235 protein-coding genes, 11 tRNA genes and 4 pseudogenes (2 of these 250 only partly in view) are annotated in these 230,686 nt (G+C 30.0%); 171 read left to right on the forward strand and 79 right to left on the reverse strand.

The features are described 5' to 3' along the window. The 4 genes in view from FBF10_RS04990 to FBF10_RS05005 are tightly spaced (each overlapping or abutting the next) and all read left to right on the forward strand, a layout consistent with a single transcriptional unit that may run on beyond the window. Window positions 1-94, forward strand: the 3' portion of a protein-coding gene (locus FBF10_RS04990) for an endonuclease III domain-containing protein (RefSeq protein ID WP_002852847.1). It extends 593 nt beyond the left edge of the window; 94 of the gene's 687 nt are visible here — the last part of the coding sequence; the start codon falls outside the window, past its left edge; its stop codon occupies window positions 92-94. Next, entirely contained in the window at window positions 91-903 is an 813-nt protein-coding gene (gene thiD, locus FBF10_RS04995; RefSeq protein ID WP_002869542.1) for a bifunctional hydroxymethylpyrimidine kinase/phosphomethylpyrimidine kinase, read from the forward strand. Before FBF10_RS04990 ends, thiD begins: the two co-directional genes overlap by 4 nt. Continuing rightward, window positions 893-1,525 (forward strand): thiamine phosphate synthase, encoded by a 633-nt coding sequence (gene thiE, locus FBF10_RS05000; RefSeq protein WP_002856400.1) that lies wholly within the window; start codon window positions 893-895, stop codon window positions 1,523-1,525. Before thiD ends, thiE begins: the two co-directional genes overlap by 11 nt. Further along, window positions 1,503-2,132 carry a uroporphyrinogen-III synthase gene (locus FBF10_RS05005; RefSeq protein WP_002856298.1) on the forward strand — a complete coding sequence of 210 codons (630 nt, stop codon included), beginning with the start codon at window positions 1,503-1,505 and terminating at the stop codon, window positions 2,130-2,132. Before thiE ends, FBF10_RS05005 begins: the two co-directional genes overlap by 23 nt. On the opposite strand, the gene FBF10_RS05010 is transcribed toward FBF10_RS05005, so the two are convergent. Genes FBF10_RS05010 through fliW form a run of 5 tightly spaced genes read right to left on the reverse strand, consistent with a single transcriptional unit; the run spans window position 2,129 to window position 4,656 of the window. Beyond that, on the reverse strand, window positions 2,129-2,581 hold the full coding sequence (locus FBF10_RS05010; protein ID WP_057033281.1) for a hypothetical protein: 453 nt from the start codon (window positions 2,579-2,581) through the stop codon (window positions 2,129-2,131). The two genes, FBF10_RS05005 and FBF10_RS05010, sit on opposite strands and share 4 nt — an antisense overlap. Continuing rightward, entirely contained in the window at window positions 2,578-3,240 is a 663-nt protein-coding gene (locus tag FBF10_RS05015; RefSeq protein WP_002858296.1) for a hypothetical protein, read from the reverse strand. The genes FBF10_RS05010 and FBF10_RS05015 overlap by 4 nt, the downstream gene beginning before the upstream one ends. Further along, window positions 3,237-3,539 carry a type II secretion system protein gene (locus FBF10_RS05020; RefSeq protein WP_002853046.1) on the reverse strand — a complete coding sequence of 101 codons (303 nt, stop codon included), beginning with the start codon at window positions 3,537-3,539 and terminating at the stop codon, window positions 3,237-3,239. The genes FBF10_RS05015 and FBF10_RS05020 overlap by 4 nt, the downstream gene beginning before the upstream one ends. Then, on the reverse strand, window positions 3,536-4,267 hold the full coding sequence (locus FBF10_RS05025) for a pyrroline-5-carboxylate reductase (RefSeq protein ID WP_002859150.1): 732 nt from the start codon (window positions 4,265-4,267) through the stop codon (window positions 3,536-3,538). The genes FBF10_RS05020 and FBF10_RS05025 overlap by 4 nt, the downstream gene beginning before the upstream one ends. After that, window positions 4,267-4,656 carry a flagellar assembly protein FliW gene (gene fliW, locus FBF10_RS05030; RefSeq protein WP_002852982.1) on the reverse strand — a complete coding sequence of 130 codons (390 nt, stop codon included), beginning with the start codon at window positions 4,654-4,656 and terminating at the stop codon, window positions 4,267-4,269. Before fliW ends, FBF10_RS05025 begins: the two co-directional genes overlap by 1 nt. A gap of 160 nt (window positions 4,657-4,816) precedes the next feature. Here fliW and FBF10_RS05035 point away from each other — a divergent pair, with 160 nt between their 5' ends. Continuing rightward, window positions 4,817-5,464: an outer membrane protein assembly factor BamD gene (locus FBF10_RS05035; protein WP_002877748.1), complete on the forward strand. Its 648-nt coding sequence runs from the start codon at window positions 4,817-4,819 to the stop codon at window positions 5,462-5,464. Between the two features lie 16 nt (window positions 5,465-5,480). Next, entirely contained in the window at window positions 5,481-7,856 is a 2,376-nt protein-coding gene (lon, locus tag FBF10_RS05040) for an endopeptidase La (protein ID WP_002853487.1), read from the forward strand. 59 nt (window positions 7,857-7,915) lie between these two features. Here lon and rpsR read toward each other — a convergent pair whose 3' ends face one another. The 10 genes from rpsR to FBF10_RS05090 all read right to left on the reverse strand — a co-directional run bounded on the left by rpsR (window position 7,916) and on the right by FBF10_RS05090 (window position 14,648). Next, the gene (rpsR, locus tag FBF10_RS05045) at window positions 7,916-8,176 is read right to left on the reverse strand and encodes a 30S ribosomal protein S18 (RefSeq protein ID WP_002853032.1); all 261 of its coding nucleotides are present in this window, start codon (window positions 8,174-8,176) and stop codon (window positions 7,916-7,918) included. Window positions 8,177-8,186: 10 nt separating this feature from the next. Continuing rightward, window positions 8,187-8,738: a single-stranded DNA-binding protein gene (locus FBF10_RS05050; protein ID WP_002853013.1), complete on the reverse strand. Its 552-nt coding sequence runs from the start codon at window positions 8,736-8,738 to the stop codon at window positions 8,187-8,189. 8 nt (window positions 8,739-8,746) lie between these two features. Next, entirely contained in the window at window positions 8,747-9,124 is a 378-nt protein-coding gene (gene rpsF, locus FBF10_RS05055; RefSeq protein ID WP_002853062.1) for a 30S ribosomal protein S6, read from the reverse strand. Window positions 9,125-9,210: 86 nt separating this feature from the next. Continuing rightward, window positions 9,211-10,077 carry a VirK family antimicrobial peptide resistance protein gene (locus FBF10_RS05060; protein WP_002859152.1) on the reverse strand — a complete coding sequence of 289 codons (867 nt, stop codon included), beginning with the start codon at window positions 10,075-10,077 and terminating at the stop codon, window positions 9,211-9,213. Beyond that, the gene (gene rseP, locus FBF10_RS05065; protein WP_002852927.1) at window positions 10,070-11,176 is read right to left on the reverse strand and encodes an RIP metalloprotease RseP; all 1,107 of its coding nucleotides are present in this window, start codon (window positions 11,174-11,176) and stop codon (window positions 10,070-10,072) included. Before rseP ends, FBF10_RS05060 begins: the two co-directional genes overlap by 8 nt. Then, on the reverse strand, window positions 11,173-11,709 hold the full coding sequence (pgsA, locus tag FBF10_RS05070) for a CDP-diacylglycerol--glycerol-3-phosphate 3-phosphatidyltransferase (RefSeq protein ID WP_002853053.1): 537 nt from the start codon (window positions 11,707-11,709) through the stop codon (window positions 11,173-11,175). The genes rseP and pgsA overlap by 4 nt, the downstream gene beginning before the upstream one ends. A 124-nt stretch (window positions 11,710-11,833) precedes the next feature. Further along, window positions 11,834-12,439, reverse strand: a complete 606-nt coding sequence (locus FBF10_RS05075; RefSeq protein WP_002853045.1) for an NAD(P)H-dependent oxidoreductase — start codon at window positions 12,437-12,439, stop codon at window positions 11,834-11,836. After that, window positions 12,439-13,059, reverse strand: coding sequence for an NAD(P)H-dependent oxidoreductase (locus tag FBF10_RS05080; protein WP_002852938.1), 621 nt, complete (start codon window positions 13,057-13,059; stop codon window positions 12,439-12,441). Before FBF10_RS05080 ends, FBF10_RS05075 begins: the two co-directional genes overlap by 1 nt. A gap of 63 nt (window positions 13,060-13,122) precedes the next feature. Beyond that, window positions 13,123-13,548 carry a GNAT family N-acetyltransferase gene (locus FBF10_RS05085; RefSeq protein ID WP_002859154.1) on the reverse strand — a complete coding sequence of 142 codons (426 nt, stop codon included), beginning with the start codon at window positions 13,546-13,548 and terminating at the stop codon, window positions 13,123-13,125. An 11-nt stretch (window positions 13,549-13,559) separates the two neighbouring features. After that, window positions 13,560-14,648, reverse strand: a complete 1,089-nt coding sequence (locus tag FBF10_RS05090; protein WP_057033280.1) for a CinA family protein — start codon at window positions 14,646-14,648, stop codon at window positions 13,560-13,562. 98 nt (window positions 14,649-14,746) lie between these two features. On the opposite strand from FBF10_RS05090, the gene ileS reads away from it, so the two are divergent. From ileS to FBF10_RS05215, 25 genes are all read left to right on the forward strand, one after another. Further along, window positions 14,747-17,500, forward strand: a complete 2,754-nt coding sequence (gene ileS / locus FBF10_RS05095; RefSeq protein ID WP_002888311.1) for an isoleucine--tRNA ligase — start codon at window positions 14,747-14,749, stop codon at window positions 17,498-17,500. Beyond that, entirely contained in the window at window positions 17,494-17,604 is a 111-nt protein-coding gene (locus FBF10_RS05100; RefSeq protein ID WP_002860186.1) for a hypothetical protein, read from the forward strand. The genes ileS and FBF10_RS05100 overlap by 7 nt, the downstream gene beginning before the upstream one ends. After that, window positions 17,601-18,962, forward strand: a complete 1,362-nt coding sequence (gatA, locus tag FBF10_RS05105; protein WP_002888309.1) for an Asp-tRNA(Asn)/Glu-tRNA(Gln) amidotransferase subunit GatA — start codon at window positions 17,601-17,603, stop codon at window positions 18,960-18,962. Before FBF10_RS05100 ends, gatA begins: the two co-directional genes overlap by 4 nt. A 9-nt stretch (window positions 18,963-18,971) precedes the next feature. Then, a complete protein-coding gene (gene guaB / locus FBF10_RS05110) occupies window positions 18,972-20,429 on the forward strand; it encodes an IMP dehydrogenase (protein ID WP_002888306.1) in 1,458 nt (485 codons plus the stop codon). Beyond that, window positions 20,426-20,599, forward strand: coding sequence for an exodeoxyribonuclease VII small subunit (xseB, locus tag FBF10_RS05115; RefSeq protein WP_002853034.1), 174 nt, complete (start codon window positions 20,426-20,428; stop codon window positions 20,597-20,599). Before guaB ends, xseB begins: the two co-directional genes overlap by 4 nt. Further along, window positions 20,592-21,374 (forward strand): carbon-nitrogen hydrolase family protein, encoded by a 783-nt coding sequence (locus tag FBF10_RS05120; protein WP_002888304.1) that lies wholly within the window; start codon window positions 20,592-20,594, stop codon window positions 21,372-21,374. Before xseB ends, FBF10_RS05120 begins: the two co-directional genes overlap by 8 nt. Before the next feature lie 120 nt (window positions 21,375-21,494). Continuing rightward, window positions 21,495-22,793: a UDP-N-acetylmuramate--L-alanine ligase gene (gene murC / locus FBF10_RS05125; RefSeq protein ID WP_079263717.1), complete on the forward strand. Its 1,299-nt coding sequence runs from the start codon at window positions 21,495-21,497 to the stop codon at window positions 22,791-22,793. After that, window positions 22,786-23,136: a hypothetical protein gene (locus FBF10_RS05130; protein ID WP_002779109.1), complete on the forward strand. Its 351-nt coding sequence runs from the start codon at window positions 22,786-22,788 to the stop codon at window positions 23,134-23,136. Before murC ends, FBF10_RS05130 begins: the two co-directional genes overlap by 8 nt. Next, complete coding sequence (locus FBF10_RS05135; protein WP_165433900.1) at window positions 23,129-25,336, forward strand: endonuclease MutS2; 2,208 nt, start codon at window positions 23,129-23,131, stop codon at window positions 25,334-25,336. Before FBF10_RS05130 ends, FBF10_RS05135 begins: the two co-directional genes overlap by 8 nt. Window positions 25,337-25,344: 8 nt before the next feature. Further along, entirely contained in the window at window positions 25,345-29,289 is a 3,945-nt protein-coding gene (locus FBF10_RS05140) for a restriction endonuclease subunit S (RefSeq protein WP_057033278.1), read from the forward strand. A gap of 42 nt (window positions 29,290-29,331) precedes the next feature. Then, window positions 29,332-30,033, forward strand: coding sequence for an NAD-dependent deacetylase (locus FBF10_RS05145; protein ID WP_002888296.1), 702 nt, complete (start codon window positions 29,332-29,334; stop codon window positions 30,031-30,033). Further along, entirely contained in the window at window positions 30,026-30,625 is a 600-nt protein-coding gene (locus FBF10_RS05150; protein WP_002888294.1) for a LysE family translocator, read from the forward strand. The genes FBF10_RS05145 and FBF10_RS05150 overlap by 8 nt, the downstream gene beginning before the upstream one ends. A gap of 3 nt (window positions 30,626-30,628) precedes the next feature. Then, window positions 30,629-31,726 carry a succinyl-diaminopimelate desuccinylase gene (gene dapE / locus FBF10_RS05155; RefSeq protein ID WP_057033277.1) on the forward strand — a complete coding sequence of 366 codons (1,098 nt, stop codon included), beginning with the start codon at window positions 30,629-30,631 and terminating at the stop codon, window positions 31,724-31,726. A gap of 9 nt (window positions 31,727-31,735) precedes the next feature. Beyond that, the gene (locus FBF10_RS05160; protein WP_002888290.1) at window positions 31,736-33,799 is read left to right on the forward strand and encodes an N-6 DNA methylase; all 2,064 of its coding nucleotides are present in this window, start codon (window positions 31,736-31,738) and stop codon (window positions 33,797-33,799) included. Between the two features lie 4 nt (window positions 33,800-33,803). Then, window positions 33,804-34,529, forward strand: coding sequence for a DUF3800 domain-containing protein (locus FBF10_RS05165; protein WP_052804056.1), 726 nt, complete (start codon window positions 33,804-33,806; stop codon window positions 34,527-34,529). After that, window positions 34,529-35,032 (forward strand): hypothetical protein, encoded by a 504-nt coding sequence (locus FBF10_RS05170; RefSeq protein WP_052803905.1) that lies wholly within the window; start codon window positions 34,529-34,531, stop codon window positions 35,030-35,032. Before FBF10_RS05165 ends, FBF10_RS05170 begins: the two co-directional genes overlap by 1 nt. A gap of 126 nt (window positions 35,033-35,158) precedes the next feature. After that, the gene (locus FBF10_RS05175) at window positions 35,159-36,601 is read left to right on the forward strand and encodes a restriction endonuclease subunit S (RefSeq protein ID WP_052803904.1); all 1,443 of its coding nucleotides are present in this window, start codon (window positions 35,159-35,161) and stop codon (window positions 36,599-36,601) included. Then, entirely contained in the window at window positions 36,598-36,789 is a 192-nt protein-coding gene (gene thiS / locus FBF10_RS05180) for a sulfur carrier protein ThiS (protein WP_002853007.1), read from the forward strand. Before FBF10_RS05175 ends, thiS begins: the two co-directional genes overlap by 4 nt. After that, window positions 36,786-37,589: a thiamine biosynthesis protein ThiF gene (gene thiF / locus FBF10_RS05185; RefSeq protein ID WP_014516791.1), complete on the forward strand. Its 804-nt coding sequence runs from the start codon at window positions 36,786-36,788 to the stop codon at window positions 37,587-37,589. The genes thiS and thiF overlap by 4 nt, the downstream gene beginning before the upstream one ends. A gap of 2 nt (window positions 37,590-37,591) precedes the next feature. Beyond that, a complete protein-coding gene (locus FBF10_RS05190) occupies window positions 37,592-38,368 on the forward strand; it encodes a thiazole synthase (RefSeq protein WP_020247017.1) in 777 nt (258 codons plus the stop codon). 2 nt (window positions 38,369-38,370) lie between these two features. Further along, window positions 38,371-39,516, forward strand: coding sequence for a 2-iminoacetate synthase ThiH (gene thiH / locus FBF10_RS05195; RefSeq protein WP_002852974.1), 1,146 nt, complete (start codon window positions 38,371-38,373; stop codon window positions 39,514-39,516). After that, window positions 39,506-40,111 (forward strand): thiamine phosphate synthase, encoded by a 606-nt coding sequence (locus FBF10_RS05200; RefSeq protein WP_002852949.1) that lies wholly within the window; start codon window positions 39,506-39,508, stop codon window positions 40,109-40,111. Before thiH ends, FBF10_RS05200 begins: the two co-directional genes overlap by 11 nt. Then, window positions 40,108-40,998 carry an AraC family transcriptional regulator gene (locus FBF10_RS05205; RefSeq protein ID WP_002852985.1) on the forward strand — a complete coding sequence of 297 codons (891 nt, stop codon included), beginning with the start codon at window positions 40,108-40,110 and terminating at the stop codon, window positions 40,996-40,998. The genes FBF10_RS05200 and FBF10_RS05205 overlap by 4 nt, the downstream gene beginning before the upstream one ends. Window positions 40,999-41,060: 62 nt before the next feature. After that, a complete protein-coding gene (locus tag FBF10_RS05210; RefSeq protein ID WP_002918514.1) occupies window positions 41,061-41,912 on the forward strand; it encodes an ATP-binding protein in 852 nt (283 codons plus the stop codon). Between the two features lie 7 nt (window positions 41,913-41,919). Further along, window positions 41,920-43,083, forward strand: a complete 1,164-nt coding sequence (locus FBF10_RS05215) for a CynX/NimT family MFS transporter (RefSeq protein ID WP_020247016.1) — start codon at window positions 41,920-41,922, stop codon at window positions 43,081-43,083. On the opposite strand, the gene murG is transcribed toward FBF10_RS05215, so the two are convergent. Continuing rightward, window positions 43,054-44,082, reverse strand: a complete 1,029-nt coding sequence (murG, locus tag FBF10_RS05220; protein WP_002852970.1) for an undecaprenyldiphospho-muramoylpentapeptide beta-N-acetylglucosaminyltransferase — start codon at window positions 44,080-44,082, stop codon at window positions 43,054-43,056. The genes FBF10_RS05215 and murG overlap by 30 nt on opposite strands. Beyond that, complete coding sequence (gene ftsW, locus FBF10_RS05225) at window positions 44,079-45,242, reverse strand: putative lipid II flippase FtsW (protein WP_002853553.1); 1,164 nt, start codon at window positions 45,240-45,242, stop codon at window positions 44,079-44,081. The genes murG and ftsW overlap by 4 nt, the downstream gene beginning before the upstream one ends. A gap of 139 nt (window positions 45,243-45,381) precedes the next feature. On the opposite strand from ftsW, the gene FBF10_RS05230 reads away from it, so the two are divergent. The 4 genes from FBF10_RS05230 to FBF10_RS05245 are packed head-to-tail and all read left to right on the forward strand — an operon-like array spanning window position 45,382 to window position 48,608. Further along, a complete protein-coding gene (locus FBF10_RS05230; protein WP_002856595.1) occupies window positions 45,382-46,827 on the forward strand; it encodes an acetyl-CoA carboxylase subunit A in 1,446 nt (481 codons plus the stop codon). A 3-nt stretch (window positions 46,828-46,830) separates the two neighbouring features. Beyond that, window positions 46,831-47,082 (forward strand): hypothetical protein, encoded by a 252-nt coding sequence (locus FBF10_RS05235; protein ID WP_002853000.1) that lies wholly within the window; start codon window positions 46,831-46,833, stop codon window positions 47,080-47,082. Beyond that, the gene (locus FBF10_RS05240; protein WP_002888267.1) at window positions 47,082-47,801 is read left to right on the forward strand and encodes an arginyltransferase; all 720 of its coding nucleotides are present in this window, start codon (window positions 47,082-47,084) and stop codon (window positions 47,799-47,801) included. Before FBF10_RS05235 ends, FBF10_RS05240 begins: the two co-directional genes overlap by 1 nt. Next, window positions 47,802-48,608 (forward strand): adenylosuccinate lyase, encoded by an 807-nt coding sequence (locus FBF10_RS05245; RefSeq protein WP_002852998.1) that lies wholly within the window; start codon window positions 47,802-47,804, stop codon window positions 48,606-48,608. Between the two features lie 23 nt (window positions 48,609-48,631). On the opposite strand, the gene cmeF is transcribed toward FBF10_RS05245, so the two are convergent. Genes cmeF through cmeD form a run of 3 tightly spaced genes read right to left on the reverse strand, consistent with a single transcriptional unit; the run spans window position 48,632 to window position 53,663 of the window. Further along, window positions 48,632-51,649 (reverse strand): multidrug efflux RND transporter permease subunit CmeF, encoded by a 3,018-nt coding sequence (gene cmeF / locus FBF10_RS05250; protein ID WP_002868659.1) that lies wholly within the window; start codon window positions 51,647-51,649, stop codon window positions 48,632-48,634. A gap of 2 nt (window positions 51,650-51,651) precedes the next feature. After that, window positions 51,652-52,392: a multidrug efflux RND transporter periplasmic adaptor subunit CmeE gene (gene cmeE / locus FBF10_RS05255; protein ID WP_002853727.1), complete on the reverse strand. Its 741-nt coding sequence runs from the start codon at window positions 52,390-52,392 to the stop codon at window positions 51,652-51,654. Further along, complete coding sequence (gene cmeD / locus FBF10_RS05260; RefSeq protein WP_165433901.1) at window positions 52,389-53,663, reverse strand: multidrug efflux RND transporter outer membrane subunit CmeD; 1,275 nt, start codon at window positions 53,661-53,663, stop codon at window positions 52,389-52,391. Before cmeD ends, cmeE begins: the two co-directional genes overlap by 4 nt. 126 nt (window positions 53,664-53,789) lie before the next feature. Here cmeD and lepA point away from each other — a divergent pair, with 126 nt between their 5' ends. From lepA to FBF10_RS05355, 19 genes and pseudogenes are all read left to right on the forward strand, one after another. Further along, a complete protein-coding gene (gene lepA / locus FBF10_RS05265; RefSeq protein ID WP_002888264.1) occupies window positions 53,790-55,586 on the forward strand; it encodes a translation elongation factor 4 in 1,797 nt (598 codons plus the stop codon). Window positions 55,587-55,662: 76 nt separating this feature from the next. After that, the gene (mapA, locus tag FBF10_RS05270; protein WP_002888262.1) at window positions 55,663-56,307 is read left to right on the forward strand and encodes an outer membrane lipoprotein MapA; all 645 of its coding nucleotides are present in this window, start codon (window positions 55,663-55,665) and stop codon (window positions 56,305-56,307) included. After that, on the forward strand, window positions 56,304-56,879 hold the full coding sequence (locus tag FBF10_RS05275; protein ID WP_002888261.1) for a ComF family protein: 576 nt from the start codon (window positions 56,304-56,306) through the stop codon (window positions 56,877-56,879). The genes mapA and FBF10_RS05275 overlap by 4 nt, the downstream gene beginning before the upstream one ends. Window positions 56,880-56,919: 40 nt before the next feature. Further along, window positions 56,920-59,508, forward strand: a complete 2,589-nt coding sequence (gyrA, locus tag FBF10_RS05280; protein ID WP_002873314.1) for a DNA topoisomerase (ATP-hydrolyzing) subunit A — start codon at window positions 56,920-56,922, stop codon at window positions 59,506-59,508. Window positions 59,509-59,576: 68 nt separating this feature from the next. Further along, a complete protein-coding gene (gene flgP, locus FBF10_RS05285; protein ID WP_002868663.1) occupies window positions 59,577-60,092 on the forward strand; it encodes a flagellar assembly lipoprotein FlgP in 516 nt (171 codons plus the stop codon). After that, window positions 60,068-60,517: a flagellar assembly protein FlgQ gene (gene flgQ / locus FBF10_RS05290; protein ID WP_002888259.1), complete on the forward strand. Its 450-nt coding sequence runs from the start codon at window positions 60,068-60,070 to the stop codon at window positions 60,515-60,517. The genes flgP and flgQ overlap by 25 nt, the downstream gene beginning before the upstream one ends. Window positions 60,518-60,573: 56 nt before the next feature. Next, window positions 60,574-61,875 (forward strand): fla regulon two-component system response regulator, encoded by a 1,302-nt coding sequence (flgR, locus tag FBF10_RS05295; protein WP_002888258.1) that lies wholly within the window; start codon window positions 60,574-60,576, stop codon window positions 61,873-61,875. Continuing rightward, complete coding sequence (locus FBF10_RS05300) at window positions 61,875-62,906, forward strand: aspartate-semialdehyde dehydrogenase (RefSeq protein WP_002859182.1); 1,032 nt, start codon at window positions 61,875-61,877, stop codon at window positions 62,904-62,906. The genes flgR and FBF10_RS05300 overlap by 1 nt, the downstream gene beginning before the upstream one ends. A gap of 8 nt (window positions 62,907-62,914) precedes the next feature. Continuing rightward, on the forward strand, window positions 62,915-63,421 hold the full coding sequence (locus tag FBF10_RS05305; RefSeq protein ID WP_002852919.1) for a YqhA family protein: 507 nt from the start codon (window positions 62,915-62,917) through the stop codon (window positions 63,419-63,421). 52 nt (window positions 63,422-63,473) lie between these two features. Next, window positions 63,474-63,664, forward strand: a pseudogene (locus FBF10_RS05310) (mini-MOMP protein). Window positions 63,665-63,672: 8 nt separating this feature from the next. After that, complete coding sequence (locus tag FBF10_RS05315) at window positions 63,673-64,107, forward strand: c-type cytochrome (protein WP_002853050.1); 435 nt, start codon at window positions 63,673-63,675, stop codon at window positions 64,105-64,107. A gap of 30 nt (window positions 64,108-64,137) precedes the next feature. Further along, window positions 64,138-65,253: an ABC transporter substrate-binding protein gene (locus FBF10_RS05320; protein ID WP_002859183.1), complete on the forward strand. Its 1,116-nt coding sequence runs from the start codon at window positions 64,138-64,140 to the stop codon at window positions 65,251-65,253. A 21-nt stretch (window positions 65,254-65,274) separates the two neighbouring features. After that, the gene (locus FBF10_RS05325) at window positions 65,275-66,384 is read left to right on the forward strand and encodes an ABC transporter substrate-binding protein (protein ID WP_002888256.1); all 1,110 of its coding nucleotides are present in this window, start codon (window positions 65,275-65,277) and stop codon (window positions 66,382-66,384) included. Window positions 66,385-66,402: 18 nt separating this feature from the next. Beyond that, window positions 66,403-67,299, forward strand: coding sequence for a branched-chain amino acid ABC transporter permease (locus FBF10_RS05330; RefSeq protein ID WP_002852952.1), 897 nt, complete (start codon window positions 66,403-66,405; stop codon window positions 67,297-67,299). Beyond that, window positions 67,299-68,351: a branched-chain amino acid ABC transporter permease gene (locus FBF10_RS05335; RefSeq protein WP_002853049.1), complete on the forward strand. Its 1,053-nt coding sequence runs from the start codon at window positions 67,299-67,301 to the stop codon at window positions 68,349-68,351. The genes FBF10_RS05330 and FBF10_RS05335 overlap by 1 nt, the downstream gene beginning before the upstream one ends. Beyond that, window positions 68,348-69,118 carry an ABC transporter ATP-binding protein gene (locus FBF10_RS05340; RefSeq protein WP_002853599.1) on the forward strand — a complete coding sequence of 257 codons (771 nt, stop codon included), beginning with the start codon at window positions 68,348-68,350 and terminating at the stop codon, window positions 69,116-69,118. Before FBF10_RS05335 ends, FBF10_RS05340 begins: the two co-directional genes overlap by 4 nt. Next, window positions 69,105-69,800: an ABC transporter ATP-binding protein gene (locus FBF10_RS05345; protein WP_002852965.1), complete on the forward strand. Its 696-nt coding sequence runs from the start codon at window positions 69,105-69,107 to the stop codon at window positions 69,798-69,800. Before FBF10_RS05340 ends, FBF10_RS05345 begins: the two co-directional genes overlap by 14 nt. Window positions 69,801-69,817: 17 nt before the next feature. Next, window positions 69,818-73,063 (forward strand): cytochrome c biogenesis protein CcsA, encoded by a 3,246-nt coding sequence (ccsA, locus tag FBF10_RS05350; protein WP_002888253.1) that lies wholly within the window; start codon window positions 69,818-69,820, stop codon window positions 73,061-73,063. 15 nt (window positions 73,064-73,078) lie between these two features. Further along, a complete protein-coding gene (locus tag FBF10_RS05355; RefSeq protein ID WP_014517258.1) occupies window positions 73,079-73,528 on the forward strand; it encodes a hypothetical protein in 450 nt (149 codons plus the stop codon). A 2-nt stretch (window positions 73,529-73,530) separates the two neighbouring features. Here the strand turns inward: FBF10_RS05355 and FBF10_RS05360 are convergent. From FBF10_RS05360 to tgt, 3 genes are all read right to left on the reverse strand, one after another. Next, window positions 73,531-73,607: transfer RNA gene (locus tag FBF10_RS05360), tRNA-Arg, on the reverse strand. A 52-nt stretch (window positions 73,608-73,659) separates the two neighbouring features. Next, window positions 73,660-74,427: a magnesium transporter CorA family protein gene (locus FBF10_RS05365; protein WP_002852995.1), complete on the reverse strand. Its 768-nt coding sequence runs from the start codon at window positions 74,425-74,427 to the stop codon at window positions 73,660-73,662. 1 nt (window position 74,428) lies between these two features. After that, on the reverse strand, window positions 74,429-75,550 hold the full coding sequence (gene tgt, locus FBF10_RS05370; protein ID WP_002853029.1) for a tRNA guanosine(34) transglycosylase Tgt: 1,122 nt from the start codon (window positions 75,548-75,550) through the stop codon (window positions 74,429-74,431). Window positions 75,551-75,579: 29 nt separating this feature from the next. Here tgt and FBF10_RS05375 point away from each other — a divergent pair, with 29 nt between their 5' ends. From FBF10_RS05375 to FBF10_RS05395, 5 genes are read left to right on the forward strand one after another with little or no spacing between them, the layout of a single operon-like run. Further along, window positions 75,580-76,980: a COG3400 family protein gene (locus tag FBF10_RS05375; RefSeq protein ID WP_002908687.1), complete on the forward strand. Its 1,401-nt coding sequence runs from the start codon at window positions 75,580-75,582 to the stop codon at window positions 76,978-76,980. A 45-nt stretch (window positions 76,981-77,025) separates the two neighbouring features. Further along, window positions 77,026-78,081, forward strand: a complete 1,056-nt coding sequence (gene aroB / locus FBF10_RS05380; RefSeq protein WP_002852978.1) for a 3-dehydroquinate synthase — start codon at window positions 77,026-77,028, stop codon at window positions 78,079-78,081. Next, window positions 78,078-79,649 (forward strand): mechanosensitive ion channel domain-containing protein, encoded by a 1,572-nt coding sequence (locus FBF10_RS05385; protein ID WP_002890021.1) that lies wholly within the window; start codon window positions 78,078-78,080, stop codon window positions 79,647-79,649. The genes aroB and FBF10_RS05385 overlap by 4 nt, the downstream gene beginning before the upstream one ends. After that, window positions 79,646-80,896 (forward strand): tRNA (N(6)-L-threonylcarbamoyladenosine(37)-C(2))-methylthiotransferase MtaB, encoded by a 1,251-nt coding sequence (mtaB, locus tag FBF10_RS05390; protein ID WP_004308487.1) that lies wholly within the window; start codon window positions 79,646-79,648, stop codon window positions 80,894-80,896. Before FBF10_RS05385 ends, mtaB begins: the two co-directional genes overlap by 4 nt. 3 nt (window positions 80,897-80,899) lie before the next feature. After that, a complete protein-coding gene (locus tag FBF10_RS05395; RefSeq protein ID WP_004308486.1) occupies window positions 80,900-82,516 on the forward strand; it encodes an ATP-dependent metallopeptidase FtsH/Yme1/Tma family protein in 1,617 nt (538 codons plus the stop codon). An 8-nt stretch (window positions 82,517-82,524) separates the two neighbouring features. Here FBF10_RS05395 and FBF10_RS05400 read toward each other — a convergent pair whose 3' ends face one another. Then, complete coding sequence (locus FBF10_RS05400; RefSeq protein WP_002853001.1) at window positions 82,525-82,941, reverse strand: PepSY-like domain-containing protein; 417 nt, start codon at window positions 82,939-82,941, stop codon at window positions 82,525-82,527. Between the two features lie 98 nt (window positions 82,942-83,039). Here FBF10_RS05400 and FBF10_RS05405 point away from each other — a divergent pair, with 98 nt between their 5' ends. Further along, a complete protein-coding gene (locus tag FBF10_RS05405) occupies window positions 83,040-83,558 on the forward strand; it encodes a rhomboid family intramembrane serine protease (protein WP_002853058.1) in 519 nt (172 codons plus the stop codon). After that, on the forward strand, window positions 83,555-84,067 hold the full coding sequence (locus FBF10_RS05410) for a histidine phosphatase family protein (protein ID WP_002852934.1): 513 nt from the start codon (window positions 83,555-83,557) through the stop codon (window positions 84,065-84,067). Before FBF10_RS05405 ends, FBF10_RS05410 begins: the two co-directional genes overlap by 4 nt. Window positions 84,068-84,082: 15 nt before the next feature. Here the strand turns inward: FBF10_RS05410 and rpoD are convergent, their stop codons facing one another. Beyond that, complete coding sequence (gene rpoD / locus FBF10_RS05415) at window positions 84,083-85,951, reverse strand: RNA polymerase sigma factor RpoD (RefSeq protein ID WP_002852997.1); 1,869 nt, start codon at window positions 85,949-85,951, stop codon at window positions 84,083-84,085. Between the two features lie 79 nt (window positions 85,952-86,030). Beyond that, entirely contained in the window at window positions 86,031-86,912 is an 882-nt protein-coding gene (locus FBF10_RS05420; protein WP_002855820.1) for a LysR family transcriptional regulator, read from the reverse strand. 112 nt (window positions 86,913-87,024) lie between these two features. On the opposite strand from FBF10_RS05420, the gene FBF10_RS05425 reads away from it, so the two are divergent. Beyond that, window positions 87,025-88,122 (forward strand): YeiH family protein, encoded by a 1,098-nt coding sequence (locus FBF10_RS05425; RefSeq protein ID WP_002853043.1) that lies wholly within the window; start codon window positions 87,025-87,027, stop codon window positions 88,120-88,122. Window positions 88,123-88,216: 94 nt separating this feature from the next. Continuing rightward, window positions 88,217-88,789 (forward strand): hypothetical protein, encoded by a 573-nt coding sequence (locus FBF10_RS05430; protein WP_002859197.1) that lies wholly within the window; start codon window positions 88,217-88,219, stop codon window positions 88,787-88,789. Window positions 88,790-88,804: 15 nt separating this feature from the next. Here FBF10_RS05430 and rsmG read toward each other — a convergent pair whose 3' ends face one another. Together rsmG and ribA are read right to left on the reverse strand one after the other, a co-directional pair. Further along, on the reverse strand, window positions 88,805-89,371 hold the full coding sequence (gene rsmG / locus FBF10_RS05435) for a 16S rRNA (guanine(527)-N(7))-methyltransferase RsmG (RefSeq protein WP_004308485.1): 567 nt from the start codon (window positions 89,369-89,371) through the stop codon (window positions 88,805-88,807). Further along, window positions 89,372-89,932, reverse strand: coding sequence for a GTP cyclohydrolase II (gene ribA, locus FBF10_RS05440; RefSeq protein ID WP_002855920.1), 561 nt, complete (start codon window positions 89,930-89,932; stop codon window positions 89,372-89,374). A 57-nt stretch (window positions 89,933-89,989) separates the two neighbouring features. On the opposite strand from ribA, the gene hemB reads away from it, so the two are divergent. From hemB to FBF10_RS05470, 6 genes are read left to right on the forward strand one after another with little or no spacing between them, the layout of a single operon-like run. Continuing rightward, window positions 89,990-90,973 carry a porphobilinogen synthase gene (gene hemB / locus FBF10_RS05445; RefSeq protein WP_002859198.1) on the forward strand — a complete coding sequence of 328 codons (984 nt, stop codon included), beginning with the start codon at window positions 89,990-89,992 and terminating at the stop codon, window positions 90,971-90,973. Continuing rightward, a complete protein-coding gene (gene argF / locus FBF10_RS05450) occupies window positions 90,970-91,890 on the forward strand; it encodes an ornithine carbamoyltransferase (protein ID WP_002859199.1) in 921 nt (306 codons plus the stop codon). The genes hemB and argF overlap by 4 nt, the downstream gene beginning before the upstream one ends. After that, entirely contained in the window at window positions 91,887-92,378 is a 492-nt protein-coding gene (locus tag FBF10_RS05455; protein WP_002853412.1) for a DUF2603 domain-containing protein, read from the forward strand. Before argF ends, FBF10_RS05455 begins: the two co-directional genes overlap by 4 nt. Then, window positions 92,365-93,720, forward strand: coding sequence for an oxygen-independent coproporphyrinogen III oxidase (hemN, locus tag FBF10_RS05460; RefSeq protein ID WP_004308484.1), 1,356 nt, complete (start codon window positions 92,365-92,367; stop codon window positions 93,718-93,720). Before FBF10_RS05455 ends, hemN begins: the two co-directional genes overlap by 14 nt. A gap of 1 nt (window position 93,721) precedes the next feature. Continuing rightward, window positions 93,722-94,987 (forward strand): (Fe-S)-binding protein, encoded by a 1,266-nt coding sequence (locus FBF10_RS05465; RefSeq protein ID WP_165433902.1) that lies wholly within the window; start codon window positions 93,722-93,724, stop codon window positions 94,985-94,987. Then, entirely contained in the window at window positions 94,984-95,745 is a 762-nt protein-coding gene (locus tag FBF10_RS05470) for a DUF5416 family protein (RefSeq protein ID WP_011049828.1), read from the forward strand. The genes FBF10_RS05465 and FBF10_RS05470 overlap by 4 nt, the downstream gene beginning before the upstream one ends. A gap of 2 nt (window positions 95,746-95,747) precedes the next feature. Here the strand turns inward: FBF10_RS05470 and FBF10_RS05475 are convergent, their stop codons facing one another. After that, a complete protein-coding gene (locus tag FBF10_RS05475) occupies window positions 95,748-95,954 on the reverse strand; it encodes a hypothetical protein (RefSeq protein WP_057033328.1) in 207 nt (68 codons plus the stop codon). A gap of 234 nt (window positions 95,955-96,188) precedes the next feature. Here FBF10_RS05475 and FBF10_RS08910 point away from each other — a divergent pair, with 234 nt between their 5' ends. Genes FBF10_RS08910 through FBF10_RS05495 form a run of 3 tightly spaced genes read left to right on the forward strand, consistent with a single transcriptional unit; the run spans window position 96,189 to window position 98,561 of the window. Next, entirely contained in the window at window positions 96,189-96,599 is a 411-nt protein-coding gene (locus FBF10_RS08910; RefSeq protein ID WP_021357866.1) for an MFS transporter, read from the forward strand. Next, complete coding sequence (locus tag FBF10_RS08775; protein WP_002853457.1) at window positions 96,587-97,408, forward strand: MFS transporter; 822 nt, start codon at window positions 96,587-96,589, stop codon at window positions 97,406-97,408. Before FBF10_RS08910 ends, FBF10_RS08775 begins: the two co-directional genes overlap by 13 nt. Before the next feature lies 1 nt (window position 97,409). Beyond that, window positions 97,410-98,561 (forward strand): M20 aminoacylase family protein, encoded by a 1,152-nt coding sequence (locus FBF10_RS05495; protein WP_004308483.1) that lies wholly within the window; start codon window positions 97,410-97,412, stop codon window positions 98,559-98,561. Between the two features lie 3 nt (window positions 98,562-98,564). On the opposite strand, the gene yaaA is transcribed toward FBF10_RS05495, so the two are convergent. Both yaaA and jlpA read right to left on the reverse strand, forming a co-directional pair. Then, entirely contained in the window at window positions 98,565-99,305 is a 741-nt protein-coding gene (gene yaaA / locus FBF10_RS05500; RefSeq protein ID WP_004308481.1) for a peroxide stress protein YaaA, read from the reverse strand. Between the two features lie 92 nt (window positions 99,306-99,397). After that, window positions 99,398-100,516 (reverse strand): lipoprotein adhesin JlpA, encoded by a 1,119-nt coding sequence (gene jlpA, locus FBF10_RS05505; protein WP_004308480.1) that lies wholly within the window; start codon window positions 100,514-100,516, stop codon window positions 99,398-99,400. A gap of 219 nt (window positions 100,517-100,735) precedes the next feature. Between jlpA and FBF10_RS05510 the strand changes: the two genes are divergently transcribed. Continuing rightward, on the forward strand, window positions 100,736-101,575 hold the full coding sequence (locus tag FBF10_RS05510) for a cysteine ABC transporter substrate-binding protein (RefSeq protein WP_002860724.1): 840 nt from the start codon (window positions 100,736-100,738) through the stop codon (window positions 101,573-101,575). Window positions 101,576-101,615: 40 nt separating this feature from the next. Further along, window positions 101,616-102,863 (forward strand): MFS transporter, encoded by a 1,248-nt coding sequence (locus tag FBF10_RS05515; RefSeq protein ID WP_004308477.1) that lies wholly within the window; start codon window positions 101,616-101,618, stop codon window positions 102,861-102,863. Here the strand turns inward: FBF10_RS05515 and FBF10_RS05520 are convergent. Next, window positions 102,846-104,114, reverse strand: a complete 1,269-nt coding sequence (locus FBF10_RS05520; protein ID WP_004308475.1) for a M20/M25/M40 family metallo-hydrolase — start codon at window positions 104,112-104,114, stop codon at window positions 102,846-102,848. The two genes, FBF10_RS05515 and FBF10_RS05520, sit on opposite strands and share 18 nt — an antisense overlap. A 67-nt stretch (window positions 104,115-104,181) precedes the next feature. On the opposite strand from FBF10_RS05520, the gene FBF10_RS05525 reads away from it, so the two are divergent. After that, window positions 104,182-104,709 carry a thermonuclease family protein gene (locus tag FBF10_RS05525; RefSeq protein WP_004308473.1) on the forward strand — a complete coding sequence of 176 codons (528 nt, stop codon included), beginning with the start codon at window positions 104,182-104,184 and terminating at the stop codon, window positions 104,707-104,709. Between the two features lie 8 nt (window positions 104,710-104,717). After that, window positions 104,718-104,891, forward strand: coding sequence for a hypothetical protein (locus FBF10_RS05530; RefSeq protein WP_002853638.1), 174 nt, complete (start codon window positions 104,718-104,720; stop codon window positions 104,889-104,891). Here the strand turns inward: FBF10_RS05530 and FBF10_RS05535 are convergent, their stop codons facing one another. The 8 genes and pseudogenes from FBF10_RS05535 to FBF10_RS05570 all read right to left on the reverse strand — a co-directional run bounded on the left by FBF10_RS05535 (window position 104,892) and on the right by FBF10_RS05570 (window position 112,723). Continuing rightward, complete coding sequence (locus tag FBF10_RS05535) at window positions 104,892-105,470, reverse strand: hypothetical protein (RefSeq protein ID WP_002873190.1); 579 nt, start codon at window positions 105,468-105,470, stop codon at window positions 104,892-104,894. A 72-nt stretch (window positions 105,471-105,542) separates the two neighbouring features. Further along, a complete protein-coding gene (gene cmoB, locus FBF10_RS05540; RefSeq protein ID WP_079263718.1) occupies window positions 105,543-106,433 on the reverse strand; it encodes a tRNA 5-methoxyuridine(34)/uridine 5-oxyacetic acid(34) synthase CmoB in 891 nt (296 codons plus the stop codon). Between the two features lie 82 nt (window positions 106,434-106,515). After that, window positions 106,516-108,244: pseudogene (locus tag FBF10_RS05545) on the reverse strand (ShlB/FhaC/HecB family hemolysin secretion/activation protein). A 58-nt stretch (window positions 108,245-108,302) separates the two neighbouring features. Continuing rightward, window positions 108,303-108,443: a hypothetical protein gene (locus tag FBF10_RS05550; RefSeq protein ID WP_002860721.1), complete on the reverse strand. Its 141-nt coding sequence runs from the start codon at window positions 108,441-108,443 to the stop codon at window positions 108,303-108,305. A gap of 262 nt (window positions 108,444-108,705) precedes the next feature. Next, on the reverse strand, window positions 108,706-109,029 hold the full coding sequence (locus FBF10_RS08780) for a hypothetical protein (protein ID WP_002853350.1): 324 nt from the start codon (window positions 109,027-109,029) through the stop codon (window positions 108,706-108,708). A gap of 90 nt (window positions 109,030-109,119) precedes the next feature. Then, window positions 109,120-109,596, reverse strand: coding sequence for a hemagglutinin (locus tag FBF10_RS08785; protein ID WP_240373372.1), 477 nt, complete (start codon window positions 109,594-109,596; stop codon window positions 109,120-109,122). A gap of 231 nt (window positions 109,597-109,827) precedes the next feature. Then, entirely contained in the window at window positions 109,828-110,070 is a 243-nt protein-coding gene (locus tag FBF10_RS08790; protein ID WP_025998005.1) for a hemagglutination domain protein, read from the reverse strand. Window positions 110,071-110,438: 368 nt separating this feature from the next. Then, window positions 110,439-112,723, reverse strand: a pseudogene (locus FBF10_RS05570) (hypothetical protein). 142 nt (window positions 112,724-112,865) lie between these two features. Between FBF10_RS05570 and FBF10_RS05575 the strand changes: the two are divergent. Continuing rightward, window positions 112,866-113,240 carry a thioesterase family protein gene (locus tag FBF10_RS05575; RefSeq protein WP_002859213.1) on the forward strand — a complete coding sequence of 125 codons (375 nt, stop codon included), beginning with the start codon at window positions 112,866-112,868 and terminating at the stop codon, window positions 113,238-113,240. Here the strand turns inward: FBF10_RS05575 and FBF10_RS05580 are convergent. The 3 genes from FBF10_RS05580 to FBF10_RS05585 are packed head-to-tail and all read right to left on the reverse strand — an operon-like array spanning window position 113,232 to window position 115,503. Next, window positions 113,232-114,422, reverse strand: coding sequence for a hypothetical protein (locus FBF10_RS05580; RefSeq protein ID WP_004308464.1), 1,191 nt, complete (start codon window positions 114,420-114,422; stop codon window positions 113,232-113,234). The two genes, FBF10_RS05575 and FBF10_RS05580, sit on opposite strands and share 9 nt — an antisense overlap. Beyond that, entirely contained in the window at window positions 114,419-115,027 is a 609-nt protein-coding gene (locus FBF10_RS08585) for a uracil-DNA glycosylase family protein (RefSeq protein WP_002859215.1), read from the reverse strand. The genes FBF10_RS05580 and FBF10_RS08585 overlap by 4 nt, the downstream gene beginning before the upstream one ends. Then, window positions 115,024-115,503, reverse strand: a complete 480-nt coding sequence (locus FBF10_RS05585; RefSeq protein ID WP_004308462.1) for a GNAT family N-acetyltransferase — start codon at window positions 115,501-115,503, stop codon at window positions 115,024-115,026. Before FBF10_RS05585 ends, FBF10_RS08585 begins: the two co-directional genes overlap by 4 nt. A gap of 130 nt (window positions 115,504-115,633) precedes the next feature. On the opposite strand from FBF10_RS05585, the gene rpmH reads away from it, so the two are divergent. From rpmH to FBF10_RS05665, 16 genes are all read left to right on the forward strand, one after another. Further along, a complete protein-coding gene (gene rpmH / locus FBF10_RS05590) occupies window positions 115,634-115,768 on the forward strand; it encodes a 50S ribosomal protein L34 (protein WP_002776864.1) in 135 nt (44 codons plus the stop codon). Continuing rightward, a complete protein-coding gene (gene rnpA, locus FBF10_RS05595; protein ID WP_002859217.1) occupies window positions 115,765-116,091 on the forward strand; it encodes a ribonuclease P protein component in 327 nt (108 codons plus the stop codon). The genes rpmH and rnpA overlap by 4 nt, the downstream gene beginning before the upstream one ends. Continuing rightward, a complete protein-coding gene (gene yidD, locus FBF10_RS05600; RefSeq protein WP_002869899.1) occupies window positions 116,088-116,429 on the forward strand; it encodes a membrane protein insertion efficiency factor YidD in 342 nt (113 codons plus the stop codon). The genes rnpA and yidD overlap by 4 nt, the downstream gene beginning before the upstream one ends. Beyond that, the gene (gene yidC, locus FBF10_RS05605) at window positions 116,426-118,018 is read left to right on the forward strand and encodes a membrane protein insertase YidC (protein ID WP_057033275.1); all 1,593 of its coding nucleotides are present in this window, start codon (window positions 116,426-116,428) and stop codon (window positions 118,016-118,018) included. The genes yidD and yidC overlap by 4 nt, the downstream gene beginning before the upstream one ends. Further along, the gene (locus tag FBF10_RS05610; protein WP_004308457.1) at window positions 118,015-118,833 is read left to right on the forward strand and encodes a Jag N-terminal domain-containing protein; all 819 of its coding nucleotides are present in this window, start codon (window positions 118,015-118,017) and stop codon (window positions 118,831-118,833) included. The genes yidC and FBF10_RS05610 overlap by 4 nt, the downstream gene beginning before the upstream one ends. Then, a complete protein-coding gene (gene mnmE / locus FBF10_RS05615) occupies window positions 118,826-120,154 on the forward strand; it encodes a tRNA uridine-5-carboxymethylaminomethyl(34) synthesis GTPase MnmE (protein ID WP_002859221.1) in 1,329 nt (442 codons plus the stop codon). The genes FBF10_RS05610 and mnmE overlap by 8 nt, the downstream gene beginning before the upstream one ends. A gap of 10 nt (window positions 120,155-120,164) precedes the next feature. Next, a complete protein-coding gene (gene purL / locus FBF10_RS05620) occupies window positions 120,165-122,351 on the forward strand; it encodes a phosphoribosylformylglycinamidine synthase subunit PurL (protein ID WP_004308455.1) in 2,187 nt (728 codons plus the stop codon). Next, window positions 122,348-123,118, forward strand: coding sequence for a DnaJ family molecular chaperone (locus FBF10_RS05625; RefSeq protein ID WP_002860711.1), 771 nt, complete (start codon window positions 122,348-122,350; stop codon window positions 123,116-123,118). The genes purL and FBF10_RS05625 overlap by 4 nt, the downstream gene beginning before the upstream one ends. A 2-nt stretch (window positions 123,119-123,120) precedes the next feature. Then, complete coding sequence (purH, locus tag FBF10_RS05630) at window positions 123,121-124,653, forward strand: bifunctional phosphoribosylaminoimidazolecarboxamide formyltransferase/IMP cyclohydrolase (protein ID WP_002867431.1); 1,533 nt, start codon at window positions 123,121-123,123, stop codon at window positions 124,651-124,653. Window positions 124,654-124,751: 98 nt separating this feature from the next. After that, window positions 124,752-125,201 carry a hypothetical protein gene (locus FBF10_RS08955; RefSeq protein WP_004308452.1) on the forward strand — a complete coding sequence of 150 codons (450 nt, stop codon included), beginning with the start codon at window positions 124,752-124,754 and terminating at the stop codon, window positions 125,199-125,201. Between the two features lie 454 nt (window positions 125,202-125,655). After that, the gene (locus tag FBF10_RS08960) at window positions 125,656-126,189 is read left to right on the forward strand and encodes a methyl-accepting chemotaxis protein (protein WP_004308450.1); all 534 of its coding nucleotides are present in this window, start codon (window positions 125,656-125,658) and stop codon (window positions 126,187-126,189) included. Between the two features lie 15 nt (window positions 126,190-126,204). Next, entirely contained in the window at window positions 126,205-126,324 is a 120-nt protein-coding gene (locus FBF10_RS08965; protein WP_002886201.1) for a hypothetical protein, read from the forward strand. Window positions 126,325-126,339: 15 nt separating this feature from the next. Continuing rightward, complete coding sequence (locus FBF10_RS05650; protein ID WP_002860707.1) at window positions 126,340-126,774, forward strand: META domain-containing protein; 435 nt, start codon at window positions 126,340-126,342, stop codon at window positions 126,772-126,774. A 98-nt stretch (window positions 126,775-126,872) separates the two neighbouring features. Then, window positions 126,873-127,850 (forward strand): agmatine deiminase family protein, encoded by a 978-nt coding sequence (locus FBF10_RS05655; protein WP_002888361.1) that lies wholly within the window; start codon window positions 126,873-126,875, stop codon window positions 127,848-127,850. Beyond that, window positions 127,847-128,734 carry a cation diffusion facilitator family transporter gene (locus FBF10_RS05660; protein ID WP_002853697.1) on the forward strand — a complete coding sequence of 296 codons (888 nt, stop codon included), beginning with the start codon at window positions 127,847-127,849 and terminating at the stop codon, window positions 128,732-128,734. Before FBF10_RS05655 ends, FBF10_RS05660 begins: the two co-directional genes overlap by 4 nt. Continuing rightward, the gene (locus tag FBF10_RS05665) at window positions 128,731-129,603 is read left to right on the forward strand and encodes an N-carbamoylputrescine amidohydrolase (RefSeq protein ID WP_002859227.1); all 873 of its coding nucleotides are present in this window, start codon (window positions 128,731-128,733) and stop codon (window positions 129,601-129,603) included. The genes FBF10_RS05660 and FBF10_RS05665 overlap by 4 nt, the downstream gene beginning before the upstream one ends. A gap of 11 nt (window positions 129,604-129,614) precedes the next feature. On the opposite strand, the gene FBF10_RS05670 is transcribed toward FBF10_RS05665, so the two are convergent. Next, window positions 129,615-130,961 carry an SH3 domain-containing C40 family peptidase gene (locus FBF10_RS05670; protein WP_002888360.1) on the reverse strand — a complete coding sequence of 449 codons (1,347 nt, stop codon included), beginning with the start codon at window positions 130,959-130,961 and terminating at the stop codon, window positions 129,615-129,617. A gap of 48 nt (window positions 130,962-131,009) precedes the next feature. Between FBF10_RS05670 and pif1 the strand changes: the two genes are divergently transcribed. Both pif1 and FBF10_RS05680 read left to right on the forward strand, forming a co-directional pair. After that, the gene (pif1, locus tag FBF10_RS05675) at window positions 131,010-132,353 is read left to right on the forward strand and encodes an ATP-dependent DNA helicase Pif1 (RefSeq protein WP_002867436.1); all 1,344 of its coding nucleotides are present in this window, start codon (window positions 131,010-131,012) and stop codon (window positions 132,351-132,353) included. A gap of 9 nt (window positions 132,354-132,362) precedes the next feature. Then, window positions 132,363-133,097: a hypothetical protein gene (locus FBF10_RS05680; protein WP_002888359.1), complete on the forward strand. Its 735-nt coding sequence runs from the start codon at window positions 132,363-132,365 to the stop codon at window positions 133,095-133,097. Here the strand turns inward: FBF10_RS05680 and lolA are convergent. Beyond that, window positions 133,094-133,603 carry a LolA-like outer membrane lipoprotein chaperone gene (gene lolA, locus FBF10_RS05685; RefSeq protein ID WP_002867438.1) on the reverse strand — a complete coding sequence of 170 codons (510 nt, stop codon included), beginning with the start codon at window positions 133,601-133,603 and terminating at the stop codon, window positions 133,094-133,096. The genes FBF10_RS05680 and lolA overlap by 4 nt on opposite strands. A gap of 98 nt (window positions 133,604-133,701) precedes the next feature. Between lolA and secA the strand changes: the two genes are divergently transcribed. From secA to FBF10_RS05745, 12 genes are all read left to right on the forward strand, one after another. Continuing rightward, window positions 133,702-136,290, forward strand: coding sequence for a preprotein translocase subunit SecA (gene secA / locus FBF10_RS05690; protein WP_002888355.1), 2,589 nt, complete (start codon window positions 133,702-133,704; stop codon window positions 136,288-136,290). Continuing rightward, complete coding sequence (locus tag FBF10_RS05695) at window positions 136,287-137,492, forward strand: ABC transporter permease (RefSeq protein WP_002888354.1); 1,206 nt, start codon at window positions 136,287-136,289, stop codon at window positions 137,490-137,492. The genes secA and FBF10_RS05695 overlap by 4 nt, the downstream gene beginning before the upstream one ends. 22 nt (window positions 137,493-137,514) lie before the next feature. Continuing rightward, window positions 137,515-138,300, forward strand: coding sequence for an amino acid ABC transporter permease (locus FBF10_RS05700; protein ID WP_052804054.1), 786 nt, complete (start codon window positions 137,515-137,517; stop codon window positions 138,298-138,300). A gap of 61 nt (window positions 138,301-138,361) precedes the next feature. Further along, a tRNA-Lys gene (locus tag FBF10_RS05705) sits at window positions 138,362-138,437 on the forward strand. Window positions 138,438-138,444: 7 nt separating this feature from the next. Then, window positions 138,445-138,520 (forward strand) — tRNA-Val (locus FBF10_RS05710). Between the two features lie 51 nt (window positions 138,521-138,571). Next, a tRNA-Asp gene (locus tag FBF10_RS05715) sits at window positions 138,572-138,648 on the forward strand. A gap of 4 nt (window positions 138,649-138,652) precedes the next feature. Next, window positions 138,653-138,728: transfer RNA gene (locus FBF10_RS05720), tRNA-Lys, on the forward strand. A gap of 19 nt (window positions 138,729-138,747) precedes the next feature. Next, window positions 138,748-138,823: transfer RNA gene (locus FBF10_RS05725), tRNA-Arg, on the forward strand. A gap of 6 nt (window positions 138,824-138,829) precedes the next feature. Beyond that, window positions 138,830-138,905, forward strand: a tRNA-Val gene (locus FBF10_RS05730). A 51-nt stretch (window positions 138,906-138,956) separates the two neighbouring features. Next, window positions 138,957-139,033: transfer RNA gene (locus FBF10_RS05735), tRNA-Asp, on the forward strand. A 66-nt stretch (window positions 139,034-139,099) separates the two neighbouring features. Continuing rightward, the gene (locus FBF10_RS05740; RefSeq protein ID WP_002853267.1) at window positions 139,100-139,480 is read left to right on the forward strand and encodes a hypothetical protein; all 381 of its coding nucleotides are present in this window, start codon (window positions 139,100-139,102) and stop codon (window positions 139,478-139,480) included. Between the two features lie 44 nt (window positions 139,481-139,524). Then, window positions 139,525-143,037, forward strand: coding sequence for an acyl-[ACP]--phospholipid O-acyltransferase (locus tag FBF10_RS05745; RefSeq protein ID WP_002889394.1), 3,513 nt, complete (start codon window positions 139,525-139,527; stop codon window positions 143,035-143,037). 7 nt (window positions 143,038-143,044) lie between these two features. Here FBF10_RS05745 and FBF10_RS05750 read toward each other — a convergent pair whose 3' ends face one another. The 3 genes from FBF10_RS05750 to FBF10_RS05760 all read right to left on the reverse strand — a co-directional run bounded on the left by FBF10_RS05750 (window position 143,045) and on the right by FBF10_RS05760 (window position 144,611). After that, window positions 143,045-143,956 (reverse strand): AEC family transporter, encoded by a 912-nt coding sequence (locus FBF10_RS05750; protein ID WP_002889397.1) that lies wholly within the window; start codon window positions 143,954-143,956, stop codon window positions 143,045-143,047. Window positions 143,957-144,152: 196 nt separating this feature from the next. Further along, window positions 144,153-144,238, reverse strand: a tRNA-Leu gene (locus FBF10_RS05755). A 34-nt stretch (window positions 144,239-144,272) separates the two neighbouring features. Continuing rightward, window positions 144,273-144,611: a F0F1 ATP synthase subunit C gene (locus FBF10_RS05760; protein ID WP_002853683.1), complete on the reverse strand. Its 339-nt coding sequence runs from the start codon at window positions 144,609-144,611 to the stop codon at window positions 144,273-144,275. A gap of 231 nt (window positions 144,612-144,842) precedes the next feature. Here FBF10_RS05760 and FBF10_RS05765 point away from each other — a divergent pair, with 231 nt between their 5' ends. From FBF10_RS05765 to argH, 5 genes are read left to right on the forward strand one after another with little or no spacing between them, the layout of a single operon-like run. Beyond that, the gene (locus FBF10_RS05765) at window positions 144,843-146,177 is read left to right on the forward strand and encodes a sodium-dependent transporter (RefSeq protein WP_002858451.1); all 1,335 of its coding nucleotides are present in this window, start codon (window positions 144,843-144,845) and stop codon (window positions 146,175-146,177) included. Between the two features lie 12 nt (window positions 146,178-146,189). Continuing rightward, window positions 146,190-147,530 carry a sodium-dependent transporter gene (locus FBF10_RS05770; RefSeq protein ID WP_011049815.1) on the forward strand — a complete coding sequence of 447 codons (1,341 nt, stop codon included), beginning with the start codon at window positions 146,190-146,192 and terminating at the stop codon, window positions 147,528-147,530. A gap of 31 nt (window positions 147,531-147,561) precedes the next feature. Continuing rightward, on the forward strand, window positions 147,562-149,361 hold the full coding sequence (locus FBF10_RS05775) for a biotin/lipoyl-containing protein (protein WP_002888908.1): 1,800 nt from the start codon (window positions 147,562-147,564) through the stop codon (window positions 149,359-149,361). Between the two features lie 12 nt (window positions 149,362-149,373). Then, window positions 149,374-150,948, forward strand: a complete 1,575-nt coding sequence (pckA, locus tag FBF10_RS05780) for a phosphoenolpyruvate carboxykinase (ATP) (protein ID WP_002859572.1) — start codon at window positions 149,374-149,376, stop codon at window positions 150,946-150,948. A gap of 9 nt (window positions 150,949-150,957) precedes the next feature. Further along, window positions 150,958-152,340: an argininosuccinate lyase gene (argH, locus tag FBF10_RS05785; protein ID WP_002870278.1), complete on the forward strand. Its 1,383-nt coding sequence runs from the start codon at window positions 150,958-150,960 to the stop codon at window positions 152,338-152,340. Between the two features lie 21 nt (window positions 152,341-152,361). Here the strand turns inward: argH and ychF are convergent, their stop codons facing one another. The 6 genes from ychF to rpiB are packed head-to-tail and all read right to left on the reverse strand — an operon-like array spanning window position 152,362 to window position 156,839. After that, a complete protein-coding gene (gene ychF / locus FBF10_RS05790) occupies window positions 152,362-153,465 on the reverse strand; it encodes a redox-regulated ATPase YchF (protein WP_002853275.1) in 1,104 nt (367 codons plus the stop codon). Further along, window positions 153,462-154,913, reverse strand: coding sequence for a leucyl aminopeptidase (locus tag FBF10_RS05795; RefSeq protein WP_002885430.1), 1,452 nt, complete (start codon window positions 154,911-154,913; stop codon window positions 153,462-153,464). Before FBF10_RS05795 ends, ychF begins: the two co-directional genes overlap by 4 nt. Further along, window positions 154,910-155,506 carry a DedA family protein gene (locus FBF10_RS05800; protein WP_002854047.1) on the reverse strand — a complete coding sequence of 199 codons (597 nt, stop codon included), beginning with the start codon at window positions 155,504-155,506 and terminating at the stop codon, window positions 154,910-154,912. The genes FBF10_RS05795 and FBF10_RS05800 overlap by 4 nt, the downstream gene beginning before the upstream one ends. An 18-nt stretch (window positions 155,507-155,524) precedes the next feature. Continuing rightward, the gene (gene apt, locus FBF10_RS05805; RefSeq protein ID WP_002859569.1) at window positions 155,525-156,073 is read right to left on the reverse strand and encodes an adenine phosphoribosyltransferase; all 549 of its coding nucleotides are present in this window, start codon (window positions 156,071-156,073) and stop codon (window positions 155,525-155,527) included. Continuing rightward, a complete protein-coding gene (locus FBF10_RS05810; RefSeq protein ID WP_002853247.1) occupies window positions 156,070-156,402 on the reverse strand; it encodes a membrane protein in 333 nt (110 codons plus the stop codon). The genes apt and FBF10_RS05810 overlap by 4 nt, the downstream gene beginning before the upstream one ends. Beyond that, a complete protein-coding gene (gene rpiB / locus FBF10_RS05815) occupies window positions 156,402-156,839 on the reverse strand; it encodes a ribose 5-phosphate isomerase B (RefSeq protein WP_002853308.1) in 438 nt (145 codons plus the stop codon). The genes FBF10_RS05810 and rpiB overlap by 1 nt, the downstream gene beginning before the upstream one ends. A 166-nt stretch (window positions 156,840-157,005) precedes the next feature. Between rpiB and FBF10_RS05820 the strand changes: the two genes are divergently transcribed. The 9 genes from FBF10_RS05820 (at window position 157,006) to kcuS (ending at window position 164,946) form a co-directional block, all read left to right on the forward strand. After that, entirely contained in the window at window positions 157,006-157,560 is a 555-nt protein-coding gene (locus FBF10_RS05820) for a chemotaxis protein CheB (protein WP_002853263.1), read from the forward strand. Window positions 157,561-157,575: 15 nt separating this feature from the next. Beyond that, window positions 157,576-158,364 carry a CheR family methyltransferase gene (locus FBF10_RS05825; protein WP_002853285.1) on the forward strand — a complete coding sequence of 263 codons (789 nt, stop codon included), beginning with the start codon at window positions 157,576-157,578 and terminating at the stop codon, window positions 158,362-158,364. Between the two features lie 135 nt (window positions 158,365-158,499). After that, on the forward strand, window positions 158,500-159,228 hold the full coding sequence (locus FBF10_RS05830; protein WP_002853259.1) for an amino acid ABC transporter ATP-binding protein: 729 nt from the start codon (window positions 158,500-158,502) through the stop codon (window positions 159,226-159,228). 21 nt (window positions 159,229-159,249) lie between these two features. Continuing rightward, window positions 159,250-160,029 (forward strand): bifunctional adhesin/ABC transporter aspartate/glutamate-binding protein PEB1a, encoded by a 780-nt coding sequence (gene peb1A, locus FBF10_RS05835; RefSeq protein WP_002865903.1) that lies wholly within the window; start codon window positions 159,250-159,252, stop codon window positions 160,027-160,029. 1 nt (window position 160,030) lies between these two features. After that, complete coding sequence (locus tag FBF10_RS05840; protein ID WP_002853332.1) at window positions 160,031-160,783, forward strand: amino acid ABC transporter permease; 753 nt, start codon at window positions 160,031-160,033, stop codon at window positions 160,781-160,783. 10 nt (window positions 160,784-160,793) lie between these two features. After that, window positions 160,794-161,453, forward strand: a complete 660-nt coding sequence (locus FBF10_RS05845; protein WP_002853290.1) for an amino acid ABC transporter permease — start codon at window positions 160,794-160,796, stop codon at window positions 161,451-161,453. Window positions 161,454-161,560: 107 nt separating this feature from the next. Beyond that, window positions 161,561-162,490 (forward strand): ribose-phosphate pyrophosphokinase, encoded by a 930-nt coding sequence (locus FBF10_RS05850; RefSeq protein WP_002853293.1) that lies wholly within the window; start codon window positions 161,561-161,563, stop codon window positions 162,488-162,490. Between the two features lie 166 nt (window positions 162,491-162,656). Beyond that, window positions 162,657-164,768, forward strand: a complete 2,112-nt coding sequence (locus FBF10_RS05855) for a carbon starvation CstA family protein (RefSeq protein WP_020246995.1) — start codon at window positions 162,657-162,659, stop codon at window positions 164,766-164,768. Further along, a complete protein-coding gene (kcuS, locus tag FBF10_RS05860) occupies window positions 164,749-164,946 on the forward strand; it encodes a KCU-star family selenoprotein (RefSeq protein WP_002867452.1) in 198 nt (65 codons plus the stop codon). The genes FBF10_RS05855 and kcuS overlap by 20 nt, the downstream gene beginning before the upstream one ends. 39 nt (window positions 164,947-164,985) lie before the next feature. Here kcuS and FBF10_RS05865 read toward each other — a convergent pair whose 3' ends face one another. Continuing rightward, the gene (locus FBF10_RS05865) at window positions 164,986-165,399 is read right to left on the reverse strand and encodes an acyl-CoA thioesterase (protein ID WP_002935834.1); all 414 of its coding nucleotides are present in this window, start codon (window positions 165,397-165,399) and stop codon (window positions 164,986-164,988) included. Window positions 165,400-165,460: 61 nt separating this feature from the next. Here FBF10_RS05865 and ciaB point away from each other — a divergent pair, with 61 nt between their 5' ends. The 3 genes from ciaB to cysM all read left to right on the forward strand — a co-directional run bounded on the left by ciaB (window position 165,461) and on the right by cysM (window position 168,717). Continuing rightward, window positions 165,461-167,293, forward strand: coding sequence for an invasion protein CiaB (gene ciaB, locus FBF10_RS05870; RefSeq protein WP_004308428.1), 1,833 nt, complete (start codon window positions 165,461-165,463; stop codon window positions 167,291-167,293). 101 nt (window positions 167,294-167,394) lie between these two features. Next, entirely contained in the window at window positions 167,395-167,691 is a 297-nt protein-coding gene (locus tag FBF10_RS05875; RefSeq protein WP_002859562.1) for an HU family DNA-binding protein, read from the forward strand. A gap of 126 nt (window positions 167,692-167,817) precedes the next feature. Further along, window positions 167,818-168,717, forward strand: coding sequence for a cysteine synthase B (gene cysM / locus FBF10_RS05880; RefSeq protein ID WP_002858759.1), 900 nt, complete (start codon window positions 167,818-167,820; stop codon window positions 168,715-168,717). Window positions 168,718-168,723: 6 nt separating this feature from the next. Here the strand turns inward: cysM and FBF10_RS05885 are convergent, their stop codons facing one another. From FBF10_RS05885 to FBF10_RS05900, 4 genes are all read right to left on the reverse strand, one after another. Next, on the reverse strand, window positions 168,724-169,284 hold the full coding sequence (locus FBF10_RS05885; protein ID WP_004308426.1) for an SCO family protein: 561 nt from the start codon (window positions 169,282-169,284) through the stop codon (window positions 168,724-168,726). Continuing rightward, window positions 169,281-169,733: a hypothetical protein gene (locus tag FBF10_RS05890; protein ID WP_004308424.1), complete on the reverse strand. Its 453-nt coding sequence runs from the start codon at window positions 169,731-169,733 to the stop codon at window positions 169,281-169,283. The genes FBF10_RS05885 and FBF10_RS05890 overlap by 4 nt, the downstream gene beginning before the upstream one ends. A gap of 3 nt (window positions 169,734-169,736) precedes the next feature. Next, window positions 169,737-170,156 carry a copper chaperone PCu(A)C gene (locus tag FBF10_RS05895; RefSeq protein WP_004308423.1) on the reverse strand — a complete coding sequence of 140 codons (420 nt, stop codon included), beginning with the start codon at window positions 170,154-170,156 and terminating at the stop codon, window positions 169,737-169,739. 85 nt (window positions 170,157-170,241) lie between these two features. Further along, window positions 170,242-170,712 (reverse strand): hypothetical protein, encoded by a 471-nt coding sequence (locus tag FBF10_RS05900; RefSeq protein WP_004308422.1) that lies wholly within the window; start codon window positions 170,710-170,712, stop codon window positions 170,242-170,244. Window positions 170,713-170,867: 155 nt separating this feature from the next. On the opposite strand from FBF10_RS05900, the gene FBF10_RS05905 reads away from it, so the two are divergent. From FBF10_RS05905 to FBF10_RS05920, 4 genes are all read left to right on the forward strand, one after another. Further along, window positions 170,868-171,845, forward strand: a complete 978-nt coding sequence (locus tag FBF10_RS05905) for a murein L,D-transpeptidase family protein (RefSeq protein ID WP_004308420.1) — start codon at window positions 170,868-170,870, stop codon at window positions 171,843-171,845. After that, entirely contained in the window at window positions 171,846-172,832 is a 987-nt protein-coding gene (locus tag FBF10_RS05910) for an alanine racemase (protein WP_002867456.1), read from the forward strand. A gap of 2 nt (window positions 172,833-172,834) precedes the next feature. Beyond that, entirely contained in the window at window positions 172,835-173,302 is a 468-nt protein-coding gene (locus FBF10_RS05915; RefSeq protein WP_002859556.1) for a tRNA (cytidine(34)-2'-O)-methyltransferase, read from the forward strand. 103 nt (window positions 173,303-173,405) lie between these two features. Next, entirely contained in the window at window positions 173,406-174,872 is a 1,467-nt protein-coding gene (locus FBF10_RS05920; RefSeq protein ID WP_004308418.1) for a sodium:alanine symporter family protein, read from the forward strand. Between the two features lie 27 nt (window positions 174,873-174,899). Here the strand turns inward: FBF10_RS05920 and FBF10_RS05925 are convergent, their stop codons facing one another. Further along, window positions 174,900-175,628: an amino acid ABC transporter ATP-binding protein gene (locus tag FBF10_RS05925; protein WP_002859555.1), complete on the reverse strand. Its 729-nt coding sequence runs from the start codon at window positions 175,626-175,628 to the stop codon at window positions 174,900-174,902. Further along, window positions 175,621-176,364, reverse strand: coding sequence for an amino acid ABC transporter permease (locus FBF10_RS05930; RefSeq protein WP_002860538.1), 744 nt, complete (start codon window positions 176,362-176,364; stop codon window positions 175,621-175,623). The genes FBF10_RS05925 and FBF10_RS05930 overlap by 8 nt, the downstream gene beginning before the upstream one ends. A gap of 82 nt (window positions 176,365-176,446) precedes the next feature. Between FBF10_RS05930 and FBF10_RS05935 the strand changes: the two genes are divergently transcribed. Both FBF10_RS05935 and FBF10_RS05940 read left to right on the forward strand, forming a co-directional pair. Further along, complete coding sequence (locus FBF10_RS05935) at window positions 176,447-176,626, forward strand: hypothetical protein (RefSeq protein WP_011812746.1); 180 nt, start codon at window positions 176,447-176,449, stop codon at window positions 176,624-176,626. After that, a complete protein-coding gene (locus FBF10_RS05940; RefSeq protein WP_002889024.1) occupies window positions 176,619-177,188 on the forward strand; it encodes a DJ-1 family glyoxalase III in 570 nt (189 codons plus the stop codon). The genes FBF10_RS05935 and FBF10_RS05940 overlap by 8 nt, the downstream gene beginning before the upstream one ends. 29 nt (window positions 177,189-177,217) lie before the next feature. On the opposite strand, the gene FBF10_RS05945 is transcribed toward FBF10_RS05940, so the two are convergent. Then, a complete protein-coding gene (locus FBF10_RS05945; protein WP_002889022.1) occupies window positions 177,218-177,583 on the reverse strand; it encodes a histidine triad nucleotide-binding protein in 366 nt (121 codons plus the stop codon). 122 nt (window positions 177,584-177,705) lie between these two features. Here FBF10_RS05945 and pheS point away from each other — a divergent pair, with 122 nt between their 5' ends. The 10 genes from pheS (at window position 177,706) to abc-f (ending at window position 190,859) form a co-directional block, all read left to right on the forward strand. Then, the gene (gene pheS, locus FBF10_RS05950) at window positions 177,706-178,698 is read left to right on the forward strand and encodes a phenylalanine--tRNA ligase subunit alpha (RefSeq protein ID WP_002889021.1); all 993 of its coding nucleotides are present in this window, start codon (window positions 177,706-177,708) and stop codon (window positions 178,696-178,698) included. After that, window positions 178,695-181,016 carry a phenylalanine--tRNA ligase subunit beta gene (gene pheT, locus FBF10_RS05955; RefSeq protein WP_002889019.1) on the forward strand — a complete coding sequence of 774 codons (2,322 nt, stop codon included), beginning with the start codon at window positions 178,695-178,697 and terminating at the stop codon, window positions 181,014-181,016. The genes pheS and pheT overlap by 4 nt, the downstream gene beginning before the upstream one ends. After that, window positions 181,013-182,299 carry a 3-phosphoshikimate 1-carboxyvinyltransferase gene (aroA, locus tag FBF10_RS05960; RefSeq protein WP_002852577.1) on the forward strand — a complete coding sequence of 429 codons (1,287 nt, stop codon included), beginning with the start codon at window positions 181,013-181,015 and terminating at the stop codon, window positions 182,297-182,299. Before pheT ends, aroA begins: the two co-directional genes overlap by 4 nt. Next, the gene (locus tag FBF10_RS05965) at window positions 182,289-183,122 is read left to right on the forward strand and encodes a 4-hydroxy-3-methylbut-2-enyl diphosphate reductase (protein WP_002870043.1); all 834 of its coding nucleotides are present in this window, start codon (window positions 182,289-182,291) and stop codon (window positions 183,120-183,122) included. The genes aroA and FBF10_RS05965 overlap by 11 nt, the downstream gene beginning before the upstream one ends. A gap of 131 nt (window positions 183,123-183,253) precedes the next feature. Further along, window positions 183,254-184,924: a 30S ribosomal protein S1 gene (locus tag FBF10_RS05970; RefSeq protein ID WP_020246992.1), complete on the forward strand. Its 1,671-nt coding sequence runs from the start codon at window positions 183,254-183,256 to the stop codon at window positions 184,922-184,924. Further along, window positions 184,924-185,412 carry a hypothetical protein gene (locus FBF10_RS05975; protein WP_002889010.1) on the forward strand — a complete coding sequence of 163 codons (489 nt, stop codon included), beginning with the start codon at window positions 184,924-184,926 and terminating at the stop codon, window positions 185,410-185,412. The genes FBF10_RS05970 and FBF10_RS05975 overlap by 1 nt, the downstream gene beginning before the upstream one ends. Further along, window positions 185,409-186,992 (forward strand): phosphoglycerate dehydrogenase, encoded by a 1,584-nt coding sequence (gene serA, locus FBF10_RS05980; protein WP_002889008.1) that lies wholly within the window; start codon window positions 185,409-185,411, stop codon window positions 186,990-186,992. Before FBF10_RS05975 ends, serA begins: the two co-directional genes overlap by 4 nt. Continuing rightward, complete coding sequence (locus FBF10_RS05985; protein ID WP_002860529.1) at window positions 186,979-187,641, forward strand: response regulator transcription factor; 663 nt, start codon at window positions 186,979-186,981, stop codon at window positions 187,639-187,641. Before serA ends, FBF10_RS05985 begins: the two co-directional genes overlap by 14 nt. Beyond that, window positions 187,635-188,924: a HAMP domain-containing sensor histidine kinase gene (locus FBF10_RS05990; protein ID WP_002889006.1), complete on the forward strand. Its 1,290-nt coding sequence runs from the start codon at window positions 187,635-187,637 to the stop codon at window positions 188,922-188,924. The genes FBF10_RS05985 and FBF10_RS05990 overlap by 7 nt, the downstream gene beginning before the upstream one ends. Before the next feature lie 3 nt (window positions 188,925-188,927). After that, complete coding sequence (abc-f, locus tag FBF10_RS05995) at window positions 188,928-190,859, forward strand: ribosomal protection-like ABC-F family protein (protein WP_002888992.1); 1,932 nt, start codon at window positions 188,928-188,930, stop codon at window positions 190,857-190,859. 28 nt (window positions 190,860-190,887) lie between these two features. On the opposite strand, the gene FBF10_RS06000 is transcribed toward abc-f, so the two are convergent. After that, window positions 190,888-190,962: transfer RNA gene (locus FBF10_RS06000), tRNA-Gly, on the reverse strand. A gap of 10 nt (window positions 190,963-190,972) precedes the next feature. Beyond that, window positions 190,973-191,059: transfer RNA gene (locus FBF10_RS06005), tRNA-Leu, on the reverse strand. Between the two features lie 180 nt (window positions 191,060-191,239). Between FBF10_RS06005 and flgL the strand changes: the two genes are divergently transcribed. Continuing rightward, window positions 191,240-193,492: a flagellar hook-associated protein FlgL gene (gene flgL / locus FBF10_RS06010; RefSeq protein WP_052775780.1), complete on the forward strand. Its 2,253-nt coding sequence runs from the start codon at window positions 191,240-191,242 to the stop codon at window positions 193,490-193,492. 109 nt (window positions 193,493-193,601) lie between these two features. Next, window positions 193,602-196,442: a DNA translocase FtsK gene (locus FBF10_RS06015; RefSeq protein ID WP_052789838.1), complete on the forward strand. Its 2,841-nt coding sequence runs from the start codon at window positions 193,602-193,604 to the stop codon at window positions 196,440-196,442. Between the two features lie 85 nt (window positions 196,443-196,527). Here FBF10_RS06015 and rpsO read toward each other — a convergent pair whose 3' ends face one another. Then, window positions 196,528-196,800, reverse strand: a complete 273-nt coding sequence (gene rpsO, locus FBF10_RS06020; RefSeq protein ID WP_002852579.1) for a 30S ribosomal protein S15 — start codon at window positions 196,798-196,800, stop codon at window positions 196,528-196,530. A gap of 174 nt (window positions 196,801-196,974) precedes the next feature. On the opposite strand from rpsO, the gene FBF10_RS06025 reads away from it, so the two are divergent. The 5 genes from FBF10_RS06025 to FBF10_RS06045 are packed head-to-tail and all read left to right on the forward strand — an operon-like array spanning window position 196,975 to window position 201,456. After that, window positions 196,975-197,385, forward strand: coding sequence for an RrF2 family transcriptional regulator (locus tag FBF10_RS06025; RefSeq protein WP_002852609.1), 411 nt, complete (start codon window positions 196,975-196,977; stop codon window positions 197,383-197,385). Beyond that, complete coding sequence (gene flhA / locus FBF10_RS06030; protein ID WP_002859544.1) at window positions 197,372-199,546, forward strand: flagellar biosynthesis protein FlhA; 2,175 nt, start codon at window positions 197,372-197,374, stop codon at window positions 199,544-199,546. The genes FBF10_RS06025 and flhA overlap by 14 nt, the downstream gene beginning before the upstream one ends. An 8-nt stretch (window positions 199,547-199,554) precedes the next feature. After that, window positions 199,555-200,601: a DHH family phosphoesterase gene (locus FBF10_RS06035; RefSeq protein ID WP_002859543.1), complete on the forward strand. Its 1,047-nt coding sequence runs from the start codon at window positions 199,555-199,557 to the stop codon at window positions 200,599-200,601. Continuing rightward, window positions 200,585-200,827, forward strand: coding sequence for a hypothetical protein (locus FBF10_RS06040; RefSeq protein ID WP_002859542.1), 243 nt, complete (start codon window positions 200,585-200,587; stop codon window positions 200,825-200,827). Before FBF10_RS06035 ends, FBF10_RS06040 begins: the two co-directional genes overlap by 17 nt. Further along, window positions 200,824-201,456 carry a hypothetical protein gene (locus FBF10_RS06045; protein WP_002860525.1) on the forward strand — a complete coding sequence of 211 codons (633 nt, stop codon included), beginning with the start codon at window positions 200,824-200,826 and terminating at the stop codon, window positions 201,454-201,456. Before FBF10_RS06040 ends, FBF10_RS06045 begins: the two co-directional genes overlap by 4 nt. Here the strand turns inward: FBF10_RS06045 and FBF10_RS06050 are convergent. Continuing rightward, window positions 201,434-201,584, reverse strand: a pseudogene (locus FBF10_RS06050) (hypothetical protein). The gene FBF10_RS06045 and the pseudogene FBF10_RS06050 overlap by 23 nt on opposite strands. A gap of 204 nt (window positions 201,585-201,788) precedes the next feature. Here FBF10_RS06050 and FBF10_RS08800 point away from each other — a divergent pair. Genes FBF10_RS08800 through FBF10_RS08810 form a run of 3 tightly spaced genes read left to right on the forward strand, consistent with a single transcriptional unit; the run spans window position 201,789 to window position 202,781 of the window. Then, complete coding sequence (locus tag FBF10_RS08800) at window positions 201,789-202,007, forward strand: hypothetical protein (RefSeq protein ID WP_230131729.1); 219 nt, start codon at window positions 201,789-201,791, stop codon at window positions 202,005-202,007. A gap of 8 nt (window positions 202,008-202,015) precedes the next feature. After that, window positions 202,016-202,339 carry a hypothetical protein gene (locus FBF10_RS08805; protein WP_162825668.1) on the forward strand — a complete coding sequence of 108 codons (324 nt, stop codon included), beginning with the start codon at window positions 202,016-202,018 and terminating at the stop codon, window positions 202,337-202,339. 37 nt (window positions 202,340-202,376) lie between these two features. Then, window positions 202,377-202,781 (forward strand): c-type cytochrome, encoded by a 405-nt coding sequence (locus tag FBF10_RS08810; protein ID WP_223210095.1) that lies wholly within the window; start codon window positions 202,377-202,379, stop codon window positions 202,779-202,781. Window positions 202,782-202,815: 34 nt separating this feature from the next. On the opposite strand, the gene FBF10_RS06075 is transcribed toward FBF10_RS08810, so the two are convergent. The 8 genes from FBF10_RS06075 to FBF10_RS06090 all read right to left on the reverse strand — a co-directional run bounded on the left by FBF10_RS06075 (window position 202,816) and on the right by FBF10_RS06090 (window position 206,471). Then, window positions 202,816-203,457 carry a thiol:disulfide interchange protein DsbA/DsbL gene (locus FBF10_RS06075; RefSeq protein ID WP_002867467.1) on the reverse strand — a complete coding sequence of 214 codons (642 nt, stop codon included), beginning with the start codon at window positions 203,455-203,457 and terminating at the stop codon, window positions 202,816-202,818. Between the two features lie 83 nt (window positions 203,458-203,540). Beyond that, the gene (locus FBF10_RS08600) at window positions 203,541-203,711 is read right to left on the reverse strand and encodes a hypothetical protein (protein ID WP_020246986.1); all 171 of its coding nucleotides are present in this window, start codon (window positions 203,709-203,711) and stop codon (window positions 203,541-203,543) included. Window positions 203,712-203,805: 94 nt separating this feature from the next. Next, the gene (locus FBF10_RS08605) at window positions 203,806-204,171 is read right to left on the reverse strand and encodes an aryl-sulfate sulfotransferase (RefSeq protein ID WP_179106651.1); all 366 of its coding nucleotides are present in this window, start codon (window positions 204,169-204,171) and stop codon (window positions 203,806-203,808) included. 10 nt (window positions 204,172-204,181) lie between these two features. Beyond that, window positions 204,182-204,334: an arylsulfatase gene (locus FBF10_RS08915; protein ID WP_020246984.1), complete on the reverse strand. Its 153-nt coding sequence runs from the start codon at window positions 204,332-204,334 to the stop codon at window positions 204,182-204,184. A 227-nt stretch (window positions 204,335-204,561) separates the two neighbouring features. After that, on the reverse strand, window positions 204,562-204,693 hold the full coding sequence (locus FBF10_RS08920; protein WP_002852428.1) for a hypothetical protein: 132 nt from the start codon (window positions 204,691-204,693) through the stop codon (window positions 204,562-204,564). Between the two features lie 47 nt (window positions 204,694-204,740). After that, window positions 204,741-204,956, reverse strand: coding sequence for an aryl-sulfate sulfotransferase N-terminal domain-containing protein (locus FBF10_RS08815; RefSeq protein ID WP_224316810.1), 216 nt, complete (start codon window positions 204,954-204,956; stop codon window positions 204,741-204,743). 55 nt (window positions 204,957-205,011) lie between these two features. After that, window positions 205,012-205,812, reverse strand: a complete 801-nt coding sequence (gene dsbI / locus FBF10_RS06085) for a protein-disulfide oxidoreductase DsbI (protein WP_002867468.1) — start codon at window positions 205,810-205,812, stop codon at window positions 205,012-205,014. Then, on the reverse strand, window positions 205,809-206,471 hold the full coding sequence (locus tag FBF10_RS06090) for a thiol:disulfide interchange protein DsbA/DsbL (RefSeq protein WP_052789839.1): 663 nt from the start codon (window positions 206,469-206,471) through the stop codon (window positions 205,809-205,811). The genes dsbI and FBF10_RS06090 overlap by 4 nt, the downstream gene beginning before the upstream one ends. A gap of 627 nt (window positions 206,472-207,098) precedes the next feature. On the opposite strand from FBF10_RS06090, the gene FBF10_RS06095 reads away from it, so the two are divergent. The 6 genes from FBF10_RS06095 to FBF10_RS06120 all read left to right on the forward strand — a co-directional run bounded on the left by FBF10_RS06095 (window position 207,099) and on the right by FBF10_RS06120 (window position 213,534). Continuing rightward, window positions 207,099-208,163 (forward strand): tyrosine-type recombinase/integrase, encoded by a 1,065-nt coding sequence (locus tag FBF10_RS06095; protein WP_002890807.1) that lies wholly within the window; start codon window positions 207,099-207,101, stop codon window positions 208,161-208,163. Further along, entirely contained in the window at window positions 208,153-209,937 is a 1,785-nt protein-coding gene (locus tag FBF10_RS06100) for a bifunctional anthranilate synthase component I family protein/aminotransferase class IV (protein WP_002878827.1), read from the forward strand. The genes FBF10_RS06095 and FBF10_RS06100 overlap by 11 nt, the downstream gene beginning before the upstream one ends. Next, the gene (locus FBF10_RS06105) at window positions 209,934-210,500 is read left to right on the forward strand and encodes an aminodeoxychorismate/anthranilate synthase component II (RefSeq protein ID WP_002852589.1); all 567 of its coding nucleotides are present in this window, start codon (window positions 209,934-209,936) and stop codon (window positions 210,498-210,500) included. Before FBF10_RS06100 ends, FBF10_RS06105 begins: the two co-directional genes overlap by 4 nt. Before the next feature lie 126 nt (window positions 210,501-210,626). Further along, complete coding sequence (gene fspA2, locus FBF10_RS06110) at window positions 210,627-211,055, forward strand: flagellum-secreted nonflagellar protein FspA2 (protein ID WP_002858761.1); 429 nt, start codon at window positions 210,627-210,629, stop codon at window positions 211,053-211,055. 65 nt (window positions 211,056-211,120) lie between these two features. Next, complete coding sequence (murA, locus tag FBF10_RS06115) at window positions 211,121-212,377, forward strand: UDP-N-acetylglucosamine 1-carboxyvinyltransferase (RefSeq protein WP_165433903.1); 1,257 nt, start codon at window positions 211,121-211,123, stop codon at window positions 212,375-212,377. Continuing rightward, a complete protein-coding gene (locus tag FBF10_RS06120) occupies window positions 212,374-213,534 on the forward strand; it encodes a molybdopterin molybdotransferase MoeA (RefSeq protein ID WP_002852443.1) in 1,161 nt (386 codons plus the stop codon). The genes murA and FBF10_RS06120 overlap by 4 nt, the downstream gene beginning before the upstream one ends. A gap of 21 nt (window positions 213,535-213,555) precedes the next feature. Here FBF10_RS06120 and lepB read toward each other — a convergent pair whose 3' ends face one another. Together lepB and folD are read right to left on the reverse strand one after the other, a co-directional pair. Further along, on the reverse strand, window positions 213,556-214,404 hold the full coding sequence (gene lepB / locus FBF10_RS06125; protein ID WP_002852457.1) for a signal peptidase I: 849 nt from the start codon (window positions 214,402-214,404) through the stop codon (window positions 213,556-213,558). 9 nt (window positions 214,405-214,413) lie between these two features. Next, window positions 214,414-215,262 (reverse strand): bifunctional methylenetetrahydrofolate dehydrogenase/methenyltetrahydrofolate cyclohydrolase FolD, encoded by an 849-nt coding sequence (gene folD / locus FBF10_RS06130; RefSeq protein ID WP_002858768.1) that lies wholly within the window; start codon window positions 215,260-215,262, stop codon window positions 214,414-214,416. 79 nt (window positions 215,263-215,341) lie between these two features. On the opposite strand from folD, the gene FBF10_RS06135 reads away from it, so the two are divergent. Genes FBF10_RS06135 through FBF10_RS06165 form a run of 7 tightly spaced genes read left to right on the forward strand, consistent with a single transcriptional unit; the run spans window position 215,342 to window position 221,321 of the window. Then, window positions 215,342-215,689, forward strand: coding sequence for a c-type cytochrome (locus FBF10_RS06135; protein ID WP_002858771.1), 348 nt, complete (start codon window positions 215,342-215,344; stop codon window positions 215,687-215,689). Beyond that, entirely contained in the window at window positions 215,686-216,960 is a 1,275-nt protein-coding gene (gene hemL, locus FBF10_RS06140) for a glutamate-1-semialdehyde 2,1-aminomutase (protein WP_165433904.1), read from the forward strand. The genes FBF10_RS06135 and hemL overlap by 4 nt, the downstream gene beginning before the upstream one ends. Continuing rightward, entirely contained in the window at window positions 216,957-217,286 is a 330-nt protein-coding gene (locus tag FBF10_RS06145; protein WP_002852414.1) for an AtpZ/AtpI family protein, read from the forward strand. Before hemL ends, FBF10_RS06145 begins: the two co-directional genes overlap by 4 nt. Then, window positions 217,286-217,789, forward strand: a complete 504-nt coding sequence (locus FBF10_RS06150; protein WP_002868148.1) for a membrane protein — start codon at window positions 217,286-217,288, stop codon at window positions 217,787-217,789. Before FBF10_RS06145 ends, FBF10_RS06150 begins: the two co-directional genes overlap by 1 nt. Then, the gene (locus FBF10_RS06155) at window positions 217,767-218,954 is read left to right on the forward strand and encodes an MFS transporter (RefSeq protein WP_002859526.1); all 1,188 of its coding nucleotides are present in this window, start codon (window positions 217,767-217,769) and stop codon (window positions 218,952-218,954) included. The genes FBF10_RS06150 and FBF10_RS06155 overlap by 23 nt, the downstream gene beginning before the upstream one ends. Next, window positions 218,947-221,043 carry a flagellar hook-length control protein FliK gene (locus FBF10_RS06160; RefSeq protein ID WP_002888648.1) on the forward strand — a complete coding sequence of 699 codons (2,097 nt, stop codon included), beginning with the start codon at window positions 218,947-218,949 and terminating at the stop codon, window positions 221,041-221,043. Before FBF10_RS06155 ends, FBF10_RS06160 begins: the two co-directional genes overlap by 8 nt. Continuing rightward, window positions 221,040-221,321 (forward strand): FlhB-like flagellar biosynthesis protein, encoded by a 282-nt coding sequence (locus FBF10_RS06165; RefSeq protein WP_002852641.1) that lies wholly within the window; start codon window positions 221,040-221,042, stop codon window positions 221,319-221,321. Before FBF10_RS06160 ends, FBF10_RS06165 begins: the two co-directional genes overlap by 4 nt. Here FBF10_RS06165 and FBF10_RS06170 read toward each other — a convergent pair. Then, window positions 221,318-222,118 (reverse strand): phosphatidylserine decarboxylase, encoded by an 801-nt coding sequence (locus tag FBF10_RS06170; protein WP_002859524.1) that lies wholly within the window; start codon window positions 222,116-222,118, stop codon window positions 221,318-221,320. The genes FBF10_RS06165 and FBF10_RS06170 overlap by 4 nt on opposite strands. Continuing rightward, a complete protein-coding gene (locus FBF10_RS06175; RefSeq protein ID WP_002888647.1) occupies window positions 222,115-223,239 on the reverse strand; it encodes a metallophosphoesterase in 1,125 nt (374 codons plus the stop codon). Before FBF10_RS06175 ends, FBF10_RS06170 begins: the two co-directional genes overlap by 4 nt. Window positions 223,240-223,324: 85 nt before the next feature. Between FBF10_RS06175 and gltX the strand changes: the two genes are divergently transcribed. The 3 genes from gltX to FBF10_RS06190 are packed head-to-tail and all read left to right on the forward strand — an operon-like array spanning window position 223,325 to window position 226,526. Beyond that, window positions 223,325-224,620, forward strand: coding sequence for a glutamate--tRNA ligase (gltX, locus tag FBF10_RS06180; RefSeq protein WP_002870024.1), 1,296 nt, complete (start codon window positions 223,325-223,327; stop codon window positions 224,618-224,620). Window positions 224,621-224,622: 2 nt separating this feature from the next. Then, entirely contained in the window at window positions 224,623-224,904 is a 282-nt protein-coding gene (locus tag FBF10_RS06185) for a YggT family protein (protein WP_002852501.1), read from the forward strand. Further along, window positions 224,901-226,526 (forward strand): lytic transglycosylase domain-containing protein, encoded by a 1,626-nt coding sequence (locus FBF10_RS06190; protein WP_002888646.1) that lies wholly within the window; start codon window positions 224,901-224,903, stop codon window positions 226,524-226,526. Before FBF10_RS06185 ends, FBF10_RS06190 begins: the two co-directional genes overlap by 4 nt. Here the strand turns inward: FBF10_RS06190 and FBF10_RS06195 are convergent. Next, window positions 226,423-226,908, reverse strand: a complete 486-nt coding sequence (locus tag FBF10_RS06195) for a hypothetical protein (RefSeq protein ID WP_002882325.1) — start codon at window positions 226,906-226,908, stop codon at window positions 226,423-226,425. The two genes, FBF10_RS06190 and FBF10_RS06195, sit on opposite strands and share 104 nt — an antisense overlap. A gap of 95 nt (window positions 226,909-227,003) precedes the next feature. Between FBF10_RS06195 and mobB the strand changes: the two genes are divergently transcribed. The 5 genes in view from mobB to FBF10_RS06220 are tightly spaced (at most 9 nt apart) and all read left to right on the forward strand, a layout consistent with a single transcriptional unit that may run on beyond the window. After that, window positions 227,004-227,495 (forward strand): molybdopterin-guanine dinucleotide biosynthesis protein B, encoded by a 492-nt coding sequence (gene mobB, locus FBF10_RS06200; RefSeq protein ID WP_002867480.1) that lies wholly within the window; start codon window positions 227,004-227,006, stop codon window positions 227,493-227,495. A 1-nt stretch (window position 227,496) separates the two neighbouring features. Then, the gene (locus FBF10_RS06205) at window positions 227,497-228,339 is read left to right on the forward strand and encodes a class 1 fructose-bisphosphatase (protein ID WP_002867481.1); all 843 of its coding nucleotides are present in this window, start codon (window positions 227,497-227,499) and stop codon (window positions 228,337-228,339) included. Beyond that, window positions 228,332-228,529: a hypothetical protein gene (locus FBF10_RS06210; RefSeq protein WP_002867482.1), complete on the forward strand. Its 198-nt coding sequence runs from the start codon at window positions 228,332-228,334 to the stop codon at window positions 228,527-228,529. Before FBF10_RS06205 ends, FBF10_RS06210 begins: the two co-directional genes overlap by 8 nt. 9 nt (window positions 228,530-228,538) lie before the next feature. Further along, a complete protein-coding gene (gene metG, locus FBF10_RS06215) occupies window positions 228,539-230,425 on the forward strand; it encodes a methionine--tRNA ligase (RefSeq protein ID WP_002888640.1) in 1,887 nt (628 codons plus the stop codon). A 3-nt stretch (window positions 230,426-230,428) separates the two neighbouring features. Continuing rightward, window positions 230,429-230,686, forward strand: the start of a protein-coding gene (locus tag FBF10_RS06220; protein WP_002867484.1) for a hypothetical protein. It continues 684 nt past the right edge of the window; only the first 258 of its 942 coding nucleotides appear in the window; its start codon is at window positions 230,429-230,431; the stop codon falls past the right edge of the window.

Consider the following 230,686-nt stretch of genomic DNA (forward strand, 5'->3'; position numbering starts at 1 on the left):
TTTGATTGTAGCTTTTGCAAAACAGAGTTTTAAAGGACAAAAATTAAGCCCTAAGGGTGAAGAATGGATCAAAATTTTAAAGGAAGATTTATGAAAGCAAAAGGAAGTGAACTTATACCTGTTTTAACTATAGCAGGGAGTGATTGTAGTGGTGGAGCAGGGATACAAGCCGATCTTAAAACCTTTAGTGCACACAATCTTTTTGGTATGAGTGTGGTTTTAAGTGTGGTAGCTGAAAATACCGCAAGGGTGATTTCTGTACACGATATACCTACTCAAAGCGTGGATGAACAAATGCTTGCCGTGTTTGAAGATATAGTGCCAAAGGCAACTAAAATCGGAATAATAGGTTCTTGTGAATTAATGAGCTGTGTAGCTAAAAATTTAAGCGAGTTTAAACCTCAAAATGTAGTTATTGATCCTGTAATGTTTGCCAAAAATGGCTATGCTTTAATGCCGCAAGAAAATTGTGATTTTTTCAAACAAACTATAATAAAATTTGCAGACATTCTTACTCCTAATATTCCTGAAGCAGAGTTTTTATGTGGTTTTAAGATCGCTAATGAAGAGCAGATGATAAAAGCAGCTAAGCATTTATGCAGCTTGGGGGCTAAGGCAGTTTTACTTAAAGGCGGACATAGTGAAGCAAATGCCAATGATGTGCTTTATAATGGAAAAGAAATTTATATTTTAAAAGGCGAACGCATAGAAACTAAAAATACTCACGGTACAGGTTGTACGCTTTCTTCGGCTATTGCTAGTAATTTAGCTAAAGGCAAGGATTTATTTCACGCTGTTAGTGAAGCTAAAGAGTATGTAAGAAATGCGATTTATTATTCACTTAATCTTGGAAAAGGTTGTGGTCCTACAAATCATTTTTTCAAGTTTTTAGATGAAAAATAAATTAGATCTTAGCCTTTATTTAGTTGCTTCTCAGGGAAATAAAAGCGAGGAGTGTTTTTTAAATACTTTAGAAAATGCTATAAAAGGCGGAGTAAGTATCATACAACTTCGTGAAAAAGAGCTTAATGCAAGAGAATTTTATAAACTAGGCTTAAAGGTGCAAAAACTTTGCAAGGCTTATAAAATACCTTTTTTGATTAACGATAGAGTGGACATAGCTTTAGCCTTAGATGCTGATGGGGTGCATTTAGGACAGGAAGATTTAGAAGTAAAACTAGCTAGAAAGCTTTTAGGAGATGAAAAAATCATAGGCTTAAGCCTTAAAAAACTAGAACAACTTGAGTTCATACAAGGAGCAAATTATTTAGGTTGTGGAGCTATCAAGGCAACGCCTACTAAAGAAAGTTCGCTTTTAAGCCTTGAGCTTTTAAGCCAAATTTGTGATAAAAGTCCTATAGGGGTTGTAGCTATAGGAGGGGTTGATAAAGCAGTGCTTGATGAGTTAAAGGGTATAAATTTAAGCGGCGTGGCTGTGGTTAGGGCGATCATGGATGCTAAAGATGCTTTTTTGGCAGCTAAAGAGTTAAAGCGTAAAATCTATGAAAATTTACCTCTTAAATGAAACTCCTTTTAAAGGGGTGGAAAATCTTATTTTAAATGAGATTATTTTTTACGATTTTAGTATAGATTTGAGTTTGTATGATGCTTTAATCTGTACTTCAAAAAATGCTTTAAAAGCCTTACAAAATGCAAAAATCACTTTAAATTTTAAACTCAATTTATACGCTGTAGGACAAAGTACAGCTCAATACGCTAAAAATTTAGGTTTTAAAAAGATTAAAATTCCATCAAAGGCTTATGGAAAAGATCTTTTTCTTGAATTTAAAGAGGAATTAAAAACGCAAAAATGTTTGTATTTAAGGGCTAAAAATATTGTTTCAACTTTAAATTTGGATCTTAAAAATGTAGGTGTGGATTTAGATGAAGTGATTGTTTATGAAAATGTTTTTAAAAAAGGTGACAAAAAACTTACTCATCCTGCTATTTTTATATTTACCTCTCCTTTAAGTGTAGAAAATTTTTTAAAATTTTATAGCTTAAAAGAAGAAGATAAGGTTGTAGTTATAGGACAAAGCACAGCAAAGAAGCTTTTAAATTTTAAAAATCTTTATATATGCGAAAATCAAAGTCTTTTAGAGTGTGTTAAGCTTGCTAAGACTTTGGTTTAATTTTTTAAATTCCAAAAATTTTCTTTGGGATAAATGATAATGCTTTTTGTGAGTAAAATTTCATCATTGACATTTTTATCACGATTTAAAGCAATGCTAATGTGGGCTATAATAACACCATCTTTGTTTAAATTTGCATCGGGATTGAAGTTGGAAAATTTAAAATTAACACATTGTGCAATAGGATAAAAATATTTTATTTTAATCAAAGCTTTTGCGTAATTAAAATATATATTATCTAAACATTCTTTATTTTCTTGCTTTGCTTGATATAAAAAATATTTAGAAAATTGTGTTGCATTGTGACTTAAAATTTGAGCTTGAAGGTAGTAATAACTATCTTGGATTATTTTTGGAGTATAGCTGGATATGTTTAAGGTCAAGCTCATCCATAGACTTATTAGTAGTATTAAAAAAATTGTCCAAATTAAAACATAAGATTTTTTCACAGTAAAATTCTTTTTTCAAGGCAATGTTTTGTTTGTCTTTTTAGGCAAATTTTTAATTTATTGTTTTGCAGGTTAAATGAGCTTATGTTTTTAGAAATTAATCCTTGTTGGTTTAATTGTTCATTAAATTTTGGCTTTATTTCATATATAAGTTCTTCATTTTGCAATTTGATAACTAATTGAGCTTGCAAAGGAATAAAACTACCTGTAAAATTTGCAGATATACCATTTTCCAAGATAGATATTTTTTCAATCTTATTAATTTTATAAGCATAGCTAATATGTTCATTGTCGTTATATAAATCTTTTCTATTTTGGAGTTGTGTTTTAAAATCAGAATGAGGTGAATAAAGTGTATGATTATTTTCTAAAATAAGAGCAGAATTAATAAGATAAAGTTTATTATCTTTTAGGCTAATTAACTCATCTTTTAAAAGACATTTTAATGTATTCTGTGAAAATGTAATATTAATACAATTTTGTATTAATTTTTCTATTTTAAGCAAGTTTAAATGTGCTTGAGTGATAAGATTGTTTGTATGTAAAGCAGTAAAATTTAAATGATAAAAATCCATTAAAGGTTTTGAAAGTAAGCTAGTTATAAAAGTAAAAAGTATTAGTGATATTATAAGTTCAAAAAGTGTAAAAGCTTTACTCATTCTTTAAAATAAACGCTATAATTTTGATCTTGAAAGTATAATTTTTGAAATTGAAATATACCATCATTAACAAACTGTTCTTGTAAAACTATAGGTTTTAAGGCTGAAGTTTGAAGTATGATGGTTTTAAAAATAGGCTTTTCATATAATTCTTCTTGAAGTTTATAGAGTCTTTCAAAAATATTTAAATTTTCATAGTTTTTGTAAAGTTGAATATAGTAATAAAAAATGCCAATGAAAATTAAAGATATGATCGTTATAGCACTAATGCTTTCTATAAGTATGAAAGCCTTTTTCATTTAGCGCTGCTAGCATTTATGGCTTCAAAAAAACTTCCGCGAATTCCTTTTTGTTCGAGTATTTTTATGCCTTTTATTGTAACTCCGCCAGGGGAGCAAATATTTTCTTTGATAATAGCTGGATGTTCATGTTCTAGTAAAGCACTAGAGCTTTTAAATAAAGAGCGCGTAAGATTGAGACTAAGTTCTTTTGACAAACCTTCATAAACTCCGGCATTAGCAATGCTTTCTGCTATAAGTGCTAAAAAAGCAGGAGCGCAGCCGCTAATCGCCATAGCTGCATTCATTTGTATTTCATTATCTAATTTATAAGCCGAGCCAAAAGTTTTTAAAATGTCTAAAATTTCATTTTCAAAATGAGAGTTTTTAAGTATATATGGTGTGGTTGAAGCCTTGTATTTAGCTGCTGTATTGGGTATTATTCTAACATAATTTTGAGCTTTGATGGTTTGTAGTTTTTCAAAATCAACATTGGCTAAAACAGAGATTAAGATACGTGCTTGTCCTTTTAGCATTTGAGCAATATTTTCTAAAGCATAAGGTTTAAATGCTAAAATAACATCTTTACCTTCTATGTTAAAATCTTTGTAAAGTAAGGTTTTAAAGCCTTCTTTGGCGAGGGCTTGAAGTTTTTCTATACTTCTTCCTACTATACAAATTTCATAATCATCTTTTAACCCATAGGCTAAGGCTGTTGCCATAGATCCATTTGCAAGTATATAGAGCATTATTTTTTAATATAATTAGCAATTTGATCAGCTTGAAAAAAGTCGGGATAATTAACTGTATCTAGTATCACTTGTACCATAGTATTATTATCAAGATTAATGACTACTGGAGCTAGAAAATTCACTGTCGATTCTTCAATGCTTTTTGCTATGGCTACTATATTAAAAATTTTCATATTAGATTCAGGTGTTAAAGAAAGAAGCTCTTGATAATAAGTTGGTATATCAAATTCATAATCAGGTCTAATCAAATAAGGATTAATTAAAACAAAAGAAAAGTCTTTACCATCAAGACTTTTAAGTCTTACAAATACTTCATCGATAGTTGAAAATTCCATATTTTTGGTTTCTTCAAAACCTAAGATAGGGCATTTAACAGCTAGGGTCATGTTTTCTCCTCAAGTTATAATGTTTAATATTTTAACATAAAATAAGCAATAATCATTCCAAAATTTTAAATTATTTAATTAATTTTATTATAATTTTAGAAGAACATAATTATAAAATCGTTAAAATATAGATTTTTGAGAATATAAATCAAGGTGAAGTATGAAAAAGGGTATTTTTTTATTGGTTTTTTTAAGTGTTTTTTTTAATGCGTGTAGTACGAAAAATGATGAAGGTTTATACAATCTTAGTGCTAGTGAGTGGTATAAACAAATTATTAAAGATTTACAGGACAAGGATTTGGAAAAAGCTGATGATCATTATAATGGTATGGCAAGTGAGCATGTTGCCGATCCTTTATTGGAAACTACTTTAATTATTTTAGCACAAGCTCATATGGATGAAGAGGAATATAAGTTAGCTGAATTTTATTTAGATGAATATAATAAAAAATTTGGAAATTCGCGCAATGCTGATTATATTCGTTATCTTAAAATTAAAGCAAAATTTGATGCATTTGCAGTGCCAAATCGTAATCAGGCTTTAATGCTTGAAAGCCAAAAGGAAATAGATACTTTTTTGAAAGATTATCCTTATACAGAATATGAACCTTTGGTTCAAACAATGCTTACAAAATTTAATTTAGCGGTTTTTTATCTTAATAGTACTATAGAAAATCTATACCAGCGCATAGGGCATGATGAAAGTGCACAAATTTATAAACAAAGACTTCAAGAAAGTGAATTTTATCAGCAAAGTATTATCAAACCTGAGCTTCCTTGGTATAGAAGTATATTTGAAAGATTTTAATAAACAAGGAAAATAAATGCAGATTGAAGAGATACAAAATTATCCAGCAAATTTACCAGTATTGGTTGAAGATGAATTATTTTTATATCCTTTTATGATAACTCCTATTTTTATTAACGATTCATCCAATATGAAAGCTTTAGATCTTGCGATTAAAAATGATAGCATGCTTTTTGTTGCACCTTCAAAGTTGGAAAATGGAAGAAATTTTGATGAAATTTATAATTGCGGAGTGATTGGGACTATCATGCGAAAAGTTCCTTTGCCTGATGGAAGAGTGAAAATACTTTTTCAAGGATATGCCAAGGGTAAAATTATAGAGCAAATTTCTAATAAACCTTTAGAAGCCAAGATAGAACTTATAAAAGAAGACTTTTTAGAAGGAACTAAAAAAGAAGCACTTCTTGAAGTTTTAAAAGAGAAAGTAAAAAATTTGGCAAATATTAGTCATTATTTTTCTCCAGATCTTTTAAGAACAATTGAAGAAGGTTTTGATGCATCTAGGATTTGCGATTTGATTTTAAATACTGTGCGTATTAAAAAACAAGTTGCTTATGAGTTTTTTGTTTTAACAGATCTTGAGCAAAAATTAGTAAAATTAATAGATTTAATTGCTCAAGAAATAGAAGCTAATAAAATTCAAAAAGAAATTAAAAATAAAGTACATTCTCGTATTGATAAGGTAAATAAAGAATATTTTTTAAAAGAACAATTAAGACAAATTCAAAAAGAGCTTGGTTCTGATACGCAAAAAGAAGATGAGGTTAGAGAGTATCAAAAGCGTCTGGAGTTAAAGAAGAAATTTATGCACGAAGACGCTTATAAAGAAATCAAAAAACAAATTGAAAAATTCGAACGCATTCATCAAGATAATTCCGAAGCATCGATGATTCAAACTTACATAGAAACAGCATTAGATGTTCCTTTTGAAAAAATTTCTAAGAAAAAACTTGATATTAAGGAAGTTTCAAAACAGCTCAACCATGATCATTATGCATTAAATAAACCAAAAGAACGCATAGAAGAATATTTTGCAGTTAGGGAACTTTTAGAAAAAAGAAAAATAGCAGAAAAAGATGGTGCTAAAGTTATACTTTGTCTTTATGGGCCTCCTGGCGTTGGTAAAACTTCACTGGCAAATTCTGTTTCAAAAGCTTTAAAAAGAGAGCTTATTCGTATAGCCTTAGGTGGACTTGAAGATGTTAATGAGCTGCGTGGTCATCGTAGAACTTATATAGGCGCTATGCCTGGACGTATTACTCAAGGACTCATAGAGGCAAAACAAATTAATCCTGTAATTGTATTGGATGAAATTGATAAATTAAATCGCAGTTTTAGAGGCGATCCAAGTGCGGTGCTTTTAGAAATTTTAGATCCAGAGCAAAATTCTAAATTTAGGGATTATTATTTAAATTTTAATATTGATTTAAGTAAAGTCATTTTTATAGCAACGGCAAATGATATTAGCAATATTCCTGCACCTTTAAGAGATAGAATGGAATTTATAGAACTTAGCTCTTATACTCCAAGTGAAAAATTTCATATAATGAAAAAATATTTAATTCCAGATGAGCTTAAAAAACATGGCTTAAAATCCAATGAATTATTTATTGATGATGAAACTATAGAGCTAATCATTAGCGATTATACTCGTGAATCAGGAGTTAGAAATTTGCGTCGCAAAGTGGCAGAGTTGTGTCGTAAGAGTGCTAAAAAACTACTTTTAGAAAATATTAAAAAAGTCATTATTAATACAAAAAATTTGAATGAATTTTTAGATAAAAAAGTTTTTGAAATAGAAAAAAATAATGGAGAAAATCAAGTAGGTCAGGTCAATGGTTTGGCTTGGACAAGCGTAGGTGGAGATGTTTTAAAAGTAGAGGCTGTAAAAATTAAAGGTAAAGGAGAATTAACGCTCACAGGAAGTTTGGGTGATGTAATGAAAGAATCAGCTAGAATTGCTTTTAGCATGATAAAAGTTTTAATCGATGAAGGAAAAATAAAAATACCTAAAAAAATAATTATTGATCCTAAAGTTAATGTTTATGATAGTTATAATATTCATATACATGTGCCAGATGGAGCTACTCCAAAAGATGGCCCAAGTGCAGGTATTACGATAAGCACAGCTATTGCTTCTATTTTTAGTGATAAAAAGGTTAAAGCAGATGTTGCAATGACGGGTGAAATAGATTTAAAAGGAAAAGTTTTACCAATAGGCGGATTAAAAGAAAAATTAATTGCAGCTTATAAAGCAGATATAAAAACAGCTTTAATTCCAAGAAAAAATTACGAAAGAGATTTAAAAGATATTCCTAGTGAGGTTAGAGACAATATGGAAATCATTGCTGTTGATACTTTCAGTGATGTTTTAGAATATACTTTGGTTTAACTTTATTTTGAGAATAAATGTATAAGAAAGCAAACTTTTTACAAGTTTGCTTTAAAAGATTATAGTCCTTCAAAAGGATTATTGATTACTTCTTTTCTATCCACTATATAAGGGATAAGGGCTACATGTCTTGCGCGTTTGATTGCAACTTCTACCATTTCTTGGTATTTTTTGCTTGTGCCTGTTAAACGGCGTGGCATGATTTTAAATCTTTCAGATAAAGCATGTTTTAACATTGCTGTATCTTTATAATCAATAAATTCAACTTTTGCTTCAGTGTATTTGCAATATTTGCGAGAGTATTTTCTTTTTTCTGCCATAGTTTATCCTTTAAAATGGTAAATTAGTATCATCGCTATCATAAGCATCGATATCAATTTCTTTTAATTTTTCTTCGTGTTGTGGGTTTTGGTTTCTTTGTGGAGCAGGGTTTGCTTTTGCTTTATTAAAATTTTGATTTTCACTCATATAAGGATCATAGCTTTGATTTTCATAGTTTCCACTATAATTGTTGTTTGAAAAGCTATTATTGCCAAAATTTCCGCCTTGTTGTGGAGCATTGGAATTGCCAAGCATTTCCATATTTTCAACTTGAATGCTATGTTTAGAGCGATTTTGTCCATTTTGATCACTCCATTGTTCAAATCTCAAACGTCCTTCTATGAGTACTTTTGAACCTTTTGTAAGGTATTGGTTTGCAACTTCTGCGGTGCGACCATAAAAGCTTATATCAATAAAGCAAGTTTCTTCTCTTTTTTCTCCATTTGCGGTAAATCTTCTTGTTACTGCTATAGCGGAAGCTCCAATAGCACTACCGCTTTGTGCATAACGCATTTCTATATCACGTGTAAGATTTCCAACCAAAACAACTTTGTTAAACATCTTTTTCCTTATTGAATTTCAGGAGCATCTAAAGGTTTAATTTCTTTTTTAGATTGCTTAATCCCGTGGCTTAGTTTTTCCCAAGCTGCAATTTCTTTTTTATTTTCATATTTTACGATTAAAAATCTTATTACTTCTTCAGTGATTCTTAACACCCTTTCAAGCTCAGCGATCAAGTTTGTAGGAGCTTTGAAATAAATCACAAAATAAGTTCCTCTTTCGTATTTTTTGATTTTATACGCTAATTTTCTAGTACCCATTGGAACAACAGTTTCAATTTCTGCACTATTTTTGGTTAGGACTTCTTTAACGAATTCCAACTTCGCATTCACTTCCTCTTCAGTAAGTGTTGGTTTTAAGATAAATAAAACCTCATAATGTTTCATCTTTTCTCCTTATGGATATTAAAGCCCATTTTTATGAGCAAGGATTTTGCATAAAGCAAGACTAGATTATATCAAAATATACTTAATTAGTCTTGAATACTTAAGGTTTTATCTAAATTTGTTTTGATTTCTTCAAGCATAGCAAAACGTTTTTTATACATGGAGCGTTTTTGCGAAGGGATTTCTTCTAGGTTTTTTTGAGAGTGGTGGAGTTTATAGTATTTGTGTTTATTGATTTTTATTAATTCTCCACCATTTTCTAGCCAAATTTTTTGATAATCTACAAAATAGCCTTTTTCTTTTCCTTTTTGAGAACGGATTTGATTTTTTTCATGTACACCTAAAGTAGTTTGAAGTTTTAAAATTTCACAAAGCATCTTAGAGCATTCTATAAGTAAAGCAACAGGGCGCAAACCATGACATTTTTTAGTTAAAATTTTATTAATTTCTAAAATATTAAAATCTTTGTATTTATGTCCTTGTATACAAGAAAGTAGAAGATTGTTTTCTAAAGTAAAGCAAAAATTACATTGTAAGATTGTGTATTTTTTAAATTTTAAAGAAAAAGCCCAAAAACCTTCTTCGCAAACATTATAGTTATATCCTAAAAAAAGCTCAAAATCTTCATCAAAAGAAAAAATTATTTGTTCCTCGGGAAGAAATTTAAAACAAGCGAGTCCCTTATCAACATCATAAATAAGTGTTTTAACACGTTCATTTGCTTTAAAACTTTTATCGCAAAATCTTCTTGTAGCATTGTAACAAGCATAGGGTCTTTGAGAGAAAAAGTCTTTTAAATGTTTATTTTTTTCTTTATTAAGCGTTTTTTCTAGAAGTCTTACTTGAGGAAAATATAAAATTTTTCTTGCTTGAAAACGCAAATAGCGCCAAAAGATTATACTTTTTCTTCTATCAGTAAAATTTGGAATAGGGTAGGAAAATTTTTTATTCACCTATAATCCTTGATATATCATTATAAGTTGCAAAGAGCATTAAACTTAAAAGTATTGCCATGCCTGTATAGCTTAAATATTCAAAAGTACGCTGTGGAACTTTGCGTCTAAAAATCATTTCATAAAGATTAAAAAGTATATGTCCTCCATCAAGCATAGGAATAGGTAAAAGATTTAAAATGCCTAAATTTATAGAAATTAAAGCAGTGATAAATAAAAGCAAAGTAAAGCTATTTTGTGCAGCCTTTGAGGTAATTTCAGTCATGGTGATAATACCGCCTAAATTTTTTGCTTCAACTTCACCACTTATGAGTTTTACAATACCCTTGATGATGAGTGTAGAAGCTTGAAAACTTTCTTGTGCGGCATATTTAAAACTTTCTAAACCTTGGTGTTTTACAAGAGTGCTTGTCCCATTTGGACTGACTCCAAGTTGAGGTTTTTCAACGATTTGTCCAAAGTCATTGTATCCTTGTCCTATTTTTGGAGTTAAAATAAATTCTAAATTTTTTCCTTCTCTATTGATTAATATTTTCAAAGGATCTAAACTTAAATGCTTTGAAATTTCATCAAAGGTTTGAATTCTTATACCGTTAATTTCTAAGATAGTATCATTTTTTTGAAGTCCTATTTCTTGTGCAGCAGAGTTTGGCGCTATGTTTCCTATTTGCGGAGCAAGTTTGTTTAGACCTAAATTTCCTATGATAATATAAAGAAAAAAAGCTAAAATTAGATTAAAAAATGGTCCAGCAAAAAGAATATAAATCTTTTTTAAAGGGCTTAAAATGCTATAGCTATCTTTGTCTAGATTTTCAAAACCAGGACGCATATCATCTTGTCCTTTAAGTTTAACATATCCTCCAAGTGGTAAAGTGCTTAAGCGATAGTTTGTGCCTTTAAATTCACGCTCTATAAGACTTTTTCCAAATCCTATACTAAAAACTTCAACTTTTACACCCAAAGATCTTGCAGCCAAAAAATGTCCTAATTCGTGAAAGAAAATTAAAAATGAGATGACTAAAACAGTTGCTAAAAATTCAATAGAATAAAATTTAATTCCCAAAATCAAAATAACAATTAAAAATAATAAAGATCTCATTTTTCTCCTTTTTTTTGAGCTTTTATATAAGTATAGATGTATTCAAATCCAGAATAAAGAGTTAAAATCAAAGCTATGTAAAGTAGAATTTCACCGCCTATCCACTCCATGATTAAAAATCCTATCGCAGTCATTTGAAAAGCGGTTTTAAGTTTGCCTGCAAAAGAAGCATTGACATTTAAATTTTCGCTAATCATTACAACTCTAAAACCTGTGATAAAAAATTCCCTTACTAATATAATATAAATTACCCATTCATTAGCTTTTCCTGTAAGTAAAAGCCCTAAAAAAGCTGCTAAAACAAGCATTTTATCGGCTAATGGATCTAAGATTCCACCCAGTTTTGTAGTTTGTTTCCAAGTTCTTGCGATGTATCCATCAAAAAAATCACTTAAAGCTGCTAATGAAAAAGTTAAAGCAGCAAAATAGTTAATCCAACTTTGATGAATATTTTCAAAATGATGAATTAATAAAAAAAATAGCAAAGGCGCTAAAACCATTCTAAAAATCGCCAAGATATTGGGTAAATTCATAACAAGCCTTGTGAAATTAAATGTAAAATTATAATCAAAATTGTATAAAATTTAAGCAAAGACTTAGTAAAAATACAAAAAAGAATCAGTTTATTTTTATTTAAATTTTGCTTAAAAGCAAAATTTAAATAAATTTTACAACTTCATCAAAACTAAAACGATTTTTTTGAGGATTTTTTTCATCGTTGCAATATCCTAAAGCCACCACCAAACTTGATCTTTCTTTTTGAATATCAAGTGATAAATAAGAATTAAGCTTTTGTTTATCAAAACCACCTATAGTGCAGCTTGCTATATTTAAAGCATTAGCACTGTAAAGTATGCTAGCTAGAGCTATATGAGCTTGTTCTCTTGCATAAGATATTTTTTCTTCTTGATTTAGAGATTTTAAAAAAGGCATATAAGCATCTAAGCGTTTTTGAATTTCTGTTTCACTCATATCTCTTTTTCTAAGTTTTTCTTCAAAATAATCCAAAAAATCAAGTCTTGAAATGATGATAATTAACGCAGCGCAATCTTTTACATGTTTTTGCTGGTTGCAAATTTTAGAAAGTTCTTCTTTTCTTTTCTCATCTTGCACTACTATAAATTTCCAAGGTTCCAGTCCTAAGGAGCTTGGGCTTAATCTTGCTATTTCTAAAATAGAATTTAAATCCTCTTTTTTGAGTTTTTCATTTTTAAAATTTCTACAAGAATATCTTGTACTAAAAATTTCAAGTTCTTTTTTCATTATTTTTCCTTGTAAAATTCGACGACTTCATTAAAATTTAAGCGTTGAGTAGAATATTTTGGTTCATGGGCTTTATATCCTAAGGATAAAATTACAGCAGTTTCAAAAGGATAAGTTAAATTAAGAAAATCATCAACCTTAGCTTTTTCAAAGCCACCTATCATACAAGAATCAATACCTAAGCTCATTGCAGCTAGTGACATTTGCATCATAGCAAGATAGCATTGAAGTTGTGCATAATGATAGAGTTCATTATCATTCATTGCATTGGTTTTATGAGTATAAATTTCTAAAATTTTTTGAAAATTTTCTTCGCTAGAACCTGAGAAACGACGCACTTGTTTTTGTGCAAATTCATCTTTGCTTTGAAGATCTTTTCTTGCTAGAAAAATAATATTATGACTCGCACTTGCTACATTTTGTTGATTGTAACATAGAGTTGAGAGCTTAAGATTATGTTCTTTTTGTTCTAATACTACAAATTTCCAAGGCTCAAATCCATGTGAGCTTGGGGCTAAGACTCCGCTTTCTAAGATAAAATGCAAATCCTTTTCATTGATTTTTTTATCATTAAAAAGTTTACAAGCTCTGCGTTTTGAAATTAGTTCTTTAAAATTCATTTTATTCCTTAAAATCAAAAATAATAATATTAATTATAAAATGCAAAGCTTAATCAAAAAATATTATAGTTTGATATTTTTCTTAAAAACAAAACCGGATTTTTCAAAACCCATTTTTTGGATATAAAATTCATGAGCTTGTGTTCTAAAAAAACTTGAACTTAGTTCTAATTCTTCATATCCTCGATCTTTTGCCCAAATTTGGATTTTTTTCAAAAAAGCTTGACCTATACCCTTTCCTCTTAAAGTTTCATCTACGACAAAATCACAAATATAAAGACAATGATTATGATAAAGTACATTAAAGGGCATGACTCCACAAGCTGCTTTGTAGCTTCCCTCATTTTCATAGGCAAAAAGTTTATAATGTTGAGTTTGTGTAGCAAGTTGGATTTTGTCTAAAAAATCTTTCAAAGATAGGTTATTTCTTAATTGTTTTATCAAGGGATAAATTTTTTCCAAGTCTTCTTTTAGCTTAATTTCTTTCATTTTTAAATCCCTTAAATTTCAAAAATTTCAGGTTTTAATTTTAGAAGTAAGCAAAAAGTTGCCAAAACAGCTTGTTCTTGCATAAATTCACGATCTCCATCTAAATAAAGCGTTTCTTGGATAAAAGTTCCATCTCTAAACATTGCACCTATATAAATAGTGCCTGATTTTATTTTTCCCTCATCTTTTTCGCCAACTACTCCGCTAATAGCTAAGGCAAAATCAGGATTAGCTGTTTTAAAAATACCTTTTAGCATGAAATAAACACAACGTTCACTGTATTCGCCATTATTTTCTAAGACGCTTTCGCTAATTCCAAGCCATTCGTGTTTGATGCGGTTGGAATAACTTACAATAGAACCTTCAAAAATTTCACTTGCACCTGAAATTTTGGTTAAGGTACTTGCACAAAGTCCACCTGTGCAACTTTCAGCAAAAGAAATTTTTAATTTTTTTTCTAAAAGTTTAGAGCTTATAAAATGTATAGGATCTTTACCTAAAAACACCTTTTGTCCAAAAAGATTTTTTACGCTATTTAAAAAACCATCAAGTTTTCCAAAATTAGCGCAAGTGGCCTTAATAAGCACAAGATTATCTAAAAGCTTGGTTGATTTTATACTTATCTCATAAGATTTTGTTAGGGTTTGCAGTAGTAATATAGCGCTTTCATCATCCATGCCAAAAATGCAAAAATATGCAAAATTTAATTTTATATGCCCAAGAAGATTGGGTAATTTTTCGCTTGGATTTATTTTAACGACATTGATTTTTGAATTTGAAAAATTACACACAAAGCTATTTTTACTAAATTCTGCTTTATCTGGAACCAAGGTATCATCTTTTAAGATAAGATTATCATCATTTAAAGTTGCTAAAATTTTAGCAACAGTCGCATAATGCAAAGGGCTTGTAAATAAAGTGATAAAATCATACTGATTTAAGAGATTTTCAAGCAAAAAGGGTAAATCTTTATCGGTTTTATTTTGTATGCGAATTTCGTTAATTTCTTTAAATTTTTCTTCATAAGTTCTATAAATATAATTTTTGAATTTTTCGTTTATAGTAAGCTCATCTCCTATAAGATAAAGCAAATGTTTCATAAATTTTCCTTTTTTTCTTATAATTATAGCTAAAAACAAAGTAGAAATTAAAGCTAATTTGAGTAGAATTTAAGATTATTAAAAATTAGGTGGAAAAAATGGACTACAAAGAAACTCTACTTTTGCCCAGTACTAGTTTTGCTATGCGGGCGAATTTAGCGGAACTTGAACCGCAAAGATTTAAAAAATGGTTTGAGCAAAATTATGCTTATGAAAAAATGAAAGAAAATCGCAAAAATGCGAAAAAAAGTTTTACCTTACACGATGGCCCCCCTTATGCTAACGGACATATCCATATAGGACATGCTTTAAATAAAATTTTAAAAGAAACTATTATCAAAACGCATTATTTTAAAGGTGAGAGTGTGCGTTTTACTCCAGGGTGGGATTGTCATGGTTTACCTATAGAACAACAAGTAGAAGTAAAGCTTGGAGAAAAGAAAAAAAGCCTAAGCAAGAAAGAAATTCGTGAGTTTTGCAGACAACATGCGAGTGAATTTGTAGATATCCAAAGAGAAGAATTTAAAAATTTAGGCATTATTGCGGATTGGGATAAGCCTTATTTGACTATGAAATTTGAGTTTGAAGCAGCGATTTATAGAACTTTATGCGAGATTGCTAAAAAAGGCTTACTTTGTGAGCGTTCTAAACCTGTTTTTTGGAGTTGGGCAGCAAAGTCAGCTTTAGCGGAAGCTGAAGTAGAGTATCAAGATAAAGAAGATTATTCTATCTTTGTGGCTTTTGATTTAGATGTAAAAGCTTGCGAAAAATTAGGCGTTTCAAAAGCAAGCGCAGTGATATGGACAACTACGCCTTGGACTTTGGTGGCTAATCAAGCTATAGCTTTAAATCCTAATGAAAATTATGTGATCACTAAAGAGGGTTTGGTTTTTGCAAGTGCCTTGCTTAAAAGTATGGTAGAAAAAGGACTTACAAGTGGAGAAATTCAAAAAGAATTAAACGCAAAAGAATTTGAAAAACTTGAAGCTATCAATCCTTTAAATGGAAGAAAATCTGTTTTAATCATGGGTGAGCATGTATTGATGGATGGTGGAAGTGGACTTGTGCATACTGCACCAGGACATGGCGAAGATGATTACTATGCTTGTTTGAAATACGGTATTGAAGTTTTAATGCCTGTTGATGATGGTGGATGTTATGATGAAACTTTAAGAGCTAAAGAGCTTTTGCCTTCTCATTTGCTTGAAGAGTTTATAGGTCTTCATATTTTTAAGGCCAATGAAAAAATTTTAGAACTTTTAGGCGCAAAACTGTTACATTCTTCTAAATTTATACACTCTTATCCATTTTGTTGGAGAACGCATAAGCCTGTGATTTATAGAGCTACTAAACAATGGTTTATTTTAATGGATGAGCCAAAACTTCAAGGAAAAACTTTAAGAGAGTGTGCAAAAGAACAACTTTTAAAAACAACTTTTTATCCGCAAAGTGGGGTAAAAAGAATAGGCTCTATGGTGGAAAATCGCCCAGATTGGTGTATTTCAAGACAAAGAGACTGGGGAACGCCTATAGCCTTTTTTAGAGATAAAAACACTAAAGAAGTGATTTTTGATGATGAGCTTTTTGACTTTGTAGCAGCTATCTTTGAAAAACATGGCGCTGATGCGTGGTGGGAGTTTGAAATCAAAGATTTAATTCCTACAAATTCAAAATACAACGCTGAAAATTTAGAAAAAGTATATGATATTTTAGATGTTTGGTTTGATAGTGGAAGTACTTTTAATGCGGTTTTAAATAGCGGACTTTATGACGCAGGAGAAAAAAGAGCAAGTATGTATTTAGAAGGAAGCGATCAGCATCGTGGTTGGTTTCAAAGCTCTTTGCTTGTAGGTACAGCGATCAATGAAAGTGCACCTTATGAAAGCATTTTAACTCATGGTTTTACCACTGATGAAAAAGGGCAAAAAATGTCTAAATCTAAAGGCAATGTGATTGCTCCTAAATATGTAGCAAAAACCTATGGAGTTGAAATTTTAAGACTTTGGATACTTTTAAGTGATTATTCAAGTGATTTAAAAATTTCAGACAATATCTTAAAACAAGTGGGTGAACAATATCGCAAAATAAGAAACACTATAAGATTTTTACTTGCCAATACAAATGACTTAAAAGATTTAGAAGTTAAAGAATTTAGCTTTATTGATAAATGGATATTAAGCCGTGCAACTAAAGTTTTTAAAGCAAGCAAAGAGGCATTTTTTGCTTATGAATTTGCTAAAGGTTTTAGTTTGCTTTTAAATTTCTTAAGTGCGGATTTAAGTGGGATTTATCTTGATATCAGTAAAGATAGACTTTATTGTGATAGCGAAAATGCTCAAAGAAGAAAATCCGCTCAAGTGGCTATGGCTTTGATAGCAAAAGAGCTTTTAAATTTACTTGCTTCAAATTTAAGCTATAGTGTAGATGAGGCTTTAGAACATGCTAATGTTTTAATCAAAGGTGATGCAAAAGATGTATTTGATCTAAGTTTAACTCAAGATTTTGATTATGATTTTGGTATAGATGATACATTTTTAATGAGTGCTAGAGAGAAATTTTTTGAACAAATTGATATACTTAAAAAAGATAAAATCATCAAATCTACTTTGGAATTAAATTTAAACATCAGTTTTAATAAATTCCCAAATGAGGAATTAGCCGATTGGTTTATGGTAAGTCAAATCAGCAATGAAAATGAAGAAATTTTGGCTGAATTTGAAGTAGAGAATGAGAAATTTAAAATCACCAAAGCTTCGCTTTGTAAATGCCCAAGATGTTGGAAACTTCAAAGTAAAGATGAAGAAACACCTTGTTTAAGATGTGAAGAAGTTTTAAAAGGGATTCAATGCTAGAAAATCCTATTCCAAATAGCATTATCATCACAACTGTAGCGGTGGTTTTGGCTTTTAGTGCTTTAGCAGTATTTTTGATCAAAAAAACAAAGGAAAATAAATGATAACTTTAAAAGAAGCTTTAAAATACTCCAAAGAAGAACTTGAAAATTTAAAAAAAGAACTCAATGAAAAAGCAAAAAAAGAAAAAAAAATAGGTGCTTATATCGAACAATTTTTAGATAAAGACTTAAGTGTTTCAGGTGAAGGTGTGCCTGTAGCTATAAAAGATAATATCAGCGTAAAGGGCTGGGAGCTTACTAGTGCGAGTAAGATTTTACAAGGTTATATCGCCCCTTATGATGCAAGTGTGATTGTTAATTTAAAAGCTAATGGTTTTTCTCCTTTTGGGCGTTGCAATATGGATGAATTTGCTATGGGAAGCTCAACAGCGAGTTCTTATTATGGCAAAACTTTAAATCCTTTAAATTTTGAGCGTGTACCAGGTGGTTCAAGTGGCGGAAGTGCTGCTGCGGTAGCGGGTGGCTTGGCTTTGGCAAGTTTGGGTTCTGATACAGGAGGATCTGTGCGTCAGCCTGCAGCTTTTTGTGGTTGCGTAGGATTTAAACCGAGTTATGGAAGAGTGAGTCGCTATGGCTTAGCTTCTTATTCTTCAAGTTTGGATCAAATCGGGGTTTTAACGCAAAATGTAGAAGATGCGGCAATTTTATATGATGCGATCGCAGGATATGACAAAATGGATAGCACGAGTGCAAATATCGAGTTTATCAAAACCGCTCCAAATTTAAATGCAAATAAAAAATTAAAAATTGCAGTGATTGAAAATTATGTCAATGATGCAGATAGTGAAGTAAAAAATGCACTTTTAAAAACCATAGATATGTTAAAAGCTAATGGACATGAGATTGTATATAAAAATTTACTTGATTCTAAGTTTGATATTGCAGCGTATTATATCATCGCAACAGCTGAAGCAAGTGCAAATTTAAGTCGTTATGATGGCGTGCGTTATGGTAAGCGTTCCGAAAATATCCAAAATTTAAAAGAAATGTATGTAAATACACGCAGTGAAGGTTTTGGCGAAGAAGTAAAAAGAAGAATTTTGTTAGGAGCTTTTGTTTTAAGCAGTGGATATTATGATGCGTATTATATTAAAGCACAAAAAGCTAGAGCTTTTATCAAGGCAAAATATGAAGAAATTTTACAAGATTGTGATCTTATTTTTATGCCTGTAACGCCTACAACGGCTTTTAAATTTGATACTCAAAAAAGCCCTATACAAACTTATTTAGAAGATGTTTATACTATCTCTGTAAATTTAGCAGGGCTTGGAGGCATTAGTGTGCCTGTTGCAAAAGATAAAGAAGGGCTTAATATATCAGCACAACTGATTTGCAAAGCTTATGATGAACAAACCTTGTTAGACGGGGCTTTAAGTTTAGAACAAATGATTAAAAATTAAGGATGAAAGATGAAAATTGTAAAAAGAGCTTTAACTTTTGAAGATGTATTATTGCGTCCTGGGTATTCTGAAGTTCTACCTAAGGAAGTAAAAATTCATACTAAACTGACAAAAAATATCACTTTAAATATGCCTTTAATCTCTGCGGCTATGGATACAGTTACTGAACACAGGGCTGCTATTATGATGGCAAGACTTGGAGGGCTTGGAGTGATTCATAAAAACATGGATATAACCTCACAGGTTAGAGAAGTAAAAAGAGTGAAAAAAAGCGAAAGCGGGGTGATTATCGATCCTATTTTTGTAAGTCCTAAGGCAAGTGTTGCGGAAGCTTTAGAAATTATGGCAGAGTATAGAATTTCAGGTGTTCCTGTAGTAGATGAAGATAAGAAACTAATAGGCATACTTACCAATCGTGATTTAAGATTTGAGAGTGATTTTTCAAATTTGGTTGAAAATGTTATGACTAAAATGCCTTTAATCACTGCTCCAAAGGGTTGTACTTTAGATGATGCGGAAAAAATTTTCAGCACCAACAAAGTAGAAAAACTTCCTATAGTTGATGAACAAGGACGCTTGGAAGGACTTATCACTATAAAAGATCTTAAAAAACGCAAAGAATATCCTGATGCCAATAAAGATAATTTTGGAAGATTACGCGTGGGCGCGGCTATAGGAGTAGGGCAAATGGATCGTGTGGATGCTTTAGTTGAAGCAGGCGTTGATGTTGTTGTGCTTGATTCTGCGCATGGGCATTCTAAGGGTATTATTGATACAGTAAAAGCAATTAAGGCTAAATATCCAAATTTAGATCTTATCGCAGGAAATATCGCCACTGCAGCTGCAGCAAAAGCACTTTGTGAAGCAGGAGTAGATGCGGTTAAAGTAGGTATTGGGCCAGGAAGTATTTGTACTACGCGTATTGTTTCAGGTGTGGGCGTGCCTCAAATTTCGGCCATTGATGAGTGCGTGGAAGAAGCAAATAAATTTGGCGTTCCTGTGATAGCTGATGGCGGGATTAAATATTCAGGTGATATTGCAAAAGCTTTAGCTGTAGGTGCGAGTTCTGTTATGATAGGATCGCTTTTAGCTGGAACGGATGAGAGTCCAGGAGAGCTTTTTACTTATCAAGGAAGACAATATAAGTCTTATCGTGGTATGGGCTCACTTGGGGCTATGCAAAAGGGAAGTTCGGATAGATATTTTCAGCAAGGTACTGCTCAAGATAAACTCGTTCCTGAAGGTATAGAAGGGCGTGTTCCTTATGTGGGAAGTATAAGAAGCGTGGTGCATCAACTTTTAGGAGGTTTGCGTTCTTCTATGGGTTATGTTGGGGCTAAAGATATAGAAGATTTTCAAAAAAGAGCCGAATTTGTTGAAATTACCACTGCAGGGCTTAAAGAAAGTCACGTGCATGATGTTACTATCACTCATGAAGCACCAAACTACAAGGTTAATCATCAATGAGTTTTGAAGAAAATTTAAAACACGCTAATGAATCTTTGGAAAAATTAAATAATCAAGAGCTTGCCTTAGATGAAAGTGTAAAAATTTATAAAGAAGGTTTAGAGAGTATCAAAAAAGCAAGACTTGAGCTTGAAAAAGCAAAATTAGAAGTGGAGCAAATCGATGAGTAAAATAGCAGCTTTACAGTTTCCAACTTTAGCTTTAAGTGAATCAAGGCTTGATTATTATCTTAAAGCTTCAAAAGACAATGGAGTAAATTTAGTAGTTTTGGGAGAATATGTGATCAACAGTTTTTTTACAGAACTTTTGCATATGCCAAAAAATATGATAAAAGAACAAAGCGAAGCTAAAAAAGAAAGCTTGATTAAACTTGCTAAAAAATACGAATTAGAAATCATCGCTCCTTATGTAAGCGTTGAAGCTAAAAGTTATAAAAAACTTTGCTTAAAAGTTACTCCAAATGGTGTGAAAAGTTATGAACAGCAAATTTTAATGCCTTATGAACATTGGAATGAAGAAAAATTTTTCAGCAACAAAACTCCATCAGAATTAAAAATTTTTACTTTTAATTATGAAAAATTAAAATGTGCTTTGCTTTTTGGTTTTGAGACACATTTTGATATTTTTTGGCAACAGATTATGGCGAAAAAAATTGATTTGGTTATCGTTCCTAGTGCTTGTACCTTTGAAAGCAAACAAAGATGGGAAGAACTTTTAAAAACAAGAGCTTTTTTAAATTCTACAAGCATTTTAAGAGTAAATCGCATAGGCAAAACAAAAGATGAGTGGAATTTTTACGGCGATACTTTGTTTATTAATGCTTTTGGTGAGATAGAAAGTAAATTGGGTTCTGAAGAAGAAATGCTTATTATAGAGCCTAAAAAAAGTGATGAAGCAAGAAAACTTTGGGGTTTTGATAAGATAATAAAAGAATTTAAAAATTAAATTTATACTTATAGATTTATAAGTTTATAAAAGTTATCTAGAGCTGATAGAAGCTAAGGTTTATATTTTCTTTTTAGTAAAAAAGTGCTAAAATTTAGCCTTTAAAGTATAAAGGTTTAAATGATGCAAAATATCCATTTTATCGGCATAGGCGGTATAGGAATTTCCGCTTTAGCAAGATTTTTAAAAGAAAAAGGTTTTAAAATTAGCGGAAGTGATCTTAAAGAGAGTAAAATCACTAAAGAACTAGAAAAAGAAGGGGTTAAGGTCAGTATCCCTCATCATAAAGACAATATTTTAAACAAAGATTTAGTTATTTATTCTGCTGCTATCAAAGAAGAAAATCCTGAATTTAAACACGCTAAAGAATTAGGCATTAAATGCCTTTCACGCAAGGAGGCCTTATCTCTTATTTTAGAAGATAAGCGTGTTTTTGCAGTTGCAGGAGCACATGGAAAAAGCACAACTTCAAGTATTTTGGCTTCTTTGCTTGATGATGCTTCTGTGATCATCGGAGCGATTTTAAAAGAATTTGGTTCAAATATGATTTATAAAGAAAGCCAAAACCTTGTTTTTGAAGCTGATGAGAGCGATAGTTCTTTTTTAAATTCAAATCCTTATTTGGCTATAGTTACTAATGCAGAAGCAGAGCATTTAGATCATTATGGTAATGAAGTTTCAAAACTCCATCATGCTTATACAGAGTTTTTAGACACGGCTAAAATTCGCGTGATTAATGCTGAAGATGAGTTTTTGAAAAATTATAAAAATGAGTCAATCAAGCTTTATCCAAGCAAAGATATCAAAAACTGCACCATGTGTATAGAAAATTTCAAACCTTTTACAAGCTTTGAGTTGAAAGATTTAGGTGAATTTAAAGTTTTTGGCATGGGATATCATTTAGCCCTTGATGCGTCTTTGGCGATTTTAGCGGCTTTAAATTTCTTAGATATAGAAACGATAAGAACTAGGCTTAAAAATTATCAAGGTATTAAAAAGCGTTTTGATATTTTACATGCTGATGAAAATTTGGTTTTAATCGATGATTATGGTCATCATCCTACCGAAATAAAAGCGACTTTAAGTGCAGCACAAGAATATGCAAGATTAGGCGGATATAAAAAAATCACAGCTATCTTTGAACCTCACCGCTACACGCGTTTGGCTACAAATTTAAAGGAATTTGCAAAGGCTTTTGAAGGTGTTGATGAGCTTATAATTTTACCTGTTTATGCTGCAGGAGAAGAGTCTATAGAACTTGATTTAAAGGCGGTTTTTCCTAAGGCTTTATTTGTAGAAGATATTAAAAGAGAGGGTAAATTTTTGGTGGCTTCTAAGGGGCAGGTTTTTGAAGAAGGGCTTATTATAGGTTTTGGCGCAGGAGATATCAGTAATAAATTAAGGCAAAAGAATGAGTAGGTTTTTTTTATATCTTTTAATCATCTTAATTTTAGCCTTAATCACTTTTGCTTTGCGTGAAAAATTAGGCAAAAAAACTAAACCTTTTTTTGGTATTTTGCTTGTGATTTTTATTGTTTTAGCAGTATTTTTTGAATTTGAAAACACGCAAAAAAGTCATTTAAGAACAGATATTATCGTAGCTTTTAATCAAAATAAAAATATTTTATGTAAAGATATAAATATCTCTAAAGCTTATTTTAATTACGAATTTGGGACAGGAAGCTTTATATCAAAGGATAATAATCAAAGCTTTAATTCGTTGATTATCGATATTAGAGATTGTAGGTTAAACGATGAATGAGATCAAAGAAGAATTACTTTTAAAACTTGATTTAAATACTTATTTGTATGAATTTAAGTCTTGTTTTGCAAGGGATAAAGAAATTTTTTTACAGGGGGATTCTCACCTTCATTTTAAGCGTATCAATGAGCTTTGCGAGACTGAATTTCCAAATTTGCCCGAGCTTTCAAATTTGGATAAGGCTTTGGTACATTTAAGCAAACAAGGAGTTTTACATTTAGATGAGATTTTTGAATTTGTAAAAATTTTTCGCTATTTTGAAAAGATCAAAAAGCTCAATTTAGGCAGCAATTTAAATTCATGGCTTGAAAAGATTGAATTTGTCAATGGAATTTTAGATCTTTGTGAAAAATTTGATGAAAAGGGCGAGTTAAAAGAAAGCTTAGATGAAAGATTGGTAAATATCAATACAGCTCTAAGATTAAAAAATGAAAGCATAATAGCTGAGTTTAAGAAATTTTGCTATACAAAAGCTTTAATGCCTTATCTTATCGATACACAAATCCATCTTATAAACAATCTTGAAGCCTTGCTTGTAAGAGGTGGGTTTAATCACGCTATTAAAGCAAAAATCATAGGTAGAAGTAGTGGGGGAGGATTTTACATCGTTCCGCTTAGTGTTGAAAATTTGCAAAATGATATAGAAAAAATCAAAAATCAAAAAGAAGAAATTTATTATGAATACGCTAAAAATTTCTCAGCTTTTTTAGCAAAAAATCTACCTTTTTTAAAATTTATCAATACAGCCTTTGATCTTTTTGACCATTATAGTGCTAGAGTTTTGCTTGCTAAAAAAAGGGATTTTGAATTTATTTTGTGCGATCAAAGTACGGATTTAGTGCTTAAAAATTTCGCCCATCCTGCCTTAAAAAATCCAAAAAGCGTGAGTTTGGAATTTAAAAAACAAGTTTTAATCATCACAGGGGTAAATGCAGGCGGAAAATCCATGCTTTTAAAATCCATGCTAAGCGCAGCATTTTTAGCTAAACATCTTTTGCCTATGCATATAAAAGCAAGTGAAAGTAAAATCGGTACTTTTAAAGAATTTGATGCCATCATAGAAGATCCGCAAAATGTTAAAAACGACATTTCAACTTTTGCAGGAAGAATGTTGCATTTTTCTAGGCTTTTTTCTAGGAAAAATTTGCTTTTAGGTATCGATGAAATAGAGCTTGGAACAGATTTTGAAGAAGCGGCTTGTTTGTATAGTGTGTTAATTTCAAAACTCATAGCTAATAATCTTAAAATCATCATCACCACGCACCACAAACGCCTTGCCATGCTTTTAGCAAAGAATGAGCAAGTTGAACTCATCGCTGCTTTATATGATGAAGAGCTTTCACGCCCAAAATATGAGTTTTTAAAAGGTACTATAGGAAAATCTTATGCCTTTGAAACCGCTTTGCGTTATCAGATTCCGCCGAATTTAGTTAGCGAGGCTAAAAAGCTTTATGGCGAGGATAAAGAAAATTTAGAAGAGCTTGTGGGTAAAAATATCAATCTTGAATTAGAACTAAAAGCTAAGCTTGAAAATGTCGAGAAAAAAGAGCAAAAAGTCGATGAAATTTTACTTTCCTTAAAAGAGCAAAAAGAAAAAAATGAACAAGAATTTCGTACGAGTTTGAGAAATTTAGAATTTAAATTTCACAAAGCCATAGAAGAAGCTAAAAAAACCATACAGCTTAAAGATATAAAAGACAAGCAAAGAAGTCTTAATAAAGCCAATGAACTTAAAAAAGAAATCATCTTGCCAAGTATGGAGCAAAACGAAGAATTGCGTGTGGGGAATTTTGTAAAATATGAAAAAATTAAGGGTAAAATCATAAGCATTTCTAAAAATGATGCTATGGTTGAAAGTGATGGGATCAAACTTCGTGTGCCTTTAAAACTGCTTAAAAAAAGCACTCCTACACCTAAAATAAGTCCAAAAACAAGCATTAGTGTGGCAAAACCGACTAATCTTAGCGTTAGCTTGGATTTGCACGGGCTTAGGAGTGATGAAGCTATTTCAAGGCTTGATAAATTTATTTCAGATGCTTTGCTTGCAGGCTTTGATGAAGTTTTAGTTTACCATGGTATAGGAACAGGAAAGCTTGCCTTTGCTGTAAGAGAGTTTTTGAAAACTCATAAAAGCGTTAAAGGCTTTAATGACGCACCGATTAGTCAAGGTGGCTTTGGTGCTAAGGTGGTGAGATTATAAGGAAATAAATGATTACAAAAGATAATTTAAAACAAGTTCTAGAAAACTTAGGCTTTAAAAATAAAAATGAAAATTATGTAAAAACAATCAATAATTACACACTTTTAATAGATTATAAAAGCCAAAGTATTAATTACCCAAAAGAAATAAAAATTCACGATAAAACTACTTCTAATTTTTCACACCCTGAAAATTTTGTAGTTTTTGAATGTGTGCATAGACTTTTAGAAAAAGGTTATAAGGCTGAACATTTAGAGTTAGAGCCAAAATGGAATCTTGGCAGGGATAAAAAAGGTGGTAAGGCTGATATTTTAGTAAAGGATAATGAAAACAATCCTTATTTGATTATAGAATGTAAAACCACAGATTCTAAAAATAGTGAATTTATAAAAGAATGGAATAGAATGCAAGAAGATGGCGGGCAGCTTTTTTCTTATTTTCAGCAAGAAAAAGGTGTAAAATATCTTTGTCTTTATACAAGTGATTTTAGCGATAAGTTAGAATATAAAAATTACATCATACAAGCTTATGATAACGAAGAATATCTAAAAGAAAAGGAATTACAAAATTCTTATAAAAAATCTAATAACAATATAGAACTTTTTAAAACTTGGAAAGAAAGTTATGAACTGCAATATTTTAAACAAGGTATTTTTGAAGCAAATGTCAATGCCTATAAAATTTTAGAAATTACTCCAACTTTTGATAATCTTAAAGAACTTAAAGAAGAAGGCAAATATCACGAATTTGCAAAAATTTTACGCAAGCATAATATATCAGGCAAGGAAAATGCCTTTGATAAACTTGTAAATATTTTTCTTTGTAAAATCTATGATGAAACTTTTAATAAAAACAATCTCAAATTTGGATATTTTGGTGTAATGGCAGATACTTATGCAAATATGCAAGATAGATTAATGTGGCTTTATAAAGAAGCTATGAAAGAATTCTTAGGAGAGAAAATTACCTTTGTATCTAATGAAGATATAGAAAAAGACTTTAAGCAATTAAAGATAAAAACTTTAAAAGAAGTAATGCAAAATTACATCAAAGAATTAAAATTTTATTCAAATAATGATTTTGCATTTTTAGAAGTGCATAATAAAGAATTATTCTTAAAAAATGCACTTGTATTAAAAGAAATAGTAGAGCTTTTTGCAAATTACAAGCTTACCCAAAACTCTACAAATCAATTTTTAGGCAATCTTTTTGAACTTTTTTTGCAAAAAGGTATGAAGCAAGATGAAGGTCAGTTTTTTACTCCTATTCAAATTTGTGAATTTATTATGTATTCTTTACCGCTTCACGAAATGTTAAGCAAAAACTCTAAAGCTTTAAGGGTGATTGATTATGCTTGTGGTGCTGGACATTTTTTAAACACCTATGCCAATGAGCTTAAGCGTTATCTAACAGAAGATGAGCTTAAAGAGCATTATAAAAATATTTATGGTATTGAAAAAGAGTATCGCTTAAGTAAGGTTTCTAAGGTATCAAGTGCAATGTATGGGCAAAATGAAATCAATATTTTATACGCTGATGCACTTGCTTCTTTTGAATTAGCAAATACAAATAATTTAGAAGGAGAAAAAGCAAAACCACAAATAGAATCAAATAGTTTTGATTTGCTTATAGCAAATCCGCCTTATTCTGTAAAAGGATTTTTAGAAACTTTAAGTGATAAATCTAAAAATACTTATAAACTTTTCAACGATGATATAAACATAGAAACAAATAATTCTATCGAATGCTTTTTTTGTGAGCGAGCAAATCAAATTTTAAATGATAATGCTAAAGCTGCTATTATCTTACCAAGTTCTATTTTAAATAAAGATTCTATTTATAAAAATACAAGAGAAATATTATTTCAAAATTTTGATTTTATTGCCATTGTAGAGCTAGGTAATCAAACATTTGGAGCAACAGGGACAAATACGATTATTTTATTTTTACGCAAAAAAGAAACTTTTAAACAAGAAAATCATCTTATTTCTCAAGATTATAGTTTGATTAAAGAACGCATAGAAGCTGAAAATTTAAAAGACAATGAAAGCTTTTATCAAAATTATCTAAGTGCATATTGTGATTTTAGAAAATTTGATAAAGAGCTTTATAGCAATTTTTTAAATGGAAACTTAGATTCTAAACTTGCAGAGTTAGAAGCCTTTAAAGATTATCGCAATGCATTTAGGCAAACAAGTGATTATAAAAAACTTAAAGAATCTAAAATTTATAAAGAAAGCGAAGATAAACAAAGTTTAGAAGATAAAGCCTTTTTAGCTTATGCTCAGGCAATCGAAAAGGATAAATTGCTTTATTTTAGTCTAAGTCTTAATCAAGAAGTTTTAATCATAAAATCCCCAAGTGATATAAAAGAACAAAAGAAATTCTTAGGTTATGAGTGGAGTAATAGAAAAGGTGATGAAGGTTTAAAAGAATTGCACGAGCCTTATTTGAGCCCACTTTTTGAAAGAGGCAATCCACAAAATGAGACTAAGCTTAATACTTTAATCTACAAATCTTTTTTAAATACGCTTGATGTTATCCCGCAAGAATTACAGACTTATGCTACAAAAGCAAGGCTTGTTGATATGATAGATTTTGAAAAAGTGGAATTTAATAAAGCCATAAGTTTAAATCCTAGTAATTTAATGCAAAATGAAATGTCTAATCCTTTTGTAAATTCTAAATATGAGTTGGTGGAATTTGGACAATTGACAAAAAGCTTAGGAAAAGGAAGGCGACCAGCTTCTTTTGCAGATTCTAATGGAAAATATCCTTTTATAAAGAGTTCTAGAATTTTAGAAAAATGCAATGAATATGATTTTGATATAGAAGCATTAATTATAGGCGATGGAGGTAGTGCTAATATACATTATATAAACGGCAAATTTTCTAGTTCAGACCATACATATATTTTTATTAATAATAAAAAAAATATTATTCTTAAGTTTATTTATTATGTGATTAATTCTAATTTACATATTTTAGAAGTAGGTTTTAAGGGTATTGCTTTAAAAAATATAGCAAAAAGTTTTATACAATCACTTAAAATCCCACTTCCGCCATTTGAAATTCAAAAACAAATCGTAGCAGAGTGTGAAAAGGTAGAAGAGCAGTATAACACAATAAGAATGAGTGTAGAAGAGTATCAAAAGCTAATCAAAGCAATGCTTCAAAAATGTGGTATTATAGAGGACAATCAAGAATATGAACTAAATTCTATTTTAGAAAATTTGCAAAAATTAGAATCTAAGCTTGATTTTAATCTCTTGTTTTCATTTATAGATGATTTTACTAATGCAAGGCAAGAAGACTTAAAGAAATTTAAAGAATTCGTCAAGAATATAAAAGCTATTTTAGGTACCTTTTCAACACCACCAAAACAAGGTTGGAATAAAGAAAAACTAAATGAAATTGTTAGCATTCAAAGCGGAGGAACACCTGATAGAAAAGTTAAAGAATATTGGAATGGAAATATCAATTGGGTAAAATCTGAAGTATGTCAAAATTGTTATGTTTATGATTATCAGGTTAAAGAAAAAATTACAGAATTAGGATTACAAAAATCATCGGCAAAATTATTAAAGAAAGAAACAACATTAATTGCATTAGTTGGTGCTACTATAGGTAAAATCGGTTTTTTAACTTTTGAAAGTGCAACAAATCAGAATATTACTGGCTTATATCCAAAAAATCTAAAAATCTTAAATACAAAATATTTATATTATGCTTGTATGGGCTTATATGGCCAATTTAGAAAATTAGGAGATTTTGCTATGGCTAATTCTAATTTTATAAAAAATCTTACAATCTCACTCCCACCGCTAGAAATTCAAGAAAAAATTGTTCAAAACATTGAATTAGTAGAACAACAAATTGATTTTCTTAATCTTAAATTAGAATTTTTAGAAAAAGAAAAAGAAAAAATCTTGCAAAAATATTTATTTTCTTAAAGCATTTTTCGCTAAACTTTGTAAATTTTATAAGGTTTAGCGATGAAAAACATTATGATATTAAGCGGAGCGGGTTTGTCTGCTCCAAGTGGGCTTAAAACTTTTAGAGATAATGATGGACTTTGGGAAGAATACGATGTGATGGAGGTTTGCTCTGCAACAGGTTTTAGAAAAAATCCTAAAAAAGTACTTGATTTTTACGATGCAAGAAGGGCACAACTTCAAAATGTAAAGCCAAATCATGCTCATGAAAAAATCGCACAATTAAAAGAAAAATGGGGTAAAAATCTTTTTGTCATCACGCAAAATGTAGATGATTTGCTAGAGCGTGCAGGGTGTAAAGATGTAGTACATTTGCATGGCTTTTTGCCTGAACTTCGCTGCTTAAAATGCGAAGAAATTTTTAATATAGGTTATGAAAAAATCACAGATAAACAATGCCCAAAATGCAAAAGCAAGGATTTAAGACACAATATAGTCATGTTTGAAGAGCAAGCTCCTGCTTATGCTACGCTTTATTCTTTGCTAAATCAAACTTCGCTTTTTATCAGCGTAGGCACAAGTGGGGCGGTTTTGCCTGTAGGGCGTTATGCTTCAATGTGCGAAAAAAGTATTTTAAATATCTACGAAAAAGATGCGAATTTAGAGCGGTATTTTGATAAAATCTACACTGAAGATATTATAAGCGCTATTGATAAAATCGCACTTGATATAGAAAATTTTATGAAAGATGGTAATGTTTGATTCTTTTTTAAGTGGAGTTTTTTTGGGCTTTGGAGTGAGTGTTCCTTTTGGACCTGTAAATATTTTGATTTTAACTTATGCACTAAAAGCTTTTAAAAATTCCATAGCTGTAGGACTTGGAGCATTTAGCATAGATATGCTTTATCTTTTTTTGCTTCAATTTGGGCTTTTAAATTTCTTAGACAATGTCATTTTTATGCGTTTTTTGGCGATTTTTGGTTTTTGTTTTTTAACTTATATGGCGTATTTGATGCTAAGAAAAAAGAAAGAAAGCTTAAATTTAGAGCATAAAGAATTTAAAGAAAGTCTTTTGAAAAGTTATATTAAAGGAGCTTTTTTAAATGGTTCAAATCCTTTTGTGATAGGATTTTGGCTTAGCGCTGCAAGTGTGGTTTTAAGCAGCAATCATGCTTATTTGATGACTTTAGGGCTTGTTGTGGCTATACTTTTTTGGGTAAGTGCTTTAGCCTTTGTGGTGGCAAGATATAGTCATGTTTTTAGTGCAAAAGTTGTTTTTATAATCAATATAATTTCAGCTATAATTATAGAGTATTTTGCTCTTAATTTATTATATAAAACTTTCTTAGGATAAAAAATGAATGCAAAAGAATTTTTAATCGAACTTTTAAAATTTAAATCTGTTACGCCAAATGATGATGGAGCTTTAAATTTCATCGCTATGGAACTGAGTGATTTTGAAGCTTTTTTTATAGAAAAAGAAGGCATTAAAAACCTTTTACTCACTAAAAAATTTAAAGATGAAGGCGAGCATTTAGCTTTTGGTGGGCATGTAGATGTGGTGCCTGCAGGCGAGGGTTGGAGTAATAATGCTTTTGCGCCTGTGGAAAAAGAAGGCTTTATCTATGCAAGGGGTGCTCAAGATATGAAAAGCGGAGTAGCAGCCTTTGTGGATGCGGCAAAGAATGCGGATTTTAAAGGAGCAAGGCTGAGTCTTATTTTAACAAGTGATGAAGAAGGCGAAGCTATATATGGAACTAAGGCTGTTTTAGAATGGATGCAAGAAAGAGATATGCTACCTGATTATGCCGTGGTTGCTGAGCCAACCTGTGTTAAAAAAATCGGCGATAGTATTAAAATAGGGCGTCGTGGTTCTATCAATGGAAAACTTTTAATCCGTGGAAAACAAGGGCATGTTGCTTATCCTGAAAAATGTATCAATCCTGTGCATGATTTTGCACCAGTGTTAAAGCTTTTAGCGGGTTTTGATCTTGATCCTGGAAGTGCTGATTTTAGTCCTTCAAAAATCGTTATAACTGATATTCGCGGAGGTATGGGGGTGTGTAATGTTACGCCAAATGATTTAAAACTTATGTTTAATGTTCGCAATTCCCCTGATACAAGCTTAGAAGATGTAAAAAGTTATGTAGAAAAAATTTGTCATGGTTTAAACTATGAGTTAGAGCTAAAACAATCAAGCGAAGCTTTTTTGACAAATATCGACAATAAAATCGTTCAAAAAATGAATGAAAGCGTTCAAAAAATCACCCATGAAGTGCCAGAGCTTAATACTAAAGGCGGCACAAGTGATGCAAGGTATTTTGCAAAATACGGTGTAAAGGTAGTGGAATTTGGGGTTTGTAATGATAGAATTCACGCTATTGATGAAAGAGTAAGTATAGAAGAATTTGAAAAACTTTGCCTTGTTTTTAAAGACTTGATAGAAAATTTTTAAAGGTTTAGAATGATTGAGGAAATTTTAAAAGATAGTGATTACAAGCTAGATCTATTTAGTAAAAAAGCTATTGCTGAATTGGAAACTAAAATTATAGCTAAAACAAACAAAAATAACCAAATTATATACTATACTAATTGCCTTATCCGCGATAAAGAAATTAAACTTACGCCAGAAGAAATTGTGCGTCAGCTTTATATCGATAAGCTTTTAAATGAATATAACTATCCTAAAGATATGATAAAAATTGAATTTGGTGTGCATTTTGGACGCGAAGTAAAAAGGGCTGATATTGTGATAATGGATAAAATCCAAATCACAACCCCATACATCATTATAGAAGTAAAAAAGCCAAAGTTGAAAGATGGCAAAGAACAATTAAAAAGTTATTGTAATGCTACAGGTGCAACTATGGCTGTGTGGTGCAATGGTAAAGAAATTAGCTATTATCATAGAAAAGATCCAAATTATTTTGAATCTATTCCAAATATTCCTGCATCAAACCAGACATTACCAGATCTGTTGAAAGTAAAATTTACCTTTGATGATTTGATTAAAGAAGATATTTTAAAAAGTCAAAAGCGAAGTTTAAAGAATTTAGTTACAGAAATGGAAGATGAGGTGTTGGCAAATGCTGGAGTTGATGTATTTGAAGAATGTTTTAAGCTTATATTTATAAAACTTTTTGATGAGCTAGAGGGTGCAAGAGATAGAACAAAGAGCTTAGAGTTTAGAAATTATGGAGAGTCTGATTCTGAACTTAAGCAAAAAATAGAAAAACTCTTTGATAAAGCAAAGAAAAAATGGGAAGGTGTATTTAATAATGATGAGAAAATTAAACTTTCTCCTTCGCACCTAAGTGTATGTGTATCATCATTGCAAAATGTAAAGTTATTTAACTCAAATTTAGAAGTGATTGATGATGCTTTTGAATATCTAGTGAATAAATCCTCAAAAGGTGAAAAAGGGCAATATTTTACTCCGCGTTATGTAATAGATATGTGTGTAAAAATGCTAAATCCTAAAAAAGATGAAAGTATGATAGATACTGCAAGTGGAAGTTGTGGATTTCCGATACATACTTGTTTTTATGTGTGGCGTTCAATTTATAAAGAAAGAGGCATAGAAGCAAGCCATCTCTTTACAGCCCAAGAAAAGATTTCTGAGTGTCAAGATTATGTAAAAGAAAAAGTGTTTGGTATAGATTTTGATGAAAAGAGTGTGCGCGTATCAAAAATGCTTAATCTAATTGCAGGTGATGGGCATACAAATGTTTTGTATTTAAATTCCATTGACTTTGATAGATGGGATGAATGGGTAAAAGATGATGAAGATTGGCAAGATGTGTATTTTGAAGGTTTTAAACGCTTAAAAAATTTAAGAGCAACTAAAAATCAAAATAGGGATTTTAATTTCGATATTTTAATGGCAAATCCGCCTTTTGCAGGAGATATAAAAGAGAGTAGAATTTTAGCTAGATATGAGTTGGGCAAAAAGGAAAATGGCAAACCTCAAAGTAAAGTAGGAAGAGATATTTTATTTATCGAACGAAATTTAGACATGTTAAAGCCTGGTGGTAGAATGGCTATTGTATTGCCACAAGGGCGTTTTAATAATTCAAGCGATAAATATATAAGAGAATTCATTGCACAAAAAGCTAGAATCTTAGCGGTTGTAGGACTTCATGGAAATGTCTTTAAACCACACACTGGGACAAAAACAAGTGTTTTATTTTTACAAAAATGGGATGATAAATTATGTCCAAAGTGTGAGGACTATAATATCTTTTTTGCTACTATGAGTGAGCCTAGCAAAGATAATTCAGGCGAAAAGATTTATTACCCACTTTTAGATTCTCATGATCATTTAGTAGTAAAACATGATTTATTTAATCCGCATTTAGAAGGAGATGAGCCTATAAAACAAAAAGATGAAAGCCAAGAAGAGTTTGACAAAAGAATACAAGAATATAGATTAAATGTAGAAAAATATAAAGACTTGCAAAAAGATGGCATAGCTGAAGCTTTTATTGAATTTGCAAAAGCAGAAAATTTGAGTTTTTGGAAAGAATAAGTGAATGGATAATATGAAAGAATTTAAAATTTTTTGCGATGAAAGCAATCATTTATTTTACAAAGATAATCCAACTTTGTGTTCAAAGGTTATGGTATTAGGAGCGCTTAAAGTTCCATCATCTGAAATTATTAAAATTAATAAAACAATTAAATATTTAAAGCATAAATATAAATATAATAAAGAAATTAAATGGACAAAACTAAATTTAAGTCAAAAAGGTTTTTATGATGAATTATTAGAATTCTTTTTTTCTTCTGTATATATGTGGTTTAAAGCTGTATTAATTCCAAATAAAACCATTCTGCAACATGATATTTACAATCAAGGAGATCATGATTTATTTTATTATAAAATGTATTATCAAGTATTGCATAATTTAATAGATATTGATACAAAAATAAAAATATATCTTGATTATAAAGATACGAAGAGTGGAGATAAAATAAAAGGATTGGAAAAAGTTTTGTTTAATAAATTTAAACAATCAGTAAATATAAAAATTTTTACAATTCAATCACATGAATCAAATATTGTTCAACTTGTGGATTTGTTAATAGGTGCTATTTCATACAAAGCAAGAAATGATATAGAGCATGTAAGTGAAATAAAAAATTATATTATAAATAAAATTGAAACATTGGCAAATATTGAATTGGATGCAGGAACGCCACCTTGGGAAAATAAATGTAATATTTTTAGGATTCAATTGGGTAAAGGTGAACAATAATGTATCATCTCTTGGATTTTAGCACTTGTAAATGTGAAAATGAAAAATTTGACTTAGCTTATAAAATTTTCAAACAAGACTTTATTGAGGCTCCATTGTATTTAGCAGGTTGTATTTATATAGATCCGCAATCACATAAGAAGCATAAGGGGAAAGAAAAGATATTTTGGCATATCACAACACGAGAAAACAAACAAAATAAAACAAGGGAGTTTGATAGCCAAAGAGCTTGCAGAATAAATTGGATTAAACAAATTATTATCAATCATACTCATCCCGAAATTAAAGCTTTTTATTATAAAGAGAAACGGGCAATCCGTTTTTATTTGTGGTTACATAACCATAATTTTATAGTTATTTTACAAAAGCTAGGCAGAAGTAGTTCATTTTTAGTGACAAGTTTCTATATAGATAAAGGATATAATAAAAATATTTATGAAAAAAGATATAGAAATTATATAAACGGAAATGATATAGAGCTAAAGAATTGCGAATGGTTTTAGGGGTTTGGTGCAGATTTAGGCATCTGCAAGAAGCATAAAAGCTAGCCATCTCTTTCTACCACCGGTAGTTGAGCTTTATAATTATAAATATTTTTTACTTAGATTGAAATAAAAAAAAGGAATAAAATGAATCTAAACCAAACTTTGCAGGAAAAATATCCACATTTAGAAGTAAGTGTATTAAAGCTTAGTGAAGTGAAAAAAAATATAGATTTTCGCATAGATGATAGTTTTTGGACAATGAAGCTTATCTATAACAATAAGTTGAACTATAAAAAAATAGGAGAATGTTTATTAAAATCTCAATATGGTATTTCAATAAATATGAATGAAGGGGGCGATGGTGTCCCTATTTATAGAATGAATGACATTGATAATATGCTTTGTAATTTTGAAGTCAAAAAATATGCTTTAATTGATAAAAATGAATTGCAAACTTTTAGGTTAAATTATGGAGATGTTTTGTTTAATAGAACAAATTCCTATGAGTTTGTGGGCAGAACAGGAATTTTTTATAACAATAGAGAAAACTTTGTTTTTGCTTCATATTTAGTAAGGCTTGTTTGCAATAAGGAAATTCTGTTGCCAGAGTATCTTACAGTTTTTTTAAATACGCATATTGGTAAAAAAGAGATAAGAAGAAGGGCTAGACCATCAATTAATCAAACAAATGTAAATCCTGAAGAATTAAAAGAAATTAAAATTCCCATTTTCCCTATGAAATTTCAGTTAGAAATTCAAAATTTGGTAAAAGATTCTCATAAGGCATTAGAAGAAAGTAAGGAGTTATATAAAAAAGCAGAGGAAACTTTATACCTTGAGTTAGGACTTGATCCAAAGAATCCATTGCAAAGTTTGCTAGATTCTAAAACAAATAATCCTACAAACTCACCAAATATCTCTATACACACATTAAAAGAATCTTTTCTAAAAACAGGAAGATTGGATTCTGAATATTATCAAAGTAAATATGAAGACATAGAAAAGATGATTAGAAGTTATAAAGATGGCTTTTGTAATTTAAAAGATTTAGTTAATGATATTTCAAGTGGTTTTGCATTTTCAAGTGATGACTACCAAGATGTTGGAGAGCTTGTATTAATTAGGATTAATAATATAAAAAATGCTACGCTAGATTTAAGCAATGTTATCTATCTTAAAAATGAAGCTTATAATTTAAGCCCTAAAGATAAAATAAAAAAAGGTGATATTTTAATTTCTATGTCTGGTAGCATTGGTTTGTCTTGTGTGGTTAGAGATGATATATCAGCTATGGTTAATCAAAGGATTTTAAAAATTTCGATTAAAAATTTTAATAGTGATGTTTTGGTATTGCTTTTAAATTCTTTTATTTGTAAAATGCAATTTGAGAGAATTGGTACAGGTGGGGTTCAAACAAATCTTTCTTCAATAGATATGCAAAATATCCTTATCCCTAAAATAGATTCTACAACTCAAGAAAAAATTGCAAAATATATACAAGAAAGCTTTAATTTAAGGAAAAAATCTAAACAATTATTAGATAATGCAAAAATTAAAGTAGAAGAGCAAATACAAGGAAAAATATGATTATCAATGGACAAAAGCTTGAGTTAAAAGAGCTTAAATTTATGGATTTTATCAAAGAAAAAGGCTTGAAAATAGAACTTATCGCCTTGGAATTAAATGGAGAGATTATACCTAAGAGTGAATTTGAAAATTTGATTTTAAAAGAAAACGATAAAGCTGAAATCGTAAGTTTTGTAGGAGGTGGATGATGAGAGTAAAATTCAATGGCAAAGAACTTGATACAGACTTTAAAACAAGTTTGGAATTTTTTGAAAATATCAGCAAAAATGAAAATGATGTATGGATTATCAATGGTTTTGCAACAAAAGAGAATATCGCTTTAAATGAAAATGATGAGCTTTTTTGTATAGAAAAAAATACTTTACCTCCAAAAGACGCACTAGATGCTATGATGAGGGCAAGACATACACCAAAGCTTCACGATAAACTTAAAAATGGGCGCGTGGCGGTGTGTGGTTTAGGCGGACTTGGATCACATATAGCGATAAATTTGGCAAGAAGTGGAGTGGGGTATTTAAAGTTGATTGATTTTGATGTGATTGAGCCTAGTAATTTAAATCGTCAGGCTTATCGTGTAAGTGATTTGGGCAAGTTTAAAACCGAAGCTTTAAAAGAGCAAATTAGCGAAATTAATCCTTATATCAGCGTTGAAATTTGTACCTTAAAAATCGATGAGGATAATTTAAAATCTTTGTTTAAAGATATAGATATAGTTTGTGAAGCCTTTGATAGTGCTATCGCAAAAGCGATGATAGCGCAAAATTTTCATAGATTTTACAAAGATAGTGTTTTAATCTGTGCTTCAGGGCTTGCGGGCTATGGTGATAGCAACAGCATACAAACAAGAAAAATTGCTAAAAATTTCTATGTGTGTGGGGATTTGGTAAATGGTGCTAAGCTAGGAAATGGACTTATGGCGCCAAGGGTAAATATTTGCGCAGGACATCAAAGTAACCTTGTTTTAGAGCTTTTAGCAAATAAGGAGTAAAAATGCAAGAAAATTTAAAAAACGATAAATTAAAAATAGGCAAATACGAGTTTGATTCAAGATTTATTTTAGGTTCTGGAAAATATTCGCTAGAGCTTATAAAATCAGCTATAGAAGAAGCTAAAACACAGATTATCACTCTAGCCTTACGCCGTGCAAATACAGGGGAAATTGCTAATATACTTGATTATATCCCTAAAAATATCACACTTTTACCCAACACTTCAGGCGCAAGAAACGCCGAAGAAGCCTTACGCATTGCAAGGCTTTCAAAAGAGCTTGGTTGTGGAGAACTTATCAAGATAGAAGTGATAAGTGATAGTAGGTATTTGCTGCCTGATAATTATGAAACGATTAAAGCTTGCGAGCTTTTAGCTAAAGAGGGTTTTACACCTCTACCTTACATGCATGCTGATCTTTACGCAGCTAAAGCTATGCGTGATGCAGGAGCTGCGGCTATCATGCCTTTAGCAGCACCTATTGGGAGCAATAAAGGCTTATGTGCTAAGGAATTTATACAAATTTTGCTTAATGAAATTGATTTGCCTATCATTGTAGATGCGGGTATTGGAAGTCCTTCACAAGCTTGTGAAGCTATGCAAATGGGAGTAAGTGCGGTGATGGTAAATACAGCCATAGCTGAAGCTAAAGATATAGCCTTGATGGCTAAAGCTTTTTCTTTGGCAGTAAATGCGGGAAGAGCGGCTTTTTTGGCAGGTTTGGCAAGTGTGAGTAAAGCTAAAGCAAGTTCTCCATTAACAGGCTTTTTAAGGGATTGATTATGCAAGATTATATGCAGTATTTACCTCACATGCAGGAAATAAAAAGCGAAATTTTAAATAAGGTTTTAAGTCAAGTTCAAAGCTATGATGAGAGTCAATTTAGCGCTAAAGATGTTAAAAATGCTTTAAATCAAACACATTTAAGCATAGAGCATTTAAAAGCCTTGCTTTCAAGTGCAGCAGAAGATTTCATAGAAGAATTAGCCTTTAAATCCGCTAAAGTCAAGCAAAAATATTTTGGAAATTCTATCTCTCTTTTTACCCCACTTTATTTGTCAAATTATTGTAATTCTAAATGTGTTTATTGTGGTTTTCAAAAAGGTAATAAAATCGCAAGAGCTAAGCTAAATGAAGCTGAAATTCACGAAGAAATGCAAGCCATTGCTAAAAGTGGTTTAGAAGAAATTTTAATGCTAACAGGCGAGGGCAGGGAGTTTGCAAGTGTAGAATATATAGCAAATGCTTGTAAAATAGCTAGAGAGTATTTTAAGGTTGTGGGCGTTGAAATTTATCCTATGAATGAAGATGAATATAAAATTTTGCATGAAAAGGGTTGTGATTATGTGACTGTTTTTCAAGAAACTTACAATCCTCTAAAATATTCTAAAATTCATTTAGCTGGTGAAAAACGCATTTTTCCTTATCGCTTTAATGCTCAAGAAAGAGCTTTAAAAGCGGGTATGCGTGGAGTGGCTTTTGCGGCACTTTTGGGTATAGATGATTTTAGAAAAGACGCTCTTGCTACGGCGCTTCATGCACATTTTTTACAACAAGCTTATTCGCATGCTGAAATTTCTATTTCAGTGCCGCGTTTAAGACCTATTATCAATAATGCCAAAATCCATCCTAAAGATGTAAGTGAAAAACGCCTTTTGCAAGTACTTTGTGCTTATAGACTCTTTTTGCCTTTTGCGGGCATTACCATTTCAAGTCGTGAAAGAATAGGTTTTAGAGATGAGGTTATCAAGCTTGGTGCTACTAAAATGAGTGCAGGAGTGAGTGTGGGTATAGGTGAGCATAAGGGTGAGAAAAAGGGTGATGAGCAGTTTGAAATTTCAGATGATAGAAGCGTAGATGAAATTTTAGCTATGCTTAAAAGATCCAATTTACAAGCTGTGATGAGCGATAGTATCTATGTGGGATAAAAAAATCATCGCCATAAGCGATAGAAAATGTGTAGAAATAGACTTTTTAAAGCAGATTGAAAAACTTGCTAAGGCTAAGGTAGATGCTATAGTTTTAAGAGAAAAAGATTTAAGCGAATTTGAGTATTATGACTTAGCAAAAGAAGTTTTAAGCATTTGCGCAAAGCAAAAAGTGACTTGTTTTTTGCATTTTTTTGATAGGGAGTGTTTAAAATTGGGACATCGTTATTTTCACGCACCGCTTTCTTTGCTAAGAAAAGAACCTAAATTAACAAAATATTTTCATATACTTGGTACTTCAGTCCATAGCAAAGAAGAGCTTTTAGAGGCGATGAGCTATAAGGTAAATTATGCTTTTGTAGGGCATATTTTTGAAAGTTCTTGCAAGATGGGTTTAGAACCTAAAGGGATTGATTTTTTAAAATCCTTGCTTGAATTTAGTCAAATTCCACTTTATGCTATAGGCGGTATCAATGCTCAAAATATAGAAAATTTTAAAGATATAAATGTAGTAGGTGTTTGCATGCGTGAAATTTTAATGAAAGAAAAAGATCTTAAAAAGTATCTTTTAGAATGTAGGCAAAATTTACGATGAATAAAATTCTTTCTTTACCAGAAGATTTAAAGCAATTAAAAGGTGTCAATTATAAAAAAATTAAATCTTGCACTTTTGCTAAATATACACAAACGGATACTTCGCATTCTACTTTTGTTAATGTAGGAAGTCATCTTTTAACTTTTGTTCGCAAAGGATATAAAATTTTACACACTGCATCAAAAGATTATAAGATTAACTCTTATGAAACTTTGTTTTTAAAAGCTGGGAGCTATACTTTAAGCAATGTAGGACTTAGTAAAGGAGTTTATGAAGCTTATTTATTTTTTTTTGACAATGCATTTTTAATTGAGCTTATTTATAAGTATAAAGATTTTTTTAAACTAGATCAAAAGTTTCAAAACTATGAAATTTTTTGGGTAAAAAATGATAAGATTTTGCAAGGAATTTTGGAAAGTTTTTCACCGCATTTTGAAGAAAATACGCAAATTTTAGATCCTATAGTGAGTTTGAAATTTGAAGAGATTTTTTTACATTTGCTTTTAAATAAGAATATTTATTTTATTAGTTTTTTATCAGGAATTTTAAAAGAATTTCGCCTTGATCTTTCCCAGCTTTTTGAGTATTGTGGTAGAGAATTTTTAAGCGTAAATGAAATGTCTAATTTTGCGAAATTAGATTTAGCAACTTTTTCTAAAGAATTTAAGAAATGTTTTGGACAAAGTCCTAAAAAATGGTTAGATGAAAAAAGGTTGCAAAAAGCAAAGATTTTACTTAAATTTTCTAAAAAAAATATCAATGAAATAGCTAATGAGTGCGCTTTTTCTTCGGTAGCTTGGTTTATTGAAAGATTTAAAGAGAAATATGAGCAAACTCCTAAGCAATATCAAAAAACAAAAAACTTGTATTTTTTATCAAAAAACTAGCACATTTTTTTTATCTAAATAAATATAATTCAATGAAAATATTTTTAAATAAAGGAGAAAATATGAAAAAATATGTTTTAAGTTTAGCGCTTCTTGGAAGTTTGCTTGGTGCAAGTGAATTAAAATATCAAGAATTTGATGGTTTTAAAAGCCCTGAAAGTATTTTTGTAGATAAAAACTATGTTTATGTATCTAATGTAGGAGAAAAACTTGAACCTTTGGCGAAAGATAATGATGGATTTATTTCTAAGCTTGATAAAAATGGCAAAGTGCTAGAATATAAATTTTTAACCCATCTTAATGCACCAAAAGGCATGATGGAGATTGGAAAAACTCTTTATGTGGTAGATATCGATGTTTTACGCGGTTTTGATCTTAAAACTAAAAAAGAAATTTTTAATTTACCTATTAAAGGTGCAATCTTTTTAAATGACATAGAAAAATTAGACGACAATACGCTTTTGGTTAGCGATACTGGCACAGGGCTTATTTTAAAGGTTGATTTAAAAACTAAGCAATATGATGAATTATTAAAACTTGATTTAGCAAAATTTGGCGGTCCAAATGGGTTATATCTAGATAGAAAAAAACATAAGCTTTTTATAGCTGGTTATCATCCTGATGGTGTAAGTGGCGGTGTTGTAATGGCTTATGATTTAAATACAAAAGAACTCAGTATAATTAAAAATGAAAAAGAATCTTATGATGGAATAGTTCCTTATAAAGATGGTTTATTGGTAAGTTCTTGGGGAAATAATCTAAATGGATATATTTATAATTTAGATAATGTTAAATCTGTAAAACTTGAACTTCCTTTGATGAAAGGTCCTGCAGATATATTTATTGAAGGTAATATTTTATGGATTCCTAAGATGGCAGAAGGTAAAATATTCAAAGTAGAACTTAACAAATAAGGCTTTTATGGCTTCTTTTAAAAAGATATTTTGGATTAATGTTATTATTGTTATTATTGTAGCTTTTAATCTTAGAGCCCCAATTACTGCAGTGGGGCCTATTATTGATATTATTAAAGATAAGTATTATTTAAACTCAACCGTAGCAGGCATACTTACAAGTCTTCCTTTGATAGCTTTTGGAAGTATTTCTTTTATTGTGGGGTATTTTTCTCCTATTCGTGCTATTGTTTTTGGAATTTTTTTAATTTTTTTAGGCGAAATTATTCGTTCTTATTTTGGTGTATATGGCTTATTTTTAGGAATGTTAGCAATGGGCTGTGGTATAGCAATTGCAAATGTTTTACTTCCTAGTTTTATTAAAGAAAAATTTCCAAAAAAAATGGCAAGTATAATGGGAATTTATAGTCTTGTTTTGAGTATTTCTTCGATTATGGGTATTGCTTTAGCTATACCTTTGCTTAGTGTATTTGATTTAGCTGGAGCTATGTTTTTCTGGGCTATTTTTTCTTTTGTAGCTTTAGTAGTTTACTATCCTCAAGCTAAAAATGGTAGATTTTTTCGCATTAAGAAAAAAGCTCATAAAAAAATCAATCTTTTTATAAATTTAACAACTTGGAAAATTACTCTTTTTATGGGATTTCAAAGTTTTTTAGCTTATTCTTTGTTTTTTTGGTATGTTCAAATTGTTGTAGAAAAAGGATTTGATAAAGAATTTTCTACAAGTATGGTTTTATTTGCTCAACTTGTTGCAGCTCCAGTGTCTCTTTTTGGCCCTTTACTTTTAGGAAAATTAAGACAAAATTTACATACTTTTTACATAGCAGGTTTGTGCAGTATGTATGTGATCGCTTTTGGTATGCTCTTTATTTTTGATAGTAAAATTTCTATTATTATCAGTGCTTTTATCATGGGTTTTCCATGGGGTGGAGTTTTTGGCATTGCGTTGCTTTTTATTGCACAAAAAAGCTCTAATGCTCAAATAGCAGCGAGACTTTCTGCTTTAGCTCAGGGTTTTGGATATTTAATTGCAGCACAAGGACAATGGATTATAGGTTTTTTGCATGACAAATTTGAAAATTTTTCATTTGCTATTTTGATGTTAGTTTTTGTTGGAATTTTAGTAAATATCTTTGGATATTTATCTTATAAAAGTCAAATTATCAAATAAAGCTTTTTGGATTAGCATATCTGCGCCATTTTTTTGGGTTATATTTTGCAATCTTGTAGAAATATTTTCTAGATTTAGTTTTAATATTGACTTAAAAAATTCATCAAGATTAATAGAGTTTTGCATAAAAATTTGACATAAAGCTTGATCTTGTAAAAATTTAGCATTAAAGTATTGATGATTTTTAGCTGCATAAGGATAAGGTATAAAAATAGTGGGCAAAGTATTAGCACAAAGTTCAAAAAGAGTACTTGCACCTGCTCTTGATATAGCTAGATCTGCATTTTTCATTTTTTCTTCCAAATTTAAACTAAAATCAAAAATATCAGCTTGGATATTTAAGCTTTGATAATGTTTTTTGCACTTTTCAAAATCATTTTTTCCACATTGATGGATGATTTTGATATTTTGTTCTTGAAGTTTTGGTGCTAAATTTAAAGCTAGTTCGTTTATAAAGCTAGCTCCTTGTGATCCTCCTAAGAAAATAATATTTTTTAATTCTTTGCGAATCCTAGCATTATCAAAAAATTTATCTGCTACAGGATAAGGGCTAATTTCTTTTTCAAAGGCGCTAAAAAATTTTGTAGCGAAAGGTTTTAAAAGCATATTTAAAGAGCCGCTTTTTGAATTTTGTTCATGTATAAAAAGAGGCAAATGTGAGAATAAAGCCGCAAAAGATGCAGGAGCTGCACTGTATCCACCTACACTAAAAACGGCTTGGATGTGGTATTTTTTAAAAATTTCTCTACAATCTTTGGAGAGTTTTAAGGTGTGGAGTAAAGAACTGATTTTGTCAAATTTGCTTTGATTAACCACTCCTTTAGAGCTTAAAAAAAATTTTTCCTTAAAGCGTACTTCATTTTCAAACCAAGCTTTATCTTGACCATTTTGACTACCTATGTATACACATTCTATATTTTTTTTAATCGCACTTTCTAATAAGCAACGCACTATGGCCAAATGTCCTCCAGTTCCACCACCTGTTAAAGCTATTGTCATAATTTAACCTTTTTTGAAATCATTAATACATATCCTATGCCTATGCAAATTGCCCACATTGAACTTCCTCCATAGCTTAAAAGTGGAACCGCTACACCTTTTAGTGGAGTAAGAGAAATAATACCAAAAGCATTCATAAAGAAAGAAAAAAGTAAAAGTAAGGCTATGCCTGAACAAAAAATAAAATCTTGTTTAGCTTCACATCTTCCTGCAATTCTAAAAATTCTTAAAATCATCCAAAGATAAATATAGCAAATAACCCCAAGACCTAAGAGTCCTATTTCTTCAGTAATTCCTGAAAGAACAAAGTCAGTATGCACTTCACTTAAAAAGCCTAATTTAAAAGTTCCAAGTCCTAAGCCTTCGCCAAACATTCCTCCATGGGCTATAGCATTTAAAGAGTGTGAAATTTGATAAGGCTCGCTGTTGCTACTTACTCTTAAAGCATTTGCCAGCCAATCAGGAAGCATAGGTAAAAAAGCATCTTGTATATTTCCCCACCAAGAAGCGATTCTTTGAATTCTTCTTTGGTTGCTAAAAATTACCATTATACCTATCATCATAATGATTAAAGTTCCAAAAGCAAAAAGTCTTTTACTAGCTCCTGCAAAAAAAGCTAAAGCTAGAATCAAAAAGAAAGAAATTACACTTTGTCCTAAATCGTTTTGAGTGATATAAATATATCCTATAACTATAGAAGCTAAGATACAATAAGGCAGAAGAATTAAAGCCTCGTGTCTGATAGCTTTTTTACTATCATCAATACGCCTTGTATAGCTCCATGCTAAAAAATAAATCAATCCTATTTTAAAAAATTCCACAGGAGAGATAGAGAGTGGGCCTAAGCGTATCCAGCGTTTAGCTCCTCCGCTAGCTGTTGCTAATGCAGAAGGTAAAAATGGCAAAATGATGATAAAGATAAAAGAAATAATCAAAATAGCTAAAATAATTTTTTTAGAAAGTGCTTTATCAGGATCCAATCGAGAAATAAAAAACATTATAAGTATGCCACTAATTCCAAAAAAAAGCTGACGAATAAAAAAATGAAACTCGCTATAGTCAAGAAAAAGAACAGTAAAAGCTGTAAGAGAGTATGAAAATACTATTCCTATGGTGATTAAAATACAACTTAAATAAAATAATCTTTTATCAGCAACCATTATAATTATAACTTTTCTTTATTGGAATTAAAATTTTAAAAAGTTTTATTATAACTAAAATAAATTAAATTTTTTGCTAAGTTTTTGTAAGGAAAATTTGCTAAAATTAACAATAAAAATATAACAAAAAAGGCAAATTATGAATCAAATCCATAAAATTCTCATAGCAAATAGAGCTGAAATAGCTGTTAGAGTAATCCGTGCTTGTAGAGATTTACATATTAAAAGTGTTGCAGTTTTTACAGAGCCTGATCGTGAATGTTTGCATGTAAAAATCGCAGATGAGGCTTATCGCATAGGAACGGATGCTATAAGAGGATATTTAGATGTTGCTCGTATTGTCGAGATTGCTAAGGCTTGTGGTGCTGATGCGATCCATCCTGGTTATGGATTTTTAAGTGAGAATTACGAATTTGCTAAGGCTTGTGAAGATGCTGGAATTATTTTTATAGGTCCAAAATCTGAAGTAATCCATAAGATGGGAAATAAAAATATCGCTCGTAAGTTAATGGCTAAAAATGGCATACCTATTGTTCCAGGGACTGAAAAATTAAATTCCTATAGCATGGAAGAAATTAAAATTTTTGCTGAGAAGATTGGTTATCCTGTTATTTTAAAAGCTTCAGGTGGTGGAGGTGGACGCGGAATTCGCGTTGTTCATAAAGAACAAGATCTTGAAAATGCCTTTGAATCTTGCAAAAGAGAAGCTTTAACATACTTTAATAATGATGAAGTATTTATGGAAAAATATGTAGTTAATCCCAGACATATAGAATTTCAAATTTTAGGAGATAACTACGGAAATATTATCCATCTTTGTGAAAGGGATTGTTCTATTCAAAGAAGACATCAAAAGGTAATTGAGATAGCACCTTGCCCTGGAATTTCAGATAATCTTAGAAAAACCATGGGTGTTACAGCTGTGGCAGCTGCTAAGGCTGTAGGTTATACAAATGCTGGAACTATAGAGTTTTTGCTTGATGATTATAATCGCTTTTATTTTATGGAAATGAATACAAGAATTCAAGTTGAGCATCCAATTACTGAAGAAATTACAGGTATTGATCTTATTGTAAGACAAATTCGTATTGCAGCAGGAGAAATTTTGGACTTAGAACAAAGCGATATTAAACCTAGGGGTTTTGCTATTGAAGCTAGAATTACTGCTGAAAATGTATGGAAAAATTTTATTCCAAGTCCTGGAAAAATAGGAGAATACTACCCAGCTCTTGGACCATCTGTTAGGGTTGATAGTCATATTTATAAAGACTATACTGTGCCGCCTTATTATGATTCCATGCTTGCAAAGCTTATTATTAAAGCAACAAGTTATGATTTAGCGGTTAATAAACTTGAGCGTGCTTTGAAGGAATTTGTGATTGATGATATTAGAACAACAATACCATTTTTAATTGCCATTACAAAAACAAGAGAATTTAGAAGGGGGTATTTAGACACCTCTTTCATAGAAACACATATGCAAGAATTATTAGAAAAAACAGAAGATCGTCATCAAGAAAATAAAGAAGAAGTTATAGCTGCAATAGCTGCTACGCTTAAAAAAATACGAGAAAGTAGGGAATAATAGATGGATTTTTTAGACAGTCTTAAAAGTATTAAAAAAGAAATGCAAGCTAACACCAATACTTCAAAATTAGCGAAGAAATCAAGCAAGAGTGGTGCAAGTGTAAAAAATTTAGAAAAACTAGCTAAAGATATTCGCGAAAAAAATCAAGAAACAAACATAGATAAGGAAATGCAAGAAATTTTCTTAAAGCAAGAAAAACTACAGGATGAATTTTCCGAATTTATCAAAAATACAGATATTAAGAAAATTTAATGCTTGAGATTGGTTTTTGTACTCTTGAAGATCAGTGTCCTTACTTAAAGGATAAACGTTCAAGAATAGAGTATAAATACATTGAAAATTGCCCTAAAGAAATCAATAATGAGCTAATAAAACGAGGTTGGCGTCGTTTTGGTAGGTATTTTTCACGCCCTATTTGTAAAGATTGTGATGAATGTTTAAGTCTTAGAATTTTAGTTAATGAATATAATTTTTCAAGAAGTGAAAGAAGGGTTGTAAATAAAAATATTAACACCAAAGTTATACTTAGAACACCCAATTTAAGCAATGAACATTTGTTTTTATATGATAAATACCATCGTTTTATGGAAGAAAAAAAGAACTGGAAGCGTTATGATTTAAGCTTTAAACAGTATTATAATCTTTATGTCGATGGTTTTATGAATTTTGGATATGAGCTTGCATTTTATATAGAAGATAAGCTCGTTTGTGTTGATTTGATTGATATTTTAGAGGATGGAATTTCAAGCATTTATTGTTTTTATGATCCTGATTTTTCGTATTTTTCTTTGGGCAAATTTTCTTTGCTCAATGAAATACAAATAGCTAAAAAAATGAACTTAGATTATATTTATCTTGGGTATTTTGTAAAAAAGTGTCAATCTTTATCTTATAAAGCCGATTATACACCCAATGAAATTTTAAAAGGCGCTAAAGAGCTTTTTGAAAATGAGGTTTTATGGGAGAAATAGATGCAAATCGTGCAAACTTTAGAAACTATCAATGTTAATACAGATGATATTAGCGTATTTCAGTATTTTAAAGACTTGATTACCAAAAATTTCACAAAGGTCATAGGACGAAAAAATAAAATTTTTTCTTTTTTTGAAGAAAATGAAATTCCACAGCGCCGTTATTTCTTAAAAGTTTTAGATCAAAAATATCGTAAAAGCACAAATGAAGGTATAGAGAATTTACAAGATGCTCATTTTAAAACTTTTAGATTAATTTTTGAGCAAAATAATATGCTTAAGCCTATGTTGTTTATCAAGATTGATTTTGTTGCGGGTAGAATTTTGATGAAGTTAAGCTCTAATGAAAAATTATTTATTACTTATATAAGAAATTATTTTCAAGATCATAATATAGAATATAATGAAATGACAAATATTCTAATTTTAGAATATAAAAACGAGAATACCCTTGAACTTTTTGAAGCTTTTGCAGATGAGAGCGAGCATTTAAAATATTGCGTGAATTTTGAAGTTGACCGCGAAGAGTATAAAAAATTTCGCCAAAATATTCACAATAAAGAAAATATGAAATGGAAATTTAATGCTTTAGCTAAGCTTTTTAGTAATTATTTTAATACTTTAGAATGCACTCCGCAAAATGATCTTAGTGAAATCAGACAAAAATATTTGATTTTGGTAAAACTTTATCATCCTGATTTTCATCAAGGAAAAAGTGCAATAGAAAAAGCTTACGCAAGAGAACAGTTTGAAAAAATACAAATCGCCTATGATAACTTAAAAGCACTTTATAAGAATAATACTTAAAAAAATTAAATTAATCATTTTGGTTAATTTAATTTTTCTCTCTCATAAATTTTTCTTAATTTGCTATCTAGTTTAAAACAAAATTTAAAAAGTGCAGGTACTACGAGTAAGGTAAGCAAAGTCGAACTTATAAGTCCAAAGATAATGGCTATTGCCATAGGAGAATTAGCTTCATAGCCCGCACCCCTTGAAAGAGCAAGTGGGAGCATAGCAAAAATCATAGCAAAAGTTGTCATCAATATAGCCCTTAAGCGTGATTTTCCAGCGATTAAAAGAGCTTTATCGGGATCTAAACCTTCATGGCATTTTTTATTAGCTACATCTACGAGTAAAATAGCATTTTTCCCCACCATACCAAAAAGTAAGATGATGGCAATAAGTACAAAAAGTGAAAAATTATGCCCTGTGATAAAAAGCCCTATAGAAGCTCCGCCAAAGGCTAAAGGCATGGTTATCATGATGATTAAAGGCAGAATAAAACTTTCATAAAGTGCGGCTAAAACAAGATAAATTAAAACAAAAGCAAGCGCTACTGCCATAGCAAAACCTTGCACGGTTTCACCTAAAAGATTGATAAAGCCTGAAAAAGCATAGCTAAGACTTGGATTGTTATTTAAAATTTTATCCATATTATCTAGTAAAAGTTTTTGCACCGCTCCTAAGGAAAGATCATTCACTCCAGCTGTGATTTTCACAGAGCGGTTTTTATTGTAACGATTGATAGTTTTTAAATCTTTACTGTATATAAAATCCACCACGCTTGAAAGTTCTAAATTTATACCTTGGTTGTTTTTAATGCTAATGCGCTTTAAAGCTTCTATGTCTTTTTTAAATTCTGGAGCAAAACTTAGGATAATATCATCTTTTGAATTGCCTCTATCCATGCTTCCTACGCTAAGTTGCGAGAAAGAATACCCTAAAACCCCAGCGATATATTGAGGATTGACATCTAAAAGTTTGGCTTTTTCTTTGTTGATGTGTAAGGCTACTTCATCTTTTGTAGCATTAGCATTATCGCTTATATCTACAATGCGCGCATTAGTGCCTAAAATTTCTTTTGCCTGAGAAGCAGCTTCTTTTAGAGTGTTTAAATCATCTCCTAAGATTAAAAATTGCACGGGATCATCAATGCCTGCACCCTCTATCTTTGGAAGTTCTAAAATTTTGATTTTTAAACTTTCATCTTGAAATTTTTGACGATATAAACTTACTATGGCACTTTGTCTTAAATTTCTTTCGTCTAAATTTTTAAGTTTAACATAAATTTTAGCCTTTGTAGCATCTTTGGCATCATCATAGCCTACAAGTAAAAAAGCGTATTTGACATTGCTATCATTTTTGATTTTTTCAAGCAAATTTAAACTTTTTTCTTTCATGGCTTCTAAACTTAAATCCTTTTTGCTTTCAAGCAAAACTTGAATTTCACTATCATCTTCCATAGGTAAAAAATCAAGCCCTATGCGAGTGGCTAAAGCAAAAGAAAGCCCTATAAAAACAAGAGTGGCTAGGATAAATTTTACTTTATTTTGTAAAATTTTATAGAGTAAATTTTCATACTTTTGCTCTATTTTTTCAAAAAAAGCTTCTGTTTTTTCATAAAACTTGTTTTCTTTTGGATTTAAAAATCTTGCCCCAATACTAGGTATTAAAAATACAGAAACCAAAAAGCTTATAACTATCCCACTTGCAACGCTTATGCCTAAGGCATTGAAAAAAAGCCCTGATATAGAGTTCATATAAGAAATAGGGATAAAAACACAAAGTAAAACTATACTTATGCTTAAAACGCTAAAACCTATTTCATTGATACCTAAAAAAGCAGCTTGTAAAGGCGGATAAGTTTTTAGTTTTTTAGCAATATTTTCAATCACTACTATAGCATCATCGATAAAAATTCCTATGCTTAAGGTTAAAGCTATAAAAGTTAAGCGGTTTAAATCATAGCCTAAAAGATCGATAATAAAAAAAGTTGAAATGATAGAAGTAGGTATAGCTATGCAAGCAATGAGAGTTGCACTTAAATTTCTTAAAAATAAAAACACGATAACAAGGGTTAGAAAAATCCCCAAAACCATATCAAAAATCACTTGAGAAAGGTGCTTGTGGATATTTAAGCTTTTATCATAAAGCATATTAATGCTTATATCTTTTGGAATTTGTTTTTCTAAAATAGGCAAGGCATTTTTGACATTTTTAATCATTTCAAGGGTGTTATAATTTGTGATTTTTCCGAGTTCTAAAAGCACCCCTTCTTTACCTTCGTATAAAGCACTTTGTTTTTCATCTTCATAAAGGCTTGAAATATTAGCAATATCACTTAAAAATACTCCTGTTTTTATGCGAAGATTGCTAAGTTCTTCTAAATTTGTGGCTTCAAAATAGCCTTTGATGATATAGTTATCTTGATTGTTGTTAAGTTCGCCTAGGGCTTGTTTAAAATTTTGACTTTTGATGATATTTGCTACATCAAGGGCGTTAAGATTGTATTTTCTAAGTTCGTTTGGTTTTAATTCTATGCGAATTTGGGGTTCTAAAAACCCCTTAGCTTCGATTTTACCTACTCCTTCAACTCTTTGCAAAAAAGGTTTTATTTTGTCATTGATTTCACGCATGAGTTGTAATTTATCTTTAGAATATAGAAAAAGTGAAATAGCAGAACCAGAATCTGAACTGATTTTTTCAATTTCAGGCTTAGAAGGTAGGCTTAAAGTTCCTATTTTATCACGCACATCATTGGCAGCTACTTCAAGATTTTTACCCAGTTTAAATTCGACTACACTTACACTAAAATTATCATATGCAGCTGAGGTTATGGTCTTTACTCCATCGATTTCACTTAAAGCATTTTCTATTTCTTTAGTGACTTTTGATTCTACGAAATTTAAATCCCCATTTATCTTGCTTGTGATTTTTATAAGAGGTATGGAAACATTAGGAAATAAATTTACACTCATGCTAAAAGCAGAGATTAGCCCAAAAATCATAAGAGCTAAGAAAAACATTAGCACGGTAATAGGTCGGTTTATAGCTAGTTTAAACATTTTTAATCTTTAGTGATGATTCTACCTTCACCAAAAAGCCCTGGTGTTAGATTTGTGGTTTGCACTTCAGCATAAATTTTTCTTGTTTTTACTTCTATACTTGGATAAATAAGGCTGATTTTTCCTTTCAATTCTGTACCATTTTGATCGATTTTATAAAAGAAATCATCGCCTAATCTAACTTTATCTTTATATTTTTCATCAAAACTTAAAATCAGTTTGCTTTGTGGATAGGAAAAAATTTCTATTAAAGGTTGAGCTACTCCTCCTACTCCTTCGCCCACTTGTATAAATTTGTTTGCGATAATAGCATCATAAGGTGCGCGTAATTCTTTTTTTGCCATGATATTTTTATAATAAGCTATATTGATTTTTGCTTTGTTTAAATTTAAATTAGCAGCATCAAACTTAGCTTTCATATCTTCATAGCTTTGTTTGTCTATAACATTTTCTACAGCTTTGATTTTTTGCATCCTACTTTTGGTATTTTCGTATTCTACAAGGGCAAGTTGATAAGAATTTTGAGCATTTTGAAGAGCTATTTTTTCACTTTCTTGATCAAGAGCAAGTAAAAGTTCTCCTTTGTTGACTTTTTGTCCAATTTCTACAGGAATTTTTTGAACCAAACCTATGCTTTCAAGGGCAAGTTTGCTTTGTTTTGATGCTTCTACATTGAAACTTGCGTAAATTTCTTCGCCAAAGGCGCAATTAAAAACAAGAAGTAAAAATAGAATTTTTTTCATTCTTTAACCTTTGAATTAAGATCTATACCCGCATTAAAATAATAATTTGCTTTAGTAATTTCAAATTCATTTTTAGCAAGCTCTAAATCGCTTTGTGCTTTAAATTTAACCTCTAAAGCTTGAAGATATTCTACATAAGAAACAAGTCCTGCTTGGTATTTTTTATCTACACTTTCAAAAGCTAAATTTGCAGCATTTAAGCTAAGATTAAGAGCTAAAATTTGTTCTTGTAAAACTTTTAAACTTTTGTCTAAATAATTTAATTCTTCTTTATTTTTTCTCTCGCTAAATCTTGCATTTGCATTGGCTATTTGAACATTTAAACGCTCTTTTTCAACTTCTTTCGCCCTTGCATTGAAATCAAAAATTTTCCATTCCATACCTAAAATAAATTGATTACCTTGAGAATATTTTTCTAAGAATTGATCCGCTAAATTTGCAAAAGGAGCTGGAACTTTTGGATTATAATTGTTTTTATAAAAGTTAAAATTATCTTGAATATAAAATTTTGGAAAATATTCAGCTTTTGCTAAATTTACGCTTTCTTTAGCAAGATTGATTTGTTCTTTAGCTATCATTACTTCATAGTTTTGACTTTTTTCTTGTTGCGGATTTTCTAAAAAAGCATTCCCTTGCACTTTAAAATCCGTATCGCTTAAAATTTTAATCTCTTTTTGTATATTGGCAAGTTTTAATTCATTTTGACTGAGCTCTAATAAGCTTAAATGGTATTTAGCCTTAATGCTTTCAAGTTCATCTTTAGGGCTAAGTCCTGCGTTGTAAAATTTTTGCAATCTTTCAAAAGTTGATTTTAAAAAAGATACTTTTTGTTGATTGGCTAGTAAAATTTTTTCAAGACTTAAGGTGTTAAAATAAAGTGTGATTGCATTTAGGGCAAGGTAATTTTTATTTTGTTCTTTGTCTAAAAGGCTTAATTTTTCTCTGCTTTCTAAAGCTCTTAAATTAGCCTCTCTAGCACCCCCATCAAAAAGCAAAAAATTAAGAGAAACTTTAGCAAATAAACTTTCTTGTGGATCGATAATGAAGCGATCTTTATTGTTGGCTACATAAGCTGAGTTTAGACTAAGAGAGGGTAGGTAATTTCTAAAAGCTTGTTCTTTGTCTAAATTTGCTTGTTCGCTTTGCATTTGCTTAATGAGATAGGATTCATTATTTTGACTTAGTGCTATAAATTCGTGCAAATTAGAAGCTAACATTGCTAAGGGATAAAGAGCTAAAAATATAGCTGATTTTAAATATTTTTCAAACATTTTGATATTTTAATATGTTTTATATAAATTTCAATTGAAGTTTTTTATATAAAATAAAATTTATTTGTTTTAAACATAAATTTTGTTAAAATCCTAGCTTTAAAATTTTATATTTAGGATGAAATTTTGTCGGTAAAAAATATTAGAAATTTTTCTATTATAGCTCATATAGATCATGGAAAATCTACTCTTGCAGATAGGATTATTAGTGAGTGTGGTGCTATTAGCGATAGGCAGATGAGTTCACAAGTTATGGATACTATGGATATAGAAAAAGAGCGTGGTATCACCATAAAAGCACAATCAGTGCGTTTAAATTATAAATTTAATAATGAAAATTTTGTTTTAAATCTTATTGATACTCCTGGCCATGTGGATTTTTCTTATGAAGTGAGTCGTTCTTTGGCAAGTTGTGAAGGGGCTTTGCTTGTAGTAGATGCTTCTCAAGGTGTTGAAGCACAGACTATAGCTAATGTTTATATAGCGCTTGAAAATAATCTTGAAATCATTCCTGTGATTAATAAAATCGATTTACCTAATGCTGATGTTGAAAAAGTAAAGCATGAAATCGAGCATATTATAGGTATAGATTGCAAAGATGCAATTTGCGTGAGTGCAAAAACAGGAGTGGGTATAAAAGAGCTTATAGAAACAATTATTACTAAAATCCCTGCACCAAAAACAGATGATGAAGCTCCTACTAAGGCTTTAATTTATGATTCTTGGTTTGATAATTATTTAGGTGCTTTGGCTTTGGTTAGGATTTATGAAGGAAGTATAGCTAAAAACGATGAAGTTTTAGTCATGAGTACGGATAAAAAACATATAATTCAAGATCTTTTTTATCCTCATCCTTTAAGTCCAATTAAAACTCAATCTTTACAATCAGGTGAAGTAGGTGTGGTGGTTTTAGGGCTTAAAACCGTAGGTGATGTACAAGTAGGCGATACTATCACTTTGGTAAAAAACAAAGCTAAAGAAGCCATAGGTGGTTTTGAAAAGGCTAAAGCTTTTGTATTTGCGGGACTTTATCCTATAGAAACGGATAAATTTGAAGATTTAAGAGATGCTTTGGATAAGTTAAAGCTTAACGATAGTTCTATTACTTATGAGCCTGAAACTTCTTTGGCTTTAGGCTTTGGTTTTAGGGTAGGGTTTTTAGGCCTTTTACACATGGAAGTGATCAAAGAAAGGCTTGAGAGAGAATTTAATCTTGATTTGATTGCTACAGCTCCAACTGTAACTTATGAAATTTATCAAACTGATGGAGAGCTTGTCAAAATTCAAAATCCTAGCGAACTTCCTCCTGTTAATAAAATCGATCATATAAAAGAGCCTTATGTTAAAGCCACTATCATTACTCCGAGTGAATTTTTAGGGAATTTAATCACTCTTTTAAATCGCAAAAGAGGAGTGCAGGTTAAAATGGACTATATCACACCTGAGCGCGTTTTACTAGAATATGATGTGCCTTTAAATGAGATTGTGATGGATTTTTATGATAAATTAAAGTCCTTAACAAAAGGTTATGCGAGTTTTGATTATGAGCCTATAGAATTTAGAGTAGGGGATTTGGTAAAACTTGATATCAAGGTAGCGGGTGAAAATGTTGATGCACTAAGTATCATCGTGCCTAATGAAAAAGCGCAAAGTAAAGGAAGGGAACTTGTTAGCGCTATGAAAGAAATAGTTCCTAGACAGCTTTTCGAAGTGGCCATTCAAGCAAGTATCGGAAATAAAATCATCGCAAGAGAAACCGTTAAATCCATGGGCAAAAATGTGACAGCAAAATGTTATGGCGGGGATATTACTAGAAAAAGAAAGCTTTTAGAAAAGCAAAAAGAAGGTAAAAAAAGAATGAAAGCTATAGGTAAGGTAAATTTACCTCAAGAAGCTTTTTTGAGTGTTTTAAAGATAGATTGATGATAAATTTAAAACTTGGCTTGAAATTTGCTTGTATTTTTAATACAATTTTAAAATAATTTTCTAAGGAGAAAAAATGTTTAAAAAATTTTTGATTTTTATAGTGCCTATTTTATTTTTGAGCGCTTGTGCAACTAAACAAGATACTTTTGCTCAAGTTAATCAAATTTCTAAAAATTCTCAATGCAGTTCTTGTGAAAGTCCTGATGGTTTTGAAGCAAAGATTAAAGGGCTTTTATACATTAGCGATGTTGGAATTCAATGTTGTGCCAATAAACGCACTTTAGATACCGGTATTGCTTTAAAAAAGGTTTATTTGCATAGATTTTATGATTTAAAAGAAGGGCAAAAAGTTTTAAATGCTAAAGGGAAAAAGTTATTTGTTGATGTGAATTTTAATGCAGTGTTTTATACTTATTTAAAACAAGAACTTGAAGCTAGAGGAATAGTTGTGCTTGACAATAACGATCAAAATTCACCTTATGTGAGTAAGATTGATTTAGAATTTATATCTTATGGAGCAACTCAAGATGCTATAGGCTTACATTCAAAACTAGTAGGAGTTTTACAAGTTAGTGATATAAACAAAAATAAGAAATTTACAATCCGCACCAAGCAAGATGTACAAGGTTTTGATGATCTAAAAGAAACAACTTTTTATACTCATTTGTTAATAAAACAAATGGCAAATAAAGCAGCTAGTTTAATCTCTGAACTTTGAGATGTATAAATTGCGGAGCTTTTGCTCTGCTCTGCTTTTGTGATTTATGTGAGCTAGAGCTTTCTGAATTTTCCTTAAATGCAAGAAAGCTTGATAATAATTTCAAAGTCTATTCTTTTTATAAATACCATGAAATACAACACTTACTTCACTCTAAACATCATTTTTATGGTTATTTCGTTTATAAAATGCTTGCTAAATTAAGTTTTGCAAAATTTAAAGATTTTTTTGATCCTAGAATGACAATTAATGTTATAGCTTTAGATGATAAGGTTGAAGATATGCTTTATTCGCATTCTGCTATTTTAGCTAGATATCTTAAAACAAAATTTGTAAAACCTGTTTTTAATGTTTTAAAAGCACAAAATCATATTAAATATTCTGGAAAAAGTTTAGAATTTCGTCAAAAACATAAAAGAAATTACAAACTCTTAAAAACCATTCACGAACCTGTAATTTTAGTAGATGATATTGTAACGACTGGTTCTAGCCTTTTGGAAGCTAAAAAAGTTTTAGAAGAAAATAAAATTTCTGTACTTTTTGCTCTTGTTTTAGCTGATGCAAAAGTTTAATATGCTATAATTAAAACTTTGAACTAATAGAAGGATTTTTATGGAGAATATTTTTAGCAAAGATTCTGATATTGAACTTGTAGATATAGAAAATTCTATAAAAGGTAGTTACTTAGACTATTCTATGAGTGTTATTATAGGTCGTGCTTTGCCTGACGCAAGAGATGGTTTAAAGCCTGTTCATAGAAGAATTTTATATGCTATGCAAAATGATGAGGCAAAAAGTAGAACAGATTTTGTCAAATCAGCCCGTATAGTGGGTGCTGTTATAGGTCGTTATCATCCACATGGAGATACAGCAGTTTATGATGCTTTGGTTAGAATGGCTCAAGATTTTTCTATGAGATATCCAAGTATTACAGGACAAGGCAACTTTGGATCTATAGATGGTGATAGCGCTGCTGCGATGCGTTATACTGAAGCAAAAATGAGTAAACTTTCTCATGAGCTTTTAAAAGATATAGATAAAGATACGGTCGATTTTGTTCCAAATTATGATGGTTCAGAAAGTGAACCTGATGTCTTACCTTCTAGGGTTCCAAATTTATTATTAAATGGTTCAAGTGGTATAGCTGTAGGTATGGCGACAAACATCCCACCTCATAGTTTAAATGAGTTGATAGATGGACTTTTATATTTGCTTGATAGTAAAGATGCAAGCTTAGAAGAGATTATGCAGTTTATCAAAGGTCCAGATTTTCCAACAGGTGGAATAATTTATGGTAAAAAAGGTATTATAGAAGCTTATCGCACAGGGCGTGGTCGCGTGAAAGTGCGCGCTAAAACTCATATTGAAAAAAAGACAAATAAAGATGTTATTGTTATAGATGAGCTTCCTTATCAAACCAATAAAGCTAGGCTTATAGAGCAGATTGCAGAGCTTGTTAAAGAAAAGCAAATTGAAGGAATATCTGAAGTAAGAGATGAGAGCAATAAAGAAGGAATCCGCGTTGTTATAGAGCTTAAACGTGAGGCTATGAGTGAAATTGTTTTAAACAATCTATTTAAATCTACTACTATGGAAAGTACTTTTGGTGTGATTATGTTGGCAATTCACAATAAAGAACCTAAAATTTTCTCTTTGTTAGAACTTTTAAATCTTTTCTTAACCCATAGAAAAACAGTTATTATTAGAAGAACGATTTTTGAACTTCAAAAGGCAAGAGCAAGAGCTCATATTTTAGAAGGTCTTAAAATTGCACTTGATAATATAGATGAAGTGATTGCTTTAATTAAAAATAGTTCTGATAATAATACCGCAAGAGATTCTTTGGTAGCTAAATTTGGTCTTAGTGAGCTTCAAGCCAATGCTATTTTAGATATGAAACTTGGTCGTTTAACAGGACTTGAAAGAGAAAAAATCGAAAATGAACTTGCAGAATTAATGAAAGAAATTGCAAGACTTGAAGAAATTTTAAAAAGTGAAACCTTGCTTGAAAATTTAATTCGCGATGAATTAAAAGAAATTAGAAGTAAATTTGATGTGCCACGTATTACTCAAATTGAAGATGATTATGATGATATTGATATTGAAGATTTGATTCCTAATGAAAATATGGTTGTAACTATTACGCATCGTGGTTATATTAAGCGTGTGCCTAGTAAACAATATGAAAAGCAAAAACGAGGCGGAAAAGGAAAATTAGCCGTTACGACTTATGATGATGATTTTATAGAAAGTTTCTTTACGGCAAATACACATGATACACTTATGTTTGTAACAGATCGTGGACAGCTTTATTGGCTTAAAGTTTATAAAATTCCTGAAGGCTCAAGAACGGCTAAAGGAAAAGCAGTGGTAAATCTTATTAATTTACAAGCTGAAGAAAAAATCATGGCTATTATTCCAACCACGGATTTTGATGAGAGTAAATCTTTATGTTTCTTTACTAAAAATGGTATTGTAAAGCGTACAAATTTGAGTGAATATCAAAATATCAGAAGTGTAGGAGTTAGAGCGATCAACTTGGATGAAAATGATGAGTTGGTAACTGCTATTATTGTTCAAAGAGATGAAGATGAAATTTTTGCCACTGGTGGTGAAGAAAATTTAGAAAATCAAGAAATTGAAAATTTAGATGATGAAAATCTTGAAAATGAAGAAAGTGTAAGCACACAAGGTAAAATGCTCTTTGCAGTAACCAAAAAAGGTATGTGTATCAAATTCCCACTTGCTAAAGTGCGTGAAATCGGCCGTGTAAGTCGTGGGGTGACGGCTATTAAGTTTAAAGAGAAAAATGACGAATTAGTAGGTGCAGTTGTTATAGAAAATGATGAGCAAGAAATTTTAAGCATAAGTGCAAAAGGTATAGGAAAACGCACAAATGCTGGAGAATATAGATTGCAAAGCAGAGGTGGTAAGGGTGTAATTTGTATGAAACTTACAGAAAAAACCAAAGATCTTATTAGCGTAGTTATAGTAGATGAAACTATGGATTTGATGGCTCTTACAAGTTCAGGCAAGATGATACGTGTTGATATGCAAAGCATTAGAAAAGCAGGGCGTAATACGAGTGGTGTCATTGTAGTTAATGTGGAAAATGACGAGGTGGTTAGCATCGCTAAGTGTCCTAAAGAGGAAAATGATGAGGATGAGTTAAGCGATGAAAACTTTGGTTTAGATTTGTAATAAGTTTAAAGTTGGAACGCTTATTGCTTTTTATTTTTTACTAATTACAATATTTTGAAGGTGTAAAAATGAAAAAAATTTATTTTATGCTAGCAATAGCAGGAATTTTCGCTGGTTGTGTACCAAGTGCAAACAGTGCAACTAAAAATTCAAGTGCAAATAGCACTGCCCCATCTCAAGATGTTATCGTGCAAAAAGTCGATAAAGATGATGTGCGTGATATTATCAGAGAAGAAAAAATGTTGGCTCCAGATGCTAGCGAAACGGAACTTAGTTTTACAGCAGTTGGTGAAGGGATTGCTCCGATGAATACAGTTTCTACTGCTCAAGCCCTAGCTTTAGCAAAAAGAGCAGCGATTACAGATGCTTACAGACAGCTTGCAAGTAAGCTTTATGGTGTGAAAGTGAATGGTAAAGACACCGTAAAAGATGCAATGCTTAGAAGTTCAACTATTACTGCGCAAGTAAATGGTTTGATAAAAAATGCAAGTATTATTGATCAGAATTTTAATCAAGGGCTTTATAGGGTAAACTTAGAACTTAAAATCGATGCAGACAAGTGGAAAGAATTGTTTGCTTATTAATCTTTCTTAGCTTTAAGCTTTTTGCCCAAGATGAATTTATTTTTTGGGCAGAGCTTTCTAGTAAAAATTTCATTCTCTTTCATCAAAATCAAAATTTATCCTTAGCAATGACGCAAAGCGAAAATGTTGAAGAACAATGGGTATGTGAAATTTCTTATAGTGATCAAGATTTAAAAGTTTTACCTCGAACTTCTTTAGGATTGATTGATGATAATATGCCAAAAACAATTAAATTTAATTTTTTAAATTCTCATAAAGATGAGTTAAGCGATTGCTTTATAGGGGCTAGAATCAGTGTTAAGGATATTGTTAATACTGACTTATTACATGCCCAAAGCGAAACTTATGTTAAAATTTTACCCTTGCGTTTTACCGTGGAATTTGGCGAACAAAATGCGATAATTTATTATCTTAAAAAAAAGTAAATTCAAAATTAAGCGCAAATTGGATACTATAGTAGAAATTTTTTAAAAGGCTTAGGATGAATTTAGTCATAGTAGAAGATGATATTAATATGCGCAAATCCTTAGAAATTGCATTAGCAGAGTATGAAGAATTTAATATTAAATCTTATAAATCTGCTACTGAAGCTTTAAAAAAAATAGATGAGAATACAGATTTGATTATTACAGATATTAATATGCCAGGAATTGATGGTATAGAATTTGTTAAAGCCTGTGAAAATAAATATGATTTTATTATTATGACAGGAAATGCTACTTTAAGCCGTGCTATAGAAGCGGTTCGTTTGGGAGTAAAAGATTTTTTAACCAAGCCTTTTGATGTTGATACTTTAGTCGAGGCTATTAAGCGTGCTAAAATCATAAGAGAAAAAACAGCCGATAAAAAAAGCAAAAAAAATGAAAAAAAAGAAGAAAATAAAGATTTTTTTTCAACTTCTCCTAATTTAGAAAAAACATTAAATTTAAGTCAAAAAGCGGCTAAAACTGATGCCTCTGTAATGTTTTTTGGAGAGAGTGGAGTAGGAAAAGAGGTATTTTCTCGTTATATTCACACTCATTCTAAACGCTCTAATAAGCCTTTTGTTGCTATTAATATGGCAGCCATTCCTGCAAATTTGATTGAAAGTGAGCTTTTTGGTTTTGAAAAAGGCGCTTTTACTGATGCTAATGCAACTAAAATAGGGCTTTTTGAAATGGCTAATGAGGGCACTTTATTTTTAGATGAAATTGGCGAAATGCCTTATGAAATTCAAGCCAAACTTTTAAGAGCTTTGCAAGAAAAAGAAATTACGCGACTTGGAAGTACAAAAAGCATCAAAATAGATGTAAGAATTATCAGTGCAACTAATGCAAATTTGGATGAAAAAATAAAAAATGGCGAATTTCGTTCAGATTTATATTATCGTTTAAACACTGTTCCTATTAATATCCCGCCTTTAAGAGAGCGTAAAGAAGAAATTTTAGGTATAGCTCAAAAGGTTTTAGAAGATACTTGTAAAGAATATGATTTTAAGGAAAAACAGCTCAGTCAAGAAGCTAAAAATGCTTTACTTGAATATAATTTTCCTGGTAATATTAGAGAATTAATATCCGTTGTACAAAGAGCTTGTATTTTAAGTGAAAATGATGAAATTTCAAGTGAAGATTTGTTCTTAGAAGCTAGAAGTATAAAAAAAGATGTAAAGAATTTAGAAAAAGAATTGATTTGTGAAGTTCTTTTAAGTGTAGATTATGACAAGGATCAAGCTTCTCAAATTTTAGGTATGGATATAAAAATTTTAAATGAAAAAATTAAAAAATATCAAATAAAGGATAAGTAATGTCAAAAAAACAAAAAATAGCCATTGTGGGTGCTACTGGTGCGGTTGGGGAAGAGCTTTTAAATGTTTTAGATGAACTTGATTTCCCAGTGGAAAGTATTTTACCTTTAGCAAGTGCAAAAAGTGTAGGTAGTGAAGTAGAATTTAAAGGCAAAGCTTATAAAGTCAAAGAACTTACCGAAAATGTATTTAAAGAAAATCCTATTGATATTGCTTTTTTTAGCGCAGGTGGAAGTGTGAGTGAAAAATATGCTAAATTTGCAGTAGAATCAGGTGCTATTGTAATTGATAATACAAGTCATTTTAGAATGGAAAAAGATGTTCCTTTGGTGGTTCCTGAATGCAATCCTGAGGATATTAAAGATTGGAAAAAAACAGGGATTATTGCTAATCCAAATTGTTCTACTATACAAATGGTGCAAGTTTTAAAACCTTTAAATGATGCATTTAATTTAAAGCGTGTTGATGTAAGTACCTATCAGGCTGCAAGTGGAGCAGGAAAAGAAGGAATGCAAGAATTGGTTGAAGCCATGCAAAGTTTTTTTGCTTTTAAACTTGATGAATTTGAACCTCAAACTTTTCCTTATACTTTGGCACTTAATCTTATTCCACAAATTGATGTTTTTATGGATAATGATTACACTAAAGAAGAACTTAAAATGGTCAATGAAACTCAAAAAATTTTACATAAAAATTTAGAAGTTTCGGCAACTTGTGTAAGAGTGCCTGTTTTAAGAAGTCATAGCGAAGCCATTACTATGCATTTTGAAAAAGAAATAGATGTAAAAAAAGCTAAAGAAATTTTAGAAAAAGCACCAAGTGTTATTGTCATAGATGATCCTAAAAATAAAAAATACCCTATGCCCTTAATGACTAGCGATACTAATGAAACTTATGTAGGAAGAATTCGTGCTGATGTGTATGATAAAAAAATACTCCATCTTTGGTGTGTGGCGGATCAAATTCGTGTAGGTGCTGCAACAAATGCTGTGCGTATTGCGCAAAAATGGTTAGAATTAAAAAATAAATAAGGAAAAAAATGTTAGAGAAAATATTTGAATCTTTACTTGTTAGAAGTCGTATTGTTACAATTTTACCCGTAATTTTTGGTTTAATTGGAGCTTTTGTATTGTTTTTTATTGCAAGTTATGATGTTTTAAAAGTTATATTTTATACTTATAATTATTTTTTTGATGCAGGTTCTAATGTGGATTTGCATGAGGATGTGGTGGCTTTAATTATAGGAGCTGTTGATCTTTATCTTATGGCTTTAGTTTTGTTTATTTTTTCTTTTGGAGTTTATGAGCTTTTTATCAGCGAAATAGAAGAATTTAAACAAACAAAACAAAGCAAGGTTTTAGAGGTGCATAGCTTAGATCAATTAAAAGACAAGCTTGCAAAAGTTATCATTATGGTCTTAGTGGTAAATTTCTTTCAAAGGGTTTTACAGATGAAATTTGCTACTCCTGTGGATATGGCTTTTCTTGCTGGATCGATTTTAGCTCTTTGTGTAGGACTTTATTTTTTACACAAAGGTGGTCATTAACAAGGATTATCTTTTTTTGATATAATCGTTTTTTTGTGTTTAAAGAATAAAAATGAAAAAAATATTTTTAATTGGTATGATTTTAAATCATTTTGTTTTTGCAGCTCCGTTAGATGAAGTCTTTAAAGATATAGAAGTTTCAGGGACTGTTCGTTATCGCTATGATATTAAAAAAGAAAAAAATACAACAAAAAAACACATAGATATCAAAATAAAACACAAACAGAAATTACAATAAAATAAGGAAAATCATGATTGCACGCTGGTTGTTTATTAGTTCAATATTTGTTGTTGCGCTTTTTGGTATTAACTTGAAATCATTTTTTACTTATACCTTTGATGCAAATAAGCAATATGATATGGAAAAAGCGAAGGCTTTGTATTTTCAAAATAAATGCAATACTTGCCATGGAGATAATGCTGAAAAGAGTGTTATAGGATCTAGAATTTTAAAAGATATGTCTCCTGAGGATATTAAAGGAGCTTTGATAGGTTATACTCTTGATAGTAGCAGTTCTACAACAGCTTCTCAAATGGCTTTTTATGCTAGAAATTTAAGCCACGAGGATATAGATAATATTATTGCTTATATTAAAGGTGGAAATTTTGCGCTTGATTTGCAAGTAAAAGATCTTCTTGAAGAAGAACCTGCGCAAAAAACAAAACATAATATATTTCTAAAATAAAATGTAAAAACTATAATTAAAAGGAATACTATGAAAAAACTAACTTTAACTTTAAGTGTTTTAACTATGGTAAATTGCTTATATGCTAAGGATATTAATATAGGAGTAGTTTTACCTTTAACTGGAACTGTGGCAGCTTATGGGCAAGATGTTTTTAACGGAATTGAACTGGCTAATAAGCTACAGCCAAAACTTTCAAATGGAGATGTTATTAAACTTATCACAATAGATACAAAAGGAGATAAGCTTGAAACTTCAAATGGAGTTAATCGTTTAATAGCAACAGATAAAGTCCTTGGGATTATTGGTGAAGCTACAACTCCAAATACCATTCAAGCTATTTCTATAGCAGAAGAGAAAAAAATTCCCCTAATAGCTCCAGTGGCATCTGGAGATAAATTGCTAGATAAAAAGAAATATGCAAGTAGAGTTTGTTTTAAAGATAGTTTTCAAGGAGATAAATTTGCTACTTATGTATCTAAGGATTTAGGACTTAAAAATGCTGTTATCATCATAGATCAAAGCAATGTTTATTCTTTAGGTTTGGCAAGAGCTTTTGAAAATTCTTTTAAGAATAATGGTGGGAAAATTATAAAAAAACTTGTTATTAATTCAGGAGATAAAGATTTTAGAGCTGTGGTTTCTCAACTTAAGAGTTTAAATCCTGATTTTGTTTATATGCCTATTTATCATCCTGAAGCTGCTTTAATTGCGAGACAAGCAAGACAAATTGGTTTTGATAAACTTTTAGCAGCAGGAGATGGTGTTAACAATCAAACTTTTATAGATCTTGGCGGAAGTGCTGTTAATGGAGTAATTTTCACTGATAGTTTTGATTATAACAATCCATCTACACAATTAGGAAAAGATTTTGTTGCAGCTTATGAGAAAGTTAAAGGAACAAAAGAACTTCCAGCATTTTCGGCTATGGGGGCTGATGCGTATTTTGTAATGTTAAATGCTATGAATGCTTGCGTTGGTAATCTTAGCAGCGAATGTATTAATAGCAAAATTCATCAAACTAAAGATTTTCAAGCTGTTGGTGGTGTGATTAGCATAGATGAAAGCGGTAATGCCATTCGTTCTGTTGTGATTAAAGAAATTCAAAATCAAAAACAAAATTATAAAACAATTATAAATCCATAATTACTAAAATAAAGGTAGAGAATGAAAAAAAGTTTAATTTTAGCAAGTATTCTAAGTTTAAGTTTAAGTGCTGCGGAAGTCAAAATAGGAGTTGTTTTACCGCTTAGCGGAGCTACTGCAGCATATGGACAAAGTGCACTAGAAGGGATTAAACTTGCAAATTCAATGCAATCAGCTTTAAGTAATGGAGATAAGGTTTCTCTTACTATTATTGATACTAAAGGTGATAAATTAGAATCTTCGAGTGGAGCAAATCGTTTAGTTTCTCAAGATAAAGTTATAGGCCTTATAGGGGAAATGGTTACTGCTAATACATTGCAAGTTATGCGCGTAGCAGAAGATAATAAAATTCCATTGATCGCTCCTGCTGCAACTGGTGATAGATTACTTGATAAAAAAATATATTCTTCTCGAGTATGTTTTATGGACAGTTTTCAAGGTTCATCTTTAGCAAAATATGTTTTTTCAAAACTTAATTACAAAAGTGCTGTTATTGTAGTAGATCAAAGCACTGACTATTCCTTAGGTTTAGCAAAAGCTTTTGAAAAACAGTACAAGTCTAATGGTGGTCAAATTCTTAGAATTTTAAGAGTTAATTCAGGTGATAAAGATTTTAGAGCTATTGTAGCTCAAGTTAAAAGTTTAAATCCAGAATTTATTTTTTTACCGCTTTATTATAGCGAAGCTTCTTTATTTGCAAGACAATCAAAACTCGCAGGTTTAAATATTCCTATGGGTTCTGCAGATGGAGTTGCTGATCAAACTTTTATTAGTTTAGCTGGAGATGCAAGCGAGGGGTATATTTTCACAGATAGTTTTGATGCTAATAATCCAACTACAAAATTAAGCAAAGAATTTATCAGTGTTTATGAAAAAGCTAAAGGAACAAAAGAAGTTCCAAATTTTTCGGCTATGGGTGCTGATGCGTATTTTGTAATGCTAAATGCTATGAATGCTTGCGTTGAAAATCTTACTAGTAAGTGTGTCAATGAAAAAATTCACCAAACTAAAAATTATCAAGGTGTTTCTGGTGTTATCAGTATTGATCAAACAGGAAATGCAACTCGTTCTGTAGTGGTTAAAGAAATTAAAAATCAGAAGCAAAATTATAAAGATATTATCAATCCTTAAAGGAAAAATAGAAAGATTATGGATTCTACTTTATTTTTACAACAACTTGTTAATGGACTTAGTTTGGGCAGTATGTATGCCCTTATTGCTGTTGGCTATACTATGGTTTATGGCGTGTTAAGACTTATTAATTTTGCTCACGGCGATATTATGATGGTTGGTGCTTATGCGGCTCTTTTTTGCATGACTAATCTAAATGTTCCTTTTCTAGGAGCTTTGTCTTTAGCAATGATTTTTGCTGCTTGTGTTGGAATAGCTACAGATAGAATCGCTTATAAACCTTTAAGACAGGCTCCTAGAATTTCATTGTTGATTACAGCAATCGGTATTAGTTTTTTCTTGCAAAATCTTTTTAATATGCTTTTTACTTCAACACCTAGAACTTTTACACCACCAAGTTATTTTGAGGAAAGTGTTAATTTTGGTGGAGTGATAACAACTTATGGTTCTTTAATGGTTCCTGCTCTTACATTTGTTATTTTAATAGCAGTGTTATGGATTTTGTATAAAAGCAAATATGGTATAGCTATTCGTGCTTTGGCATTTGATATACAAACAGTAAATTTAATGGGTATAGATGCAAATCGTATTATTGCTATAGTTTTTGCCCTAGGTTCAGCTTTGGCAGCAGTTGGGGGTGTTTTTTGGGCTGCAAATTATTACTCTGTTGAACCTACTATGGGAACTTTAATAGGTTTAAAAGCTTTTGCTGCTGCAGTTTTAGGAGGTATAGGTTCTGTAGTAGGTGCAGTTTTGGGTGGACTTATTATAGGATTTACTGAAGTTGTTGTTGTGGCTTTTTTTCCAGATTTATCAGGCTTTAAAGATGCATTTGCTTTTATTTTTTTGGTGTTTATATTGTTATTTAGGCCTACGGGAATTTTAGGTATAAATTTTGAAAAGAGTAGGTTTTAATGATGGTTAGAATTAAGGTTTCACATTTAATCTTTTTAATTGCTTCAATTATTTTTATTTTCATTTCTCCTTATATTTTTGGGGATTATGGATTAAACATTGTTAATCAAATTGCTATTTTTATTATTTTGGCTGTGAGTTACAATCTTATTAATGGTGTAACTGGACAATTTTCACTAGAACCCAATGGATTTGTTGCGATTGGTGCTTATGCGGCTGCTTTAGTTCTTTTAAGTGCTGATGCAAAAAATGATCAGTTTTTTTTAGATGGTCCTAGTTCTTTTATTTTAGCTATCCATTCAAATTCCTTTATTCTAGCTTTAATTGTGGCTGGAATTTGTTCATCTTTACTTGCCCTGATTTTGGCTTTTGCTGTATTTCGCGTGAGAGGGGATTATTTGGCTATTGTAACTTTAGGCTTTGGAATAATTATTAAAATAGCTGCTATTAATTTTCCTTCTATTACTAATGGCTCAAGAGGGCTGGTAGATATTCCACAATTTTCCACGATCTATTGGACAGGTGGTATTGCTATTGTAGCGGTTATTTTAATTTTAAATATAGTTTATTCTAAATATGGTCGTGCAATGAAGGCTATAAGAGATGATGAAGATGCTGCAAGCGCTATGGGAATAAATACTTTTTGGATAAAAACTTTAGCTTTTAGCACTTCAGCATTTTTAGAAGGTGTAGGTGGCGGACTTTTAGCTTGTCTGTTGACTACCGTATCTCCAACTCAATTTGATTTTTTACTTACTTTTCAGCTTTTGATTATTATTGTTTTAGGTGGACTTGGTTCTACTACAGGTGCTATTATAGGTGCGATATTGGTTATTGGTGGAAGTGAGTGGCTTAGATTTTTAGATGAGTTAAATATAAAAATAGATTCTTTAAATCTTGATATCCAATCAACGCCAGGGCTTAGAATGGTTGTTTTTTCTATTGTTCTGATTTTAGTAATGCTTTTTGCAAGAAAAGGCATAATGGGTTATTATGAGTTGAGTGATGTGATTAGAGGGATTAAAAAGCGTTTTAAAAGGAGCAAAAAATGATTTTGGAATTAAAACAAATTTCAAAAAGTTTTGGTAGTGTTAAGGCTATTAATGAAACTTCTTTTAAAATCAATGAGGGTGAAATTTTTGCTTTAATTGGACCTAATGGGGCTGGCAAAACAACTCTTTTTAATATTATAACAGGTAACTATAAACCTAGTTCAGGTTCGGTTGAATTTCTAGGAGAAAGAATTGATCACTTAAAACCTCATAAGATTGTGCATTTAGGAATAGCTAGAACATTTCAAAATATTAGGCTTTTTTCAAGCATGAATGTGCTTGAAAATGTTCTTATTGGTTTTAATAAACAAATGAAATATAATATTTTTGAAGCCTTTTTGCATTTAGGGCGTTTTGGAAAAATAGAACAAGTATTTAAAGAGAAGGCTTATGCAATATTAGAAGAACTTGGTATTGCAGAATTTGCCTATGAAAAGGCTACTAGCTTGAGTTATGGACAACAAAGAAAAGTTGAGATTGCAAGAGCAATGGCTACTCAACCAAGATTATTATTGCTTGATGAGCCAGCCGCTGGGATGAATAGCTCTGAGAGTGATGAACTTGCTGAGCTCATTTTTAAATTACGAAAAGATTATAAAATTAGCGTTTTGCTTATAGAACATGATATGAAATTTGTAAATAAATTGTGTGATCGCGTATTGGTACTTGATTATGGAAAAACAATTTTTGAAGGTAAACTTTGCGATGCTGTAAATCATAAAGAAGTAATTGCTGCGTATTTAGGGGATTTTGATGCTAATAGTTAAAGATTTGCATGTTTATTATGGATTAATTGAAGCTGTTAAAGGGATTGATTTTAAAGTGGAAACAGGTCATATTGTTTCTCTTATAGGTTCAAATGGAGCAGGTAAAACTTCAACTTTAAATGCGCTTTTAAACTCAGTTAAAAGAACTGGTGAGGTTAATTTCTTAGGTTATGATACTAAAAGGCATTTAACTCATACTTTAGTTCAAAAAGGTATAGCTTTAGTTCCTGAAGGAAGGCGTGTTTTTATTAATTTAAGCGTAGAGGAAAATTTAAAAATAGGTGCTTTTAATAATGCTGAAAATTATGAGCATTTAAGAGAGCAAATGTATAAACTTTTTCCAAGACTTGCAAGTAAAAAGCATGCTTTAGCTGGAACATTGAGTGGAGGGGAAGCGCAAATGCTTGCGATTTCAAGGGCTTTAATGAGTGAACCAAAACTTTTGATGTTGGATGAGCCTTCTTTGGGACTTGCTCCAAAGATTGTGGGTGAAGTTTTTGATATTATTGTGCGTTTAAAAGAAGAGGGTATAACTATTCTTTTGGTAGAGCAAAATGCTTATTCTGCATTAAAAATAAGTGATTATGCTTATGTTTTGGAAAATGGTCGCATTGTAATGGAAAACGAGGCTAAAAATTTAATAGGTGATGATGAGATTAGAAAGAAATATTTAGGGCTTTAAAATTTAAAGGAAAAAGAATGAAAAATATAATAAAAAGCATAGGGGATTTAAGAGTTTCGGTTGTATTGTTTTTGCTTTTTGCGCTTTTTTGTGCTTTGGCAACTTTTATTGAAAGTGCTTATGGAACTCCTACGGCTTGGGCAATGGTTTATGATACTTTTTGGTTTGAATATATACAACTTTTACTTGGTATTAATTTACTATGCGGGATGTTTCGTTATAAAATGTTTGGGCTTAAAAAATTACCTTTAATGATTTTTCATATTTCTTTTTTATTTATTTTAGTGGGTTCTGCAATGACAAGATATGCTGGTTTTGAAGGTATTTTACCTATTAGAGAGCATACTCAAAATTCACTTATAGAAAGTTCTAAGACTTCTTTGCGTATTTCTGCTATAAAAGATGGAGAACGCTATAGTGCGGTTAATGATCGTTATATAGGAAATTTGCCTTTTGCTAATTCTTTTAAACTAAAACTTAATTTAGGTGATGATCAAGCTGTATTAAAATATAAAGATTTAATCTTAAATGCTCATTATACTTATAAAGAAAATAATAATTCTGATCCTTTATTGGTTTTGATGCTTTCTCAAAAAGGATCTCAAGGTGTTGATGTTAAATTTGAAAAAGGTGAAGTTAAGAATATAGAAGGGGTTAACTTTGCTTTTATGAATGATAATGTTAAAGCACCTTTTGTAAAAATTGATGAAAATTTAACTTTAAGTTCAAGTGAAAACTTACATTTTCTAAGTATGCTAGATGGACAAAATTTAGACCTTAAAATTGGAGAAAAGGCAAATGCTAAGGAAAGAAGACTCTATGAAATTAATGATATCAGCTTTGTAGTTAAAGCTGCTTCTTTGCACGCGCAAGAAGCTTTAGAAGGTTCCAATAGACCTCAAGATGAAAGTTTTTGGTTATGGTTTAAATCTGCTTGGTTAGAAGTGGGTAGAACTATGTTGATTTCTACTTTTGGCGAGCCTCAAAATTGGAAAAATTCTTTATTATTGCATTTTAAAGATTTTGCCTTAAGCAATGAGAATAAAAACTTAGAATTAACTGGCTCTAATGCTTTGAAATTAGAATTAAGCTATAAAAATGAAAATAAAGAATTTTATATTTTTGAATATAATAAACCTATTATGATAGAACTTGCAGATCAAAAATTCTTTATTTCTTGGGCACTTTCTTATGAACAATTGCCTTTTGATATTTATTTAAGAGATTTTGTATTAGATCGTTATCCAGGTTCTATGTCTCCAGCTTCTTATGCAAGTGAAATTACCGTAAAAAATAATAATGAAAATTTTGATTATAGAATTTTTATGAATAATGTTTTAGATTATGATGGCTATAGATTTTATCAAAGTTCTTATGATCAAGATGAAAAAGGGACTGTTTTATCTGTAAATAAAGATCCGGGCAAAATACCAACTTATATAGGTTATTTTCTGCTTTGTCTTGGAATGTTTATGAATTTTTTAAATCCACATTCTAGATTTAGAACTTTGGCAAGATTAATTAATAAAGACACTTTAAAACATACAAGTGTGATTATTTTTATTTTATTGTTATCTTTTGGTTCTGAAAAGACTTTTGCTCAAGATTTAAATTCGACCTTACCTGTGGTAAATACTAATCATGCTAAAGCTCTTGCCACTTTAATAGTTCAAAAATCAGCAGATGGAAGAATGGTGCCTTTTGATACGCTATCAAGAGAAATTTTAGAAAAAATTCATCAAAGTGATAGCTATAAGGGTCAAAATTCTAACGCTGTTATGCTTTCCATGCTCGTTGATGTAGATAAATGGCAAATGGAACCTTTTATTTTAATGCCACAAAATCAAGCAGTTCGTGATGCTATTGCAAATATTTTAGAAATTCCTAGTGCTAAATATATTTCTTATAAAGATTTCTTTGATGAGAATAACCGATATAAACTTCAAAAATATGTTGAAAATGCAAATCGTAAAAACCCAAATGCAAGAGGAGTTTTTGATAAGGAAATTATAAAACTAGATGAAAGAGCTAATGTTGTAAATTTAGTTTTTAGTGGTGAATTATTTAAATTTATTCCTGTTCAAAATAATCCAAATAATGTTTGGCTTGCACCTTTTTCTGCTGTAACTACTCTTAAGGGGGATGAAGGGCATATTGTTTTGGCTTTAATACAGAATTATTTTAGTGCCGTGGAAAATGCTTTTAAAGATGGTAATTGGATTAGAGCTGATGAAGGCTTGAAATTTATCAAAGAATATCAAGAAAAAATAGGATATAAAGTCATGCCTAGTAAAACCAAGGTTGAAATGGAAATTTTTTCTAATAAGGCTGAAATTTTCGTTAAACTCGCTCCTGTATATTTAATTGCGGGTTTTTTACTCTTGATTCTTGTTTTTTCTAAAATGGTCGTACCGAATTTAAAAATCTCTTTTATATTTAAAGTGGTATATGTTTTAAATGTTTTAGCTTTTGTAATTCATACAGTAGGTCTTGGACTTCGTGCTTATTTATCAGGTCATGCTCCATGGAGTAATGGCTATGAAAGTATGGTGTATATAGCTTGGGCATTGTCTTTGTCGGGTATATTTTTCTCCAGAAAAAGTCCTATAGCCTTGTCATTAACTTCTATTTTATCTGGTGTTGTATTAATGGTTGCGCATTTAAGTGAAATGAATCCGCAAATTACAAATCTTGTTCCTGTGCTTAATTCTTATTGGCTTAGTATTCATGTATCTGTTATTACTGCTAGTTATGGATTTTTAGGACTTTGTGCCTTACTTGGTATCTTTACATTGTTCTTGATGTGTTTTCTTAAGAAAGATGGAAAATATAATCTTAATATTTTGAGAAATATTACAGAGGCTACAAGAATTAATGAAATGGCAATGATTTTTGGACTTTGTTTGCTTACTGTAGGAAATTTTTTAGGAGCAATTTGGGCAAATGAAAGTTGGGGGAGATATTGGAGTTGGGATTCTAAGGAAACTTGGGCTTTAGTTAGCATTTTGGTTTATGCAGCAATTTTGCATCTTAGAATGATTCCAAAATATTGTAATCAATTTGTGTTTGCTTTATGGAGTATGTTTGCTTATTGGGTTATTATTATGACTTATTTTGGAGTAAATTACTTTTTAACAGGACTTCATTCTTACGCTGCAGGCGAAGCGGCTCAAATTCCTAATTATGTTTATTGGGGATTTGCATTGATGGTGGTTTTAGCTTTTTTTGCAAGAAGGAAGCGAAATTTTGTGGGCAAACTTTAAATGAACCATATTTTTTTGGTTATTTTTTGTGCTGCTTTAGCGCTTTTATTGTTTTTAGGCGTGATTGCTTATCTTATTACAAGTGATGGCAAAAAAACAATTAAAAAGCAAAAAACTAGCCAAAAGCAGCATGTAGCTGAAAAGACTAAAAAATTTGATACAGACTTAGATAAAATGATAATTGCTGCTTCCGATGTTAAACTAACGGATATTGAATTAAAAGAACTTGCCAAACTTTATGTGCAGACACATAAACTTGGTTCAAAAACTTCTAAAGAATTAGATGAAGCAGCAAAAAAGAAACTAGAATTTGTTTCTGCTTTGGCTGCAAATATTAATGCAAGTGCACAAACAGTAAGTTACTTAAATAAAGAACTTAAGAAAATTTCTGGATCTTACAAAAAAGAAATTGATGCTTACGAGCATATGGGATTAGCTAAAAGAAAAATTAAAGAAGATAAATAATATGGTGCGCTCAAGAGGATTCGAACCTCTGGCCTTTTGAACCGCAATCAAATGCTCTATCCAGCTGAGCTATGAGCGCAAAAATAAGTTAAAATTATATATAAATATTCTTAAAATAAGCAAAATTTTGCTTATTTTGTTTGTTTTTTAGCTTTTTTACCTTCATCTAAATCAAATTCTTTAGTCTTTTTTGAATAATAAAATATAAAACCTACAATCAAAATACAGCAAATCAAAGAAAAAATATAAAGTGTACCATAAGGGCTATCTTTGAAAAAAAGATTATTAGTATTCATTCCAAAAAATCCTACGATCAAATTTAAAGGCAAGAAAATAGAAGAAAGTATACTTAAAAGATAAATACTTTTATTCATTTTTTCATTTTTAATTGCATTTGTTAATGTATAAAGAGTATCAATTCTTGCTAGATGTTCTTTGGTGTTTTTACTTAAGATGCTGATGGATAAATTTAAAATTTTTAAATGTTTTTTATATTGTGCTTGTTCACTAAGCAAAAGATTGAAAGCTTCGCTTAGAAGATTAATTTGCTTTAGATTTTTGTTGATTTTTTGTCTTAACACAAAGGATTTTTTGTAAAAATTTTTAACAAAACCACCTTTTAAGATAATACCTTCTTTGTGTTCTAAAAGGTTTTGAAAATGAGTATTTTGTACTTTAAAATCTTCTAAAATGGATTTAATAAAATTTGAAAATTCTTCTATGCTAGAAAGCTTAAATTCTCCATCTTGAAGTTTATAAATTTTTTCATCGTTAAAAAGCCAAGTTTCCAAATTTAATCCCACATAAACAAAAATTTTTTGTCCATAAATTTCACTATAAAAAGTTTCTAAATTCTTTGCTTGTAGGATTTTTTTTAGATTTTCGTGTAGTTCTAGCATTTTATTTGCCTCTTAAGTGATAAAAATTTCTTTTAAATTGCGTAAAAGAATTGTTCAAAATTGCTTCACGCATCTTTCTTGCAAGTTCAAGATAATAATGTAGATTGTGCAGACTTGCCAAACGAAAAAAAGTAAGTTCTTTAGCTTTAAAAAGATGGTTTAAATAACCCCTTGAAAAATTACGACAAGTATAACATGAGCAAGTAGAATCTATAACTTCATGATCGTTGATAAATTCTGCTTTTTTGATATTAAATTTTCCAAAACTTGTGAAAAATGTTCCATTTCTTGCATTTCTAGTTGGCATCACACAGTCAAACATATCTACTCCTCGCTCAACATTTTCTACTAAATCTTCAGGCGTTCCTACGCCCATTAAATATCTTGGACGATTTTCATCTAGATAAGGGTTTAAGTTTTGGACTGTTTCGTACATCAAGGCGTTTTCTTCGCCCACGCTAAGCCCACCTATAGCTAAACCATCAAATGGCATTTCATTTAAACTTAAAGCGCAACGCTTTCTTTCTTCATAATCTGTACCACCTTGGATAATACCAAAAATATTTTGCCCTATACCTATACCTTTATTTTGCATATTTTTATGATAAGTAATAGCCTCTTTTGCCCAAAGTATAGTGCGATCAACAGAAATTTTAACTCTTTCTTTGGTTGCGGGTAGGGCTACTAAATCATCTAAAATCATCATAATATCAGAATTAAAATCATATTGAGTATCTAAAACACTTTTTGGAGTAAAAAGATGACGACTTCCATCAATGTGACTTTTAAATTCTATGCCTTCATTAAAATGTTTGGAATTTTTACTTAAAGAAAAAGCTTGAAAACCACCACTATCGGTTAAAAAACTTCTATCAAATTTCGTAAATCCATGTAAACCTCCAAAATCTTTTACTACTTTGGAAGTTGGACGCAAGTACATGTGATAGGTATTTGCTAAAATAATTTTTGCATCAAGCTCATTTTTCATATCATTAGCATCAAGACTTTTAACCGCTCCTACTGTGCCAACAGGCATAAAAACAGGGGTTAAAAAAGTGCTGTGTGCGGTAGTGATTTCACAAACCCTTGCCATTCCATCTTTATGCTTTAATTTAAATTCCATTTGTTATAATTTCCTTTTTGGAGTTTAAAATGAATAATATTTTAATTATAATAGATGGTATTTTAGCAAAGCATTTCTTAGAAAGGCTTTGTTTTGAAAAAGGCTTAGGTTACTTTTTTACAGTAGTGTGTCAAAATAGTGAAAAAAATAACTTAAATATTTCTAGTGAGTATATTGACTTGCATTATTTTGATCCTACAAGCACAGCGCGTCTTGAAAATATTATAAGTAAAGATTTTAAACAGGCTTTTATTTATATGCAAGATGAATTTGAAACTAAAAAAAGTTATGAGGCTTTGCGTTCTTTAAATCCAAATTTAGAAATAGAAATAATGGATTTTTGGGGGTTAAGTGTTAATGATACTCATGCAAATTTAGCTGATGCTAGAATGACTTTAAGCCGTAGATTTATGGATTTTTTACCAGATATTGCTTTAACAGCTCAGTATATAGGACTTGGGGTTGGAGAGATTATGGAAGTAAAAATTCCAGCAGGGTCTATTTTTGCTTATAGGCACATAAGTTCAATACAACAAAAAAGGTGGCGCATAGTCCTTATTTATAGAAATTCTAAGATTTATTTTGTAAAACCATCTTTTGTTTTAGAGCCAAATGATAGCATTTTGATCGTTGGAGATCCTGTTGTTTTACAAAGTATTTTTCATAATATAAGAGGCAAAGCAGGGCAATTTCCTATGCCTTTTGGAAGTAATGTTTTTGCTTTAATTGATATGAAAAATATGAATCAAAATATGCAAGAAAGAGTGCTTGATACTACTTTAAAATTAACTCAAAAAAGCAATGCAAAAAGATTTTTTATACATGTTATCAATCCTAAATTAGGGGTAATGTATGAAAAATTAAAAAAACTTTCTGAGGATAAAGAAGGTGTGTTTTTTGATTATTTCAACACGGATTTTAAACAAATTTCCATGTGGTTGCAAAATAATGATATAGGATTAGTTGTAACTGATATAAAAAATTTTGAGAAAGAAAAACAAGCTTTTTTTGATTTAAAAATTCCTATTATGAAGGTGGGTGAAGCTTCTTTTGATGAGCTTAAAGAAGCGATTATTTTAAGTGCTGATGAGAGTGAACTTGAAAACAATGCAAATGTCATTACTGATTTAAGTAAACAGCTTGATTTTGGAGTTATTTTATATTATTATAATCCAAATTCTCAAAATACTACAGATATGGAGGAGTATTTTAGAAGTTTATCTAAGCTTTATGATAAAAATATACAAATTATTAATAAAAATGATGAAAACCCTCTTTTAAATTTGCAATATCGCGAAGATTTGTTACAATTTGTGAGTTTTCAAAAAGAATTACTAAATAGAGATTTTGCCAGAAATTTAAGTACAAATTTAAATAGGCATTATTACAAAATGAGACAAAATTACCAACTTTTCATACCAGTAGAATAAATAATTAATTAAATGTGATAAAATAAATGCAAAAAGAGTAGTTCAATGCAAGTAGAAGTTAAGTTAAAAGAAAATGCTTATAAGGTTTATATTGATGAACTTGAAGAATTAGAATTTGATAGTAAGGTTTTTATACTTTCAAATCCTAAGATTTCAGGTCTTCATTTGAAAACATTACTTTCTAAAATTAAGGCAAAAGAAATTTTTATTGCCACTGTAAAAGATGGTGAAGAATATAAAAATTTAAGCACCATGGAAGAAATTTTAAACCAAATGTTTAATTCTAAATTGGATAGAAAAAGCGTACTTATAAGTTTTGGTGGTGGCGTGATTAGTGATATGGGCGGATTTGCTGCTAGTATTTATCAAAGAGGTATTGATTTTATAAATATTCCTACTACACTTTTAGCTTGTGTTGATGCAGCAGTAGGTGGAAAAACAGGTGTTAATAATAATTTTGGTAAAAATCTTATTGGCACTTTTTATCAACCTAAAGCTGTATATTGTGAGAGTTTTTTTTTAAAGACTTTGAGCTCTAGAGAACTTGCTGCAGGCATGGCTGAATTTATTAAAATGGCAGCAATGTTTGATTATAGTATACTTGATTTTATAGAAAAAATTGATGAAAAAAGTTTCTTAAATGCTACTTGTGAGAATGAAATTTTTACTCAAATTATAGCAAAAAGCATAGAGCTTAAATCAAGGGTTGTTGAACAAGATGAAAAAGAATCAAGGCTTAGAATGCTTTTAAATTATGGTCATACTTTTGCTCATGTTATAGAAAATTTTACAGATTATAAGCTTTATTTACACGGAGAAGCGGTGGCTATAGGTATGGTTATGGCAAATCAATTGGCTTTAAATTTAGGGCTTTTGGATAAAATGCAAAGTCAAAGAATAAAAGATATTTTACTTAAATTCGGTTTGCCAATATCATATAAAATCAACAATGTAGATGAATTTTATGAAGCTTTTTTCATGGATAAAAAAAGCTCTAATAAAAAAATCAATTTTGTTCTTGCTAGTCCTTTGGGTAAGGGTTTGATAAAAGGTGATATTTCTAAAGAAGATATAATTGCAACTTTAAGAGAATTCCAATGAAAAAAATTATTATTTTAACCTTTTTTGTTGTTTTTGCTTTTGGTGATGTAAATCGGACTATTATTAATAATATAAATGAGAAAATTAATACTTTAAATACTGTAATCAGTGCTAGTATTTGGAATATACGTTATGAAAATTTTATAAAATATCAAGATATAAATGATGAATTAATCATTTTAAATCTTAATTTAAAAAAGACTTCCGATATTCATCAACAAGAAGAACTTAAACGCAAGATAGCAAATTTAGAAGAGCAATTGAACTTGCTTAAAGAATATAAAGATTTAAATTTTGCACAAAGTCTTAGTGCCCCTGATAATATAGAAACTTTATCTAAGCTTACTAATCCTTTGGCTATTATAGGAGCTTTTTCTCATATTAAGAAATTAAAAGGAGAAAAGGAAGAGTATATATTTAAATTTAATGATTTTAAAAATTTAGTAGATAAAATCAGGGAAAAAAACTCAGAACTTAAGGAATTAGTTGAGCTTAAACCAAGTGTTGAGAATATAGAAGCTTTAAAAGCTTCGGATAAAAAGCTGGAAGAATTTGAGCAAGCTTTAAATTTTGCTAGTGTTTCTTATTCTGTTTATGAGAAAAAAATTGATGAAGAGCTTTCTCGAGTAAGTGCTGAGATTAAAGTTCAAAGCTTAAGGGCTGTAAATATACTTGTTGCTATTGTTATTGTTATAGCTATAGCTTTTATGTTGAAATTTATTGCTAAAAAATACATTAAGGATAGTGAAAGATATTATACTGCTACGAAGATTATTAATTTTATTAATATAAATATTATTTTTCTTATTTTGCTCTTTGCTTATATAGAAAATATTACTTATCTTGTAACTATACTTGGTTTTGCCTCTGCGGGCTTAGCTATTGCTATGAAAGATATGTTTATGTCTATGCTTGGATGGTGTGTGATTATTTTTGGCGGAAGTTTTAGAGTAGGGGATCGTGTAAAAGTTTTTCAAAACGATACTGCCTATATAGGAGATATTATAGACATTTCTTTTTTACGCATTACTCTTTATGAAGAGCTTACGCTTGAAACTTATAATAAAAATCGTCGTAGTGGGCGTATTATATTTATTCCTAATAACTATGTTTTTACAAATTTGCTTGCTAATTATACCCATCATGGTATGAAAACCGTGCTTGATGGCATTGATATAAGTGTTACTTTTGATAGCAATCTTGATAAGGCGCAAGAAATTGTAGAAAATATTGTTACACGCCATGCCAAAGGTTATACTGAGCTTGCTAGAAAAAATATAGCTCGTTTACAACATGAATATAGTATTAAAAATCCTAAAGTGGAGCCAAGGTTTTTTATGTTTTTTGAACATTGGGGAATGAGAATTTCTGCATGGTATATGACTAATGCTTATGCGGCTTTGGTATTAAGAAGTACGATTAGCAAAGAGATTATAAAAGAATTTAATAAGCATAAAGATATAAAAATTGCTTATCCATCGCAAAATTTATATTTAGGAAATTTAAATCAAAATCATTTTGAACAACATCATGAAAATATGTATTTTCATGCAAGGAATAAGGATTGAAAGAAAAAGTTTTTTTTAAAACCTTTGGGTGTCGTACAAATATTTATGATACAGAGCTTTTAAAAAGTTATGTAAAAGATTATGAGATTATAAATGATGAGAATAAAGCACAAATTATCGTTGTAAATTCTTGCACGGTTACAAATGGAGCTGATAGCGGGATAAAGTCTTATGTAAATACCATGCAAAAAAAAGGCATTAAAGTTATACTTACAGGTTGTGGTGCTGTAAGCAAAGGTAAGGAGCTTTTAGATAAAAAGCAAGTTTTTGGAGTGCTTGGAGCGTCAAATAAAGATAAAATCAATGAATTTTTAGGAGCAAAGACAAGTTTTTATGAACTTGGAAATTTAAATTTTATTGATAAAGATATAGTTTGTGAGTATGAAAATCATACCAAAGCTTTTGTGAAAATTCAAGAAGGTTGTGATTTTGCTTGTTCTTATTGTATTATTCCTAGCGTGAGGGGAAAATCAAGAAGTGTGGATGAAAAAGCTCTTTTAAAACAGGTTGAAATTTTGGGAGCTAATGGTTATAGTGAAATTGTTTTAACAGGGACTAATATAGGTTCATATGGGCTTAAAAATGGCACAACCCTAGGCAAGCTTTTGCAAAAAATGGGACAAATTTTAGGTATAAAACGCATAAGGCTAGGTAGTTTAGAACCTGCACAGCTTGATGAAAGTTTTTTAGAAATCTTAGATGAAGCTTGGCTTGAAAGGCATTTACATATTGCATTGCAACATACAAGTGAAAAAATGCTTCGTATAATGAGAAGAAGATCACATACGGATAATGATTTAAAGCTTTTTAATACTATAGCAAGCAAAGGATATGCTTTAGGGACGGATTTTATAGTAGCTCATCCAGGCGAGAGTGAAGAGCTATGGCAAGAAGCTTTAAGAAATTTTAAAGAATTTCCACTCACTCATATCCATGCTTTTATTTTTAGCCCTAGAAACAACACGCATTCTACTACCATGAAAGATGTGATAAATGGAACTTTAGCTAAAGAAAGGCTAAACACTTTAAAATCCATAGTAGAAAAAAATAATTATGAATTTAGGAAAAAAAATCAAGTTTCACTTGAAGTTTTGGTAGAAAATCAAAAAGATGGTTTTTTTGAGGGTTATGATCAGTTTTTTAATAAGATCAAAATTAAAAGTGATAAAGATATAGCTAAAGAATGGATCGTTATATCTGAATATGAAGTACAAGAAAAGTCTAACTTTGCAAATTTAAAAGGCTAGATAATGAAAAATAAAAAGATAATTTTAGCATCTTTTATGGTTTTATGTATGCTTTTGGGAATTTTATATTTTAAAAATGAACCTAAATATATAGATGAAAATCTTTATCAAAGTCTGTTAAGTCAAAATTTAATCCAAAAAGCTGTGATTGATAAAGACGAAATTTGGCTTAAGGCAGAAGGTGAAAATTACATAATTATAAAAGATGGCATAGATATAAAAACACTTTTATCAAAAGTTCCCGTAGAGGTTAAAAAAGATAATACGCTTTGGGTGTTTTTTGTTTTACTTATTTTTATTATCGCACTTTTTATAAGTCTTGGTTATTTTGCTCGTAAAAAAGAGTTGGCTAAATATCCAATATCAAATAAGAATCAAAATCACACTCAAGCTCAAAATTCAAATATAAATTTAGAAAGTTCCCATATAAAACCTGTGATTTCAAATATTACTTTTAATGATGTAGCAGGTGTTGATGAAGTTAAAATGGAGCTAAGCGAACTTGTGGATTTTTTACAAAATCCTGAAAAATATAAAGAATTTGGTGTAAAAATGCCAAAAGGTGTTTTAATGGTAGGCCCACCTGGTGTAGGAAAAACATTGATAGCAAAAGCAGTTGCAGGAGAAGCAGGGGTGCCATTTTTTTATCAAAGTGGTTCAAGTTTTGTTGAAATTTATGTAGGTATGGGTGCAAAAAGAGTTAGAGAGCTTTTTTCAAAAGCTAAAATGATGGCGCCTAGCATAGTTTTTATTGATGAAATAGATGCCGTAGGTAAGGCAAGAGGAGAAATGTCCAATGTTGAAAGAGATAGCACTTTAAATCAACTTTTAACTCAAATGGATGGTTTTGAGGACAATAGCGGGGTTATAGTTATAGCTGCGACAAATAAAATCGAACTTATGGATCCTGCTTTATTGCGTTCGGGGCGTTTTGATAGGAGAATTTTTTTATCTTTGCCTGATTTTAAGGATAGACTTAAAATTTTAGAAATTTATATGAAAGATAAAAACAATAATATCAATTTAAATAAAATCGCTAAAGCAAGCGTAGGTTTTAGTGGAGCAGGGCTTGAAACTTTGGTCAATGAAGCAGCAATTAATGCTTTAAGAAGAAATAGTGCTTTAGTTGAGGAAAGCGATTTTTATGCTGTATTAAATAAAGTTCTTTTAGGTAAGAAAAAGATTTTAAGTTTTAATAATGAAGAGAAGAAAATTCAAGCCACTTATCAAGCTGCAAAAGCTTTGAGTGCGTATTATTTTGACATAGGATTTGAAAAAATCACTCTCATTGAAGATCGTTTTAAAGAATATGAGCATAATATAAGATCAAAATCAGAGCTTATCAATCGTATAAAAGTTTATTTGGCTGGTTCTAGAGCCATGAGATTGATTTACAATGAAAGTTATACTAACTCGCAAGATGATTTTTTAAAGATTAAAGAATTGCTTGATTATATGTTGAGTTTTGATATGTTGAAAGAGTCAAATTTAAGTGAACAAAAAAAAGAAATGGATGAATTTTTAAATTCTATGAAGGATAAAATTTTAAAATTATCAGAGCTTTTGCTTGAAAAAGAAAAGATAGAATATAACGATGTTAAAGATATAATGCAGGTTTGATGATATGTTTAATCATCAAATTCTTTATATAAGATAGTTCCATTAAAATCTATAAGAATTTTTATATCGTTATCAAGTTTAATCTTATAATGGTTGATTTTTCTTTCAATTTCTCTAGCTTTTGTATTTGGAAATTCGTTTTTGATGATATTGGCTAAATTTTGAGGTAAAAAATCTAGATCAAAAGGAAAGGCTTTATTTTCAATTTCCTTCCAAGCTCCATCTATATCAAATTCAAGCTCTGTTCCATCGCTAAGATAGACTTCATAGGAATTTTTGTCTTTTTGCACGATCCCTATAGGCGCTTTGAAATTATGTTGTAAAAATTCTTTAGAAACATTCGGTAAATTATCAGCAGAAATTATTATATCAGCATTTAAAGATAAACTTAAAATAGTAATAATATTTAAAAATTTAATTTTCAATATTTTTCCTAAATTATTTTTTAGTAAAATTGTAAAGAATTTATGTGAATTTTATGTGAATTTTAAGACAATATTATAAAAAATAAAGGTTTTATATTTTGCTTACAATTTTTTTAATTTTTTTAAATATTTTATGTTATTTTTTGATTTCTTATGATTATTACAATATCCTTGGTTTGAATATTTTATTTTTTAATGGAGCTTATTGGCAGCTTTTAAGTTCAATGTTTTTACATGGAAATTTAACTCATCTTATATTAAATATGATAGTTTTGTTTCAATTTGGGCGTATGTTAGAAACTTATTTGGGTGCTTTGTGTTTTATTTTTATTTATTTTATTGGCGGATTGTTGTGCTCACTTTTAAGTGTTTTTTATGTGTATTTTGATTTTAAATATTTTGGAGAAAATATAAATGTCATAGGCGCTAGTGGTGCAATTTGTGTTTTAATGGGCTTTTATGCTGTTATTGATAAAAATAGCACAAAAGGACTTATAGTGGCAATTTTACTTATGAGTTTTGTGCCATTGCTTATGGGGGTAAATGTTGCTTGGTATGGTCATATTTTCGGGTTTATGTGTGGTTATATTTTAGCTAAAATAAAAGAGGTAAAATGAAAAAAATTTATATTATAAGACATGCAAAAGCAAGTAAGAGTGAAGACATCGATGATTTTGAAAGAAAACTTACTAAGAGTGGAAAGGAAGATTTAAAAAAACTTTTTAAAAATCTTGCTTCGCATGAAATTCATCCTGATTTGGTGCTATCAAGTCCTGCTGTTAGAACCGCTAAAACAGCGAAAAAAATAGCCAAATTTTATAATTTTGATAAAAATAGAATTTGTTTTGATGAAAGATTGTATCTTTGCAATGTTGAAAATTTGCTAAAAATTCTGCAAGATATTGATGATGAGTTTAATGAAGTATTTTTAGTGGGTCATAATCCTAGTTTAATGGAGCTTGGAGAGTTATTAAGTTCGCTATGTTTAGCTTCTTTTCCAACTTCTTCTATCTTGTGTTTAGAATTTGATATTAAGGAATTTAAAAATTTAAAAAAACATAGCGGAAAATTAGTTTTTTTTGAACATGTACGCAAGTTAAAAGAAGAAAAAGATCTGGGTTTTTAGTAAGGAGATTGACTCTTACTTCCAACCTTCTATATAATTTTTTAGTTTTCTTCCTACTTTAGGGTGTTTGAGTTTTTTTATAGCTGAGCTTTCTATTTGTCTCACTCTTTCTCGAGTGACATTAAGTTCCTTTCCAATTTCCTCTAAAGTTCTATCACTTTCATCATCCATTAAACCAAAACGCATACGAATTACCGCTTTTTCTCTATCGTTTAATTGATCTAAAACTTCATCAATTTGTTCTTTTAAATCATCCTTTAAGATATGATCCATTGGAGAAAGTGAATTTCTATCTTCAACAAAATCTCCAAATTTACCATCATCTTCATTTCCTATTGGAGCTTCAAGAGAAATTGGTTCTTTTGTGATTTTAATAACTTGTTTAACCTTATCTACGCTTAAACCTACTTCTTTAGCTATAACACTGACATCAGGTTCTTTTCCATCTTTTTGTAGATGTTCGCGGATAATTTTGTTAATTTGATTGATGGTTTCTATCATATGGATTGGAATTCTTATGGTTCTTGCTTGATCAGCTATAGCCCTTGAAATAGCTTGCCTGATCCACCAAGTTGCATAAGTGGAAAATTTATAACCCCTTTTGTATTCAAATTTATCCACAGCTTTCATCAAACCTATATTTCCTTCTTGGATAAGGTCTAAGAAAGGCAGACCACGATTTGTGTAGCGTTTAGCTATGCTTACAACAAGGCGCAAGTTTGATTTTGCCATTCTTCCTTTTGCTTCATCAGAGATTTTTTTACCGCGTTTAATTTGCTCCAAAATTTCTTTTAAGCGTGATTTTTCAAGATCAAAGCTTTTTTCACTGGCTTCTTTAGTTTGAAATAGTTTTTTAATTTCCATATAAGTGCTTACCATGGTTGTTTCTAAAGCTCGCTCTGTGATTTCTTCTTTGCTCAATTTTGTAATATCTTTTAAAATATCTGCATGGCGTTTTTTAAGTTCATCAGAAAACATAGGTAAGCGGTATTCTAAACGCTTAAGTTCTTTGTCAAATTCTTCATCACTTTTTAGTGCAGTTTCCATTGATTTTACGATTTCGCTAATAAGTTTTGAAGTAGGGCCTAGATCCATTAATTTTTCTTTTAAAATATTTTTTTTGAACGCAATGCTTAATTTATCTAAAAGTTCATCTCCGCTTTCTTTGTCTTTGGATGTTTTTAGCCAATCTTTTTTAGCTTTTTCTAGAGCTTTAAATTTTTCTATAACTTTTAAAGTTCTTTCATCTTCTTTTTTGCTGTTTTTTTTAGTATTTTCTTCATCTGATTCTAATTCTGTTTCGTTTTCTTCATCTTCATCTATATCAAGTTCATCAAGTTTATCATCACTTTTTTCTTCATCGTCAAAGCTTTTAAATAGTTCTTTTACCCTTCTTTCTCTGTTTATTAAAGGTTCTTTATAATCTAAAATAAAATCTATCAAATAAGGTACAGAACAAAAAGCATCAATGATAATATCTTCGCCAAGTTCTATTTTTTTGGAAATTTCAATTTCTTCATCTTTGTTTAATAAAGCAATTTGTCCCATTTCTCTTAAATACATACGAACAGGAGAGTCTGATCTGCTCCATTCTAATAAATCGTTTTCATTGGCTAAATCAAATTCGTTCTCAAGGCTTGTATCTTGGAGTTTTTGTTTTTCTTCTTGAAGTCTTTTTGCATCTTCTATGTTTTTCATTTGTGCAATTTCAGCTGCTGAAAAAAGTTGCACTTTGTGTTTTTTCATTAATGCTTGCACTTTTTTAGTGGTTGATGCACTTGGTTGTTTTGTAAGATATTTTACCAATTTTTCATATGTGATATAATCTTTTGCATTTTCTTGAAATAATTCTTCTAATTCAGCTTCTTGAGTTTTGGCGTTCATTGATTATCCTTGAAATTTATATAAGCTTTGGATTTTATCTAAAAATTGCTTAACTTTCTATATAAATCGGTTATTATGTTTATGATTTGAATATTTTTTCAAATTTTTCTAAAGCTCTGTTAAAATTATAATTTTTTCTTTTTAAGGTATAAAATTTACGCTTTAGGTCGATATTTTTTAATTTAATTTCATAAAGTGTTGAATTTTTTAATTCTTTTTCTATGCTTTTTTTGGAAAAAATAGAGATTGCTTTTTTTTGTAAAACAAGTTCTTTAATCGCAGCCATTCTATCAAGTTCAAGAAAAATATTAAGTTTTTTTGAGCTTGCACCAATTTCGTTTAAAAATTTATCCCTTAAGCCTGAGCCTACTTCTCTTAAAATCCACTTTTGTTCCAAAAGTTCATCGATATAAAATTCTTTTTCATTGAGTTTTTTATCACTTGTAGCTACTATAAGTTCATCATCTTGCCAAAAATTTATTTCTAAATTTTCATACTCCACTAAAGCTGGATCAAGTTCTGCTTCAATGATTGCAAATTCTATATTTCCGTTTTTTAGTAAATTTAAACATTCTTTTGAATTCTGCGTTTGAGAGCGAATTTCTATGTTTTTAAATTCTGCCTTAAAATCAAATAAAATAGGAGCTAAAAAATGTTCAGAAATGCTTTGAGTTGAGGCTATTTTTATTTCCCCTAAGAGCATACTTTCGTCGTTTAATTTTTCTAAGCTTTGGTAGTAGGCTTGTATAATTTTTAACCAATTTTTTCCTAGTTCTAAAGCTTTTGGTGTAGGTAAGAGTTTTTTTCCAAGTCTTTCAAATAAAATGCCATCAAATTTATTTTCTAAATTTTTAATTACTATTGAAACATTAGGTTGAGTTATGGAAAAATTGTTGGCTGTATGAGTTGGACTTTGAGTGTTTAAAAGATCTAAAAATATTTCCATATCTTTGATTTTCATGAGTGATTCCTTTATTTAATAAAAAAAAATTATTATAAAAATTAAAATAATATATTTCTATAATTTTAATAAAAAAAATATAATAACACAAAATTTACAAAAAGGAAAATAAATGAAAACAAGTTTTTTAGCACATAGCGTGGCTATAGTGCGATCAAATTTTAAGGGTTTGCTTTTTACTGCTTGTATAGTGATTTTTGCTATGTATCTTTCTAGTGTTCAAAGTATCAAAGATACCACTCATTTAGCAGCGACTGCTTTTGCTATTATCATAGGAGTGTTGCTTTCTCCTTGGTTTTTTAAATACCAGCATCATTTTCAAGCCGGAGTGCATTTTAGTGCGAAAAAACTTTTAAGACTTGGCATTGTTTTATATGGTTTTAATATCACTTTAACTGAGCTTTTAAGCGTAGGATTGAAAGGATTTTTGCTTTCTGCTATAGTGATATTTTTTGTTTTTATTATTGCTTTATTTGTGGGAACGAAAATTTTTAAACTCGATAAAGAAACTTCTATGCTTGTTGGAGCTGGAAGTGCGATTTGCGGTGCGGCAGCGGTTTTAGCACTAGAGTCAAGTTTGAAAAGTGATCCTTTTAAGGGAATTTTAGCTGTAGGTACGGTGGTGATTTTTGGACTTGTATTTATGTTCTTATATCCCATAGCTTTTTCTTTAAATCTTTTTCCTTTTTTTGATCAAAATGCTATGGGTGTTTTTATGGGAGCTACTTTGCATGAGGTGGCAAATGTCGCAGGTGCTGCTGAAATGGCAAAGGATATGGCAGGATTTGAGCAAGGTGCTTCTAATGTTGCAGTGATTATAAAAATGATGAGAGTGATTTTACTTGTGCCTTTTTTGCTTATAGTGACTTATTTTTTCGCTAAAAATCAACATTCAAGCAGTGGAAAAACTGCAAAAAGTATCACTATACCTTATTTTGCTTTTGCATTTTTAGGCATGATAGTTTTAAATACTTATTTAGCAAGCAAAGAAAGTATTTTAGGTATTGCTACGAGTGATATCATCTCTTTAGGTAAAACACTTTGTACTTTATGTATCGTTTTTGCTATGGCAGCTTTAGGCTTGCAAATTGACTTTAAAAAATTTTTAAAAAGTGGCTCTAGGGTATTTGGCTTGGCTTTTGTTTTAGGGCTTGTTTTGATTTTTGGAGGATATTTTTTAACCTTAGCTTTTAAAGGTATACTTTGGTAATAAAAATTATTTTTTATTTTAGAAAATTTTATTTTATTAATCAACTAAGAATATAATTTAATTCATTAATTAAATTTATTAAAAAGGAATAAAGATGAAAAAAATTCTTGTAAGTGTTTTAAGTTCTTGCTTGTTAGCTTCGGCTTTAAGTGCTGTATCTTTTAAAGAAGATAGTTTAAAGGTTTCTTTTGAAGGATATAAAACTAAAGATATGATAGGAACAAAAGGTGAATTTAAAAATGTAGAATATAAATTTTCTAAAAATATAAAGGATTTGGCAAGTTATCTTAAAGGCGCTAAAGCTACCATAAAGCCAAGCAATGCTTTTATGGGTGAAGGCAATGATATTATAACCAATAATATCACAAAAGTATTTTTCCCTGCTTTATTGGGAGATACGGATATTAAAGTTGTTTTTCAAGATGTGATTGCGGGTGAAAATAAAGGCGTTATTTCAGCAAAAATTACTATGGATAAAAAAAGTACTATTGTACCTTTAACTTATACCATCAAAGATAATAAATTTGAAGCTAAAGGACAACTTGATTTGCATACTTTTAAAAATGGTTCTAAAGCATTAAAAGCATTAAGCGATGTTGCTGCAGGACATGGTGGAATTTCTTGGCCTTTAGTGGATATCAGTTTTAATGCTGATTTAGCAGAATAAAAAGTAGCCTTAGGGCTACTTTAAAATACAATATCTTCTTAAATTATTTTCAAAAATTTCATAATCTTTTATATTTTCAAGTTCTTGATAAATTTCACTACCTTTCCATAAAATAAAAACTGTATTTTCATCTTTTAGATTTTTGCAAATTTCAAGCAAAGGCTTGACATCCATTAAGGCTCTTGAAGTGATGATATCAGCTTTAAAGGTATTCTTGTATTCTTGAACTTTTTTTTTGTAAATATGTAAATTTGGAAGTTCACATTCTATTTTTAATGTCCGCAAAAAGGCAGCTTTTTTGGGATTGGGTTCGAAAAGATGAAAATTGCTTTGCAGTAAAAAAGCTAAAAATACAGCTGGAAATCCTGCGCCACTTCCTATATCGGCAATATTTTTTGCTTTAGAAAAATCATAAAAATCTAAAATTTTAATACTATCAAAGATATTTTCATCTATATTTTTTAAATGAGTAAGATTGTGAATGCGGTTAAATTTAGATAATAATTCTTTATAAATTTTTACCTTTTCTTCAAAGTTTTTTAAATCGTAGTTTTGCAAAAAATCATAATCTTTAAAAATCATTTATTTAAGATGTCCCATTTGAGTTTGTTTTATGTTTAAATACTCTACATTAAAACGATTAGGTTCTATTAAAATCGGTATGCGTGTGATGATTTTTTCTTTGATAGAATCTAGCTTTTCAGGGTTATTTGTGAGTAAATTAACCTTAGAAATTTCATAGTGTTTGAGTATAAATTCTACAATTTCATAAGTTCTCTCATCGGCTTTAAAGCCAAGCTGATGATTTGCTTTAATCGTATCAAAACCTTTATCTTGTAAAGCATAAGCATTAACCTTGTTAAAAAGCCCTATACCCCTTCCTTCTTGCCTAAGATAAATCACCATTCCGCCATTCTTTTCTATATATTTTAGTGAAAATTCAAGCTGTTCCCCACAATCACACTTTAAACTTCCTAAAGCATCTCCTGTTAAGCACTCTGAATGAATTCTTAGATTGAGTGTGTCTTTTGGAGTATTTTTAAATATACATAAATGTTCTTTATCATTTTCTTTGAAACTTTGTATTTGGAAATTTCCCCATTTGCTAGGTAAATTCGCAATTTCTGAAATTTTTATTTTCATTTACTACTCTCTATAATCAAATTTATGTTAAGATTTTAGCAAAAAAAGGACAAAAAAATGTTTAAAAGATTTAGAAGATTAAGGCTTAATGAAAACTTAAGAGCCATGGTAAGAGAAAATTCTTTAAGTGTAAATGATTTGATTTATCCGCTTTTTGTGGTTAATGGAACGGGGATAAAAAAAGAAATTTCTTCTATGCCTGATGTGTTTCAAATGAGTTTAGATGAAATTTTAAAAGAGTGTCAAAATGTAGTTAATTTAGGCATTAAAGCCATTATACTTTTTGGCGTTTTGGAAAATGAGAAAAAAGACAGCTGTGGAAGCGATGCTTTAGATGATGAAGGGCTTGTTGCAAGAAGTATAAGAGAGATTAAGAAAAATTTTCCAGATCTTTTTATAATCAGTGATCTTTGTTTTTGTGAATACACAGATCACGGGCATTGTGGGATTATCGATCCAAAAACAAAAAGTGTGGATAATGATGTCACTTTAGAAATTTCAGCCAAACAAGCCTTAGTTCACGCAAGAGCAGGGGTAGATATGATAGCACCTAGTGGAATGATGGATGGTATTATCACTACTTTGCGCAAAGCTTTAGATAAAGAAGGTTTTGAAAATTTGCCTATAATGGCGTATTCTACTAAATTTGCTTCAAGTTATTATGGGCCATTTCGAGATGTAGCAGAATCAGCTCCAAGTTATGGAGATAGAAAAAGCTATCAAATGGATTTTGCTAATGGTAAAGAAGCTTTAGAAGAAAGCTTGGAAGATGAAGCACAAGGAGCTGATATTTTGATGGTAAAACCCGCTCTTGCTTATCTTGATGTGGTTAAAGAAATATCCCTTCATTCTAACTTGCCTTTGTGTGTTTATAATGTAAGCGGAGAGTATGCTATGTTAAAGGCAGCTAAAAATGCAGGAGTGATTGATTATGAAAAAGTTTTGTATGAAACTATGATAGCTTTTAAAAGAGCAGGGGCAAAGCTTATCATCACTTATCATGCCAAAGAATTAGCTAAAATGTTAAAAGGAGAAAAATGAAACATTTTTTAACTTTAAGAGATTTTTCTAAGGAGGAAATTTTAAGCCTTGTAAATCATGCTAGCGAGTTAAAAAAAGAGCCTAAAAAACTTTTACAAGATAAAACTTTAGCAATGATTTTTGAAAAAAACTCTACAAGAACAAGAATGGCCTTTGAATTAGCCATAACAGAGCTTGGCGGAAAGGCTTTATTTTTAAGTAGCAATGATTTACAACTTAGTCGTGGCGAGCCTGTAAAGGATACAGCTAGGGTGGTAGGGGCGATGGTTGATTTTGTGATGATGAGAGTCAATAAACATGAAACTTTACTCGAATTTGCAAGATATTCTAAAGCCCCTGTGATCAATGCTTTAAGCGAGCTTTATCACCCTACTCAGGTTTTAGGAGATTTGCTTACTATCAAAGAATGGAATAAGATGCAAAATGGTATAGCAAAAGTTGCTTTTATCGGAGATAGTAACAATATGTGCAATTCTTGGCTTATTGCGGCTGCGATTTTGGGCTTTGAATTTAGTATAGCTATACCAAAAAACTATAAAATTAGCCCTGAAATTTGGGAATTTGCTATGAAACAGGCTTTGATTTCAGGAGCTAAAATTTCCTTAAGTCATGATAAATTTGAAGCCTTAAAGGATAAAGATGTAGTCATTACCGATACTTGGGTTTCTATGGGTGAAGAGAATGAAAAAGAACGCAAGATTAAAGAATTTGAAGGATTTATGATTGATGAAAAGGCTATGAGCGTTGCCAATAAAGACGCGATATTGCTTCATTGTTTGCCTGCTTATAGGGGTTATGAAGTGAGTGAAGAAATTTTTGAAAAACATGCAGATGTGATTTTTGAAGAAGCAAGAAATCGCCTTTATGTGGTAAAAGCCTTGCTTTGCTTTTTGGATAATCAGAGAGGAAGAGAATGAAAGAGCTAGAAAAGTATAGCACTTGCTTAAAACGCATTGATGAATTTAGTCAAAATCTAGGAATAAAGAAAAAAGATAGAACGATTTTTAAAATGAAGCAAAGCGAGAATGAAAACGAAAAATGTTTAGTTCTTGAAAATGGAAGTTTTGATTCTCCTGAGCCTTGGTTTGTGATCGATGAAAACGATGAAATTCACACTTTGCTTTCTTTACAAAGTCTTAAGAATATACTTGAAAGTTTAAAACAAAGTCAAAAAGAGAATTTTGAATTGCGTTTAGAAAAGGCGATTTATCAACAAATTCCTGTAGATTTTAACGATGTTTGGACGGTTGCTATGGATGAGATCAAGCAAAAGGCGCAAAATGGCACCATGGAAGTTAGTATTGATCTTGAAAAATTAATTTCTAAAATCAAACAAGAGCATCCAAATTTATTTGTAGATATGCAAGCGATGATAGAAAGGGTAAACCAAAATGAGAGATTATAAAGCTTTTGTAAAATACTCTAAAGCAGGACCACGCTACACTTCTTATCCTACAGCAATAGAGTTTAATGCAAATTTCAAATACGAAGAATATATAGAAATTTTAAAAAAGCAAGATAGATCTTTATCGCTTTATTTTCATTTACCATTTTGTAGGAGTGCCTGTTATTTTTGTGGTTGCAATGTTATTTATACTGCAAAAGAAGAGAGTAAAGAAAGGTATTTAACTTATATTTTTAAAGAGCTTGATATTTTAAGTACTATTTTAGATACTAAAAGAGAAGTGGTGCAAATGCACTTTGGGGGCGGAACTCCAACTTTTTTTAGTGCTAAACAACTTCAAAATTTGATTTTAAAAATTAGATCTGTTTTTGGAAATTTTTCTAAAGATGCAGAGATTAGCTGTGAGATCGATCCGCGTTTTTTAAATGAGAAACAAGCCATAGTTTTAACGCAAAATAGCTTTAATCGTATCAGCTTTGGAGTGCAGGATTTTGATGAAAAAGTTCAAAAAGAAATTCATCGCATCCAGTCTTTTGAATTAACACAAAATGCTTTAAATCTTGTAAGAAGCAAAGGGATAAAGTCTGTAAATATGGATTTAATTTATGGTTTGCCTTATCAAAATTTACAAAGCTTTACACAAACTTTAGAAAAAGTTATGCTTTTAAACCCTGATCGTTTGGCGATTTTTAATTACGCTCATGTGCCTTGGCTTAAGAAAAATATGAGAAAATTTGATGAAAATACCCTGCCAAGTCCTGATGTTAAACTTGAAATTTTAGAATTTTGTGAGAATTTTTTGAGTAAAAACGGCTATAAAATGATAGGAATGGATCATTTTGCAAAAGAAGATGATGAGCTTTTTAAAGCTTTAGAAAATGGAACTTTACATAGAAATTTCCAAGGTTATACCACCAAAGGCGGTGCTGATTTAGTCGGTGTTGGGCTTACAAGTATAGGTGAAGGACAAAGACATTATGCACAAAATTTCAAAGATATGTCAAGTTATGAAGCTGCATTAGATAGAGGAGTTTTGCCTTTTGAAAGAGGTGTAGTTTTAAGCGATGATGATGAGCTTAGAAAAGCAGTTATTATGGAGTTAATGGCAAATTTTAAGCTTGATATTAAGTCAATAGAAAAAGAATTTTGCATTGATTTTCAGGAGTATTTTAAAGAGGATTTAAGAGCTTTAGAAGAATACAAAGATTTTATTAATTTTGATGAAAATTTTATCAAAGTCAATGAAACAGGCGTTTTGCTTATAAGAAATATTGCCATGTGTTTTGATGCTTATATGAAAAACATTAGTGAAGATAAAAAAGTATTCTCAAAAACGGTGTAAGATGAAATTTAGTCAAATAAGTGATGCTTGTGTTAAATGTGGCAAATGTATACCTGTTTGTACTATACATGAAGAAAATCGCGATGAAATTACTAGTCCAAGAGGATTTTTAGATCTTTTAGCTGCTTATAAAGAGGGAAGTTTAGAACTTGATAAAGAAGCTAAGAAAGTTTTTGAATCTTGTTTTTTATGCACCAATTGTGTTGAAGTATGTCCAAGTAAATTAAGAGTAGATAATGCCATAGAAGAAGTTCGTTATGATATAGCTAAAAAATTTGGTATAGCTTGGTATAAAAAACTTATTTTTTTCTTTTTAAGAAGACGCAAAATTTTAGATTTGGTAGCTAAGCTTGGCTATGTGTTTCAAAGTTGTGCGTTTAAAATTCAAAATGAGAATGAAAATACAGGTATGAAGGCAAGATTTTCCATGCCTTTTGTTAAAAAGGGAAGATTACTTACAAGTTTTAATAAAAAAAGTTTCTTAAATTCTAATCCAAAATTTATCAATAATGATGGAGAAAAAACAATAGGTTTTTTTGTAGGTTGTTTGGCGAATTATTTTTACATAGATACGGCTAATGCAGTGCTTAAAATCGCTAAGGAATTAAAAATCAATGTGGATTTGATGAAAGAACAAGTGTGTTGTGGAGCGCCGCAATTTTTTACGGGTGATTTTAAAAGTGTTGAAGTTTTGGCTAAAAAAAATATTGAGTATTTTGAAAAAAAATTAGAAAAATTAGATGCTATTATAGTTCCTGAGGCCACTTGTTCGGCTATGTTAAAGATAGATTATGAACATTTTTTTATAATGCAAAATGATTTAGACTGGGCAAAACGCGCAAAATGTGTGTCATCTAAGATATATATGGCTAGCGAGTATTTTTATAAATTTACTTCTTTAGAAGAAATTTTAAAAACAAAAAATAAAATTAATTATAGCATTACTTATCACGATCCTTGCCATGCAAGAAAAATGCAAGGGGTTTTTAAAGAGCCAAGAGAACTTTTAAAAACAAATTATCATTTTGTAGAAATGAGTAATTCTAATACTTGTTGCGGTTTTGGCGGGGTGGGTATGCAAACGGATTATTATGATAGAGCCTTAAGTGTAGGGCTTAAAAAAGCACAAATGATCGATGAAAGTAAGGCTAGTGTGGTAAGTGCCGAGTGTTCAGCTTGCAGAATGCAAATTTCAAATGCATTAGAACAAAATCCAAGCAAGGTTGTTTTTGCTAGTCCTTTAGAACTTATAGCAAAAGCTTTGTGATGATGAAGATAGTATTTAAAGGCAAAAGTTCTGAATATGAAATTCAAAGATCGTGCTTTTGTGTTGATGCTTTTGTGATTAAAGATAAGATTGAAGAACGAGATGGTGTTGATTTTATTACTTCAAATGTAGATCTTTTGGAATTTAGTGATGACAGTTTTACTTTTGAAGAAATTGTAAAACATTTTAATATTTGTGATAGTGAAGATATGATTATCGTTGAAGATTTTGACATGAAATCAAACAAAGATAATCAAAACCAAGAAGATGATATAGAACACAACATCTTAAAATCCGAAAAAATAATACATGAAAACACAAAACAAACAAGTATGCAATTTAAAAATTTAAAATTTTTTTCAAGAATTTTTAAAAATGAAAATTTTCTTTCTGATTTTAAAGAAAGTAAGCAAGAAGTTGTTACTATCAAAAAACATGAAAAACTTGAAATTTTTAAAAATTTATCTCAAGAAGATCAAGAAATTAGCTTTGTTAAAATTGAAATTTTAAATTATGATAGCAATGAAGATAGTTTAAGCTTTAATCTTGATATATTTCCAAGCGGTATGAGCTATAAGTACGGAATTTTAAAAGGCTCTATGCATATTATTTTACAAGGTAAAACTTCTAGTACGATGCTTTTTCCGTTTTTAAAAAGTATGATTTATAAAAATAAAAGCGAAAATTCAAGTGAAAAAATTTTTACTTTAATGATAAATCAGAAAAAACACTATAAGCTTATCGCAAATCTTTCTTAGTTTTATTTTATTATATTTTCTATATTAGAGCGATTTTTTTCAATTAAAGAGCGATTTTTTTGAGTTGTTTCTTTAAGATCGGTTATATCTTCTTTCATATTTTGTATGTTTTGGTTGAGTAATTTTATCTTTTTTTCATAGCGAGTAACGATGATAAAGACTACAAATAAAAATATAATAATCAAAAAAATAAATGCTAAAAATTCCATATTTTTCCTTTTTAAAACTAGATTTTGAAATATATCATTTAAATACTTCAAAAAACTTTTACGGGTTTTTTTATTTTGTATTTTAGTTTTTTTATCTTTAAACTTATATATAAATTTTCAAAAAGTAACAAAAAAATATATAAAAAAATAATTAAATTAAAAAAATAATTAAAGATAATAAATATCTTATTTTTTCATGTTATATTTTAATAAATATCTAAAAAGGATTTTAATATGGAAAAATCACTTTTATTTCATTTTAGACGCATTGGAGTTGAATTTATCATTTTTAGTGTTTATGCTGTTTTTAGTATCTCTTGGGCAGCAACAGGGTCTTTAATGCCTTTGATTTCAAATGATCTTGCCCTAAATACTCAGCAAGCTACTTTAATCACTAGTATGATAGTAGTTGCGAAAATTTTTGGTGCTTCATTTACTGCTTTTTTGGTTTATAAATTCGGATTAAAAAAGGGATATTTTTTAGGCTGTATTTTAATGAGTTCGGGTATCTTTTTAAGTTTTGTAGATAGTTATAGTGGTATTTTGATTATAAGATTTTTAACAGGGCTTGGTTCAGCTTGTGCTTTAGTTTGCTTAGTGCCTATTGCACAGCAATGGTTTGAAAAAAAGCTTTGCATTTTGTAATTAGTTTTAATATAACTTCAAATTTAGTAGGCATTACTCTAGGACTTATTTTAGCTGAAAGCATCTCAAATTATTTTGGAAATTGGAGAGATTCTTTATCATTTTATGCTTGGATTAATTTGATTTTATTGATTTTGTGGCTTTTTGTAGGTAAAGATGAGAATAAAAAAGAAGAAAAAAAGAATAATGCAAAAGATCTTATTTATGCTTTAAAATCTCGTGTTACTTGGGGTATGATTATTTTTTACATAGGGCCTATTTTATTTTTAAATTCTCTTTTTACTTTTTTACCAACTTTTTATGCACAATATGCGGGTTTTAGTAAAGAATTAGCTGATTTTGCTAAAAAAGAAATTCCAGCCTTGGCTAATTTTGCTATTATTTTTGGTCCTTATCTTGGATTATTTTTTAAAAGAAAAAATATTTCTTTTAAAATAATGCTATTGTCTGGAGGAGCGTGTATTTTTATATGCGGATTTTGTATGTTATTTTTACAAAATTTAGTATTGATACAGATTTTTGCTGTGTTATCAGGCATTTTTTATTCTATGTGGTTTCCATTTTTCTTTAATCTACCTTCAGAACTAAAAAATTCCAATCCAAATCAAACTGCTTATATTATGAGTGCTTTTTGGAGTATTACCTTTGTTATACTATCATTTAACCTATGGGTAGTATCTTGGAGTGTTGATAAAACCCATAGTTTTACTTTGGGTTTTGTTTATATTTTTGCTTTGATTTTTATTTCAGCGATCTTAGCACAATTTGTTTTACCTAGAAGAGAAAATTTTATACAAGGAGAAAAATAGAATGAATTTAATTCCAGAAATACTAGACTTACAAGGCGAATTTGAAAAAATTCGTCATCAAATTCATGAAAATCCTGAGCTTGGTTTTGATGAATTATGTACTGCAAAATTAGTGGCGCAAAAATTAAAAGAATTTGGTTATGAGGTTTATGAGGAAATAGGAAAAACAGGCGTTGTGGGGGTTTTAAAAAAGGGGAATAGCGATAAAAAAATAGGACTTCGTGCAGATATGGATGCTTTGCCTTTGCAAGAATGCACAAATTTGCCTTATAAAAGCAAAAAAGAAAATGTAATGCATGCTTGCGGTCATGATGGACATACTACTTCTTTATTGCTTGCTGCAAAGTATTTAGCAAGTCAGAATTTTAATGGCATTTTAAATCTTTATTTTCAACCTGCTGAAGAGGGTTTGGGTGGTGCTAAGGCAATGATAGAAGATGGATTGTTTGAAAAATTTGATAGTGATTATGTTTTTGGATGGCACAATATGCCTTTTGGTAGCGATAAGAAATTTTATCTTAAAAAAGGTGCGATGATGGCTTCTTCGGATAGTTATAGCATTGAAGTTATTGGAAGAGGTGGTCATGGAAGTGCTCCAGAAAAGGCAAAAGATCCTATTTATGCTGCTTCTTTACTTGTTGTGGCTTTACAAAGCATAGTATCTCGCAATGTTGATCCCCAAAATTCAGCAGTTGTAAGCATAGGAACTTTTAATGCAGGACATGCTTTTAATATCATTCCAGATATTGCAACGATTAAAATGAGTGTTAGAGCATTAGATAATGAAACTAGAAAGCTAACTGAAGAAAAAATTTATAAAATTTGTAAAGGTCTTGCACAGGCTAATGATATAGAGATTAAAATCAATAAAAATGTTGTTGCACCAGTGACTATGAATAACGATGAAGCTGTGGATTTTGCTAGTGAGGTTGCAAAAGAATTATTTGGCGAAAAAAATTGTGAATTTAATCATCGTCCTTTAATGGCAAGTGAGGATTTTGGATTTTTTTGCGAAATGAAAAAATGTGCCTATGCTTTTTTAGAAAATGAAAACGACATTTATTTACATAATTCTAGTTATGTTTTTAATGATAAGCTTTTAGCTAGGGCTGCAAGTTATTATGCGAAGCTAGCTTTAAAATACTTAAAATAAAAACTAATCTAGAATTTCAAGCACAATTTCTTCCTTTAAACCTTTGATTTGAATTTCTTTGAGTTTTAGGTTTGAAGGAAGGTTTGCTAAAAGCTCTTTATTGTTTTTTATTTGGTTTTTTGCGCTTATGGAGAGTAAAATTCCCCTATAAGCTTTAGCAAAATGACTGATGACTTTACCATTTTTTACAAATTTATAAGTATAAAATTTCTTTTTTGGGGTGTAGAATTTATCATAAAATCCTGCTCTAAGATCAAGTATTTCTTTATTTTCTAAGTATTCATCTAAGGCTTTACTAAAATGTTCTTTATAAAATTTCTCTATGGCAAAATTTCCTATTTTAGCCCCTTGCTTGAATTTATAAAAAGGTAGGGTATCATTAGCTCTTACAACGCCAAAAAGATTAGAAAATATAAGAGTATTTTCTAAAATATAAGCTTGACTTTTTTTATCTAAAGCTTTAAAATTAAGATATTCATAACTTACCCCAGTATAAAGCAATATAGCTTCTTGAGTGGGAGCTTGTTTTAAGTTGTGTTTAAATTTATCAATTTCATTTTCGTTTTTAATGCCAAAAAGTTCTTGTAAATTTTTTAAACTTGCATTTTTGATAAATTCTCCATAATGCTTTAAAGCTTCCATTCTATAAGGAAATAATTCTTTAAATATAAATGAGTTTTCATCGATGGGATTTTTTGTACAATTTTCATTTTTGCTTTCACTAGGGGAGAATAAAATTTTCATTTTAGCCTTTTTTGTTAATGTTATGAAAACATTAAGAGCAAAGAAATTTAATCTTGCTTTTAATGTTTTTGAAGTTTTTATCATTTTAAAATTTAAAATGACGCTCCGCCCATTAACATAGAAAACATGATAAATGGAAGTATAATTTTTAACGCTTCTGTGGCATCTTGATTGTTGATGCTTAGTTTTTCTATGCTGTCGATTCCCTGTGTGCTATAGTCACTAACAGGGATGTTTTTAAATTTTAAATCAAGATTGAGTTTATAATCATCATTTTGAGTGATATTGTTTAAAATAGCTAAAGCTTTATCAAAGATTAATGCTTGTTCTTCATTTTGACTTTGAGTTTTTAAGGTTTGTAAATTTTCCTTAGCAGTTGTTATATAGCTACTAAATACGCCTTCGGTTTTAAGAGTTGAATCAATTTTAAAATTGTTTAAGATGATGTATTTTTGGATTGTATTGCTAAAATCTGAAGCTTGTTCGTAGTTTGCTATATTAAGAAGTTCATTGATAGCTTGTTCATCCATAGCTAAAGTTTGAGTGTTAAATTTTATACCCTTAGAATCAAGGTAATTAAGCAAATCTTCTTTTAGATTTATATTTAGATTTGTATTGAAATTTAATTTTGCGTTATAAAATTTTATATCAAGATTATCTAGATAATTGTTTTCTTGTTTGTTTATAGAGTTATCAAATGATAAAGTATAAGAATCCGAGCTTAATTTATTGATAAAAGATCTGATTTTTGGATCTTGTTGAAATAAGCTTGCATTGATGTCACTAACAACTTTTTCTCCAAGTTTAAAATCTTCAAAAACCAAATTTGATTGTATGCTTTTTTGGTTTTTAAAAAGATCGTTGTAATATTCTTTAATGCTAATTGATGTATTTGCTTCGCCTTTGTAAATTTCATTTGAACGAATTTTGATATTTTTTGCTTGAAATAGTTCTTGATACTCATCGTTATTATCTTTTGCAAGAGTTTTGAAATTTGGACTTAAACACGCTATAAAATCACCATCTGCATTGCATTTAAAATCAGAAAATTCAATCTTTATTCCAGAGTCCTGAGAAAGACTTGCAATTTCTTGTTTAACTGTTTGATTTAGTTGATTTTCATATTTTTTAACTGTTTTTTCATCTATGGAATTTCCGCAAGCTGAAAACAAAACAGCTATTCCAATAGAGAGAAAAATACCTTTTTTCATAGTTTTCTCCTTAAAAATTTAAAAAAAAGATTATATCTTTTTTTACTTAAAATTTAAACAATACTAAAAGAGAGTGTGTGATTAATTACATTTTTACACATAGGAAAATCTTTTTAGTTTGTTTCAAATGCATTATTTATAATTTTAAGTATAATTAACTTTGCAATTATTATATATTTTTGCAACAGCTTTAAGCTTATTTTTAAAGAAAGGAAATGTATGAAAAAAATACTTCTAAGTGTTTTAACGACCTTTGTTGCAGTAGTATTGGCTGCTTGTGGAGGAAATTCTGACTCTAAAACTTTAAATTCTCTTGATAAGATCAAGCAAAATGGAGTTGTTAGGATTGGGGTATTTGGCGATAAACCACCTTTTGGTTATGTAGATGAAAAAGGAAACAATCAAGGCTATGATATAGCTTTAGCTAAACGCATAGCAAAAGAACTTTTTGGCGATGAAAATAAGGTGCAATTTGTTCTTGTTGAAGCTGCAAATAGGGTTGAGTTTTTAAAATCAAATAAAGTAGATATTATTTTGGCTAATTTTACTCAAACTCCGCAAAGGGCAGAACAGGTTGATTTTTGCTTGCCTTATATGAAGGTAGCTTTAGGCGTAGCTGTACCAAAGGATAGTAATATAACTAGCGTAGAAGATTTAAAAGATAAAACCTTGCTTTTAAACAAAGGTACAACAGCAGATGCTTATTTTACGCAAAATTATCCTAATATTAAAACTTTAAAATATGATCAAAATACCGAAACCTTTGCCGCTTTGATGGATAAAAGAGGCGATGCTTTAAGTCATGATAATACCTTGCTTTTTGCTTGGGTGAAAGATCATCCTGATTTTAAAATGGGTATCAAAGAGTTAGGTAACAAAGATGTTATCGCACCAGCGGTTAAAAAAGGCGATAAAGAACTTAAAGAATTTATCGATAATTTGATCATTAAACTAGGCCAAGAGCAGTTTTTTCACAAGGCTTATGATGAAACTTTAAAAGCTCATTTTGGAGATGATGTTAAGGCTGATGATGTAGTGATTGAAGGTGGAAAAATTTAATAAAGGGCTTTTTGCCCTTTATATTGATTTAGGATAAAATATGCAAAAAAAATACAAAAATATTATTTATGCTTCTTTGGGTGGAATTTTAGAATTTTATGATTTTGTGCTTTTTGCCTTTTTTTTGGATATTTTTGCTAAGGTATTCTTTCCGCAAAATGATGCTTTTTGGATGCAGATAAATGCTTATATAGCCTTTGGTGCTGCTTATTTAGCGCGTCCTTTTGGTTCTATTGTGATGGCACATTTTGCTGATAGATATGGAAGAAAGAATATTTTTTATATTTCTATGCTTTTGATGGTTTTGCCTAGTTTTGCTTTAGCTTTTTTGCCAAGTTATGAAAGTATAGGTATATTTGCTACTTTGATTTTATTTACTATACGCATTTTGCAAGGTTTAGCCGTTGGAACTGAGGTGAGCGGAGCTTGGATTTATGTGAGCGAATTTGTCAAAGGGCGTCAAATTCCTTTAGCTCTTGGTTTTATTTCAGCGACTTTAACCATAGGTTTATTGCTAGGAAATATTGCCACTTTAGGCATAAGATCTTATTTTACCCCAGAAGAAGTTCAAAGCTATGCTTGGAGAATTCCTTTTATCATAGGAGGATTTTTTGGAATTTTAGCTTTGTTTTTAAGAAATAAACTCAGCGAAACTCCAGAATTTATAAAAGTTCAAAATGAAAAGAAAATTTTAAGTTTTCCATTGTTCGAAGCTTTAAAAACTCATAAAATGAGTATGCTTGTTTGTTTTTTAATGACCATGGTTTTAACAAGCGGTGTGGCAACTTTGATGATTTTACCTAAGTATTTTGAAAGTCTTTTAGCTATGAGTAAAACTTCTGCTTTATGGGTGCAAAATTTTGCTATTTTAGCGGTGATTTTTGGAGCTTTATTTCAAGGTTTTTTAGCAAGCAAATGGGGAAGCTATAGGATTTGTTTTATTTTTAGTATAGCTTTTATTATTTTTGGTGTGCTTTTTAGTTTTTATGATGAGAATTTTTTATTTTATTTTTTACTGGCTTGTTTTGCACAAGGTATTATTACTTTCGCGCCTGTTTTTATGACGCAAATTTTTAAAAGTGAACTGAAATTTAGCGGGCTTAGTTTTGCTTATAATATTTCTTATGCGATTTTAGGTTTTTTAACCCCTTTTATAGTTAATGCTTTTTATAAAGAGTATTTGGGTGTTTATCTTGCTATAGTGGGATCTTGTTCCTTGCTTTGCGTGTTTTTGTTAAAACGCGTTTTTGCAAGAAGCAAGATTAAAGAATTAAGCATTGTCTTTTAAAACTTCAAAAACAACCTTAGATATTTTTTCAACTGAAGCGATTTCACAATGCTCATCAGTTGAATGAGGATTATGGATATTTGGGCCTATAGAAGCGCATAAAAGCTCTTGTTTTTTCTCTATAATGCCACACTCAAGCCCTGCATGGATAGCTGAAACTTTGGCATTAGGCGATACTTTTTTAAGCGCTTTAAAAACCATGTCGCTAAGTGCGTTTGGTTTGCCTTCCCAAGGTGGATAGAAATTAAAACTTCTTACTTTAAAATCAAAAGCCTTGAAAAATTCTAAAGTTTCAAATTCTACTTGCTTAAGTCCATCAAGTATATTAGATCTTGCAAAAAGTGCGAATTTGATTTGGTTATCTTGCATTCTTAAAGTAGCTAGGTTAATGCTTGTTTGAACTATATCTAGATTTTCATCATAAGCTCTAACTCCATGAGTGAAAGAATTTATAAGGCTTAAAAGTTTTTTACTTTGATCGCAAATTTCAAATTCGCCTTCTTCTTTAAATTCACATTTTATCCAGTTATTACTCTTTACTTCATCTTTAAAATGCACTAAAGCTTTGGCGTGTTTAGGTATAGAATTGATTCTTTCTCCGCCTTCAAAAGAAATGATTTCTCCTTCATTCTCTTGTATGAATTTAGCCATTTCTTTGATGGAACTTTTTTCATTGCGTATGATATTTATGCCTGAGTGTCCACCTTTAAAATTTTGCGCACAAAGCTCATAAATTTTACCCTTTTTTCTAAGGGTATTAAAAGACAAACTTGCTTCTATATCTACTCCACCTGCACAGCCTATCATGATCTCATCATCGCTTTCATGATCTAAATTTAAAAGCATTTTAGATTCTAAAGTGTGCTCGAGTGAATTCACTCCCATGAGTCCTACTTCTTCATCGTTTGTAAAAAGACATTCTAAATTTTCAAATTCAGCTATAGCACTCATCATGATGGCTATACCTATGCCATTATCTGCACCAAGACTTGAATTTTTGGCTCTTAAAAAGCCATTTTCTTCATAAACTTCTAAGTTTGGTGCATCGCCCATACAGACCATATCATAATGGCTTTGTAGACAAATTTTTGGTTTGCCTTTTATGGCATGGATATTTCCTGCCTTATCTACACTCACCTTAAAGCCTTTATCTTTGGCGTAAGAGCTTAAAAATTCTTTCATTTGTTCTGTTTCATAACTGCAATGAGGAATTTTGCATAATTGTTTAAAATTTTCTATAACATTTTGCATTTTATCTCCTTTGTTTTGATAAAATTATGGCATATTTTTTAAAATTTAAAGGCAAAATGATTAAAAAATGAGAATAAATTATAAAAAATTATTTAATCTAAGAAAATTATTAAGTGATCCAAAAAAACTTTTTTCTGTATTAATCTTCACTCTTGTAGTTGTTTTTATCCAGAACTATATTGCCCAAAATTCTAGTTTTGAAGGAAAAGTAGTTAGAATTATTGATGGAGATACTATAGAAGTTAATCATGAAAACAAACTCGCTAGAATAAGATTTTTTGGTATAGATGCACCAGAACTTAAACAAAGTTTTGGAAAGCAATCAAAAGAAACTTTAAGTAGAATTTTAAGCGGCAAACAAGTTGAAATTATTTATAAAAATAAAGATACTTATGGTAGAATTGTTGCTATTGTAAAGCTTAATGATGTTGATATTAATCGATTTTTGGTAAGCAAAGGCTATGCTTGGGCTGATACTTACTATAGTAACGCTTATACCAAAGAACAAGAAAATGCTAAGAAAAATCATTTAGGCCTTTGGAAAGAGAGTAATCCTATAGAGCCTTATAAATGGAGAAAACACAATAAATTCTAAGGAAAAACATGAAAAAATATACTTTAATGGTGCTATTAGCTTTAGGAATTTCTGGATGTTTTGTAAATGAAAGAGGGATTTCAAATCGTTTTTATGATGATTGTAAAGAGTATTATGATGGAAGCGGAACTTATCATAAGGATTGCCCAAAAAATTGGGTAGATATTAAAATGACTCCTTGATTATTTTCCACCCACAGAGGCCATTAATGCAGCTGCTACGGCTTCTGGATTGTTGATTTTGGCACCTTGTTCTTGATTTTCTGTAGGTTTAACAGTGTTAAGTGGCGGACGCTTGAGTTTAAATATATGCTCATCAGTGCTAACAACTTGTATCGTTCCTTCAAACATTTTAATTTCTTTAACATGCCCGACCACTTTTACATCTCTTTTTTTGGAGGTTTCGTCAAAAAGTGCATGAGCTTCAAGTTCTAAAACATCGCCTAATTTAAGCGGAGCATAAAAAAAACATTTTGATCCAATAATCACTGAAAATTCTTTATTGATAGAGGCTTGTGCTACATAGTTTGCCGCAGCGAAAATAAAGGCATCAAAAATCAATCCTTGATCATCTGCTACCATTTCGCTTGTGGTTATTAAAATTGATTTGGCATAGTTTTTATCAATTTCTATAATGGTTCCAGCAAGCGAGGTGTTTAATTCAGGACAAGTGAGTAATTCTGCTCTAACGCGAGATATATCTTCTGCAGATGCGTATTCTTCAAGTTGTGCATATTCTTCAAAATTATCTTTTTTTGCCATATCTAACCTTTAAATTCTACTTATCTACTTCAAAATATCTAAAATTCAATATCGGCAAAAAATAAAAAGAATTTATATTTTAATGCGTATATAAACTCTTTTGGGTGCTTCATAGCCTTCAATGGTAAGATTTTTATCCTTTGGATCTAAGAAATTTTCCAGCGAAAAAGAGTCTATCCATTCTGTTTTTCTTTGTTCGTTTTCATCGGTTTTTTTTGTAGCCAAAACTTCAAATTCTTTAAATCCTGCTCTTTCACACCAGTTTTTTAATGCACTAATGCTTGGTACAAAATAAATATTTGGAATTTTAGAATAAGTTTTATTAGGCACAAGAGCGATTTCTCTCTCATCTTCTATATACATGGTATCTAAAAAAACAACTCCATTTTTATTAAGTCCTGCTTTTAAATCTTTTAGCATTTTTATAGGATCACTTCTATGATAAATCACCCCAAGACAGAAAATCACATCAAATTTCAAGCCATAGCTTGGAAGATCTTCTACGCCTAAAAGTTCGTATTTTATAGGAGTTTTAGCTAAAGCGTTAATGAGTTCAAATTGCAAACGGTATTTGATAGAAGGATCAAAACCTATGAGTTTTACAGGATTAAATTCAAGCATTTTAAACATATAATAACCATTATTACAGCCTATATCAGCAACGCATTTTTGAGAAATTTCGTTCATGAAAGGCTTTAGAATGTTGAATTTAATAAAACTTTGCCATTCTGTATCGATGAAAAGATCGTCTATTTTAAAAGGACCTTTTCTCCATGGTTTAAGTTCTTTTGCTATAGCTAAGATTTCATCTTTGGCTTGAGAATTTGTAGATAAATTCACGCTATCGCCTAAAGAAAAATTACAAGCAAGATTGAGAGCTTTAAGTTCTTGAATTTTAGCGTATAAAGGGTGATTTAGAAATTGTTTTTCAAATAAATTTTCTTGCATTTTTATCCTTGACATTTGCTTTTAATGCTAAATTATAACATTAAAAGCTTTTATGGCAATATAAATTATATGCATTAAATATTTGATCAAAAATAACTCAAAAATACTTTCTAAAGATTACATAAGCTTTAGAACTATAATCATCATCTAGCTTATACTTCTTTAAAGCTCTAGCTAAATCAAGCTTGACATAAAAATTCCCTGTTTTATTATAAAGCAGTTGTAAACCATAAGCATCCATATAGTTTGTATAAGAATCATTCTCATACCAAGAATAACTTAGTATCATAAAAAGGAGTCATATAAAAATCTTTTAAAGGAGTAGCCATTCTAAGTCCAAAGATGGCCACTACAGCATTATCTCCTTCTCCATCTCCATTATTATAAGCCCTTACTCCATAAGGACCTCCTAAAGATATGGTTTCACTACTATCTAATGTAGATCCATTGATAACTTGTTGATAATTTAAACTAAAAAGATGAGTAAAGGTATCATTAAGGAAATAAGCATTGTTAAGATTGACATTGAGTTTAGCAAATTTTCCAAATTCTACTCCACCTACTTTGCTTGTTCCTATACCTACTATAGTCATACCTTCATCTTTAACATTACCATAGCTTATTAGCACTATAAGAAAAACTATCATTACTAATACCATTATAAACTCCTTCTATACCAAAGCTTATTGTATCAGAGCTTTTATCAAAAGTTAAAATATCAAATTTAGAATCACGAAGCTTTTTATGATAATAACTTGAAGTTAAATAAAAAGAATTATAAGTCGTAATCCACAAAGGATATTTTAAATCTATACCTAGATTTTCAGAAGTTCCTATAAAGTCAAATTCTCTCCAAATTCCCCATAAAGCATAGTTTCCTTTAGAATAGCTTCGAGTGATTTTTAAATTCCCCAAGAAAGTAGTATAATTTATACCATAGTTAGTTTGTGCTTCATCGCTTCTTTGCAAGTAAGCATTAGACTATCTCCTTGATGAGCTATGTTATTAAAACTCATGCTAGTACCACCCCTATATCTGCCTGATTCTTTTATACCGTAATTATCCCCATAAAACAATACAGAAACAAAGCTATCACTAGGGGTAGTTTCTATCACTACATCTGTTTCGCCTGGATTATCTCCTGCTTTTAAAGAAGCAAGGGTTTGTATGCCATACATTTCATTGACTTTATAAACCGCATCTTCTACTAATTTAGTAGTGATGATTTCACCTTTATGATTAGGTAATTTGCTTTCTATAGCATAATCTCTTACACTAGAATTGTTTTGAACCACATATTTACCTAAAACACCTAAGGTGATATTGATTTGAATTTGATCTTTTAGTTCTTGTTGTGGGATATAAGCTGTAGCAGCAGGATAACCACTAACTTGAACATAATAAGAAATAATATTGGCTATATCTTGTAAGTCTTGAACTGAAATACTTTCTTTTTTGTAATCGTTTAAGGCTTCTTGTAAAACTTGCTCATCTAAACCTAGATCTTTAAAGTTTATGTTTTTATTGGTAATATGAAAGTTAAAGCTAACTTTATGAATTGATTCTTCTTTAGAAGTATTTTTTAAAGAAGGAGTGTTTGAATTTGGGGTTTTAGTTTTTAAAGTATTATCATTAGACAAGTTAGGTTGATTTTTTTGAGTGTTGTTATTATCTTTTTGAGTGTTTTTCTTTGTGTTAGTGGTTTTTGAATTATTATTATCACTAGTATTAGAATGATCTATGATAATCACTCCATCTTTTACTTTTAAAGTGTTATTGTAGTTTTTTAAGTTAGCATCTTCTTTATAAGGAGATTGTTCTAACATTTGTATGGTTTTTTTATTATCTTTAGTATCACTAGCATAAAGGCTTAAGATAGCTAAACTAGATAGTAAGATAATGCGTTTTATTTAAATTTTCCTTAGTGTTTGTTTGATTTTTAATCTTTAAACTTTGTTTGTTTTTTAATTTTTTAACAAGATCCAAAAGGCTTTTAACCTTTTGGATTTTAATCATCTTGAGCAAGGATTTCCTGCTTTAAAACTATCCGATACTATACAACATTACCACTTTCTTGAGTACTGGCTTCATCTATACTTGCTTGTTTATCATCTTCATTGATATTTGGATCTTCATCTGTAGTTTGTATAAAAAGCTGTAGCAATGCCAGGTTCTTGTTGTCCTATGGTATCATTTGGGTTATTATTAGAACCGTTGTTGTTGCTATTGTTAATATCACCTGAATCGGTTCCATTGTTTCCGTTGTTGGAGTTGTTAGATCCTAAATTTATAATGGATACTGGCTTATAGTTTGCACTATATTTTCATTGACTGTAAGATGACTAGTTCCATTTATGCTCGCACTTGCTAAAGTTTTATTAGAATTTTCTAAACTAGAATTAGTACTCGCTGTAGCGATTTGAAGAGCTATTGTAGCTTGTTGTAAATCACTAGAAACTTTATCTACAGCTTGTTTTAAACCTGCAATAACTTTATCGCCATTATTACCTGTTATACCACTTAGAGCTGTATTGTAAGCTTTAACTGCTTCATTATAAGCATTTGCAGCAGTATCGTAAGTTTTTTGAGCGTTTTCTTGCCCTTCGGTCATTTTAGGAATTTTGAGAAAGAATTTCCTTTGTTTTAATAATGGCTTGATTAGCTTTTCCTAGATCACCATAAGAATTTCCCAATACTTCCTTTAAAGCGTTTGCAAATGTTGCATATTGCTATCTTGAGTTTGTCCATATAAAGCAGTAATAAAATCCATACTTTGATTAATGCTTGTTAGTTCATCAGCTGTTAATATTTTTCCATCTTTATAAAATTTACTTAAGTCGCTAATATCAACACTAGAATTAAATTTCAAGTCATTAAATATAGAATTTAAAACTTCATTTGAGATGTTATCTTTAGCAATAAGATCGCTAGTTTCTTTATAACCTATTGTGTCTGTTGGATCTCCTCCTGGTCCAGTTAAGCCTTTATTAGATCTTATACTCAATATTACAGAGTCTTCTTTTTTTATTGTATTTGATGCAGGACCACGAATGACAAATGTATCATTACTATAGACATTAAGATAGACGGTATTGGATTGTTCTTTTTTATTTGTAAAAATGAATTTACCATAATCAGTGCCACCATATTTCATATTTGAAACTTGATTGCCTGCCATAGCAACTCTTTCTCCTACCGTTATAGTTTCTAAATTTATAACATTTCCTGCATTGGATTTAATTACAGGTGATATTGTTTTAGGATTTCCTTTAAATGCTGAAAGTTTTCCATCTTTTGCAAACTCCTTCATCTCCTTATCACCTATTGATGAAGCAGACAGAACAATTTTTTTCCACCTTTACCCACTACTATGCCATTAGGATTGATTAAAAAGATATTATTGCTTCCACTATTGAGTGTTCCATCTATAATGAGAGCTTTTAGAACCATAGACAATATTTAAATAATTTTGGTTAGTTTTTCCTTGTCCAAAATTTACAGTTTCATCACTTGCTATATTAAAACCACCACTAACACTTATACTTCCACTTGTTCCATGAGTGAACTTACCCCCACTTGGTAAAGCATAGCTTTGTGTAAAAAGTAAAGAACCTACAACTAAAGACAAAGAAAGTTTATTTAACTTTTTCATGACTTGCTCCTTTTTGTAAGATTAAGATTTAAGAATCTTTTGTTTATATTTATAAAAATACAAATAAATCATTCCTATCTTAAAAATAGGAATGATTTATTTTATCCTTGCATAAATGTTTTTGTCATCTTGAGATATTCTTACTTCATAAGAAAGCTTTTGTAGGTTCATATTTTCTAATCTATCTATAGAACTTAGTTTAAAATCTTCTTTGTTTTTTGCATTTTTTCAATAAAGCTTTGAAGTTCTTCTTGATTTAAAATATTAGAGTTTTCATCTATAAAACCTTGCTCACTTTATAAGATTAAGATTTCTTTATTTTTAATATAGGGGTATTACTCTTTGAGGGTGTAAAGAGCTAATACTCCCTAGCTAGAAATATTAATAGGAGTATCGTATGACTTCAAAAGGGGAGTTGTGTTGATTTTATTGGATATAAGAAGATAATAATGCTCAAAGTTATTAATAATTCTAGCTTCAACTTTAGTATTTAAAATCAGTCTATTGTTTTTACTTAAACTGATATCTGAAGGAGTTATAGCATTAGAAGCACTATAATTATCTTCATAATGTACTAAGGCTCCTGCTAATATATCATGAAAGTGTTTTTAAATATATTTAAATTCCCGCCTATATAAGGTATTATTATAAGATTTAGCTTCACTTAAACCTGTAATGGCCGAAGGAGCTATAAAAACAGAATTGTTATTTTTATACTCATCAAGATTGAGATTGTTTATGATTAAGGTATTATCATGGCCATTGTTTGAAAGTTCAGCTATAATACTTAAAATTCCTTCTCTTTTATCTGAAGCTATACCAAATAAAGTATCATTGATAATGATTTTATTATAAGCAGCTTCATTATAAGCCATAATCAAATAAGCATTATCAGCTGCATTAGAAGAATAGTTTTTTATATTTATGATATTATGATTAGCTTTATCTAAAGCTCTTATGATGATTTTAGAACCTTTATCTGTATTACTTGCATCAGTAATGCTTTGAACATTGTTATAATTTATAGTATTATAAGAAGCTTCTTTGGCTTCTGTTAATACAGTTAGATTTCTAAAAGAAGCAAAATCTTTAATCGATACTTTATTGTTATTAGCACTACTAGGATAAAAGTCTTGATTATTAAGAATATTTTTCTTAGCTGTATAAATGTATACAGGTAAGGTTGACATAGAATTATTAATATAAACTTTATTATAATCCGCACTGCCTTCTAAGGTTCTAGCAGCTACAATATTTAAAGCATCTTTATAGCTTTGAGAAAGATCGGTTGTGGTAAGATCGTTTTTAATGTTAATGGTATTATGATTAGCTCCTTTAGTTGCAAAGCCACCATAAAAAGAATGTTGGTTATAACCTAAGAAGTTATTAGCGATTTCTAAAGGATGTTTTAATTCTATGTTTAAGGTATTATAATTTGCTTCTCCATTATTAGAAGCTCCTGCATAGAAGTTAAACAAAGCTTGAGCAAAAATGTTCTCATTGTTTTTATCTTTTTTTATGTTTTTAATATCTTTTAATATTGATAGTATTATCTAAGGCTTGTCCTTGTTCGGTTTTTCCACCCCAAAAATCAGCAAATAAAACAGAATTATAAGCTAAGGGTTGTTTATCATGGTTCATATACATATCAAGATTAAAACCATCTATGTCTAAAAGGTTTTTACTGGCTTGAAAGTTTTTATCTGATTCGCTATCTATATAACCTGCGCTAATATGAGCAGCAGCTAAACTAGCATAAGCTTTGCTTGGACTATGGATAATCATATTAGTATCTTTGATAAAGATTTTATTGTTTTTTACATTACCTTGATAAGCTAAACCACCTACAAGGTGAGTGATTCTTTCATCAAAGGTATTATTACCATTTTTATCTTTTTTAGGCAAGGAAGTAAAAAACTCTACACTGCTACCTGCTTTTATATTTAAACTATTATTTGTAGAATCTCCATAAGTGGCTATAGCTCCGATTAAATAAGGAGAACCATTTAAGGCTAAATCATAAGTATTCTCAACTCCCATACTAATATGGGCATCTTTTTGAAGTATGGTTTGGTTATAGCTTGCATTACTATAATGAGTAAAGGTAGAACTCATTAAGAAATTCATGCGTTGATTGCTTTTAGAATTACTAGGGTTTTTATATGAGTATCTTTAGGTTTAAGATAAAAAACCGAACTAAGTTCTCCTTGTTCTAATATAAGTTTGTTATAACTTGCATCAGCATGATCGGTTTTTGCTGTGATTAAAAAAGGAAGCACTCTAACTGTTTTTATACTACGATCGGCTGTATTAACACCATGCCTTGCTTTAAAAGAAAGAACTTCATCTTCTCTCATATCAGGAGTAAGTAAATAATGTTAAAATTTAAATCGTTTATATTTGTAATATTTGGTTTATGATTGTTATATATTAAAGTAATATTGTTAATATCTTGTTTAGAACTCTTAGCATAATAATTTATACCTTGGAATTTTTTATAAGTAGAATTGGTTTTATCATAAAGTTCGTTATCATTAAAATAATGCTTTGGAATATTGAAATTTCGATTGTCTGTAGTATTTGCTTGAGTGGCTGTAAAAGCGTTGATGCTTAAGAAGGTAACAATGGAAAGTTTAAAACAAAATTTCTCTATACCCCCTCCCAGTGAAGTTAAAAAGCTTTATTAAATTAAGATTGGACGGAATTTTTTAATATAAACTAAAAAGCGATATCAAAGAATTTCCGTTGTATAATCTAATGTTTTTTAAATGTGAAATATTTTTTAAGGTAAAGCGATGAAAATGCGTGTGTATTATGAAGATACTGATGCGGGTGGAGTGGTGTATCATAGTAATTATTTAAAATTTTGCGAGAGAGTAAGAAGTGAAATTTTTTTCAATAAAAAAGTAGATATTTTTGATGCGTCTAAGGGACATTTTTTACTTACAAAAGCAAATTGCAATTTCTTAAAACCTGCAAAACTTGGAGATATGATAGAGATTAAAACAAAAATTTTAGAAGTCAAAAATGCTTCTGTGGAAATTTTACAAGAAATTTATAAAGATGAAATTTTGTTTTTTAAAATGGAATTAACTTTAGCTTTTATTAAAAACGAAAAACCAGCTAGAATGGATATGCAGTTAAAAAAGCTCTTTGAAGAATTATTTTAATTCTTCAAAGCTTGCTTGCTTACCTTGCATAAGACGCACTTTGTAATCAACTTGAGAATTTTTGATTTTCTCATCAAATAAACTTTCGCTTTTTTTATTTAGGAATTCGGTATAAAAGTAATCAACTCCTATGCTAGTAGCATAAGCAATCCAGTTATAATCTATACTTTGATTAAAAATTTCATTAAGATAGACTAAGTTATCATCGTGGTTATTGATAGAATTAGCAATGATAAAATTTTCTCTATCTCCTTGTTGTGTTAAACTTAAAAATGTTGGATTATAGTTGATTTGAGTGGATAAAAGCACATAAGGATGAATGTTATAAATTCTTAGTTGAGAACTTGCTAGAGCTGTTTTGATCAATGGAGTGTTAAAAAATATTGAGGCATTATTAACTCCACCTTGTGATCTTAAAAGTCTGCTGAAATCAAGCTTCTCGCCTTCTATGGTATATATTCTAGCATTATTATTTTGAGCAAGAATTCTTGAATTTAGATTGCTTGATAAGGCAGAGCCATCGCTAAATATTGCGATATTAGCATTTGATTTGCTTAAAAGTGTGGCAATTTGAGCATCATAGTCAATACTTCCAAAAATAATATTTTGATTTGAAATTTGTATGTTGTTTTTATGGATAGTCGGTATGAAAATTTTCATATTTCCTGAGTAATTTTTCAACTCATTAGCACCTTTTAGAGTAAATCCAGCTATGGCATACTGATATCCTTGAGCTTGTGCTGCATCAAGCGCGGCTCGAATTTTATTACTATCTTCTGTGCCGGTTAAAAAAACTTTTACTTTGATTTCGGCTCTTTGTCTTAAAAGATAGGCTATGCTTGAATTTATTATAGTATTTGAGTAGCTTTTTATGGTTTTTTCTGGGATAATTATCGCAAGTTTAACAGAAGTAATTTTTTGAACATTTTTTTCAAAATCAGTAATGGAATTTAATAATTTTGCATAAACATTAGATAAAAATTGATCATTTTGATCTGCAAATTCACTTAAAAAACTAAGATACAATCTTGATTCTAAAAGATCAAAAAGACAGTTTGTGTTGCATTCTTGAACGCTTAATTTAGGATAAAAATTTTCAACAGGTTTTACATCGACTAATTTTTGCTCTTTTGCATTAAGCAAAAAGCAAGATAAGAAAAATATTAAAAATATTTTTTTCATAAAAATCCTTTAATTTTTTTTAAATCTTGTATGAAATTTTTTTCATAACTTGGATTTTTTTCTATAAAATCTAAATCATAACTTGGCATTATGAAAAAATTTTTATAAGCAAAAACTTCACCTTTTAAAATGTGATAATCTTTAAATCCCAAGTTTTTAAATGTGTATTCTCCTAGACAAAGCAAAAAAGCAGGTTGAATCAGTTTTAGTTCGTTCCAGAAAAATGGTAAGCAAGATTGTAGCGAAAAATCATCAAATTTTCCATTACAAAAACATTTAAATAAATAAGAAAAATAAAAATCTTCATCGCAAAGCCCTAAAATTTGATAAATATAGTGTTTTAATTTTTCACCTTTTTTTGAATTAAGTAAAATTCCGCTTTCATTTTCACTCTTTTGCCCAAAAACATCAAGAATTAGCAATTTGACATTTTTTATCTTAGGTTCCATAAGACTAAATTTTCTTGTTTTGGAAAATTGGCATAAGGTGCAAGATGAAACAAGTTGTTTTAATTCTTGAAAATTTTGTACTTGTTCAAAGTGGTTTGTATGTGTATCAACAAAGTTAAATCCCATAGCTTTTAAATAATAAAGACTTCTTATCATAAATCACACAATTTTTCTAAATTTCCTCCACTTAGACGATAATTTCTCCATTGTTTAAGATGTTTAGCGTTTAAACTTTCATAAAAATTAATACCTAAAATATTATCATTTAAGCAAACCCAGTCGAGTCTTTTTAAATTTTCTTTTTTGCAAATTTCTCCTAAAAATTTAAACACAGCTTTTCCATAACCTTTTTTACGAAAATTTTCTCGTATATAAATATCTTCAAGATAAATTCCACCGCTGCCCCAAAAAGACGAAAAAGTATAAAAATAAATCATATAGCCTATAGTTTTTTCATTTTCTTTTAACAAAAAAGCACGAGCAAATTTATTTTTTAGTAAAGAATGTTCCAGTTTTTCTTTCGTGCATTGAAGAAAATCTAACATATCTTCGTATTTTGCAAATTCTATGATCATTTCTTGTAAAATATCTAAATCTTCTTGTCTTAAATCAATAATTTTAAATTCTGACATTTTTAACCTTTTAAAAATAATTTCAAAATTTATCAAAAGAATTTAAAAATTACTCTTAATCAAAAGCAATTTATAAGTAAGATTAAGATAAAATACAAGTTTATTTTATAATTTTTTAAGGAAAAATCAAATGAAAAGAACTTATCAGCCACATGGCACTCCAAGAAAACGTACTCATGGTTTTCGTGTTCGTATGAAAACTAAAAATGGTCGCAAGGTGATCAATGCAAGACGCGCTAAAGGTAGAAAAAGACTTGCTGTGTGAAAAATTTTGATAAATTTAGCACAAACGAGGAATTTTCATCTGTATACAAAATAGGTAAAAAATGGCATTGCGAAGGTGTGATTATTTTTTATCTGAATAGTTATGAAAAAAAAATAGCAGTTGTTGCTAGTAAAAAAGTTGGAAAAGCAGTGGTTAGAAATCGTTCAAAACGAATTTTAAGGGCTTTGTTTGCTAAGTTTGAAAGATATCTTCGAGATGGCAAATATATTTTTGTAGCTAAAAATGAAATCACTGAACTTTCTTTTTCTAGGTTAGAAAAAAATCTAAAATGGGGATTGAAAAAACTAGAATGTTTCAAATGATATGCCTAAAAATACTCCGTTTTTATCAGAAATTCTTAAGCCCTTTAAAACCCGCTGCTTGTAGGTATTATCCTAGTTGTTCTGAGTATGCGCTTTGGCAGTTTCAAAAAAAGAATTTTTTTCTAGCTTTTTTTTCTACTTTTTTTAGAGTTTTAAGATGCAACCCTTTTTTTAAAGGGGGTTTTGATTATCCTAGAGTTTCTAAAAATTTTTATCCTATAAATTTATGTTTTAAGCCTATATTTTTAGCAAAAAAACAACTTTGTTTTTTATATATACCTTATAAAAATAAAAGTTTTTATCTTATAAAAATCATCTTTAAAAGGACAAATCAGTGAATAATTCAAATAATATTTTTCAGCAAAAGCGTATACTTTTAGCTGTTATGATTTCTTTTTTATTTTTTGTTGTTTATGATTATTTTTTCATTCCAAAGCAACCTTTAAAAATAGAACAAAACATTACACAACAAAATCAACAAAACACAAGCATAAATAACACTCCTAATATACAAAATACCACCACAAATACTCCAAGTGCAGCTTTAGTTTCACAAGATAGTGTGATATCTAAGGTTCAAAGCAAGCATTTTGAAGCACAAATTGACTCTTTTGGTAGAATTTCTGCTTTTTATTTAAAAGATAAAAAATACCAAAATGAGAAAGGAGAATTTATAAATCTTGTTAGCAAGGAAAATAGTCCTTATCCTTTAGAAATGCGTTTTAGTGATCCAAGTATTAACTCAGAGGCTTTTAAAATTCCTTATGTTGCTAACGCTAGCAATCTTTTTGTTGATGAAAATGGAAGTCAAGTTTTAAAACTCACTCAAAATCTTTCTGGATTGAAAATCGAAAAAGATATTACTTTTTATCCAAAAGGAAATTATGAGATAGAAGTTAAACTCAGCAAGAATGCAAATTATTTTATAAGTCCAGGATATCGTCCAAATATTGCCGTAGATAGTTATACAGTTCATGGTGCTTTGGTAATGGATAATAAAGAAACCATCGAAACTTATAAAGATGGAGATGTAGAAAAGGATGAAAGTGCTAATAATGTCGTAATGACTTCGGCTTTTGATAGATACTATGCAACTTTCTTTTATAATTTTGATAAACCTTTAAATGTGGCAATCAGCAAGGATGCTAATCAAAACCCTATAGTTTTTGCTTATAGTGATAATGAATTTAAAGCAGGGGGCTATATAGGCTCTAAAGAACATGTGATTTTAAGAAGTATAGATCCACGCCTTGAAGCAGTTGTTGAATATGGTTGGTTTACTTTTATTGCTAAGCCTATGTTTGAGTTTTTGAATTTCTTGCATCAGTATATAGGAAATTGGGGTTGGGCTATCGTTGTGATGACTTTAATTGTGCGTATTATTTTATTCCCGCTAACTTATAAGTCTATGATTTCTATGAATAAACTTAAAGATCTTGCTCCTAAAATGAAAGATATTAGAGAGCGTTATAAAGGCGATCCACAAAAAATGAATATGCACATGATGGAGCTTTATAAAAAACATGGTGCAAATCCTATGAGTGGTTGTTTGCCTATACTTTTACAAATTCCTATTTTCTTTGCTATTTATCGCGTTTTGCTTAATGCTATTGAGCTAAAAGCAGCTCCTTGGGCGTTTTGGATACATGATTTATCGGTAATGGATCCTTATTTCATTTTGCCTATTTTAATGGGTGCAACGATGTTTTTACAACAACTTATTACACCTATGACTATACAAGATCCTATGCAAGCTAAGATTATGAAATTTTTACCAGTGATTTTTACTTTTTTCTTTATCACTTTCCCAGCAGGACTTACGCTTTATTGGTTTGTAAATAACCTTTGTTCTTTGGTTCAACAATGGGTTGTCAATAAAATATTTGCTAAAGAACATCACAAAAAACAAGCGGAGCATGAAAAATGAAAATCGAAGCCATTGATCTTCAAAGTGCCTTAACAGAAGCTTCAAGAAGTTTAGAATGTTCTGTGATGGACTTAGAATATGAGATTATTCAGCATCCAAGAAAAGGTTTTTTTGGATTTGGAAGAAAAAAGGCAATTATAGAGGCTAAGGCAAAAAAAAGGATTTTGAAAAAAAATCCTAAAAAAGAATTTACAAGTTCAAAAAATCACAAACCAGAAACACATGAGCCAAAACAAGAAAACAAGATTGAAACAAAAAATGAAAAAAATAAAAGCCAAAAAGAAAAATATACAGTAAAAAGTGATGAAATTTTTGATAGTTTTCATCGAGAAAGCAAAGGAGTGCGTAATACTCAGGATATTTTAGATGAGATTCGCATTCAGCTTGTAAAACTTTTAGAAAGCTCCCAGTTTAAAATAGAGCTTAGTGAACTTAGAATGTATGATGAAGATTGCGTTTTGATTCGATTGGATGGGGAAGATGCTGCTTTGATGATAGGTAAAGAAGCACATCGTTACAAGGCTATTTCTTATCTTTTACATAATTGGATCAATTTAAAATATAATCTTTTAGTGCGCCTTGAGATCGCTCAATTTTTAGAAAATCAAATTCAAGGTATGCAGCTTTATTTACAAAGCGTGATTGAAAAAATTAAAATTCATGGACGCGGACAAACCAAACCTTTAGATGGGGTTTTGATAAAAATCGCTTTAGAGCAGTTAAGAGCTGAATTTCCAGATAAGTATGTAGGAATTAAGCAAAATAATGATCAAAGATTTGTTGTAATAAACGACTTTTTCAAAAAAGATGAGTGATACTATAGCGGCTATTGCCACAGCTCATGGTGTGGGTTCGATTTCTATTGTAAGATTAAGCGGTGAAAGGGCTTTAGAATTTGCCTTAAAGCTTAGCCACAAAACCAAACTTACCCCACGCCATGCTACTTTTACAAAACTTTTTAATCAAAATAATGAAATTATCGATGAAGCTATAATGATATATTTTAAAGCCCCTTATAGTTTTACAGGGGAAGATATAGTAGAGTTTCAAACTCATGGAGGATTTAGTGTGAGTGAAGTTTTACTCGAAGAACTTGTGAGTTTAGGAGCAAGACTTGCTTTAGCAGGGGAATTTAGCAAAAGAGCGTGTTTAAATGGCAAAATGACTCCTTTAAAAGCTTTAAATATACAAGATCTCATACTTTCAAAATCTGCACTTGCAGCTAAAATTATAGCACGCAACATGCAAGGAAACTTAGGAAAACTTTTAGAAAAAATTCGCACAGATTTGGTTAAAACTTTAGCTTTTGTAGAAACTAGTATTGATTATGCTGATGATGATTTACCTTCTGATTTATTAGAACAAATTTCTACTATGTGTGAAGAAAATTCTAAAATTTTAAAAGAAATTTATACGCTTTCTCAAAGCAAAAAAGGACTCATAGAAGGTTTTAAAATCGCTATTGTAGGTAAGCCAAATGTAGGCAAATCTTCGCTTTTAAATGCCTTGCTTTCTTATGAAAGAGCTATTGTTTCAGATATAGCAGGCACCACTCGTGATACTATAGAAGAGAGCTTTAAATTAGGAACGCATTTATTACGCATTATAGATACAGCGGGTATTAGGGAAAGTAAAGATGTTATAGAACAAATCGGCGTAGCTTTAAGTAAAAAAAGTTTAGAAGATGCAGATATTATTTTGGCAGTCTTTGATGCTTCAAGAGTGCAAGATAAAGAAGATGAGAAAATTTTTGACTTATTAGCAAATACTGATAAAAAAATCTTTTGGATTTTAAATAAAAGTGATTTAGAAAATGTTTTCAAAAATACTCAAAATAAAAATTTTATCAAGCTTAGTGCTCAAAAAGACATCACTTTATTAAAAGAAGAATTGCAAAATTATTTTAATTCTTTTGATAGCGAAGGTATTATGGTAAGTTCTTTAGATCTTATTAATGCTTGTAAAATTTCAAGTGAAGCGATTTTTAGAGCTAAAGGGCTTTTAGAGGAAAGTTCTTTAGAACTTTTTGCTTTTGAGCTTAATTTAGCGATTAATGAACTTGCAAGATTTACCAAAGATTTTCAAAGAGATGAAATTTTAGACGAAATGTTTGGTAATTTTTGTTTAGGAAAATGAAAGGATAAAAATGGACAAAGAAACCATAAAAGCACATAAAATCAGTGATGAAGAATATACACAAATTTTAGAAATTTTAGGACGCGAGCCAAATTTATTAGAACTTGGGGTTATTTCTGCGATGTGGAGCGAGCATTGCTCTTATAAATCCAGTAAAAAATATCTTAATGGTTTTCCAACTAAAGCACCTTGGGTGATTCAAGGCCCAGGAGAAAACGCAGGGGTTATTGATATTGGGCAAGGTATGGCAGCAGTTTTTAAGGTAGAAAGTCACAATCATCCTAGCTTTATCGAGCCTTTTGCAGGTGCGGCTACGGGAGTAGGGGGAATTTTGCGTGATGTTTTTACTATGGGTGCAAGAGTGGTTGCAGGGCTAAATTCTTTAAAATTTGGCAATATTCATGATGAAAAATGCGGCAAACATCAAAAATACCTTGTTAAAGGTGTGGTAAATGGAATTTCTCATTATGGAAATTGCATGGGTGTGCCAACTATAGGTGGAGAATGTGCTTTTGATGAGTGTTTTAATGGAAATATCTTAGTTAATGCCTTTGCTTTAGGGGTTTGTAAAAGTGAAGATATCTTTTATGCTAAGGCTGAAGGTGTAGGAAATCCTGTGATTTATGTGGGTTCAAAAACAGGGCGTGATGGACTTGGTGGAGCGGTTATGGCAAGTGATAGCTTCAATGAAGAAAGCAAATCTTTGCGTCCTACAGTGCAAATTGGCGATCCTTTCAGTGAAAAACTTCTTATGGAAGCTTGTTTAGAGCTTTTTAAAACTGATTATATTGTGGGTATTCAAGATATGGGTGCTGCAGGGCTTACTTCAAGTTCTTTTGAAATGGCAGGAAGAAGTGGCAGTGGCATGAAACTTTACTTAGATAAAACTCCTATGCGTGAAAGCGGTATGACTCCTTATGAGTTAATGCTTAGCGAGTCTCAAGAAAGAATGCTTATTTGTGCGAAAAAAGGCTATGAAGATAAGGTTATAGAAATTTTCAAAAAATGGGATTTAGATGCTGTGGTTATAGGTGAAGTTACCAATACAGGAAAAATGGAGCTTTTTTGGCATGATGAGCTTGTAGGGCTTATTCCTATCGAGCCTCTAAGTGAAAAAGCGCCGATTTTAAGTCGTCCTATAAGTGAGCCAAAATATTTAAGTGAAATTAAAGATTATAAATTTGAGCTAAAATTAAGCATTCAAGAGCTTTTTATACAAATGCTTCAAAATGAAAATATTAACAACAAAGCTTTTATTTATGATCAATTTGATTCAAGTGTGCAAACCAATACTATAAAAGCTGATGGAAGATTAGGTGCTAGTGTTATTCGTATCAAAGAAAATGGTGCAAGTGTGGCTATGGCTATAGAATGTAACTCACGCTTAAATTATGTAAATCCTAAAATAGGAGCAGCTTTAGCAGTAGCTTCAGCAGGAAGAAAAGTTGCTTGCACGGGGGCTAAGCCTTTGGCAATAAGTGATTGTTTAAATTATGGAAATCCGCAAAATCCTGAAGTGATGTGGCAATTTGCACAAGGTTGCGAAGGCATTAAAGAAGCTTGTAAAGAGTTAAATACCCCAGTAGTAAGCGGCAATGTTTCACTTTATAATGAAACTGAAGGCGTAAGTATTTATCCAAGTCCTACTATAGTAAGCGTAGGGGTTTTAGAAGATGCAAATAAAACCTTAAAAGCTAATTTTGAAAAAGAAAATTTAAGTGTTTATCTTTTGGGTGAAAGTTTAGGGGAATTTGGTGGATCTATGGTAATGAAAATCCAAGATAAAAAAGTATCAGGAAGTCTTAAAGAGCTTGATTATAAAGCTGAAATTGCACTTTGGGATTTGCTTTATAAAGCCAATCAAAATTCTTTACTTGAGTGTGCCAATAGCGTAGGAATAGGGGGTATTGCTATGACTTTGGCAAAAATGTTTGCTATTTCTAGTGTGGGTGTAAATTTAACAAGTGGTTTTGATGATGAAAAAATGATTTTTGATGAGAGTGCAAGTCGTGCTATAGTAGGGCTTAGCAAAGAAAATGAAGAAGCTTTTTTAAATTTAGCCAAAGAATTTGGAGTAAAAGCTTATAAATTAGGTGTGAGTACAAGCCAAAAACATTTTAAACTTGATAACATTGAGTTAAGCAAGGCTGAACTTGACAAGCTTTATTTTGAAAGTTTTAAAGAGCAAATCCAATGACTTTAGTTTTAATTATACTCGTTATTTTGGTGTTTTACTGGTATTATAAAACTTGGGGAAAACAGGATTTTTTAAACTCAGCTACAAGAGGAGCCAAAGGCTTTGCTAAGGGTTTTGCTCGTGGGGTTATGGAAGAAAGAATGGATGAGTTTAAAAGGCGTATGAATTACTATGTTATCGCACTTTTGGCAAAAATTGCAAAAAGTGATGGTAGGGTAAGTGAAAATGAAGCTGAAATGATCAAAGATCTTTTAGATGCAAATGCCAAAGATGAAAAAGAAAGAGCTTTTTTAAAAGCAAGTTTTAATGAACATAAAGAAAATTTAAGTGATGCTTTTTATGTGGCAAAAGATTTTTTAAAAGAAGTGCCTTTGCCTAAAAATGAGCGTTTTAATGTCTTGCGTGTGCTTGTTTTTATGGCTTTAATCGATGCAGATTTTAATGCTAAAAAGCGTGAAATTTTAGAGCAAATCGCTAAAGCCTTTGATATAGCAAAAAGCGAATTAGACGCTTTTATAGCAAGTCTTTCAAATTTAAAAAGTACTAAAAAAGAATTAAGCCTTGATGAAGCTTTTGCTATTTTAGAACTTTCAAATAATGCAGATTTAAATGCAGTAAAAAAACAATACCGCAATTTAGCAAAAAAATATCATCCTGATATTTTAAATGCAAACAATGTTAGTGAAGAAGAGCTTAAAATCGGTGTAGAGAAATTTCAAAAAATCAACGAAGCTTACGAAAAAGTTAAAAAACATTTAGAAAGGTAAAAATGAGAGCATTACTTAGTGTGAGTGATAAAGAAGGCATAGTAGAATTTGGCAAAGAGCTTGAAAATTTAGACTTTGAGATTCTTTCAACAGGCGGGACTTTTAAGCTTTTAAAAGAAAATGGAATAAAAGTTATAGAAGTGAGTGATTTTACAAAGAGTCCTGAGCTTTTTGAAGGGCGTGTGAAGACTTTGCATCCTAAGATTCACGGTGGGATTTTACACAAAAGAAGCGATGAAAATCATATCAAACAAGCAAAAGAAAATGAAATTTTAGGCATTGATCTAGTTTGTGTAAATTTATATCCTTTTAAAAAAACCACTATTATGAGTGATGATTTTGATGAAATTATAGAAAATATCGATATAGGTGGGCCTGCGATGATAAGAAGTGCAGCAAAGAACTATAAAGATGTGATGGTACTTTGCGATCCGCTTGATTATGAAAAAGTGATTGAGACTTTAAAAAAAGGTCAAAATGATGAGAATTTTCGTTTAAATTTGATGATAAAAGCTTATGAGCATACGGCAAATTATGATGCTTATATTGCAAATTATATGAATGAACGCTTTAACGGAGGTTTTGGAGCGAGTAAATTTATAGTAGGGCAAAAAGTATTTGATACAAAATATGGAGAAAATCCACATCAAAAAGGGGCTTTATATGAGTTTGATGCCTTTTTTAGTGCAAATTTCAAAGCCCTTAAAGGCGAAGCAAGTTTTAATAATCTAACCGATATTAACGCAGCTTTAAATTTAGCTAGTAGTTTCGATAAAGCTCCAGCTATTGCTATAGTAAAACATGGAAATCCTTGCGGTTTTGCTATAAAAGAAAATTTAGTACAAAGCTATATACATGCTTTAAAATGCGATAGCGTTAGTGCTTATGGAGGAGTGGTTGCAATCAATGGAACTCTTGATGAGGCTTTAGCAAATAAAATCAATGAAATTTATGTAGAAGTAATCATCGCAGCCAATGTAGATGAAAAAGCTTTAGCTATGTTTGAAGGTAAAAAACGCATTAAAATTTTCACTCAAGAAAGTCCATTTTTAATCCGCAATTTTGATAAATATGATTTTAAACATATTGATGGGGGTTTTGTATATCAAAACAGCGATGAAGTTGGCGAAGATGAGTTTAAAAATGCAAAGCTTATGAGTCAAAGAGAGGCAAGTAAGGAAGAATTAAAAGATCTTGAAATCGCCATGAAAATAGCAGCATTTACCAAATCAAACAATGTTGTTTATGTAAAAAATGGCGCTATGGTGGCTATAGGCATGGGTATGACAAGCAGAATCGATGCAGCAAAGGTAGCAATCGCTAAAGCTAAAGAAATGGGGCTTGATTTGCAAGGTTGCGTTTTAGCAAGTGAAGCCTTTTTTCCTTTTAGAGATAGCATAGATGAAGCAAGTAAAGTAGGGGTTAAAGCTATAGTAGAACCAGGCGGAAGTATAAGGGATGATGAAGTGGTAAAAGCAGCTGATGAGTATGGTATGGCGCTTTATTTCACAGGAGTAAGACATTTCTTACATTAAGTTTAATGGAATGTTATGTTTTTTACACATAATTCAATAAAAATTAAATAAATTATGTGTAAAATATTTCCGAAAAATTTTATTTTTAGGAAACTACGATGTTTAAAACTATAGGATTTAAGGTTTCTGCTGCAATTTTTGTGGTGTTGCTTATAAGTTTCATTGTAATGCAAGTGATTTTAAATTTGGATTTTAAAAATACTGCCAATAAAATGAGCAGGGCAAATTTAAATACCGTAAGTACTTCTGTTTTTCAAACAATGAGAATGGCTATGAATTTAGGAGATCCTGAAAAAATTAAAGAAGCCATTGAAGATGTAAAAAGTATAGAGGGTATTAGTGATATTAAAATTTATCCTTCAAAAGATACTATGGATCTTTTTGAGATGAAAGCCCCTCAAATTTCAAATGATAAGCGTATTATAGAACAATTTTCAAATCCTAAAATTCAATCTTTGAAAGAAAATATAAATTTAAGATTGATACGCCCTTTGATTGCAGATGAAAGTTGTGTTACTTGTCATGAAATGCTAATACAGGAAGTGTGATTGGGGTTATGGATATATCACATTCTTTAGAAGGTGTTTAAAAAGATATAAGCAAAACCGGTCAATCTTATATTATAATATTTACTATTGCTTTGATTTTTACCCTTTGTGGTGGTTTTTAATGCTTAAAGTTGTTGTTGGAAAGCCCGTTTTAGAGCTTTTAAATCATGCTAAAGAATTAGCTCAAGGAAGCGGCAATTTTAAAAGCTCGTATTTCAGTTAAAGGTCAAGATGAAATTGCTTTAGCTTGTGGATATATCAATCAATTTATCGAAAAAACTCACAAGGCAGTTAGCAGTGCAAGTCATAATTTAAAAAATGTAGAAAAACAAAGCAATCTTTTAAATTCAAATGCTATTTTTTAAGTGATATCAGTTCACAAAGTCATAAGCAAATAGATCAAAGTTTTAAACTTGGTGCAAATGTTGGCAATGAACTTAGAGAACTTGCTAGTTTGTCAAATAAGGCAAATAGTGCCAATGAAAAATCCTTTTTATTATTAGAGCAAATGCTTAAATCTTTGTTTAATGTTGCTAATAAAGTATCAATAGTATCCCAAAATGAAAATGAATTGGCTAAAAAAGTTGAAAACATGGTCAATCAAGCAGGTAATATACAAAAAGCAACTCAAATGATGGATAAGATCGCAGATAAAATAAAATTACCATCCCTAAATGCTGGCATAGAAGTAGCTAGGGCTGGTGCATTTGGACTAGGTTTTTCTGTAATTGCTGAGGATGATAGGCAGTTGGCTCAGAACAGTGAAGAATTTTTGGGAAATGTAGCTCAAATTACAAAAGAGCTTTTGCAAAGTATTAATGAGGTTAACGCAGAATTAAAGAAAAATACTCAAAGTATACAAGCTTTAAATGATGACACCGCTTTATTGGTTGATGATGCTAATGAGGTTAAATTATGTAACGAAGATGCTAGGGCTTTGGTAACTCAATGTACTGAAAAAATAAAAATTTCCCAAGAGAATATATAAAATTTACTTTCTCGTATGCAAGAAAATGTTGAAGTAAGTGAAAAGAATGAAGAAATTTCTAAAATTCTACTTCAAGTTGTAGATGAGTTAAAAATAGTGTGTCATAATCTCGAAAGCGAACTTAACCAATTTTAAATTTAAAGGAATAAAATGAAAAAAACGCTTCAAATTGCTTTAGCTGCAACTTTTTTTGCAGGTTGTGCTAGTACTTCTGTTACTTCATCTACTTCTAAAGGTAATAATGAACTTGTACAAAATCAGCTTTTCAAAATAGAAAAAATTATAGTTAATGGTAAAACTTTTGATCCAAAAAACGCAGAGGAAAGTCCAAATATTAGTTTTGAAAATAATAAATTTTATGGTTATTCAGGGTGTAATCGTTTTTTTGGTTCTTATCAAACTAAGGCGGATACTTTGCAAATCGAAGGTGATCGCGTAGCTTCAACTCAAATGCTTTGTCATCCAATGGATGTAATGGATTTTGAAAATTCTTTCCTTTCAAATTTCAAAGGAATTTTTAAAATTTCAAATGAAAATGGAAAACTTGTTTTAAGTAATGATGAAATGAAGATCTTTTTTAAATAATACCCTAAAGCCTCGAAATATCGAGGTAATCTTCTTAAATTTGACAAAAGTCTAAAAAATGATACAATTATAATTTTATTATCAAAAAAGGTAGTTAAATGATAAAATCAATTCCTGAATGGAGTGAGCAAGAATACCTCATGCTTTCTTTACCCCATGAAAAAAGCGATTGGAATCCCTACTTAGAGGAAATTTTGCAAAGTTATAAAGAATTTGTAAAAGTGGTAAGTGAATTTCAAAAAGTTTTACTTATAGCTCCTAAACAGAGTGATTTTGAAAATTTTAAAGATATAAAAAATGTAGAGTATTTTAAATGTGATACCAATGATACTTGGATACGCGATTTTGGAGCTATAGATATAATAGAAAATGGTCGTTTAAAGGCTCTTGATTTTACTTTTAATGCTTGGGGAAATAAATTTCAAAGTGAGCTTGATAATGCTGTAAATTCTAAGCTTTTTAAAGAGAAATTTAAAGAGGAACTTAAAAAGGTTGATTTTATTTTAGAAGGAGGAAGTATTGACTTTAATGGAGAGGGTGTGATGCTTACAAGCTCTCATTGTCTTTTAAATGAAAATAGAAATTCTCATCTAAACAAAACCCAAATTGATATAAAATTAAAAGAAATTTTTGGTTTAAAGCAAATTATTTGGCTAGAAAATGGTTTCATAAAAGGTGATGATACAGATCATCATATCGATACCTTAGCAAGATTTATAGATAAAAATACCATAGCATATTGTATTTGTGAAGATGAAGAGGATGAACATTATTTGCCTTTGCAAAAAATGAAAGAAGAGCTTAAAAAAACAGGCTTTGATTTAGTAGAACTTCCTATACCTAAGCCTTTATACTATGAAGGAAGAAGATTGGGCGCAACTTATGCGAATTTTGTTTTTATAAATAATGCTTTAATTGTGCCTTTTTATAAGGATAAAAATGATGAAATCATAGCTAAAAGACTTTCTAAAGCTTTACCTAGTCATAAAATTATAGGAGTAGATGCAAGAGTGTTTTTACGACAAAACGGTTCTTTGCATTGTTCTTGTCAAAATCGTTTCAAAGGTTTAAGATGAGTTTGCAAAAAAAAGCAACTCTTGTAGCAAGTTTATGTGCCATTGTTTTAGCCTTGGTTAAATTTATAGTAGGCTTAACAAGTGGTTCTGTTGCAGTACTTTCAAGTGCGATTGATTCTTTAATGGATTTTGCTATTTCTGCTTTTAATTTTTTGGCTCTTAAAAAAAGCTCACAAAAGGCGAATGAAAATTATAATTTTGGTTTTTCTAAAATTGAAGCTTTAATGGGTTTGTTAGAAGGTGTTTTTATAGTTGGCGTGGGGATTTTTATTTTTTATGAGAGTATTTTAAAGATTTATTATAAAGAAGAAATTAAAGATTTAAATTCAAGCATCTATGTGATGATTTTTGCTTTAATTATGACTTTTTTTCTTGTACTTTTTTTAAATTATGTAGCTAAAAAAACCAAAAGTTTAATTATAGAAAGTGATGCTTTGCATTACAAAACAGATTGCTTAACCAATGCTTGTACTTTAGGGGCTTTGGTTTTGATTTATTTTACAAATTTACATATTATTGATGCTATTTTTGGGATAGTGATCAGTCTTTATACGGCATTTTCTGCTTTTAAAATCATTAAAAAAGCTTTAGCTTTTTTAATGGATGAGGCTTTACCTAAGGAACAAGTGGATAAAATTTGTACTTTGATTTCTAATAATCCTGAAATAATTTCCTATCATGAATTAAAGACGCGTAAAACTCCAAGTTGTAATTATTTAAGCGTGCATTTGGTTTTTTGCCCTATAATTTCGCTTTTAAATGCGCATAAAATTTCAGATGAAATAGAAGAAGGTGTGCGTAAGATGTTTGAAAATGAAAAATGGGATATACAAATTCATTTAGATCCTTATGATGATGCAGAACAAGAAAGGCAAAGACAATGAAAATCGCTTTAATACAACAAAAATTTCATTTAAATAAAGAACAAACTATAAAAAAAACTTGCGAATTTATAGAAGAAGCCTCTAAACAAGGAGCTGAGCTTGTTTGCTTAGGAGAACTTCATCAAAGTGAGTATTTTTGTCAAAGTGAAAATGTGGATTTTTTTGACTATGCTAATGATTATGAAAAAGATGTGAAATTTTGGGCAAATATAGCTAGAAAAAATCAAATAGTGCTTATTGCTTCATTGTTTGAAAAACGAAGTGCCGGACTTTATCATAATACTGCAGTGGTTTTTGAAAAAGATGGTTCTATAGCAGGCAAATATCGCAAAATGCACATACCCGATGATCCTTGTTTTTATGAAAAATTTTATTTTACTCCTGGAGATTTGGGTTTTGAACCTATAAATACAAGTTTAGGTAAGCTTGGAGTGCTTATTTGTTGGGATCAGTGGTATCCTGAAGCAGCAAGAATTATGGCTTTAAAAGGAGCTGAGATTCTTATTTATCCCACGGCAATTGGTTGGTTTGATAAGGATAAAGATGAAGAAAAACAAAGACAGCTCAATGCTTGGCTTGGCGTACAAAAAGGACATGCTATAGCTAATGGTTTATATGTAGTAGCTATCAATAGAGTAGGTTTTGAAAAAGATGTAAGCGGGATAGAAGAGGGCATTAGATTTTGGGGAAATTCTTTTGTTTTTGGCCCTCAAGGTGAAGAACTTTGTCTTTTAGATTCTCAAAACGAATGTGTAAAAATCATAGAAATAGATAAAAAAAGAAGTGAAAATGTGCGTCGTTGGTGGCCTTTTTTGCGAGATAGACGCATAGAATATTTTGCAGATTTAACTAAAAGATTTATTGATTAAATCAATAAATCTTATTTGTTTTGTATATTTTCAAGATAGCTTTTTATTTGCTCTTTTTCTTGTTCATTTAAATTTATAAAACTTATTTCTTTAAGTCTTGATAAAAGCAAATTATCTTCTAAAATTTCATTTTTTCCTATTTCTAAAGAAGTGATGACGCTAGAACTTATGAGAAGTCTTTGGGTTGCATCTTTTCTTAAGCCCCATATATTATGTATGGCAATATTATTATCTGTAATTTGTCCTGCATAAAGCATAATATGTCCAGGTAAATAAAGTAAGCTTAAATAAGCTTTTCCAAAGCGGTTTAAAAAATCTTTTTTTTGAGAATTGCTAAGAGTGCTTATATCAAAATGATTAAAAGAATTTTTTTGTGCAGCTGAATTTCTTGGTAGATAAAGTCCAAAAGCTGAAAAGATATCACGAGTTAGTAAAGAACAATCTCTTTCAAAATTATAACCGCCCCAGCCATAAGGCAAATTTAAAACTTGTGAAAGTTGATTTTTTAAATTTTTATCATTGAATTGTAAAGGAAATTTAGATACATCTTTTTTAGAAATTTTATATTTTTTAGAACCTATTTTTCCATAAAAATAGTTTTTATCTTCTTTGTAGTAAGGATAGATAGCACCAATTCTACTTTCAAAGAAAAATTTACCATCCTCGCTATAGATAGCAAATTTTTCTTTTAGTGGTGTGATAAAGTTGAGATTTTCATAGATTTTCGCTCTATCGTTTGAGAAAAATTCCAAATTTTTACTTTCAACAAATCCAAATCCAGCTTCACCTAAAACAAAAGCATAACGCTTATCTTTACTAAAATGTGAAATTAAGACAGGGGATCCAGTATTTAAAATGCCATCGCTTGCATAGTCAAAAGGAATTCCTTCATTTTCAAAAAAAGGATTTTTTAAGATAGCTCTTTGGGTTGGAAGATTTTTAATGATTGTATTTTGGATAATTAAAGCTTTTTGATTAAGTTTACCGAATTCTTGGATATTTGCGTTATTTATAGCGTTTTTAAACCATGAAAGTGGAATAATTTGTTTATTGAAAAAATAATAAGTATTTTTTGAATTTAAATATAAAGGAAAGGACCAAAAAATATTTTGTCCTTTGTAATTTTTAAATGAATCATGCCAAGGATTAAAGAAATGTTTTTTATATCGTTTTACATCAAAATTAATATTGTAAGTAAATTGTGGTAAAATGCTTACATTTTGTTCGTATTCAAGTTTTGCATAATGTTGATTTTCATTTTTTTGTTCTAAATTTTCATGATGAAGCGAAGTTAAATTTTTTGTTGAACAAGCTGTTAAAAATAGCACTATAAAAGTAAAATATAAACAAGATTTCATAATCAACCTTTTAGAAAAAATAGTTATAATTAAAGCTAAGGAAATATAATGCTTGATAAACTAGAAAAAATTTTAGCTTATGATAATGTTTTTTTAAGTGGTGGCGCTGGAGTTGGTAAAAGCTTTTTGACAAATGAGCTTATCAAATCTTATAGAAAACAAAAAAAATTAGCCATAGCTCTTGGTTCTAGTGCTCTATCGGCGTTTAATATAGGCGGTGTTACTTTACACAGCTTTTTTTGTTTAGGGTATTGTGATGATATGATGAAATTAAGCGCATTGGATCGCAATCAAAAACAAAAAGAAAAATTAACAAAACTTAAAGAGCTTTTAAAAACGATTGAGCTTATTATTATCGATGAAATTTCCATGGTTAGCGCAAATGTTTTTGAAATGATAGGCTTTAGACTTAAAAATTCTCAATTTAATGGAAAAATTTTAGTTGTTGGAGATTTTTTTCAACTGCCTCCAGTAATTAAAGAAAAAAAAGAAACTTTATTTAACCATTCTTATTATGCTTTTTCTTCATTTTTTTGGCAAGATTTAAATTTTAAGAATATTAAACTTTCTCAACCTAAAAGAACGCAAAATATGGAATTTTATAACCATTTATCTTTGATTAGACAAGGTTTTTTAGATGAAAAAATTTTAAGCTTTTTTGAATCTTTGCGAATTGATTATAAAGAATTAGAAAATTTAGAAGATGATTATACTTTACTTTGTGGTATCAATAAAAAAGTAAACAATATCAATCAAGAAAAATTAAGCAAACTTGAGACCCCGCTTGTATGCTTTAAGGCTCAGGTTAAAAAAGAAGATAAGAGAATAAAAGATGAAGAGCTTGATTCTTGGATTAGAAGCTTAAATATATTGGAAGAATTAAATATTAAAATAGGCGCTCGTATTATTTTTTGCGTAAATAATTGGGATAAGAATTATTATAATGGAGAGCAAGGTATTATAGAAGATATTCTTTATGAAGAGGAGAAAATTTATATTAGCATTATTAAAAATAATGGGATGAAAATTTTACTTGAACCTTATACTTTTTTCATGGAAGAACTTGAGCAATCAGGTAAAGATTTTGTTGTTAATATTCTCGCAAGTGTTACACAGTTTCCTATTAAATTAGCTTATGCTATTACTATACACAAATCACAAGGTATGAGTATTGAAAAATTAGTGTGTGATATTGATCATATTTTTGAAAATGGACAGCTTTATGTCGCTCTTTCTCGCGCTACAAACCCAAATACTTTAAAAATTTATTCTACAAAAAAGATAAATTTTGGATTTTATTTTGCTAATATTTTAAAAATAGATTCTAATGTGATTGAATTTTATAAAAAACATAATTTTTTAGATCTCGAAATACAAGAACAAATCATTTAAAGGCATTAAATGAAAAAAATATTTTTAAGTGTTTTTTTGGTTTTGAGTTTAAATGCTCAAAATCTTGAAATAGATAAAATAAGAACAGATTTGTATTCTAAAAGTGGGACAAATGTTCTTAAAAAAGTTGAAATTTCTTTGGAATTTGATGGGAATAATTTAAAAGAAAATGAAAATAAGTTAATTGATGCTGTAAATACAGTAATTTCAGGGTTTTTTTACGAAGATATTTTTACAGAAATTGGAAAAAATAATTTCAAAAAAACTTTAGAAAAATTTTTAGATAAGAAGTATAAGATTGAATTAGATGATATATATATCATATCTTTAAGCGGAGTGGAAAAATTTGATTTAGAGGAGTTTAAACGCTTTTTAGAAAGTACTGAGGCTAAAGAGAAGGGTATGGGTAGCGAGGTAAAAAAAGCACTTGAAAACTTAGAAGTTCCTAAAACTCAAGTTCCTAGTGTTGAAAAGATCCCAACTCCTAGTGTTCCAAATTTAGAAGTCAAGCAAGTTGAACAGCTTTTCAAAGATCCAGATGAAGAAAATAAAAATGACAATGGAGAAATCAATATAGATAATTTAAATACACCTAAAATGACTCCAGATATAGAAGAAAAAATTAAAAGAGATTTAATCGCCAATCCTCCACAAATATTCAAAGAAAATAACGCAAGCAAGCCTTATCATTTGCCACAAACAGGCTATGATATAAAGCTTGATGAAAATTCAACGCAAAATTAGCGAACTATATCATAATTTTGCGGAATTTTTGCCTTGAAAATATCGGAGTTGATTTTTGGATTTTTAATTTGATTGTTTAGATTGATTATAACATCATTTTCAAATTCATCTTTATAGGATATGCTTTGAATTTGCTCTTCATTAAGCTTAATTGTATAGTTTATATTATCATATTTTGCTGCAAGTTTATCCTTATCTATAAGACTTGCTTTTTTGAAAATTTCATTAAGATTTGGAATGTTATCAAGATGAGAGAAAATGACTTGTTCTAGATCGTGCTCTACTATGGTTACTTGATTTTTGTTGATATAAATCTCTTTTTTACTAGGAGTATCATAACTCCAATATGCTTGATCTTTGCTCAGTATAAAATGCCCAGAATAAGAAAGTGTAGAGTTTTTGGATTTCACTATTTGGGTAAAATTGCTTGAAAAGGTATTAAAATTAAGATCAAGGGCAAAAAGTTGTCCTATAAAAATAAAAAATATCAAGAATGTTTTTTTCATTTATTTTCCTTAAAAAATATATTTTTTATGTCATTCTAGCTAATTTTAATTAAATAATCGTTATAATGATAGTTTGAAAAATTTATAAAGGTTTAAAAATGTTTTTAAATACTTTAAAAGCCGTGTTTGGCACAAAAAATGATCGTGAAGTTAAGAAATATTTCAAGCGTGTAGCACAAATCAATGCTTTAGAAGGCAACTATCAAAATTTAAGCGATGATGAATTAAAAGCCGAATTTGCAAAATTTAAAGAGCAAATTTTAAGCGGAGAAAAAAACGAAAATGATGTTTTAAATGATGTTTTTGCTATAGTCAGAGAGACAGGTAAGAGAACTTTAAATATGCGTCATTTTGATGTGCAGTTAATCGGTGGTATGGTTTTGCACGATGGAAAAATCGCAGAAATGAAAACAGGAGAAGGTAAAACTCTTGTAGCAACCTTACCTGTTGTTTTAAATGCCATGAGTGGCAAAGGCGTACATGTCGTTACAGTAAATGATTATCTAGCCAAAAGAGATGCTGAGCAAATGAGTGCGATTTATAATTTTTTAGGTTTTAGTGTTGGCGTGGTGCTTTCTTCTCAAAATAGTGATATAGAACACAAGCAAGCTTATGATTGTGATATTACTTATGGAACCAATAATGAGTTTGGTTTTGATTATTTGCGTGATAATATGAAATTTTCAAAAGCTGAAAAAGTTCAAAGAGAGCATAATTTTGTTATCGTAGATGAAGTAGATAGTATTTTAATTGATGAGGCAAGAACTCCGCTTATCATCAGTGGTCCTACAAATCGTACTTTAGATGGTTATATTAAAGCCAATGAAGTAGCTAAACAAATGCAAAAAGGTGAAGCAGTTTTACCCCCTGCAAAACCTGAGGGTGATTTTGTAGTAGATGAGAAAAATCGTAATATTTTAATTACAGAAGCAGGTATTGCTAAGGCTGAAAAACTTTTTGGCGTAGAAAATTTATACAGTCTTGATAATGCTATCTTAGCTCATCAGCTTGATCAAGCCTTAAAAGCACATAATCTTTTTGAAAAAGATGTGCATTATGTTTTAAGAAGTAATGAAGTTATCATCGTTGACGAATTTACAGGGCGTTTAAGCGAAGGACGTCGTTTTAGCGAAGGATTGCATCAAGCTTTAGAAGCTAAAGAAAATGTAAAAATTCAAGAAGAAAGCCAAACTCTAGCAGATATTACTTTTCAAAATTATTTTAGAATGTACAATAAACTTGCAGGTATGACAGGAACTGCACAAACAGAAGCGACTGAATTTTCTCAAATTTATAGTTTAGATGTTATTTCTATACCGACAAATATTCCTATTAAAAGACAAGATAAAGATGATCTTATCTATAAAACTCAAAATGAAAAATTCAAAGCTGTAATTGAAGAGATTAAAAAAGCCAATGCTAAAGGTCAGCCTGTACTTGTAGGAACCGCAAGTATAGAGCGCAGTGAAGTTTTTCACAATATGCTTGTAAAAGAGAAAATCCCTCATCATGTTTTAAATGCTAAAAATCACGAGCAAGAAGCTTTAATTATTCAAGATGCGGGAAAAAAAGGTGCAGTGACTATCGCTACAAATATGGCAGGTCGTGGCGTGGATATAAAAATCGATGATGAGATAAGAGCTTTGGGTGGACTTTATATCATTGGTACAGAAAGACACGAAAGCCGTAGGATTGATAATCAACTTCGTGGTCGTGCCGGAAGACAGGGTGATCCAGGTATTAGCCGTTTTTATTTGAGTTTGGAAGATAATCTTTTAAGAATTTTTGGTGGAGATCGTATCAAAAATATTATGGATCGCTTAGGTATACAAGAGGGTGAACATATAGAATCAAGGATTGTAACAAGAGCGGTTGAAAATGCGCAAAAAAAAGTTGAAAGCTTACATTTTGAAAGTAGAAAGCATTTGCTCGAATATGATGATGTAGCCAATGAACAAAGAAAGACTATCTATCGTTACCGTAATGAACTTTTAGACGAAGAATATGATATCAAAACCAAAATTTCACAAAATATCGCAGAATACAGTGCTTATGTCATGAATGATTTTATGATCGAAGAAAGTGGAACAGAATTAAATTTTGAAAATTTAAAAGCTAAAATTTTGGATGAATGTTCCATTGAACTTAAACAAAGTGATTTTGAAAATCTTAGCTTGATTGAAATGCAAGAAAAACTAAGCGAAATACTAGAAAAATCATACGATGAAAAAATGTCAAAATTGGATTCTAAACAGCTTCATCACATAGAGCGCATTTTATATTTGCAAGTTTTAGACAATGCTTGGCGTGAGCATTTATATCAAATGGATATTTTAAAAACAGGTATAGGACTTCGCGGATATAATCAAAAAGATCCTTTAGTAGAATACAAAAAAGAAAGTTATAATCTTTTTTTAGAGCTTGTTAATCGTATCAAATTTGATAGCATCAAATTGCTTTTTAGTGTGAAATTTAACCAAGAAGAAGCACAAAATTTAGAAGAAAAAGCAAATCAAGAAAATGAAGCTTTATTTGAAAAATCAGTAGAAATGGGTGCTAGTGAGGATAATTTAGGCGAAGCTGAATTTAAAAAAGTTCCACGCAATGCTCCTTGTCCTTGTGGAAGCGGTAAAAAATTTAAAGAATGTCATGGAAAAAGTGGGCCTAAACAAGGAATTTTAGCTTGAAAAAAAGCGTTTTAAAATATCTACTTTTTAAATACTTAAGATTTGATAAAGAGCAACCCTTTATCAATCTCTCTATGCTTTTAGCTTTTCTAGGAGTTTGTGTAGGACTTTGTGTTTTGCTTGTAGCTATGGCAATTATGAATGGTTTTGATAAAGAATTTGAAAAACGCTTTTTTGTGATGAATTATCCTATTACTATTTTGCCTAAATTCTACGCTCCTGTAAATGATGAATTTATAGATGAGTTAAGAAAAACATTTCCAAATTTGTTATTTAGCCCTTATTTAAGCACTCAAGTTGTTGTAAAGGGAGATAATCGTTTTGAAGGTGGTGTGCTTTTTGGCGTTAATTTTAATGATGAAAAAAAAATAAACGAAGTGGTTGCTAAAGCTTTAAAGGATGAGAATTTAAGTGGTTTTGATATACTTGTAGGATCAGCACTTACTGATGAATTTGGTTTGCATAAAAATGACAAACTTTCACTTATTTTTTCAAATCTTAATCCTAGTGGATTTTCTTTAGTACCGCAAACTAAACGTTTTGATGTTAAAGCGCGTTTTACTTCAGGGCTTGCATTTTATGATAAAGCTTATATGTACACAGATGTTGATGCATTGAAAAAAGTACTTGGAATACCTAAAAATCCAAATTATGATGGAATTCATGTATATAGCGATAATGCTTTTAAGGATGTTGAAAAAATTAAATCTTATTTAAAAGATGATTATGCTGTGGTGGGTTGGTGGGAGCAAAATAAAAATTTTTTTTCAGCCTTAGAACTTGAAAAAAGAGCGCTTTTTATAGTGTTGATGCTTATTATTTTGGTTGCAAGTTTAAATATAGTAAGTTCTTTATTGATGATAGTAATGAATCGTCGCAGTGAAATAGCACTTTTACTTGCTCTAGGTGCAAGCAAAAATGAGGTAAAAAAGAGTTTTTTTGCCTTAGGTATGCTTATTGGTGGTGGTGGTATGATAGTGGGTGTGGTACTTGCATTTTTTGCTTTATGGCTTTTGGGAAATTTTGATATTGTAACTTTACCTGTTGATGTTTATGGAACCAGTAAATTACCACTTGATTTGTCTTTAATGGATTTTTCTTTAACCATTGTGGGTGCTTTAATAATCATAGCTTTATCATCTTTTTATCCTGCAAAAAAAGCAACTCAAATTAATATTTTAGATACTTTAAGAAATGAATAAATTGTAATTTTGGAGATTTTTATTGTCTTTGTTTACTCAAAAAAATAAGAATTTTAAACCTTTAAAACCTCTATCAAAGTCAAAAATAATCACTAATTTAATTCTTTTGATTTTATTTTTAATATTGTTTTGTTATTGTAGTTTTAGTATAAGTGCTTATCATTTTGATTTTAGCGCAATTACAACCTATAAAGAAAAATTTCTTCAAGGTTTTTTAAATACTTTAATAATCAGTTTTTTTTCTTTATTGTTGAGTATAATTTTGGGTGGAGTTTTTTGTGCTTTTTCTTTAAGTTCGATTGTTTTTTTAAGATTTTTATCTACATTTTACATAGAGCTTGTCAGAGGAACCCCTTTACTAGTGCAGGTATTATTGATATATTATATCATTGCAAATAATTTAGGACTTGATAATCGATATGTGGCTGGAGTTATTATTTTATCATGTTTTTCTGCTGCTTACTTAGCTGAAATATTTAGAGCTGGAATTTTAAGTATTTCTATATCTCAGCTTGAGAGCGCTAGGGCTTTAGGGTTAAAAGAGATGCAGGTTTTTGCGTATGTAATTTTTCCCCAAGCTTTAAAAAATATTTTAGCACCGCTGAGTGGACAATTTGCAAATTTAATTAAAGATAGTTCCTTATTAAGCGTTATTGCTGTAAATGAATTAACCCAAAGTGCGCAAGAGATAAATTCTTATACTTTTGCTACTCTTGAAGCTTATGTAATTTTGGCTATTACATATCTTGTTTTGACTTTACCTATAAGTATATTTTCTCGTTATTTGGAGAGAAAATGCCAAAAATGATTTAAAAAAGCTTGACAAATAGAGCTAATTTTGGCATAATCACATTTTTATTTCAGAAAATGTCTCGTTAGCTCAGCCGGTAGAGCATCTCCCTTTTAAGGAGGGGGCCGTTGGTTCGAATCCAACACGGGACACCATTATAAAGGTCGCTTAGCTCAGTTGGTAGAGCGCCACCCTTACAAGGTGGATGTCATAAGTTCGAGTCTTATAGTGACCACCATTTTATAAAATCATAAATAGGTTTTATAATCTCTACTTCTTTACTTTGGATGCAGCGGTAGTTCAGCTGGTTAGAATGCCGCCCTGTCACGGCGGAGGTCGCGGGTTCGAGCCCCGTCCGCTGCGCCATATTGTCTCGTTAGCTCAGCCGGTAGAGCATCTCCCTTTTAAGGAGGGGGCCGTTGGTTCGAATCCAACACGGGACACCATTTTTATTGTTAGGGTTATGACCCTTTCGTCTAGTGGCCCAGGACAACACTCTCTCTGTGTGGAAACAGAGGTTCAAATCCTCTAGGGGTCGCCAATCATAGGTCGCTTAGCTCAGTTGGTAGAGCGCCACCCTTACAAGGTGGATGTCATAAGTTCGAGTCTTATAGTGACCACCATTTTATAAAATCATAAATAGGTTTTATAATCTCTACTTCTTTACTTTGGATGCAGCGGTAGTTCAGCTGGTTAGAATGCCGCCCTGTCACGGCGGAGGTCGCGGGTTCGAGCCCCGTCCGCTGCGCCATCTTGCTTGGTAACAATTTTATAAGTATAATTTACAAAATAATAAAAAATAGAGCTAAGGAAAAAAATGCTTATTATTGGACATAAATTATTAAAAAATTTAGATTTTTCTTTTATTGAAAGTGTTGAAGAAGTTAAAGATAATAAAGTTTATTGTATTGTTTATGATGAAAAATTGATTTCTTATTTAAGTCAAAATGATTTTGAATTTGCTATTTTAGTTCAAAATAAAGATGAGATATTTTTAGCCAATGCTTTAGGAGCTAAGTTTTTGCTTTGTAATGATAAAAAACTTGCAAAATTTGCTAGTAAGGTTGCAGAATTTTATGTTTTTGATAGTAGGGTTTTAATGATTGTTGATAAATTAGAGAATTTTAAAAAATTTTATAAATTAAAAATCGATGGAATTATTTTAAAAGATAATATAGATAATTTTCCTAAAAACTGATAAATTCTTTTGTAAAATAAGTGCTAATTGACGAGGTTTAAATAATGCAAAAAAAATCTTTTTTGAAAATTTACGGATTAATTCCTTTTTTACTTATAGCATTCATCAATGCTTTTGTGGATTTGGGACATAAAATTATTATTCAAAATACTATTTATAAGGCCTATGAAGGAAGTGAGCAGTTATTTTTAAATGCTATAGTTAATGCTTTGATTTTACTTCCTTTTATTCTTATGCTTTCTCCTTCGGGTTTTTTAGCGGATAAATATCCAAAAAATATTGTAATGAAAATTTCAGCAATTTTCAATGTTATACTCACTTTAATAATTTGCATTTGTTACTATAGCGGTGCTTTTTGGATGGCTTTTATTTTTACTTTTATAATGGGAGCACAAGCAGCGATTTATTCACCAAGTAAATACGGTTTTATTAAAGAACTCGTAGGAAAAGACTTTCTTGCTATGGGTAATGGTGTAATTAATGCGGTAAGCATTGTGGCAATCTTAGCGGGAATGGCTTTATTTTCTTTAAGCTTTGAAAGTCTTTATAGTTCTATGTATAATCAAACAGATGAAATTTTAAAAGAAGTAGCACCTTTAGGAATTGTGTTAATTTTATTTTCTTGTATCGAAGTATTTTTTGCATGTCGTTTACCTAAGCTCAAACAAACAAATAAAGATTTAGTTTTTAATAAAAAAGATTATATCCGTGGAAAACTTCTAATAAATAATCTTAAGCTTGTTTTTAAAAATAAAACTATTTGGTTTTGCATAATTGGAATTTCATTTTTTTGGGCTATATCTCAACTTTATCTTGTCAGCTTTCCTGTCTTTGCCAAAAATGAACTTTTCATAGAAAATACTTTTTATGTGCAAATTTCACTCGCTTTTTCTGGTATAGGAGTGATTTTAGGCTCTTTAGTAGCTGGTAAATTTTCAAAAAATTATATAGAACTTGGACTTATTCCACTTGGTGCATCGGGTATGTTTTTAATGGTTTTTTTAATGCCTTGTTTTATAAGTTTATTAAGTTATAGTTTTTTATTTTTCTTTTTTGGATTTTGCGGAGCCCTTTTTATCATTCCTTTAAATACTTTAATCCAATTTCATGCCAAAGAAAATGAATTGGGACAAATTCTTGCAGGAAATAATTTTTTTCAAAATATTGCCATGTTAGGATTTTTACTCTTAGCAACTTTATTTGCAAAATTTGAAATCAATGTGATTTATTTGTTTTATTTTATTGCTTTGGTAACCTTTATAGGAAGTTTTTACATACTTTTAAAACTCCCCTTTTCTTTAGTGCGTATACTTTTAAGCATAGCTTTTTTACAACGATACCGTTTACTTGTGGAAGGTTTTGAAAATATACCAGAAAAAGATGGAGCTTTACTTTTGGGTAATCATATTTCTTTTATTGATTGGGCTGTTGTACAAATGGCAATTCCAAGAAAAATTTATTTTGTTATGGAAAGAAGTATTTATTCTAAATGGTATATTAAAATTTTTCTTGATAAATTTGGTATTATTCCTGTATCAAGTACAGGAAGTAAGACGAGTTTAGAACTGATAGCAAAGCATATTAAAGAAGGTAATTTAGTTTGCTTATTTCCTGAAGGTACACTTTCGCGACATGGGCAATTAAATGAATTTAAAGCAGGATTTGAATTAGCTTGTGAATGTTTAAGTGAAGATGATGGAAAAATTATTCCTTTTTATATAAGAGGGCTTTGGGGTAGCGCTTTTTCAAGAAGTGATGAAGAATTTTCAGCAAGAAACCGCACTTTAAATAAAAGAAAAATTGCTATAGCTTTTGGTAAAGCTATGCCTTTGCATTCTAAAAAAGATGAAGTTAAAGCTAAAGTTTTTGAACTTTCTTTTATGGCTTGGAAATCACAATGCGAAGCTATGCATACTATAGCAAGAGCTTGGATAGATACAGCTAAAAAAAATCTAAATCAAATAGCTATTATCGATACACTAGCTGGAGATATTTCTTATAGAAAAATGTTGACTCTTAGTTTATTTCTTAATTTTTTTATTAAAAGAAAATCCAAAGAATTAAACATTAACCCTCAGCGTGGAAGTTACGCTCCTAAAGAGGAAGCTATAGGAATTTTACTACCTGCTTCTTTTGCAAGTTCTTTAACCAATCTATCTGTTTTAATCGCAGAAAAAATTGCAGTAAATCTTAATTTCACTGCTGGAGAAAAAGCTCTAAAAGCAGCTATAAAAAATGCGCAAATTTCACAAATTTATACTTCTAAAACTTTTTTAGAAAAATTAGCAAATAAAGGTATAAACCTAAATTTCGATACAAATATACATTTAATTTATTTTGAAGATATTGTAGAAGATTTTAAAATGCAAAAAACTAAAATTTTTAGCATGATGCTAGCAGTTAGTATTATACCTAGTTTTATACTCAAAAGCATCTTCACTCCTTCAAAAAACAATCTTGCCATCGCAGCTATTTTATTTAGTAGTGGAAGTGAAGGTTCTCCAAAAGGTGTTATGCTCAATAACCGTAATATTTTAAGCAATATAGCACAAATTTCTGATGTGCTTTGCACAAGAAATAATGATGTCATTCTCTCATCTTTACCACCTTTTCATGCTTTTGGACTTACCGTAACTACATTTTTGCCTTTGCTTGAAGGTATTAAAAGCATCACTTTTTCAGATCCAACCGATGCCTTAGGGGTTGCCAAAGCTGTTGCTAAAAATAATGTCACTATTATGTGTGGAACTTCAACCTTTTTAGGAATTTATGCAAGAAATAAAAAGCTTGATGCTTTAATGTTTGAAAGTTTAAGAATAGTTGTATCGGGCGCTGAAAAACTAAAAAATGAAGTAAGAACTACTTTTGAAATGAAGTTTAAAAAAAGCATTTTTGAAGGTTACGGGGCTACGGAAACCACGCCTGTGGCGAGTGTAAATTTGCCAAATCATTTTGATGTGGATTATTGGCTTATACATCGTGCCAATAAAGAAGGAAGCGTAGGAATGCCTCTACCTGGAACTGCGGTACGTATTGTTAATCCAAATAATTATGAAAATTTAAAAACAAATGAAGATGGACTCATACTTATAGGCGGTCATCAAGTTATGGTAGGCTATCTTAATGACAAAGAAAAAACCGATGAAGTGGTTAAAGAAATTGATGGCATAAGATGGTACAACACGGGAGATAAGGGACATTTGGATGAAGATGGTTTTTTATATATTGTCGATCGTTATTCTCGCTTTGCAAAAATTGGCGGAGAGATGATTTCTTTGGGTGCAATAGAAGAAGAAATTGCCAAATTTATAGACACTGAAGTGGTTAAATTTTGTGCCACATCTTTAGAAGATGAGAAAAAAGGGGAACAAATTGTTTTACTCATAGAATGCAATAATGAAATTTTTGAAGGAGTATGTGAGGCTATAAAAAATTCTAATATACCTACACTTTTTAAACCTAGATATTATTTTCAAATAGAAAAAATTCCCCTCCTAGGTTCAGGAAAAGTTGATCTTAAAAAAGTTAAAGAATTAGCTAAAAATTTAGCCATATAATTTGAGCTTATAACAAAGTCCAAATTAAAATTGGCATAGAAACAAAAGCAAAAAGAACTCCAAAGGCTACAGCACTTACGGCTAAATTACTATCTAGTTTAGCTTTCATTACCATAGCTCCTGCTAAAGTCATAGTAGGAGCTGCACTTTCTATAATAGCAACGATGGTAGAATCTTTTAATTCCAAATTAAATATTTTTAAACAAAATACAAAAAACAAAGGAGCTAAAATCATTTTAGTAAAGATGACAACTATTGTAGGTTTGTAAGAGGTTTTAATCGCCATAAAGCCAAGTCCTAAACCTATAGCAAAAAGTGCAACAGGGGTTGCAGAGGCACCAAATAAACGAATAGGAGAGAAAATAAATTCAGGTAAAGTAATCAATTTACACAAAAAACCAAAAAGCAAAGCTAAAAAAGGTGGAAAACTAAGAATTTTTTTAACATTAGCAAGCAAACTGACTTTTTCTCCATTTCCCAAAGAAAGTATAAAAGGTCCAAAAAGTGATATAGGTAAAGTTGTGGCTAAAGCATCGTAAAATATAACTTCAGCGCTAAATTGTGGGTCATTAAATATACCAGCAACAATAGGCATACCCACAAATATAGTATTTCCAAAACAAGAAAGCAAAAACATACTGACTAAAGTTACTTTAGAAAAATGAAAAACTTTTCCAATAAAAATAGCAAAAAAGGCTGCTAATATACAGCTAAACAATCCAATAAAAATAAAAATAATCAATGAAAAATTAAAATTTAAATGATATGCTTTATCGAAAATCAAACAAGGTAAAGCAAAAATAATAGCAAAATCTAAAAAAGTCCTAGCTTGTTTTTGCTTTAAAACGCCAATTCTTTTGGCAAAATATCCGCCTGCAAGTAAAATAAAAATTGTAAATAATGGTATAAAAACAAACATTGAATAATCCTTTTTAAGGGATGTTTTTTGAGAACGGATAGAATTATATTCTTTATACTTAAAAAAAATCTTAATATTTTTTAAGTTTTTTAAAAAACCAATATTTTTTTATTTTTTGTAACTTTAAGAAATTGTAAGTTGAAATTTGATTTTGAATAGTTAGTATTTTAAGCTGAATGATTATAATTTTAAATAATGGTGCGGTTAGCGAGATTTGAACTCGCACACGCGGAGCGCACCACCCCCTCAAGATGGCGTGTCTACCAATTCCACCATAACCGCATAGAAAAAAGCCCAAAAAGGGCTTTGATAAGTTTTATTGTAAAACTATAAAAGGATTTGCGTAAAGTGCTATTAGCGCGATAACAAGAGCATAGATAACTTGTGCTTCAATCATCGCTAAAGCGATAAACATAGTTGTCATTAATTTTGGCCCAAGACCAGGGTTTCTAGCTGTTCCTGCAATTGTTGCCGCTGCAGTATTACCCATACCGATAGCACCACCAAGTGCTGCAACACCAAGACCTAAGCCTGCTGCAAGAACTGAAAATGCTTTAATCCATACATTAATAGCTTCTTGCTCTACTGGAGCATTAGTTTCAGCTGCAAAAGCTACTGCTGCACATGCTAATAATAAAAAAAGAACTTTTTTCATTATCTTAACCTTTCTATAAAAAAATTTTTTCAATTTTTAAATCAGTTCGGCTTGCGTATCCCTACTTAAGACTTAAAAATAAATCCGAATTATAACCAAAAGTATCTTTATTTTTATTGAAATTTACAAAAATTCACATTTTTGATTTAAATTTGATTGTTTTCAATAAAGCTTAAAAGTTTTTTTGCTTTAATAATATTTTAAAATAATTTTTAAGTTAAGGTTGTAACATTGAGTTCTAAATTTTCAAAAATAGGTTTCATTTTAGCGGTAGCAGGTTCAGCAGTGGGTTTGGGTAATGCTTGGAAATTTCCAACACTAGTAGGTCAAAGTGGTGGATCTGCTTTTATCTTACTTTATATAATTCTTACTTTGGGTGTAGGTTTTGTGATATTTTTAGCTGAGCTTAGCATAGGAAAAATTAGTGAAAAAGATCCGGTTAATGCCTATGAAAAGTTAGCACCTTCAAATAAAAAAGCTTGGTCTTATGTTGGTTTTACTATGGTGGGGGCGATTTTAATAGTTTCTTTTTATACCTTGGTGATTGGCTGGATAGTTAAATATGTGTTTTTAAGTATCACTGGAAATTTGCCTATGGATCTAGAAGTAAGTAAAGCACAGTTTGGATTTTTTATAAGTGAGGATTTTTTAAGTCAGTTTATTTGTTTTACTTTGGTTTTTTTATGTGTTTTTTATATTGTTTCTAAAGGTGTTAAGAATGGGATTGAAAAGTTAAATGTTTGGATGATGCCTTCATTGTTTATTTTACTTATTTTGATGCTTGTTTATGCTATTAGCAAAGATGGTTTTATAATGGCGGTTAAATTTCTTTTTGTACCTGATTTTTCCAAAATCAACACTTCAAATGTTCTTGAAGCCTTAGGACTTGCTTTTTTTAGTCTTTCTTTGGGCGTTGGAACGATTATTACTTATTCTGCTAGTCTGCCTGATAAAACTAATTTTATTACCAGTACTTTAAATATTATTTTTATCAATCTTTTAGTTGGTTTATTAATGGGTTTGGTTGTTTTTACTTTTATCTTTGAATTTGGTTACAATCCTAATCAGCAAGGACCAGGACTTGTTTTTATTTCCTTAGCTACTTTATTTGAAAAAATTGGAGTGATTGGTTGTATTTTTGGAGCAGCGTTTTTTATTTCTTTAATCTTTGCTGGTATTACTTCAGCTGTTTCAATGATAGAGCCTTTCACTTTTTACCTTATTAATACTTTTGGTATGAGCCGTAAAAAAGCTTTGATTTTAATAGGAATTGTTGTTTATATTTTAGGAATGTTGTGTATTTTATCTTCTTTAAAAAGTACTCAGTTTGGATTTTTTGGAATGAGTTTTTTTGATTTGCTTGATAGTGTTTCAAGCAAGGTTATTATGCCTTTAGGTGGAATTTTGGCAGCTATTTTTGTGGGATTTGTGATGAAAAAAGAAGCTTTAAAAATTTTATTTAAACCTTATATGAGGGGTATATTTTTTGAACTTTGGTATGTGTTTTTGAGATTTATTTCCCCTTTGGCTGTTGTTATAGTTATGATAGCCGCTTTTTTAAAGTGAGTTTGAAAAATAATGAGAACATATTTTTCAAAAATCGGTTTTGTATTGGCTGTTGCTGGTGGAGCCGTTGGTTTAGGTAATGCTTGGAAATTTCCAACTTTAAGCGCAGAAAATGGTGGTTTTGTTTTTGTGCTTTTATATTTGTTTTTTACTTTAACTATAGGATTTAGTATTTTTTTGGCTGAAGTGGCTATGGGACGTTTAAGTAAAAGTGATCTTGCAAATGCTTATTCAAATCTTGCCATAAAATATGGCAATAGATGGCGATATGGCGGCGTTTTTATGTTAGGTGGTATTTTTATCCTCTCTTTTTATCTAGTTATCATGGGATGGGTTTTAAAATATACTGTAGTGAGTCTTTATTATCTTCCTAAAACTTTAGATGAAGCAGCAAGTAATTTTCAGAATGTAATTACTACAAATTTGACAAGTTCTGTTTTTTTCTTCACTTTATCTTTTTTTCTTACTTTATTGATAGTATCTAAAGGTTTAATCAAAGGGATTGAAAAATTAAACGTTGTTATAATGCCTAGCTTATTTTTAATGCTTGTTTTTATGTTGTTTTATTGCATGGGATTTAAGCAAGGTTTTGCAAATGCTTTTTCTTATTTATTTTATCCCGATTTTTCACATTTTAAATTCAGCTCTATTGCCGAAGCTTTAGGGCTTGCATTTTTTACCTTATGCTTGGGAATAGGTTGTATAGTTACATATTCATCGGCCTTGGATAAAAAAACAAATTTTATAAAAAGTTCAGTGTATATTGTTTTGATTAATTTATTGATTTCTTTTATTATGGGACTTATTGTTTTTACTTTTATCTTTGAATTTGGAGCCGATCCGCATACTCAAGGAGCAGGAATTGTTTTTGTATCCTTGATGAGTTTGTTTAATCAACTTGGAGCTTTAGGCTATATTTTTGCATTTTGTTTTTTCTTAGCACTTTTTTTTGCTGGTATTACTTCAGCTATTTCAATGATAGAGCCTTTAACTTTTTATATGATTAATAACTATCAAATTTCTCGTGTTAAAGCTCTATTTTTAATAGGTTTATTTGTTTTTGTTTTTGGAATTTGTTGTATCTTGTCATTAAATTTAAATTTTTTTTCTATGTTTAGTTTTTTTGGCAAAGATTTTTTTACTTTATTAGATAAATTAACTTCAAATTTTTTACTTCCACTTGGTGCTATAGTATGCTCTATATTTGTAGGTTTTTTTATGAATAAAAAACAAATTTATAAAATTTTTTCTAAATTTATAAGTCGAAAAATTTTCTTAATTTGGTTGTTTTTTATTCGTTTTATATCGCCTATAGCAATAATTTTGGTAATGTGTTATCAAATTTTTGTATAATAATGAAAAAATATTTTTTTAAGGAAAAATAATGGCTAAAAAATTCATCGATGTAATGGATACAAGCTTTAGGGACGGTTTTCAGTCTGTTTATGGAGCCAGGGTTTTAATGGATGATTTTTTTCCTGCAGTAGAAGCAGCAAAAGAAGCGGGTATTACTCATTTTGAATTTGGTGGTGGTGCTAGATTTCAAAGCTTGTATTTTTATCTTAATGAAGATGCTTTTACCATGATGGATAGATTTAGGGCTATTGTAGGAAAAGATGCTAATCTTCAAACTTTAGCAAGAGGAGTCAATACCGTTACTTTAGATACTGGAAATAGTGAACTTATTGATTTGCATGCAAAACTTTTTGCAAAACACGGTACTACAACGATAAGAAATTTTGATGCCCTTAATGATGTAAATAATTTAAAATTTAGTGGTGAATGTATAGTAAAACATGGGTTAAAGCATGAAATTACTATTACTTTAATGGATTTACCGTCAAATTGCAAAGGTGCTCATGATGTGCCTTTTTATGAAAAAATTTTAAAAGAAATTTTAACAGCAGAAATTCCTTTTCATAGTATTTGTTTCAAAGATGCAAGTGGAACTTCTAATCCAAATAAAATTTATAAAACCATTAAAATGGCTAGAAAAATTTTACCTCAAGATACACATATTAGACTTCATACGCATGAAACCGCAGGGGTGAGTATAGCTTGCTATCTTGCAGCGCTTGAAGCAGGGGTTGATGGTATTGATTTGGCTGCAGCTCCTGTAAGTGGTGGAACTTCTCAGCCTGATATTTTAACCATGATGCATGCTTTAAAAGGCAAAGATTATGATTTAGGTGGACTTGAAGAAGAAAAAATTTTAAGATACGAAGAAGTTTTAAAAGATTGTTTAAAAGAGTATTTTTTACCACCTGAAGCTACTATGGTAAATCCACTTATTCCTTTTTCTCCTATGCCAGGAGGAGCTTTAACAGCAAATACACAAATGATGAGGGATAATAATATTTTAGATAAATTTCCACAGGTCATTCATGCTATGAGAGAAGTTGTGGAAAAAGGTGGATTTGGTACTTCGGTTACTCCAGTTTCTCAATTTTATTTTCAACAAGCATTTAATAATGTTATGTTTGGGCCTTGGAAAAAAATCGCAGAAGGTTATGGAAAAATGGTGCTTGGTTATTTTGGAAAAACTCCAGTTACACCCGATGCAAACATTGTTGAACTTGCTTCAAAACAACTTAATTTAGAACCCACTACAGAGCTTGCTATTAATATAGCCGATAAAGATGAGAGTAAAAGCATAGCTTATACTAAAACCTTGCTTGAAAAAGAGGATATAGAAACGAGTGAAGAAAATATATTTATTGCAGCAGCTTGTAAAGAAAAAGGTATAGCATTTTTAAAAGGAGAGGCAAAGGTAAATATACGCAAATTAGCTAGCATGCCAAAGCCTATGAGTGTAGATGAAAACAAATTTACTGTAGCTGTAAATGGTAATAAATATCATGTGGAAGTGAGTTATGGTTTTGATAAAGATGTTAATGTTAAGAGTGTAAAAAAAGTAGAAGAAAATAAAAATATTATTTCTTCAAATTCAACAAGTTCTGTCGATGCTGAAAATGAAATTTTAGCAGGTATTTCAGGTAATGTCTTTAAAATTTATGTTAACGAAGGCGAGGAAGTAAAATCAGGTCAAGCTATCATGGTTTTAGAAGCAATGAAGATGGAGATTGAGGTTAATGCCCCAAAAGATGGAATTATTTCAGAGCTTTGTATTAAAATAGGTGATACTGTTAATGAAGGCGAAGTATTAGCTATTTACAAGAATTAAAGTGAGGGAAAAATGAAAAAATTTGATAAGTTAGGTTTGGATAATATAAAGGAAATTTTTCATAATTTAAGTTATGATGAATTAAATGCTCATGAAAAAGCAAATAATGAAGGTTTAAGCACGGATAATGATACTTTTTGTGTAGATACAGGGATTTTTACAGGTAGAAGTCCTAAAGATAAATATTTTGTAAAACAAGATCCATCTAGTAAATATATAGCTTGGGGAAAGGTAAATCAGCCTATTACAAAAGAATTATTTGATAAACTTTTAACTAAAGCAAAGCAAGAATTAAGCGGAAAGAAAATTTATGTTCAAGATGTTTTTTGCGGTGCTTCTTTGCAAAGTCGCAAAGCAGTAAGATTTGTTACTGAAATTGCATGGCAAGCGCATTTTGTTAAAAATATGTTTATTCGCCCAAGTCAAGAGGAACTTGAGAATTTTAAAGCAGATTTTATTGTTTATAATGCTTGCAAATGCATCAATGAAGATTACAAACAAGATGGTTTAAATTCAGAGGTTTTTGTGATCTTTAATGTTGAAGAAAATATAGCGGTTATTGGTGGAACTTGGTATGGTGGAGAAATGAAAAAAGGTATTTTTTCTATGATGAATTATTGGTTGCCACTAGAAAATAAACTTTCTATGCATTGTAGTGCAAATGTCGGAGAAAAAGACGATGTGGCACTTTTCTTTGGACTTAGCGGTACAGGAAAAACTACGCTTTCAACCGATCCAAAAAGAAGACTCATAGGTGATGATGAGCATGGCTGGGATGATGAAGGTGTGTTTAATTTTGAGGGCGGTTGCTATGCAAAAACAATCAATCTTGATCCTGAATATGAGCCTGAAATTTATGGAGCCATTAAAAGAAATGCACTTTTAGAAAATGTAGTTTTAAGAGCTGATAAGAGTGTTGATTATGCTGATGCCTCAAAAACAGAAAACACGAGAGTTTCTTATCCTATAGAGCATATTGAAAATCATGAGCCTAGTCTAAAAGCAGGGCATCCAAAAAATATTATATTTTTAAGTGCAGATGCTTTTGGAATTTTACCCCCGGTGAGCAAACTAAGCAAAGAGCAGGCTATGTATTATTTTTTAAGTGGCTATACAGCAAAAGTAGCTGGAACTGAGCGCGGTATAACAGAGCCTCAAGCAACTTTTTCAGCTTGTTTTGGAGAACCTTTTATGCCTTTACATCCAACGGTTTATGCGAGATTGCTTGGTGAAAAGATTGAAAAACATGAAGTTAATGTTTATCTTGTTAATACGGGTTGGAGTGGCGGAAGCTACGGTGTGGGTAAAAGAATGAGCATTAAGGCTACTAGGGCTTGCATTAATGCTATTCTAGATGGAAGTATTACAAAATGCGAATTTGAAAATTTTGAAGTGTTTGATTTAGCTATTCCAAAAGCTTTAGAAGGTGTAGAAAGTGTACTTTTAAATCCTATAAATACTTGGTTAGATAAAAATGCTTATATTGCAACAAGAGATAAATTAGCACATATGTTTATACAAAATTTTAAACGTTATGAAGATGTCAAAGAAGGCATTGAATTTAGCAAATTTGGACCAAAAATTTAAGGCATTTAAATGAAAAATGAAATGTGGTCAGGACGTTTTAGTGATGCAAGTGATGAGCTTTTAAAAGAATTTAATGCAAGTTTAAATGTAGATAAAACTTTGTTCAATGAAGATATACAAGGTTCTATAGCACACGCTACAATGCTTGAAAGTTGTGGCATTTTAAAAAAAGAAGAATTAGATGCTATTATAAAAGGTTTAGAGCAGGTTAGAAGTGAAATAGAGCAAGGTAAATTTATTTTTGATATTAAAGATGAAGATATTCATATGGCCGTAGAAAAGCGTTTAAGCGAGATTATAGGTAGTGAAATTGGTGGAAGACTTCATACTGCAAGAAGTAGAAATGATCAAGTGGCTACTGATTTTAAACTTTTTGTCAAAAAATCTCATATTGAACTTATAAAGCTTTTAAAAGAATTGATTCAAACCATGCTCGAACATGCTAAAGTGCATAAAAAAACTATTATGCCAAGTTTTACACATTTACAGCACGCTCAGCCTGTGAGTTTTTCTTTTTATATTTTAGCTTATGCTTTTATGTTAATGCGAGATATTAAGCGTTTGCAAAATAGCCTAGAACTCGCAGACTTTTCGCCACTTGGATCTTGTGCATGTGCAGGAACAAGCTATAGAACCAATCGTGAGTTGAGTGCTGAAATTTTAGGATTTAAAGATATTATGCTAAATGCTATGGATGGAGTGAGTGATAGGGATTTTGCTCTTGATTTGCTTTATGATATAGCAGTTATTTTTACACACACATCAAGACTTTGCGAAGAAATGATCTTATTTTCAAGTTCGGAGTTTTCTTTTATAACTATAAGTGATAGCTTTTCAACAGGAAGTTCTATTATGCCTCAGAAAAAAAATCCTGATGTTTGTGAGCTTATACGTGGAAAAACAGGGCGTGTTTATGGAAATTTGATTTCTCTTTTAACTATAATGAAAGCTTTACCTTTAGCCTATAATAAAGATATGCAAGAAGATAAAGAAGGGATTTTTGATAGTGTAAAAACCGCTAAAGATAGCTTAATCATCTTAAATGCAATGCTAAAAGAAATACAAATTAATAAAGAAAATATGCTTAATGCTTGTAAAAAAGGTCATTTATTGGCTACCGATTTGGCAGATTATTTGGTGCGTGAAAAAAATATTCCTTTTAGAAAAGCACATTTTATAGTGGGAAATGTTGTTGCACAAGCTGAAGCACAAGGTATTGATATAAGTGAAATTAAAGATCTTTCAAAAATAGATCCTGTATTTGATGAAAAAGCTATGGAACTTTTAAATTTTGAATTTTCTTTAAATTCTAAGCAAAGTGAAGGCTCAAGTTCTATTGCAAGCGTAGAAAAGCAAATTCAAATTTTGGAAGGTTTTATTCAAAATTTATAAATATTGTTTAGGCTATTTTGCCTAAACATTGAATCTAAAGTGCATTACATCGCCGTCTAAAACGATATAGTCTTTTCCTTCAAGGCGTAGCTTTCCTGCTTCTTTGGCGCCATTTTCGCCTTTGTATTGGATATAGTCTTCATAGGAAATAACTTCAGCTTTTATAAAGCCTTTTTCAAAGTCATTATGAATCACGCTTGCTGCTTTTGGTGCTTTCCAGCCTTTTTTGATTGTCCAAGAACGCACTTCAACTACACCAGCGGTAAAATAACTGATCAGTCCAAGCTTAGCAAAAGCAGTGCGTATGATTTGATCAAGACCGCTTTCGTTAACTCCTAGAGAGCTTAAAAATTCATGACTTTCTTCATCGCTTAATCCTACTAATTCTTCTTCGATTTTTGCACAAAGCTTGATAACTTCATGATCATTTTTTTTAGCATATTCTTTTAAAGCTTTTACATAATCATTATCTTCACTAATACCATTTTCATCAACATTTGCACCATAAATCACCTCTTTAGCAGAAAGCAGTCTTAATTCCTTGATTAGGGCTTGATAAATTTCACTTTCCTTTTCAGGATAAGAACTTGCAGCTAAGCCTTTGTTTAAATGATCAAGTAAGGAATTTGCAAGTTCGAGACTTTCTTTGGCACCCTTTTGATTGGCTTTGGCTTCTTTGGTGAGTTTTTCTATTTTTTTACTCAGTTGCTCAATATCTGCTAAAATAAGCTCTGTATTGATAATTTCTACATCACGTAAAGGATCAACTCCACCTTCAACATGGGTAATATTTTCTTCATCAAAACAACGTACTATATGCAAAATAACCTCAGTTTCACGTATATTTGAAAGAAATTTATTTCCCAAGCCTTCGCCTTTACTTGCGCCTTTAACAAGTCCAGCGATATCTACAAATTCTATTAAAGAATGCATAATTCTTTCAGGTTTTACTATTTTAGCAAGTTCATTAAGTCTTAAATCAGGAACTTCAACCATGGCTTTATTAGGCTCTATGGTGCAGAAAGGATAGTTTGCACTTTGGGCATTTTGTGCTTTAGTTAAAGCATTAAAAGTTGTTGATTTGCCAACATTTGGAAGTCCTACTATACCTACGCTTAAACTCATTTAGCTTTCCTTAAAATTTGAATTAAATAATTAACACACATTCTAACTCCAGCTCCACCTGCGCCAAAACTAGAATATCCCCAAGATTTTTCTGTATAAGCAGGTCCTGCTATGTCAAGATGTAGCCATTTATCTTTATATTCTTTACGAATAAATTTATCTAAAAATAACCCTGCGGTAATTGCACCTCCGTAGCGACTAGAGGCAGTATTACTAACATCGGCAATATTTGATTTTATAAGTTCTCTTAAGTAAGGGTTGAAATGTAAGATTGTGGTATATTCTCCGCTTTTTTTAGAGCTTAGATAAAAATCATTTTGCAATTCCTCATTATTTCCCATAATAGCACTTGTAAATTCTCCAAGTCCTACAACACAAGCTCCAGTAAGAGTTGCCATATCGATAAGTAAATCAGGTTTTAAATCCTGTGCAAAAGAAAGACAATCAGCTAAAACCAAGCGTCCTTCTGCATCTGTATTTCTTACCTCTATGCTTACACCTTCACGACTGATTAACACATCATCAGGCTTATAAGCATTGCCGCCTATCATATTTTCAGTTGCGCCCAAAATGCAATGCACTTCTAAATCTAAAGCAAGTTCAGCTACGGCTTTTATGATTCCCATTACTGCTGCTGCACCGCTTTTATCAGCTTTCATTGTAAGCATAAAATCAGCTGGTTTTAAGCTTAATCCACCGCTATCGTAAGTTAAGCCTTTTCCAACAAATACAACACGTTTTTTTGCATTTTTGGCTTTATAGCTTAGATGAATGAGGCGTGGTGGGTGTATCGAGGCGCGATTTACTGCTAAAAAGGCATTCATTTTTTCTTTGGCTAAGAATTTTTCATCATAAATTTTACAAATAATGTTTTTATTTTCTTTAGCTAAATTTTGCGCATCTTCTGCCATTTTTAAAGGGGTGTAAATTTCAGGAATTTCATTGACTATATTTTTAGTAAAATTTGTAGCATTAGCTAAAATTTCTCCACGCTCTAAACCTATCTTAGCTTCATCTTTATTAAATTTCTTACCATTTAATTCTTCGCTTGAAATAATAAATTTTTCCAAAGTACTTGTTTTTTTCTCGCTTTTATATTTGTCAAATTTATAAGCTCCAAAAAGTACGCCTTCAACTAAAGATGCAAAACTTCTAACTACACAATCTCCTATTATGCTAGGAAGTTTTACGCTTTTAATATTAAGTTTCTCAAGAGTTTTATATGCTGTGCAAAGACTTAATCTTATATCCTCATAAGCAAGACTTTTAAGCTCTAAATAAAGCTTTTTATTGTTTAAGTCTAATAATGCACCTTCGCCTTTGTAATTATTAAGTTTAAAAAAATCTTTTTCTTTGTTAAAAATTTTTAAATTTTTATCCTGTATAAAAACAAGTTCAAAGTCTGCTTTTATAGCATCTAGTTTTTTATCGTTTAATTCAAATTTCATGATTTTTTCCTTTTATCTTTAAGTATAGCTTTTTCCATTTGTTTAAAACCAAATAATAAAAGGGATAAAAAAGCTATAATAATAATGGCTGCATAATACCAATGTTCTTCAGCCCAAGTCACCATCTTCCAAATTTGTTCTCCAAAATACCAAGCTAAAAGTATAGTGATTGATGCCCAAACCCAAGCACTAAAAAGATTGATAATAGCAAATTTTTTTGCACTATAACGCGTGATTCCTATACTCATAGGTATAATGGTTCTAAAACCATACATATAGCGTTGTATAAAAATAATAGGCCAACCAAAACGTTGTAAAAGTAGGTGTGCTACTGCAAATTTACGCCTTTGAGTTTTTAATTTTTTTTGTATGTAGCGTTTATTATATCTTCCTATATAGAAATAAATTTGATCACCTACAAAACCACCAAGTCCTGCTATAAATATAACAAAACCTAAATTTACATGTCCTTGATGAGCAAAAATACCTGCTAAAATTAAAGCTAACTCTCCTTCTAAAATGCACCATAAAAAAATAATAATATAAGCTAGATCTTTGTATTGGTAAAGTAAATTTTTTAAAAATTCTTCCATTTGTACCTTTCTATAGTTTTAAATTTCTAAAACACTATAAACTGAAGTAAGTTTTTCAAGTTTATTTGCTCCATTTAAATCTTTAAGATTCATTAAAAAACAAGCTTCAACACATTTAGCTCCAGCTTTTTGAATGAGTTCATATGAAGCTATAGCTGTTCCGCCAGTTGCTATTAAATCATCTACAAGTAAAACTCTTGCATTTTGAATATTTTTAAATGCATCTTTATGAAGTTCTACTTTATCGCTGCCATATTCAAGATCGTATTCGCAGCTAAAGGTTTCAAAAGGGAGTTTTCCAGGTTTTCTAATAGGCACAAAAGGAAGATTAAGTTTTGCACAAATCATAGATGCAAAGATAAATCCTCTGCTTTCTGTTCCTGCTATGAAGTCTAGATTGTAATCTTTGTAGCGTTCTTTTAAATGTCTAAGTAGAAAATTTAAAGCTTCTTTGTTATTTAATAGAGTGGTGATATCTCTAAAAATAATTCCTTTTTTTGGAAAATCAGGAATAATCCTAATGCTATCAAGCAGATATTTTTTTTCTTCTTGTGTTAGTTTTATCATAATAATGCCTCGATTTTTGCTTCTAATTCTTTAATTCTTTGTCTTAGTTTGTCATTTTCCAAGCGATATTGAGAATTTCTGGTTCTTAAAGATGTAAGGTCTGCTTTGATTTTATTAAGCTCTTCTGTGAGTATATCTATATTTCCAAGGCTTCTTTGAAGTTGAATTTGTAGTTTTCTAATGACAATCTCAGTATCATCAAGATTGTTTTTGATAAAATCTTTTGATGTTTTTTCTTTATTAAGTAGAGTTTTATAGTAAAACAACATTACAATAAGATAGATAGTTGCACAAATCAATATAGTTAAAACAAGCCAGTTTGTAAACATTATATTTTTACCTCAATTTTTTGAATTCTTTGCATATGTCTCCCTTCTTCAAAAGGAGTTTGAATGAATTTTTCTATAATATCTATAGCTAATTCAACCCCAATTAATCTTCCGCCTAATGCCAAAACATTGGCATCATTATGCCTTCTTGCAAGTTCTGCACTTAAGCTTTCGTGGCATAATGCACAACGAATGTTTTTATGACGATTTGCTGCAATAGAAATTCCAATTCCACTTCCACAAATAAGAATGCCAAAGCTCCGTTTGTTTATTTTTTCGGCAAGTAAATGCGCATAATCAGGATAATCGCAGCTTGCGCAAGTGTTTGTTCCTAAATCGTTAAAAATTATATTTTTTTCTTTTAAAAATACGCAAATTTTTTCTTTTAATTCAAAACCAGCATGATCACTAGCAATATAAATTTTTTCCCTAAGCATTGGTTTCCTAAATTACTATATAAAATAAGATAAAAACCTAATCTTATCATATTAAATCATAAAAACAGCTTTTCTTTGTTTTAAAAATAAGCTTTATTTTTCTTTATATATGTTAGAATCATGTGACAAGAAAAATAAAATTTCAATAAATTAAGAGGAGAAGAAAGTGAAGCTCATACTCATAGGATCTTCAACAGGTGGTCCTAATCAGCTTAAATTTCTTTTAAAGGATATTGATGTAAAAAATACTTGTGTAGTTATAGCTCAGCACATGAGTGCCAGTTTTATTCCATCTTTTGTGGGGCAATTTAATAAAGAAGCTTTTAGTGAAGTGTGCTTATTGAACGATAAAGAGATATTAAGCAATAAAATTTATATTTGCCCTAAAAATACTATTTTATCTGGAAATTTAAATATTGTAGCCGCTTGGCAAGATGTGGCTTCAAGCTTTAAACCGAGTGTGGATTTACTTTTTCATTCCGCTGTTTCTTTGGCAAAAACAAATAAAATACTTGCTATTATTTTAACGGGCATGGGAGATGATGGCGCAAAAGGTTTATTTGAGCTTTATAAAACAGGAGTTAGATGTTTATGTGAGAATGAAGCAGATAGCGTCGTTTATGGTATGCCAAAAAGAGCAAAAGATATGAATCCGCATTTAAAACCTATGAGCTTAAAAGAAATTAAAAAAGAAATTGTAAATTTTATTGATCAGGATTAATAAAAGGAAAATTGCATGGAAAAAAAAATAACTCCTAGCGAATTGGAACTTAATGAATTTATAAAAATTATCAACGAAATGAGTGGTATTGATTTAACCGATAAAAAAAATATACTAGCTTTAAAGTTGAATAAATTTCTTGAAGGAACTAATACTAAAAATTTTTCCGAATTTTTGGGAAAATTAAAAAGCAATAGACAACTTAAACAAGAAACTTTAGATTTTGTAACCATAGGTGAAACTTATTTTTTAAGAGAATTGGCTCAATTGAAAGAAATAATTTATTATGCCAAAAGCTTAGAAAAGAGAGTAAATATCCTAAGCGCCCCTTGTTCAAGTGGAGAAGAAGTATATTCTTTGGCATTATTGGCTGCACAGAATTTTATTAAAGATATGTATATTTTAGGCGTTGATATTAATTCAAGTGTGATTGAAAAAGCAAAACTTGGAAAATATCAAGGAAGAACTTTACAGCGATTGAGCGAGAGTGAAAAAAGAAGGTTTTTTTTAGAAAGCGAAGATAAATTTTATACTATTAATAAAAATGAGCTTTGTACTTGTAAATTTGAACTTTGCAATGTTTTTGAAGAAAAATTTTCAAGATTGGGAAAATTTGATATTATAGCTTCTAGAAATATGATTATTTATTTTGATCATGAATCAAAACTAAAACTTATGGAGAGATTTCATAGAATTTTAAATGATAAAGGAAGGCTTTATGTTGGCAATGCTGATTTAATTCCAGAGACTATTTATTTTAAAAAGATTTTCTCTCCAAGAGGTGTTTACTATGAAAAAGTATAAATTCTAAAAATTACTAAAAGTTACACTTTGGAAATTTATTAGTAAAAATAAGTTACATTTTGAAGTAGTTTTCTTTATTTAATGATAAAATAATTTCAATTAATTTTATATTTAGCTAAAAATAAAGGAAAAAACTTGATTGAATTAAAAAATGTAAACAAATACTACGGAACTCATCATGTTCTAAAGAATATTAATCTTTCTGTTAAAGAAGGTGAGAAGCTTGTTATTATAGGTCCAAGTGGAAGTGGAAAAAGTACAACTATCCGTTGCATGAATGGGCTTGAAGAAGTTAGTTCAGGAGAGGTCGTAGTTAACAATCTTGTTTTAAATCATAAAAATAAAATTGAAATTTGCCGAAAATATTGTGCAATGGTTTTTCAGCATTTTAATTTATATCCACATATGACGGTTTTGCAAAATTTGACCTTAGCTCCAATGAAACTTCAAAAAAAATCTAAAAAAGAAGCTGAAGAAACAGCTTTTAAGTATTTAAAAGTTGTAGGTTTGCTGGATAAAGCAAATGTTTATCCAGCAACCCTTTCAGGTGGACAACAACAACGCGTTGCTATAGCAAGATCACTTTGTACTAAAAAACCCTATATTTTATTTGATGAACCTACTTCAGCCCTTGATCCAGAAACCATACAAGAGGTTTTAGATGTAATGAAAGAAATTTCACATCAAAGCAATACTACCATGGTGGTTGTTACACACGAAATGGGTTTTGCAAAAGAAGTAGCAGATAGGATTATTTTTATGGAAGATGGTGCTATTGTGGAAGAAAATATTCCTAGCGAATTTTTCTCAAATCCAAAAACTGAAAGAGCGCGACTCTTTTTAGGGAAAATTCTTAAAAATTAACCAAAATTGAAAGGAGAAAAAATGGTTTTTAGAAAATCTTTGTTAAAGTTGGCAGTTTTTGCTCTAGGTGCTTGTGTTGCATTTAGTAATGCTAATGCAGCAGAAGGTAAACTTGAGTCTATTAAATCTAAAGGACAATTAATAGTTGGTGTTAAAAATGATGTTCCACATTATGCTTTACTTGATCAAGCAACAGGTGAAATTAAAGGTTTCGAAGTAGATGTTGCCAAATTGCTAGCTAAAAGTATATTAGGTGATGATAAAAAAATAAAACTAGTTGCAGTTAATGCTAAAACAAGAGGCCCTTTGCTTGATAATGGTAGTGTAGATGCAGTGATAGCAACTTTTACTATTACTCCAGAGAGAAAAAGAATTTATAATTTCTCAGAGCCTTATTATCAAGATGCTATAGGGCTTTTGGTTTTAAAAGAAAAAAATTATAAATCTCTAGCTGATATGAAAGGTGCAAATATTGGAGTGGCTCAAGCTGCAACTACAAAAAAAGCTATAGGTGAAGCTGCTAAAAAAATTGGCATTGATGTTAAATTTAGTGAATTTCCTGATTATCCAAGTATAAAAGCTGCTTTAGATGCTAAAAGAGTTGATGCGTTTTCTGTAGACAAATCAATATTGTTAGGTTATGTGGATGATAAAAGTGAAATTTTGCCAGATAGTTTTGAACCACAAAGTTATGGTATTGTAACCAAAAAAGATGATCCAGCTTTTGCAAAATATGTTGATGATTTTGTAAAAGAACATAAAAATGAAATTGATGCTTTAGCGAAAAAATGGGGTTTATAATATGAATGAAAGTGTAGGTTTTGTTGAACATTTAAGACAAATTCTTACTTCTTGGGGTTTATATGATGAAAATAGTATAAGCCCTTTTGCGGTATGGAAATTTTTAGATGCTTTGGATAATAAAGATGCTTTTATTAATGGTTTTATTTATACTTTAGAAGTAAGCATTCTTGCTTTGCTTATAGCTACAATTTTTGGAACTATAGGCGGAGTTATGGCTACAAGTAGATTTAAAATTATCAGAGCCTACACTAGAATTTACGTAGAGCTTTTTCAAAATGTTCCTTTGGTAATACAAATTTTCTTTTTGTTTTATGCCTTGCCTGTTTTAGGTATAAGGCTTGATATATTTACTATTGGTGTATTGGGTGTTGGGGCGTATCACGGAGCTTATGTAAGCGAGGTGGTTAGAAGTGGAATTTTGGCTGTGCCAAGAGGTCAGTTTGAAGCTTCTGCGTCTCAAGGGTTTACTTATATTCAACAAATGCGTTATATTATAGTACCTCAAACCATTAGAATTATTTTACCACCGATGACAAATCAAATGGTAAATTTAATTAAAAATACCTCTGTATTGCTTATTGTAGGTGGAGCTGAGTTAATGCATTCTGCTGATAGTTATGCAGCTGATTATGGAAATTATGCGCCAGCTTATATATTTGCAGCGGTTTTATATTTTATAATTTGCTATCCTTTGGCTTATTTTGCAAAAGCTTATGAAAATAAATTAAAAAAAGCACATTTAACGAGATAAAGGGTTGTTAATGGAAAATGTTTTTAATGCGCAAAATATTGAATTTTTAATGCAAGGTTTATTTCTGACATTAAAAATAGCCTTGGCAACTTGTATTATTTCGATTGTTTTTGGAACTTTTTTAGCTATAACTAAAAATTATGGGGATAGATTAAGTAAATTTTTAGCAGCTTGCTATATAGATATTTTTAGAAATACTCCTTTATTATTATGGATGCTTGCAGCTTGTTTTGTTCTACCTGTATTTTTTGGACAATTTCCTCAAGCTTTTTGGGGTACTATAGGATTTTCACTTTATACGAGTTCGGTTATGGCTGAAATTATTAGAGGTGGATTAAATTCTATACCAAAAGGTCAGTTTGAAGCAGCTTATTCTCAAGGTTTTGGTAAATTTTTTACTCTTTTTTATATTATTTTACCACAAACTTTTAGAAAAATAATACCTGCTTTATTATCTCAAATTGTAACCACTGTAAAGGATACAGCTTATTTAGCGGGTTTAGGTATAGCTGAACTTACTTATAATTCAAAAACTATATTGGCAAAACTAACAAGTTTTGAAGAAATTTTAGCGATGATAGGTGTTGTTGCGGGAATTTATTTTATAATATGTTTTTCACTTTCTATGTTGGTAAGATATTATGCCAAAAAGACAGCTTACATTTCTTAAAAAAGCTTATATTTTTATATAAGCTTTTTAAATTTACAGCAGTTTTTAACATTTTTTTTATTAAAATCTTTTGTATTAATTCATAATTTTATTGATTAAGGTTTTTTATGCGAGGTTATAAAATTTTTTCAGGCTCAGCTAATGTCGAATTTGCAAGACAAGTTTCTAAATATCTCTCCCTGCCTTTAAGTGATGCTGGAGTAAAGCGGTTTAGTGATGGAGAGATTAGCGTTCAAATTGATGAGAGTGTACGCGGAAAGGATGTTTTTATTATTCAAAGTACTTGCGCTCCTACAAACGATAATTTAATGGAACTTTTAATTCTTACAGATGCTTTGCGTCGCTCAAGTGCAAATTCAATTACGGCTATTATCCCATATTTTGGCTATGCGAGACAAGATAGAAAAGCAAATCCTAGAGTGCCAATTACTGCTAAACTTGTGGCTAATTTGATTCAAGCAGCTGGGATTGATCGCGTAGCTACGATAGATTTGCATGCAGGACAAATTCAGGGTTTTTTTGATATTCCAGTAGATAATCTTTATGGAAGTATAGTTTTTAATGATTACATTAAAGCCAAACATTTTAAAAATGCTATTATAGGAAGTCCAGATATAGGGGGTGTTGCAAGAGCTAGGAGTGTTGCAAAGCATTTAGGACTTGATATAGTTATAGTTGATAAGCGTCGTGAAAAAGCTAATGAAAGTGAAGTAATGAATATTATTGGAGATGTAAAAGATAAAGAAGTTATCTTAGTGGATGATATTATTGATACTGCTGGCACTATAGTTAAAGCCGCGGAAGCTTTAAAAGAAAAAGGTGCAAAATCTGTTATGGCTTGCTGTACTCATGCAGTTTTAAGTGGAAAAGCCTATGAGAGAATAGCAAGTGGAGTTTTAGATGAGCTTGTGGTAACAGATACTATACCTTTAAAAGAGCAATTACCAAATATTAAAGTATTAAGCGTTACACCTGTTTTTGCTGAAGTAATACGTCGTGTTTATCATAACGAAAGTGTAAATTCTCTCTTTATTTAGATTAAAAAAGCTTAAAGATTATTTTTAAGCTTTTCATTTTTATGCTACTTAAAGAAACAAAAAACATATATTTTTTTAAAAATGTGAAAAAACTAAACATCTTTCTATATAATTTAATCTATAAATCTGCTATTCTTTGAAAATATTTTATTTTCTTAGGAGAAATATGACTCAGTTAAGTACTAAAATTTTATGGTTGTTTGTTGCAACTTTAGGCGCTATTTGTTTTGGTTATTTAGCTTTACAAAATGGCGAAAGTGTATCAGCGATTTATTTGGTGGTTGCTGCTGTATGTATTTATATGATAGGATATAGATTTTATGGGCGTTTTGTAGCTTATAAGGTTTTAGAACTTGATAAAAATCGTGCAACACCAGCACTTGTAGAAAATGATGGGCGTGATTTTGTGCCTACAAATAAAGCTGTATTATTTGGACATCATTTTGCTGCTATTGCAGGAGCAGGTCCATTAGTAGGACCTATCTTGGCCGCTCAAATGGGATATTTGCCTTCTATGCTTTGGATTTTAGTAGGAGGAGTTTTAGCGGGTGCTGTGCATGATTTTGTTGTTCTTTTTATATCTACTCGTAGAAAAGGTAGAAGTCTTGGCGAGATGATTAAGGATGAGATGGGTAAATTTACAGGTGGAGTTGCTATGGTGGCGATTTTTGGCATTATGCTTATTATTATTGCCATTTTAGCTATGGTGGTTGTAAAAGCTTTAGCAGAATCTCCATGGGGTTTATTTACTATCGCAATGACTATTCCTATAGCAATATTTATGGGCATTTATATGCGTTTTATCCGTCCAGGTAGAGTAGGGGAGGCTTCTATAATAGGTTTTGTGCTTTTAATTTTGGCTATTCATTATGGTAGCGTTATAGCTGCTGATCCTTATTGGGCTAAAATATTTACTTTAGAAGCTCCAACTTTGGCAATTGTTATGATGGCTTATGGTTTTATTGCTTCTGTTTTACCTGTGTGGTTTTTACTTGCTCCAAGAGATTATCTTTCAACTTTTTTGAAAATCGGTGTTATTGTGGTAATGGCTGTAGCTATTGTTTTGGTTGCTCCTGATTTACAAATGCCAAAAGTAAATACTCAGTATTTTGATGGAACAGGTCCAGTATTTGCAGGTGGAGTGTTTCCATTTTTATTTATTACCATTGCTTGTGGTGCGATCAGTGGTTTTCATGCTTTGATTTCTAGTGGAACTACTCCTAAAATGCTTGAAAACGAAACTCATGCTTTGGCTGTTGGATATGGCTCTATGCTTGCTGAGAGTGCTGTGGCGATTATGGCTTTAATTTGTGCTTGTATTTTACATCCAGGTCTTTATTTTGCTATAAATTCAAGCTCTGCTTTGATAGGAACAGATGTTGTAAATGTAGCACAAACTATTTCAAGTTGGGGATTTAGTATTACTCCTGAAGAAATTACTACTTTAACCACAAATATAGGAGAGCATACTATACTTTCAAGAACAGGGGGAGCCCCGACTTTTGCTATAGGTGTAGCTTTGATCTTGCATGAACTTTTTGGCGGCGTGGATTTGATGGCTTTTTGGTATCATTTTGCTATATTGTTTGAAGCTTTATTTATTTTAACAGCGGTGGATGCTGGGACAAGGGCTTGTCGTTTTATGGTGCAAGATATATTGGGTAATGTTTATAAACCTTTAGGAGATATTCATAATTATCCAGCTGGACTTTTGGCTACGGCTTTAAGTGTTGCAGGTTGGGGATATTTTCTTTATCAAGGTGCCATTGATCCTAAGGGAGGAATTTATACGCTTTGGCCTCTTTTTGGCGTGAGCAATCAAATGCTTGCGGGTATGGCTTTGCTTCTTGCTACAACTATACTTGTAAAAATGGACAAGGCAAGATATACTTGGGTTACTTTAGTACCTGCGGTATTTGTCTTAGTGGCAACTCTGTATGGAGGAATTCAAAAAATTATGCCTTATGAAGAAGGCAATAAAATAGTAAATGCGGTAAGTCATGTAGCCGCCGTTAGCATACAAAGTCAAAAAATTAAAGATTTAGAATTTAAATTAAATAATACTAAAGATGAAAAAGAAATTTCTACAATTAAAAAAGAAATTTCAATAGCCGCTCAAAATAAAGTTGGAAATTTACTTAATGCAATTCTTTGTGTGTTCTTTATGATAGCTACCTTGCTTGTTATAATTTCTTGTATAGGAATTTGCTTAGGTAAAATTAAAATTCCTCTTAAAGAAACTAAGTATATTAAGATTGATGAATTTCAAAAAATTTAAGTATTATTATGAAAAAGCCGAAAGGTTTTTTCATCCCTTGGTGGGACTTTCTAGTTATGATAAGTATTTAGAACACATGAAACAAAAACATCCAGGAAAAATTCCAAAAACCAGAGGGGAATTTTTCAAAGAATGTCTAGATAAAAAATATAATAGTGGCGGTTTAAATAAATGCTGATAAGCTTAAAGGATAAAGTTTTATCATACAAAATAAGCTTTAAGTATTTAAAAAGCCATGAATTCTTTTAAGTTCTTCACTAATAGGCTTTTTCTTTCCATCTCTTGTAACACTTACATAAGTTACTAAAGCCGAAGTTACATTAATGCAAGAAGTACAACCTTGAGAATCCACTCTTTGAGCTGTGACTTCTACTTCAACGCTGATTGAAGTGTTGCCCACATTTACAACTTTAGAGTAACAAGAAATTATATCGCCTATAAAAACAGGTTCTTTAAAAACTACTTTATCCATAGAGATGGTTACAACGCGTTCAGGAGAAAGTTCTCTTGCTGCGATAGCTCCTGCTAAATCGATTTGTGAAAGTATCCATCCGCCAAAAATATTTCCTGCTGGATTTGTGTCACTTGGCATAGCTACAATTTTTAATTTTGGTTCTCCCATATCTCTCATTTTTACTCCTTATTTTAAAAAATGAATTATAATTAAAAAAGTTAAAAAGGAGAATAAAAGTATGAATAATTTTAAAGAAATAGCTAAATTGGTTAGAAAATACAAAGAAAGAAATAATGCGTTATATGAGTTTTTAGACAAAGAAGATGTGGGCGAGTATTTTAGATCTTTGATTTCTTTAAGTGAGTTAAAACAAGATAAAACAACTATGCTAGCCATACTTAGGCGTTTGGTTGATTTAAAGGAAGAAAATTTAGTTCAAGAGTGGAAAAAAAACAACTTTAAGGAAGATAAGATTATAGAGTTAAAACATAAGTTCTATGAAGAGGTTAGAAAGTTTTATGAAAAAGAACATCAAAATTTAATTAATGAAATAAAAGAGAAAAAGCTTTTAAATAATTTTTATCAGTCTTTAATACAAGGAGTGCATAATATAGGTTTAATTATGAATATTTTTGAAATTTCTTGGACTAAAGAAATTATAGAAAAAAATAATAAAATTTTATCTACTCAATTTCCAAATTTAGATGATGCAATGGAATTTTTACGTAAAAATCATTTATATCAAAAAACTCCAGAAGGAGAAATTTGTGAGCGAAGCTATGGTGTTTTAGTTAGAATAGGAAATTTATGGAAATTTGTTCCTTATGCGAGATTTTTCGAGAATGAAATTTTAAAATTAGAATTTGCTTTTGAAAATATGATTGATCAGCTTAAAATATTTGCTAGCAGCGAAGAGGAAAAAGCTTATATAGAATATTTTGAAAAATTAAAATTAGCGTTTTGTGAAAAAGATGAAGATAGGGTTATAAAAGCTTGGCAAGAAGCTGAATTTGCTTGGATGAAAGTAAAATTACCTTTACAAGTGGGACATCCTTTAGAATATTATGAAGATAATTATACTCATGCGGTGGCATTAGAATGGGATATAAGAATAGAAGATGAAAATGATTTTGATGTTTTGAAATTTGGTAGTGAAATTAAGGAAAGTTTTGAACATGTTTATAAAAATATAGGACTTGAAGATTGTGAATTAGAAAAAGAAGTTTTATCTAATATAGAAAAAACTCAACTTTATATTTGCACTCCGATGATATTTTATGGTGCCGAACTTAAAGGTTTATTCTCAGCTCAAGTCGTTCCAAATGATGAGTTTGTAAGTTCTAAGGCGGGCAAAAAAATATTTGCCTTTATAAATTTTGTATATGAAAATGCTAAAACAAAGCCTTTTATGAAAATTTCTAGCGAGGTTTTTGATAAAGAATTTTTGGATTTTGGAAGAAATATTTTATTTTATCAGGAAAAAATTTGGAAAAGGGTTTATGAAGTATCAACTATAGGCCATGAATTTGGTCATATATTTTTTATTGCTAATGATACCGAAAAAACAATGAATCAGAGTGGTTTTTTTAAAAATATAGAAGAATATAAAGCTACTACAGGTGGACTTATAAATTTCTTTTATCATGAACAAGATGACTTGATAATGCCTGTTTTTCATGAACTTATAAAAAGAGCTATTGGACTTATTTCTTGGCAAAGGGTTGATGAAGTTAGACCTTATTATACAGAAGGACTTATTCATCTTAGTTTGCTTTTTGAAAGTGAAGTATTGATTTTTGAAAATAATAATTTGAAGATAAATTTTGATTTAGGGCATTATGAAAAATTTAAAGAACTAACTTTAAAAAATTATCATGAATTAGCAAAACACTATGCTTTAAGACTTGATGCAAAAGAGTTTTTAAGTAGATTTTGTGAAATTGAAGATAATATTTTTCTTCCTATTATGCCTAAGTGTAAAGAATTTGTTAAATTTTATTATGATTTATACGAGAAAATTGGTAATGAAATTGATAATAGTGGAGAATTTGAAAGATATAAGAAAAAATAATAAAGTTTTTTGAAAAAAACTTAAAAAAAGCTGTTTTTTACTTGATATTGTTTTTTAAATATGCTAAAATTAGGCGTTTCAATTAAAACAAAGGAGCTTTTATGACTAAAGCAGATTTTATTTCATTAGTTGCTCAAACAGCTGGGCTAACAAAAAAAGACGCTACTACTGCTACTGATGCAGTTATTTCTACTATTACTGATGTTTTAGCTAAAGGTGATAGCATCAGTTTTATTGGTTTTGGTACTTTTTCAACTCAAGAAAGAGCTGCTAGAGAAGCTAGAGTACCAAGCACAGGAAAAACAATCAAAGTTCCTGCTACAAGAGTTGCAAAATTTAAGGTAGGTAAAAACCTTAAAGAAGCTGTTGCAAAAGCAAGCGGCAAAAAGAAAAAATAAGACTTCGGCTAGATAAATTCTAGCCTTCTTTCTTAATTAATTCAGATATTTTGTATCTTTTATTTACTTTATTTTTTTAAACTTTTATAAAACTATCATTATTAAACAAAAAAGGATATTAAAATTATGAAAGTACATGAAAAAGTAAGTGAGCTTATAGGAAATACTCCTATTATACATTTGAAAAAATTTGGTATCAATGTTTTTGCTAAATGTGAATTTTTAAATCCTAGTCATTCTATAAAAGATAGAGCAGCTTTTGAAATGATTAAAGATGCTTTAGATAGTAAAAAAATTAATCAAGATACTACAATAGTTGAAGCAACTAGTGGAAATACTGGAATTTCTTTGGCTATGATTTGTGCAGATTTGGGACTTAAATTTATTGCTGTAATGCCCGAATCTATGAGTTTAGAAAGAAGAAAAATGATAACACTCTTTGGCGCTAGGTTAGAATTAACTCCTGCAAATTTAGGAATGAAAGGAGCGGTTGATAAAGCAAATGAAATATTATTAAATACTCCAAATTCTTTTATGGTTTCTCAATTTGAAAATATTTCAAATAAAAATGCGCATCGTAAGAATACGGCTTTAGAAATTTTAAGAGATTTGGATAATGAACTTGATATTTTTGTAGCTGGTTTTGGAACTGGCGGTACTATTAGTGGAGTTGGGGAAATACTAAAAGAAAAATTAGAAAAAGTGCATATTGTTGGAGTCGAGCCTCTAAATTCTCCATTGCTTAGCAAAGGTGAAGCGGGAAGCCATAAAATACAAGGAATAGGGGCGAATTTTATACCTGCTATTTTAAATAAAGAAGTTATAGATGAAGTGATCACAGTAAGTAATGAAGATGCTATAAATACAGCCAAAGAACTTGCCAAAAGTGGTTTAATGGTAGGTATATCAAGTGGAGCAAATGTATTTGCCGCAAGTATGCTAGCAAAGAAATTTCCAGATAAAAGAATTTTAACTATGCTAAACGATACGGCTGAAAGATACCTCTCAACTGATCTTTTTGCTTAAGTATAATTATTGAGAATTTAGAAAAATTCTAAGTTCTCTTAAAATTTCTTGTGGATTTAAATCGCTAATTTCTTTATAAAAATGACCTTTTTCATCAATAAGATAAAGCATATTGCTATGTGCTATAGAATAACCCATAAAAGAATCATTTAGATCTATTTTTTGATATTGAACATTATATTGTTTTGTTATTTTTTGAAGAGTTTTTTCATCTTTTGCAATTAAGGCATCTGCTTTTGGGTAAAAGTATCGTAACCATTCGTTTGTATTGCTTAAGTTATTATCTCTATTTGGATCTAAAGAAATAAAAAGAAGGTGAGCCTTAGGATTATTGATTTGCTTTAAGGCTTTGCCTACTAAACTAAGAGTTGCCGGACAAACATCAGGGCAATAAGTATATCCAAAATAGATAATAAGCTTATCTCCTTTAAAATCTTTTAGGGTGGTTTCCTCTTTTAAGTCTGATTTTAAGATAAAATCATAAGAATTTTGATGATTTTTAATAAAAAATATTACACCTAAAATAATGGCAACTATAACTGTAAACAAAATAATATTTTTTTTCATTTTTTTAGCTCAAAATCAAAATAAAACCCTATGGGTTTATTATTATCCATAAATTCTACCCTGAAACGCATAGTATCTAAAACGCAAGCAGCAAGAACTATTTTACTTTCATAGTCTGTTGAATTTAATCGATGTATTTTAGGTTTAATTTCGCCCATATACATATTTAATCCATAAATTTTAATTCCTAAGTTGTTATAATTTCCTAGATTTACAATCTTTAGATTTGTAACATCTAAAGATTGTAAGGGTTTGGGATTTAGGGAAATTAAGACTTTTTTATTGTTAAAACTATATGTGCAGTCTTTAACATTAAGATCGCAAGTCAATAGGGTAGAAAAATCAGTTTTTGTTATTTTTTGAGAATCTTTTATTACATAAAAATCAAAAATAATATATAAAATAGCAATAACAAAAGCAAAAGCTAGGATAAAAATAATTTTTCTCATTAATTAAAATTCTTTAGAATCAATATTTTTTAACTCTATGGTTTTGTGATTATTAAATTTTAAATCTAAATTTACCTTCGTGTCTTTGATAATAGGTTTTTTTAGTTTTAAAAGCATTATATGGTAACCTCCAGATTTAAGCTCTGTGCTTGAATGAGCTTTTATAATAATTTCAGGAATTTTTTGCATCATCATTTTTCCATCTTTATGTATATGTGTATGCAGTTCACTGACTTCACTGATATCGCTTTTGGCACTTATTAGAGCAATATCCTTATCAGTATTATTAAAAATAGTAAGAAAAATAGCACTATTTTGCGCATGAGGTGGAGTTTGTTTTACAAAGGTATTTTTTACCTCTATATCATTAACAGCCCAAAGATTTACAGCAAAAAGAGCACCTAAGAGAAGAATTTTTTTCATATTGTATCCTTATTTTTATAATATTAAATATTTGTTCATTATATCAAAAAATATTTTTATTTGAATATAAAATTTTGAAAATTTTTCAATGTGTGTTACCTGTTTGAAATTTTTTTTGCATAGTAACATCAAAATCAAAGAAAAAACCAGTTGGAGCATTATTGTTTAAAAATTCAACCCTAAATCTAGAATCATCGGTAATGCTTCTACCTATAAAATTTATAAGAATATCACCATTAACTATATTAAATTTAGGAATGATATCGCCTATATAGGAATTTAAACTATAAATTTTAATCTTTAAATTAGAATAATGAGGAAAATTCTTAATTTTTATAGTAGTTTTATTGAAAATTTTTATAGGTTTTGGGTAGGCTGAAACTTCAATATTTTTTTTATTAAAAGAAAAAACACAATCTTGTAAATTTAAGTCACAAGTTAGAGGTTGGCATGTATTTAAGCTAAATATACTTTCTTTCTTTTTATCATATAATGTATAAAAAGCTAAAAACAAAATGCCTAAAAAAGACATTCCTATAAAAAAATTTCTTATCATTATAGACAACCTTTTAAAACAAGCCTTTATGATTTGTAAAAATTATATCATAAATAAGGCTGCATTGTTAATATAATTAATATTTTTTAAGAAAAAAAATATTATAATCACAAACATTTTTGACTTAAAAAATTTGAAATACCTAAGGAAAAACATTGTTAAAACGACTTGCTTTATTAATTGCACTTTCTTCATTGGTGTTGCATGCCTCAGATCTTGTTAAAATTTATCTTAATCAAGGATTAGATGCTGTTGGTGTAGCGATTGAAAAAGAATTAACTCAAAAGGATTTTTGGTTAAGTGAAATAGGAGATAAAAATATTTCACTTGGATACTATGATGATAATGTTGCTATCGTGCTTACAAATAAAACAGATAAAATTCTCCGTGTTTATTCTTACGAGGACGGAAAAATAAGAAAAGATTTTGAACAAAAAGAAATAATAACTGGATTAATGGGTGATAAAAAAATAGAAGGAGATTTGAAAACGCCAGTAGGTTTTTATGAGTTAGGCCGTAAGTTTAATCCAGGTGATCCTTATTATGGTCCCTTTGCTTTTGCCACAACTTATCCAAATTTACTTGATAAAGTACAAGGAAAAACAGGTGGTGGTATTTGGATCCATGGCTATCCTTTAGATGGTTCTAGACTTGATGAATTTAAAACAAGAGGGTGTATTGCTTTATTTAATAATAATTTGGAGAAATTTGCAAAAGTTGTGCAAGATAAAAAAGTTTTTGTTATGACAGAAGAAAAAGAAAAAATTAGAGCTAAAAAGGATCAAATCGCTAGTTTATTGGCTGATCTTTTTACATGGAAACTAGCTTGGACAAATAGTGACACTAATGCCTATTTAAGTTTTTATGATGAGCAAGAATTTAAACGTTTTGATAAAATGAAATTTGAACAGTTTGCTTCCATGAAAAAATCTATTTTTTCTCGTAAAGAAGATAAAAAGATTAAATTTTCAGATATTAATATCAGCCCTTATCCGAATTTAGAAAATGAAACTATGTATAGAATTTCATTTTATGAGGATTATTACACTAAAAACTATCAGTTTAGAGGCGATAAAATTTTATACGTTAAGATAGATAGTAAAGGTAAAATGAAAATTTTAGCAGAGCAATAAATGTCTTTAATAAAAATTGATCAAAAAGCTTATGAATACAATTTAAGACATATTGCTAAAAAAATAGGGAGTTTTCAAAGATTAATTTGCGTTTTTAAAGATAATGCATATGGACATGGAGCTAAGCTTTTAGCTCCATTAGCCAAAAATTTAGGAGTTTCTTTTGTTGCTGTTAAGAGTGAAGAAGAAGCTCAAGAAATCGAAGAATTTTTTGAGAATATATTAATACTATCACATCGTCCTCATGGTAATGAAAATTCTCGATTTATTTATGCTTTAAATGATATTTCCCAAGCAAAAAAATACAAGCAAGATATAAAAATACATCTAAAAATAGATACAGGCATGCATCGCAATGGAATTTGTGTAGAAAATTTAGAGCATGCTATAGATCTTATTCAAAGTAGTGATTTAAAACTTACTGGAATGTTTACACATTTTGCTAGTGCAGATGAAATGGATGGAAGTTTTTTTGTTCAAAAAGAAAATTTTCAAAAAGCTAAAAAGATAGTAAAAAAATATTTTTCAAATTTATTATTTCATTCGCATAATTCTGCAGCATTATTTAGAGGGAAAATTCCCGAAGATGAATATTGTAGAGTTGGGCTTGTTCAATTTGGATATGGGGATTCAAATTTAAAAAGAGTTTTAAGCTTGTATGCTCATAGATTAAGTCAAAGGATTTTACAAAAAGGACAGAGTATAGGATATGGAGGCATTTTTACTGCTGCAAAGGATATGGAAGTAGCGACTTATGATTTGGGTTATGCTGATGGTCTTTTCCGATACAATGGAAAAGGGGAGTTAGTGCTTGGAAATGGAAAAGTAATGCTTGGAAAGATGTCAATGGATAGTTTTTCTTGTGAAAATTCTGGTGAGGAAATTTGCGTGTTTAAAGATGCTGATATTTGGGCTGATTTTTTTCATACTATTAACTATGAAATTTTAGTAAAATTAAATCCTAATATTCAAAGAGTTCTAGTATAAATATGTTTAATATAGTTTTAGTTCACCCTAGAATACCACAAAATACAGGTAGTATAGGTAGAATGTGTTTTAATGCCGGTTTTAAACTTCATATCGTTAAACCAACTGTTTTTGATATTTCACAAAAGGCTGTTAGAAGGGCAGGACTTGATTACTGGGATAAATTAGAGCCTATTATTTGGGAGAATCTTGAAGAATTTTTGAATGAAAATATGATTTATAAAAATCGCTTTTTTTTCGCAACAACTAAGAGTCAAAAAGCTTATTTTGATGCAGAATTTCAAAAAAATGATTTCTTATTCTTTGGAAGTGAGAGTTATGGTTTGCCTATGGAATTAATGCAATTAAATTGGGAAAATGCTATAACTATACCTATGAAATCTTATGGAAGAAGTTTAAATTTAGCCACAAGCGTTGGTATAATCTCTTATGAAGCTTTAAGACAAAATTTTAGAAATTTTGCTTCTTAAAAGTTTCAAATTTACACAATAGCTTAAAACAAATAAAATCATAAAGTCCTTTTTATAAAAATTATGTTAAAGTAAAATTTAGATTATTTTTTGAGGAGTTTGGATGAAATTAGATATTATGCTAGATTTTGCCAATAAAGCGTCTGATATTATAGCTAATAAGATTGTCCCAAATACAGACATTATTATGGTAGTTTTACTTATTATTTGTGGGCTTTATTATAGTTTTTTAACTCGCTTTGTTCAGTTTCGTATGTTGAGTTCTGTATTTAAAATTCTTACAGAAAAAAACGAAGGACACGCTAAAGAACATATTTCACCTTTTCAAGCATTAATGATCTCAACTGCTTCTAGAGTTGGTATAGGAAATATTGCTGGAATTTCTTTGGCATTGGCTACAGGTGGAGCTGGTGCTTTATTTTGGATGTGGGTTATGGCATTTTTTGGTGGTGCCTCAGCATTTGCTGAAAGTACCTTAGCTCAAGTTTACAAATCAAAAGATGATACAGGCGGGTTTAAAGGTGGTCCAGCTTATTATATAAAAAAAGCCTTAGGCTCACATTTTTTTGGAGCTTTTTTTGCTTTTATTCTTATTATTACTTATGCTTATGGATTTAATGGACTTCAAAGTCAAACAATGACTTCGTCTTTTAAAGTTTATTATGATATGTTTAATCCAAATGCTGCTGTAGATTTTGCATCAAGTTCTTGGCCAATGATTATTGGTATTGTTTTAACTATTTTTGGTGCATGGATGTTTTTTTCTCACCATACTAAAATAGGTAAAATTAGTTCTTTAATTGTTCCTTTTATGGCTTTAGCTTATGTTTTACTTGCCGTGATTGCTGTTTTAATGAATTTTGATAAAATTCCTTCTGTGATTCATATGATTTTACAAAGTGCTTTTGATTTTAAAGCGATTTTTGGTGGTTTTGCTGGTTCTGCTTTGGTTATAGGGATTAAAAGAGGACTTTTTTCAAATGAAGCGGGTATGGGCTCGGCACCTAATGCAGCTGCAGCAGCTTTGACAAGTCATCCAGCTAAACAAGGTGTTATACAAGCCTTTTCAGTTTTAATTGATGTTGTTGTTTGTACAAGTTCTGGATTTTTAGTTCTTTTTTCTATGGCATATTTAGGACTTGGAGAAAGTAAAATTGATGGTGGAATGCCTTTAGTTCAAGAAGCTATGCGTGAGTATTACGGTAGCTTTGGAATCCATTTTATTACTATAGCTATTGTTCTTTTTGCAATAACTTCTTTAATAGGAAATTATTATTATGCTCAAGCTAATGTTAAATATTTAACAAATTCCAAATTTGTAATGAATTTGTTTAGAATTACAGCTGTGGCTATGATTTTTATAGGCTCGCAAATGAATTTAAAACTTGCTTGGAATTTGGCTGATTTGACTATGGCTTTCATGGCAACGACAAATATTATATCTTTATTGCTTTTAGGTGGTATAGTAAATAAAGTTTTAAAAGATTTTAATATGCAACAAAAATCTGGTATAGATCCTAAATTTAATGCTAGCAAACTTGGAATTAAAAACGCTGAATGTTGGGATTAAAATTCATAAGCCTTAGTGGCTTATGAATTAATGATTTAAAACCTTGTTTAAAAATTCTCTCAATCTTTCATTGCTAGGATTTTCAAATACTTCTTTAGGGCTTCCATCAACAGCAATTTTTCCTTTATCCATAAAAAATATACGATTGGCAACATTTCTAGCAAAGCCCATTTCATGAGTTACTACAAGCATAGTTAAACCTTCTTTTGCAACATCTTTCATAATGCTTAGAACCTCGCCTATCATTTCAGGATCTAGAGCTGAAGTAGGTTCATCAAATAAAATAACATCAGGATTCATCATCAAGCTTCTAGCAATAGCTATGCGTTGTTTTTGTCCGCCAGAGAGCTTATGGGGCATTATATTTTCTTTGTCTGCTAAACCCACCTTAGCAAGAAGTAATTTTGCTTTTTTTATGGCTTCTTCTTGACTTAAAATTCCTGTTTTAATGGGCGTTAAACATAAATTTTCCATAACATTTTTATTAGCAAAAAGATTAAAATGCTGAAATACCATGCTAACTTTTTGCCTGATCTTGTTAATATCAATTTCTTTATCAAGTATGTTTTGCTTATTGATTAAAATTTCCCCACTATCAGCTAGTTCTAAGCGATTGATGCAGCGTAAAAATGTACTTTTTCCGCCTCCACTTGGACCTATGATAGCTATTACATCGCCTTTTGAGATTGTAGTGTTAATATTTTTTAAAACTTCTAATTCTCCATATTTTTTTTGTAAATTTTTAACTTCAATCATTTTTATTCATCCTAAGTTCAAGTTTTTTTGCAAAATAGCTAAAAATTTTTACACTTACATAATAAACAAGTCCAGTGAAAATAATAGGTTTTGGATTGTAAAGTACGGCTTGCAAGCTTTGACTTTGCATGGTAATATCAATAACACTAATAAATCCTACAACAGAAGTTTCCTTAAATAAAGAAATAAATTCATTAGCTAATGCAGGTAGAATGTTTTTAGTAGCCTGTGGAAGAATAATTTCTTTCATTGAAGTTTTGTAATCAAGCCCCATTGCTCTTGCAGCTTCCATTTGTCCCTTATCTACACTATTAATGCCACTTCTTACAATTTCTGCTATATAAGCCGAGCTATTAAGTCCTAGTGCAAGAATGGCTGCATAAAGGTTATCTATAAAAGTAAAAATTACAAAAGCAAAAATCATCAATTGTAAAATTACTGGTGTTCCTCGTATAATGTCTATATATTCATCTATAATAAAATTAAGCGTTTTAAATTTAGAGAAGTGTAAAATAGCTAAACTAAAACCAATAATCACTCCGATAATAACAGCGCAAGCAGTTAATAAAAGTGTAATAAGATAACTTTTTAAATAAGCTTTTGCATTTTCTGTATAGCCATAGCTTACAACTCCACTAGGATCTTGAATTTTTAATATTTCTATTGGGAAAGAAAAATAGCCCCATAAAATAATAATAACAAAAAAAACAAAAATTTTTATATTTTTCTGATTCAATTTGTAAACCTTTTCAGAGAAATTATTTAAAAAAAGATTTTATAGAAATATCTTTGAATTTTCTCTAAAGATTTAAAAAAATGTGTTAGAATTTCCCAAAAATAAGGTTGTATTTATGGAAATTTTAGATTTCATTCTAATAGTTATTTTTGTGTTTTTAATGATTGTTTTGGTCATAGGTTTTAATCGTCAAATGATGCAAAAAAACAAAGAAAGAGAAGAAAGATTTAAAAAATATAAAAAAGGAGAACAAAATGAGTAAAAAAGTATTAATTCCATTGGCTCAAGGTTTTGAGGAAGCTGAATTTATAGGAATTGCGGATGTTTTAAAACGAGCAAAAGAATTAAATCCAGATTTGGAAGTTGTTATAGCTTCGTTAAACAGTGAGTTATTAGTAAAAGGTGCTAATGGCATTAGTATAAAAGCAGATTGTTCTATAGAGGATGTTGATATAGAAAATTTAGATGCCATTGCTTTGGCGGGCGGCTTTGAAGGTATGATGAATCTTAAGAATTCAAATGTTATTTTAAATATCATTAAACAACTTCATAGCAAAAATAAAATTGTTGCCGCAATCTGTGCTTCTCCTATAGTCTTAAATGAAGCAGGTGTTTTAGAGGGCGAGTTTGCTTGCTATCCTAGTTGTGAAGTTGGACTTAATGGAAATCGTGTTAACAAGGCTGTAGTTGTAAATAAAAATGTTATAACTTCAGCAGGTCCAGCTACGGCAATTCTTTTTGGTTTAGAGCTAGCTAAAAAGTTATGCGGTGATGAAATTTATCAAAAATTATATGAGGGAATGTTGCTACCTTTGACAAAATAGTTTAAATGGTAGTTTTTCTACCATTTAAACTAAAATAAAGCTTGAGGATTTTCTTTTTTTGTTTTTTCCTTAGGCAGTTTAAAACCTCCAAGCATGTGAAAATGCAAATGAAAAACTTCTTGTCCACTATTTTTTCCACAGTTTGTTACCAAGCGATATCCACTTTTATCTACACCTAAAAGAACAGCTAATTCTTGTATGAAACTTGTCATTTTGGCCATAAGTTCAGGATCAAATTCTTGAAAGTCTTTAAAATGTTTTTTAGGGATTATAAGTATATGTATGGGTGCTTTGGGTGCAATATCATGAAATGCTAGAAAATCGTCACTTTCAAGCACTTTATTGCATGGAAGTTTACCTTCAACTATGAGTTCAAAAATTGTTTTTTCTTGCATTATTTATCCTTTTTTACTGTTGGTTTGATACAATTATATCTTTAAAGTTTGGTTTTTATGCTGAATTTAAAATAGTTTTTAATAGAATTAGAACTTGAAATATTTTATTTAAGGTAAGAAAATTGCAAAATTTTATAGAACAGATTCAAAAATGTGAGAATTTAAATGATTTGGAAGCCATTAGGATTTCCGTTCTTGGAAAAAAAGGTATTTTAACAGAAGGCTTTACAAAGCTTAAAGAGTTAGAAGATGGGGCGAAAAAAGAATTTGCTGCTAAATTAAATGCACAAAAAGAAATATTTAATGAGGCTTATTTAGCCAAATTTAAAGATTTGGAAAATCTTGCTTTAGAAGAAAGAATGAAACAAGATGCTTTAAATTTTAACTATTTTGATGAAAGTATTACAACAGGTGCCTTGCATCCTGTTATGAGCACCATGGATAAAATCATAGAGTATTTTATAGCTTTGAATTTTAGCATAGAAAAAGGGCCTTTAATAGAAGATGACTTTCATAATTTTGAAGCGTTAAATTTACCTAAATCTCACCCTGCAAGAGATATGCAAGATACCTTTTATTTTGATGATAAAAGGCTTTTAAGAACACAAACTTCGCCAGTGCAAATACGGACAATGCTTGCACAAAAACCTCCTATTAGGATGATAGCCCCTGGTGCTGTATTTAGAAGAGATTTTGATATTACGCATACTCCTATGTTTCATCAAGTTGAAGGCCTTGTGGTGGAAGAAGGGCAAAAGGTTAGCTTTGCAAATTTAAAAAGTGTATTGGAAGATTTTTTGCGTTATATGTTTGGGGATGTGAAAGTTCGTTTTCGTCCAAGTTTTTTTCCATTTACAGAACCTTCTGCTGAAGTTGATATTTCTTGTGTATTTTGCAAAGGAAAGGGTTGTAGAGTTTGCAAACATACAGGTTGGCTTGAAGTTTTAGGATGTGGAATAGTTGATCCTAATGTTTATAATTTTGTTGGCTATGAAAATGTAAGCGGTTATGCCTTTGGATTGGGAGTAGAACGTTTTGCAATGCTTTTGCATCAAATTCCAGATTTAAGATCTTTATTTGAAGGTGATTTGAGATTATTGGAGCAGTTTAGATGATAATTACTAAAAGTTGGTTGAATGATTGGTTAGAACTTGAAGAAATAAGTTCGGATAAAATAGCTAAAACTTTAAACTCTATAGGTATAGAAGTTGATAGGGTTGGCGCTTTAAAGGCTCCAGATAAAGTTGTTGTAGGCTATGTTAAGGAAAAAATTAAACATGAAAATTCAGATAAATTAAGCATTTGTCAAGTTGATATCGGAAGTGAAACCTTGCAAATTGTCTGCGGTGCTGCAAATGTTGATGCAGGACAATTTGTAGCTGTTGCAACTAAAGGTGCTATCATGCCAAACGGTATGGAAATAAAAGAAGCAAAATTACGAGGAGTGGATTCTTGTGGTATGCTTTGTTCTAGTTTAGAACTGGGTTTTGAAAAAATCAATGAAGGAATTATGCTTTTAGATGAGAGCATAGGGAAATTAGAACTTGGGAGAGCTTTAAATACTTATGAAATTTTTAATGATGAGCTAATAGAAGTAGAACTTACTCCTAATAGAGGTGATTGTTTAAGTATTTATGGTATAGCTCGTGATTTAGCCGCAGCTTTAAATTTAAATTTAAAAGAACCAAAACCATTTAAAGAAAGTGAAAATGTTTTAGGTATCGGTAGAATTTTGCGCTTAGCAGCTGAGAAAGAACTTAATGGACTTTATAATTATCGAGCTATAGAGCTAAAAGAAGAAATTCAAACAAACTTATTACTTAGTTTAAGACTTGCTCAAATTGAAGGTTTGGGAAAAAATTCCATAGAAAATTTATTAAATTATGCAACGCATTCAACTGGTGTTCTTTTTAATGCTTATGATTTAAGTAGTTTTTCTGAAAAAGATGAAGAATTTACCATTAATTTAAGCAAGCAAGTGCATGGAGAAACAAAAGTATCTTGCAAAGATAAACTTTTAAGCTTTAGCGGAATTTTCCAAAATAATGAAAGTAGATGTAAAGATCATTCTAAAATAATTATTATTGAGGCTAATTATACCGATCCATTGGTAATTGCAGATGCTAAAATATATCATAAAGATCAAGATGAAAAAATGCTTTATAGAAGTTTTAGGGGAAGTGAACCTAAATTAAATTTAGGAATGGATTTTTTGCTTAGTATTTTTGAGCAGATTCCAAATCTTGTTATTTATAGTTCTTCTCAACAAATTTTAACCGACAAAGAATTACCAATCATACCAATAAGTATTGAAGGTATTAGCGATATAATAGGGCAAAATGTTGATAAAGATGAAGTATTAAAAATATTAAAGAAATTAGGTTTTGAGCTCATACTTTCAGGTGAAGGGCTTATAAATGTTAAAGCACCTTTACATCGTCCTGATATTAAAAATTTATCAGATATTTGCGAGGAAGTTGTAAGAATTATAGGTATTGATAATATTGCCTCCAAGGGTTTAGAATTTATAGAAAAAAATCGTTTAAATTCTGCATATAAAAATTATATTGAATTTTTAAATTTAAGGAAAAGAGCAGTAGCTAGTGGTTATTTTGAAAGCTTACATTATGTTTTGGATAATGAAGAAGAACTTAAAAGATTGGGTTTTGACTCTGTTAAACTAAAACTAATCAATCCAATTACAGCAGAACTTAATACTTTAAGAACAACCCTTTTAAATCATTTGTTAAATGCAGCAAGTTTAAATGCAAAAAATTCTAAAAAAATTATTAAACTTTTTGAACTAGGGGCTGTTTTCAATGTTAATAATCAAGAATTAAACCATATCGCATTTATCCATTCTGGCTTAAAAGAAGAAGCTAAAATTTCCAACAAGGCAAAACCTGAATCGGTGCAATTTTATGATTTTCTTTTAGACATTAAAAATATTATAGGTGATTTTAAACTAAAATCATCAAAATATAATATTTTAAGCCCTTATGAACAAGCAGATATGTATCTATCAGATATTAAAGTAGGTTTTATAGGCCGTTTGCATTTAAAAATAGAAAATGAGAGAGATTTACCAAAAACATATATTTGCGAACTTGATTTAGATTTAATCAGGCAAGATTTTAAAATAGCTAAGCCTTACTCCAAATTCCCAGCTATCACTAGAGATCTTAGTGTGTTAATACCTAAAGGTTTTGAATACAATCAGATTAAAAATTGTATCGAAGAATTGAATTTAGAAATACTTGAAAATTTTCGTTTAGTTGATATTTATAGTGATGAAAACCTTAAAGAATTTTATAGCATTACTATAAGTTTTTCTTTTAGGGATATAAATAAAACTCTAGAAGATAATCAAGTAAATGAATGTATGGATAAAATTTTAAATACTCTTAAAAATTTGGGTCTTGATTTAAGATGAAAATTTACAAATTGCAAACCCCTGTAAATGCTATACTTGAAAATATAGCAGCAGATAAAAGCATATCTCATCGTTTTGCTATATTTTCGCTTTTAACACAAGAAGAAAATAAGGCTCAAAATTATCTCTTAGCTCAAGATACTTTAAACACTCTTGAAATTATAAAAAATCTTGGAGCTAAAATTGAACAAAAAGATTCTTGCGTCAAAATTATACCCCCTAAAGAAATTTTATCTCCAAATTGTATTTTAGACTGTGGAAATTCAGGAACTGCTATGCGTTTGATGATAGGATTTTTAGCAGGAATTTCTGGTTTTTTTGTTTTAAGTGGAGATAAGTATTTAAACAATCGTCCTATGAGAAGGATAAGCAAACCACTTACTCAAATAGGCGCTAGAATTTATGGAAGAAATGAGGCAAATTTAGCTCCACTTTGTATAGAAGGTCAAAAATTAAAAGCTTTTAATTTTAAAAGCGAAATTTCTTCGGCTCAAGTTAAAACAGCTATGATTTTATCTGCTTTTAGAGCTGATAATGTATGCACTTTTAGTGAAATTTCTCTTAGTCGAAATCATAGTGAAAACATGCTAAAGGCTATGAAAGCTCCAATAAGGGTTAGTAATGATGGCTTAAGTCTTGAAATAAATCCTTTAAAAAAACCTTTAAAAGCTCAAAATATAATCATTCCTAATGATCCTTCTTCGGCTTTTTATTTTGTTTTAGCAGCTATTATTTTACCTAAATCTCAAATTATTTTAAAAAATATTTTACTTAATCCTACTCGTATAGAGGCGTATAAAATTTTGCAAAAAATGGGTGCCAAACTTGAAATGACAATAACTCAAAATGATTTTGAAACTATTGGTGAGATCAGGGTGGAGTCTAGCAAGCTTAATGGCATAGAAGTTAAAGATAATATCGCTTGGTTAATAGATGAAGCGCCTGCTTTGGCTATAGCTTTTGCTTTGGCTAAGGGTAAATCTAGTTTAATAAATGCTAAAGAATTACGCGTTAAAGAAAGCGATAGGATTGCTGTGATGGTTGAAAATCTAAAGCTTTGTGGTGTTGAAGCTAGAGAACTTGATGATGGTTTTGAAATAGAAGGTGGATGCGAACTAAAATCTTCAAAAATTAAAAGCTATGGAGATCACCGTATTGCTATGAGTTTTGCTATTTTAGGTTTGCTTTGTGGAATCGAGATTGATGATAGTGATTGTATAAAAACTTCTTTTCCAAATTTTATAGAGATTTTATCAAATTTAGGAGCTAGGATTGATTATTGAATTAGCAAAAAACTATGGTTTTTGTTTTGGTGTTAAAAGAGCTATTAAAAAAGCAGAACAAATAAAAGATGCTGCAACTATAGGCCCTCTTATTCACAATAACGAAGAAATTTCTCGTTTGCAAAAAAATTTTAATGTCAAAACTTTGGAAAATATACAAGCTTTAAGTAATGAAAAAAAGGCTATTATAAGAACTCATGGTATTACAAAGCAAGATTTAGAAGAATTGAGAAAAAAAGATATAGAAATTTTTGATGCCACTTGTCCTTTTGTTACAAAACCACAACAAATTTGCGAGCAAATGAGTAAGGAGGGTTATGAAGTTGTTATTTTTGGAGATGAAAATCATCCCGAAGTTAAAGGAGTCAAAAGTTATGTAAGTACAAAAGCTTATGTAGTTTTGGATAAAAAAGAACTTCAAAATATAAAACTTCCTAATAAAATAGCTGTAGTAAGCCAAACAACTAAGAAGCCTGAGCATTTTATGGAGATAGTAAATTTTTTAATACTTAAAACCAAAGAAGTAAGAGTTTTTAACACTATATGTGATGCAACCTTTAAAAATCAAGATGCCATTAAAGAACTCTCGCTTAAAAGTGATGTTATGGTTGTTGTAGGGGGTAAAAACTCAGCCAATACAAAACAACTTTTTTTAATTGCAAAAACCAATTGTGAAGATAGCTATCTAATTGAAACCGAAGAAGAGTTAAAAAAAGAATGGTTTTTGGATAAAAAACATTGCGGCATTAGTGCAGGTGCTAGTACTCCTGATTGGATCATACAAAAAGTTATCGCCAAAATAAAAAAATTTAAAATTAATTAAAAAATGTTTTCAAATAGAATAAAAAAGTCAAAAATTTAAAAAAAATTAACAAAAATAAAAAAACTTAACACTAATTAAAGAAAAATAAGGTAAAATCAATCAATTTCTAAAAATTATTTTAAAGGACCATAATGAGCGAGGTGAACAAAAAAGTTCAAGGCGGCGTAGATGATTATCTTGAGGAAGAAGATTTTGGACAGCTTTTAGAAGCTTTTGATAAATCAAGAGAAGAGGCTACAACAGAGGGTGTGATTGTAGAGATCAAAAATGATGAAGTTTATGTAGATATAGGTAAAAAATCTGAAGGTATTTTAGCTCTTAGCGAAATACAAGATGACAATTCTAAGCTATTATTTAATGTAGGCGATGGTATTAAAGTTGCTGTTATGGGTTCTCGTGGTGGCAGATCTTTACTTTCTCATAAAAAAGCTTTGAGAAAAGAAAAAGTTATCGAATTTATTAAAAACTATCAAGAAAATCAAGATGATATTTTTACCGTAAAAGTAGTTGGAAAAAATAAAGGCGGATTGATAGTTGTTGATGAAAATGATGTTGAATTTTTCTTACCAAAATCTCAATATGGCTTCAAAGAAACAAATAATATTATAGGCAAAATGTTTAAAGTTAAAATTATTAAAATCGACAAAGATGAGCAAAGTATCATTGTTTCTCGTAAAAAAACTTTAGATGACGAGAGAAGAAAACGCAAAGAATTGATCAATAATGTAGCACAACAAGAAGATTTAATTGAAGGTATTGTGAAAAAAATTACTACTTATGGTATGTTTGTGGATGTAGGAGGTGTTGATGGTCTTGTTCATTACAGCGAAATTTCTTACAAAGGACCTGTAAATCCTGGAACACTTTATAAAGAGGGTGATAAGGTTCCAGTTAAAGTTATAAAGTATGATAAAGAACGCAAACATTTATCCTTGTCTATAAAAGCGGCTTTACCTGATCCATGGAGCGAGATAAAAGATACTCTTGATGTAGGTGATACCATTAAAGTAATAGTATCAAATATAGAGCCTTATGGTGCTTTTGTGGATTTAGGAAATGATATAGAAGGATTTTTACATATCAGTGAAATTTCTTGGGATAAAAATATTAAAAATCCAAAAGATTATATCAACAAAGGTCAAGAAATTGATGTTGAAGTAATTGAAATCAATCCAAATGAAAGACGCTTAAGAGTTTCTTTAAGAAATTTACTTTCTAGACCTTTTGATGAATTTATGAAATCTTACAAAATTGCGGATGTGGTTGAAGGAGAAATTACCTCGGTAACTTCTTTTGGTGCGTTTGTTAAACTTGGCGGTATTGAAGGTCTATTGCATAATGAAGATGCTTCTTGGGATAGAAACGATAAATGTAAAGACAAATTCTCTCAAGGGGATAAAATCAAGGTAAAAATTATCAAAATAGATGAAGAAAACCAAAAAATATCATTAAGCACAAAAGAATTAAACAGTTCTCCAGTGCAAGAATATGCCAAAATTCATAAAGTCGGCGATATTGTAAAAGGCACTATCCGTGATATTAAAGATTTTGGTGTTTTTGTAGAGCTAAGTAAAAATGTTGATGCTTTAATTCATAAAGAAGATATAAGCACTTCTATGCTTGAAAATTTAAAAATTGGCGACGATATTGAAGCTGCTATAGTTTTTATTGATGAAAAGAAAAATAGAATTCGCCTAAGTGTCAAAAATCTTGTTAGAATGAAAGAAAGAGAAGTTCTTAATGAAATCAATAATGATGATAAAGTAACTTTAGGTGATATCATTAAAGATCAGCTAGCTTAATGAAAAAATACATTACAATAAGCATTTTGAGTATTTTATTACTCATTTTGCTTGCTGTTGTTTTTACATTGCTTTGGCAATTTAAAGCTAATGTAAATTTCATTCCACAATTTGCTAAAGATACAAATACGCAGCCAAGCATTCAAACCCAAAATCAAGATCTTTCATGGCAAGAAGAATTAGCAAAATGGCCTACAAGAGATTTTACCCCAGCAGCAGAAAAATTTATCTTATATTTTGATGCAGATATTAGCGAGCTTAAGGAGAAAAATAAATATTATCAGCTTATAGTTGGAAAATATGATATTTATTCTATGTTTTGCTTAAGGCAGACTTTAAATTCTTTTAATGTGAAGTATTTTCTTCTTAAATCTGGCGATAGTCCAGAAATCTTTTTGGATACAGGCAATGAAAAACTTATAGATGATATTATCAAAGAATTAAAAAAATATAAAATAAATACAGAAGTAAAGGAAATTTGGTTATGAAAAAAAAGATTATAGTGTGTGATGCTATTTTGGATAAAGGTGTCGATATTCTAAGAAAAGCTGAAGATATTGAGCTTGTAGAAGCTGCAAAATTTCCAAAAGATGAACTTATGCAAATGCTAAGCGATGTTGAAGTTGCAATTACTAGAAGTTCTACGGATGTAGATGTAAATTTTTTAAATCATGCCAAAAAATTAAAAGCGCTTGTGCGTGCTGGGGTGGGCGTAGATAATGTTGATATTCCAGAGTGTTCTAAACGAGGAGTGATTGTGATGAATGTCCCAACTGCAAATACTATTGCCGCAGTTGAACTAACAATGGCACATCTTTTAACATCAGCTAGAAGCTTTGTCAATGCTCATAATTTTTTAAAAATTGAAAGAAAATGGGAAAGAGAAAAATGGTATGGCATTGAATTGATGAATAAAACGCTAGGGGTTATAGGTTTTGGAAATATAGGTTCAAGAGTAGCTATCCGTGCTAAAGCATTTGGTATGAAAATTTTAGCCTATGATCCGTATATTTCTGCTTCTAAGATTACAGATTTAGATATGGAACAAGCAAAAAATTTGGATGAAATTTTAGAAAAAAGTGATTTTATTACCATTCACACACCAAAAACCAAAGAAACCAATGGTATGATAGGAAAGCAAGAAATTGCAAAAATGAAAGATGGAATAAGATTAATAAATTGTGCTCGCGGAGGATTATACACAGAAGAGGCTTTATATGAAGGTTTAAAAAGTGGTAAAATAGCATGGCTTGGTATAGATGTGTTCGATAAAGAACCCGCAACCAATCATCCTCTTTTAGACTTTGAAAATATTTCAGTTACTTCTCACCTAGGAGCAAATACTTTAGAAAGTCAAGACAATATCGCAAGAGAAGCTTGTGAGCAAGCATTAAGTGCAGCACGAGGCGTGGCTTATCCTAATGCCTTAAATTTACCAATTAAAACTGAAGACTTACCACCTTTTGTAGCTCCTTATATAGAACTTGTTTCTAAAATGGCTTTTTTAGCTGTTCAAATTGATAAAAATCCTATAAAAAGTATTAAATTAGAGACTGAAGGAATTATTGGTGAGTATGCAAATTCTATGCTAACTTTTGCAGCTGTTGGTGCTTTGGGTGGAATTTTAGGAGAGAAAATTAATTATGTTAATGCAGAATTTGTTGCCAAAGAAAAAGGAGTTGAATTATCTTGCGAAACTCTTCCAAATAGTGGTTATAATAATAAACTTAGCGTTAAAATTATCACCGAAAATTCAAATATCAGTGTTTCAGGAACAGTGTTTAATGAAAATGAACAACGCATAGTTGGATTAAATGGCTTTAAAACTGATTTTAAGCCAAAGGGAAAAATGATTATTTTTAAAAACAAAGACATACCAGGAGTTATAGCTAAAATCAGTTCCGTTTTGGCAGCTAAAAATATCAACATAGCTGATTTTAGGCTTGGTAGAGATGGTTTTGGGTATGCTTTGGCTGTTGTTTTGATTGATGAAAAAGTTCAAAAAGAAGTATTAGATGAACTAAAACAATTAGAGGCGTGTGTATTTGTCCAATATGTTGAAATTTAAAATTTTAATTATAGAAGATGATATAGATTTAAACGAACTGCTTGTTTTAAAGTTAAAATCTAGTGGTTATGAAGTTATATCTTTAGCGGATTTTTTTGGAGTTGAAGATTTGCTCGATAATGAGCAAATTGATCTTTTAATAGTCGATAGAAATTTGCCCAGTGGAGATTCTTTAGAAAAAATTCAAGATTTAAGAGAGCAAGGATATAAAGAAGCAGTTATTTTTCTTACAGCCAAGGCTTTACATCAAGATTTACTCGAAGGCTTTGAAAGTGGTTGTGATGATTATGTTTGTAAACCTTTTGATTTCAATGAGCTTTTGCTTCGCATTAAAGCAATTTTAAAACGCCATAAAAAAGAAGAAGAAAAACTATCTTTTGGTGATTTTATTTTAGATTTAGTTAGTTATGAATTCTTTTACAAAAATCAAAAATTAGAAATCTCAAATCTTGACTATGAGCTTTTAAAATGTTTTTTTGAAAATCCAAATACCTTGCTTACTAGACAATTTTTAAGCGAAAGTGTTTGGAAAGATGATACTACAAGTGATAAAACAATCAATATAGCTCTAACAAGACTTAGAAATAAATTTCCAAAACTAAAAGATCATATTATAAGTGTTAGGGGTATTGGCTATAAATTATGCTAAAAACTAAAAATATTTTTATAGTTTTTTTTGTTGTATTGGCTTTGATTTTTGGGTTTATTTTTTATACTTTTACTAATTCTTATCTTAATTTCTTGCTTATAAAACAATATGAACAAAAAATCAAAAGCCTTGATGATGTTTTAAAGTTTTCTCTCTTAGAGCATTTAAATGATGCTAATATCAAGGATTTTGCTAAAGATACTAGGGCTGATTTTATTATCCTAAACAATGATATGAAAATAAGTTCTGTAAAAAATCCTGATTTTTTTTCTAATCTTAAAGAAGGAGAAATTTTAAATTTCAATTCAAAAAAAATTCTCACTAAAAGCTTTATTTACAAAGGATATAAATATATTATTATTGTTTATCCTCGTTTTTTAGATTTAGAACTTTTTTGGACAAAAATGGCAATCGGTTTTGGAGTATGCTTGCTGTTTGTTTTTATTTTAATGTTGTTGTTAGGTAGAAGAATAGAGAAAAATTTTAATAAAATTTTGGATTTTTTGGATTCTATAGGGGATCATAAAGTTGTTATATTAGAAAAAGGAATGTTTAAAGAATTTAATTTACTAAATGAGAAACTTTTAAAAACTAAGGATAAAATTCTAAAGAATACCCAAAAAAATAAAAAACAAAGCGATAAAATCACTTTAAAAAATACTCAGCTTGCTAGCGTGATTTCTGCTATTTCTCATGAGCTTAAAAATCCATTAAGCGTGATTGATCTTAGCTTAGAGATGCTAAAAGATGAGAAATTGGAAGATAAAAAATTAAAAAAGGAATTACTAGAAAAAATTTCACGTCAAAGCGTTAAGCTTAATGCTTTAACCCATAAGCTTAATTTTGTTTTTAATCTTAATAGTGAAGCCTTGCAGATGCAAGAATTTGATCTTTTTTCTCTATGTGAAAAAATCATTAAAAACCCAGGCTTTGAAAGAGTTGCATTGCAAGGTAAAAGCACGAAAGTTAAGGCTGATGAATTTTTAATCGAGCAAGTGATTATAAATTTGCTTTCTAATGCTTTAAAATATAGTCAAAAAGAAGTCATTTTAACGGCAAGAGATCAAAAGATAATAGTGCAAGATTTTGGAAAAGGCATAGAAGAAGATAAAATAAAATTGATTACAAAAAAATTTTATAAAATTGATGTAAAAAGTGATAATTCTTTTGGTTTGGGACTTTTTTTAGTAAAGAAAATTTTAAATATACATAAAAGTTATCTTGAAATTTCTAGCACTTTAGGTTATGGTTCTAGTTTTAGCTTTAAACTCAGTCAAGGATAAAAAATGGCTCTTATAGATTTAATTGAAGCTTCAAAAAAATTTGGAGACAAAATAGTTTTAAATGAAGTAAATTTTAGCGCAAACGAGGGAGAAAAGATTGCTATTATAGGCAAAAATGGAGAAGGAAAATCTACTTTTTTAAAAACGCTTTTAGGCACACTTCCTTTAGATAGCGGTAGAATAATAAGACAAAATGGAAAAAGCATAGCCATGCTTTCACAAACCGTTGATTTTAATGCAAATTTAAGCGTAAAAGAAGCCATCAAGCAAGAGCTTGTAGAAATTTACAATACCTTAGAAGAATATGAAATACTGCATAAAAAATTAGAAGAAGATCCTAGTAATAAAGATTATCTTCAAAAAATAGATACGCTTATGACTTTGATTGATAGTAAAGATGCTTGGAGTATAGAATCTAAAATAATACGCGTTTTAAAAGAATTTAGTTTACTTGAGCATGAAAATCGTATTATATCTACTTTAAGTGGTGGAGAAATACGCCGCGTTGGGCTTTGCATACTTTTACTAAAAAATCCTGATATTTTATTGCTTGATGAACCAACTAATCATTTAGATGTATATATGACAAGCTTTTTGGAAGAATTGCTAAAAAATTCAAAGATGTGTGTGATTTTTATTTCCCATGATAGATATTTTATTGACGCTATAGCACACAAGTGTGTAGAAGTAGAGCAGGGTAAGCTTAGTATTTTTAAAGGCGGATATGCAAACTATTTAGAGAAAAAAACACAAATTTTGCAAAGCCTTGCTAAGAGCCATGAAACTCTTTTAAAGCAATTAAAAAGCGAAGAAGAATGGCTTAGAAGAGGGGTTAAAGCAAGACTTAAAAGAAATGAAGGACGAAAAGAACGCATTTTTAAAATGCGTGAAGAAGCGAAAAAAAATCCTGGGGCAATCAAACGCTTAAAACTTGAAATTTCAAGAGCGGCTTTAAATTTTAATGGAGAAAAAACGATCAATCGTAAAAAAATGCTTTTTGAGCTTAAAAATATAAGCAAAAATATAAACAATAAAAATCTTTTTAAAGATTTTTCAACGCGTATTTTACAAGGTGAACGCATAGCTATCGTAGGAAGAAATGGTTGTGGAAAATCAACATTGTTAAAAATTCTTCTAGGGCAAATAAAACAAGATAGCGGTGAAATAAAACGCGGAGAGCTTAAGATAGGATATTTTGATCAGGCTAGAAGCTTGGTAAATTCTGATAAAAGCTTGCTTGAAATTTTTTGTCCCAATGGTGGAGATAGGGTTGAAGTTCGTGGTAAAAATATGCATGTTTATGGATATTTGAAAAATTTTCTATTTCCTAAGGAATTTTTAGATAAAAGCGTGGCTCTTTTAAGTGGTGGAGAGAAAAATCGCGTTGCTTTAGCCTTGCTTTTTATTAAAGAATATGATGTTTTGATTTTAGATGAGCCAACTAATGATCTTGATATAGCTACGATTAATATATTAGAAGAATACTTACTTAGTTTTGAAGGGGCTATTTTGCTAGTATCACACGATAGATATTTTGTTGATAAAATCGCAACAAAACTTTATGCTTTTGAGGGAAATGGATATATAAATATTTTACACACTCTTTATACTGAATATCTTGAAAATGAAAAAGAAATTGAAGAATTGGATAATTTTGCTTTAGAGCTTCAAACCCAAGAGCAAAATAATAACCAAAAAGAAAAAAGCTCCAAAAAATTGAGCTACAAAGAAAATGAGATATTAAAAAACCATCCTGAAAAAATAGATTTTTTAGAGCAAAAGATAGCTAAATTAAATCAAAATTTATCCGATCCAAATGTATATCAAGAAATAGGTATTAACAAGCTTTATCAAGAGCTTGAAGTAATGCAAAAAGAACTTGAAATTCTAGAAAATGAGTATTTTTTAGTATTAGAGAAAAGCGAGAATTTATAATTAAAGAGATTTTATATTTTTTATTCTATGGAGCGGGAAACGAGATTCGAACCCGCGACCCCAACCTTGGCAAGGTTGCGCTCTACCCCTGAGCTATTCCCGCAAAAAATAAGTGGTGCCCGAGGTCGGACTCGAACCGACACAAGGTTGCCCTTACCAGATTTTGAGTCTGGCGCGTCTACCAGTTTCACCACTCGGGCTCATTTTTAAGATTTAAAGCTAAAATTATACTTTTTTAGGCTAAAAAATACTTTAAAAATAAAAAGTATTTTCAAAAAGACAATATAAAATTATATAATTTAATTTTTTGGAACAGTTATTGCTTTTGTTTATTAGCAATGTTTGAAAAGATTTTAACTTTAATACTTTAGAGGAAAAAAATGAGAATTACAAATAAACTTAACTTCACAAATAGTGTGAATAATTCTATGGGCGGTCAAAGTGCTTTATATCAGATATCTCAACAACTTGCTTCAGGTTTGAAAATACAAAATTCATATGAAGATGCAAGCACTTATATAGATAATACGCGTCTTGAATATGAAATTAAAACATTAGAACAAGTAAAAGAATCAACAAGTAGAGCTCAAGAAATGACTCAAAATAGTATGAAAGCTTTACAAGATATGGTTAAACTTCTTGAAGATTTTAAAGTTAAAGTAACCCAAGCTGCAAGCGATAGCAATTCTCAAACCTCAAGAGAAGCTATAGCAAAAGAACTAGAACGTATAAAAGAAAGCATAGTTCAGCTTGCAAATACCAGTGTTAATGGTCAGTATCTTTTTGCAGGTTCTCAAGTTGCAAACAAACCTTTTGATTCTAATGGAAATTATTATGGAGATAAAAATAATATTAATGTAGTAACTGGAGCTGGAACTGAAAGCCCATACAATATACCAGGTTGGGATTTATTTTTTAAAGCAGATGGAGACTATAAAAAACAAATAAGCACTAATGTTAGTTTTACAGATAATCGTTGGGATTTAAATAAAGACCCTGATAAAACTAAATATCTCACAGGAGATTCTAAATGGCAACAACTTATCGGACAAGGTTATGTAAAAGATAATAGCTTAGATGCTGACAAAGACTTTGAGTATGATGATAGCAAACTAGATTTTCCTCCAACAACTCTTTATGTTCAAGGAACCAAGCCTGATGGAACAAGTTTTAAAAGTGCTGTACTCGTCAAACCTGAAGATACTTTAGAAGATGTAATGGAAAATATTGGAGCTCTTTATGGTAATACTCCAAATAATAAAGTAGTAGAAGTAAGTATGAATGATAGTGGTCAAATTCAAATTACAGATCTAAAGCAAGGTAATAATAAACTCGATTTTCATGCTGTAGCTTTCACACCACAAGCTGATACCAAAGATGAACTTAAAAATATTATTGAAGCTGCTAATCAAGAGGGTATTTCAATGAATGAAGTTACAAATAGGGTTATGCAAGCTGCTACGGCTGCTCCTAGTAATGGAGATATAACAAAATTAAACAACCCTGTAACTGTAACAATCAACAATCAACAATTCACAATCGATTTAAAACAAACTGATTTTATCAAAAGTAAAATGACAGATACAGATGGAAATGCTGCTAATGGAGCTGATTACGATAATGTGTATTTTGAAAAAAATGGCAATACTGTTTATGGTAATGTTTCTCAAGTTATCAAAGGAAGCAATGCTTATGCCACTGATTCAACCAAACTTAGCGAGGTAATGGCAGGAGATAGCCTAAATGGTACTACTTTAAATTTAAAAGTCAATTCCAAAGGTGGAAATTCTTACGATGTTACTATAAATTTACAAACTTCAACTGTAAGCTATCCTGATCCTAATAATCCAGGTCAAACCATAAGCTTTCCTATTATGCATACTAATCCTGCAACTGGAAATAGTGGGGTTGTTACAGGATCAAATGATATTACTTATGGTCAAATTAATGATATTATAAGTATGTTTGCTGCAGATAAAATTCCTACAACAACCATACAAGCCAATAATGGTCAAATTAATAATGCAGATTATACCCAAATACAACAACTCATGAAAGATTCACAAGCTACTGTTGATGTAAGTATGGATTATAAAGGTCGTATTAGTGTTACTGATAAACTTTCTTCAGGCACTAATATAGAAATTTCTCTTAGTGATTCTCAAAGTGGCCAATTTCCAGCACCTCCTTTTACCACAACTTCTACTGTAGAAAATGGTCCAAATTTTAGTTTTAGCGCGAATAATTCTTTAACTATAGATGAGCCAAATGTGGATATTATTAAAGATTTAGATTCAATGATTGATGCTGTTTTAAAAGGCAATATGAGAGCAGACTCCGAAAGTGAAAACCCTAGAAATACAGGTATGCAAGGAGCTTTAGAAAGACTTGATCATTTAGCAGATCATGTTAGCAAGCTTAATACAACTATGGGAGCATATCATAATACTATCGAAGGTGTTAATACACGCACATCCTTTTTAAGCGTTAATGTCCAAAGTATAAAATCAAATGTGATTGATGTAGATTATGGTGAGGCAATGATGAATTTAATGCAAGTTCAACTTGCATATCAAGCTTCTCTTAAAGCTAGCACAACAATTTCTCAACTTAGCTTGTTAAATTATATGTAAAATTTTTTATGGTATAATTTGGCTTTGATTTTATTTTCAAGGAAAGAATATTAAAAAAGAAGCCATTTTTACCAGCTCCACGCTTGTTATTTTTTATCTTTGTCTTTGTATGCTAGCACCTGGCATGGGAGAATGGGTTTACAAGGCTAATTTATTTTTATTTGGAGAATTTGGGTATTATTATCCATTTTCTTTGCTTATATTAAATTATCTCTACTATAAAAAAAAATATAAAATAGAAAATTTTAAGCGTAGGGAGCTTTTTGGTTTTTCTTTGGCCTTTTTTTCTACCTTGCTTTTATTTTCTGTCTTTTATAGAGAGTTTGGGTATATTTTAGAAATTATATATGGATTTTTTTCTATAATCTTAGGGCGTACAGGGAGTGGAATTTTTGCTCTTTTACTTCTACTATTTTCTTTGGTTTTATTGTTTCCAAAATTTGCAAAAGAAATTTTAAAAATAGAATTAGATTTTACTTATTTATTAAAAGTAGAGCAAGCTTTTAAATCTTTACTTATGCGTGTATTTGGTGGAGAAAACGAGAAAGAAGATGTAGGTAAATCAGAACCTATAGCTCCAAAATTAAATATTTTGCAAGATAGTATTTATGGAAATTTACAAATAAACAAAAAAGGGGAAACCAATAACTTAAAACAGATAATTAAAGATAGCAATATCAATGCAAGTAAAAATTCAATTACCACGGCCAAGGAAAATTTTGAAAAACTAAAAAATCAAATTTTAGATGAAACCATAGAGATTGATAAACAAAGCTTAAAAGAATCAAGAAGTTTTGTTCATGAGCATTCTCAACAAGTGCGAAATTTCGCACAAAAGGCTAGTAAAATGAGCATTAGTCTTGATGAAGATTTTAATTTTATTTCAGAAGAAGAGGTAGATATGATTCCTGAACGTTTTTTAAAACCTAAAAAACTTGAAGATATAAAGCAAATAGATACAAATAAAAATTTAGATGAGCCAAGTTATAAACGTAAAAATATTGAAATTCCAGTTTCTAATCAAGAAGTTAAACCAAAAATTTTTACAAAAGAGCTTGAACTTAGAGAGAATTTGATAAAAAAAGAAAAACTAGAACAAGAATACAAAGCCTATCAAAATGAAATTTTAGAAAATAAAGTAAAACAAGAAATTAAAAAATTAGAAGAATATGATGCGATAAATTCAAGCGATATTATAGAAGGGAATAAATATAGTTTTAATAGCCCAAAAACAATTAAAACAGAAACAGAAGAATCAGACAAAATAAATGAAAATAAAAATCTAGATAAAGCAGACAATATCTTTGAATTTGCTCCCATTGTAGAAGAGTTAAATCATCCTTATATAGAACCTACTCCTATAAAAAATATAAATGAAATAGTTATAGAAGAAAAAAATACACTCGATTTTATCCAAAATACAGAAACTAAAATCGATAATGAAAAAACAAATGATCAAGAAATTAAACTTCAAAAAGCAGTTTTAGCCAAAGAAATTGCTATTAACCAAGCTTTATTGCGTGAAATAGAGCAGGGCGAAGTAGAAAAACCAAAAGATTTCACCTTGCCGCCATTAGATTTTTTAGCTAATCCAAAAGAACACAAACAAGAAATCAATGAAAGTGAAATAGATAAAAAAATTTATAATCTTCTTGAAAAATTGCGTCGTTTTAAAATAGGCGGCGATGTTATAAGCACTTATGTTGGTCCTGTGGTAACTACTTTTGAATTTCGTCCTAGTGCAGATGTGAAAGTAAGTCGTATTTTAAATTTACAAGATGATTTAACTATGGCTTTAATGGCAAAATCAATCCGTATTCAAGCTCCAATACCAGGAAAAGATGTTGTAGGTATAGAAGTTCCAAATGATGAAATTCAAACCATTTATTTAAGAGAAATTTTACAAAGTGAAGTTTTTAAAAACGCTAAAAGTCCTTTAACCATAGCTTTAGGTAAAGATATAGTAGGCAATGCTTTTGTAACCGATCTTAAAAAACTTCCGCATTTACTCATCGCAGGAACGACAGGTAGTGGTAAAAGTGTGGGGATAAATTCTATGCTTTTAAGTCTTTTATATCGCAACTCTCCAAAAACCTTGCGTTTGATGATGATAGATCCTAAGATGCTTGAATTTAGCATTTATAATGACATTCCTCATCTTTTAACTCCTGTTATCACAGATCCAAAAAAAGCAGTCAATGCGCTTTCAAATATGGTAGCTGAAATGGAAAGACGCTATCGCTTAATGGCTGATGCAAAAACCAAAAATATAGAAAATTACAATGAAAAAATGAAAGAATTAGGCGGAGAAGAACTTCCTTTTATTGTAGTAATTATCGATGAACTTGCTGATTTGATGATGACTGCGGGTAAAGATGTAGAATTTTATATAGGAAGACTTGCGCAAATGGCAAGAGCAAGTGGAATCCACTTGATTGTAGCTACACAACGACCTTCTGTTGATGTTGTAACAGGACTAATTAAAGCGAATTTACCAAGTAGAATTTCTTATAAAGTAGGGCAAAAAATTGACTCTAAAGTTATTTTAGATGCTATGGGTGCTGAAAGTTTACTTGGAAGAGGGGATTGTTTATTTACTCCTCCTGGAACAAGCTCTATAGTGCGTTTGCATGCGCCTTTTGCAAGCGAATTTGAAATAGAAAAAATCGTGGATTTTCTAAAGGATCAACAAAGCGTAGAATATGATGAAAGCTTTTTAAAGGATCAACAAAGCGTAGGTGTTACAACAAATGAAAGCTTTGATGGGGAAGTAGATGAGCTTTATGAAGAAGCTAAAAGAGTAATCTTAGAAGATGGAAAAACAAGCATTTCTTATTTACAACGCCGTTTAAAAATCGGCTATAACCGCTCTGCAAATATTATTGAACAACTTACGCAAAACGGGATTTTAAGCGAACCTGATGCCAAAGGACAAAGGGAAATCTTGTAAGATTTTTCTTGTGTTTTTGATATATAAAACTGATTACAAAAGAAGAAATTTAAAAGGTAAAAGCCCCGTAAAAAGGGCTTAAAAATTATTTATCTCTAAGATTTAATTCAGTAATTAACTTACTATAAGAATTATAATCTTTTCTTTTAAGATAAGATAAAAGTCTTTTTCTTTGACCTACAAGTTTTAGAAGTCCTAATCTTGATGAAAAGTCTTTTTTGTAGATTTTTAAATGTTCTGTAAGTTCTGCAATTCTTGCAGTTAAAAGAGCTACTTGAACTTCTGTTGAACCAGTATCACCTGGTTTTTTAGCGAATTTCGCAACTATTTCTGCTTTTTTGGCCGAATCCAAAGCCATGATAGACCTCCTGATTGGTAAAATAATAAAATTAAAGAACTGTAATTTTATCTTAAAAAGCAAAAAATAAACTGAATTTATCTTTTTTAGAAGGTTTTGTCAAAATTTAAGTCTTTTTCTAAGAATTATTTATTATAATTACAGCTATTTCTGTAGTTATAACAAGGAGAATCTGTGCTATTTACCAAAGCTAGCGAATACGCTTTACTTTCTTTAATTTATATTTCTCAAAAAGAAACACCTCAAGATGTAGATTCTTTAGCTTTAGAGCTTGATATTCCTAAAAGTTTTTTAGCTAAAATTTTACAAACTTTAGCTAAAGATGGCTTGTTAAAATCCTTTAAAGGGGCAAAAGGTGGTTTTGTTTTAATCAAAGAACCAAGTCAATATACTATAAAAGAAATTGTTAATAGTGCTGAAAAAAAGGATATCAGTGTATTTGAATGCAGTGGTGGCACTTGTCCAAATAATAAAGAAGAAAATTGCACCTTAATGCCTATGTTAGTAAATTTACAAAATAAAGTAGATGAATTTTTAGATTCTATTACTTTAGAAGATATTATGAAAAATAATGGCAAAAAATAAAATAGTCGATTTAGTTTTTCCTTTCTTGGGGCCTTTAATCGCTCCTGTTTTAAAAGCTAAAAGCTTGACTATTGTTGGTTTTTTAGTTTGTATTTTAGCTATTATTATAGTTCCTTTACCAAGTCCTATTTTGGACTTTTTCTTGGCTTTAAGTATAGCTTTATCGGTATTAATTATTTTAATTTCTATTTATATACCCAAACCGACAGATTTAACAACTTTTCCAACTTTAATCTTGATTATCACTTTATTTAGGCTTTCATTAAATATAGCTACCACAAGGATGATTTTAAGCGAAGGGCAAAACGGCCCTGAAGCTGTGAGTGAGATTATAGCAGCATTTGGAGAATTTGTTGTTGGTGGAAATATGGTCATTGGCGTGATTGTATTTTGTATTTTAGTATTGATTAATTTCATGGTTGTAACAAAAGGTAGTACAAGGGTTTCTGAAGTACAAGCAAGATTTACACTTGATGCGATGCCGGGTAAACAAATGGCTATTGATGCGGATTTAAATGCAGGACTTATTGATGAACAAACCGCTAGAGCAAGACGTCAAGAAGTTATTGCTGAGGCAAACTTCTATGGTGCAATGGATGGTTCTTCTAAATTTATCAAAGGAGATGCTGTTGCAGGGATTATCATAACTATTATAAATATCATAGGTGGTTTTTTAATAGGATCTTTTCAGCACGATATGGCTTTAAGCGATGCTGCATCTACTTATACTATTTTAACCATAGGTGATGGACTTGTATCTCAAATTCCAGGACTTATTACTTCTACTGCAACCGCTATAATTATCACTCGTGCAAGCAAAGATGAGGAAAATTTTGCAGAAGGAACTTTAACTCAACTTTTAAGCGAATATCGCACGCTTTTAATAGTAGGTTTTGTACTTTTTATCTTTGCGTTAGTGCCTGGTTTGCCAACTTTATCCTTGGGCTTTATGGCTTTAGTATTTTTAAGCCTTGGCTATCTTACCAAGCAGGTTAAGGAAGGTAAAATTGATATAACTACAGTTAAAAAAAGCAAACCAAGTGCCGCAGCTGCATCTCAAAGTGGAGCAGGTGGGACAACGGCAGCGCCTGCTAAGAAAAGCGAAGAAGAAATTCTCAAAGAAGAAGAGCACAAGATTAACGATATACTCAAAGTTGAAATTTTAGAACTTGAACTTGGATACGGACTTATTAAGCTTGCTGAAAACGAACTTACAGAAAGAATTCGCTCAATGAGAAGAAGTATTGCTGAAAGTTTAGGATTTTTAATGCCAAAAATAAGAATAAGAGATAATTTAAGACTTAAACCAAATGAGTATAGTTTTAAACTCAAGGGCGTGTCTATAGCAAGTGCTGAAATTTATCCGGATAAATATTTAGCCATGGATAGTGGTTTTATCACAGAAGAGATAGAAGGGATTGCTACAAAAGAACCCGCTTTTAACTCTGATGCACTTTGGATTGATGCGAATTTAAAAGATGAAGCAACATTAAATGGCTATATAGTAATAGATCCTGCAAGTGTTATTTCAACACATATGAGCGAACTTATCAAAGCGCACGCAAGCGAACTTCTCACACGCCAAGAGGTACAAAATCTTCTTGATAAGGTTAAAAATGATTATCCAATCATCGTAGAAGGTGCTTTAGGTGTTGCATCTGTAAGTCTTATTCAAAAAATTCTCAAAGACTTGCTTAAGCATCACATACCAATTAAAGATATGCTTACTATTTTAGAATCTGTAAGCGATATAGCAGAAGTAAGCAAGAGTTTTGATATGATTATTGAACATGTAAGGGCGTCCTTGGCTAGGATGATTACAAATATGTATTTAGATGATAAAGGAAATTTGGATATTTTTATCTTAGACTCTGCTAGTTCTGCGGTTTTAATGGAAAATGTACAATTTAGAGATGGAAGTTATCACTTGCCTTTAAGTGTAGCTCAAACAGGTACTTTAGTAGATACTCTAAGGGCTGAAGTTGCCGCAGTAGCAAATGGTCGTATCAAGCCTTTTATACTTTGCGTTGAACCGCAGCTTAGAAAATTCATTGCTGATATTTGTTATAATTTTAGCATTAATATAGTAGTGTTAAGTTTTGCAGAAATTGCAGAAAATACAAATTTTAATACCGAGGGTATTATTAGGATAGAACTTTAAGGAATATAATGAAAATTTATCATCTTTCACATACAGATCTTGATGGCTATGCTTGTCAATTTATAGTAAATTTTTATTTTAAAAATGTGAAATTTTATAATTCTAATTATGGCAAAGAAATTAATGAAAATTTTAACTCTATTATAGGCGATATAGAAAAAGATGAAAATTTCGGAAAAGCTATTATTCTAATAACAGATTTAAATTTAAATTTAAATCAATGCGAAGAATTTGAAAAAATTTGCAAAGAGAAAAATACTAAAATTTTTCTTCTTGATCATCATCAAAGTGGCGAAGAATGTGCTCAAAAATATTCTTGGTATTTACTTGATTCTAAAAGATGTGCAACTAAAATCGTTTATGATTTTTTCTCTAAAATCTGTACTCCTGTTTTAGAACTTTCAAAATTTGTTGATGTGGTTAATGCTGTTGATATTTGGCTGAGCGAGGATGAAAATTTTGAACTTGGAAAGGTTTTTTTAGGCTTGATTGCCAATGCAAAAGAAATAAATCGTGTAATGTTTAAAGAATCTCAAATTGATTATATGTTTTTCTTGCTTGATAAGGCTTGGAAATTTATAGGAAAAGAAAATGCAAATATTTTACTCGATAATGCTACTCATTTTATAAAAAAGGATTATTTTGCCAGAAAAAATGATGATACTCTTTCTAATTTAATTTCTTATTTTGTAGTTGAAAAACTAAGTGAGCTAAAAGAAAATTTCAGCATAGAATATGAAGGCCATAAAGGCATCTTAACTTCAAATATAGGCAATACTTCTGTTATTGGAAATGATTTTTTAGTAAAAAATCCTGATTATGACTTTTTTATTGATGTTAGTTCTAGAAAAACCTTAAGTTTTCGTGCAAATGGAAAAATAGATGTAAGTTTAATGGCTAAAAATTTAGTAGGTGGTGGCGGACATAAAAATGCTAGTGGTGGACTTTTTGCGACATTTAAAGATGGAGCAAATTATAATTATATTAAGGCTCAAATTATTGATTTAATTAAAAGCAAAGAACTTAAAAAGGAAAACAATGAATCAAAACAATAATAAAACCTTAAAAAATGAATTAGAAGATTTACAATATGAGCTTAGCATAGTTTTAGAAGCTATGCTTTTATACGCTGGAGTTAAAAGAGAAAAATTAGAAAATGCAATAGAAGCTTATATTGATAATATAGATAATGTACTCGAAAATTCCGACAAAGAAGGGGTTGATGAAATTTTAGAAGTGGTGGAATTTCTAAAAAATAAATACAAAGATTTTTTTCAATGAAAAAGTATATTTTAATTTTTTTTAGTTTATATTCTTTAAGTTTTGCTAATATTTATGAAAAATTAAATGATTTTGCTTATGAAAAAAAACCGAATAAAGATTTTAAGATTCAAGAAGTTAAATTAGTGCAATTTTCACAAGAAAATAAAGATTGCCTTGAACTTTTAATAGAAGCCAGTCAAGTTAGAATTTTAAATAGCTATAATTCTTGTCAAAAATTATCTAAAGATGAAAGTTTTCAAAAATTTCTTAATGAAGATTTTTTAAAACTTTATAAAAATAATGGATATTTGATTAATGAAAATTTACAAAATTTGAAAAATACCATGCAGGATATTATGATATATTATAAACTCCGATATTCTTTTAGTAAAGATGTAAAAGATATGAGTAAAAATAAGAATTTGGATATTTTAAATATAGATGAAAAAGATGGTGGCACTTTACTTTACAAAATCAACAATCAAGCTTGTGTTGGAATAGAACTTACAAGACATGACTCAAGAATGGCTATGAAAATATACGGGATAGAAAATTTGGATAAAGAGTGCAAACTATTTATCCAATCACCTTCTTTTAAAGATCTTTCCTACACAAAAAAGGATTTTAAGTGGTATTATTTAGAATAAATAAATGCTTTAATTTTTAAATAAAAATTTTTAAAAACCACACTTAAAGTAAAAGTATCTTGCCTTCCAAGATTTTGAAAAACGCAGTTGTCTAAGTCTTTTTTTTCTTGAATGCTTAAATTTTTCATTAACCTAACCTTTAAAAATATTGCAAGATTTTATTATAGCGAAAAAACTTTATTTTTGCTTTAAATATATAAGTTCTATTTTAAATATAAACGAATATTATTTTAAGGTTTAAAGCTTTTTTCTTAAAATGTAATTAGGTTTTATTGACTTTTTCTAAATAAAGTCTTATACTGAATTTAAATTACGCAAAATAAGGAGGGAAATTGATGAATAAATTTTCTATAGTTTTAACTTTGTTGTTATGTGGAAGTTGTGCTTTAGCCTTAGATCCAAATTTGGAAAAAACTAAGAGTGCAACAGGTATTGATCTGCCTACTGCCAAATGGAATTTACCTAAGGAATTAAATGAAGATGGCACTATAGATGAAACTAAAATGCCAAAAAAATTCAGAATATGGCAAAATGGTTATTTTGGGAAATAAAATTCTTAATGAAACAAGCAAATATGTGGGTCCACAAGCCAAAGATCCTAAAAAAAAGATTTGCGGGAAATAATCTTTCTTGTTCAAGCTGTCATGCTAATGGTGGAAGTGTGCAAAATCAATCGGGTTTTGTAGGAATTTGGGCAAGATTTCCACAATATAATGCAAGAGGAGATAAAGTAATTACCTTAGCAGATAGGATCAATGGCTGTTTTGAACGCTCTATGAATGGCAAAAGAATGCCTAGTGATACACCTGAAATGAAAGCCATGCTAACTTATATGCAATGGTTATCTCAAGGAGTTCCAGTAGGAGCTAAGATAGAAGGATAGGGACTTAAGAAGATAGATTTCATCTTAAGAGCAGCTGATCCTAAAAAAAGGTAAGGCAATTTATATGGATAAATGTGCCGTTTGTCATCAAGAAAATGGCTTAGGGCTTAAAAATGAGGATAGCACAGGGGCGTATTATCTTTATCCACCACTTTGGGGTGATGATAGTTATAATACAGGAACTGGAATGTATCGTCTTATCAAAGCTGCTTCTTATATTAAAGAAAATATGCCTCAAGGTGCGCCTGACTTAAGTCTTGAAGATGCTTATGATGTAGCAGCTTACATGAATTCACAAGCTCGTCCTATTAAAGCAAATAGAAATAAAGACTTTCCAGATAGAAAGGTTAAGCCTTTAGATATGGATGTAGGACCTTATGATGATAGCTTTTCTACAACCCAACATCGCTATGGACCTTATACAAATATGATCAAAAAATAATTTTTAAGGCAATTTTTATTGCCTTAAAAATTTATTATTTCATATTACTTAATTTTTTAACTAGATCTTCTAAATCTTGCATCGAATTGATTGCACTTGGGTTAATTTGATATTTTCCATTAACAACAAAAGCAGGGGTGCCATAGGTTTTAGCTATATCATTAGCTCTTTGAAACTCGCTTAAAATTTCTTTAGCTTTTGGGGTATTTAAAAAATTTAATACTTCATTTTTATTTACATTCATAGCCTTTAAACCTATGTCGTAAAATTCATTTAAATTTGAAAAATTTCTTTGCTTGTTTAAAAAATAAGAAACAAAATAAACATCAGCAAGTTTATAAGATAAACTATCAGAATAACTCGCGTCTTTACCATTTTGTTCATCTTTGTATTGAGCAAAGGCAAAAAGCTCATTCATTTCTTTGGAAAATTCCCCATTCATTAAACTTACAGGATAGAGTTTAAAATGTAAATTTGGAAAAGCTTCTCTCAGTTTTTCAAGGGTTCCAAATTTATGATGATTGTAACAATGTATACATTTATAAGAAAATGCTTCTATTACACTATTTTCAGAGCTAGGTAAACTTGGATTAAGAGTAATAAAACTATTATTTGCTAATGCAAAACTTGAACAAAATACAAGCGTTAAAACAAATTTGCAAAAAAATTTACGCATATTATATCCTTGGTTAAATAAAATTTTCAAAGATAATTTTATTTAAAAAAAATAAATAAACCCAAAAATAAATTTGGGCTTATTTATTTTTTAGGATTGAATGCTTGATCAACACTAAAAGGCATTGCTTGATAACCCGTGCCTGAACCACTGAATTGAATTTGAACCGAAGGCTCCTTAGCGCCCCAGTTAAATTCATCAATTTTAGGTTTTGGTTCTCCAAGACTTACACCTTTACTAAGATTAAAAGCCATTCCAGCGTTGCACTATAAACCATAATAGAATCTTTATCTGGTTCATATTGAGTTAAAGAAGTTACAGGATAAAACCATTCATTGTCATTTTTATCTACAGGTTGCAATAAATATTTTTGAAATTCTTTATTCCACCCTTTATATGCGCCCAATTCCTACCTATACCTGCTATATCTCCAAATTTGTCGCTTTCATCCATTTTGGCAAGCTCTTCATCGCTTAAAGTTTTACCCACTTTACTTGCATCTATATTTAAACACACTGCACTTTGATCTAAAGTTTTGATAATAGTACTTCTATAAGGATCTAAAATCTCATACAATCTCCAATCATCAACAACATTACCATCCTCATCTACTTCTATAATAGTATCACACACTGTGCGTACATGCTTACTATCTTGGACGCAAAGTATTTGTTGAAGAAATAATGCCCATTTTTTGCATATTGTCCATAGCATGAGAAAAAATCTATATAGGCAGCAGGTAATTTGCGATTGAAAATTTCTCTTCCCAGACATCGTATTTTACATATCTTTGACCAAATCCCCAAGTTAAAGCTCCATCTTTGTTTTGACGAAAACTTATCATAATTCCACGATTGTAAATATTACCCCAGTTCATTAGTTTATTGTTATCATAATACCATCTGATTTCACCCTTGGTATCTTATAATAAAGACATTTGAATTTTCATCCCATTCCATAGCACCACCTACAAGATTATTCCATACAGATTATGAGTCTTTGCCAGATTATTTTCCAGGAGCATTATTTACTAAATATAGCCTATCTGAAAATTTTGGATCCATTTTTAATACTTTCACATTTTCAAAAAGAGTTCCTCTTTGATCAGTGCCTTCCGCTTGGTTCTATGCTAGCCCATGGAGTTGTAATTTTATAAATCTCATCAATGACTTTTTGACTTTTACCATTTGCGGTTTTAGTATAACTTACCTTTACTATAAGAAGGATAAAGTCCAAAAATAGGAATTCCACCATACGTCTTAGCCATTTTAGAATTCACATTATTAAGAAATAGTTTGACCATTTGATTTTTTTATATCGCTTAAGACATAACCATTATTCATGATAATAGCGGTCAAAGGAGACAATCCATAAGGATTCATTTTAATCATACCCATTTGTCCTTGAATTTGCCAATCTATTTTCACTCCACTAGGACCACCCATGGCCATTAAAGCATTAGGTGCAAGTAGGGTAGAACCCGCCAAAATTCCATGCAAAGAGTTTTGCTAAGTCTCATGATCAATCCTTTAAAATTATTTAAGACATCCTATTTTAAGAGTATCTTAAAACGACTTGATTTAAACTAGCTATATTTTGATTCGGATTTTTTGATTCGCCTATAAATTTAAGCACCAAAACCAAAGCAACAATCACCAATGCAAAAATTTTAGCATTAGGTTTATTTTTATCTAAAACATAGGCTATAAACATTGCAAAAAGCACGACAAAACAACATAAAAATGCTATAAGACAGCAGATTGCCATATTCATAAACTTTAAACTAGGAATCAAATACCAACCATTACTATAAAGCCCATTTTCAAAATCAGGTGGAGTTCCTATAAAAAATTTTTGAAAAGCATTAAGATGATTATAAGCATTTTCTGGAACTACAGGGGTATCCATCCCGCATTCTCCTGTTGGCAAAAACCAACTAGGAGCCCATTTATACAAAGGTAAATTAAATGGATAAATAGGAATTTCACGACATCCATCTACGCCTGCAAAAGGATTTTCAGAATGAACCACTTCATGGATATGATTTAAAGTTAGACAATGCTCCAAGCCAAGCCAAATTCCATAAAAAGCTAAGCTATAAGAAAAAATTTTTATAATATTATTTGCAGGGTTGATTAATGCAATCATACCACCTATAGCCATAACAAGCATATCAAATCTTATATACACACATTGTTCACAAGGTTTCATAAAAAGATATTCTTGAAATAAAAAATGTGCTATACAAGTAAGCCCTATAGTAACTATAATCAAAATCAACCAAGGTTTGCGCGTATCTTGCCATTTGGAAAGTGAAAAATTTCTGCAATTATCTTTCATTTTTATATAACTCATTTTTGCTTGCTAAGTTCTTTAGTAATTTCAATCAAAGCCTCTGGAGAGTTGATTGCACTTGGAACGATTTGATATTTTCCATTAACAACAAAAGCAAGGGTGTCATAATTTTGCGAAATAGGATTGGCAATTTCATAACTTTTTAAAAGCTCTGCAGCCTCTGGAGTTTTTAAGAAATTTTCAAAATCAGCTTTACTTACATTCATTGCTTTTAAACCGACACTATAAAAAGCTTCAGGATTTTTACCATTTTCCCATCTTTGTTTTTTCTTAAAATATGCATTAAAATAAGCTTCAGCAACTTTATGAGTTAAGCTATTTTTATCCGTAGGATCAATTTTATTTACACCATCCTTAAATGTCGCAAAAGCAAAAATTTCATTAGCTTGCCTTCCATAATCCCCCATAGAACTTACAGGATAAAATTTATAAGTTAAATTAGGTAATTTTTCTTTAACTTTACCCATGGTATTAAATTTGTGATGATCATAACAATGAGTACAGTGATAAGAAAAAATTTCAATCAATGAATTATCAGCGTTAGCAATAGGATTTTTAAGAATTACATATTCTTTACCTTCACTTAATGCGCTAGCACTTATACCTGCTAAAAAAGCACATACAACAATAGATCTTGCTAATTTTACTGGAAATTTCATTACCCTCTCCTTGAAATTTGGTTTTGATAAAACTTTTTATTAAGTTTTTATGTAATAACTATTATAAAACTATTAAAATAAAAATATTCTTAAAAAATTTTATAACTAAGAATATTTACTTTAACTAAAAATCAAGAATAGGGGATTAAAAAATTTAATGCACAAGTTATCATTTTTATGTATATTTTGATAATAATATAAAATAATTTAATTTTTAAATATTCTTTATAGTTTTCAAGAAAAGTAAAATATAATTTTAATTTACGAAATAAAATTATCAATTTTTTACATTATATTTTATGGATAAGTTTATTTCACTCAAAAGGTAAAATCATAAAAGTATGTAAAAATAGTAGCTTAATCTATATCAAAGTAGAATAATCTAGGTGTATATAAAAAAGTTTGAAAATTACAGTTTTCAATACAAAATTATAAATTTTATATATTTTTACCTTTTATCATATCTTTTTATGATTGATATAAGATTTATTTAATAAAAATATTTTAATCTTTTTGCCTTGCATATAAAAACAAACTTTTTCCTAAAAAAGCTTTTTTTTACTAAGTTAATACTAAAATACCTTTTCTAGTTAAAAAGCTAAAATTTTAGATTTAGGAAAAGTTTTTATGAAATACCCTTTAGATTGTGAAGAAAATTTTGAAAAATCATTCTTATTTTGGTTAGCAAAATATGTAAAATTTAAACTCAACTCACTATCTAACAAAGAGTTAAAAAATCCACAAGCTTTAGCAGAAGTTAATTTTGCTCTTACAAAAGGTGTAAAAAATATTGATGAACTTGACGCTCTAGCAAAAAAAGCAAGAAATGCTGGTTTAAGTGGAGTTAATACTTATTTTAATCCTTTAAAAAAAGTATTTGAATATTTAAATTTTTATAAGCTTTACTCTTTAAAACAGATTGATGAAGAACTTATTGTAGAAGTTTTAGCAAGTATAACAGGTGCTTTATCAGATGCAAGCAAAAAAAATTACCGTATTGCTGTGATTAATTTTTTTGATTTTTTAGACAAGCAAAATGAAGAAGATGAAAAAGCACATATTTTCGATATCAATCTTAAAAACTGGGCAGGTATAGCAGGTTCTAAAGGGGTAAAATTACCTGAATTTATGAGTGAAGAAGAGCTTAAAAAATTTCTTGATGCTATTGAAAATGCAGATTTTAAAAACAATACCATACGCAATAAACTTATTATTAAAATCATCATTTTTACAGGCATACGGGTAAGTGAAGCTATCAATATCAAAATGGGTGATATTAGCGAAGAAAACGATCTTTATATCATAAGAATAAGAGCTAAAGGCAATAAATATCGTGTTGTAATGATAAAAAAAGAACTTATTTACGATTTGCTTAAAAATGTAAGTATTAATTATATAAGTAAAGACGCCCTACTTTTTGTCAATAAAAAAGGCACTCCACTGACTCAATCTTATGTCAGTCGCATAGTAGAACAGCTTTTATTTCGCGCAGGAATTCGCAAACAAAAAAATGGTGCTCATATGTTGCGTCATACTTTTGCCACCCTGCTTTATAAAAAGCAAAAAGATTTAGTTTTAGTTCAAGAAGCTTTAGGGCATGCAAGTTTAAATACCTCAAGAATTTACACTCATTTTGATAATGATAAATTAAAACTTGCCGCACAGGTTGCAAAGGAATTAAGTGACTCTTGAAAACTATGCTGTTTTTGGTAAATATTTTTACCATGATTTAAAACACACTTTAAAAGCCTTTAACCACAAAGAAAGTAAAAAATGCTTTAAATTTATAGAGAAATATAAAAATGATTTTTATATTTTAATGCTTACTGATTATGAACTATATAGATATTTTCAAGATAAAAATTTCACAAGCAAAAAGGCTTATTTGTCTGTATTTGCTTTTAAAAAAAGAAAAAAATTTCAAAAAGAAGATATTGATGAAGAAAAATTTATTCCTGAATTTATAAATTTTTTAGATCAAGATAATTACAAAGAAAATTTCATCAAGGTTAAAGAGGCAATCTCCAAAGGAAGAGTTTATCAAATCAACCTCACTCAAAATTTTAAATTTCATAGCAAAATGGATTCTTTTGAACTTTTTAAACTTTTACTTTCTAGACAAGATACTGAATTTAAAGCTTTTATAAAAGATGAAACAAGAGAAATTTTGTCCTTCTCACCTGAACTTTTCTTCAAGACCAAAAAAAGAAAAATATTTACAAAACCTATGAAAGGCACAATTAAGCGTGATAAAGATCCTATAAAAGATGAAGAAAATAAAATTTTCTTGCAAAATGATACAAAAAATCTGAGTGAAAATGTTATGATTTGTGATCTTTTACGCAACGATCTTTCAAAAATCATCACAAAAAAAAGCTTAAAAACCAAACTTTTTGAAATTCAAAGTCACCCTACTTTACATCAAATGACTTCAAGCGTACAAGGAAAACTTAAAAAAAATATTTCTTTATATCAAATTTTTAAAGCTCTCTTTCCTTGTGGTTCTATTACAGGTGCTCCAAAGCTTGAAAGCATTAAATTTATTGAAGAATTAGAACAAAGAGATCGTGGTATTTACTGCGGAACTATAGGTTTAATACGCAAAAATAAAAATAAATTTAGCGTAGCCATACGCACCTTAGAAAAACAAGATGAAATTTATACTTATAGCACGGGTAGCGGCTTGGTTTGGGACTCAAAATTTAAAGATGAATTTGAAGAATTAAAACTTAAAAGTGCAATCTTAAATCCTTGTGATTTTCATCTTTTTGAAACCATGTATTTTAAAAATTCTCAAATTTTATTTTTAAAAGAACATTTATTAAGGCTTATAAATTCAGCTCTTAAATTTAATTTTAACACTCACAAGCTCTTTAAAGATTTTTATAATGTTTTAAATCAAAAAAGTTCTTATAAAAAATATCAAAATTTTACACTTTTTAAACTCGATGAAAAAATTTTCCACAAAAAACACTCTTTATTTTATAATTTTCCCCTACCCTTTAAAAATCCACATAAAGAAGGAATTTTAAAGCTTATTTTATACAAAGACGGAAGATACGAATTTCAACAAAGTGCCTTAAAGCAAAATTCAAACGATATTTTGCTTTTAAGTGATGATAAAATTAACTCAAAAAGTGACAATCTCTATCACAAAAGCTCTTTGCGTACTTTTTATAATCAACACTCATACAAATGGCAGCAAAACTTGTGTTATGACATAGCTTTTTTTAACGAAAAAGATGAACTTTGCGAAGGCTCAAGAACCAATCTCATCTTAGAAAAAAACTCTCAATTTTATACTCCACAAATTCAAAGCGGTATGTTAAATGGAGTATATAGAAATTTCTTAATCAATCTTGGTTTGATAAAAGAAAAAGCATTATTTAAACAAGATTTATTTGAAGCAGAAAATATTTATTGTATTAATTCCGTGCGTGGTTTAAAAAAGGTAAAATTACAATGAAGAAAATTTTATTTATAGATAATTATGATTCTTTTAGTTATACCATCATCTATTATCTTAAAGAACTTGGTTTTGAATGTAAAGTGATAAAAAATGATGCCTTTAAAAAAGCTAAAGAATTAGAAAAATTTGATTTCACTCATCTTATCATCTCTCCTGGCCCTCATTCTCCTAAGGAATCTAAATTAAGCTTAAAAGCAATCAAATATTTTAAAAAAAATAAAAAAATTTTAGGTATATGTTTAGGACATCAGTGTATAGCTGAAATTTTTGGCGGTAGGGTTTCTAAAATGCAAAATCCCATGCATGGTAAAATTTCTAAACTTTATTTTAAAAAAGATCCTATTTTTAAGGGTATTAAAAAAGAAATTGAAATTTGCTTATATCATTCTTTACACATTAGTTCCATGCCTGAAAAATGCAAAATTTTAGCTCATAATTCAGAAAATATTATTATGGCAATTAAACATAAAAAATATCCTATTTATGGATTGCAATTTCATCCTGAAGCGGTTTTAACTCAAAAAGGCAAAAAAATACTTAAAAACTTTATGAAACTTTAGTCTTTTTTGCATTTAAAATATAAATATGAAAATCTAAAATAAAATATCCTTAAAATAATTATCATTAATATAAATTTATAAATAAAAAAACCGATAACAATATAAATTAATTTAAAAAGATTTAAGATGAAAATAGATACTTTGACAAAAAATTTTAGCAATTATCAAACACAAATAAACAAAAACAATGATTTGGCAAGTAATGTTCATAGTGACAATGTGGTTAAAATTCAAATTTCAGATGAAGCAAGAAGTTTAAGTCAAGCAAATTCAAAAAATGAAAAAGAATATGAAATCAAAGTAAGTCAAGAAAAAATAGAAAACCACAAAGACCAAAATTCCATTCAAAGTAGCAAAGGTGGCGGAAATCCCGCATTAGAGGCTTTAATAGCAAAATTAGCTGAAATTTTAGCTAAAATTGCAGAACTTACTCAAAAAATGACAAACGCTAACGAACAAATGAAAACGACATTTCAAAAACAAATTGATGTGCTAATATCTCAAGCAGATGTAATTCAAGCTCAAATTCAAGAACTCCAAAGCCAACAAGCTTGATTATATTTTTTCAAAAGTTTAAGAATGCTATAATGGTGCATTTTTAAACTTTTTCAAGGAAAAATATGACTTATCTAGAAATCGAAGGCACAAATCATCTAAGCGGAAATGTTGCAATAAGCGGGGCAAAAAATGCCGCCCTACCCTTGATCGTTTCAAGCATACTTGCTAAAAACGAAGTAAAAATCAACAATGTTCCTAATGTTGCTGATATAAAAACTCTTATATCTTTGCTAGAAAATTTAGGAGCTAAAGTCAATTTTCAAAACAATAGTGCTTTATTAAACACAAACACTCTTAATCAAACCATAGCTAAATATGACATTGTGCGTAAAATGCGTGCTTCTATACTTACTCTAGGGCCTTTGCTTGCTCGTTTTGGGCATTGTGAAGTATCTTTGCCTGGTGGATGTGCCATAGGACAAAGACCTATTGATTTACATCTTTTAGCCTTAGAAAAAATGGGGGCAAATATACAAATCAAACAAGGCTATGTCGTAGCTAGTGGAAATTTAAAAGGCAATGAAATTCTTTTTGATAAAATCACGGTTACAGGTAGTGAAAACATCATCATGGCAGCAGCTCTAGCTAAAGGTAAAACCAAACTCTTAAATGTTGCAAAAGAACCCGAAGTAGTTCAACTTTGCGAAGTTTTAAAAGACGCAGGACTTGAAATCAAAGGCATAGGTACAGATGAACTTGAAATTTATGGTAGTGATGGAGAACTTTTAGAATTTAAAGAATTTAGCGTTATACCTGATAGAATTGAGGCAGGAACTTATCTTTGTGCAGGGGCTATTACAAATTCTAAAATTACTTTAGATAAAGTTAACGCCACTCATCTTAGTGCAGTTTTAGCAAAACTTCATCAAATGGGTTTTGAAACTTTGATTGCAGAAGATAGTATCGCCCTACTTCCTGCTAAAGAAATTAAACCTGTAGAAATCATGACAAGTGAATATCCAGGCTTTCCAACCGATATGCAAGCGCAGTTTATGGCACTAGCTTTAAAAGCTAATGGAACTAGTATTATTGATGAAAGACTATTTGAAAATCGTTTCATGCATGTAAGTGAACTTTTAAGAATGGGTGCGGATATTAAACTCAATGGTCATATTGCTACCATAGTAGGCGGAAAAGAACTTAACGCTGCTGATGTCATGGCTACAGATTTGCGCGCTTCTTCAGCCCTTATCTTAGCAGCTCTTACAGCTAAAGGTACAAGCAAAGTCCATAGAATTTACCATCTTGATAGGGGTTATGAAAATTTAGAAGAAAAATTTAAAGATTTGGGTGTGAAAATCACAAGGCTTGAAGAATGAAAAATATCTTTGAAACCTTAAAAGACTTAGAAAATCAAATTTCATGTTTAGATGAAAGTGAGCTTATTAGCCTTGAAAAAGCAAAGGATAGAATTTTAGCTAAAGATTTATACGCTAGAAAAAATCTACCTAGTTTTGACAATGCTGCTCTTGATGGCTATGCTTTTAATTATACTGATATCAATGAGGCTTTGGAGATTAAAGGGACTATTTTTGCAGGAGATAAAAATTTTTATACAGTTGCTAAGAATGAATGCTATAAAATCATGACAGGGGCTAAAATGCCCAAAAATGCTGATACTATCTTAATGTTAGAAGATGAGTATATAGAAGAAAATAAACTCATCATTAAAAAAACCCCTAAACAATACAATGCCTATCGCTATAAAGGCGAAGAATTAAAAAAAGGTGAAATTTTACTTCAAAAAGGCACCAAACTTAATGATAAACATATCGCCCTGCTTGCTTCTCAAGGGCTTTATAAAATAGAAGTCATAAGAAAAATTCGCATAGGTATTTTTTCAAGTGGAAATGAGCTAAAAGAACCTTGGCAAGAATGCGATGAAGAAAGTATTTATAATGCCAATGCTTTGCCTTTACTAACTATGCTTCAAAATGCTTCTTATTTGGGTATTATCAAAGATGATTTTAAAAGCACTAAAGAGGCTTTAGAAAATACAAATTTTGATCTTTTAATCACTTCAGGAGGTGCAAGCGTTGGCGAGGCTGATTTTATGGAAAAAGCTTTAGATGAATTAGGCTTTACTCCGCTTTTTAAAGGTTTAAAAGCACGCCCTGCAAGACCTACTAAGCTTTATAGAAAAGGTGAAAATTTCGTATTGATTTTACCAGGAAACCCTATGGCAGCTTATCTTTCTTGTTTTATTTTTGCTAAAAAAATCATTAATTTATTAAGTGGAAACCTAGACAATCCTTTAACATTTTATGGCAAAATGGGTATGGATTTAAAGCTTAAAAGCGGAAGAAATAATCTCATTTTAGGAAATTTAGAAAAAGGTATTTTTACACCATTTAACGAAAACAAATTTGGCTCTGGTATGATACTTCCACTTATTAAAAGTGAGTTTTTGCTTATAAGCGAAGAAAATACGAGTGAATTAAAAAAAGGTGATGAAATCACGCTTTTAAAAATATAATGTTTGTGTTTTTCACAAACATTAGCTTAATTTATCCTCATCATCATGATCATGGATATATTGTTCATCATTTTCCAAGGTATCAACAAAACGCCCTATCCTTTCCCAGCGAACATTTTTATCTTTATCCCAAGAGAAATATACAAACCAAGGTTTACCTACTATCAACCTATAAGGAACAGAACCCCAAAAACGACTATCATAAGAATAATCGCGATTATCACCCATCATGAAATACTCATTTTCAGGTACATCAAAAACATAAGCATTTCCGCCGCTAAAACCTATATGATTTCCAAGTTCTTTAATATAAGCTGGAGACATGGCAAAATCACCTATGCTAAGAAAGCGTAAAATATCGCTTTCTATATCTTTTTTTGGATCATAATGAATACCTTTTTGTTTATAAGGTTCTTTTACATAAATTTGCCCTCCAAGAGTAACAAGATCATTCGGATAATGTTCTTTCATAAATTCATCACCCTCATGCATTCTTACATAAAGTGTTTTATTTGCATAAACTATCCTATCTCCTCCTGTGCCTACACAACGCTTTACAAAGTGTTCTTTTTCATTTCTAGGATTTCTAAAAACAACTATATCTCCTCTTTGTGGCCCTTGTGCTTTTATCAAATGCCCATCTTTATTAAAATCCGGCAAAACAGGAATTTCCAACCAAGGAATATGAGGAGTTGGGATACCATAGCTAAATTTTTTAACAAATAAAAAATCCCCTACTAATAAGGTGTTTTTCATAGAACCAGAAGGAATAACAAAAGCTTGTATAAAGAAAAAAATCACCAAAAGAACAATAACTACAGTTCCAGTCCAAGACTGTGAAAATTTATATAATTTCTTTAAAATTTCCATAGATTTTCCCTAATTAAGTCTATTTTTAGCAGATTTAACTGTGTTTTCTAAAAGCATGGCTATAGTCATAGGACCTACTCCACCTGGAACAGGAGTTATATAACTAGATTTTTTAGATACCTCTTCAAAATCTACATCTCCAACTATCTTTCCACTTTCAAGACGATTGATTCCAACATCAACAACAATCACTCCTTCTTTTACCATATCCGATCGAAGTAAATTCACACAACCTGCTGCTACTATAATCAAATCAGCTTGCCTAGTATAAAGGCTCAAATCTTTGGTTTTAATATGACAAACGCTTACTGTAGCTCCAGCGTTTAAAAGCATAGTAGCCATAGGACGACCTACTATATTTGAAGCACCTATAATAACAGCGTCTTTTCCTTCTAAATCAATTTCATAAGCCTTCAAAAGCTTCATAACTCCAAGTGGAGTACAAGGCAAAAACCCACTTTCTAAGCCTAAATTTAAATATCCTACATTAATAGGATGAAAGCCATCAACATCTTTACTACTTATAATGCTTTCAAGTATTAAATCTTTACAAATATGATCAGGTAAGGGAAGTTGAACCAAAATTCCATGAACACTATCATCGTGATTTAAGGTATTAATCAATGCCAAAAGTTCATTTTGTGTAGTATTTTCATTAAGATAATAAACTAAAGATTTAATTCCACATTCTTCACAGGCTTTAGCCTTAGATTTTACATAAGTTTGACTTGCAGGATCATCTCCAACCAAGATAACAGCTAAACAGCTTTCAATCCCTTTGCTTTTCAAAAATTGATTTTTTTCTTTTAATTCTTCTTTGATTTTTGCGCTTAAAGCTTTACCATCAAGCAAAGTCATTATTTTCCTTCTATAAATTTAATCACTTTTTTAAAGTAAAAATTGTATCATATTAAAACTTCATTAACAAGGTGAAACTTTGAAAATTGTCTTAATGTTTTTTTTATTTAGTATCAGTCTTTTTGGTGCTGATTTTATCACTCTTAAAGAATACTCTAAAATGCTTTATGAAAATCCAAGGGGCATTAGTTGTAAAGAATGTCATGGAGCAAATGGAAGCGAACAAATTTTAGGATATTATATGAAAAATGGTATTAAAACAGCTTATAAAGTTCCAAGTATACAAAATCTTAGTTTTGAAAATTTTAAAAATTCTCTTAATCAGAGTAAAGACGCAAAATCAATCATGCCAAATTACTCTTTAACAAATGATGAAATTGTAACTTTATATAATTACATCAAGCAATTTAGCAAGGAAGAAAAATGACAAACAAAAAAGCTTTTAAAGAAGCGTGTAAATTCATCGCAGGTGGTGTAAATTCTCCAGTTCGTGCTTTTGCAAATGTTCAAAGTGAGCCAAAATTTATTTCTCATGGAAAAGGTGCTTATATTTTCGATATAGATGGAAATTCTTATATAGACTATGTTCAAAGCTGGGGGCCTTTACTTTTTGGACATTGTGATAAAGATATACAAAAAGCTTGTCAAAAAGCACTTCATAAAGGTTCAAGTTTTGGAGCTCCAACTTTATTAGAAACTGAACTTGCCAAGCTTGTTTTATCTGATTTTCCTCATTTAGAAAAGATCCGCTTTGTAAGCAGTGGAACAGAAGCAACCATGAGTGCTATTCGTCTTGCCCGTGGTTTTACTAAAAAAGATAAAATTTTAAAATTTGAAGGATGTTATCACGGGCATTCTGATTCATTATTAGTGAGTGCAGGAAGTGGTGCTGCTACTTTTAACTCTCCTAGTTCTTTGGGTGTTTTAGAAGATGTAGCTAAACACACTTTAGTAGCTAAATATAATGATATAAATAGCGTTAAAGAGCTTTTTGAAAAAAATAAAGATATTGCATGTATTATCATTGAGCCTATTGCTGGAAATATGGGGTTAGTTCCAGCTAAACAAGATTTTTTAGAAGAACTTGCTAAGATCTGTAAAAACAATCAAACTCTGCTGATTTTTGATGAAGTAATGAGTGGATATAGAGCATCTTACCTTGGTTCCTATGGAATCAATCATATCCAAGCAGATATAATTACTTTTGGTAAGGTAATAGGAGGCGGTCTACCTGCAGCAGCATTTGCTTCTAGAGCTGAAATTATGGATATTTTAAGTCCTTTGGGTGGAGTTTATCAAGCAGGAACTTTAAGTGGAAATCCTTTGGCAATGGCTGCAGGTATAGCAAGTCTTACAAAAGCCAAAAAGAAAACCAAGCTTTATGACAAACTTGGAAAATTAGCAAAAAAACTTACCCAAGGAATGAAAAAATTAGCAGATGAAAAAGGACTTCCACTGCAAGTTTGTCATGTAGGTTCTATGTTTGGATACTTTTTCACCAAAGATCCTGTATCAAACTACCAAGATGCATTAAAATCTGATCTAGCATTATTTTCAAAATTTCACAAAAATATGCTTGAAAATGGAATTTATTTAGCACCTTCTCAATTTGAAACAGGCTTTATATGTTCAAAAATGGATGATAAAATTATAGATACAACACTAGAGGCTGTTAGGGAAAGCTTTAAAAGAATATGAGCAATATTTTAAAAGAAGAAAAAAATCACTTAGAAAATTCCAACAGCAAAAGACAAAAAATCATTCGCAAAACTCTTGAAGCTGCGGATGGTTTAAGTCTTGGTATCTCTATGGTTGTTGCTGTATTTATAGGTGTGGGAATAGGATATTTACTTAAAAAATTTACTCCTTATCCTTGGCTTTTTTGGCTTGGAGTTTTTTGGGGGATCAGTGCTGCTATACTTAATGTTTACAAAGCTTATAAAGTTCAAGTAAAAAGCTATGAAGAATTTAAAGAAAGAGATGAGTTGATCAAAGAAAAAATTCAAAAAGAAAAGAACAAATAATGGAACATAAAAAAGCTCTATTTTGTATTTTTGCCATTATTCATTTATTTTTTTGGATCATATTTTCATCGTTAAATCATTTTAAATTAGATACATTTTTAAGCTATGAAATAGCTTTTTTTAGTGTTTTATTGATTATTTTTGCTTCTTATTTAAATTATAAAAAAGTCATTATAAAAAAATCAAAAAATTATGAAAAAGATTTTAATTTCATTTCATCACTTTTTATCAAAAAAAAACAAAATTTATCAAAAATTATTCATTTTAAAGTTCTAAAAGACGATTTAAAGCCAAATGTTAAAGAGAAAATCCATTTTTTTGCTATGTTTTTTACTCTCTTTAAATTGATGGCTTATGTAGTATTGGTTGCTGGATTTTTATTTTTACATCGCCAAGATAAATTAGATATCTTTGCTTATATTTGTGGAATTTCATCCTTGCTAGTTTGTGTGTTTATTTTTATTTTATATATAAAAAAGTATGAGTCCAAAAAAAATTATTAAATCAATGACAGCACTTTTTGCTGGTATGGCATTTTTATTTGCAGGTAATGCCTTGATAGTAAGCTCTATAGGTGTTATATTAAAAGAAAACGGAGAAAGTTCTTTAGCTGTTGGAGTAGTAAGTTCTTGTTTTTTTGTAGGCGCTCTTATTGGAACCATCAGTGCTCATAAAATTATTTCTCGTATAGGTCATATACGCTCTTTTGGGCTATTTGGTGCTATTTTTGGAATTTCAGCTATGCTTCATACAGTAAGCGAAAATCTTATTTTTTGGGCTGTTTTAAGATTTTTCATAGGAATTTGCTACTATGGACTTTTAATGGTCATAGAATCATGGCTTAATGAAAAAAGCAAAAATGCCATTCGATCTAGAATTTTAGGTTTTTATGAAATTGTTTTTTATCTTGCGTTTGGTATTGGAGTTTTAATCATAGCGTTAAATTTAAGCAAACATAGTGTATTTATCCTCAGTGCAACTTTAATTTTACTTTCATCTTTACCTTTAAATCTAATTAAAATCAAAGAACCTGTTTTACCCGCATCAAGTCCTATTTCTATACCTAAAATTTTTGATATAGCTCCTTTAGCTATCGTCACAAGCTTTATAGCCGGAATGCTTATAAATGGCTTTTTTTCTATGGCATCTTTATTTATACTTTTGCAAGGTTTTGATACAAAAGCGGTTTCTTATTTTATATTTTGTGGGGTTTTAGGTGGTTTTATTGCACAAACCATCATAGGAACTATTTCAGACAAACTTGGTCGCAAATTTGCCATTATCACTTGTGCAAGTATAGGATTTATCACTATGCTTATATTTATCTTTTTTAAACTTCATTTATATATGCAATATTTTTTAGGAATTACTCTTGGTATAGGAATATTTTGCTTATATGCTTTAGCACTTGCTAGAGCAAATGATGTTTTAGTAAGCAAAAATAAAGGTGTAGAGTTAGGTCGTGGGGTTCTTTTTTGTTATTCTTTGGGCTCTTTGTTTGGCCCTTTAATTTTAGGTTTTTTAATGCAATATTTTGAAATCAAAGGTTTTATATGGTTTTATATAGTTTCTTTAGCATTTTTAATTCTTTTTGCTATCAATAAACCAAATATTTTAAATAAAAAATTTAAGAAAAAGCCTGGAAATATGGTGATATTTGATGATTAATACTCAACTAGCAAGTCAAATTGCCAATACGCAAAAAAATGATTTAAAAGTAGATAACTCTGCTTCAAAAGATAAAACAAATTTAAAAGACAATCCAAAAGAAGCACTTGCACAAGCTTTAAAGCAAAATTTAGGTTTAAGCAAGGACGCTAGTAGTGAGGAAATACTAGCAAAATTTGTTCAAAATGAAACAGGTACCAAATTAAAAGAACTTGTTAATAAACTTTTAGATCAAATCAATGCTCAAAAAAATCCCGATTCCCCTGTACTTAAACAAGGAAAAAATTTAAATTTAGCTCCTAATTTTGCTAATGAATTAAAAATCTTAAGTACAGAACTTGCAAAAAGTGATACTTTTACACAAGTTTTAGACAGATTAAATCAAATTTTAAAACCTGCCAGTGAAATAAAAAACAATAACTTAGCTCCTTTGTTTAAAAATTCAGGCGTATTTTTAGAAGCTAAATTAAAAGATGCCCTAAACGAAGAATTACTACCCAAAAGTTTTCACTCTCTTTTAAGTACAATCAAAGGTCTTAGTAGCGAAAAACTAAGCGTTCAGATAGCCCAGCTTGCAAATACAAATTTAAGCCCAAAAGACACTTTAAAAGAATTAAAAAATATTATTAATTCTAGCAAAAATGAAAATAAGCAAATTTTAAATCAAAGTTCTTTTAAAGCACTTTTAAATTTAAGTTCTAAATTGGAAAATTTTAAAAATTATATAAGTAAAAATCCCAGTCATGCTCAAGAAAAAATCACCCCTATAGCTAATAAAATTTTAAAAGAATTAAATTCCATCAAAAATGATTTTTTCAAAGCTCTTAATAAGCCAGAAAATTTAATGATAAAAGATCCAAACATCCTTAAGCAAACTGCTACCACCTTTGAAAAACTTGAAAATACTTTAAAAAATATACTAGGCAATCAAGCTTCTAAAATACAAGATAAAGAAAATATTTTAGAAAATCTTTTAAGTAACAAAGAAAATATCAAAGAAGAAAAACTTAATCATAACACAAAAAACCAAGATGAAGAAAAATATATAAAAGTATCAAAAGAAGAAACTCTCGCAGATGATGCTAAAACCAATATTAAGCAAGATGTAAAAAACGAAGAAAATTTACCTAAAAAAGAAGTTAATGCAAATTTAGATTCTAGCACAAAAACTCACGAAGAAAATATCAAAGAAAATCCAAAATTTTATGAAACAAAAACAGAAAGCAAAACTTCAATCAATACAAATACTAACACAAACAACACGCAAAATTTAAATAATTCTCAAAATATTCAATCTAACAATAACCAAACTATGCAAAATATTTTTAAAAATCAGGAATTTATAAAACAAAATATTGTAAAAAATTTAGCATTTAATGTAGAAAATTTAGATCTAGAACAAGTGCAAGATTTAAGTAAAAATTTAAGCAATCTTTCTCGTAGACTTAATGAAAGCTTAAAAGAACTTGAACCCTATACTCAAAATGCCAAGCTTAATCAAGCAGAACTTAAAAATCTCGAACACAAACTCAATCTTTCTATCAAAGATCTAGTGCAAATTAAACCAAAAACAGAACAAGATATAGCTGAATCTTTACATCATGATGTAAAATCAACACTTTTGCAAATTTCAAATTTGGCTAAAAATGAAGGCAATGAAGCTGTATACAATCAAGCTAATCGTCTTTTAGCGCAAATTGAAATCAATCAGCTTATGTCTTTAGCTAATGATTCTATCAATACTTATCTGCCTTTTTCTTGGGATGATTTAAATGATTCTAAAATTATGTTTAGACGCGGAAAAAAGGACAAATTTTTTGCTCAGATTAAACTCGAATTTGCAAAACTTGGGGATTTAGAAATTCTTATTTCTTTAAATAATGAAAAATATATAGATATTAATATTATGGCAGAAAATATTGAATTTAGAAAAACCATCTATGAAAATGCCCATGAGCTTAAAAGAAATATCAATAAAGCAGGACTTTTAAGTGCAAATTTCTTTGTAGGTGATATCATAAGAAGTAAATTTGATACTAGAAATATGAAAAATTTAGATCTTGAAATGGGTATGGATAAAAAAGTATGAGCAAAATCAAAAGATCGATTAAAAAAGCTGTAGCTCTAGGCTATCAAAAAGAAAAAAACTCTGCACCAAAAGTGCTTGCAAGTGGCAAAGGCGAAAGTGCTGCTAAAATTATTTCTTTAGCCAAGGAACACGGAGTTCCTATTAAAGAAGATGAAGATTTAATAGAAATTTTAAGCAAGCTTGACTTAGGTGATGAAATTCCACCTAATATGTATAAAGCTGTAGCTGAAGTTTTTGCCTTTATCTATCAAATGGCAAATAAAACTCCTAAAAACTAATCCGCTATTTTTTCTCCAAATTTAATACCCTGCCCTACTTTTAAATTAAAAGTTAAAAGTCCTTTTTGAGAGATTAAAACTATAGTAGAACCTAGCTCAAAATTTCCTAGTTCTTCGCCTTTTTTGAAATTTAAATTTTCATATTTTCTAGTAAAATTATGAGAAATTTTAGCATTGGTTTGTATGCTTGCATCAAAATTAAAACGCATTTTTCCTACATTTTGCGCTCCTACAAAAACAAGCCAAAAAATACCTTTTTCATTTTGACATTTCAAGCTCACTCTTTCATTTTTTACATATAAATTACTAATGCGTTCTAAATGTTTTTCATTTACGCTATAAAGCACTCCACTTGTGTAAGTTGCACTTAAAATTTGCATATCACAAGGGCTGTGATAACGATGATAATCTTTTGGAGAAAGATAAATATTGACATAATCAAGCCCATTTTTAAGCTCATCTTTTTCAAAGCTATCTTTTAAAAGCTCCTCAATGCTATAAGTATGTCCTTTTATAGAAAAAGCAAAATGTTCTTCATTTGCCAAAAAAGTACTTCCACACTCTAAAATTTTACCATCACTTGGACTGATAAAACCTTCTTCAAGCTTTCTTGGAATTTGCAAAGTTCTTGTAAAAAGAGCATTTAAACTCTCGTATTCACAAGGGCTTTTAAATTCACTCATATCGATATTAAAATACTTAACATAATTTTCATTAATAACTTTTTGTATCATTTTAGGAAATTTAATCCCCGCTACAAAACCAAAAAGTCTCGAACTTTCTTTTGAAAAACTCATTTTTTTCCTTTTAAATTTAAAATCACTATTTCACTCGGAGCAAAAACTCTAAGACTTGGCCCCCAAAATCCTGCTCCACTACTCACATAAAGCTTAGTTTTTTCTCCTAAATCATAAAGCCCATGAACAAAACCTTGCTGAAGTTTAACTAAAAACATAAAAGGGAAAATTTGCCCTCCATGTGTATGCCCACTTAAAACAAGATCAAAATCACTTAAATCATAAAGCAAAGCTGTTTTAGGCTGATGTGTGAGTAAAATACTAGCTTTACTTGTATTTAAATCCACTTTTATTCTTGCTAAATCAGGAGCATATAAACCCCTATCAAGTCCGGCTAAATCTCCAAGTCCAGCAATATTTATAAAACCCAAATCTAAATTTTGATTGACTAAAATTTTCATATTAGTATGTTTTCTAAGCAAATCCAAAACTTCATTGATACCATGATAATACTCATGATTTCCCAAAGCATAAAAAGTTCCGTAAGTGGAGTTAAAATCATTAAGTTTTGAGATGTAATTTTTTAAATCTTTAGGATTAGTATCAATCAGATCCCCTACTATTACAACCATATCAGGACTTTGCAAATTCACTTTAGTGATGAGCTTGTCTAAAAAATTTTCATGCAAATTTTTACCCAAATGTATATCAGTAAGCATGACAATTTTTAAATCTTTTTTAAGATTTGGTATTTCAACATCAACACTCTTTACTTCAGGTGTTTTTAGAGCATTATTTATACTTACATAAATTAAAAACACACTTAAAACTATAAGAGAAAGTTCAAAAATCAAACGCAAAATAAGATTATATGTTTTATCTCTTTTACCCATAAGAGCTAAAATCAATTTAACAAAATCCCATGCTAAAGTCATAAAAAACAAACAATAAGTCGGCGTATAAAACATGGCTAAAATTTCATACCAAGTATCACTTAAATATTCATCTCTACGAAATATTAAAAACACAGCTTGAGCTAAAAAAAGCACAATAAAAATAAAGGAAAAAATTTTATAAAAATACTTAAAAAGAGTAATTTTCTTGATTAATCTTTTATAAATATAAACATTTGCTAAGCCAAAAATTAATAACACAATGAAAGAAAAAATTAAAAATATCATAAAAGTATTATAACCAAGTAAAATTAAATATCCGTATAAATTTTTCTGTTATAATAAGCTTTTAAATAATTTTAAAGGCTATAAGATGTACCGTTTTGCACCTTCTCCCACAGGTGATATGCACATAGGAAATTTACGCGCAGCAATTTTTAATTATATCTGTGCAAGACAAAAAAATATGGATTTTATCTTACGTATTGAAGATACTGATAAGGCTAGAAATATAGCAGGAAAAGAAGAAGAAATCAAAGAAATTTTAAATCTTTTTAGTATTTCATGGCAGCATTACTATATACAAAGTGAAAATTTAAAATTCCATCGCCAAATGGCTTTAAAACTTGTAAGCGAAAAAAAAGCTTTTGCTTGTTTTTGCACCGAAGAAGAACTTGAAGCAAAAAAAGAGTTGGCTAAAAAACAAGGTAAAGCTTATCGCTACGATGGCACTTGTGAAAAACTAGCCGATATTGATGTTTTAGAATGTGAAAAACCCTTTGTTATCCGTCTTAAAAAACCTACTCATACTATGAAATTTACTGATTTTATCAAAGGCGAGCTTAGTTTTGAGCCTGAAAACATAGACTCTTTTGTGATTATGAGAACGGATAAAACTCCAACTTATAATTTTGCTTGTGCGGTTGATGATATGCTTGAAAATGTCACTTGTATTATACGCGGAGAAGATCATGTTTCAAACACTCCAAAACAAGAACATATCCGCGCAAGCTTAGGTTATAATAAAGCCATGACTTATGCACACTTGCCTATCATTTTAAACGAAGAAGGTGTTAAAATGAGTAAAAGAGAAGCACATTCTTCTGTAAAATGGCTACTTGAAAGTGGAATTTTACCTAGCGCAATCGCAAATTATCTGATCATGCTAGGCAATAAAACTCCTTGTGAAATTTTTACCTTAGAAGAGGCTATAAAATGGTTTGATATTTCTAAAGTTTCAAAAGCTCCCGCAAGATTTGATCTTAAAAAACTTTTGCAAATTAATCGCGAACATATCAAAATGATAAAAGATGATGAGCTTAATAAAATTTTAGATTTAAACAAAGATCTTGCACCACTTGCTAAATTTTACACTCAAGAAGCAAGTACTATAAAAGAACTTAAAGAAAAAATGCAAGCTATTTTTAACGCAAAAAATTTTGGCGAGTTTGAAACAGAATGTAAAATTTTAAAAGAACTCTTAAAAGATATTGAACTTTTTGAAAATTATGAAGATTTTAAAAATGAACTTTTAAACAAAAGCAACTTAAAAGGTAAAAAATTTTTCATGCCTTTAAGGATAATTTTAACAGGAAATATCCACGGACCTGAGCTTAGCGATCTTTATCCTTATATTAAAAATTTTATTCACGAATTAGCAAGGATTTAACTATGGTTATAGACTCTTTTATTATTTCTATTTTTCAAGTACTACAAATTGTCATTAACATTTATACTTGGATTATTATCATCACAGCACTTCTAAGCTGGGTAAACCCTGATCCTTATAATCCTATAGTGCAAATTTTATATAAACTAAGCTACCCTGCTTACGCCTTAGTTAGAAAAATTCCAACACGCATTGGTAATATTGATCTTGCGCCTTTGATTATAGTCTTAGCATTGCAGTTTCTTGGCATTTTTCTTGGGAATATCTTAAGGAGTATATTGTGATAAAAAAAATACTCGTTTTTTTATTTATTTTTTCAAGTTTAAATGCTACACAATATAGTATAGAAAAACTCAAAAAGGAAGAAAATTCACTTGCTAAGGATTATTATATTTATAGGCTTTTAGAAAAAAATAAAATCAGTAAAAAAGATGCACAGGATTTAAATTCTCATATTTTTCGCTATATAGGAAAAATTAAATCCGAACTTGAAAAAATCATCCCTTTAAAGCCTTATATCAACCCAAAATATGCTAAATGCTATACCTATACAGCAAATACTATCTTAGATGCAAATTTAACTTGTCAAAGTGTGCGCTTAAATTCATTGGTTTTTATAGCGAGTCTAAATTCCAAAGACCGAACTACTTTAGCTCAAACCTTTAAAAATCAAAGACCTGATTTGACAAATTTATTGCTAGCTTTTAATACTTCTGATCCTATGAGCTATATAGTACAAAAAGAAGATATTAATGGTTTTTTTAAACTTTATAATTATTCTAAAAAATACGACTTAGATTTAAATACAAGTTTAGTCAATAAACTACCAAACCACATTGGTTTTAAAGATTTTGCACAAAATATTATTATTAAAAAAGAAAATCCAAAATTTAGATATTCTATGCTAGAAATAAATCCTGAAAATGTAAGTGAAGATTCTGCTTTCTATTTAGGAGTCAATGCCTTAACTTATGATAAAACAGAGCTTGCTTATGACTTTTTTAAAAAGGCGGCACAAAGTTTTAAATCGCAAAGTAATAAAGACAATGCTATATTTTGGATGTGGTTGATTAAAAACAATGAAGAAGATTTAAAAACTTTATCGCAAAGTTCTTCTTTAAATATTTATAGTCTTTACGCAAAAGAACTTACTAACACACCTTTTCCAAAGATAGAAAGCCTTAATCCAAGCAAGAAAAAAAATAATTTTAATATGCAAGATCCTTTTGCTTGGCAAAAAATAAACAAACAAATTCGCGATGCTAACGCAAGTCAACTAGATGTCTTGGCAAAAGAATTTGACACACAAGAAACCTTGCCTATTTATGCTTACATATTAGAACGCAAAAATAATTTTAAAAAACATTATTTTATAATGCCTTATTATGACAATATAAAAGACTATAACAAAACAAGACAAGCTTTAATTTTGGCTATTGCCAGACAAGAAAGTCGTTTTATTCCAACTGCTATTTCAGTTTCTTATGCTTTAGGCATGATGCAATTTATGCCATTTTTAGCCAATCACATAGGGGAAAAAGAATTAAAAATTCCAAATTTCGATCAAGATTTTATGTTTAAACCTGAAATAGCATATTACTTTGGAAACTATCATCTAAATTACCTTGAATCACGTTTAAAATCTCCACTTTTTGTCGCTTATGCTTATAATGGCGGTATAGGATTTACTAACCGTATGCTTGCAAGAAATGATATGTTTAAGACAGGCAAATTTGAACCTTTCTTGTCTATGGAGCTAGTTCCTTATCAAGAAAGCCGAATTTACGGAAAAAAAGTTCTAGCTAATTATATTGTGTATCGACATCTTCTGAACGATAGTATAAAGATTTCGGATATTTTTGAAAATTTAATTCAAAACAAGGCAAATGATCTAAACAAATCTTAGCTACAAGCTTAGTCTCTTCCTTGACACTAGGAAGAGATACTTTAAAATAATCAGTATAGTTGTTTTGTATTATATATTTTAAATACTCATCATCTAATTTTTCAATATTGGCTTTTTTATTATTGATAAAAACTTCTAAATTTTGAATTTTTAATGTATTTGGGGTAAAAGACAAGGCCAATATATCATCTTTACTTGTCTTATCTAGAATTGGGTTTAAATAAGACATGGTTATAATGGCATTAATCTTATCTTGTGTGATTTTATATTTTTGAGTAAACATTAAAGTTTGAGATTTTAAATTTGTATCCACAATCGCCTGATCTTTTAAAGAACAAGCTCCAAGCAAAAAAGCACCTAAAATTACACTATAAATTTTCATTCTTTTTCCATATTTTTTAGTATTATTGTAGCCTTTTAACCCTATTTTTTGGTTTAAAAAGATATAATTTTACAAAAAAATTAAGAGTATATTTTATGAAACAACTTATCATGGCTTTTAGCGGACCTTCAAATTCAGGTAAAACTACACTTATTACCAAAATAGCTAATAATTTTTTGCAACAAAATTTAAAAGTTTTAATCATTAAACATGATCCTGCCGATAAAGCTCAATTTGATTTTAACGGTAAAGATAGTTTTAAATTTTTTCAAAGTGGGGCTGAAGTCATGGTTTTAAGCCCTACGAGAACAACTTTTTTTTCTCATAAAAATAGAGATATTTTAAAAGCTTTAAAATTAGCACCCAATTTTGACATTTGTTTGGTTGAAGGATTAAAAACTCTTGATTTACCACGCATTAGCGTATTTTGTAAAGAAATTGATGAAAGTTATTTTACTTTTTCAAACGCTATTGCAAGCTATGAAAAAATTTCTCACCCTTATCTTACTTGGCTTGATTTAAACGATATACAAGCTATTTGCCAATACATACTTAAAAATGCTAAAAATTTACAAGGAGAATTATAAAATGCAAGAAGTGATTTCTTATATACAAAAAGCGGTTTTAGAAATTTCTAACGCTTTAAAATTTCCCGATACAAGCTACAGTCAAAATCAAAATTTTACAGGCGATACCCAACTCAAATTTGATGTTTTAAGCGATGAAATCATCACAAAAACTCTAAGTCAATGTTCAAGCATTAAAGCCATCATAAGTGAAGAAAAAGACGAAATTTTAACGCTTAACGAGAGGGCAAATTTTATCGTAGCTTATGATCCTTTAGATGGTTCTAGCTTAATGGATGTTAATTTTGCCATAGGTTCTATTTTTGCTATCTATGAAGAAAAAGCAAATGCTAAAAATTTAAGAGCTGCACTTTATAGTATGTATGGAGCACGCTTAGAACTTGTGATTTGCAAAGATCAGCCAAAACTTTATCGCTTAAATGCAAATAATGAATTTATTTTTATAAAAGATCTTAAAATGAATGAAAAAGGCAAGATTAATGCTACAGGCGGAACGCAAAAATTTTGGGAAGAAAAACACGCTAAATTTATCAAAAATCTTTTTGATGAAGGCTATCGCTTAAGATATTCTGGAGCCATGGTAAGCGATATCAATCAAATTTTATTAAAAGGGGGTGGGATTTTTAGTTATCCTGCAACACAAGATGCACCTAATGGTAAACTTCGCGCCTTTTTTGAAGTTTTTCCTCTAGCCTTTATCATAGAAAAAGCAGGCGGAAAAACTACAAATGGAAAAAACCGCTCCTTACTTGAACTTGAATTTGATAAAATCCATGCGACAACTCCTTGTTTTTTTGGATCAGAATATGAAATTTCAAAACTTTTAAAGGCTTACAATGAATGAAATTAGAGATGAATTTGAGCAAGATATGGATAAAAAAAAAGAAATTTTACTTTCATGTCAAAACTCAAAAAACCTAAACTCTTGTTATAATTGCAATGAAATTTTTAACTGCCAAACTAGAAAAAATTATGTTGATGCAGTCTATAACAGTATGTCTAAGGGTAAAACCGAAGGCGGATTTGACTTTTAAAGGAAAAAAATGCGTTATATTACAACACCAATTTATTATGTAAATGATGTGCCTCATTTAGGTCATGCTTATACTACCATCATAGCCGATACTTTAGCAAGATTTTATCGTTTGCAAGGACATGAAACAAGATTTCTAACAGGAACAGATGAGCATGGACAAAAAATCGAAGAAGCTGCCAAACTAAGAAATTCCACTCCTCAAGAATACGCTGATAAAATCAGTTTTGAATTTAAAAAATTATGGGATGAATTTGAAATCACCTATGATATTTACGCAAGAACAACTGATACAAGGCATATTGAATTTGTTAAAGCTATGTTTTTAAAAATGTGGCAAAAAGGTGATATTTATAAAGATGAATACGAAGGACACTATTGTATTTCTTGTGAAAGCTTTTTTACTCAAAGTCAGCTTATCAATGATTGTTCTTGTCCAGATTGTGGCAAACAAACTAGAATTTTAAAAGAAGAAAGCTATTTTTTCAAACTTTCAAAATATCAAGATAAAATTTTACAATGGTATGAAGAAAAAGATCCCATCTTGCCAAAAAACAAAAAAAACGAACTTATAAATTTTGTCCAAAACGGCCTTAAAGATCTTTCCATTACAAGAACAAGTTTTGATTGGGGGATTAAACTGCCTCAAGAAATTAATGATGATAAACATATTGTTTATGTATGGCTTGATGCACTTTTTATCTATGTAAGCTCACTTGATTTTCAAAGCAAGGGAGAAAATGCTAAATTTTGGCCTGCGCATGTGCATTTAGTAGGAAAAGATATCTTGCGTTTTCATGCCATTTATTGGCCAGCTTTTTTAATGAGCGTAGATTTACCTTTGCCAAAATTTATAGGTGCACATGGCTGGTGGACTAAAGAAGGTGAAAAAATGAGCAAATCTAAAGGCAATGTTGTAAAACCTAAAGAAGTGGTTGATGCTTATGGAAGCGAAGCTTTTAGATATTTCTTGCTTAGAGAAGTACCTTTTGGTAATGATGGGGATTTTAGCGAAAATATGCTGATAAATCGTATCAATGCAGAGCTTAGCAATGAATTTGGAAATTTACTTAATCGCATTATAGGTATGAGTACAAAATATTCTCAAGGAAATATTTCAAAAGAAGGTGTTTTAAAATTTTACAATGCCGAACTAAATCAAGCAAAAGAACACTTAAATTTAGCGGTAGAATTTTTAGAAAACTTACAGTGTAATCGTTATTTAGAAGAACTTTTTAAAGCCTTAAGTGTGGCAAATTTAGCCATTAGTAAATACGAACCTTGGAATTTAATCAAAGAAAACAAACACGAACAAGCTAATGCTTTAGTAGCACTTTGTGCAAATATTTTAGCCAAAACAAGCCTTTTATTAAGCCCTACTCTACCAAAGTCCTCTCAAAAGGTGGCCTTAGCTTTAAATTTTGAAATTTCATCTACAAATTATGCAAAAATGATACTTGATAATAAACTTTTAGATTTTAAAGCAAATCCTTGCGAAGCTTTATTTCCAAAAGTAGAAAAAGCTCTTTTAAAACAAGAAATTAAAGAAGAACCTAAAAAAGAAGAAAGTCCTAAAATAAAAATCGATGATTTTGCAAAAATTGAAATCAAAGTTGCCAAGGTGCTTGATTGTCAAAATATAGAAGGGAGTGAAAAACTTTTGAAATTTCAACTCGAACTTGACGATAAAGAAATCCGTCAAGTACTCTCAGGCATAGCAAAATACTATAAAGCCAGTGATTTAATCGGTAAACAAGTTTGCATTATAAGCAATCTTAAAAAAGCTAAAATTTTTGGACATGAAAGCGATGGTATGATACTTTCTGCAAAAAGCGGAGATAAACTTGTTTTAATCACCCCTGAACAACTTGTACAAAACGGTTCTTTAGTGGGTTAAAATATGCAAATTAGCAATTTAGGCGAACTTTTAAACGCGACACTCATTCATGAAGGTAGCGTTTTAAGCGTGGAAGGTTTTGCCATAAATTTAAATGAACTTAAAGCAGGCTTTGCCTTCTTTAATAACGATAAAAAAGAAATTACCCAAGCTGTAAAAAAAGGCGCTTATGCTATAATTACAGAAAATGACATTACTATTGAAGATAAAGACATTTTTTACTTTAGAGTAGAAAATCTAGAACAAGCTCTTGTAAGATTT

The sequence above is a fragment of the Campylobacter sp. CFSAN093249 genome (assembly GCF_011067895.1).
Classification (GTDB): Bacteria; Campylobacterota; Campylobacteria; order Campylobacterales; family Campylobacteraceae; genus Campylobacter_D; species Campylobacter_D jejuni.

Bases quoted from the DNA above. Each gene is read 5' to 3' on its own strand.
- FBF10_RS05365 (WP_002852995.1), bottom strand. From the start codon at position 74,427: ATGCTAGAACTACACGAAAATCTAAAAAAAATCCTACAAGCAAAGAAT.
- ribA (WP_002855920.1), bottom strand. From the start codon at position 89,932: ATGAAAATAAAAATTTCAGAAATTGCGAATTTACCTAGCAAATGGGGA.
- FBF10_RS05235 (WP_002853000.1), top strand. From the start codon at position 46,831: ATGGATTTTTTAGACAGTCTTAAAAGTATTAAAAAAGAAATGCAAGCT.
- FBF10_RS06155 (WP_002859526.1), top strand. From the start codon at position 217,767: ATGAGTCCAAAAAAAATTATTAAATCAATGACAGCACTTTTTGCTGGT.
- FBF10_RS05520 (WP_004308475.1), bottom strand. From the start codon at position 104,114: ATGCAAAATGTTATAGAAAATTTTAAACAATTATGCAAAATTCCTCAT.
- FBF10_RS05090 (WP_057033280.1), bottom strand. From the start codon at position 14,648: ATGAAACATTTGCTTTATCTTATAGGAGATGAGCTTACTATAAACGAA.
- gatA (WP_002888309.1), top strand. From the start codon at position 17,601: ATGATAACTTTAAAAGAAGCTTTAAAATACTCCAAAGAAGAACTTGAA.
- FBF10_RS05385 (WP_002890021.1), top strand. From the start codon at position 78,078: ATGAAAAAAATTATTATTTTAACCTTTTTTGTTGTTTTTGCTTTTGGT.
- FBF10_RS05895 (WP_004308423.1), bottom strand. From the start codon at position 170,156: ATGAAAAAAATTCTTCTCTTAGGTGCTCTTTTTGCTGTAAATCTTTGG.
- argH (WP_002870278.1), top strand. From the start codon at position 150,958: ATGAAAAATGAAATGTGGTCAGGACGTTTTAGTGATGCAAGTGATGAG.
- FBF10_RS05585 (WP_004308462.1), bottom strand. From the start codon at position 115,503: ATGTCAGAATTTAAAATTATTGATTTAAGACAAGAAGATTTAGATATT.
- aroA (WP_002852577.1), top strand. From the start codon at position 181,013: ATGAAAATTTACAAATTGCAAACCCCTGTAAATGCTATACTTGAAAAT.
- FBF10_RS08605 (WP_179106651.1), bottom strand. From the start codon at position 204,171: ATGCTATGGACAATATGCAAAAAATGGGCATTATTTCTTCAACAAATA.
- FBF10_RS06175 (WP_002888647.1), bottom strand. From the start codon at position 223,239: ATGATATTTTTAATTTTTTCTTTCATTGTGTTATTAATTTTTGGCTTA.
- FBF10_RS05330 (WP_002852952.1), top strand. From the start codon at position 66,403: ATGGATTCTACTTTATTTTTACAACAACTTGTTAATGGACTTAGTTTG.
- FBF10_RS05925 (WP_002859555.1), bottom strand. From the start codon at position 175,628: ATGATTGAAGTTAAAAATTTACAAAAAAAATATGGAGAATTAGAAGTT.
- thiS (WP_002853007.1), top strand. From the start codon at position 36,598: ATGATTATCAATGGACAAAAGCTTGAGTTAAAAGAGCTTAAATTTATG.
- FBF10_RS05910 (WP_002867456.1), top strand. From the start codon at position 171,846: ATGTCTTTAATAAAAATTGATCAAAAAGCTTATGAATACAATTTAAGA.
- mapA (WP_002888262.1), top strand. From the start codon at position 55,663: ATGTTTAAAAAATTTTTGATTTTTATAGTGCCTATTTTATTTTTGAGC.
- flgP (WP_002868663.1), top strand. From the start codon at position 59,577: ATGAAAAAAATTTATTTTATGCTAGCAATAGCAGGAATTTTCGCTGGT.
- FBF10_RS06185 (WP_002852501.1), top strand. From the start codon at position 224,623: ATGGTTATAGACTCTTTTATTATTTCTATTTTTCAAGTACTACAAATT.
- FBF10_RS05230 (WP_002856595.1), top strand. From the start codon at position 45,382: ATGAATCAAATCCATAAAATTCTCATAGCAAATAGAGCTGAAATAGCT.
- lepB (WP_002852457.1), bottom strand. From the start codon at position 214,404: ATGGAAATTTTAAAGAAATTATATAAATTTTCACAGTCTTGGACTGGA.
- FBF10_RS05145 (WP_002888296.1), top strand. From the start codon at position 29,332: ATGAAAAACATTATGATATTAAGCGGAGCGGGTTTGTCTGCTCCAAGT.
- FBF10_RS05535 (WP_002873190.1), bottom strand. From the start codon at position 105,470: ATGGCAAAAAAAGATAATTTTGAAGAATATGCACAACTTGAAGAATAC.
- rpiB (WP_002853308.1), bottom strand. From the start codon at position 156,839: ATGCTTAGGGAAAAAATTTATATTGCTAGTGATCATGCTGGTTTTGAA.
- FBF10_RS05215 (WP_020247016.1), top strand. From the start codon at position 41,920: ATGGCTTCTTTTAAAAAGATATTTTGGATTAATGTTATTATTGTTATT.
- FBF10_RS06105 (WP_002852589.1), top strand. From the start codon at position 209,934: ATGAAGAAAATTTTATTTATAGATAATTATGATTCTTTTAGTTATACC.
- FBF10_RS05865 (WP_002935834.1), bottom strand. From the start codon at position 165,399: ATGAGAGATATGGGAGAACCAAAATTAAAAATTGTAGCTATGCCAAGT.
- FBF10_RS05670 (WP_002888360.1), bottom strand. From the start codon at position 130,961: ATGAAATCTTGTTTATATTTTACTTTTATAGTGCTATTTTTAACAGCT.
- FBF10_RS05420 (WP_002855820.1), bottom strand. From the start codon at position 86,912: ATGAAAATCAAAGATATGGAAATATTTTTAGATCTTTTAAACACTCAA.
- FBF10_RS08790 (WP_025998005.1), bottom strand. From the start codon at position 110,070: ATGAAAAAGTTAAATAAACTTTCTTTGTCTTTAGTTGTAGGTTCTTTA.
- FBF10_RS05655 (WP_002888361.1), top strand. From the start codon at position 126,873: ATGATAAAATCAATTCCTGAATGGAGTGAGCAAGAATACCTCATGCTT.
- purH (WP_002867431.1), top strand. From the start codon at position 123,121: ATGAGAGCATTACTTAGTGTGAGTGATAAAGAAGGCATAGTAGAATTT.
- FBF10_RS05395 (WP_004308486.1), top strand. From the start codon at position 80,900: ATGAAAAATAAAAAGATAATTTTAGCATCTTTTATGGTTTTATGTATG.
- yidD (WP_002869899.1), top strand. From the start codon at position 116,088: ATGATATGCCTAAAAATACTCCGTTTTTATCAGAAATTCTTAAGCCCT.
- cmeD (WP_165433901.1), bottom strand. From the start codon at position 53,663: ATGTTTGAAAAATATTTAAAATCAGCTATATTTTTAGCTCTTTATCCC.
- FBF10_RS08585 (WP_002859215.1), bottom strand. From the start codon at position 115,027: ATGATAAGAAGTCTTTATTATTTAAAAGCTATGGGATTTAACTTTGTT.
- FBF10_RS08955 (WP_004308452.1), top strand. From the start codon at position 124,752: ATGTTTAAAACTATAGGATTTAAGGTTTCTGCTGCAATTTTTGTGGTG.
- rpoD (WP_002852997.1), bottom strand. From the start codon at position 85,951: ATGAACGCCAAAACTCAAGAAGCTGAATTAGAAGAATTATTTCAAGAA.
- dapE (WP_057033277.1), top strand. From the start codon at position 30,629: ATGAATGCAAAAGAATTTTTAATCGAACTTTTAAAATTTAAATCTGTT.
- fliW (WP_002852982.1), bottom strand. From the start codon at position 4,656: ATGACCCTAGCTGTTAAATGCCCTATCTTAGGTTTTGAAGAAACCAAA.
- lon (WP_002853487.1), top strand. From the start codon at position 5,481: ATGCAGATTGAAGAGATACAAAATTATCCAGCAAATTTACCAGTATTG.
- FBF10_RS05020 (WP_002853046.1), bottom strand. From the start codon at position 3,539: ATGAAAAAGGCTTTCATACTTATAGAAAGCATTAGTGCTATAACGATC.
- FBF10_RS06015 (WP_052789838.1), top strand. From the start codon at position 193,602: ATGCTAGCACCTGGCATGGGAGAATGGGTTTACAAGGCTAATTTATTT.
- fspA2 (WP_002858761.1), top strand. From the start codon at position 210,627: ATGAAAATAGATACTTTGACAAAAAATTTTAGCAATTATCAAACACAA.
- FBF10_RS05135 (WP_165433900.1), top strand. From the start codon at position 23,129: ATGAATGAGATCAAAGAAGAATTACTTTTAAAACTTGATTTAAATACT.
- murA (WP_165433903.1), top strand. From the start codon at position 211,121: ATGACTTATCTAGAAATCGAAGGCACAAATCATCTAAGCGGAAATGTT.
- FBF10_RS05425 (WP_002853043.1), top strand. From the start codon at position 87,025: ATGAAAACAAGTTTTTTAGCACATAGCGTGGCTATAGTGCGATCAAAT.
- cmeE (WP_002853727.1), bottom strand. From the start codon at position 52,392: ATGAAAAAAATTCTATTTTTACTTCTTGTTTTTAATTGCGCCTTTGGC.
- FBF10_RS06170 (WP_002859524.1), bottom strand. From the start codon at position 222,118: ATGAGTTTTTCAAAAGAAAGTTCGAGACTTTTTGGTTTTGTAGCGGGG.
- FBF10_RS05015 (WP_002858296.1), bottom strand. From the start codon at position 3,240: ATGAGTAAAGCTTTTACACTTTTTGAACTTATAATATCACTAATACTT.
- FBF10_RS05080 (WP_002852938.1), bottom strand. From the start codon at position 13,059: ATGAATTTTAAAGAACTAATTTCAAAACGCAGAGCTTGTAAACTTTTT.
- FBF10_RS05985 (WP_002860529.1), top strand. From the start codon at position 186,979: ATGTTGAAATTTAAAATTTTAATTATAGAAGATGATATAGATTTAAAC.
- FBF10_RS05795 (WP_002885430.1), bottom strand. From the start codon at position 154,913: ATGAAATTTGAATTAAACGATAAAAAACTAGATGCTATAAAAGCAGAC.
- FBF10_RS08910 (WP_021357866.1), top strand. From the start codon at position 96,189: ATGGAAAAATCACTTTTATTTCATTTTAGACGCATTGGAGTTGAATTT.
- FBF10_RS05165 (WP_052804056.1), top strand. From the start codon at position 33,804: ATGGATAATATGAAAGAATTTAAAATTTTTTGCGATGAAAGCAATCAT.
- FBF10_RS05825 (WP_002853285.1), top strand. From the start codon at position 157,576: ATGGAAAAAAAAATAACTCCTAGCGAATTGGAACTTAATGAATTTATA.
- FBF10_RS05775 (WP_002888908.1), top strand. From the start codon at position 147,562: ATGGCTAAAAAATTCATCGATGTAATGGATACAAGCTTTAGGGACGGT.
- FBF10_RS05525 (WP_004308473.1), top strand. From the start codon at position 104,182: ATGAGAATAAATTATAAAAAATTATTTAATCTAAGAAAATTATTAAGT.
- FBF10_RS05750 (WP_002889397.1), bottom strand. From the start codon at position 143,956: ATGTTTGTTTTTATACCATTATTTACAATTTTTATTTTACTTGCAGGC.
- jlpA (WP_004308480.1), bottom strand. From the start codon at position 100,516: ATGAAAAAAGGTATTTTTCTCTCTATTGGAATAGCTGTTTTGTTTTCA.
- rpsR (WP_002853032.1), bottom strand. From the start codon at position 8,176: ATGGCAGAAAAAAGAAAATACTCTCGCAAATATTGCAAATACACTGAA.
- FBF10_RS05335 (WP_002853049.1), top strand. From the start codon at position 67,299: ATGATGGTTAGAATTAAGGTTTCACATTTAATCTTTTTAATTGCTTCA.
- FBF10_RS05140 (WP_057033278.1), top strand. From the start codon at position 25,345: ATGATTACAAAAGATAATTTAAAACAAGTTCTAGAAAACTTAGGCTTT.
- FBF10_RS05300 (WP_002859182.1), top strand. From the start codon at position 61,875: ATGTCAAAAAAACAAAAAATAGCCATTGTGGGTGCTACTGGTGCGGTT.
- thiF (WP_014516791.1), top strand. From the start codon at position 36,786: ATGATGAGAGTAAAATTCAATGGCAAAGAACTTGATACAGACTTTAAA.
- flgL (WP_052775780.1), top strand. From the start codon at position 191,240: ATGAGAATTACAAATAAACTTAACTTCACAAATAGTGTGAATAATTCT.
- pif1 (WP_002867436.1), top strand. From the start codon at position 131,010: ATGCTTGATAAACTAGAAAAAATTTTAGCTTATGATAATGTTTTTTTA.
- FBF10_RS06210 (WP_002867482.1), top strand. From the start codon at position 228,332: ATGAATGAAATTAGAGATGAATTTGAGCAAGATATGGATAAAAAAAAA.
- mobB (WP_002867480.1), top strand. From the start codon at position 227,004: ATGAAACAACTTATCATGGCTTTTAGCGGACCTTCAAATTCAGGTAAA.
- ychF (WP_002853275.1), bottom strand. From the start codon at position 153,465: ATGAGTTTAAGCGTAGGTATAGTAGGACTTCCAAATGTTGGCAAATCA.
- FBF10_RS05900 (WP_004308422.1), bottom strand. From the start codon at position 170,712: ATGATAAGAAATTTTTTTATAGGAATGTCTTTTTTAGGCATTTTGTTT.
- folD (WP_002858768.1), bottom strand. From the start codon at position 215,262: ATGACTTTGCTTGATGGTAAAGCTTTAAGCGCAAAAATCAAAGAAGAA.
- FBF10_RS05915 (WP_002859556.1), top strand. From the start codon at position 172,835: ATGTTTAATATAGTTTTAGTTCACCCTAGAATACCACAAAATACAGGT.
- FBF10_RS05840 (WP_002853332.1), top strand. From the start codon at position 160,031: ATGAATGAAAGTGTAGGTTTTGTTGAACATTTAAGACAAATTCTTACT.
- cmeF (WP_002868659.1), bottom strand. From the start codon at position 51,649: ATGTTTAAACTAGCTATAAACCGACCTATTACCGTGCTAATGTTTTTC.
- cysM (WP_002858759.1), top strand. From the start codon at position 167,818: ATGAAAGTACATGAAAAAGTAAGTGAGCTTATAGGAAATACTCCTATT.
- rsmG (WP_004308485.1), bottom strand. From the start codon at position 89,371: ATGATTTTTAAAGATTATGATTTTTTGCAAAACTACGATTTAAAAAAC.
- FBF10_RS05940 (WP_002889024.1), top strand. From the start codon at position 176,619: ATGAGTAAAAAAGTATTAATTCCATTGGCTCAAGGTTTTGAGGAAGCT.
- FBF10_RS05210 (WP_002918514.1), top strand. From the start codon at position 41,061: ATGAAAAAATATGTTTTAAGTTTAGCGCTTCTTGGAAGTTTGCTTGGT.
- secA (WP_002888355.1), top strand. From the start codon at position 133,702: ATGTTTTTAAATACTTTAAAAGCCGTGTTTGGCACAAAAAATGATCGT.
- FBF10_RS05575 (WP_002859213.1), top strand. From the start codon at position 112,866: ATGAAAATGCGTGTGTATTATGAAGATACTGATGCGGGTGGAGTGGTG.
- FBF10_RS05430 (WP_002859197.1), top strand. From the start codon at position 88,217: ATGAAAAAAATTCTTGTAAGTGTTTTAAGTTCTTGCTTGTTAGCTTCG.
- rpsO (WP_002852579.1), bottom strand. From the start codon at position 196,800: ATGGCTTTGGATTCGGCCAAAAAAGCAGAAATAGTTGCGAAATTCGCT.
- ftsW (WP_002853553.1), bottom strand. From the start codon at position 45,242: ATGGTTGCTGATAAAAGATTATTTTATTTAAGTTGTATTTTAATCACC.
- FBF10_RS05890 (WP_004308424.1), bottom strand. From the start codon at position 169,733: ATGAGAAAAATTATTTTTATCCTAGCTTTTGCTTTTGTTATTGCTATT.
- FBF10_RS05975 (WP_002889010.1), top strand. From the start codon at position 184,924: ATGAAAAAATACATTACAATAAGCATTTTGAGTATTTTATTACTCATT.
- xseB (WP_002853034.1), top strand. From the start codon at position 20,426: ATGAGTTTTGAAGAAAATTTAAAACACGCTAATGAATCTTTGGAAAAA.
- FBF10_RS05130 (WP_002779109.1), top strand. From the start codon at position 22,786: ATGAGTAGGTTTTTTTTATATCTTTTAATCATCTTAATTTTAGCCTTA.
- FBF10_RS05050 (WP_002853013.1), bottom strand. From the start codon at position 8,738: ATGTTTAACAAAGTTGTTTTGGTTGGAAATCTTACACGTGATATAGAA.
- FBF10_RS05245 (WP_002852998.1), top strand. From the start codon at position 47,802: ATGCAAATCGTGCAAACTTTAGAAACTATCAATGTTAATACAGATGAT.
- FBF10_RS06150 (WP_002868148.1), top strand. From the start codon at position 217,286: ATGGAACATAAAAAAGCTCTATTTTGTATTTTTGCCATTATTCATTTA.
- FBF10_RS06120 (WP_002852443.1), top strand. From the start codon at position 212,374: ATGAAAAATATCTTTGAAACCTTAAAAGACTTAGAAAATCAAATTTCA.
- FBF10_RS05410 (WP_002852934.1), top strand. From the start codon at position 83,555: ATGAAAAAAATTTATATTATAAGACATGCAAAAGCAAGTAAGAGTGAA.
- FBF10_RS05990 (WP_002889006.1), top strand. From the start codon at position 187,635: ATGCTAAAAACTAAAAATATTTTTATAGTTTTTTTTGTTGTATTGGCT.
- FBF10_RS05200 (WP_002852949.1), top strand. From the start codon at position 39,506: ATGTGGGATAAAAAAATCATCGCCATAAGCGATAGAAAATGTGTAGAA.
- murC (WP_079263717.1), top strand. From the start codon at position 21,495: ATGATGCAAAATATCCATTTTATCGGCATAGGCGGTATAGGAATTTCC.
- rpsF (WP_002853062.1), bottom strand. From the start codon at position 9,124: ATGAAACATTATGAGGTTTTATTTATCTTAAAACCAACACTTACTGAA.
- FBF10_RS05760 (WP_002853683.1), bottom strand. From the start codon at position 144,611: ATGAAAAAAGTTCTTTTTTTATTATTAGCATGTGCAGCAGTAGCTTTT.
- FBF10_RS05945 (WP_002889022.1), bottom strand. From the start codon at position 177,583: ATGCAAGAAAAAACAATTTTTGAACTCATAGTTGAAGGTAAACTTCCA.
- FBF10_RS05680 (WP_002888359.1), top strand. From the start codon at position 132,363: ATGAAAAAAATATTTTTAAGTGTTTTTTTGGTTTTGAGTTTAAATGCT.
- FBF10_RS05315 (WP_002853050.1), top strand. From the start codon at position 63,673: ATGATTGCACGCTGGTTGTTTATTAGTTCAATATTTGTTGTTGCGCTT.
- FBF10_RS06040 (WP_002859542.1), top strand. From the start codon at position 200,585: ATGAATCAAAACAATAATAAAACCTTAAAAAATGAATTAGAAGATTTA.
- argF (WP_002859199.1), top strand. From the start codon at position 90,970: ATGAAACATTTTTTAACTTTAAGAGATTTTTCTAAGGAGGAAATTTTA.
- FBF10_RS05665 (WP_002859227.1), top strand. From the start codon at position 128,731: ATGAAAATCGCTTTAATACAACAAAAATTTCATTTAAATAAAGAACAA.
- FBF10_RS05085 (WP_002859154.1), bottom strand. From the start codon at position 13,548: ATGAAAGAAATTAAGCTAAAAGAAGACTTGGAAAAAATTTATCCCTTG.
- dsbI (WP_002867468.1), bottom strand. From the start codon at position 205,812: ATGAGTTATATAAAAATGAAAGATAATTGCAGAAATTTTTCACTTTCC.
- FBF10_RS06035 (WP_002859543.1), top strand. From the start codon at position 199,555: ATGAAAATTTATCATCTTTCACATACAGATCTTGATGGCTATGCTTGT.
- FBF10_RS05920 (WP_004308418.1), top strand. From the start codon at position 173,406: ATGAAATTAGATATTATGCTAGATTTTGCCAATAAAGCGTCTGATATT.
- FBF10_RS05740 (WP_002853267.1), top strand. From the start codon at position 139,100: ATGCTTATTATTGGACATAAATTATTAAAAAATTTAGATTTTTCTTTT.
- serA (WP_002889008.1), top strand. From the start codon at position 185,409: ATGAAAAAAAAGATTATAGTGTGTGATGCTATTTTGGATAAAGGTGTC.
- FBF10_RS05465 (WP_165433902.1), top strand. From the start codon at position 93,722: ATGAAATTTAGTCAAATAAGTGATGCTTGTGTTAAATGTGGCAAATGT.
- FBF10_RS05770 (WP_011049815.1), top strand. From the start codon at position 146,190: ATGAGAACATATTTTTCAAAAATCGGTTTTGTATTGGCTGTTGCTGGT.
- FBF10_RS05745 (WP_002889394.1), top strand. From the start codon at position 139,525: ATGCAAAAAAAATCTTTTTTGAAAATTTACGGATTAATTCCTTTTTTA.
- pheT (WP_002889019.1), top strand. From the start codon at position 178,695: ATGATAATTACTAAAAGTTGGTTGAATGATTGGTTAGAACTTGAAGAA.
- tgt (WP_002853029.1), bottom strand. From the start codon at position 75,550: ATGGAATTTAAATTAAAGCATAAAGATGGAATGGCAAGGGTTTGTGAA.
- FBF10_RS06195 (WP_002882325.1), bottom strand. From the start codon at position 226,908: ATGAAAATTTATAGTGTAATTTTAGGTGCTTTTTTGCTTGGAGCTTGT.
- yaaA (WP_004308481.1), bottom strand. From the start codon at position 99,305: ATGAAAATTTTATTCTCCCCTAGTGAAAGCAAAAATGAAAATTGTACA.
- metG (WP_002888640.1), top strand. From the start codon at position 228,539: ATGCGTTATATTACAACACCAATTTATTATGTAAATGATGTGCCTCAT.
- kcuS (WP_002867452.1), top strand. From the start codon at position 164,749: ATGAATTTCAAAAAATTTAAGTATTATTATGAAAAAGCCGAAAGGTTT.
- FBF10_RS05160 (WP_002888290.1), top strand. From the start codon at position 31,736: ATGATTGAGGAAATTTTAAAAGATAGTGATTACAAGCTAGATCTATTT.
- FBF10_RS05075 (WP_002853045.1), bottom strand. From the start codon at position 12,439: ATGAAAAAAGAACTTGAAATTTTTAGTACAAGATATTCTTGTAGAAAT.
- murG (WP_002852970.1), bottom strand. From the start codon at position 44,082: ATGACAATAGCTTTAACAGGTGGTGGAACTGGAGGACATTTGGCCATA.
- hemN (WP_004308484.1), top strand. From the start codon at position 92,365: ATGAGAGATTATAAAGCTTTTGTAAAATACTCTAAAGCAGGACCACGC.
- FBF10_RS06205 (WP_002867481.1), top strand. From the start codon at position 227,497: ATGCAAGAAGTGATTTCTTATATACAAAAAGCGGTTTTAGAAATTTCT.
- FBF10_RS05320 (WP_002859183.1), top strand. From the start codon at position 64,138: ATGAAAAAACTAACTTTAACTTTAAGTGTTTTAACTATGGTAAATTGC.
- FBF10_RS05810 (WP_002853247.1), bottom strand. From the start codon at position 156,402: ATGTTTACAAACTGGCTTGTTTTAACTATATTGATTTGTGCAACTATC.
- FBF10_RS05375 (WP_002908687.1), top strand. From the start codon at position 75,580: ATGAATAATATTTTAATTATAATAGATGGTATTTTAGCAAAGCATTTC.
- FBF10_RS08965 (WP_002886201.1), top strand. From the start codon at position 126,205: ATGCAAGAAAATGTTGAAGTAAGTGAAAAGAATGAAGAAATTTCTAAA.
- FBF10_RS06090 (WP_052789839.1), bottom strand. From the start codon at position 206,471: ATGAAATTTCCAGTAAAATTAGCAAGATCTATTGTTGTATGTGCTTTT.
- FBF10_RS06095 (WP_002890807.1), top strand. From the start codon at position 207,099: ATGAAATACCCTTTAGATTGTGAAGAAAATTTTGAAAAATCATTCTTA.
- FBF10_RS05515 (WP_004308477.1), top strand. From the start codon at position 101,616: ATGCAAAAAAAATACAAAAATATTATTTATGCTTCTTTGGGTGGAATT.
- FBF10_RS05190 (WP_020247017.1), top strand. From the start codon at position 37,592: ATGCAAGAAAATTTAAAAAACGATAAATTAAAAATAGGCAAATACGAG.
- FBF10_RS05875 (WP_002859562.1), top strand. From the start codon at position 167,395: ATGACTAAAGCAGATTTTATTTCATTAGTTGCTCAAACAGCTGGGCTA.
- pgsA (WP_002853053.1), bottom strand. From the start codon at position 11,709: ATGAATTTACCCAATATCTTGGCGATTTTTAGAATGGTTTTAGCGCCT.
- FBF10_RS08805 (WP_162825668.1), top strand. From the start codon at position 202,016: ATGAAACAAGCAAATATGTGGGTCCACAAGCCAAAGATCCTAAAAAAA.
- abc-f (WP_002888992.1), top strand. From the start codon at position 188,928: ATGGCTCTTATAGATTTAATTGAAGCTTCAAAAAAATTTGGAGACAAA.
- FBF10_RS06165 (WP_002852641.1), top strand. From the start codon at position 221,040: ATGAGCAAAATCAAAAGATCGATTAAAAAAGCTGTAGCTCTAGGCTAT.
- FBF10_RS05530 (WP_002853638.1), top strand. From the start codon at position 104,718: ATGAAAAAATATACTTTAATGGTGCTATTAGCTTTAGGAATTTCTGGA.
- FBF10_RS05340 (WP_002853599.1), top strand. From the start codon at position 68,348: ATGATTTTGGAATTAAAACAAATTTCAAAAAGTTTTGGTAGTGTTAAG.
- FBF10_RS06045 (WP_002860525.1), top strand. From the start codon at position 200,824: ATGAAAAAGTATATTTTAATTTTTTTTAGTTTATATTCTTTAAGTTTT.
- thiE (WP_002856400.1), top strand. From the start codon at position 893: ATGAAAAATAAATTAGATCTTAGCCTTTATTTAGTTGCTTCTCAGGGA.
- pckA (WP_002859572.1), top strand. From the start codon at position 149,374: ATGAAAAAATTTGATAAGTTAGGTTTGGATAATATAAAGGAAATTTTT.
- thiD (WP_002869542.1), top strand. From the start codon at position 91: ATGAAAGCAAAAGGAAGTGAACTTATACCTGTTTTAACTATAGCAGGG.
- FBF10_RS06160 (WP_002888648.1), top strand. From the start codon at position 218,947: ATGATTAATACTCAACTAGCAAGTCAAATTGCCAATACGCAAAAAAAT.
- FBF10_RS05005 (WP_002856298.1), top strand. From the start codon at position 1,503: ATGAAAATTTACCTCTTAAATGAAACTCCTTTTAAAGGGGTGGAAAAT.
- hemL (WP_165433904.1), top strand. From the start codon at position 215,686: ATGACAAACAAAAAAGCTTTTAAAGAAGCGTGTAAATTCATCGCAGGT.
- rseP (WP_002852927.1), bottom strand. From the start codon at position 11,176: ATGAGATCTTTATTATTTTTAATTGTTATTTTGATTTTGGGAATTAAA.
- FBF10_RS06075 (WP_002867467.1), bottom strand. From the start codon at position 203,457: ATGCGTAAATTTTTTTGCAAATTTGTTTTAACGCTTGTATTTTGTTCA.
- FBF10_RS05660 (WP_002853697.1), top strand. From the start codon at position 127,847: ATGAGTTTGCAAAAAAAAGCAACTCTTGTAGCAAGTTTATGTGCCATT.
- FBF10_RS08915 (WP_020246984.1), bottom strand. From the start codon at position 204,334: ATGAACTGGGGTAATATTTACAATCGTGGAATTATGATAAGTTTTCGT.
- aroB (WP_002852978.1), top strand. From the start codon at position 77,026: ATGCAAGTAGAAGTTAAGTTAAAAGAAAATGCTTATAAGGTTTATATT.
- FBF10_RS05800 (WP_002854047.1), bottom strand. From the start codon at position 155,506: ATGGAAGAATTTTTAAAAAATTTACTTTACCAATACAAAGATCTAGCT.
- FBF10_RS05325 (WP_002888256.1), top strand. From the start codon at position 65,275: ATGAAAAAAAGTTTAATTTTAGCAAGTATTCTAAGTTTAAGTTTAAGT.
- FBF10_RS05025 (WP_002859150.1), bottom strand. From the start codon at position 4,267: ATGCTCTATATACTTGCAAATGGATCTATGGCAACAGCCTTAGCCTAT.
- FBF10_RS05610 (WP_004308457.1), top strand. From the start codon at position 118,015: ATGAAAATCGAAGCCATTGATCTTCAAAGTGCCTTAACAGAAGCTTCA.
- FBF10_RS05035 (WP_002877748.1), top strand. From the start codon at position 4,817: ATGAAAAAGGGTATTTTTTTATTGGTTTTTTTAAGTGTTTTTTTTAAT.
- guaB (WP_002888306.1), top strand. From the start codon at position 18,972: ATGAAAATTGTAAAAAGAGCTTTAACTTTTGAAGATGTATTATTGCGT.
- FBF10_RS05305 (WP_002852919.1), top strand. From the start codon at position 62,915: ATGTTAGAGAAAATATTTGAATCTTTACTTGTTAGAAGTCGTATTGTT.
- FBF10_RS05650 (WP_002860707.1), top strand. From the start codon at position 126,340: ATGAAAAAAACGCTTCAAATTGCTTTAGCTGCAACTTTTTTTGCAGGT.
- FBF10_RS08600 (WP_020246986.1), bottom strand. From the start codon at position 203,711: ATGGCTTTTAATCTTAGTAAAGGTGTAAGTCTTGGAGAACCAAAACCT.
- FBF10_RS05170 (WP_052803905.1), top strand. From the start codon at position 34,529: ATGTATCATCTCTTGGATTTTAGCACTTGTAAATGTGAAAATGAAAAA.
- apt (WP_002859569.1), bottom strand. From the start codon at position 156,073: ATGATAAAACTAACACAAGAAGAAAAAAAATATCTGCTTGATAGCATT.
- FBF10_RS06145 (WP_002852414.1), top strand. From the start codon at position 216,957: ATGAGCAATATTTTAAAAGAAGAAAAAAATCACTTAGAAAATTCCAAC.
- flgR (WP_002888258.1), top strand. From the start codon at position 60,574: ATGAATTTAGTCATAGTAGAAGATGATATTAATATGCGCAAATCCTTA.
- FBF10_RS05150 (WP_002888294.1), top strand. From the start codon at position 30,026: ATGTTTGATTCTTTTTTAAGTGGAGTTTTTTTGGGCTTTGGAGTGAGT.
- mnmE (WP_002859221.1), top strand. From the start codon at position 118,826: ATGAGTGATACTATAGCGGCTATTGCCACAGCTCATGGTGTGGGTTCG.
- FBF10_RS05100 (WP_002860186.1), top strand. From the start codon at position 17,494: ATGCTAGAAAATCCTATTCCAAATAGCATTATCATCACAACTGTAGCG.
- FBF10_RS05495 (WP_004308483.1), top strand. From the start codon at position 97,410: ATGAATTTAATTCCAGAAATACTAGACTTACAAGGCGAATTTGAAAAA.
- gyrA (WP_002873314.1), top strand. From the start codon at position 56,920: ATGGAGAATATTTTTAGCAAAGATTCTGATATTGAACTTGTAGATATA.
- FBF10_RS08780 (WP_002853350.1), bottom strand. From the start codon at position 109,029: ATGACCGAAGGGCAAGAAAACGCTCAAAAAACTTACGATACTGCTGCA.
- FBF10_RS05580 (WP_004308464.1), bottom strand. From the start codon at position 114,422: ATGAAAAAAATATTTTTAATATTTTTCTTATCTTGCTTTTTGCTTAAT.
- ileS (WP_002888311.1), top strand. From the start codon at position 14,747: ATGGACTACAAAGAAACTCTACTTTTGCCCAGTACTAGTTTTGCTATG.
- FBF10_RS05455 (WP_002853412.1), top strand. From the start codon at position 91,887: ATGAAAGAGCTAGAAAAGTATAGCACTTGCTTAAAACGCATTGATGAA.
- peb1A (WP_002865903.1), top strand. From the start codon at position 159,250: ATGGTTTTTAGAAAATCTTTGTTAAAGTTGGCAGTTTTTGCTCTAGGT.
- FBF10_RS05510 (WP_002860724.1), top strand. From the start codon at position 100,736: ATGAAAAAAATACTTCTAAGTGTTTTAACGACCTTTGTTGCAGTAGTA.
- FBF10_RS05205 (WP_002852985.1), top strand. From the start codon at position 40,108: ATGAATAAAATTCTTTCTTTACCAGAAGATTTAAAGCAATTAAAAGGT.
- flhA (WP_002859544.1), top strand. From the start codon at position 197,372: ATGGCAAAAAATAAAATAGTCGATTTAGTTTTTCCTTTCTTGGGGCCT.
- FBF10_RS05845 (WP_002853290.1), top strand. From the start codon at position 160,794: ATGGAAAATGTTTTTAATGCGCAAAATATTGAATTTTTAATGCAAGGT.
- FBF10_RS05850 (WP_002853293.1), top strand. From the start codon at position 161,561: ATGCGAGGTTATAAAATTTTTTCAGGCTCAGCTAATGTCGAATTTGCA.
- purL (WP_004308455.1), top strand. From the start codon at position 120,165: ATGGACAAAGAAACCATAAAAGCACATAAAATCAGTGATGAAGAATAT.
- FBF10_RS05475 (WP_057033328.1), bottom strand. From the start codon at position 95,954: ATGGAATTTTTAGCATTTATTTTTTTGATTATTATATTTTTATTTGTA.
- rpmH (WP_002776864.1), top strand. From the start codon at position 115,634: ATGAAAAGAACTTATCAGCCACATGGCACTCCAAGAAAACGTACTCAT.
- ciaB (WP_004308428.1), top strand. From the start codon at position 165,461: ATGAATAATTTTAAAGAAATAGCTAAATTGGTTAGAAAATACAAAGAA.
- FBF10_RS05855 (WP_020246995.1), top strand. From the start codon at position 162,657: ATGACTCAGTTAAGTACTAAAATTTTATGGTTGTTTGTTGCAACTTTA.
- FBF10_RS05885 (WP_004308426.1), bottom strand. From the start codon at position 169,284: ATGAAAAAAAATATTATTTTGTTTACAGTTATAGTTGCCATTATTTTA.
- hemB (WP_002859198.1), top strand. From the start codon at position 89,990: ATGTTTAAAAGATTTAGAAGATTAAGGCTTAATGAAAACTTAAGAGCC.
- lolA (WP_002867438.1), bottom strand. From the start codon at position 133,603: ATGAAAAAAACATTCTTGATATTTTTTATTTTTATAGGACAACTTTTT.
- gltX (WP_002870024.1), top strand. From the start codon at position 223,325: ATGTACCGTTTTGCACCTTCTCCCACAGGTGATATGCACATAGGAAAT.
- FBF10_RS05120 (WP_002888304.1), top strand. From the start codon at position 20,592: ATGAGTAAAATAGCAGCTTTACAGTTTCCAACTTTAGCTTTAAGTGAA.
- FBF10_RS05240 (WP_002888267.1), top strand. From the start codon at position 47,082: ATGCTTGAGATTGGTTTTTGTACTCTTGAAGATCAGTGTCCTTACTTA.
- ccsA (WP_002888253.1), top strand. From the start codon at position 69,818: ATGAAAAATATAATAAAAAGCATAGGGGATTTAAGAGTTTCGGTTGTA.
- FBF10_RS05175 (WP_052803904.1), top strand. From the start codon at position 35,159: ATGAATCTAAACCAAACTTTGCAGGAAAAATATCCACATTTAGAAGTA.
- FBF10_RS05345 (WP_002852965.1), top strand. From the start codon at position 69,105: ATGCTAATAGTTAAAGATTTGCATGTTTATTATGGATTAATTGAAGCT.
- thiH (WP_002852974.1), top strand. From the start codon at position 38,371: ATGCAAGATTATATGCAGTATTTACCTCACATGCAGGAAATAAAAAGC.
- FBF10_RS05625 (WP_002860711.1), top strand. From the start codon at position 122,348: ATGACTTTAGTTTTAATTATACTCGTTATTTTGGTGTTTTACTGGTAT.
- FBF10_RS08785 (WP_240373372.1), bottom strand. From the start codon at position 109,596: ATGGCAGGCAATCAAGTTTCAAATATGAAATATGGTGGCACTGATTAT.
- cmoB (WP_079263718.1), bottom strand. From the start codon at position 106,433: ATGTCAAGGATAAAAATGCAAGAAAATTTATTTGAAAAACAATTTCTA.
- FBF10_RS05970 (WP_020246992.1), top strand. From the start codon at position 183,254: ATGAGCGAGGTGAACAAAAAAGTTCAAGGCGGCGTAGATGATTATCTT.